The 222,891-nt window shown below is 64.8% G+C and carries 224 protein-coding genes, 1 tRNA gene, 1 other RNA gene, 4 pseudogenes and 2 riboswitches (2 of these 232 running past the window's edge); of the genes and pseudogenes, 128 read left to right on the forward strand and 102 right to left on the reverse strand.

The annotated features are described in order from the left end of the window. From RGUI_RS06775 to pufB, 4 genes are all read right to left on the reverse strand, one after another. Nucleotides 1-205 carry the beginning of an autotransporter assembly complex family protein gene (locus RGUI_RS06775; protein WP_081532349.1) on the reverse strand. The gene continues 1,589 nt to the left of window position 1, outside the view, so the window shows 205 of its 1,794 coding nt (coding positions 1-205); its start codon is at nt 203-205; the stop codon falls past the left edge of the window. A gap of 77 nt (nt 206-282) precedes the next feature. Then, the gene (locus RGUI_RS06780) at nt 283-1,695 is read right to left on the reverse strand and encodes a PucC family protein (protein WP_081532350.1); all 1,413 of its coding nucleotides are present in this window, start codon (nt 1,693-1,695) and stop codon (nt 283-285) included. A 188-nt stretch (nt 1,696-1,883) separates the two neighbouring features. Continuing rightward, a complete protein-coding gene (locus RGUI_RS06785) occupies nt 1,884-2,039 on the reverse strand; it encodes a light-harvesting protein (protein WP_081532351.1) in 156 nt (51 codons plus the stop codon). An 18-nt stretch (nt 2,040-2,057) separates the two neighbouring features. Further along, nucleotides 2,058-2,213: a light-harvesting antenna LH1, beta subunit gene (pufB, locus tag RGUI_RS06790; RefSeq protein ID WP_081532352.1), complete on the reverse strand. Its 156-nt coding sequence runs from the start codon at nt 2,211-2,213 to the stop codon at nt 2,058-2,060. Between the two features lie 409 nt (nt 2,214-2,622). Between pufB and RGUI_RS06795 the strand changes: the two genes are divergently transcribed. Continuing rightward, nucleotides 2,623-2,952: a hypothetical protein gene (locus RGUI_RS06795; RefSeq protein WP_081532353.1), complete on the forward strand. Its 330-nt coding sequence runs from the start codon at nt 2,623-2,625 to the stop codon at nt 2,950-2,952. Nucleotides 2,953-3,428: 476 nt separating this feature from the next. Here the strand turns inward: RGUI_RS06795 and ndk are convergent, their stop codons facing one another. Then, entirely contained in the window at nt 3,429-3,851 is a 423-nt protein-coding gene (ndk, locus tag RGUI_RS06800) for a nucleoside-diphosphate kinase (RefSeq protein ID WP_081532354.1), read from the reverse strand. A 123-nt stretch (nt 3,852-3,974) separates the two neighbouring features. On the opposite strand from ndk, the gene RGUI_RS06805 reads away from it, so the two are divergent. The 4 genes from RGUI_RS06805 to RGUI_RS06820 all read left to right on the forward strand — a co-directional run bounded on the left by RGUI_RS06805 (nt 3,975) and on the right by RGUI_RS06820 (nt 8,033). Continuing rightward, nucleotides 3,975-5,840, forward strand: a complete 1,866-nt coding sequence (locus RGUI_RS06805) for an ABC-F family ATP-binding cassette domain-containing protein (RefSeq protein WP_081535999.1) — start codon at nt 3,975-3,977, stop codon at nt 5,838-5,840. Nucleotides 5,841-5,993: 153 nt separating this feature from the next. Further along, nucleotides 5,994-6,671 carry a hypothetical protein gene (locus RGUI_RS06810; RefSeq protein ID WP_156882891.1) on the forward strand — a complete coding sequence of 226 codons (678 nt, stop codon included), beginning with the start codon at nt 5,994-5,996 and terminating at the stop codon, nt 6,669-6,671. 92 nt (nt 6,672-6,763) lie between these two features. Further along, nucleotides 6,764-7,381: a MarC family protein gene (locus RGUI_RS06815; RefSeq protein WP_081532356.1), complete on the forward strand. Its 618-nt coding sequence runs from the start codon at nt 6,764-6,766 to the stop codon at nt 7,379-7,381. A 70-nt stretch (nt 7,382-7,451) separates the two neighbouring features. Next, nucleotides 7,452-8,033, forward strand: a complete 582-nt coding sequence (locus RGUI_RS06820) for a TIGR02281 family clan AA aspartic protease (protein ID WP_081532357.1) — start codon at nt 7,452-7,454, stop codon at nt 8,031-8,033. Nucleotides 8,034-8,063: 30 nt separating this feature from the next. Here the strand turns inward: RGUI_RS06820 and RGUI_RS06825 are convergent, their stop codons facing one another. The 3 genes from RGUI_RS06825 to RGUI_RS06835 are packed head-to-tail and all read right to left on the reverse strand — an operon-like array spanning nt 8,064 to nt 10,436. Then, complete coding sequence (locus tag RGUI_RS06825) at nt 8,064-8,525, reverse strand: DNA polymerase III subunit chi (protein ID WP_081532358.1); 462 nt, start codon at nt 8,523-8,525, stop codon at nt 8,064-8,066. Next, nucleotides 8,525-8,926, reverse strand: a complete 402-nt coding sequence (locus RGUI_RS06830) for a VOC family protein (RefSeq protein WP_081532359.1) — start codon at nt 8,924-8,926, stop codon at nt 8,525-8,527. The genes RGUI_RS06825 and RGUI_RS06830 overlap by 1 nt, the downstream gene beginning before the upstream one ends. Before the next feature lie 40 nt (nt 8,927-8,966). Further along, nucleotides 8,967-10,436, reverse strand: coding sequence for a leucyl aminopeptidase (locus RGUI_RS06835; RefSeq protein WP_081532360.1), 1,470 nt, complete (start codon nt 10,434-10,436; stop codon nt 8,967-8,969). 134 nt (nt 10,437-10,570) lie between these two features. Between RGUI_RS06835 and lptF the strand changes: the two genes are divergently transcribed. The 6 genes from lptF to rsmA are packed head-to-tail and all read left to right on the forward strand — an operon-like array spanning nt 10,571 to nt 17,995. Then, the gene (gene lptF, locus RGUI_RS06840; RefSeq protein ID WP_081536000.1) at nt 10,571-11,701 is read left to right on the forward strand and encodes an LPS export ABC transporter permease LptF; all 1,131 of its coding nucleotides are present in this window, start codon (nt 10,571-10,573) and stop codon (nt 11,699-11,701) included. Next, complete coding sequence (gene lptG / locus RGUI_RS06845) at nt 11,698-12,798, forward strand: LPS export ABC transporter permease LptG (protein WP_081532361.1); 1,101 nt, start codon at nt 11,698-11,700, stop codon at nt 12,796-12,798. The genes lptF and lptG overlap by 4 nt, the downstream gene beginning before the upstream one ends. Continuing rightward, nucleotides 12,798-14,948 carry an LPS-assembly protein LptD gene (locus tag RGUI_RS06850; RefSeq protein WP_081532362.1) on the forward strand — a complete coding sequence of 717 codons (2,151 nt, stop codon included), beginning with the start codon at nt 12,798-12,800 and terminating at the stop codon, nt 14,946-14,948. Before lptG ends, RGUI_RS06850 begins: the two co-directional genes overlap by 1 nt. Before the next feature lie 25 nt (nt 14,949-14,973). Further along, on the forward strand, nt 14,974-16,188 hold the full coding sequence (locus RGUI_RS06855) for a peptidylprolyl isomerase (protein WP_081532363.1): 1,215 nt from the start codon (nt 14,974-14,976) through the stop codon (nt 16,186-16,188). Beyond that, nucleotides 16,185-17,159, forward strand: a complete 975-nt coding sequence (pdxA, locus tag RGUI_RS06860; protein ID WP_081532364.1) for a 4-hydroxythreonine-4-phosphate dehydrogenase PdxA — start codon at nt 16,185-16,187, stop codon at nt 17,157-17,159. Before RGUI_RS06855 ends, pdxA begins: the two co-directional genes overlap by 4 nt. Then, nucleotides 17,156-17,995: a 16S rRNA (adenine(1518)-N(6)/adenine(1519)-N(6))-dimethyltransferase RsmA gene (gene rsmA, locus RGUI_RS06865; protein ID WP_081532365.1), complete on the forward strand. Its 840-nt coding sequence runs from the start codon at nt 17,156-17,158 to the stop codon at nt 17,993-17,995. Before pdxA ends, rsmA begins: the two co-directional genes overlap by 4 nt. Nucleotides 17,996-17,998: 3 nt before the next feature. Here the strand turns inward: rsmA and RGUI_RS06870 are convergent, their stop codons facing one another. From RGUI_RS06870 to prfA, 3 genes are all read right to left on the reverse strand, one after another. Next, nucleotides 17,999-18,601: a DUF4167 domain-containing protein gene (locus RGUI_RS06870; RefSeq protein ID WP_081532366.1), complete on the reverse strand. Its 603-nt coding sequence runs from the start codon at nt 18,599-18,601 to the stop codon at nt 17,999-18,001. Between the two features lie 221 nt (nt 18,602-18,822). Next, the gene (prmC, locus tag RGUI_RS06875) at nt 18,823-19,659 is read right to left on the reverse strand and encodes a peptide chain release factor N(5)-glutamine methyltransferase (RefSeq protein WP_081532367.1); all 837 of its coding nucleotides are present in this window, start codon (nt 19,657-19,659) and stop codon (nt 18,823-18,825) included. Next, nucleotides 19,656-20,708, reverse strand: a complete 1,053-nt coding sequence (gene prfA / locus RGUI_RS06880) for a peptide chain release factor 1 (RefSeq protein WP_081532368.1) — start codon at nt 20,706-20,708, stop codon at nt 19,656-19,658. Before prfA ends, prmC begins: the two co-directional genes overlap by 4 nt. 122 nt (nt 20,709-20,830) lie before the next feature. Between prfA and RGUI_RS06885 the strand changes: the two genes are divergently transcribed. After that, nucleotides 20,831-21,010 carry a hypothetical protein gene (locus RGUI_RS06885; RefSeq protein ID WP_172841097.1) on the forward strand — a complete coding sequence of 60 codons (180 nt, stop codon included), beginning with the start codon at nt 20,831-20,833 and terminating at the stop codon, nt 21,008-21,010. Nucleotides 21,011-21,018: 8 nt separating this feature from the next. Here RGUI_RS06885 and RGUI_RS06890 read toward each other — a convergent pair whose 3' ends face one another. After that, entirely contained in the window at nt 21,019-21,489 is a 471-nt protein-coding gene (locus tag RGUI_RS06890) for a DUF1499 domain-containing protein (protein ID WP_081532370.1), read from the reverse strand. Next, nucleotides 21,486-22,466 (reverse strand): agmatinase, encoded by a 981-nt coding sequence (gene speB / locus RGUI_RS06895; RefSeq protein ID WP_081532371.1) that lies wholly within the window; start codon nt 22,464-22,466, stop codon nt 21,486-21,488. Before speB ends, RGUI_RS06890 begins: the two co-directional genes overlap by 4 nt. 116 nt (nt 22,467-22,582) lie before the next feature. Here speB and mazG point away from each other — a divergent pair, with 116 nt between their 5' ends. The 9 genes from mazG (at nt 22,583) to eno (ending at nt 32,162) form a co-directional block, all read left to right on the forward strand. After that, entirely contained in the window at nt 22,583-23,410 is an 828-nt protein-coding gene (gene mazG, locus RGUI_RS06900; protein WP_081532372.1) for a nucleoside triphosphate pyrophosphohydrolase, read from the forward strand. A 125-nt stretch (nt 23,411-23,535) separates the two neighbouring features. Further along, the gene (locus RGUI_RS06905) at nt 23,536-24,543 is read left to right on the forward strand and encodes a Fe(3+) ABC transporter substrate-binding protein (protein ID WP_081532373.1); all 1,008 of its coding nucleotides are present in this window, start codon (nt 23,536-23,538) and stop codon (nt 24,541-24,543) included. A 71-nt stretch (nt 24,544-24,614) separates the two neighbouring features. After that, nucleotides 24,615-25,553: a nucleoside hydrolase gene (locus tag RGUI_RS06910; RefSeq protein ID WP_081532374.1), complete on the forward strand. Its 939-nt coding sequence runs from the start codon at nt 24,615-24,617 to the stop codon at nt 25,551-25,553. Between the two features lie 73 nt (nt 25,554-25,626). Beyond that, nucleotides 25,627-27,066 carry a YdiU family protein gene (locus RGUI_RS06915; RefSeq protein ID WP_081532375.1) on the forward strand — a complete coding sequence of 480 codons (1,440 nt, stop codon included), beginning with the start codon at nt 25,627-25,629 and terminating at the stop codon, nt 27,064-27,066. Nucleotides 27,067-27,151: 85 nt separating this feature from the next. Continuing rightward, nucleotides 27,152-28,411: a sodium:proton antiporter gene (locus tag RGUI_RS06920; protein WP_081532376.1), complete on the forward strand. Its 1,260-nt coding sequence runs from the start codon at nt 27,152-27,154 to the stop codon at nt 28,409-28,411. A gap of 7 nt (nt 28,412-28,418) precedes the next feature. After that, entirely contained in the window at nt 28,419-29,393 is a 975-nt protein-coding gene (locus RGUI_RS06925; RefSeq protein WP_081532377.1) for a zinc transporter ZntB, read from the forward strand. Between the two features lie 93 nt (nt 29,394-29,486). Continuing rightward, a complete protein-coding gene (locus RGUI_RS06930; RefSeq protein ID WP_081532378.1) occupies nt 29,487-29,900 on the forward strand; it encodes a Fur family transcriptional regulator in 414 nt (137 codons plus the stop codon). Nucleotides 29,901-29,965: 65 nt separating this feature from the next. After that, the gene (locus tag RGUI_RS06935) at nt 29,966-30,841 is read left to right on the forward strand and encodes a DMT family transporter (protein WP_081532379.1); all 876 of its coding nucleotides are present in this window, start codon (nt 29,966-29,968) and stop codon (nt 30,839-30,841) included. Nucleotides 30,842-30,887: 46 nt separating this feature from the next. After that, a complete protein-coding gene (gene eno / locus RGUI_RS06940; protein ID WP_081532380.1) occupies nt 30,888-32,162 on the forward strand; it encodes a phosphopyruvate hydratase in 1,275 nt (424 codons plus the stop codon). A gap of 68 nt (nt 32,163-32,230) precedes the next feature. Here eno and RGUI_RS06945 read toward each other — a convergent pair whose 3' ends face one another. Beyond that, entirely contained in the window at nt 32,231-32,539 is a 309-nt protein-coding gene (locus RGUI_RS06945) for a hypothetical protein (RefSeq protein ID WP_156882893.1), read from the reverse strand. A gap of 165 nt (nt 32,540-32,704) precedes the next feature. Here RGUI_RS06945 and RGUI_RS06950 point away from each other — a divergent pair, with 165 nt between their 5' ends. Further along, nucleotides 32,705-33,142: a cupin domain-containing protein gene (locus RGUI_RS06950; RefSeq protein WP_081532382.1), complete on the forward strand. Its 438-nt coding sequence runs from the start codon at nt 32,705-32,707 to the stop codon at nt 33,140-33,142. Between the two features lie 3 nt (nt 33,143-33,145). Here RGUI_RS06950 and RGUI_RS06955 read toward each other — a convergent pair whose 3' ends face one another. Continuing rightward, a complete protein-coding gene (locus RGUI_RS06955; RefSeq protein WP_081532383.1) occupies nt 33,146-34,249 on the reverse strand; it encodes an anhydro-N-acetylmuramic acid kinase in 1,104 nt (367 codons plus the stop codon). 66 nt (nt 34,250-34,315) lie between these two features. On the opposite strand from RGUI_RS06955, the gene tyrS reads away from it, so the two are divergent. Further along, nucleotides 34,316-35,569: a tyrosine--tRNA ligase gene (gene tyrS / locus RGUI_RS06960; protein WP_081532384.1), complete on the forward strand. Its 1,254-nt coding sequence runs from the start codon at nt 34,316-34,318 to the stop codon at nt 35,567-35,569. Between the two features lie 121 nt (nt 35,570-35,690). Here the strand turns inward: tyrS and RGUI_RS06965 are convergent, their stop codons facing one another. From RGUI_RS06965 to RGUI_RS06975, 3 genes are all read right to left on the reverse strand, one after another. Further along, on the reverse strand, nt 35,691-37,283 hold the full coding sequence (locus tag RGUI_RS06965; protein ID WP_172841098.1) for a VPLPA-CTERM sorting domain-containing protein: 1,593 nt from the start codon (nt 37,281-37,283) through the stop codon (nt 35,691-35,693). Nucleotides 37,284-37,426: 143 nt separating this feature from the next. Further along, entirely contained in the window at nt 37,427-37,975 is a 549-nt protein-coding gene (locus RGUI_RS06970; protein ID WP_081532386.1) for a peptidylprolyl isomerase, read from the reverse strand. Next, nucleotides 37,968-38,474 carry a peptidylprolyl isomerase gene (locus RGUI_RS06975; RefSeq protein WP_081532387.1) on the reverse strand — a complete coding sequence of 169 codons (507 nt, stop codon included), beginning with the start codon at nt 38,472-38,474 and terminating at the stop codon, nt 37,968-37,970. Before RGUI_RS06975 ends, RGUI_RS06970 begins: the two co-directional genes overlap by 8 nt. A gap of 147 nt (nt 38,475-38,621) precedes the next feature. Here RGUI_RS06975 and pgk point away from each other — a divergent pair, with 147 nt between their 5' ends. The 7 genes and pseudogenes from pgk to RGUI_RS07010 all read left to right on the forward strand — a co-directional run bounded on the left by pgk (nt 38,622) and on the right by RGUI_RS07010 (nt 45,533). Next, entirely contained in the window at nt 38,622-39,812 is a 1,191-nt protein-coding gene (gene pgk / locus RGUI_RS06980) for a phosphoglycerate kinase (RefSeq protein ID WP_081532388.1), read from the forward strand. A gap of 127 nt (nt 39,813-39,939) precedes the next feature. Continuing rightward, nucleotides 39,940-40,233 (forward strand): septum formation initiator family protein, encoded by a 294-nt coding sequence (locus tag RGUI_RS06985; RefSeq protein WP_081532389.1) that lies wholly within the window; start codon nt 39,940-39,942, stop codon nt 40,231-40,233. A 111-nt stretch (nt 40,234-40,344) separates the two neighbouring features. After that, on the forward strand, nt 40,345-41,355 hold the full coding sequence (gene pdhA, locus RGUI_RS06990) for a pyruvate dehydrogenase (acetyl-transferring) E1 component subunit alpha (RefSeq protein WP_081532390.1): 1,011 nt from the start codon (nt 40,345-40,347) through the stop codon (nt 41,353-41,355). 14 nt (nt 41,356-41,369) lie between these two features. Further along, nucleotides 41,370-42,727, forward strand: a pseudogene (locus tag RGUI_RS06995) (pyruvate dehydrogenase complex E1 component subunit beta). Nucleotides 42,728-42,739: 12 nt separating this feature from the next. Continuing rightward, nucleotides 42,740-44,038, forward strand: coding sequence for a pyruvate dehydrogenase complex dihydrolipoamide acetyltransferase (locus RGUI_RS07000; protein ID WP_081532391.1), 1,299 nt, complete (start codon nt 42,740-42,742; stop codon nt 44,036-44,038). 372 nt (nt 44,039-44,410) lie between these two features. After that, nucleotides 44,411-44,599 carry a hypothetical protein gene (locus tag RGUI_RS07005; protein ID WP_172841099.1) on the forward strand — a complete coding sequence of 63 codons (189 nt, stop codon included), beginning with the start codon at nt 44,411-44,413 and terminating at the stop codon, nt 44,597-44,599. 109 nt (nt 44,600-44,708) lie between these two features. Further along, nucleotides 44,709-45,533: a helix-turn-helix domain-containing protein gene (locus tag RGUI_RS07010; protein ID WP_156882895.1), complete on the forward strand. Its 825-nt coding sequence runs from the start codon at nt 44,709-44,711 to the stop codon at nt 45,531-45,533. A 10-nt stretch (nt 45,534-45,543) separates the two neighbouring features. Here the strand turns inward: RGUI_RS07010 and prfB are convergent, their stop codons facing one another. The 9 genes from prfB to RGUI_RS07050 form a co-directional block, all read right to left on the reverse strand. Next, nucleotides 45,544-46,671 (reverse strand): peptide chain release factor 2, encoded by a 1,128-nt coding sequence (gene prfB, locus RGUI_RS07015; RefSeq protein ID WP_081532394.1) that lies wholly within the window; start codon nt 46,669-46,671, stop codon nt 45,544-45,546. 69 nt (nt 46,672-46,740) lie between these two features. Continuing rightward, complete coding sequence (locus tag RGUI_RS07020) at nt 46,741-49,281, reverse strand: penicillin-binding protein 1A (RefSeq protein ID WP_081532395.1); 2,541 nt, start codon at nt 49,279-49,281, stop codon at nt 46,741-46,743. Nucleotides 49,282-49,470: 189 nt separating this feature from the next. Continuing rightward, nucleotides 49,471-50,709, reverse strand: coding sequence for an N-acetylmuramoyl-L-alanine amidase (locus RGUI_RS07025; RefSeq protein WP_253798963.1), 1,239 nt, complete (start codon nt 50,707-50,709; stop codon nt 49,471-49,473). A 138-nt stretch (nt 50,710-50,847) separates the two neighbouring features. Beyond that, entirely contained in the window at nt 50,848-51,456 is a 609-nt protein-coding gene (locus tag RGUI_RS07030) for a superoxide dismutase (protein WP_081532396.1), read from the reverse strand. Between the two features lie 66 nt (nt 51,457-51,522). Continuing rightward, the gene (locus RGUI_RS07035) at nt 51,523-52,101 is read right to left on the reverse strand and encodes a sarcosine oxidase subunit gamma (RefSeq protein WP_081532397.1); all 579 of its coding nucleotides are present in this window, start codon (nt 52,099-52,101) and stop codon (nt 51,523-51,525) included. Further along, nucleotides 52,094-55,102 carry a sarcosine oxidase subunit alpha family protein gene (locus tag RGUI_RS07040; RefSeq protein ID WP_081532398.1) on the reverse strand — a complete coding sequence of 1,003 codons (3,009 nt, stop codon included), beginning with the start codon at nt 55,100-55,102 and terminating at the stop codon, nt 52,094-52,096. Before RGUI_RS07040 ends, RGUI_RS07035 begins: the two co-directional genes overlap by 8 nt. Then, complete coding sequence (locus RGUI_RS07045) at nt 55,099-55,428, reverse strand: sarcosine oxidase subunit delta (protein WP_081532399.1); 330 nt, start codon at nt 55,426-55,428, stop codon at nt 55,099-55,101. The genes RGUI_RS07040 and RGUI_RS07045 overlap by 4 nt, the downstream gene beginning before the upstream one ends. A gap of 57 nt (nt 55,429-55,485) precedes the next feature. Continuing rightward, nucleotides 55,486-55,653 (reverse strand): hypothetical protein, encoded by a 168-nt coding sequence (locus tag RGUI_RS21135; protein ID WP_156882896.1) that lies wholly within the window; start codon nt 55,651-55,653, stop codon nt 55,486-55,488. Between the two features lie 235 nt (nt 55,654-55,888). Beyond that, nucleotides 55,889-57,142 (reverse strand): sarcosine oxidase subunit beta family protein, encoded by a 1,254-nt coding sequence (locus RGUI_RS07050; protein WP_081532400.1) that lies wholly within the window; start codon nt 57,140-57,142, stop codon nt 55,889-55,891. 195 nt (nt 57,143-57,337) lie between these two features. Here RGUI_RS07050 and ccmI point away from each other — a divergent pair, with 195 nt between their 5' ends. The 3 genes from ccmI to RGUI_RS07065 are packed head-to-tail and all read left to right on the forward strand — an operon-like array spanning nt 57,338 to nt 59,228. Continuing rightward, nucleotides 57,338-58,576, forward strand: a complete 1,239-nt coding sequence (gene ccmI, locus RGUI_RS07055) for a c-type cytochrome biogenesis protein CcmI (protein ID WP_081532401.1) — start codon at nt 57,338-57,340, stop codon at nt 58,574-58,576. Next, nucleotides 58,573-59,052, forward strand: coding sequence for a Holliday junction resolvase RuvX (ruvX, locus tag RGUI_RS07060; protein WP_081532402.1), 480 nt, complete (start codon nt 58,573-58,575; stop codon nt 59,050-59,052). Before ccmI ends, ruvX begins: the two co-directional genes overlap by 4 nt. Next, complete coding sequence (locus RGUI_RS07065) at nt 59,049-59,228, forward strand: DUF1289 domain-containing protein (protein WP_081532403.1); 180 nt, start codon at nt 59,049-59,051, stop codon at nt 59,226-59,228. The genes ruvX and RGUI_RS07065 overlap by 4 nt, the downstream gene beginning before the upstream one ends. A gap of 79 nt (nt 59,229-59,307) precedes the next feature. Here the strand turns inward: RGUI_RS07065 and RGUI_RS07070 are convergent. Together RGUI_RS07070 and dusA are read right to left on the reverse strand one after the other, a co-directional pair. Next, a pseudogene (locus tag RGUI_RS07070) lies at nt 59,308-60,133 on the reverse strand (sulfite exporter TauE/SafE family protein). Nucleotides 60,134-60,197: 64 nt separating this feature from the next. Then, nucleotides 60,198-61,202, reverse strand: coding sequence for a tRNA dihydrouridine(20/20a) synthase DusA (dusA, locus tag RGUI_RS07075; protein WP_256387880.1), 1,005 nt, complete (start codon nt 61,200-61,202; stop codon nt 60,198-60,200). Nucleotides 61,203-61,491: 289 nt separating this feature from the next. Here dusA and RGUI_RS07080 point away from each other — a divergent pair, with 289 nt between their 5' ends. The 4 genes from RGUI_RS07080 to RGUI_RS07095 all read left to right on the forward strand — a co-directional run bounded on the left by RGUI_RS07080 (nt 61,492) and on the right by RGUI_RS07095 (nt 64,420). Further along, nucleotides 61,492-62,496 (forward strand): AraC family transcriptional regulator, encoded by a 1,005-nt coding sequence (locus tag RGUI_RS07080; protein ID WP_081532405.1) that lies wholly within the window; start codon nt 61,492-61,494, stop codon nt 62,494-62,496. A gap of 107 nt (nt 62,497-62,603) precedes the next feature. Beyond that, on the forward strand, nt 62,604-63,431 hold the full coding sequence (locus tag RGUI_RS07085; RefSeq protein WP_081532406.1) for an NAD(P)H-binding protein: 828 nt from the start codon (nt 62,604-62,606) through the stop codon (nt 63,429-63,431). Between the two features lie 23 nt (nt 63,432-63,454). Then, nucleotides 63,455-63,880 (forward strand): DUF4345 domain-containing protein, encoded by a 426-nt coding sequence (locus tag RGUI_RS07090; protein ID WP_081532407.1) that lies wholly within the window; start codon nt 63,455-63,457, stop codon nt 63,878-63,880. A gap of 81 nt (nt 63,881-63,961) precedes the next feature. Further along, nucleotides 63,962-64,420, forward strand: a complete 459-nt coding sequence (locus RGUI_RS07095) for an ATP-binding protein (protein WP_253798966.1) — start codon at nt 63,962-63,964, stop codon at nt 64,418-64,420. Nucleotides 64,421-64,456: 36 nt separating this feature from the next. On the opposite strand, the gene RGUI_RS07100 is transcribed toward RGUI_RS07095, so the two are convergent. Continuing rightward, nucleotides 64,457-66,031 carry a DUF116 domain-containing protein gene (locus RGUI_RS07100; protein WP_081532409.1) on the reverse strand — a complete coding sequence of 525 codons (1,575 nt, stop codon included), beginning with the start codon at nt 66,029-66,031 and terminating at the stop codon, nt 64,457-64,459. Nucleotides 66,032-66,261: 230 nt separating this feature from the next. On the opposite strand from RGUI_RS07100, the gene RGUI_RS07105 reads away from it, so the two are divergent. After that, on the forward strand, nt 66,262-66,546 hold the full coding sequence (locus RGUI_RS07105; protein WP_081532410.1) for a c-type cytochrome: 285 nt from the start codon (nt 66,262-66,264) through the stop codon (nt 66,544-66,546). 84 nt (nt 66,547-66,630) lie between these two features. Here RGUI_RS07105 and RGUI_RS07110 read toward each other — a convergent pair whose 3' ends face one another. The 8 genes from RGUI_RS07110 to RGUI_RS07145 all read right to left on the reverse strand — a co-directional run bounded on the left by RGUI_RS07110 (nt 66,631) and on the right by RGUI_RS07145 (nt 74,632). Then, nucleotides 66,631-68,268, reverse strand: a complete 1,638-nt coding sequence (locus RGUI_RS07110; RefSeq protein ID WP_081532411.1) for a hypothetical protein — start codon at nt 68,266-68,268, stop codon at nt 66,631-66,633. Nucleotides 68,269-68,420: 152 nt separating this feature from the next. Continuing rightward, nucleotides 68,421-69,956, reverse strand: a complete 1,536-nt coding sequence (locus RGUI_RS07115) for an alkaline phosphatase PhoX (protein WP_081532412.1) — start codon at nt 69,954-69,956, stop codon at nt 68,421-68,423. Nucleotides 69,957-70,369: 413 nt separating this feature from the next. Beyond that, the gene (locus RGUI_RS07120; protein WP_216640109.1) at nt 70,370-70,885 is read right to left on the reverse strand and encodes a DUF2202 domain-containing protein; all 516 of its coding nucleotides are present in this window, start codon (nt 70,883-70,885) and stop codon (nt 70,370-70,372) included. A gap of 163 nt (nt 70,886-71,048) precedes the next feature. Then, the gene (locus tag RGUI_RS07125; protein WP_081532414.1) at nt 71,049-72,398 is read right to left on the reverse strand and encodes a HAMP domain-containing sensor histidine kinase; all 1,350 of its coding nucleotides are present in this window, start codon (nt 72,396-72,398) and stop codon (nt 71,049-71,051) included. Further along, a complete protein-coding gene (locus RGUI_RS07130) occupies nt 72,395-73,066 on the reverse strand; it encodes a response regulator transcription factor (protein WP_081532415.1) in 672 nt (223 codons plus the stop codon). The genes RGUI_RS07125 and RGUI_RS07130 overlap by 4 nt, the downstream gene beginning before the upstream one ends. Continuing rightward, nucleotides 73,066-73,518 carry a PepSY domain-containing protein gene (locus tag RGUI_RS21850; RefSeq protein ID WP_253798981.1) on the reverse strand — a complete coding sequence of 151 codons (453 nt, stop codon included), beginning with the start codon at nt 73,516-73,518 and terminating at the stop codon, nt 73,066-73,068. The genes RGUI_RS07130 and RGUI_RS21850 overlap by 1 nt, the downstream gene beginning before the upstream one ends. A 43-nt stretch (nt 73,519-73,561) precedes the next feature. Beyond that, complete coding sequence (locus RGUI_RS07140) at nt 73,562-73,930, reverse strand: EF-hand domain-containing protein (RefSeq protein WP_172841100.1); 369 nt, start codon at nt 73,928-73,930, stop codon at nt 73,562-73,564. Between the two features lie 66 nt (nt 73,931-73,996). Beyond that, entirely contained in the window at nt 73,997-74,632 is a 636-nt protein-coding gene (locus tag RGUI_RS07145) for a cytochrome b/b6 domain-containing protein (RefSeq protein WP_081532417.1), read from the reverse strand. Between the two features lie 205 nt (nt 74,633-74,837). On the opposite strand from RGUI_RS07145, the gene RGUI_RS07150 reads away from it, so the two are divergent. The 8 genes from RGUI_RS07150 (at nt 74,838) to RGUI_RS07185 (ending at nt 81,373) form a co-directional block, all read left to right on the forward strand. Beyond that, nucleotides 74,838-75,956 carry a cytochrome b/b6 domain-containing protein gene (locus tag RGUI_RS07150; RefSeq protein WP_081532418.1) on the forward strand — a complete coding sequence of 373 codons (1,119 nt, stop codon included), beginning with the start codon at nt 74,838-74,840 and terminating at the stop codon, nt 75,954-75,956. Further along, complete coding sequence (locus RGUI_RS07155; RefSeq protein ID WP_081532419.1) at nt 75,953-76,345, forward strand: DUF1924 domain-containing protein; 393 nt, start codon at nt 75,953-75,955, stop codon at nt 76,343-76,345. Before RGUI_RS07150 ends, RGUI_RS07155 begins: the two co-directional genes overlap by 4 nt. A 17-nt stretch (nt 76,346-76,362) precedes the next feature. Further along, nucleotides 76,363-76,800: a diheme cytochrome c gene (locus RGUI_RS07160; RefSeq protein ID WP_081532420.1), complete on the forward strand. Its 438-nt coding sequence runs from the start codon at nt 76,363-76,365 to the stop codon at nt 76,798-76,800. 150 nt (nt 76,801-76,950) lie between these two features. Then, on the forward strand, nt 76,951-78,864 hold the full coding sequence (locus RGUI_RS07165) for a heavy metal translocating P-type ATPase (protein WP_081532421.1): 1,914 nt from the start codon (nt 76,951-76,953) through the stop codon (nt 78,862-78,864). Between the two features lie 61 nt (nt 78,865-78,925). After that, the gene (locus RGUI_RS07170; protein ID WP_081532422.1) at nt 78,926-79,216 is read left to right on the forward strand and encodes a metalloregulator ArsR/SmtB family transcription factor; all 291 of its coding nucleotides are present in this window, start codon (nt 78,926-78,928) and stop codon (nt 79,214-79,216) included. After that, nucleotides 79,213-80,274 carry a permease gene (locus RGUI_RS07175; protein ID WP_081532423.1) on the forward strand — a complete coding sequence of 354 codons (1,062 nt, stop codon included), beginning with the start codon at nt 79,213-79,215 and terminating at the stop codon, nt 80,272-80,274. The genes RGUI_RS07170 and RGUI_RS07175 overlap by 4 nt, the downstream gene beginning before the upstream one ends. A gap of 11 nt (nt 80,275-80,285) precedes the next feature. Continuing rightward, nucleotides 80,286-80,522 carry a thioredoxin family protein gene (locus tag RGUI_RS07180; RefSeq protein ID WP_081532424.1) on the forward strand — a complete coding sequence of 79 codons (237 nt, stop codon included), beginning with the start codon at nt 80,286-80,288 and terminating at the stop codon, nt 80,520-80,522. A gap of 296 nt (nt 80,523-80,818) precedes the next feature. Further along, a complete protein-coding gene (locus RGUI_RS07185; RefSeq protein WP_081536003.1) occupies nt 80,819-81,373 on the forward strand; it encodes a hypothetical protein in 555 nt (184 codons plus the stop codon). Between the two features lie 215 nt (nt 81,374-81,588). Here the strand turns inward: RGUI_RS07185 and RGUI_RS07190 are convergent, their stop codons facing one another. From RGUI_RS07190 to RGUI_RS07220, 7 genes are all read right to left on the reverse strand, one after another. Next, nucleotides 81,589-82,062, reverse strand: a complete 474-nt coding sequence (locus tag RGUI_RS07190; protein WP_081532425.1) for a DUF411 domain-containing protein — start codon at nt 82,060-82,062, stop codon at nt 81,589-81,591. A 117-nt stretch (nt 82,063-82,179) separates the two neighbouring features. Continuing rightward, on the reverse strand, nt 82,180-82,386 hold the full coding sequence (locus RGUI_RS07195; protein ID WP_081532426.1) for a heavy-metal-associated domain-containing protein: 207 nt from the start codon (nt 82,384-82,386) through the stop codon (nt 82,180-82,182). Nucleotides 82,387-82,601: 215 nt separating this feature from the next. Next, entirely contained in the window at nt 82,602-83,582 is a 981-nt protein-coding gene (gene dmeF, locus RGUI_RS07200) for a CDF family Co(II)/Ni(II) efflux transporter DmeF (protein WP_081532427.1), read from the reverse strand. Between the two features lie 72 nt (nt 83,583-83,654). After that, a complete protein-coding gene (locus RGUI_RS07205; RefSeq protein WP_081532428.1) occupies nt 83,655-83,921 on the reverse strand; it encodes a FeoC-like transcriptional regulator in 267 nt (88 codons plus the stop codon). 9 nt (nt 83,922-83,930) lie between these two features. Beyond that, nucleotides 83,931-86,255: a Fe(2+) transporter permease subunit FeoB gene (feoB, locus tag RGUI_RS07210; protein ID WP_081532429.1), complete on the reverse strand. Its 2,325-nt coding sequence runs from the start codon at nt 86,253-86,255 to the stop codon at nt 83,931-83,933. Then, on the reverse strand, nt 86,252-86,488 hold the full coding sequence (locus RGUI_RS07215; protein ID WP_081532430.1) for a FeoA domain-containing protein: 237 nt from the start codon (nt 86,486-86,488) through the stop codon (nt 86,252-86,254). Before RGUI_RS07215 ends, feoB begins: the two co-directional genes overlap by 4 nt. Next, nucleotides 86,485-86,910 carry a FeoA family protein gene (locus RGUI_RS07220; protein ID WP_081532431.1) on the reverse strand — a complete coding sequence of 142 codons (426 nt, stop codon included), beginning with the start codon at nt 86,908-86,910 and terminating at the stop codon, nt 86,485-86,487. The genes RGUI_RS07215 and RGUI_RS07220 overlap by 4 nt, the downstream gene beginning before the upstream one ends. A 746-nt stretch (nt 86,911-87,656) precedes the next feature. Here RGUI_RS07220 and RGUI_RS07225 point away from each other — a divergent pair. Next, the gene (locus tag RGUI_RS07225) at nt 87,657-89,285 is read left to right on the forward strand and encodes a PAS domain-containing methyl-accepting chemotaxis protein (RefSeq protein ID WP_081532432.1); all 1,629 of its coding nucleotides are present in this window, start codon (nt 87,657-87,659) and stop codon (nt 89,283-89,285) included. A 336-nt stretch (nt 89,286-89,621) separates the two neighbouring features. Here RGUI_RS07225 and RGUI_RS07230 read toward each other — a convergent pair whose 3' ends face one another. Further along, the gene (locus RGUI_RS07230) at nt 89,622-90,818 is read right to left on the reverse strand and encodes a GAK system CofD-like protein (RefSeq protein ID WP_081532433.1); all 1,197 of its coding nucleotides are present in this window, start codon (nt 90,816-90,818) and stop codon (nt 89,622-89,624) included. Between the two features lie 101 nt (nt 90,819-90,919). Here RGUI_RS07230 and RGUI_RS07235 point away from each other — a divergent pair, with 101 nt between their 5' ends. The 8 genes and pseudogenes from RGUI_RS07235 to RGUI_RS21140 all read left to right on the forward strand — a co-directional run. After that, nucleotides 90,920-91,345, forward strand: a complete 426-nt coding sequence (locus RGUI_RS07235; RefSeq protein ID WP_253798985.1) for an NUDIX domain-containing protein — start codon at nt 90,920-90,922, stop codon at nt 91,343-91,345. Continuing rightward, the gene (locus RGUI_RS07240; RefSeq protein WP_081532435.1) at nt 91,332-92,966 is read left to right on the forward strand and encodes an aminoglycoside phosphotransferase family protein; all 1,635 of its coding nucleotides are present in this window, start codon (nt 91,332-91,334) and stop codon (nt 92,964-92,966) included. Before RGUI_RS07235 ends, RGUI_RS07240 begins: the two co-directional genes overlap by 14 nt. Then, a complete protein-coding gene (locus RGUI_RS07245; RefSeq protein WP_081532436.1) occupies nt 92,959-93,840 on the forward strand; it encodes a GAK system ATP-grasp enzyme in 882 nt (293 codons plus the stop codon). The genes RGUI_RS07240 and RGUI_RS07245 overlap by 8 nt, the downstream gene beginning before the upstream one ends. After that, a complete protein-coding gene (locus RGUI_RS07250) occupies nt 93,837-94,913 on the forward strand; it encodes an HprK-related kinase B (protein ID WP_081532437.1) in 1,077 nt (358 codons plus the stop codon). The genes RGUI_RS07245 and RGUI_RS07250 overlap by 4 nt, the downstream gene beginning before the upstream one ends. Beyond that, entirely contained in the window at nt 94,906-95,607 is a 702-nt protein-coding gene (locus tag RGUI_RS07255) for a histidine phosphatase family protein (protein ID WP_081532438.1), read from the forward strand. The genes RGUI_RS07250 and RGUI_RS07255 overlap by 8 nt, the downstream gene beginning before the upstream one ends. Before the next feature lie 25 nt (nt 95,608-95,632). Beyond that, nucleotides 95,633-96,952 carry a metallophosphoesterase gene (locus tag RGUI_RS07260; RefSeq protein WP_081532439.1) on the forward strand — a complete coding sequence of 440 codons (1,320 nt, stop codon included), beginning with the start codon at nt 95,633-95,635 and terminating at the stop codon, nt 96,950-96,952. A gap of 13 nt (nt 96,953-96,965) precedes the next feature. Next, nucleotides 96,966-97,238 (forward strand): amphi-Trp domain-containing protein, encoded by a 273-nt coding sequence (locus tag RGUI_RS07265; RefSeq protein ID WP_081532440.1) that lies wholly within the window; start codon nt 96,966-96,968, stop codon nt 97,236-97,238. Nucleotides 97,239-97,248: 10 nt separating this feature from the next. After that, nucleotides 97,249-97,407: pseudogene (locus RGUI_RS21140) on the forward strand (IS3 family transposase); the annotation flags it as partial. A 263-nt stretch (nt 97,408-97,670) separates the two neighbouring features. Here the strand turns inward: RGUI_RS21140 and RGUI_RS07270 are convergent. Beyond that, entirely contained in the window at nt 97,671-99,974 is a 2,304-nt protein-coding gene (locus tag RGUI_RS07270) for an adenosylcobalamin-dependent ribonucleoside-diphosphate reductase (RefSeq protein ID WP_081532441.1), read from the reverse strand. A 109-nt stretch (nt 99,975-100,083) separates the two neighbouring features. Between RGUI_RS07270 and RGUI_RS07275 the strand changes: the two genes are divergently transcribed. Both RGUI_RS07275 and RGUI_RS07280 read left to right on the forward strand, forming a co-directional pair. Then, a complete protein-coding gene (locus RGUI_RS07275) occupies nt 100,084-100,518 on the forward strand; it encodes a DUF1489 family protein (RefSeq protein WP_081532442.1) in 435 nt (144 codons plus the stop codon). Nucleotides 100,519-100,639: 121 nt separating this feature from the next. After that, nucleotides 100,640-100,843 carry an SHOCT domain-containing protein gene (locus RGUI_RS07280; RefSeq protein WP_081532443.1) on the forward strand — a complete coding sequence of 68 codons (204 nt, stop codon included), beginning with the start codon at nt 100,640-100,642 and terminating at the stop codon, nt 100,841-100,843. Nucleotides 100,844-100,861: 18 nt separating this feature from the next. Here RGUI_RS07280 and hisG read toward each other — a convergent pair whose 3' ends face one another. From hisG to hisS, 3 genes are read right to left on the reverse strand one after another with little or no spacing between them, the layout of a single operon-like run. After that, entirely contained in the window at nt 100,862-101,560 is a 699-nt protein-coding gene (hisG, locus tag RGUI_RS07285) for an ATP phosphoribosyltransferase (protein WP_081532444.1), read from the reverse strand. Continuing rightward, nucleotides 101,557-102,666, reverse strand: coding sequence for an ATP phosphoribosyltransferase regulatory subunit (locus tag RGUI_RS07290; RefSeq protein ID WP_081532445.1), 1,110 nt, complete (start codon nt 102,664-102,666; stop codon nt 101,557-101,559). The genes hisG and RGUI_RS07290 overlap by 4 nt, the downstream gene beginning before the upstream one ends. Before the next feature lie 4 nt (nt 102,667-102,670). Further along, nucleotides 102,671-104,305, reverse strand: a complete 1,635-nt coding sequence (gene hisS, locus RGUI_RS07295; protein WP_081532446.1) for a histidine--tRNA ligase — start codon at nt 104,303-104,305, stop codon at nt 102,671-102,673. A gap of 89 nt (nt 104,306-104,394) precedes the next feature. Between hisS and RGUI_RS07300 the strand changes: the two genes are divergently transcribed. Further along, entirely contained in the window at nt 104,395-104,607 is a 213-nt protein-coding gene (locus RGUI_RS07300) for a SlyX family protein (protein WP_081532447.1), read from the forward strand. 73 nt (nt 104,608-104,680) lie between these two features. Here RGUI_RS07300 and dnaE read toward each other — a convergent pair. Both dnaE and RGUI_RS07310 read right to left on the reverse strand, forming a co-directional pair. After that, nucleotides 104,681-108,180, reverse strand: a pseudogene (gene dnaE / locus RGUI_RS07305) (DNA polymerase III subunit alpha). A 38-nt stretch (nt 108,181-108,218) separates the two neighbouring features. Continuing rightward, nucleotides 108,219-108,596, reverse strand: coding sequence for a glyoxalase (locus RGUI_RS07310; RefSeq protein WP_253798988.1), 378 nt, complete (start codon nt 108,594-108,596; stop codon nt 108,219-108,221). Between the two features lie 226 nt (nt 108,597-108,822). On the opposite strand from RGUI_RS07310, the gene RGUI_RS07315 reads away from it, so the two are divergent. Genes RGUI_RS07315 through RGUI_RS07330 form a run of 4 tightly spaced genes read left to right on the forward strand, consistent with a single transcriptional unit; the run spans nt 108,823 to nt 113,502 of the window. Further along, nucleotides 108,823-110,343, forward strand: a complete 1,521-nt coding sequence (locus tag RGUI_RS07315; protein ID WP_081532449.1) for an ABC transporter ATP-binding protein — start codon at nt 108,823-108,825, stop codon at nt 110,341-110,343. Between the two features lie 12 nt (nt 110,344-110,355). Next, nucleotides 110,356-111,441: an ABC transporter permease gene (locus RGUI_RS07320; RefSeq protein ID WP_081532450.1), complete on the forward strand. Its 1,086-nt coding sequence runs from the start codon at nt 110,356-110,358 to the stop codon at nt 111,439-111,441. Continuing rightward, a complete protein-coding gene (locus tag RGUI_RS07325; RefSeq protein ID WP_081532451.1) occupies nt 111,441-112,373 on the forward strand; it encodes an ABC transporter permease in 933 nt (310 codons plus the stop codon). Before RGUI_RS07320 ends, RGUI_RS07325 begins: the two co-directional genes overlap by 1 nt. 58 nt (nt 112,374-112,431) lie before the next feature. Beyond that, entirely contained in the window at nt 112,432-113,502 is a 1,071-nt protein-coding gene (locus tag RGUI_RS07330) for a BMP family ABC transporter substrate-binding protein (protein WP_081532452.1), read from the forward strand. 76 nt (nt 113,503-113,578) lie between these two features. Here RGUI_RS07330 and RGUI_RS07335 read toward each other — a convergent pair whose 3' ends face one another. Next, a complete protein-coding gene (locus tag RGUI_RS07335) occupies nt 113,579-113,956 on the reverse strand; it encodes a CBS domain-containing protein (protein WP_172841101.1) in 378 nt (125 codons plus the stop codon). A gap of 526 nt (nt 113,957-114,482) precedes the next feature. Here RGUI_RS07335 and RGUI_RS07340 point away from each other — a divergent pair. Continuing rightward, nucleotides 114,483-115,142 (forward strand): DUF938 domain-containing protein, encoded by a 660-nt coding sequence (locus RGUI_RS07340; protein ID WP_081532454.1) that lies wholly within the window; start codon nt 114,483-114,485, stop codon nt 115,140-115,142. Nucleotides 115,143-115,208: 66 nt separating this feature from the next. Further along, nucleotides 115,209-115,565 (forward strand): carboxymuconolactone decarboxylase family protein, encoded by a 357-nt coding sequence (locus RGUI_RS07345; RefSeq protein WP_081532455.1) that lies wholly within the window; start codon nt 115,209-115,211, stop codon nt 115,563-115,565. A gap of 19 nt (nt 115,566-115,584) precedes the next feature. Here the strand turns inward: RGUI_RS07345 and RGUI_RS07350 are convergent, their stop codons facing one another. Next, on the reverse strand, nt 115,585-116,226 hold the full coding sequence (locus tag RGUI_RS07350) for a Hint domain-containing protein (protein ID WP_172841102.1): 642 nt from the start codon (nt 116,224-116,226) through the stop codon (nt 115,585-115,587). Nucleotides 116,227-116,437: 211 nt separating this feature from the next. On the opposite strand from RGUI_RS07350, the gene RGUI_RS07355 reads away from it, so the two are divergent. After that, nucleotides 116,438-116,884 (forward strand): EF-hand domain-containing protein, encoded by a 447-nt coding sequence (locus RGUI_RS07355; RefSeq protein ID WP_081532457.1) that lies wholly within the window; start codon nt 116,438-116,440, stop codon nt 116,882-116,884. 263 nt (nt 116,885-117,147) lie between these two features. On the opposite strand, the gene RGUI_RS07360 is transcribed toward RGUI_RS07355, so the two are convergent. Continuing rightward, on the reverse strand, nt 117,148-118,617 hold the full coding sequence (locus RGUI_RS07360; RefSeq protein WP_081532458.1) for a glycosyltransferase family 39 protein: 1,470 nt from the start codon (nt 118,615-118,617) through the stop codon (nt 117,148-117,150). Nucleotides 118,618-118,631: 14 nt separating this feature from the next. Continuing rightward, nucleotides 118,632-119,618 (reverse strand): D-glycerate dehydrogenase, encoded by a 987-nt coding sequence (locus RGUI_RS07365; protein WP_081532459.1) that lies wholly within the window; start codon nt 119,616-119,618, stop codon nt 118,632-118,634. A gap of 97 nt (nt 119,619-119,715) precedes the next feature. On the opposite strand from RGUI_RS07365, the gene RGUI_RS07370 reads away from it, so the two are divergent. Continuing rightward, nucleotides 119,716-120,231: an SH3 domain-containing protein gene (locus tag RGUI_RS07370; protein WP_081532460.1), complete on the forward strand. Its 516-nt coding sequence runs from the start codon at nt 119,716-119,718 to the stop codon at nt 120,229-120,231. A 64-nt stretch (nt 120,232-120,295) separates the two neighbouring features. After that, on the forward strand, nt 120,296-121,174 hold the full coding sequence (locus RGUI_RS07375; RefSeq protein WP_081532461.1) for a cation diffusion facilitator family transporter: 879 nt from the start codon (nt 120,296-120,298) through the stop codon (nt 121,172-121,174). Between the two features lie 4 nt (nt 121,175-121,178). Here the strand turns inward: RGUI_RS07375 and RGUI_RS07380 are convergent, their stop codons facing one another. From RGUI_RS07380 to RGUI_RS07400, 5 genes are all read right to left on the reverse strand, one after another. Continuing rightward, nucleotides 121,179-122,234, reverse strand: a complete 1,056-nt coding sequence (locus tag RGUI_RS07380; protein ID WP_156882898.1) for a HesA/MoeB/ThiF family protein — start codon at nt 122,232-122,234, stop codon at nt 121,179-121,181. Beyond that, nucleotides 122,234-122,701 carry a dUTP diphosphatase gene (dut, locus tag RGUI_RS07385; protein WP_081532463.1) on the reverse strand — a complete coding sequence of 156 codons (468 nt, stop codon included), beginning with the start codon at nt 122,699-122,701 and terminating at the stop codon, nt 122,234-122,236. The genes RGUI_RS07380 and dut overlap by 1 nt, the downstream gene beginning before the upstream one ends. Next, the gene (gene coaBC, locus RGUI_RS07390) at nt 122,698-123,894 is read right to left on the reverse strand and encodes a bifunctional phosphopantothenoylcysteine decarboxylase/phosphopantothenate--cysteine ligase CoaBC (RefSeq protein WP_081532464.1); all 1,197 of its coding nucleotides are present in this window, start codon (nt 123,892-123,894) and stop codon (nt 122,698-122,700) included. The genes dut and coaBC overlap by 4 nt, the downstream gene beginning before the upstream one ends. A 63-nt stretch (nt 123,895-123,957) precedes the next feature. Continuing rightward, the gene (locus tag RGUI_RS07395) at nt 123,958-124,767 is read right to left on the reverse strand and encodes a ChaN family lipoprotein (protein ID WP_081536004.1); all 810 of its coding nucleotides are present in this window, start codon (nt 124,765-124,767) and stop codon (nt 123,958-123,960) included. Nucleotides 124,768-124,772: 5 nt separating this feature from the next. Beyond that, nucleotides 124,773-125,651 carry an RNA polymerase factor sigma-32 gene (locus RGUI_RS07400; RefSeq protein ID WP_081532465.1) on the reverse strand — a complete coding sequence of 293 codons (879 nt, stop codon included), beginning with the start codon at nt 125,649-125,651 and terminating at the stop codon, nt 124,773-124,775. A 221-nt stretch (nt 125,652-125,872) separates the two neighbouring features. Between RGUI_RS07400 and RGUI_RS07405 the strand changes: the two genes are divergently transcribed. Beyond that, nucleotides 125,873-127,384, forward strand: a complete 1,512-nt coding sequence (locus tag RGUI_RS07405; RefSeq protein ID WP_081532466.1) for a YifB family Mg chelatase-like AAA ATPase — start codon at nt 125,873-125,875, stop codon at nt 127,382-127,384. Nucleotides 127,385-127,675: 291 nt separating this feature from the next. Here the strand turns inward: RGUI_RS07405 and gshB are convergent, their stop codons facing one another. From gshB to rsmI, 3 genes are read right to left on the reverse strand one after another with little or no spacing between them, the layout of a single operon-like run. Next, the gene (gene gshB / locus RGUI_RS07410; RefSeq protein ID WP_081532467.1) at nt 127,676-128,617 is read right to left on the reverse strand and encodes a glutathione synthase; all 942 of its coding nucleotides are present in this window, start codon (nt 128,615-128,617) and stop codon (nt 127,676-127,678) included. Between the two features lie 57 nt (nt 128,618-128,674). Continuing rightward, on the reverse strand, nt 128,675-129,028 hold the full coding sequence (locus tag RGUI_RS07415) for a YraN family protein (RefSeq protein ID WP_081532468.1): 354 nt from the start codon (nt 129,026-129,028) through the stop codon (nt 128,675-128,677). Further along, complete coding sequence (rsmI, locus tag RGUI_RS07420; RefSeq protein ID WP_253798991.1) at nt 129,025-129,885, reverse strand: 16S rRNA (cytidine(1402)-2'-O)-methyltransferase; 861 nt, start codon at nt 129,883-129,885, stop codon at nt 129,025-129,027. The genes RGUI_RS07415 and rsmI overlap by 4 nt, the downstream gene beginning before the upstream one ends. A 94-nt stretch (nt 129,886-129,979) precedes the next feature. Here rsmI and RGUI_RS07425 point away from each other — a divergent pair, with 94 nt between their 5' ends. From RGUI_RS07425 to murJ, 3 genes are read left to right on the forward strand one after another with little or no spacing between them, the layout of a single operon-like run. After that, a complete protein-coding gene (locus RGUI_RS07425) occupies nt 129,980-131,146 on the forward strand; it encodes a penicillin-binding protein activator (protein ID WP_081532469.1) in 1,167 nt (388 codons plus the stop codon). Beyond that, nucleotides 131,106-133,925: a [protein-PII] uridylyltransferase gene (locus tag RGUI_RS07430; protein ID WP_081532470.1), complete on the forward strand. Its 2,820-nt coding sequence runs from the start codon at nt 131,106-131,108 to the stop codon at nt 133,923-133,925. The genes RGUI_RS07425 and RGUI_RS07430 overlap by 41 nt, the downstream gene beginning before the upstream one ends. 50 nt (nt 133,926-133,975) lie before the next feature. Next, complete coding sequence (gene murJ / locus RGUI_RS07435; protein ID WP_081536006.1) at nt 133,976-135,469, forward strand: murein biosynthesis integral membrane protein MurJ; 1,494 nt, start codon at nt 133,976-133,978, stop codon at nt 135,467-135,469. Here the strand turns inward: murJ and RGUI_RS07440 are convergent. Beyond that, nucleotides 135,460-136,146: a rhomboid family intramembrane serine protease gene (locus tag RGUI_RS07440; protein WP_081536007.1), complete on the reverse strand. Its 687-nt coding sequence runs from the start codon at nt 136,144-136,146 to the stop codon at nt 135,460-135,462. The genes murJ and RGUI_RS07440 overlap by 10 nt on opposite strands. Before the next feature lie 81 nt (nt 136,147-136,227). Between RGUI_RS07440 and trpS the strand changes: the two genes are divergently transcribed. Further along, nucleotides 136,228-137,250, forward strand: a complete 1,023-nt coding sequence (trpS, locus tag RGUI_RS07445) for a tryptophan--tRNA ligase (protein ID WP_081532471.1) — start codon at nt 136,228-136,230, stop codon at nt 137,248-137,250. A 17-nt stretch (nt 137,251-137,267) separates the two neighbouring features. After that, complete coding sequence (locus RGUI_RS07450) at nt 137,268-137,609, forward strand: zinc ribbon domain-containing protein YjdM (RefSeq protein ID WP_081532472.1); 342 nt, start codon at nt 137,268-137,270, stop codon at nt 137,607-137,609. 713 nt (nt 137,610-138,322) lie between these two features. Here RGUI_RS07450 and purU read toward each other — a convergent pair. Beyond that, nucleotides 138,323-139,183, reverse strand: coding sequence for a formyltetrahydrofolate deformylase (gene purU, locus RGUI_RS07460; RefSeq protein ID WP_081532474.1), 861 nt, complete (start codon nt 139,181-139,183; stop codon nt 138,323-138,325). Nucleotides 139,184-139,369: 186 nt separating this feature from the next. Here purU and gatC point away from each other — a divergent pair, with 186 nt between their 5' ends. The 9 genes from gatC to RGUI_RS07505 all read left to right on the forward strand — a co-directional run bounded on the left by gatC (nt 139,370) and on the right by RGUI_RS07505 (nt 145,568). Beyond that, on the forward strand, nt 139,370-139,657 hold the full coding sequence (gene gatC, locus RGUI_RS07465; RefSeq protein WP_081532475.1) for an Asp-tRNA(Asn)/Glu-tRNA(Gln) amidotransferase subunit GatC: 288 nt from the start codon (nt 139,370-139,372) through the stop codon (nt 139,655-139,657). Nucleotides 139,658-139,662: 5 nt separating this feature from the next. Then, nucleotides 139,663-141,150, forward strand: a complete 1,488-nt coding sequence (gene gatA / locus RGUI_RS07470) for an Asp-tRNA(Asn)/Glu-tRNA(Gln) amidotransferase subunit GatA (protein WP_081532476.1) — start codon at nt 139,663-139,665, stop codon at nt 141,148-141,150. A 38-nt stretch (nt 141,151-141,188) separates the two neighbouring features. Beyond that, on the forward strand, nt 141,189-141,836 hold the full coding sequence (locus RGUI_RS07475; protein WP_081532477.1) for a hypothetical protein: 648 nt from the start codon (nt 141,189-141,191) through the stop codon (nt 141,834-141,836). A gap of 5 nt (nt 141,837-141,841) precedes the next feature. Then, nucleotides 141,842-142,528 carry an N-acetylmuramoyl-L-alanine amidase gene (locus RGUI_RS07480; protein ID WP_253798994.1) on the forward strand — a complete coding sequence of 229 codons (687 nt, stop codon included), beginning with the start codon at nt 141,842-141,844 and terminating at the stop codon, nt 142,526-142,528. An 11-nt stretch (nt 142,529-142,539) separates the two neighbouring features. Further along, nucleotides 142,540-142,920, forward strand: an RNA gene (rnpB, locus tag RGUI_RS07485) — RNase P RNA component class A. A 97-nt stretch (nt 142,921-143,017) separates the two neighbouring features. Further along, nucleotides 143,018-143,725: a tellurite resistance TerB family protein gene (locus tag RGUI_RS07490; protein ID WP_081532478.1), complete on the forward strand. Its 708-nt coding sequence runs from the start codon at nt 143,018-143,020 to the stop codon at nt 143,723-143,725. A gap of 143 nt (nt 143,726-143,868) precedes the next feature. Further along, on the forward strand, nt 143,869-144,585 hold the full coding sequence (locus RGUI_RS07495) for a tellurite resistance TerB family protein (protein WP_172841103.1): 717 nt from the start codon (nt 143,869-143,871) through the stop codon (nt 144,583-144,585). A gap of 101 nt (nt 144,586-144,686) precedes the next feature. Then, the gene (gene rpmG / locus RGUI_RS07500) at nt 144,687-144,854 is read left to right on the forward strand and encodes a 50S ribosomal protein L33 (RefSeq protein ID WP_008034579.1); all 168 of its coding nucleotides are present in this window, start codon (nt 144,687-144,689) and stop codon (nt 144,852-144,854) included. A gap of 156 nt (nt 144,855-145,010) precedes the next feature. Then, the gene (locus tag RGUI_RS07505) at nt 145,011-145,568 is read left to right on the forward strand and encodes a hypothetical protein (RefSeq protein ID WP_156882899.1); all 558 of its coding nucleotides are present in this window, start codon (nt 145,011-145,013) and stop codon (nt 145,566-145,568) included. Nucleotides 145,569-145,577: 9 nt separating this feature from the next. On the opposite strand, the gene folD is transcribed toward RGUI_RS07505, so the two are convergent. The 19 genes from folD to ruvC form a co-directional block, all read right to left on the reverse strand. Then, nucleotides 145,578-146,480: a bifunctional methylenetetrahydrofolate dehydrogenase/methenyltetrahydrofolate cyclohydrolase FolD gene (gene folD, locus RGUI_RS07510; RefSeq protein WP_081532481.1), complete on the reverse strand. Its 903-nt coding sequence runs from the start codon at nt 146,478-146,480 to the stop codon at nt 145,578-145,580. After that, entirely contained in the window at nt 146,477-146,785 is a 309-nt protein-coding gene (locus RGUI_RS07515) for a chorismate mutase (protein ID WP_081532482.1), read from the reverse strand. The genes folD and RGUI_RS07515 overlap by 4 nt, the downstream gene beginning before the upstream one ends. A gap of 72 nt (nt 146,786-146,857) precedes the next feature. Continuing rightward, the gene (locus RGUI_RS07520) at nt 146,858-148,534 is read right to left on the reverse strand and encodes a formate--tetrahydrofolate ligase (protein WP_081532483.1); all 1,677 of its coding nucleotides are present in this window, start codon (nt 148,532-148,534) and stop codon (nt 146,858-146,860) included. A gap of 227 nt (nt 148,535-148,761) precedes the next feature. After that, entirely contained in the window at nt 148,762-150,672 is a 1,911-nt protein-coding gene (ftsH, locus tag RGUI_RS07525; RefSeq protein ID WP_081532484.1) for an ATP-dependent zinc metalloprotease FtsH, read from the reverse strand. Nucleotides 150,673-150,753: 81 nt separating this feature from the next. Then, the gene (gene tilS, locus RGUI_RS07530; RefSeq protein WP_253798997.1) at nt 150,754-151,998 is read right to left on the reverse strand and encodes a tRNA lysidine(34) synthetase TilS; all 1,245 of its coding nucleotides are present in this window, start codon (nt 151,996-151,998) and stop codon (nt 150,754-150,756) included. Then, the gene (ybgF, locus tag RGUI_RS07535; protein WP_081532485.1) at nt 151,989-152,810 is read right to left on the reverse strand and encodes a tol-pal system protein YbgF; all 822 of its coding nucleotides are present in this window, start codon (nt 152,808-152,810) and stop codon (nt 151,989-151,991) included. Before ybgF ends, tilS begins: the two co-directional genes overlap by 10 nt. 11 nt (nt 152,811-152,821) lie before the next feature. Next, the gene (pal, locus tag RGUI_RS07540) at nt 152,822-153,331 is read right to left on the reverse strand and encodes a peptidoglycan-associated lipoprotein Pal (protein ID WP_081532486.1); all 510 of its coding nucleotides are present in this window, start codon (nt 153,329-153,331) and stop codon (nt 152,822-152,824) included. Between the two features lie 76 nt (nt 153,332-153,407). Then, nucleotides 153,408-154,730, reverse strand: a complete 1,323-nt coding sequence (tolB, locus tag RGUI_RS07545) for a Tol-Pal system beta propeller repeat protein TolB (protein ID WP_156883070.1) — start codon at nt 154,728-154,730, stop codon at nt 153,408-153,410. A 2-nt stretch (nt 154,731-154,732) separates the two neighbouring features. Then, complete coding sequence (locus RGUI_RS07550) at nt 154,733-155,923, reverse strand: hypothetical protein (protein WP_081532488.1); 1,191 nt, start codon at nt 155,921-155,923, stop codon at nt 154,733-154,735. 12 nt (nt 155,924-155,935) lie between these two features. Next, the gene (gene tolR, locus RGUI_RS07555; protein ID WP_081532489.1) at nt 155,936-156,412 is read right to left on the reverse strand and encodes a protein TolR; all 477 of its coding nucleotides are present in this window, start codon (nt 156,410-156,412) and stop codon (nt 155,936-155,938) included. 3 nt (nt 156,413-156,415) lie between these two features. Then, entirely contained in the window at nt 156,416-157,111 is a 696-nt protein-coding gene (tolQ, locus tag RGUI_RS07560; RefSeq protein ID WP_081532490.1) for a protein TolQ, read from the reverse strand. Between the two features lie 100 nt (nt 157,112-157,211). Next, nucleotides 157,212-157,619 carry a tol-pal system-associated acyl-CoA thioesterase gene (ybgC, locus tag RGUI_RS07565; protein WP_081532491.1) on the reverse strand — a complete coding sequence of 136 codons (408 nt, stop codon included), beginning with the start codon at nt 157,617-157,619 and terminating at the stop codon, nt 157,212-157,214. Then, complete coding sequence (locus tag RGUI_RS21145) at nt 157,616-159,214, reverse strand: hypothetical protein (protein ID WP_156882900.1); 1,599 nt, start codon at nt 159,212-159,214, stop codon at nt 157,616-157,618. The genes ybgC and RGUI_RS21145 overlap by 4 nt, the downstream gene beginning before the upstream one ends. Nucleotides 159,215-159,374: 160 nt before the next feature. Next, on the reverse strand, nt 159,375-161,021 hold the full coding sequence (locus tag RGUI_RS07575) for an IS1634 family transposase (protein WP_081532493.1): 1,647 nt from the start codon (nt 161,019-161,021) through the stop codon (nt 159,375-159,377). Nucleotides 161,022-161,376: 355 nt separating this feature from the next. Further along, complete coding sequence (locus tag RGUI_RS07580) at nt 161,377-162,003, reverse strand: hypothetical protein (protein ID WP_081532494.1); 627 nt, start codon at nt 162,001-162,003, stop codon at nt 161,377-161,379. Then, a complete protein-coding gene (locus tag RGUI_RS07585) occupies nt 162,000-162,845 on the reverse strand; it encodes a hypothetical protein (RefSeq protein ID WP_081532495.1) in 846 nt (281 codons plus the stop codon). Before RGUI_RS07585 ends, RGUI_RS07580 begins: the two co-directional genes overlap by 4 nt. A gap of 2 nt (nt 162,846-162,847) precedes the next feature. Then, nucleotides 162,848-163,891 (reverse strand): Holliday junction branch migration DNA helicase RuvB, encoded by a 1,044-nt coding sequence (ruvB, locus tag RGUI_RS07590; protein ID WP_081532496.1) that lies wholly within the window; start codon nt 163,889-163,891, stop codon nt 162,848-162,850. A 4-nt stretch (nt 163,892-163,895) separates the two neighbouring features. Beyond that, on the reverse strand, nt 163,896-164,558 hold the full coding sequence (ruvA, locus tag RGUI_RS07595) for a Holliday junction branch migration protein RuvA (RefSeq protein ID WP_081532497.1): 663 nt from the start codon (nt 164,556-164,558) through the stop codon (nt 163,896-163,898). Beyond that, nucleotides 164,555-165,064, reverse strand: a complete 510-nt coding sequence (ruvC, locus tag RGUI_RS07600; protein WP_081532498.1) for a crossover junction endodeoxyribonuclease RuvC — start codon at nt 165,062-165,064, stop codon at nt 164,555-164,557. Before ruvC ends, ruvA begins: the two co-directional genes overlap by 4 nt. A 324-nt stretch (nt 165,065-165,388) precedes the next feature. Between ruvC and RGUI_RS07605 the strand changes: the two genes are divergently transcribed. Further along, nucleotides 165,389-165,592, forward strand: a complete 204-nt coding sequence (locus RGUI_RS07605; protein WP_081532499.1) for a DUF1127 domain-containing protein — start codon at nt 165,389-165,391, stop codon at nt 165,590-165,592. Between the two features lie 80 nt (nt 165,593-165,672). Here RGUI_RS07605 and RGUI_RS07610 read toward each other — a convergent pair whose 3' ends face one another. The 3 genes from RGUI_RS07610 to RGUI_RS07620 are packed head-to-tail and all read right to left on the reverse strand — an operon-like array spanning nt 165,673 to nt 168,011. Further along, the gene (locus tag RGUI_RS07610; protein ID WP_081532500.1) at nt 165,673-166,668 is read right to left on the reverse strand and encodes an adenosine kinase; all 996 of its coding nucleotides are present in this window, start codon (nt 166,666-166,668) and stop codon (nt 165,673-165,675) included. Next, nucleotides 166,665-167,309, reverse strand: coding sequence for an endonuclease III (gene nth / locus RGUI_RS07615; RefSeq protein WP_081532501.1), 645 nt, complete (start codon nt 167,307-167,309; stop codon nt 166,665-166,667). The genes RGUI_RS07610 and nth overlap by 4 nt, the downstream gene beginning before the upstream one ends. A 48-nt stretch (nt 167,310-167,357) precedes the next feature. Further along, entirely contained in the window at nt 167,358-168,011 is a 654-nt protein-coding gene (locus tag RGUI_RS07620; RefSeq protein WP_081532502.1) for a phosphoribosylanthranilate isomerase, read from the reverse strand. Nucleotides 168,012-168,151: 140 nt separating this feature from the next. Between RGUI_RS07620 and RGUI_RS07625 the strand changes: the two genes are divergently transcribed. The 4 genes from RGUI_RS07625 to RGUI_RS07640 all read left to right on the forward strand — a co-directional run bounded on the left by RGUI_RS07625 (nt 168,152) and on the right by RGUI_RS07640 (nt 171,871). Next, nucleotides 168,152-169,000 (forward strand): bifunctional helix-turn-helix domain-containing protein/methylated-DNA--[protein]-cysteine S-methyltransferase, encoded by an 849-nt coding sequence (locus tag RGUI_RS07625; RefSeq protein ID WP_081532503.1) that lies wholly within the window; start codon nt 168,152-168,154, stop codon nt 168,998-169,000. Between the two features lie 109 nt (nt 169,001-169,109). Then, nucleotides 169,110-169,769, forward strand: coding sequence for an OmpA family protein (locus RGUI_RS07630; RefSeq protein ID WP_081532504.1), 660 nt, complete (start codon nt 169,110-169,112; stop codon nt 169,767-169,769). A gap of 82 nt (nt 169,770-169,851) precedes the next feature. Further along, nucleotides 169,852-170,622: a FadR/GntR family transcriptional regulator gene (locus tag RGUI_RS07635; RefSeq protein ID WP_081532505.1), complete on the forward strand. Its 771-nt coding sequence runs from the start codon at nt 169,852-169,854 to the stop codon at nt 170,620-170,622. Between the two features lie 115 nt (nt 170,623-170,737). Beyond that, nucleotides 170,738-171,871: an aminotransferase class V-fold PLP-dependent enzyme gene (locus RGUI_RS07640; RefSeq protein WP_081532506.1), complete on the forward strand. Its 1,134-nt coding sequence runs from the start codon at nt 170,738-170,740 to the stop codon at nt 171,869-171,871. Nucleotides 171,872-172,026: 155 nt separating this feature from the next. On the opposite strand, the gene RGUI_RS07645 is transcribed toward RGUI_RS07640, so the two are convergent. After that, complete coding sequence (locus RGUI_RS07645) at nt 172,027-172,881, reverse strand: universal stress protein (protein ID WP_081532507.1); 855 nt, start codon at nt 172,879-172,881, stop codon at nt 172,027-172,029. A 13-nt stretch (nt 172,882-172,894) separates the two neighbouring features. After that, complete coding sequence (locus RGUI_RS07650) at nt 172,895-174,379, reverse strand: SulP family inorganic anion transporter (protein WP_081532508.1); 1,485 nt, start codon at nt 174,377-174,379, stop codon at nt 172,895-172,897. A gap of 251 nt (nt 174,380-174,630) precedes the next feature. Then, nucleotides 174,631-174,843, forward strand: a riboswitch (cobalamin riboswitch). A 37-nt stretch (nt 174,844-174,880) separates the two neighbouring features. Here RGUI_RS07650 and RGUI_RS07655 point away from each other — a divergent pair. The 9 genes from RGUI_RS07655 to RGUI_RS07695 all read left to right on the forward strand — a co-directional run bounded on the left by RGUI_RS07655 (nt 174,881) and on the right by RGUI_RS07695 (nt 182,826). Next, entirely contained in the window at nt 174,881-175,591 is a 711-nt protein-coding gene (locus tag RGUI_RS07655) for a MotA/TolQ/ExbB proton channel family protein (protein WP_081532509.1), read from the forward strand. After that, complete coding sequence (locus tag RGUI_RS07660; RefSeq protein ID WP_081532510.1) at nt 175,588-175,968, forward strand: biopolymer transporter ExbD; 381 nt, start codon at nt 175,588-175,590, stop codon at nt 175,966-175,968. The genes RGUI_RS07655 and RGUI_RS07660 overlap by 4 nt, the downstream gene beginning before the upstream one ends. A gap of 4 nt (nt 175,969-175,972) precedes the next feature. Next, nucleotides 175,973-176,377: a biopolymer transporter ExbD gene (locus RGUI_RS07665; protein WP_081532511.1), complete on the forward strand. Its 405-nt coding sequence runs from the start codon at nt 175,973-175,975 to the stop codon at nt 176,375-176,377. A 165-nt stretch (nt 176,378-176,542) separates the two neighbouring features. Further along, the gene (locus tag RGUI_RS07670; RefSeq protein WP_156882901.1) at nt 176,543-177,229 is read left to right on the forward strand and encodes a TonB family protein; all 687 of its coding nucleotides are present in this window, start codon (nt 176,543-176,545) and stop codon (nt 177,227-177,229) included. 74 nt (nt 177,230-177,303) lie between these two features. Then, nucleotides 177,304-177,508, forward strand: a riboswitch (cobalamin riboswitch). Between the two features lie 135 nt (nt 177,509-177,643). Continuing rightward, on the forward strand, nt 177,644-179,590 hold the full coding sequence (locus RGUI_RS07675) for a TonB-dependent siderophore receptor (RefSeq protein ID WP_081532513.1): 1,947 nt from the start codon (nt 177,644-177,646) through the stop codon (nt 179,588-179,590). 2 nt (nt 179,591-179,592) lie between these two features. Further along, on the forward strand, nt 179,593-180,426 hold the full coding sequence (locus RGUI_RS07680; protein WP_081532514.1) for an ABC transporter substrate-binding protein: 834 nt from the start codon (nt 179,593-179,595) through the stop codon (nt 180,424-180,426). Continuing rightward, nucleotides 180,426-181,415, forward strand: a complete 990-nt coding sequence (locus RGUI_RS07685) for an iron ABC transporter permease (RefSeq protein WP_081536010.1) — start codon at nt 180,426-180,428, stop codon at nt 181,413-181,415. The genes RGUI_RS07680 and RGUI_RS07685 overlap by 1 nt, the downstream gene beginning before the upstream one ends. Beyond that, complete coding sequence (locus RGUI_RS07690; protein ID WP_081532515.1) at nt 181,412-182,170, forward strand: ABC transporter ATP-binding protein; 759 nt, start codon at nt 181,412-181,414, stop codon at nt 182,168-182,170. The genes RGUI_RS07685 and RGUI_RS07690 overlap by 4 nt, the downstream gene beginning before the upstream one ends. Beyond that, complete coding sequence (locus RGUI_RS07695; protein ID WP_156882902.1) at nt 182,167-182,826, forward strand: adenosylcobinamide amidohydrolase; 660 nt, start codon at nt 182,167-182,169, stop codon at nt 182,824-182,826. Before RGUI_RS07690 ends, RGUI_RS07695 begins: the two co-directional genes overlap by 4 nt. 10 nt (nt 182,827-182,836) lie before the next feature. Here RGUI_RS07695 and RGUI_RS07700 read toward each other — a convergent pair whose 3' ends face one another. Then, a complete protein-coding gene (locus tag RGUI_RS07700) occupies nt 182,837-183,709 on the reverse strand; it encodes a MurR/RpiR family transcriptional regulator (RefSeq protein WP_081532517.1) in 873 nt (290 codons plus the stop codon). A gap of 165 nt (nt 183,710-183,874) precedes the next feature. On the opposite strand from RGUI_RS07700, the gene RGUI_RS07705 reads away from it, so the two are divergent. The 9 genes from RGUI_RS07705 (at nt 183,875) to RGUI_RS21855 (ending at nt 194,423) form a co-directional block, all read left to right on the forward strand. Continuing rightward, nucleotides 183,875-184,603, forward strand: coding sequence for an N-formylglutamate amidohydrolase (locus tag RGUI_RS07705; protein WP_253799010.1), 729 nt, complete (start codon nt 183,875-183,877; stop codon nt 184,601-184,603). Next, the gene (locus RGUI_RS07710; protein WP_081532519.1) at nt 184,600-185,106 is read left to right on the forward strand and encodes a TRAP transporter small permease subunit; all 507 of its coding nucleotides are present in this window, start codon (nt 184,600-184,602) and stop codon (nt 185,104-185,106) included. The genes RGUI_RS07705 and RGUI_RS07710 overlap by 4 nt, the downstream gene beginning before the upstream one ends. Then, nucleotides 185,106-186,431, forward strand: coding sequence for a TRAP transporter large permease subunit (locus RGUI_RS07715; RefSeq protein WP_081532520.1), 1,326 nt, complete (start codon nt 185,106-185,108; stop codon nt 186,429-186,431). The genes RGUI_RS07710 and RGUI_RS07715 overlap by 1 nt, the downstream gene beginning before the upstream one ends. 61 nt (nt 186,432-186,492) lie before the next feature. Further along, nucleotides 186,493-187,530, forward strand: a complete 1,038-nt coding sequence (locus RGUI_RS07720) for a TRAP transporter substrate-binding protein (protein ID WP_081532521.1) — start codon at nt 186,493-186,495, stop codon at nt 187,528-187,530. Nucleotides 187,531-187,593: 63 nt separating this feature from the next. Further along, the gene (locus tag RGUI_RS07725; protein ID WP_081532522.1) at nt 187,594-188,961 is read left to right on the forward strand and encodes a glutamine synthetase family protein; all 1,368 of its coding nucleotides are present in this window, start codon (nt 187,594-187,596) and stop codon (nt 188,959-188,961) included. A gap of 5 nt (nt 188,962-188,966) precedes the next feature. Next, nucleotides 188,967-190,346, forward strand: coding sequence for an aldehyde dehydrogenase family protein (locus tag RGUI_RS07730; RefSeq protein WP_081532523.1), 1,380 nt, complete (start codon nt 188,967-188,969; stop codon nt 190,344-190,346). Nucleotides 190,347-190,349: 3 nt separating this feature from the next. Further along, nucleotides 190,350-191,495 (forward strand): iron-containing alcohol dehydrogenase, encoded by a 1,146-nt coding sequence (locus RGUI_RS07735; protein ID WP_081532524.1) that lies wholly within the window; start codon nt 190,350-190,352, stop codon nt 191,493-191,495. A 285-nt stretch (nt 191,496-191,780) separates the two neighbouring features. Further along, nucleotides 191,781-193,241 carry a hypothetical protein gene (locus RGUI_RS07740; RefSeq protein WP_081532525.1) on the forward strand — a complete coding sequence of 487 codons (1,461 nt, stop codon included), beginning with the start codon at nt 191,781-191,783 and terminating at the stop codon, nt 193,239-193,241. Between the two features lie 81 nt (nt 193,242-193,322). Continuing rightward, on the forward strand, nt 193,323-194,423 hold the full coding sequence (locus RGUI_RS21855) for an alpha/beta fold hydrolase (protein WP_216640111.1): 1,101 nt from the start codon (nt 193,323-193,325) through the stop codon (nt 194,421-194,423). Between the two features lie 28 nt (nt 194,424-194,451). Here the strand turns inward: RGUI_RS21855 and RGUI_RS07755 are convergent, their stop codons facing one another. From RGUI_RS07755 to RGUI_RS07775, 5 genes are all read right to left on the reverse strand, one after another. Then, on the reverse strand, nt 194,452-195,276 hold the full coding sequence (locus RGUI_RS07755; RefSeq protein ID WP_081532526.1) for a phosphodiesterase: 825 nt from the start codon (nt 195,274-195,276) through the stop codon (nt 194,452-194,454). Between the two features lie 67 nt (nt 195,277-195,343). After that, complete coding sequence (locus RGUI_RS07760; protein ID WP_081532527.1) at nt 195,344-196,603, reverse strand: extracellular solute-binding protein; 1,260 nt, start codon at nt 196,601-196,603, stop codon at nt 195,344-195,346. 114 nt (nt 196,604-196,717) lie between these two features. Beyond that, nucleotides 196,718-197,644, reverse strand: coding sequence for a carbohydrate ABC transporter permease (locus RGUI_RS07765; RefSeq protein WP_081532528.1), 927 nt, complete (start codon nt 197,642-197,644; stop codon nt 196,718-196,720). Further along, nucleotides 197,641-198,561, reverse strand: a complete 921-nt coding sequence (locus RGUI_RS07770; protein WP_081532529.1) for a carbohydrate ABC transporter permease — start codon at nt 198,559-198,561, stop codon at nt 197,641-197,643. Before RGUI_RS07770 ends, RGUI_RS07765 begins: the two co-directional genes overlap by 4 nt. Beyond that, nucleotides 198,561-199,697: an ABC transporter ATP-binding protein gene (locus RGUI_RS07775; protein WP_081532530.1), complete on the reverse strand. Its 1,137-nt coding sequence runs from the start codon at nt 199,695-199,697 to the stop codon at nt 198,561-198,563. Before RGUI_RS07775 ends, RGUI_RS07770 begins: the two co-directional genes overlap by 1 nt. 131 nt (nt 199,698-199,828) lie before the next feature. Here RGUI_RS07775 and RGUI_RS07780 point away from each other — a divergent pair, with 131 nt between their 5' ends. After that, nucleotides 199,829-200,689, forward strand: a complete 861-nt coding sequence (locus RGUI_RS07780) for a LysR family transcriptional regulator (RefSeq protein WP_172841105.1) — start codon at nt 199,829-199,831, stop codon at nt 200,687-200,689. A 465-nt stretch (nt 200,690-201,154) separates the two neighbouring features. Continuing rightward, nucleotides 201,155-201,661: a helix-turn-helix domain-containing protein gene (locus RGUI_RS07785; RefSeq protein ID WP_081532532.1), complete on the forward strand. Its 507-nt coding sequence runs from the start codon at nt 201,155-201,157 to the stop codon at nt 201,659-201,661. Between the two features lie 638 nt (nt 201,662-202,299). On the opposite strand, the gene RGUI_RS07790 is transcribed toward RGUI_RS07785, so the two are convergent. Further along, entirely contained in the window at nt 202,300-203,235 is a 936-nt protein-coding gene (locus RGUI_RS07790) for a transposase (protein WP_081536012.1), read from the reverse strand. A gap of 242 nt (nt 203,236-203,477) precedes the next feature. Between RGUI_RS07790 and RGUI_RS07795 the strand changes: the two genes are divergently transcribed. From RGUI_RS07795 to RGUI_RS07840, 9 genes are all read left to right on the forward strand, one after another. Continuing rightward, the gene (locus RGUI_RS07795; RefSeq protein WP_172841106.1) at nt 203,478-204,482 is read left to right on the forward strand and encodes a phage portal protein; all 1,005 of its coding nucleotides are present in this window, start codon (nt 203,478-203,480) and stop codon (nt 204,480-204,482) included. A gap of 78 nt (nt 204,483-204,560) precedes the next feature. Beyond that, entirely contained in the window at nt 204,561-204,929 is a 369-nt protein-coding gene (locus tag RGUI_RS07800; protein ID WP_081532534.1) for a gene transfer agent family protein, read from the forward strand. A 254-nt stretch (nt 204,930-205,183) separates the two neighbouring features. Beyond that, entirely contained in the window at nt 205,184-205,726 is a 543-nt protein-coding gene (locus RGUI_RS07810) for an HK97 family phage prohead protease (protein ID WP_156882903.1), read from the forward strand. 1 nt (nt 205,727) lies between these two features. Beyond that, nucleotides 205,728-206,879, forward strand: a complete 1,152-nt coding sequence (locus tag RGUI_RS07815) for a phage major capsid protein (protein WP_216640113.1) — start codon at nt 205,728-205,730, stop codon at nt 206,877-206,879. A 30-nt stretch (nt 206,880-206,909) separates the two neighbouring features. Further along, nucleotides 206,910-207,389 carry a hypothetical protein gene (locus tag RGUI_RS07820; RefSeq protein WP_081532537.1) on the forward strand — a complete coding sequence of 160 codons (480 nt, stop codon included), beginning with the start codon at nt 206,910-206,912 and terminating at the stop codon, nt 207,387-207,389. Nucleotides 207,390-207,401: 12 nt separating this feature from the next. After that, nucleotides 207,402-207,962: a hypothetical protein gene (locus RGUI_RS07825; protein ID WP_081532538.1), complete on the forward strand. Its 561-nt coding sequence runs from the start codon at nt 207,402-207,404 to the stop codon at nt 207,960-207,962. Next, complete coding sequence (locus RGUI_RS07830; RefSeq protein WP_081532539.1) at nt 207,959-208,261, forward strand: helix-turn-helix domain-containing protein; 303 nt, start codon at nt 207,959-207,961, stop codon at nt 208,259-208,261. The genes RGUI_RS07825 and RGUI_RS07830 overlap by 4 nt, the downstream gene beginning before the upstream one ends. 197 nt (nt 208,262-208,458) lie before the next feature. Next, nucleotides 208,459-208,608 carry an HNH endonuclease signature motif containing protein gene (locus RGUI_RS22090; protein WP_253799114.1) on the forward strand — a complete coding sequence of 50 codons (150 nt, stop codon included), beginning with the start codon at nt 208,459-208,461 and terminating at the stop codon, nt 208,606-208,608. Between the two features lie 17 nt (nt 208,609-208,625). Continuing rightward, nucleotides 208,626-209,216 (forward strand): hypothetical protein, encoded by a 591-nt coding sequence (locus RGUI_RS07840; RefSeq protein ID WP_081532541.1) that lies wholly within the window; start codon nt 208,626-208,628, stop codon nt 209,214-209,216. Here the strand turns inward: RGUI_RS07840 and RGUI_RS07845 are convergent. Beyond that, nucleotides 209,213-209,737, reverse strand: coding sequence for a hypothetical protein (locus tag RGUI_RS07845; protein ID WP_081532542.1), 525 nt, complete (start codon nt 209,735-209,737; stop codon nt 209,213-209,215). The two genes, RGUI_RS07840 and RGUI_RS07845, sit on opposite strands and share 4 nt — an antisense overlap. Nucleotides 209,738-209,889: 152 nt before the next feature. On the opposite strand from RGUI_RS07845, the gene RGUI_RS07850 reads away from it, so the two are divergent. Genes RGUI_RS07850 through RGUI_RS07875 form a run of 6 tightly spaced genes read left to right on the forward strand, consistent with a single transcriptional unit; the run spans nt 209,890 to nt 215,512 of the window. After that, nucleotides 209,890-210,192 (forward strand): head-tail connector protein, encoded by a 303-nt coding sequence (locus tag RGUI_RS07850; protein WP_081532543.1) that lies wholly within the window; start codon nt 209,890-209,892, stop codon nt 210,190-210,192. Nucleotides 210,193-210,194: 2 nt separating this feature from the next. Further along, entirely contained in the window at nt 210,195-210,602 is a 408-nt protein-coding gene (locus RGUI_RS07855; protein WP_081532544.1) for an HK97-gp10 family putative phage morphogenesis protein, read from the forward strand. Next, nucleotides 210,599-211,009, forward strand: a complete 411-nt coding sequence (locus tag RGUI_RS07860) for a DUF3168 domain-containing protein (RefSeq protein WP_172841108.1) — start codon at nt 210,599-210,601, stop codon at nt 211,007-211,009. The genes RGUI_RS07855 and RGUI_RS07860 overlap by 4 nt, the downstream gene beginning before the upstream one ends. Continuing rightward, nucleotides 211,009-211,329 carry a phage head closure protein gene (locus RGUI_RS07865; RefSeq protein ID WP_081532546.1) on the forward strand — a complete coding sequence of 107 codons (321 nt, stop codon included), beginning with the start codon at nt 211,009-211,011 and terminating at the stop codon, nt 211,327-211,329. The genes RGUI_RS07860 and RGUI_RS07865 overlap by 1 nt, the downstream gene beginning before the upstream one ends. Beyond that, nucleotides 211,329-212,981, forward strand: a complete 1,653-nt coding sequence (locus RGUI_RS07870; RefSeq protein WP_081536014.1) for a terminase large subunit — start codon at nt 211,329-211,331, stop codon at nt 212,979-212,981. The genes RGUI_RS07865 and RGUI_RS07870 overlap by 1 nt, the downstream gene beginning before the upstream one ends. An 8-nt stretch (nt 212,982-212,989) precedes the next feature. Continuing rightward, nucleotides 212,990-215,512: a hypothetical protein gene (locus tag RGUI_RS07875; RefSeq protein ID WP_081532547.1), complete on the forward strand. Its 2,523-nt coding sequence runs from the start codon at nt 212,990-212,992 to the stop codon at nt 215,510-215,512. A 61-nt stretch (nt 215,513-215,573) separates the two neighbouring features. On the opposite strand, the gene RGUI_RS07880 is transcribed toward RGUI_RS07875, so the two are convergent. Further along, entirely contained in the window at nt 215,574-215,936 is a 363-nt protein-coding gene (locus RGUI_RS07880) for an Arc family DNA-binding protein (protein ID WP_081532548.1), read from the reverse strand. A gap of 91 nt (nt 215,937-216,027) precedes the next feature. Here RGUI_RS07880 and RGUI_RS07885 point away from each other — a divergent pair, with 91 nt between their 5' ends. From RGUI_RS07885 to xerC, 5 genes are read left to right on the forward strand one after another with little or no spacing between them, the layout of a single operon-like run. Next, entirely contained in the window at nt 216,028-216,183 is a 156-nt protein-coding gene (locus RGUI_RS07885; protein ID WP_172841109.1) for an Arc family DNA-binding protein, read from the forward strand. Continuing rightward, nucleotides 216,180-216,980: a DUF3102 domain-containing protein gene (locus RGUI_RS07890; RefSeq protein ID WP_081532550.1), complete on the forward strand. Its 801-nt coding sequence runs from the start codon at nt 216,180-216,182 to the stop codon at nt 216,978-216,980. The genes RGUI_RS07885 and RGUI_RS07890 overlap by 4 nt, the downstream gene beginning before the upstream one ends. Further along, the gene (locus tag RGUI_RS07895; RefSeq protein ID WP_081532551.1) at nt 216,977-217,159 is read left to right on the forward strand and encodes a hypothetical protein; all 183 of its coding nucleotides are present in this window, start codon (nt 216,977-216,979) and stop codon (nt 217,157-217,159) included. Before RGUI_RS07890 ends, RGUI_RS07895 begins: the two co-directional genes overlap by 4 nt. After that, complete coding sequence (locus RGUI_RS07900; RefSeq protein ID WP_081532552.1) at nt 217,156-217,440, forward strand: hypothetical protein; 285 nt, start codon at nt 217,156-217,158, stop codon at nt 217,438-217,440. Before RGUI_RS07895 ends, RGUI_RS07900 begins: the two co-directional genes overlap by 4 nt. Further along, the gene (xerC, locus tag RGUI_RS07905) at nt 217,427-218,512 is read left to right on the forward strand and encodes a tyrosine recombinase XerC (RefSeq protein WP_081532553.1); all 1,086 of its coding nucleotides are present in this window, start codon (nt 217,427-217,429) and stop codon (nt 218,510-218,512) included. Before RGUI_RS07900 ends, xerC begins: the two co-directional genes overlap by 14 nt. A 32-nt stretch (nt 218,513-218,544) precedes the next feature. Here the strand turns inward: xerC and RGUI_RS07910 are convergent. From RGUI_RS07910 to glpX, 3 genes are all read right to left on the reverse strand, one after another. After that, nucleotides 218,545-218,619, reverse strand: a tRNA-Glu gene (locus RGUI_RS07910). Between the two features lie 76 nt (nt 218,620-218,695). Next, nucleotides 218,696-220,444, reverse strand: a complete 1,749-nt coding sequence (gene recJ, locus RGUI_RS07915; protein ID WP_081532554.1) for a single-stranded-DNA-specific exonuclease RecJ — start codon at nt 220,442-220,444, stop codon at nt 218,696-218,698. Between the two features lie 3 nt (nt 220,445-220,447). After that, entirely contained in the window at nt 220,448-221,422 is a 975-nt protein-coding gene (glpX, locus tag RGUI_RS07920) for a class II fructose-bisphosphatase (protein ID WP_081532555.1), read from the reverse strand. 310 nt (nt 221,423-221,732) lie between these two features. Between glpX and RGUI_RS07925 the strand changes: the two genes are divergently transcribed. Continuing rightward, a protein-coding gene (locus tag RGUI_RS07925) for a bifunctional diguanylate cyclase/phosphodiesterase (protein WP_172841110.1) crosses the window boundary here: on the forward strand, nt 221,733-222,891 show its beginning. 1,724 nt of this gene lie beyond the right edge of the window; 1,159 of the gene's 2,883 nt are visible here — the first part of the coding sequence; its start codon is at nt 221,733-221,735; the stop codon falls past the right edge of the window.

The raw sequence follows: 222,891 nt of genomic DNA on the forward strand, positions 1-222,891 counted from the left end.
CGAGCGCGGCGGAATAGATGTCCTGCGCCGTCGCCTCTTCGTTTGCGACCGTTCGAACGGTGAGCGCGGCCGACTCGACCGCCTTCACGGCACTGTTGTCCCCCCCCGGTTCCGTAATGCGCACCTCGGTCGCGACCGCAGCCCCGGCAGACGTGGAAAGAAGGGCCAGTGCGGCCAGCAGATTTCTAGGACTTGATTCGATCACGGTATGCCCCCTTGCGGGGACATACTCGCGAACGGTGACGGCTTGTCAAAGCGGTTAAGGCCGAAATGCCGCAGATCTCAGGTCGTGTGGCTTTGCGCGCCGAACACCTTGTGCGCAACGAGCGGATAGACAGCCACCAGCGTGATTCCCAAAAGCAGGAACTCCGCACCGTAGACGAAGAAATACGGGGTGGCCGCGCCAAACAGCGTCGACAGGGGCGAGGCAAGAATCACGTCGCGGGCGACACCGCCAAGGGCGATTGCGATCCCGGCAGAGGTCGCCTGCACCGCGCCCCATGCGCCAAGCGCCAGACCGACCTGCTCTTTCGGGGCGGCGCGCATCGTGGCCGTCAGCGTACCGTGACCGAAAAGACCCGCGCCGAATCCCGCAAACAGCGTGCCCAGCACGAAGATCGCCGGGGACTGCAGCGTGGCAGAGAAGGTGATCAGCGCAAAGGCCGGCAGACCGACCGCCGCACCCCACCCCGCCATGACCATCGGATCGGCCCCGCGGCTGAGCACGCGCGACGCCCAGGCGAACCCGACAAGGCTGCCGCCGGCAAGGGTGGCGGTCAGGCGCGTGGTGGCAGACACGGTCATGCCCAGCACCTGCCCGCCATAGGGCTCCAGCAGGACCTCGGCCAGGCCGAAACCCATCGTGCCCAGACCGATGACCCAAAGCAGACGCTTGGGATTCGCCCCGCGCATGAACAGGCCCCACGCCTCGGCAAAGGTGGGATCGGGTTCGGGATTGGTGCGCTGCTTGTAGGCGCGATCCCTGTCGCGGGCCTCCATCTTCCAGATCGCCAGGACGTTCAGCACAAGGGTCATCAAGGCTGCCCCCTGCACGACCTGAATCAGCTTGGCGTGATAGAAGTTCTCAAGAAGCACACCGAAGATCAGGGCGCTGATGATCATGCCGACCAGCAGCATGACATACATCAGACCCACGACATTGGGCTGATCCTCCCGCGGGGCAAGGTCGGTGGCCAGCGCCAGCCCGACGGTCTGGACGATATGCATGCCCGCCCCGACCAGAAGGAACGAAATCGCCGCACTGACCAGCCCGATCCATATCGGCGCCTCGGCCGCGTATTCCTGCCGCGACAGCACGATCAGCGCCAGCGGCATCACGCAGAAGCCGCCCCACTGCAGCAGGGTACCCTTCCAGATATAGGGCACGCGGCGCCAGCCGAGCGCGGATTTGTGCGTGTCGGACTTGAAGCCGATCAGCGCGCGAAAGGGCGCAAATACCAGCGGCAGCGAGATCATCACGCCGACCAGCGTTGCCGGCACGTCAAGTTCGACGATCATGACCCGGTTTAGGGTCCCGACCAGAAGTGTCATGGCCATCCCGACCGAGACCTGGAACAGGGCAAGGCGCAACAGGCGGCTGAGGGGTAGATCGTCGCTTGCCGCTTCGGCAAACGGCATAAAGCGCGTCCCGGTCGCGGCAAGCGCCTGGACGGCCATTTTACTGAATCGATTCATGCGGTCGCACTCCACACGGCAACCTCACCGGCGCCGTGCCCCGATGGCCCGCAAGGGCGCGTTTCCTATGTGGCATGGGCAGGGCGCCCAGCGCGTAAAGGCCGAGGCTTGGCCCCGGCCTTCGCAAAACGCTTCTCTCAAACCAGATGGTTATCCGAGAAGATCGTCGTCTCGTTCACCAGAACGGCTTACTCGGAAGCAGCGCCGTTGTGGTAGTCAGCCACCCAGGTGGTGTTGGCAACGATGCCAACGTGCACGAGGAAGGAGCTGATGGCGACGGCGCTCAGGAAGAGCGGGATACCAACGGTCGGCTTAACGACCAGCCACATTTTCGCGTTGTTCATAACCTAGGTCCTCCTAAATTAGCCGAGCCACGGGGTGGCGATGGCAGCCAGGAAGTGAGCGAACAGCGCCAGGGCGCCGAACACGCGGGTGCCGTCGATCACTTGCTTGTGGATCTCTTCGGCTTCGGCAAGGGTCAGACCGGTCGGCCAGACTTTGTCAGGATCGTCAGACATATTGTCGTCTCCCCAATATGGTTTTCGACTGTGGTACGTGCAGAGCCTGCACGCAGGCGTCGACAACTTCCGATCGGGTGCTTTCCGCTGCGAAGGCTTTGGAAGTTTTGCCTCCGACCATCGTCGTCACTTAGAAACGATGTCACAAGCGATTGACGTTGGCAATGTCAACGAAGGCTGACACCCCCCCGAAATCGTGCGACATATCGTTCAGCGTTGACAGCCGGTCGCAGGCGTCGCACCTGTCGCACCGCATATTGTCCCTGCGACCGTCAGAGCCATTGAGTTTTCCGGTACATAGTGGGGTAATGGGAGGTGCCGTACTGCAAATCCGCCGTTCTCGTCGGGCCCTGAACGAGCTGCGCTCCTTCCAACGACGATGCGGGACCTTTGAAAACCTGGAGGATCCATGGCCGACAAATATATCTGGGACAACTGGCTTCCCAAACTCGCCACCAAAGACCGCGTGCTGACCGACACCGACTTCGGCAAGCCGGGTGCAAGCACGACCCCCTTCTCTGACATGCTGGGCTTTGCCTGCGTGTCGACCAAGAAATCGAACACCGAACTGATGTCCGGTCCGATCGTGTCCGAACAGATGGGCTGGGAACTGCTCAACTACGACTACGGCGAAGGCAACGTCATCCTGACGACCGGCTCCACGCCGCTGTCCTCGCGCATGGGCTGGTCGCTGCTGGCCGATCGTCAGTACTACGGCGTCGCCGAGACGTCCCGCTAATACGGGCGCAAGCCTGATCGAAACGCCCGGGGGTACCAGCCCCCGGGCGTTTTCTTTTGTGCCGGGCCGATGTCGGGGCGCAATTCTTTGGCGGCCGACGCCCCCACGGACGGGACGGAAACGGTCCGTTTCTCAACTTTCGCCATGATTCCGCACGGGTTCGCGCCAGAATTGGGGCGTTTCATGAAAGCAGGCGGCCGGAAACCCCGAGTCGCCACGAGGCCAAACCCGCGAAAGGAGAATGACATGGCAGCCTCAAATCCCGGCACAAGCCGCCCGGTTCCCCCAAAGGCCGACGCCCCGACAAACGCCCGCACCCGACCGAACCCGAAACCGCAGGTCACCTTCACCGACTGGGCCAGTATCTGAGTCGGCACGAAAAAGGGCCGGCCCGATGGACCGACCCGATGTGAGAGTCGCGCAGGAACGCGCGAGGAAAACGCCTGTATGGCGGTACAGAACGTGCCCGGGACGGGTTATCCCACCAGTTCGAGACCCGAGAAGAAGTAGGCGATCTCTTCCTTGGCGGTGTCCTCGCCGTCCGAACCGTGGACGGAGTTTTCGCCGATCGACAGGGCGAATTCCTTGCGGATCGTGCCCTCGGCGGCTTCGGCGGGGTTGGTCGCGCCCATGACTTCGCGATTCTTGGCAATCGCGTCTTCGCCTTCCAGCACCTGCACCACGATGGGGCCGGAGGCCATGAACTCGCACAGTTCGCCGTAGAAGGGACGCTCCTTGTGGACGGCATAGAACACGCCGGCCTGCGCCTCGGTCAGGTGGATTCGCTTCTGCGCGATGATGCGCAGGCCGGCGGCTTCCAGCTTGGCGTTGATCGCGCCGGTCAGATTCCGCTTGGTCGCGTCGGGTTTGATGATGCTGAAGGTACGCTGAATGGCCATGATCGGGTCCTCTTAGGCGCCGCGGCACATGCGGCGGTGAAAAATCGCGGCTCTGCTAGCATGGGGTCTACGCCTTGAAAAGCGGCGATTGACGGGGGCTGCGGGCTGCGGCACATGCCCTGCATGCTACGCATCAGCGATATTTCCTACGCAGTCGAAGGCCGGCCGCTGTTCGACGGGGCCTCCACCGTGATTCCCGAGGGCCACAAGGTCGGCCTGGTCGGGCGCAACGGGGCGGGCAAGACCACGCTCTTCCGCCTGATCCGGGGGGAACTGTCGCTTGAGTCGGGCGATATCGCCCTGCCGCCCCGCGCCCGCATCGGCGGGGTGGAGCAGGAAGCACCGGCCTCTGACGTATCGCTGCTGAATACGGTTCTGGCCGCCGATACCGAACGCGCCGCCCTCTTGGCCGAGGCCGACACCGCCACCGACCCCCATCGAATCGCGGAGGTGCAGACGCGCCTTGCCGATATCGACGCCTGGTCGGCAGAGGCGCGGGCCTCTGCGATTCTGAAGGGGTTGGGTTTCACCGAAGCCGAACAGGCCATGCCGTGCTCTGCCTTTTCGGGCGGCTGGCGGACGCGTGTCGCCCTTGCTGGCGTGTTGTTCGCGCGCCCCGACGTGCTGCTTCTGGACGAACCGACCAACTATCTCGACCTCGAAGGGGCGCTGTGGCTGGAATCCTACCTCGCCCGCTATCCCTACACGGTGATTCTGATCTCGCACGACCGGGACCTGCTGAACCGCGCGGTTGGCCATATCCTGCACCTGGAGGACCGCAAGCTCACGCTTTACACGGGCGGATACGACAGTTTCGCCCGTGCGCGCGCTGCGACTCGCGCCGTTCAGGCCGCCGAAGCGAAGAAACAGGACGCGCGGCGCGCCCATTTGCAAAGCTTCGTGGACCGATTCCGCTACAAGGCGTCGAAAGCCAAGCAGGCCCAGGCCCGACTCAAGATGCTGGAGAAGATGGACAGCATCACCGCACCCGAAGATGCGGCGCGGACGGTCTTCACCTTTCCCCAGCCGGACGAACTGTCCCCGCCCATCGTCGCGCTGGAAAGCGCCTCGGTCGGCTATGACGGCAAACCGGTGCTGTCGCGGCTGACCCTGCGAATCGATCAGGACGACCGGATCGCGCTGTTGGGGCGCAACGGTGAGGGCAAATCCACCCTGTCGAAGCTGCTCTCAGGCAAGCTTACCGCCCTGGGGGGGCGGGTCACACGATCGGGCAAACTGAGAATCGGCTATTTCGCCCAGCATCAGGTGGACGAGTTGCATCTGGACGAGACACCCCTCGACCACCTGCGCCGCGAACGCCCAGAGGATGCGCCGGCCAAGCTGCGCGCCAGGCTGGCGGGGTTCGGACTGGGCGCGGATCAGGCGGAAACAGAGGTCGGACGACTCTCGGGTGGGCAAAAGGCCCGGCTGTCGCTGTTGCTGGCCACGCTGCATGCGCCGCATCTGCTGATTCTCGACGAACCGACCAACCATCTGGACATCGAAAGCCGCGAAGCGCTGAGCGACGCGCTGAACGCCTATTCCGGCGCCGTGATTCTTGTCAGCCACGACATGCATCTTCTCAGCCTCGTCGCCGACCGGCTATGGTTGGTAAAGGACGGGCGGGTTTCCCCCTATGACGAAGACCTCGACGCCTATCGCCGGTTGTTGTTGGCCTCGGATGCGCCCGAAAAACCTGCCGCCCCCCCGAAGCCGACATCGAAGAAACCGTCCCGCGATGCATTGCTTGCCGCCCGCGCCGAGGTCCGCAAATGCGAGGCCAGGGTCGAGAAGCTGACCGAGATGCACGAGAAGCTGTCCGAAAAGCTGGCCGATCCAACGCTGTACGACTCGGCCCGAGAGGATGAGCGCTTGCTCTGGCAGCGCAAGTTCGCGGAAGTCGAAGACGCGATGGAGCGCGCGGAAACGCTCTGGATGACCGCGCTGGAATCGCTTGAGGAGATGGAGACGTCAGGTCAGAAAAGCTGAGGCGCTACTCGTCTCCAGCGACGGAACCCTCCAGACGCCAGAGGTGCGGCATTTTTCGCATGCGGGACAATGCCGCCTCTCGCTGCTTGACAGAAAGCCGACCCCGGCAGCAGCTTTGAACTGGACGGTTTAGTTTCGTTTAGGGGGTACAACATGAAACCTGTCGTCGCTTCTCTCGCTATTTCTATGTTCATGGCTGGGTCGGCATCGGCCTCGCCGATCACGGCCTATGAGGTTCAGTCGGTCTTTGACGGCAACCAGGCCTATGGCGGCATTCTCGGAATGCTGTTCGAGGTCAATGAGACCGTTACCGTCCTGAGCCTTGGCGCCTTCGACGATGACGGCGACGGCATTGCCGGAACGCTGACTACGGAGCTTTGGTCGCGCACCGGCACCGTTGGCGATTCCATCCTCGCCGCGATGACCTTCACCGCCAATGACTATGGCACGCTGGAAGGCGGCAGCCGGTTCAAGGACCTTGTCGGCCCGCTTGTTCTCACGCCGGGATCCTACGCCATCGTTTCCTACGGCTACAGCGCGACCGACGAAAACGGGAACCGCAGTTCTCCCAACTGGATGGGCTCTCTTGCAACCAATGACGGCAATGGCGCGCTGAGTTTCGTCCGCGGCGGGCGCTACGGCGGCACGCCCGGCACGGGAATCGGCACGACCTACGACCCTGAGGTTCTGGGCCACGGCGATCCGTATGCCGCGGGCACCTTTACCTACGAGGTGGGTCTTACACCTTCGGTTCCCCTTCCGGTCAGCCTGCCTCTGCTTGCCGGCGGCGTGGCCCTGATCGGCGCCTTCGGGGGGCGGCGGAAATCCTGAACGGCCTTGGGCACGGCCTGATCCAAGCCCAGCGTTCGTGGAACCGTGCCCTGTGCATTGCCAGAACTGGTGCCGCAGCCTAAGGCTGCGGCATGGATACAACCTTTTACATCGGCGCCTTCGTCACGCTTTTCGTGATCGTCGATCCCGTGGGGCTCGCGCCGCTTTTCGTGGCCATCACGCAGGGCATGGACGGCGCCGCCCGCCGCGCCATCGCGTTTCGAGCGGCGGCCATTGCCGTTGGGCTTCTGACGCTCTTTGGCATTTTCGGCGAACAGGTTCTGGCCTTTGCCGGGATCTCGATGCCCGCCTTCCGCATAGCGGGCGGGATCCTTCTGTTCCTGACCGCCCTTGAGATGCTGTTCGAGCGACGCGCCAAGCGGCGCGAGGATCAGGCCCATGACGACCGGCCCGATCCCTCGGTCTTTCCGCTGGCCACGCCGCTGATTGCCGGGCCGGGCGCGATGGCCACGATGATCCTGTTGAACGGAGAGGTTGGCCGCGACCCGCTTGCCATGGTCCTGATCCATCTGGCGATGCTTGCCGTGATCGGTGTCGTGCTGCTGCTGTTTCTGTCGGCCGGGCTGATGGAGCGTGCCCTTGGCCGAACCGGAATCAATGTGGTGACGCGGCTTCTGGGCATGTTGCTGGCGGCCTTGTCGGTACAGTTCGTGCTCGACGGGTTACGGGATTTCGGCCTGGCCCCGTGACTGTCGCCTCGCGTTTCGGCATATGACTGCCTATATCCCATCGCGATACTTCTTTCCCGAAAGGAACGCCATGTCGGGCGACGACATCGGACGGTTGATCTATCTTGTGCTTCTGGGCTCGGCGATCGGGGGCTACTTCCTTGTGGCCAACCGTAACCGCCTGGGTCATGCGGCGCGCCACGCGCTGCTTTGGGGGCTGATCTTTCTGGGCGTGATCGCGGGGATCGGGCTGTGGTCCGACATCCGTCAGCAGGTCCTGCCGCGTCAGGCCGTCTTTTCCGAAGACGCCAGGGTGGAGGTGCCGCGCGCGCCGGACGGCCATTATTATGTGACGATCCTGGTGAACGGAAACCCGGTGCGCTTTGTCGTGGATACCGGTGCAACCGACGTCGTCCTGACCCAGAAGGATGCGCGCCGCGTGGGGCTCGACCCCGCCAAGCTGAACTATTTCGGCGAGGCCCGGACAGCAAACGGCGCCGTGGAAACCGCCCCCGTTCGGCTAAGAGAAATGCGCCTTGGCGCCATCACCGACCGGGACGTGCGCGCCTATGTCAATTCTGGCGAGATGCGCGAGTCGCTGCTGGGCATGGGATACCTGAACCGGTTCGAGCGGATCGAGGTGGTGCGCGACCGGATGATCCTGACGCGATAGCGCATCCGCGTGCACCGCGCCGGATCACGCTCAGGCGCCGCCGCTTTCCGCCTTCTTCTGCCACCGCCCCGACTCTTCAGACCAGTATTGCGCCGTCACGCCCGCCCCGGTCAGGGCCCGCCACTGGCCGCGGGCATGCTCAACCGCCGCGGGATCGTTGCCGCCGAAGAGAATGCACACCCGTTCAAGGGCGCCCGCCTCTTCCGGAGCAACGGCGGCCCCGTCCACGGCCATCACGCAAAGCGGGTTATTGGGGGCGTCCGCACCGGTCGTCAGCAGGACGGGCTGATCGGCGTCGAACCCCCGACCCGCGCGCCCGTGCGGCAGGAACCCCTCGCCCATCCAAAGCCGTTCATCCAGCCAGTCGAGCCGCGCTTCGTCCGTCCCGCGGACCACCACGCGCCAGCCCTGTGCCAGCGACTTTTCCAGAAGAACCGGCAAGGTCGCCTCAAGCGGGCGGCGCGTCAGGTGATAGAAAAGCGCGGCCCCCATCACCGCCCGGCCAGCGGGTCGTAGTCGCCGAAGGTCCACATATGGCCCTCTGGATCGGCAACCGAAAAGCTGTGCCCGCCATGATCGTGCGCGTCATAGGGCAGAACGATCTCGGCCCCGGCGTCCTTCGCACGTTCGTAGCGGTCAGCCACATCCGGAATCACGGCATAGATCGTCGTCGTCTCACGCCCGCCTGTGTCCTTGGGGTCGATCATGTGGTCGTCAAAGGCGCCACGCCCCCAAGGCCCGATCATCACGACCCCATCGCCGATGCGCAGCTCCGCATGGACCAGCGCCCCGTACTCATCACGATAGACGGCATGTTCGTCCAGCCCCAGCACGCCCGCCAGAAAGGCAAGCGCAGCCTCCGGGTTTCGATAGCGTCGCGCCGGTATGATCATGACTCACCTCCCGTTCAGGGACAGCATCTTACCACGCTCGTCAGGCTTCGAAACGGTCCGCAATCAAACGGTCCAGCGTCAGAACGCCCCACCCGGTCGCGCCCTTGGGGGCAAGGGCGGTTTCTTCCGACACCCGGGCCACACCGGCGATATCGAGATGGATCCACGGGCAGTCGTCCTTGACGAAGCGCTGCAGGAATTGCGCCGCGGTAATGGAGCCCCCGGCCCGCCCGCCCACGTTTTTCATGTCGGCCAGTTGCGATTTCAGCAGCCGGTCATAGGCATCGCCCAGCGGCATGCGCCACGCGCCTTCGCCCTCCTTCGCCGCGGCGGCAAGGAACGCGTTGCAGAGATCGTCGTCGTTGGAAAAGACCCCGGAATTGTAGTTGCCCAGCCCGATGATGATCGCGCCGGTCAGGGTGGCCAGGTCGATCATTGCGGCGGGGGCGAACCGCTCCTGCGCGTACCAAAGGACATCGGCCAGAACCAGTCGGCCCTCCGCATCGGTGTTGATGACCTCGACCGTGTCGCCCTTCATCGTCTTCACGATATCGCCGGGGCGCTGTGCCTTGCCGTCGGGCATGTTCTCGACAAGCCCGACCAGACCCACGACATTCGCCTTGGCCTTGCGCAGGGCCAGCGCCCGCATGACGCCGGACACGACCGCCGCGCCGCCCATGTCCATGGTCATCTCTTCCATGCCGGCGGCAGGCTTGATCGAGATGCCGCCAGTGTCGAACACGACCCCCTTGCCGACCAGCGCCAGCGGGGCGGCATCCTTTTCGCCACCGTTCCAGCGCATGACGACAACCTTGGACGGGCTTTCCGAGCCCTGTCCCACGGCCAGAAGCGTCCGCATGCCGAGCTTGCGCAGGTCCTCTTCCTCAAGGATCTCGACCTCAAGCCCCAGTTCCTGCATCGCGGCAAGCCGCGCGGCAAAGTCGTCCGTTGTCAGGATGTTGGCCGGTTCGTTGACCAGATCGCGGGTGAAGAACACCCCCTCGGCCAGGGCTGCCATCGGGCCGGCGGCGGCGGCGACCTCTTCGGGTTTCGTGGCCATCACGCGGACCTTGCCCGGTACGGTCGGCTCGGCGCTCTTGTGCGCATCGAAGGTGTAGGCCCTGAGGGCAAAGCCAAAGGCGATATCGGCAGCCCCCGCATTCGACCCCGCCAACAGCAATACATCCCCGCCCTTCATCAGTTTTGCCAGCGCTGCGCCCGCCTTGCGGGCCACGTCAGCCCCCGGCCGCTTTTCCAGCCGGACAACGTCCACCGCCTCCACGTCAAGCTGGGCCGGATAGGCCAGCGACGTGACATCACCGGGCGACATCTTTTCGAAGGCGGGGCTTTCGACAAACCGGGAAAGGGCGCCGCGGATCAGCTTGTTCACCCGCCGCGCCGAGGGGTCGAGCTTGCCATCCTCTCCCACGAAGACGGCCACACGGCCCGTCGCCGCATCGATCGCGTCAAGATCGGTTTCGGCAAAACTGATGGCGATGGGTGTGCTCATGATCCGGTTCCCTGTTCCGTCTTTCAATCCTCTCCTACCTAGCCGCCCGCCCAAGCCTTGACCAGATAGCAGTTTTCCCCCCGCGGGGATTGATCTAAGGTCCCGTCCGATCGGTAGTTTCCTTGGGGGCCTTTGTGCCGAGATTCGACAGATACCTGCTCGGGCAGCTGATCCTTCTGTTCGGCTTCTTCGGACTCGTGCTCATGTCGATCTACTGGATCAATCGTGGCGTGGTGCTGTTCGACCGCTTGATCTCCGATGGCCAGTCGGCATTCGTCTTCATGGAATTCGTTGCCCTGACGCTCCCGAATGTCACGCGCCTCGTCCTGCCGATAGCGGCCTTTGCTGCCACGCTTTATGCCGTGAACCGCATGAACCGCGAAAGCGAACTGGTGGTGATGCAGGCCGCGGGGTGCAGCCCGTGGCGCCTTGCCCGTCCGATCCTGATGTTTGGATGCCTCGTCGCGCTGATCATGGCTGTGCTGACGCATTTCGTCGTGCCCGCAAGCCGCGCACAGCTCAAACTCCGCGAAGACGAGATTTCCCAGAACATCTCCGGCCGGTTGCTGGTGGCCGGGCAGTTCCTGCACCCCATCGATGGCATCACGATCTTCATCCGCAAGATCGAAGCGGGTGGTGAAATCCACGATCTCTATCTGTCCGACCTGCGGACCGAGCCGGGCACAAACACGGCCTATACCGCGAAACGGGCGTTTCTAACCCGGGACGAGGCCGGACCGGCATTGGTGATGTTCGACGGGATGGCCCAGTCACTGAACGAGGCCGACCAGCGCCTGTCCCTGATATCGTTTGAGAATTTCGTCTTCCACCTTGGCAACCTGATTGAGACGCGCGGGCAACGGACCCTGCCGATCGAGACCCTTTCGACGGCCACCCTGCTGAAAGCCGATCCCAAGGTGATCAGGCGCGTCGGCGAATCCCGGGCCGCCTTTTTGTATGAGGGCCATGCCCGCACCGCCCAGCCGCTGCTGGCCGTGGCCGGGGCGCTGATCGGCTATGGTGCCCTGATGCTCGGCGCATATAGCCGGTTCGGGCTTGGGCGGCAGGTGGGCGTTGCCATCGTGCTGCTGCTGGCGCTGCAGCTTCTGGATAATACCGGGGGTGAACTGGCACGCCGGGATGCGCATCTCTGGCCATTGACCTATATGGCGCCCTTGGCGGGCATGGCCGTCGGCGCGCTGCTGATCTTTGCCGCAACCCGCCGCTGGGCACGGCCATCCGAACGGCGCGGGGCCAGCGCATGACCCTGCATCTCTACCTTGCCCGAAAATACACGCTGACCCTGGTCGCCATCATCGGTCTGTTCGGCGCGATCCTCGTCTTGCTGGGGATGGTCGATGAACTGCGCAACTTCGATATCGGCACCATCACCTTTTCCGATGCCTTGCGCCTTACCGCGCTCAAGGTTCCGGCAGACCTTTACCTGATCCTGCCGCTGATCGCCTTGCTGGCCACGCTTTCGATGTTCCTCGGGCTCGCGCGGACATCGGAACTTGTCGTCACGCGCGCCTCCGGACGGTCGGCCCTGCGCAGCGTGATCGCCCCCGCGGCGACGGCATTCACCTACGGCGTGATCGCAGTGGCGATCTTCAACCCGATCGTGGCCGTCACCTCGACCAAGTACGAACTTCTGTCGAACCGGTTCAAGGATGGTGAGGTCAACATCCTGTCGGTCAGCGACGAAGGCCTCTGGCTGCGGCAGGCCAGTCCTAAGGGACAAACGGTGATCCGCGCCGCCCGCGCAAACGCGGAAGGCACCCAGTTCTTCGATGTGACGTTCCTGAATTTTTCCAAGGACGGAACGCCGATCTGGCGCATCGAGGCGACGCGCGCTGATCTGACCCCGCAAGGCTGGGACGTGCGCGATGCCAAACGCTGGGACCTTGACCGGGACATCCCCAACCCCGAGGCCGCCGCGACCGTGGAAGAGCACCTTGTCGTGCCGTCCGACCTGACGCGCCAGCGCATTCGCGACAGCTTCGCCAGCCCGAACGCCGTTTCGATCTGGGATTTGCGCGACTTCATCGGCGAACTGGACCGCGCCGGTTTCGCCGCCCTGCCCCACCGGGTCTGGTTCCAGATGGAACTCGCGCTGCCGCTGATGATGGTGGCCATGGTGCTTGTCGGAGCCGCGCTGACCATGCGCCATGTCCGGTTCGGCAAGACCGGCCCGGTCGTCGTGTTGGCCTTCACCCTTGGCCTGACGCTCTTCTTCCTGCGCAACTTCGCGCAGGTGATGGGCGAAAACGGTCAGATCCCGGTGGCGCTTGCAGCGTGGAGCCCCCCGGCCGCCGGCATTCTGATGGCGTTGGGGCTGTTGCTGCATCTGGAGGATGGCTGATGCGTCGCACGCTTGCCCTGATGGCGCTTTGCATTCTGCCGTTCGCCGCAACGGCAGAGGAGACTAAACCGGACTTTGCCACCCTTGTTGCCGACAGTGTCAGCGTGGGGGACAACCGCCGGCTTGTCGCCACGGGCCATGTCGAGGTTCTTTACGGCGACATTCGCCTGACCGCGCCTCGCGTCGCCTATGACCGGGAAAACGACACGCTGTCGATCGACGGCCCGATCCGGGTGACCACGGAAAACGACACGGTGATTCTGGCCTCGGCCGCCGAGCTGTCGCCGGATCTGGCGGAGGGGATCCTCTATTCCGCCCGGATGGTCATGGACCGTGAATTGCAGATCGCAGCGGCAGACATCCAACGCATGGGGGGCCGCTATACGGTCCTGAACAAGACCGTCGCGTCGGTTTGCCGGATATGTTCGGAAAGCCAGGAACCGCTGTGGCAGATCCGGGCAGAGCGCGTGATCCATGACGAGGAACGCCAACGCCTGTTTTTCACCAATGCCAGGCTCGAACTTCTGGGCGTGCCGGTCTTCTACCTGCCCCGGCTCAGCATCCCCGATCCCAGTCTCAAGCGTGCGACGGGCTTTCTGTCGCCGAAGATCCGCACCAGCGACATCCTGGGTACGGGGGTCAAGATCCCCTATTTCATCGCCATTGGCGATCATCAGGACGTCACGCTGACCCCCTACGTTTCCGAAGAAACGCGAACGCTTGAATGGCGCTATCGGCGTGCCTTCCGCGCGGGCGATATCGAACTGAATGGCGCCTTTTCGAACGACGACCTGAAACAGACCAGTACCCGGGCCTTCTTGTTCGCCGAAGGCACGTTCGACCTGCCGAAGGACTTCACCCTCGAATTCGACCTGAAAATGGTGTCGGATCCGGACTATCTGTTCGACTACGACTTTTCCGACGACAACCGGCTGGAGAACACGATCTCGATCAACCGCACCCGGAAGGACGAATTGATCCAGGGCGACCTGGCTTACTTCGAACCGCTGCGCGATACCGCGACCGACAGCAGCAATCCGGCGCGGACGGGGGACGTTTCGTACCGGCGGCGGTTCGTCCCGCCCGTGATCGGCGGCATTGCCGGGTTCACATTGTCCGGTCGGGGCGCCTACCGGAATTCCAGCCAGGACACAGACGGCAGCGACTACGACAGCTATGGCGACGGGATGGATGTGACCCGCGTATCAGCGGGGCTCGACTGGCGCGGCGACCACGTCTTTTCAAATGGCATGGTGCTGGCGGCGATCGGTGCCGTGGATATGGACCTTTACTACGTCAACGACGACATCGAACTGGAAGGCACGCATACCCGCATCACGCCTGCCGCGGCGCTTGAGCTTCGTTGGCCCTTTGCGGCCTCCACCGCCTCTGGCGGGACGCATGTGCTGGAACCGCTGCTCCAACTGGCGTGGAGCGATCAGGACGACGGCAACATCCCGGACGAAGACAGCATCCTTCTGGAATTCGACGAGGCGAACCTGACAGCGCTCAGCCGGTTTCCCGGAGAAGACGCAAGGGAGGCCGGGCTGCGCGCCAGCATCGGTCTGGGCTGGACATGGACCGACCCGTCGGGCTGGTCCGTCGGCACGACCGTCGGCCGGATTCTGCGGGCCGAGGATCTGGGTCAGTTTTCGCAGGGCTCCGGCCTTGACGGCCTGACATCGGACTGGATGAGCGTCCTGCAACTCAGCCTGCCCAGCAATCTGTTGCTGTGGAACCGCACCTTGTTCGACGACAGCTACGATGTGACCAAGACCGACCTGCGTGTGAACTGGACGCCGGGCCGGTTTGCCCTGGGCACGTCCTATACATGGATCGCGCCAGACGCGTCCGTGGGACGCAATGACAAGGTATCGGAATGGGAACTGGAAGCGTCCTACCAGTTTCACGACTACTGGACCGGTCGCACCGATTGGCGCTACGACGCGGTGGAAAGAAACTACTACGATGCCGGCGTCGGCCTGATGTTCCAGAACGATTGCCTGACCGTGGACCTTTCGGTCTCGCGTCGTTTTTCAAGCTCGACTACACGTAGGGAGTCGACGGACTTTGCCCTTTTGGTTCAATTCGCCGGTTTCGGATCCAGCAGCAGCGGGACGGCTCAGGCCCGCCGCTGCACGCGGTTCTAGGACAGGTTCAGAACGGAGAACGAAAATGTTCCGACGGATGGTAACGGCTCTGCTGCTTGTCTTTCTCGGTGCGACAATGGCTGCGGCGCAGTCTGGCGGGCCGTTCGCGCCGCGCGTGATCGTCAATGACGAGGCGGTGACCAACTACGAGGTTCAGCAACGCGCGCGCTTTGTCGAACTGCTGGGCGCCACGTCGGATCCGCGGGAACTGGCGCTTGAAGGGCTGATCGAGGACCGGCTGCGCGACAGCGAGGCCAAGCGGCTCGGGATCACGCTCAGCGACGAGGAAGTCGCCAAGGGCATGGAAGAGTTCGCGGCGCGCGGCAACATGTCGGTGGACGAGTTCACCGCGGCCATCGGCCAGGCAGGCGTCGCGCCAGAGACGTTTCGCGATTTCGTCCGGTCGGGCCTTTTGTGGCGCAAGGTCGTGCGCGGCCGGTTCGGGCCCCGCGCACAGGTCACCGAAGCCGAGATCGACCGCGCACTGGCCAGCACCTCGGGCACCAGCGTCGCGACGGGCGCGCAGGTCCTGCTGTCAGAAATCGTGCTGCGCGCGGACACCCCCGAATACCGGGCCGAGTCGTCGGAACTTGCCGAACGTCTGCAACGAACGATCCGGTCCGAAAGCGCCTTCGCCGCTGCTGCGCGCCAATACTCGGCCGCGCAATCCCGGGCGCAGGGCGGCCGGATGGGATGGACGCCGCTGTCGAAGCTCCCCCCGCAGGTTGCGACGCAGGTTCTGACCCTCGGCCCCGGAGAAATCTCCGACCCGGTCGAGCTTCCCAATGCGATTGTCCTGTTCCAGTTGCGCGCGATCCGCGAAGCCGGCACCACGGCACCCAAGACGGTCTCGGTGGAATATGCCCGTTTCTTCATTCCCGGCGGGACCATGGCCGATGCCCTGCGCGTTCGCGGACGCGTCGACACCTGCGACGACCTGTATGCCGTCGCCAAGGGCCTGCCAGAGGACCGTCTACAACGGGAGGTGAAGCCGGTGGCGGACGTTCCCAAGGCCATCTCGAGCGAACTTTCCAATCTTGACGAGGGCGAGATTTCCTATGGGCTCAGCACGCCCGACATGGCCGTGGTTTTGATGATGTGCGGCCGCACGCCGGATCTGGGCGATGCCGAGATCGACCGGGACGCAGTCCGCCGGCAATTGGTGAACCAGCGCCTTTCGGGCTATGCCACCAGCTATCTTGCCGAATTGCGGGCCGATGCGATCATTCGCCAGCCATGACTGACAAACCCATCGCCATGAGCTGCGGGGAACCGGCCGGCGTCGGCCCCGAGATTGCCGCGAAGGCGTGGCAGGCCCTAGGCGCGCGCCTGCCGTTCTTCTGGATCGGCGACCCAGCCCACCTGCCAGAGGGCACACCGCATACCGAGATCCACGCCCCCGAAGAAGCGTTGCATGTGGCCGCCACGGCCCTACCGGTTTTGGCCCAGCCCTTTCCAGCCCCGGCGGTGCCGGGCCAGCCCCACCCTGAAAACGCCGCGGCCGTGATCGCGGCCATCGCGCGGGGCGTGGAACTTGTGCAGGACGGACATGCCAGCGCGCTTTGCACCGCGCCGATCCACAAGAAGGCGTTGCAGGACGGCGCCGGTTTCGCCCATCCCGGCCATACGGAATACCTTGCGCATCTGGCTGGGGTCGACCGCGTCGTAATGATGCTGGCCTGCGATGCGCTGAAGGTCGTGCCCGTGACGATCCACATCGCCATCGCCGATGTGCCGGGCGCTCTGACAGAGACGCTCTTGGAAGACACGCTGCGCATTACCGAGGCAGCGATGATCCGCGATTTCGGAATCGATGCGCCCCGGCTGGCCGTTGCCGGGCTGAACCCCCATGCAGGCGAAGGCGGCGCAATGGGGCGCGAAGAGATCGAGATGATCGACCCACTGTTGGACCGTCTGCGAGCGGAGGGGATGCGCCTGATCGGCCCCCGCTCTGCCGATACGATGTTCCACGAGGCCGCGCGGCAAACCTATGACGTCGCGGTCTGCATGTATCACGACCAGGCGCTGATCCCGATCAAGACGCTGGATTTCGCAAGCGGCGTGAACGTCACACTCGGGCTGCCCTTCATCAGAACGTCGCCGGACCACGGCACCGCCTTCGACATCGCGGGAACCGGGCGTGCCGATCCGACAAGCCTGATCGCGGCCCTTGAAATGGCCCACCGCATGAGCCGGGCGCGCGCAGGATGAGCGCCATCGACTCCCTGCCGCCCTTGCGGGAGGTGATCGCCACACACGGGCTTTCCGCGAAGAAGTCACTGGGCCAGAACTTCCTGCTGGACCTGAACCTGACCGCCAAGATCGCGCGGGCGGCTGGCGATCTGTCGGGCTGTGACGTGCTGGAGGTCGGCCCCGGCCCCGGCGGGCTGACACGCGGTCTGCTGGCTGAAGGCGCGCGGCATGTTCTGGCGGTCGAAAAGGACAGCCGCTGCCTGCCGGCGTTGGACGAGATCGCCGCCGCCTATCCGGACCGGCTGACAGTTCTGAACGCGGATGCGATGGACAGCGACGTGCTGACGCGCCTTACAGCGCCGATCAAGGTCGTCGCCAACCTGCCCTACAATGTGGGAACGGAATTGCTGGTACGCTGGCTGACCCCGCCTGCATGGCCGCCGGTCTGGGACAGCCTGACACTGATGTTCCAGCGCGAGGTGGCGGAACGGATCGTGGCCCAACCCGGCTCCAAGACCTATGGGCGTCTGGCGATTCTCGCGCAATGGCGGTGCGACGCGCGGATCGCGATGCGCCTGCCGCCGGAGGCGTTTACGCCGCCGCCCAAGGTCGCCTCTGCCGTCGTGCATCTGCGCGCCTTGCCAGAGCCGCGTTTCGAGGCCGACGCCGCCGTTCTGGAAAGAGTCGTGGCCGCGGCTTTCGGCCAGCGGCGCAAGATGCTGCGCGCCAGCCTGAAGGGCGTTATCCCCGATATCGAGAATGTGCTTGAATCTGTGGGGATCGCACCGACCGAACGTGCCGAGCAGGTTTCGGTCGAGCGTTTCTGTGCCCTTGCGCGCGCCGTCGCGGGCTGAGCGTCACTCGGCCGCTGGCGCCTCGGGCTGATCCTTCGGCGTCTCAGCGTCGGGTGCTTCGGCATCCTTGGCCTCGGGCGCGTCTCCACGCTGGGCCTCCGGCGCCGGTTCCGTTTGCGCCTTCGGCGCCCGCGGCTTGCGGGGACGGCGTGGTTTCGGCGCGGGCTTTTCTTCCGGCGTTTCGACCAGGGTGCTTTCGCCTTCGTCCTGGGGCAGGTCGATCACCTCGGCCGACACTTCGACAGGGGCATCGGTGGTCTCTTCCGCCGGGGCGCCATCTTGCTGCTGCGCGTCGTTCTCGGCTCGATCGCGGTTCCGCTCGCGGTTCTGGGCTTCCTGCTGCTCCCGGCGCGCATCCTGTTCGCGCTGCGCCTCGCCCAGAAGGCGGGCGTAATGTTCGGCGTGCTGCTGGAAATTCTCGGCGGCGACACGGTCGTTTGACAAATGCGCATCGCGAGCAAGCTGATTGTACTTGTCAATGATCTGCTGCGGCGTGCCGCGCACCTTGCCCTCGGGGCCCGAGCTGTCGAAGACCCGGTTGACGATGTTGCCCACCGAGCGCGAACGGTTCGACTTGTTGCGCGAACGTGACTTGGATGGTCTCATGCGATTTCTGGTTTCCAGCCTTATCTTGGCCTTGTCGGTGCGACGACGCGCAATAGCAGCGCCCTGTCCCATATCCGACCTGTGTCTGGCTTATCCTGCGCAAGGGGGCCATTCTTGGGCCCCGAAACAAGCGCCGTTGTGACTAACCACGGGTAGAATGCTCTGACAAGTGAAAAATACACCGAACATGTCATTATGCCCGGCGATTTCGACCACACGGGTTAACGCCCACCGGGGCACCGTCGGGCCTCGACCACCCGGTCCCTGCCATCAAGGTCGGGGTGGATGGCAACGGTTTCAAGCCCGACCTCCGCGAAAATCCTGCGGACATCGGCCGCCTGGCTTGCGCCGATCTCGACCAGAAGCCGGCCACCCTCGGCCAGATGGCCCTGCACCCCAAGGGCAATTGCGCGATAGGCAGAGAGTCCGTCCGCCCCATCGGTCAGGGCCCCCTGCGGTTCGTGGGAAAGCTCCGGCGCAAGCGTCGCCATCTCGCACTCGGCGATATAGGGCGGGTTCGAGACGATGAGATCGTAAACACCCGACACATCCGCGAACCAGTCCGACTGGGTGAATTCCGCACGCATCACACCCAGCGCACCGGCATTCGCGCGCGCCACGTCCAGCGCAGCTGCGGACAGATCGGTGCCCAGCCCCGCCGCATCCGACCGTTCGGCAAGCAGGGTCAGCAGAATGCACCCAGAACCGGTGCCCAGGTCCAGAACGCGGGAAAACGGGCAGGCCAGTGCGGCGGCGATCAGCGTCTCGGTCTCCGGACGCGGGTCCAGAACGTCGGGCGTCACGATGAAGTCGCGGCCATAGAATGCGCGCCGCCCGGTGATATGAGACACGGGCTCGCGCGCAACGCGCCGGTCAAGGGCAATGTCCAGCACGGGCAGTACAGCATCGGCGACGGGATCGGGAAGGATCAGCGTCAGCCGCCCGGGATCGATGTTCAGCACATGGGCAAGCAACCGCCTTGCATCGCGGGGCGCGTCGGGAATGCCAGCCTGCCGAAGGCGCGCCACCGCGTGCGACAGCGCCTCGGCGCCGGTCATGTCTCCATCTCGGCCAGAAGCGTGGCCTGATGATCGGCGATCAGGGCATCGATGACCTCGTCCAGATCGCCCTGCATCACCTGATCCAGCCGGTAGAGCGTCAGGTTGATGCGGTGATCGGTCATCCTCCCTTGCGGGAAGTTATAGGTCCGGATCCGTTCGGACCGGTCGCCGGACCCAACCTGCGCCTTGCGGTCGGCTGCGCGTTCCTCGGCGGCGCGCTGGCGCTCCATGTCGTAAAGCCGCGCCCGCAGGACCGACATCGCAATGGCCCTGTTCTGGTGCTGGGATTTCTCCGAGGAGGTGACCACGATACCGGTCGGGATATGGGTGATCCGCACCGCGGAATCGGTGGTGTTGACGTGCTGCCCCCCGGCGCCCGAGGCGCGCATGGTGTCGATCCGGATATCGTTGGCCGGAATGTCGATATCGACCTCTTCCGCCTCGGGCAGTACGGCCACCGTGGCGGCAGAGGTATGGATGCGTCCGCCCGATTCCGTTTCAGGCACACGCTGAACCCGGTGCACACCGGATTCGTATTTCAGCCGTGCGAAGACGCCCTCCCCCTGGATGTTCGCGACGACTTCCTTGACCCCGCCAAGCTCTGTCTCGGATTCCTCCAGAATGGTGAACTTCCAGCCCTTCGCCTCGGCATAGCGCTGGTACATTCTCAGCAGGTCGCCCGCGAAAAGCGCTGCTTCCTCGCCGCCGGTGCCCGGGCGGATCTCCATGATCGCCGGGCGCGCATCGGCGGCATCCCGCGGCAGCAGGGCCACGCGCAGCGCCTGTTCAAGTTCCGGCTGGCGGGTCTTCAGCGCGGGCAGTTCCTCTTCGGCCAGCGCGCGCATCTCGGGGTCGTCCAGCATCGCCTCTGCCTCGGCGATATCGTCCAGCAACTGCCGATAGGCGGCGATCTGTTCCGCGACCGGTTTCAGCTCCGCGTATTCGCGACTGACCTGCGCGAAATCCTCCGCCGCGCCGGTGGACAGCTTGGCCTCCAGGAATTCGAAGCGCTGGGTAATCTGGTGAAGTTTGTCGAGAGGAACCATGGCGTTTCCTCGCGCGAAGGCGCGCCGCGGTCAAGGGGCGGCCGCGAGCAACAGGTTTCGTTGCCCTTTGGGAATCGGTATGCTTCAGGTGCGGAAAATGGGGGGTGGTTATGGCCTACGCTTTGGCACATGCACTTGTGACGGGTCTTATCGTCTTTGGTGTGATCTTCGGGTTTCGCGCCATGGGCTGGCTCGAAGGCCGGCCGAAATGGAAACAGGCCCTGATCGTGGCACCGGCAATCTTCATCGTCCTGTTCGGTCTCAACCTCATCTGGCCGGCGGGCACCGGAACCGGCGGTTGAGCGTGCATTCAGTTTCCAAGACGCGTCTCTAGCGCGGCCTGCCACCGCGCCAACCGGCTTGCGTTAACCCCCATGTCGGAATGGCCATAGCGAGAGCGGGAAAATGCGGCATAGGTCGCCCCCTCACCCTCTGGCAGAACGCGGACAGAGATATAATCGGGAAACCCGAACAGGGCGGAGCGCTGGACATAGGTCATCCAGAGTTCGGCAGGCGTACCGGCGATACGTTTGGTCCGCCCTTCGCCAAGGGCGAAGTCGTCGATGGCCGCGGCCAACTCCAGTGGCGGAACGGCAAAGACGGGCGCTGTGCCATCGCCACCCGCGGGGCGGATCAGGGCCGCGTTCGGGCTGTCGGGCTTTGTGGCGGTCAACGGGTCGACATGCCAGACCGTCGGGTCATCCGCGACGCGCCGGAAATAGACGGCCCCGGCCGCCGTTGCGACCACAAGGACCACGGCCAGCAGAATGAGTATCTTCAACGGTCCTCTCCCCTTTCCTCGCGCCGCGCCCAGCCCCAGAGGCAGATCAACTCGACCGCCACATGGGCCCCGGCGATGGCCGTGATCCCCGCCGGATCGAAGGGGGGCGAGACCTCCACCACGTCGCCCCCAACCAGATCGATCCCGGCCAGCCCGCGCAACATTGCCGCGGCCTGCGCGCTGGTCAGCCCACCCCAGACCGGTGTGCCGGTTCCGGGGGCAAAGGCCGGGTCCAGCGCGTCGATATCGAAGCTGAGATAAACCTTCGCGTCACCGACGATCTCTCGAATACGCGCCACCGCCGCCTTGGCGCCGTGGTCATGGACGAAGGGTGCATCGAGGATCATGATCCCCATCGTGTCCGGGTTGTCGGTGCGAATGCCCACCTGCACCGAGCGTGCCGCATCGATCAGCCCCTCGTTCACCGCCTTTCGGAACATCGTCCCATGATCGATCCGTGTCGGATCATCATCGGCCCATGTGTCGGTATGGGCATCGAACTGCACCAGCGCCAGCGGCCCGTGCCGGGCAGCGTGGGCGCGCAGGATCGGCAGGGAAATGGAATGGTCGCCGCCCAGCGCGATACATCCTGCCCCGGCCTCCAGTATGCCGGCAATATGGGCCTGCAACACGGCGGGGAACTCTGCCACCGAAGCGTAATCGAAAGCCAGATCGCCATAATCCACGATGTCGAAGCTCTCGAACGGATTGAAGCCCCAGCCAAAGGGCGCATCGAAGGCCTGGAGCGTGCTGGCCTCCCGGATCGCGCGGGGGCCAAGCCGCGTGCCGGGGCGGTTCGTCACGGCCTGGTCGAACGGCACGCCGGTGACGGCCAGATCAACGCCCGTCAGGTCCTTGGTCAGCATCCGCCGCATGAAGGAGGTCACGCCACCGAATGCATTCTCATAGGCCATGCCACGGCGCCCCTTGCGGGTGATCGCCGTGTCGACCTCTGCCTTCGCGTCTTCCAGCGCCATCAGCCGCCCTCCTGTCGCCCGCAGGATAACGCGTGCCGCGCCGGGGGCCAGCCCCGCCTTTACATCGCGCGCGCGATTTGCCCTTGTCGCCCCGAGCCCACGACAGGGAGGCCCCGATGTCCCACTCCGATTCCGATGCACTCGTCCACGATCCCGACGGCGGTTTGCCGCGCCTTCTGGAAATCATGCGCCGCCTGCGCGACCCCGACACGGGCTGCCCCTGGGATATCGAGCAGGACTTCGCCTCGATCGCGCCCTACACCATCGAAGAAGCCTATGAGGTGGCAGACGCCATCGCGCGGCAAGCATGGGATGAATTGGAGGCTGAACTGGGCGATCTGCTGCTGCAGTCGGTCTATCACACCCAGATGGGGGCGGAGGCGGAACTCTTCACGTTCGAGTCCGTCGCGAACCGGATCGCGGACAAGATGGTCGCCCGCCATCCCCACGTCTTCGGCGACGAAAGCCGGGATAAATCCGCGGAGCAGCAGACCCGCGACTGGGAAACCATCAAGGCCAAGGAACGCGCCGACAAAAAGGCCAAGGGAGTGCTTGACGACGTGGCCCTTGCCCTGCCCGCACTGCTGCGCGCGGTAAAACTGCAGAAGCGCGCGGCGCGGGTGGGGTTCGACTGGCCCGAAGTAGCACAGGTGGTCGACAAGATCGCCGAAGAGGCCCACGAACTGGCAGAGGCGCGCGACACCATGACCGAGGCCGAGGTGTTCGAGGAATACGGCGATCTTCTGTTTGCCGTGTCCAATCTGGGCCGTCACCTCGGGGTCGAGCCAGAGGAAGCCCTGCGCGCGACCAATGCAAAATTTACCCGCCGCTTTGGCGCGGTCGAGGCAAAACTGGCCGAGATGGGAAAACGGCCGGAGGATTCGGATCTGGCGGAAATGGACGCGCTCTGGAACGCGGTGAAGGCAGAGGAAAAGGCGGGCTAGCCGCCCCCATCAATGAGTGTCGCCCGTCGCGATTTGGCCAGGCCAACAGATGCCAGGTCTTGACCCAACTAATTTGGTCAGGTTTAAGATGTCGCAGGGAACCATCACCTCGAACGGGAGAGACCATGACATTGCGCACTGCGCTGGCGGCTGCGACCGCGACCCTCTTGCTTGCCCCTGCCGTATCGGCTGACGTCAACATCTATTCGTACCGCCAGCCCGACCTGATCAAACCGGTGCTGGAGGCCTTCACCGACGAAACCGGTATCCGCACGAATGTCGCCTTCCTGAACAAGGGCATGGTCGAGCGGCTGCAGGCCGAGGGCAGGCGCAGCCCCGCCGACATCGTGCTGACCACCGATATCTCGCGCCTTGCCGAACTCGTGGCGGCGGGCGTGACGCAGCCGGTGGACAGCGGTATCCTGACCGCAAACATCCCCGCCGCGTTCCGTGCGCCGGACAATCAGTGGTTCGGCGTGACCACGCGAGCGCGGATCGTCTATGCCGCGAAGGACCGCGTCGATCCGGCCGAGATCACCACCTATGAAAGCCTGGCCGACCCGAAATGGCAGGGTCGCATCTGCACGCGGTCGGGCACGCACAGCTATACGCTGGCCCTGGTCGCGGCGATGATCCATCACCACGGGGAAGAAGCGACGAAGACCTGGCTGGAGGGGCTGAAATCCAACCTCGCCCGGCGTCCGCAAGGCAATGACCGTGCGCAGGTCAAGGCGATCTGGGCCGGGGAATGCGACATCTCGCTGGGCAATACCTATTACATGGGCCAGATGCAGGCCGATCCGGAGCAGCAGGCCTGGGCCAACGCGGTCAATGTACTGTTCCCCGTGTTCGAAAATGGCGGCACCCATGTCAACGTCTCGGGCGTGGCGATGACGGCCGCGGCGCCGAACCGCGCGGATGCGTTGACGTTCATGGAATTCCTTGCCTCTGAGAAGGCACAGGAAATCTATGCCTCCGAGGTCTTTGAGTACCCCGTCGCCCCCGGCACAGAGCCGTCGGAACTGGTGGCCAGCTGGGGCAGTTTCACCGCGGACGATGTGAACCTTATGGATTTGGCCGGGCTGCGCGGCGCCGCCCTGCGGCTGGTGGAAGAGGTCGACTTCGACGGCTGACCGGGCCCGGGCGCGCTGGACTTCCCCGCGCGCCCACGGCACGCTCCGCCCCGAGCCATCGGAGACGCCCCATGCCCCGCAAGATCATCATCGACACCGACCCCGGTCAGGACGACGCCGTCGCGATCCTGTTGGCGTTGACCAGCCCTGATGAGCTGGAGGTGCTGGGCATCACCGCGGTGGCGGGCAACGTCCCCATTGCCCTGACCCAGAAAAACGCGCGGATGGTGTGCGAACTGGCGGGCCGGCCCGACATGCGCGTCTTTGCTGGCTGCGACCGGCCCTTGTCACGCGATCTGATCACGGCGGAACATGTGCATGGCAAGACCGGGCTTGACGGGCCCGTGCTGGCAGACCCGCAAATGCCCTTGCAGGATCGCCACGCGGTGGAGTTCATCGTCGAAACGCTCAGGCAGGAAGCCCCCGGCACCGTGACGCTCTGCCCCCTCGGGCCGCTGACCAATATCGCAACCGCCTTTCAGATGGCGCCGGAGGTCGTGCCAAAGGTGGCGGAAATCGTTCTGATGGGTGGCGCCTATTTCGAGGTCGGCAACATCACGCCCGCGTCCGAATTCAACATCCATGTCGACCCCGAAGCCGCGGATATCGTCTTCCGCTCGGGTGTACCGCTGACGATGATGCCGCTGGACGTGACGCACAAGGCGCTGGTGACGCGGCCGCGGAATGAGGCGTTTCGGAAACTTGGAAACCGCGTCGGGCAGGCCGTGGCCGAGATGACCGATTTCTTCGAACGGTTCGACAAGGCGAAATACGGTTCCGAAGGCGCGCCGCTGCATGACCCCTGCGTCACCGCCTATCTTCTGCGGCCCGATCTCTTCACCGGCCGCCACATCAATGTGGAGATCGAAACCGAGGGCCGCTTTACCACCGGCATGACGGTCGCCGACTGGTGGGGGGTGTCCGGGCGCGCGCCGAATGCCACCTTCATGGGCGATGTGGATGCCGACGGTTTCTTCACCCTGCTGACAGAGCGTCTTGGCCGGCTGTGACGGTTCCGAAGCGTCAGTGGTTTTTTGGCAGATACTTCGGGATTGGCCCGGATCGCAGCCTAAGTGATCGTCCATGACACTCGATATCCCTTTCGACAATTCCTACGCACGTCTGCCGGACCGCTTCTACGCCCGGCAGTCCCCTGCCCCGGTCCGCGCGCCAGCGCTGATCCAGTTGAACGATCGCCTTGCCGAGGAGCTTGGCCTCGATCCGTCCGCCTTACGCTCCGGCACCGGCATCGCGATGCTGGCGGGCAACCATGTGCCAGAGCACGCCGCACCCCTGGCCCAGGCCTATGCCGGCCATCAGTTCGGGGGGTTCGTTCCGCAACTGGGCGACGGGCGGGCGATCCTGCTGGGCGAAATCATCGCGCAGGATGGCCAACGGCGCGACATTCAGTTGAAAGGCGCCGGCCGCACCCCGTTCTCCCGGATGGGCGACGGGCGGGCATGGCTGGGGCCTGTCCTGCGCGAATACATCGTGTCCGAGGCGATGCATGCCCTTGGCATTCCCACAACGCGGGCACTGGCCGCCGTGACAACGGGCGAAGATGTCTATCGCCAAAGCCGCCTGCCGGGGGCGGTGCTGACGCGGGTGGCCGCCAGCCATATCCGCGTGGGGACCTTCCAGTATTTCGCCGTGCGCAATGACACAAAGGCATTGGAAGACCTGACAGCCCATGTCATCGCGCGCCACTACCCCGAGGCGCAAGGCGCGCTTGACCTGCTGCGGGCGGTGATCACGGCACAAGCCCGGCTGGTGGCGCAATGGATGGGCGTGGGATTCATCCACGGCGTGATGAACACCGACAACATGAGCGTCGCGGGGGAGACCATCGACTATGGCCCTTGCGCCTTCATGGACGGATATCACCCCGACACGGTCTTCAGTTCCATCGACGCGCACGGCCGCTATGCCTTTGCCCGGCAGGCTGACATCGCGGCCTGGAACCTTGCGCAACTGGCAAGCTGCCTGTTGCCATTGATCGACGAGGACCAGGATCGCGCCATCGGACGGGCGACCGAGGCGCTGCACGCCTTCCCCGAGATCTTCAAGGCCGCATGGCTGGATGTCTTCCGCCCAAAGATTGGCCTGACCACTAGGGAAGATGGCGATGCGGAGCTGATCCACCGCTTGCTGGACATGATGGCGGCAAGGCGGGCGGACTTCACGAATACCTTCCGAGGCCTTGCGGACGGAACAGTGCAGGATGCCCTGACAGGCGTCGCGGCTTTCGACGATTGGTCCGCCGCTTGGCAGGCGCGTCTTCAGCGCGAACCGAATGCCCCCGAAGACAGTTCCGCCCTGATGCGCAGCGCCAATCCCGCGGTGATCCCTCGCAATCACCGCATAGAAGAGGCGATCGAGGCCGGTCTGACCGGTGACTTCGGGCCTTTCCGGAGATTGCTGGACATCTTGCAGACACCATTCGATGACCCCGCCCCCCAATTGGCCTATCGGGATCCGCCCGCCCCGGGGCAAGAGGTGATGCAGACATTCTGCGGCACCTGATACGCGCGGAAGGAAGGGCGCGGTTGCAGTCTCGCCTGTCGGCAAGCATCGTGCTAACGCACAGGCGCCACAACCCGGGGTTTGCATGCACGTCCTTCAAATCGCTTCGTTTCTGATCGTCCTCGCCGCCGTGTTCGGGAGCGTGAATTACTTCTTCCTCAAGCTGCCGCAGCCCATAGGCATCCTGATCGTGGCGCTTCTGGCCTCGGTCGCGGCGATGGTGATCGACATGCTGGTGCCCGGGCTGCAGATTGCCGACACGCTGCGCGGCATGATCGGTGAGATCGACTTTTCCGACGCGCTGCTGGAAGGGATGCTGGGCCTTTTGCTGTTCGCAGGCGCCCTGCATGTCAAGATCGAGGACTTGCGGAGCGAAGCGTTGCCTGTCCTGCTAATGGCGACCATGGGCGTGGCACTTTCGGTCGCGGTCGTGGGCGTCGGCTTTTCTTGGCTGACCGGTATGCCGCTGCTTGTGGCGCTGGTCTTCGGGGCCATCGTGTCGCCCACCGATCCCGTGGCCGTTCTGGGGGTGTTGAGAGAGGCCAATCTGCGCCGGTCGCTGGAAACCAAGATCGCCGGCGAAAGCCTATTCAACGACGGCGTGGCCTATGTCGTTTTCCTGATCCTCGTCGGGCTGGCCTTTACGGGCGACGCCCATGGCGACCACGGGGAGGGCGGCGCGGCCATCGGCGCGATCCTGCTGTTCGTGCAGGAAGCCTTTGGCGGGGCGGCGCTAGGCGGGCTGCTGGGTTGGCTGACCTTCCGGGTGATGCGGCAGATCGACGACTATTCGCTGGAGGTGCTGATCACGCTGGCGCTGGCCTTCGGCGGGTATGAACTGGCGGTCTGGCTGCATGTCTCCGCACCGATCATGGCCGTCGTGGCCGGGCTCATGATCGGCGATGTGGGCATGAAATACGGTATGTCCGAAGAGACCCGGAATTACGTCGACGCCTTCTGGAAACTGATCGACGAGATCCTGAACGCGGTGCTGTTCCTGCTGATCGGGGTGGAGGTCTTCGCGGTGGCCTTCGACATGGACACGCTGCAAGCAGGCGGCATTGCCGTCGGTCTGGCGCTGCTGGCACGCTTCGTCGCGGTTCTGATCCCCATCCTGATCCTGCGGCCCTTCCATGGCAGCGGCAAGGGCACCGTTCCAATCATGACATGGGGCGGGCTGAAAGGCGGCATCTCGGTCGCACTGGCGCTCAGCCTGCCGGACAGCGAGTGGAAGCCGATGATCCTGACCGCGACCTATGTCATCGTGGTGTTCTCGATCGTCATTCAGGGGCTGACCATCGCGCCCCTTGCCCGACGCATCGGGCGCGAACCGGAACTCTTGTGAGGTCAGGATGCACGTGCGCCATCTGTCCCCCATCGCCGCCTTCGACATCCACCCCGGCGGCAACGCCCGCACGTTCAGCGACCCGTGGCCCTCGCCCCGTCCCCCGAAGGAGGCGCTGTGGCGCTGGATGCATCTCGACCTTGCCGATCCCGGTCTGGCGGAATGGACGCTGACCCACCTGCCCCCGGTGCCCGCCGGGGCCCTTGTACAGCCTGAAACCCGCCCGCGCTGCACCCCCACCGACGGGGGACTTATCGTCAACCTGCGGGGCGTGAACCTGAACCCCGGCGCCGATGCCGAGGACATGGTATCCCTACGGCTATGGGTGACATCGGCGCTGGTCGTCAGCGTGCGGATGCAAAAGGTCTTCGCCATCGACGACCTGCGGCAAGCCGCCGAGGCTGGCGAGGCGCCCCCCAACCCGGGCGCATTCCTGGCGGCACTGGCCGAAGGACTGACCGACCGGCTGGAAGCGGTGTCCCTTGCCATGGATGACGAGGCCGACACGCTGGAGGAGGCGATCCTTGAACAGGATGACCATGACGCCGGCGGCCGGCTCGGCGCGCTGCGGCGCAAGGTGATCCGCCTGCGCCGTTTCGCCGGCCCGCAGCGCGAGGCCCTAGCCCGCCTGTCAGAGGCGCCCGCCAAGTTGATCGACCCCGACGCACTCGTCCTGCTGGGAGAAAGCGCCAACCGCGCCACCCGCACGGTCGAGGAAATCGATTCGGTTTCGGCCCGCCTGCAGACGCTGCACGACCATCTTGAAGCGGCCCGCGGCAATATCATGGCCCGAAACGGCTATGTCCTGTCCGTTGTCGCCGCGATCTTCCTGCCACTGGGGTTCCTGACCGGGCTCTTTGGCGTCAATGTCGCGGGCATGCCGGGCACCCAGTGGCCATGGGCCTTCGCCGCCTTGTCCCTTGTCAATCTTGTCTTCGCAATCGCGCTGCTGGCCATCTTCCGCGCCTTGAAATGGCTTTGACCTTGCAACCTTGTGCGCGACGGGTCGTGCAGGAAGGGGTGGAAACCGCGCCGGGCAACCGATAGATCAAGGGTTCGAAATCCGGGGGCCGCGATGTCCGACACCATCATTTCCCGCTGCGAGGCGAAAGGCCTGCGCATGACCGAGCAACGGCGCGTCATAGCCGGGGTCTTGCAGGACAGCGACGACCACCCGGATGTCGAAGAACTTTACACGCGCGCCAGCACTGTCGACCCCAAGATCTCCATCGCCACGGTCTATCGAACCGTCAAGCTGTTCGAGGAGGCCGGCATCCTTGAAAAGCATGAATTCGGCGATGGCCGCGCGCGATATGAGGATGCGGAACGCGCCCATCACGACCACCTGATCGACCTGAATTCCGGCGAAGTGATCGAATTCTGCGACCCCGAGATCGAGGAACTGCAGGACAGGATTGCCCGAAAGCTGGGCTATCGGTTGAAGGGCCACCGGTTGGAACTCTACGGCGTACCGCTGAAAAAGGGGTAATCCCCCTTCCCCGGCACCGCGCCGCGGGCTAATGCGGGATGTCTCTCCTGCGATGGATTCCCGACATGGAAAACCTGCGCGGCATCGCGCTGATGGTCGTCTCGATGGCGCTGTTCGCCCTTGAGGATATGTTCGTCAAACGTCTGGCCGCCGACCTGCCGATCGGGCAGATCCTCGCGCTGCTTGGTGCGGGCGGCGCGGTGGTCTTTGCCGCGATGGCCCTGGCGCGCGGGCAAAGACTGTGGTCCGGTGCCTTGCTGACGCGGCCGGTTCTGTTGCGGAATGCCGGCGAGGTCATCGGCACGCTGGGATTCGTGACGGCCATTGCATTGACGCCGCTGACCTCGGCCTCGGCCATTCTACAGGCGACGCCGCTGGCCGTAACGCTGGGCGCGGCGCTTTTCATGGGGGCGCAGGTGGGCTGGCGCCGGTGGACGGCGATTTGCGTGGGGCTGTTCGGCGTGCTGCTGATCGTGCGACCGGGGCTGGAGGGGTTTCGCCCGGCCTCGCTGTTCGCGGTGATGGGCGTGGCGGGGTTGGCGCTGCGCGACCTTGCGACGCGGGCAACCCCGCGCAATGTCTCCTCGCTCCAACTGTCCACCTACGGTTTTGCGATGCTGGTGCCTACGGGGATCGTTCTGATGTTGGTCGGGGAAGGCCCGACCGGCATAGACGTTGCAAATGTCGGGCGCCTGGGGGCCGCGCTCGTCATGGGCGTTGCGGGCTATTACGCCATTGTCGAGGCGATGCGGGTGGGAGAGGTCGCCGTCGTCACCCCGTTTCGCTATACCCGGCTGATCTTTGCCCTGCTTGTCGGGATGCTGGCCTTCGGGGAACGCCCCGATGCCCTGACCCTGACCGGGGCCGCCGTCATCATCGCCTCGGGCCTTTACACGCTGTGGCGGGAACGCGCCCTTTCCTTGGGGCGCACCCGGCGCTAGAAGGTCGGCGAATTCGCATTCGCAGCAAATCAGGGACTGTCCCGCTATGAGCACCATCATCGATATCATCGGCCGCGAAATCCTGGACAGCCGGGGCAACCCCACAGTGGAAGTGGACGTCATCCTTGAGGACGGCACGATGGGCCGTGCCGCCGTGCCCTCGGGTGCCTCTACCGGCGCGCATGAGGCGGTGGAACGCCGCGACGGCGACAAGGCCCGCTATATGGGCAAGGGCGTGCTGGACGCCGTCGCCGCCGTGAATGGCGAGATTGCCGAGGCATTGGCGGGCATGGACGCAACCGAACAGGTGGCCATCGACCGCGCGATGATCGAACTGGACGGGACCGAGAACAAGGGCCGGCTGGGCGCCAACGCGATCCTCGGCGTGTCGCTGGCCGTTGCCAAGGCCGCGGCCGATTTCACGACGCAGCCGCTCTACCGCTATGTCGGCGGCACCTCGGCGCGCATCCTGCCGGTGCCGATGATGAACATCATCAATGGCGGCGAACATGCCGACAACCCGATCGACATCCAGGAATTCATGATCATGCCGGTCAGCGCGCCCACGATGCGCGATGCGGTGCGCATGGGCGCCGAGGTGTTCCATACGCTGAAAAAGGAACTGTCCGCCGCGGGCCACCTGACCGGTATCGGCGACGAGGGCGGCTTTGCCCCGAACCTGTCCTCCACCCGCGACGCGCTCGACTTCATCCTGAAAAGCATCGAGAAGGCGGGCTACAAGCCGGGCGAGGACGTCTACCTCGCCCTCGACTGCGCCTCGACCGAGTATTTCGAGGGCGGCAAGTACGAGATGAAGGGCGAGGGGAAATCCCTGACCGCCGCCGAGAATGTCGAGTATCTGTCGCAGCTTTGTGCCGACTACCCGATCATCTCGATCGAAGACGGCTGCGCCGAGGATGACTGGGACGGCTGGAAATTGCTGACCGAAGCGCTGGGCGGCAAGGTGCAGCTTGTGGGCGACGACCTGTTCGTGACCAACCCCAAGCGGCTGGCCGACGGGATCGCGCAAGGCGTCGCGAACTCCATGCTGGTGAAGGTGAACCAGATCGGCACACTGACCGAAACGCTTGCCGCCGTCGAGATGGCCCACCGTGCACGCTATACCAACGTGATGTCCCACCGCTCGGGCGAGACCGAGGACGCGACCATCGCCGATCTGGCCGTCGCGACCAATTGCGGGCAAATCAAGACCGGGTCGCTGTCGCGGTCGGACCGGCTGGCCAAGTACAACCAGCTGATCCGGACCGAGGAGATGCTGGGCGAAACGGCTGAATATGCCGGGTCGTCGATCCTGAAATAAGATAAGGCGCCGGGCCCGGTTCACGCCGGGCCAAGGCGCCTTTCAAACGTCCGGTGCCGCCCGTCGGGTCAGACGAAACGGTACAGACCGTAACTGGAACCGCGGTTCGCCAGTTCCTCGATCAGGGCACGGCCTTCCGCGGTGGGCATACCCTGGGAATCCAGCCAGCCGCGACCGCGCGCCGCCTGCTCTTGGCGTTCCTTGCCGGGCGCGGCGCAGAAACTTGCAAGCCCCAGAATTCGCGACACCATATCATCGGTGGTCATCACCGGTTCGGCGTCCAATTCTTCAACTTCATCCATCTTCATTGTCTTGTTCCCCGAAAAATCTGGTTCGCCCCGCACAACCGACGCAAAATTTGCTACGGCACGGGCCATAGCAAAAATGCTGCGTCGCAGCAATGCCGGTGCAGCATTGTGCCGCGATGCAGAGAAAGTAACCTCGAAAAAGTAAGTTTTGATGACGCCATCGAGACAAAATCGGGACAATTGTAGACGAATCGGCCGGCTTGCAGGGGGGACCACAACGGCTAGACTGCTGCCATGACAGCCGACGAAATCATCGCCACCCTGAACCTGGCACCGCATCCCGAAGGCGGATGGTACCGCGAAACATGGCGGGCCGATGCCGATGGAAACGCGCGCGCGACCGGTACCGCGATCTACTACCTTCTTGCCGAAGGTCAGCGCAGCCACTGGCACCGGGTCGATGCGGATGAAATCTGGCTGTTTCACGCGGGCGATCCGTTGGAACTGCGCCTTTCGGCCAGCAAAGAGGGACCAGCCCAAAGGTCAATTCTGGGCGCCGATCTTGCCACCGGCGCGCGGCCGCAAGTCGTTGTGCCTGCGCATCATTGGCAATCCGCCCGACCGCTTGGCGCGTGGACATTGGTCAGTTGCACCGTCAGCCCGGGCTTCACCTTCGACGGATTCGAGATGGCCGCACCGGATTTCGACATACCCATTGCCGGGTCCGAATGACGGTCAGGACGGGGACGGCTTGCTGATCTCGCCTCCCCCCACAGCGGCACCGACGCCCGTCGTGGCCGGGCAGGTGGTGGGCAGGCCACGCGCGACGCGCACCGCAAGATAGGCGAAGGCCTGCGCCTCAAGCATATCGCCATTCAGACCGACCATTTCCACCGGAACGACCTCCAGACCGGTGCGTGTGGCGATCATGTCCATCATCACCGGGTTCAGCCGCCCCCCGCCGGTCACCAGCAACCGGTCCGGCTGGCGCGGCACATGGTCCAGCCCGCATGCGATGGCCGCAGCGACCACAGCGGTCAGGGTGGCCGCCGCATCCGCGTCCGACAGATGCGCCACGGCTTTGGCCAGACCGGCAAAGTCGTTCCGGTCAAGGGATTTCGGCGGCATGCGCAGGAAATAGGGATGCGCCAGCATCGCCTCGACCACCGCCGGGTCAACCTGCCCGCGGGCCCCCAGTTCACCGTCACGGTCGCATGCCCGGCCCAGCCGTGCCTGCATCAGATCGTTCAGCGGCGCATTTGCAGGCCCGGTGTCGAAGGCCAGAAGGGCACCGTCATCCTCAGGCCGCTCAAAACTCGGGTCGACCCATGTCAGGTTGCCGACGCCCCCAAGATTGACAAAGGCCAGCGGTGCCTTGGCCCCGATCCATTTTGCACAGGCGAAATGGAAGAACGGGGCCAGCGGCGCGCCCTGCCCGCCCAGTCGCACATCGTTGCTGCGAAAATCCCACGCCACCGGCACGCCAAGTGCATGGGCCAGAACGCGGCCATCGCCGACCTGATGCGTGCCCCGGCCCCGCGGATCATGGGCAAGGGTCTGCCCATGGAATCCGGCCAAGGCGATATCGTTGAACTGCGCCATAAGTTCCGCATGGGCGGTCTCGACGATCTCGGCGGCCTCGGCCACGCCGTCCTCCCCCGGCCAGCGGCCAAGCGCGGCGGCGATCCCCTGACGCTCTGCATCCGAATAGGCGCGGTAGGCCACCTCACCGAACGCCGTGATCGCTTCGCCATCGGTCACGACGACAGCGGCATCCACCCCGTCAAGCGACGTCCCCGACATCGTGCCCAATGCCCGTACGGGCAAGCCTTGCATCATGGCCTTTCCCTTGTCTGCCTGCCCCGATATATGACGGCGCAAATCCACCCTAAGGGAAAAGTGGCAATGACCTACCACCCCAAATCCGACTTCCTGCGCGTGATGATCGAGCGTGGCTTTCTGGCCGACTGCACCGATTATCAGGGGCTGGACGAGGCTTTTGCGGCTGGGGTCGTTCCGGCCTATATCGGCTTCGACGCGACGGCAAAATCCCTGCATGTTGGCAGCCTGATCCAGATCATGATGCTGCGCTGGCTGCAAAAGACGGGTCACAAGCCGCTGGTCCTGATGGGGGGCGGCACGACCAAGGTGGGCGATCCGTCCTTCCGCGCCGATGAGCGGCCCTTGCTGACGCCCGATCAGATCGATGCCAATATCGAGGGGATCAAGAAGGTCTTCGCGAAATACATCAGTTTCGGTGACGCGCCGTCAGACGCGCTGATGCTGAACAACGCCGAGTGGCTGGATGGGCTGAACTATCTCGATTTCCTGCGGGATATCGGGCGGCATTTCTCGGTCAACCGAATGCTGTCCTTCGAATCCGTCAAGTCGCGGCTGGACCGGGAACAGTCGCTCAGCTTCCTCGAATTCAATTACATGATCCTGCAGGCCTACGACTTCCTCGAACTCAACCGCCGCTACGGGTGCCGGTTGCAGATGGGCGGTTCCGACCAGTGGGGCAACATCGTCAACGGGATCGACCTGACGCGCCGCATCCTTGATCAGGAGGTGTTCGGCCTGACCTCTCCCCTTCTGACGACATCGGACGGCAAGAAGATGGGCAAGTCGGCCGACGGTGCGGTGTGGCTGAATGCCGACATGCGCAGCCCGTACGAGTTCTGGCAGTTCTGGCGCAACACCACCGATGCCGATGTGGGCCGGTTCCTGAAGCTTTACACCGAAATGCCGCTAGATGAGTGCGAGCGGCTGGGCGCGCTGGAAGGGTCGGAGATCAACGATGCCAAGATCGTTCTGGCCAACGCGGTCACGACCCTGTGCCACGGGGCCGAGGCGGCCGAGGCGGCCGAGGCAACCGCGCGCGAAGTGTTCGAAAAGGGCGGCGTGGGCGAAGACCTGCCCACCCTGTCCGTTACCGCAGACGAAGTCGGTGCGGGCATTTCGGTCGTTCAGTTGATCACCCGGTCGGGCTTGGCCAAATCGGGGAAAGAGGCCAAGCGCTTGATCGCCGAGGGCGGCGCGCGGTTGAACGACGCCCCCCTGTCCGACGCCAGTTTGATGATCGACGCCGGCATGCTGGCAGACCCGATCAAGCTGAGCGCAGGCAAGAAGCGGCACGCACTGGTCCGTCTGGCCGACTGAGAACCGGCACTTTCAGGGGCGCCAGAGCGGTGCGCCCCACTTCAAAGAAACGGCCCTCCCGAATATGTGGGAGGGCCGTTTTTCTATTCGTGATGCTCTTGAGGAAAATAGAGCGACTGGGTCAACCCGCGCGGCGCCGCATCAGACCGAGGCCCGCCAGACCGGTCCCAAGCAGCACCAGGCCCGCGGGCAGCGGCACCGGCGACGCCAGTGCGGCGACCTCGGCATAGGTCTTGAAGACCTGGCCCTCATCAAACAGGAAGCCCTCGAAATTCGTAAGACGCAGGCTGAACACATCAAAGCCGTTGTCGAAGCTCAGATCGAGAATATCGCCGTCGAGGACCACGCTCAGCATCTCGAAGGTGTAGTCATAGGCTTCGAACGTGTCGTAATCGTCGCCCCCGTCGAACAGGGAACCGACACCGCCGAAGACACCGCTGAAGTCAGCGCCGCCAAGGGTCAGAAGGTCGTCGCCTGCCCCGAGATTGCCCCCGCCAATGACCGTACCGATTGAGGACGCCGCGAAGACATCGTCGCCGCCCCGCAGGTTCACGGCAAGACCGGTCGGATCGGCAACACCCTGCGTGGTGCTTTCAAGCAGGCCGTAGTTGATCACGACGATATCCTGCGTGGCGTCGACATCGGTTTCAACGCCAACGGTGCCCGAGATGATCCCATAGTTTTCGATGTAGGACACCACCTCGTCCGGCGTGTCGACAAGCTCTGACGGATCGAAATCGATGGCCGCGTTGGTCGTCGAGCGGATCACCCCGGTAAAGTCGTTCAGCACGTAGCCCGAGTCGATATCGAGTGCATCCTGCGCCTCAAGGCTCGGATCGGCATCCAGATCGGCCTGGGTCTGGGTATTCTCCATGACGCCGAAGTTGTAGATCTCGGCATCCTCGCCAACCTGCACCGCATCGTCGAAGCCCAGGATCGTTCCGTAGTTTTCGATATAGGCGGTATGCTCGGCCTCCACGCCCTCACCAGCGGTGGATTCGATCAGGCCGTGGTTTTCCAGCAGGAGGAAATCGCCAACGTCGATCCCCTTGTTGGTGGCGATGATCGTGCCGGCTTCCCAGTTGACGATTGCGGCATCGTCACCGGCTTCGACGGCGTCGCCATCGGTCGTCTCGATCGAGCCGTAGTTTTCAAGTTCCAGCCATTCGTCAAAATCGATGGCCTTGTTCCCGGACAGGATCGCGCCCTCGTTGTAAATGTAGCCCCAACCGGCCTCGACCGCATCGCTGTCTGCGGTGATGTCGCTATAGTTGGCAAGGTCAAGGAATTCGTCGATATCCAGCGCCTTGCCGCCGGACACGATCGACCCGAAGTTCTCGACAATCGCGGTGGTTGCCTCTACCGCATCATCCCCCGTGGTGATCGCACCGTGGTTGCCAAGCCAGGACAACTCCCCCGCAATGTCGATGCCTTTCACGGTTGCGACGATATCACCGAAGTTGTCGATAAAGGCGCCATCGCCCGCGTCGATACCGTCACCGTCGCCACCGGCCACCGCAATCGTGCCGTCATTTGTCAGGAACAGCGAGTCGGCAACACGGATCACATCGTCATCGGTATTCTCGACGGTCGCGCCGAAAAGCACGTCCACGGTGACGCCGTTCAGCGTCTCTTGAACGAACCCGTCACTATCGGCACCGGTGCATGTCACCGTTGCGCCGTCGCCGAGGAAATCCGGCGTACAATCAGCCAAAGCGGATTGGGAAAACACCATAGGCAGCGCGATCAGCGCCGTGGTTAATAGATAACGTTTCACAGTTACACCCCCATACGGAACAATTATCGCAGCGTTAACCAATCCACATGAAGGTTTTGTGTCACTCGGGACGCGGCGCCCTATTCCGTCACTCTTACCGTCACCATCCGGTCCGGTTGCCCCAGAACGGCACCGTTCCGCCCCTTGCCGCGCTTGATGGCGTCGACAACGTCCATGCCGCCGGTGACCTGCCCCACGACGGTATACTGCCCGTTCAGAAACGCCCCCGGCGCGAACATGATGAAGAATTGTGAGTTGGCGGAATCGGGGTTCTGGCTGCGGGCCATGCCGACCGTACCGCGCTCGAACGGCAGATCGGAAAACTCGGCCTTCAGATCGGGCATGTCGGAGCCGCCCATGCCCGCGCGGCGCATATCGCTGCCAAACTTGCCGAATTCCACATCACCAGTCTGGGCCATGAACCCGTCGATCACCCGGTGGAACACCACGTCGTCATAGGCGCCTTGCTCTGCAAGCTCGGCGATGCGGGCCGCGTGATTCGGGGCTACGTCCTCCAGCAGATCGATGGTGATCGTGCCGTTGGCGCCTTCGCCCGCGATCTCGATTTCCAGCCCCGTCGCAAGCGCGGGGCTGGCGGCAAACGCCAGAAGAAGGGCCAGCTTACGCATCGGCGGCCACCTTGACGCTGATCATCCGGTCGGGATTCGCAGGCGGCTCCCCCCGGGCGATGTCGTCGACATGCTCCATCCCATCGATCACGCGACCGTAGACCGTGTATTGACCGTTCAGGAAGTGGTTGTCGATGAAGTTGATGAAGAACTGCGAATTGGCAGAGTTCGGGTTTTGCGAGCGCGCCGCGCCCAAGGTCCCGCGGTCATGGGGCAGCTTGGAAAACTCGGCCGGCAGGTCGGGCAGATCGGACCCGCCCGTACCCGCGCGGCGCATGTCGAAATCCTTTTCCGCGTTGCCATAGGCCACGTCGCCGGTCTGGGCCATGAAGCCGTCGATCACCCGGTGGAACACCACGTTGTCATAGGCCCCTGCCCGCGCGAGTTCCTTCATGCGCTCGGCATGTTTGGGCGCGACGTCGGGCAACAACTCGATAAGGACGGTACCGCCCTTCAGTTCCATGACGATCGTGTTTTCGGGATCTTTGATGTCGGCCATTGACCGGTTCCTTATGCCTGTTCTGTCGGGGGCGGAGCCTAGTGCGACCAATCGCCGATGAAAAGAGGCACCGAAATTGCAAGGATTGACCTTTGCCCCGCCTTTGGGCGAATTAGCGCCAACGCGAAAACCCTGGGAGGAGAGCGCATGGCCTGGAAGACCCTCGACGACATGGACCTTGACGGCAAGGTCGCACTGGTGCGGGTGGACATCAACGTGCCGGTCGAGGACGGCAAGGTGACCGACGCCACTCGGATCGAACGCATCATTCCGACGGTGATGGATATCCTTGAAAAGGGCGGTAAGCCCGTTCTGCTGGCCCATTTCGGCCGCCCCAAGGGACAAGTCGTCCCCGAGATGAGCCTGAAGGTCACCCTGCCCGCGCTGGAGGAGGCGTTCGGCCGGGGCGTGATCTTCGCCGATGACTGCGTGGGGCTGCCGGCGAAACAGGCCGTCGCGGCGCTGAGCGAGGGGGACATCCTGCTGCTGGAAAACACCCGCTTCCACGCAGGCGAGGAAAAGAACGACCCGGCGATGGCCGCCGCTCTGGCCGCACTTGGCGACGTTTACGTCAACGATGCATTCTCGGCCGCGCACCGCGCCCATGCTTCGACCGAGGGGATCGCAAAGCTTCTGCCCTCCTGCGCCGGCCGCAACATGGAAGCGGAGTTGAAAGCGCTGGAAGGCGCCCTGTCGAACCCCGAACGCCCGGTGGTCGCCGTTGTGGGCGGCGCCAAGGTTTCGACCAAGCTGGACCTTCTGGGCAACCTCGTCACCAAGGTGGACTACCTGGTGATCGGCGGCGGCATGGCCAACACCTTCCTTGCGGCGCAGGGCATCAATGTCGGCAAGTCGCTGTGCGAGCATGACCTGACCGGCACCGCGCGCGACATCATGGACAAGGCCAAGACCGCGGGATGCGAGATCGTTCTGCCCGTCGATATCGTCTGCGCCCGGGAGTTCAAGGCCGGGGCCGAGAACGAGACCGTTCCCACGGATGCCTGCCCCGAAGATGCGATGATCCTTGATGCCGGGCCGGAAAGCGTTGCCAAGATCGAGGACGTCTTCTCCAAGTGCAAGACCCTGATCTGGAACGGCCCGCTCGGCGCGTTCGAAATCAACCCCTTCGATTTCGCCACCAACGCGGCGGCAAAGAAGGCGGCAGACATGACCAAGGCCGGTACACTGACCTCGGTTGCCGGCGGCGGCGACACGGTTGCCGCGCTGAACGGTGCGGGCGCTGCGGAAGATTTCACCTACATCTCGACCGCGGGCGGTGCCTTCCTGGAATGGATGGAAGGCAAGACCCTGCCCGGCGTGGCAGCCCTCGAAGGCTGATCGCTGCAACAGTCCGGAATGGCGCCGTGCCGGCGCCATTCCGGCCATTTCCTTTGCGAATCACTTGCGCTAGAGTGCCCGCAGCCGTCCATCAGAGGCGGTGCATGGGGCATTCAGGATGAGCGGTATGCGCAGACGTCCGGCTTGGGGCGCGCTCGTTTTTCTGGGACTTGGCTTTTCAGCCTCGATCTATTTCACATTCGCCGCCGTTCAGGGCGACTATGGCCTGTTTCGTCGTGTCCAGATCGAGGCCGACATCCAGCGGCTGCGCAACGAAAAGGCGGCACTATCAGCCAGCCTGGAAGACCTCACCAACAGAACCCGCCGCCTGTCCGACGGCTATCTTGACCTCGACCTGCTGGACGAACGCGCACGCGAAGTGCTTGGCCTGATCCGGGCCGATGAGATCGTGATCCGCTAAGGCCGTCGCCACGCCCCTTGTCTCCGCGAATTCTTCCTCGCAATCCGCGTCGAGCTCTGTTAACATTTTGTTCAACGTTAAACCATTTTCGTGCGAGGGAGGCGCTGTCGAATGGCCACGCGCAAAGCACCAGCAAAATCAAATACGTCCAAGGAAGAGCTGCTGAAATTCTACCGTGAGATGCTGCTGATCCGTCGATTCGAGGAAAAGGCAGGCCAACTGTACGGGATGGGCCTGATCGGCGGTTTCTGTCACCTGTATATCGGGCAGGAGGCCGTCGTTGTCGGCCTGGAGGCCGCCACCGAAGAAGGCGACAAGCGCATCACCTCCTATCGCGATCATGGACATATGCTGGCCTGCGGGATGGACGCCAAGGGCGTCATGGCCGAACTGACCGGGCGCGAGGGAGGATACTCCAAGGGCAAGGGCGGTTCGATGCACATGTTCTCGAAGGACCGTCACTTCTATGGCGGCCACGGGATCGTGGGCGCACAGGTACCCATCGGCGCCGGCCTCGCCTTCGCGGACAAATACAAGGAAAACGGCCGCGTCACGTTCGTCTATTTCGGCGATGGCGCCGCCAACCAGGGCCAGGTGGCCGAGACCTACAACATGGCGGAGCTTTGGGACCTGCCGGTCATCTTCGTGATCGAGAACAACCAGTACGCCATGGGCACAGCCGTCAAGCGCGCCACGAAAAGCCCCGACTTCTGGGAACGCGGTGCAGCCTACGGGATCGAGGGCGAAGCGGTCGACGGGATGGACGTGCTGGCCGTGAAGGCCGCAGGCGAAAAGGCAGTGGCGCACTGCCGCGCTGGCAACGGCCCCTACATCCTTGAGATCATGACCTATCGCTACCGTGGCCACTCGATGTCGGACCCTGCCAAGTACCGCTCCCGCGAAGAAGTGCAGAAGATCCGCGAGGAGCGCGATGCCATCGAACATGTGCGCGAGCTGATCTTGCAGGGCAGCCACGCAACCGAGGACGAGTTGAAGGACATCGACAAGGAGATCAAGGGCATCGTCAACGAGGCGGCCGACTTCGCCAAGGAAAGCCCCGAACCCGCGCTCGACGAGCTTTGGACCGACATCTACGCCGACGCGGCGCCGCAGAACGCCTGAGGGGGACGACGACAATGGCTACCGAAATCCTGATGCCCGCGCTCTCCCCCACGATGGAGGAAGGCACGCTCGCCAAATGGCTTGTGAAAGAGGGCGATACCGTCTCGGCCGGCGATATCCTCGCCGAGATCGAAACCGACAAGGCCACGATGGAATTCGAGGCCGTGGATGAAGGCATTCTCGGCAAGATCCTGATCGAGGCCGGCACCGATGGCGTGAAGGTCAACACCCCCATCGCCGTTCTGGTCGAGGATGGCGAGGATGCCGATGCCGCCGCCGCGCAATCGGCCAGCCCCGCGCCGCAAGCCACCAAAACGCCCCCGCCGCGGCCCCGGCAGAACCAAAGGCCCCCGCGCCCGCGGCCGAACCGGATTTCCCCGAAGGCACCGAATTACGCTCCTGCACCGTGCGCGAGGCGCTGCGGGACGCCATGGCCGAGGAGATGCGCCGCGACGACACCGTCTTCCTGATGGGGGAGGAAGTGGCGGAGTATCAGGGTGCCTACAAGATCAGTCAGGGCCTTCTGGACGAATTCGGCGCCAAGCGCGTCATCGACACACCGATCACCGAACACGGCTTTGCGGGCTTGGGCGTCGGCGCGGCCTTCGGAGGACTGCGCCCGATTGTGGAGTTCATGACCTTCAACTTCGCGATGCAGGCGATGGATCACATCGTCAACTCTGCCGCCAAGACGCTTTACATGTCGGGCGGGCAGATGGGCGCGCCGATGGTGTTCCGCGGGCCGAACGGTGCCGCCGCCCGCGTCGGGGCACAGCACAGTCAGGACTATGCCGCCTGGTATGCCCATATCCCCGGCCTGAAGGTCGTGCAGCCCTACTCGGCCGCCGATGCCAAGGGTCTTCTGAAAACCGCGATCCGTGACCCGAACCCGGTCATCTTCCTTGAAAACGAGATCCTCTACGGCCGCAGCTTCGAGGTGCCGGTGCTCGACGATTTCACCATTCCCTTCGGCAAGGCCCGCATCTGGCGCGAAGGGTCCGACGTGACGATCGTCAGCTTTGGCATCGGCATGGCCCACGCGCTGGAGGCCGCAGACGCGCTCCACAAGGAGGGGATCGAGGCCGAGGTGATCGACCTGCGCACCCTGCGCCCCATGGACACCGCCACCGTGATCGAAAGCGTGAAGAAGACCAATCGCTGCGTGACGGTGGAAGAAGGCTTCCCGGTCTGCTCCATCGGCAACCACATCTCGGCCGTTCTGATGCAGGAGGCGTTCGATTGGCTGGATGCCCCGGTGATCAACTGCACCGGCAAGGACGTCCCCATGCCCTATGCCGCGAACCTTGAAAAGCTGGCGCTGGTGACCGCGAAAGAGGTGGTCGAGGCGGTCAAGCAAGTGACCTATCGCTGAGGAGACGCGGATATGCCCACGGAAATCCTGATGCCCGCGCTCTCCCCTACAATGGAGGAAGGCACGCTTGCGAAATGGCTGGTCAAGGAGGGCGACACCGTTTCGGCGGGTGACCTTCTGGCCGAGATCGAAACCGACAAGGCCACGATGGAGTTCGAGGCCGTCGACGAGGGGACGCTTGGCAAGATCCTGATCGCAGCCGGCACCGAGGGGGTAAAGGTCAACACACCTATTGCCGTTCTGCTGGCCGATGACGAAAGCGCTGACGACATTGGCGCCGCGGCCCCCACGCCGACAAAGGCGCCTGAGATTGAGACGGGCGACAAGTCGGCCCCTGCCGGTGGTTCCGCACCGACCGCATCGCCCCCACCCCCTGCGGCCGCTGACGGCACGCGCATCTTCGCCTCACCGCTTGCCCGTCGGATCGCCGCGGACAAGGGGTTGGATCTTGCGCAGATCACCGGCTCCGGTCCGCGCGGCCGCATCGTCCGGGCAGACGTCGAAAACGCCACCGCCGCCCCGGCCCCGAAATCTGCCGGATCAGCCGCGACCCCGGCCGCACCCGCGCCAATGCCCGCAGGACCGGATGCCGGTGCCGTCGCCAAGATCTACGCCGACCGTGACTACAGCGAAATTCCCCTCGACGGCATGCGCAAGACCATCGCCGCGCGGCTGACCGAGGCCAAGCAGACGATCCCGCATTTCTATCTGCGTCGAGATATCCGGCTGGATGCGTTGCTGGACTTCCGCGCGAAACTGAACAGGCAGCTGGAGCATCGCGGCGTCAAACTCAGCGTCAATGACTTCATCATCAAGGCCTGTGCACTCGCGCTGCAACAGGTGCCGAAGGCGAACGCTGTCTGGGCCGGGGACCGGATTTTGCAACTGAAAACCTCGGACGTGGCCGTGGCCGTGGCCATTGAAGGCGGGCTGTTCACGCCGGTTTTGCGCGATGCCGAGACCAAGACCCTCTCGCATCTGTCGGCGGAGATGAAGGATCTGGCAACCCGCGCGCGGGACCGCAAACTGGCGCCCCATGAATACCAGGGCGGCAGCTTCGCGGTTTCGAACCTCGGCATGTTCGGCATCGACAATTTTGACGCGGTGATCAATCCGCCCCATGGGGCCATCCTGGCTGTTGGCGCGGGGGTGAAGAAACCCGTCGTGACCGACGAGGGAACCATCGAGGCGGCGACGGTCATGTCGGTGACGCTCAGCGTCGATCACCGGGTCATCGACGGCGCGCTTGGGGCGGAGCTTTTGCAGGCGATCAAGGACAACCTCGAAAACCCGCTTGCGATGCTGGCGTAATATCAACCGTTACCGCAGTGGGGCCGGTCGGCCGACGGCTTGCCGGCCAGCGTCTTGCGATGGTCAACACCTGACCATCGCAGGAACCTGCCGTCCCAGCCGCGCCGTGCGGACGCAAAAAACGTGCTGCGACGTCGCAAAAGCAGGTGCAAAGCTGACGCAAGGGAAACGTCAGCGACGTTACAATTGAGAAACGCGCGTAACACGATTCACCCTAAACATCCTGCGCGTGCATCGTTTAGAACCCATCGACATACTAGTATGGTTGTGGGAAAGATTCCCGAGTATCGCATTCCAAGAGTAGAAATTCGGAACATCTCCGCAGGAGGCGACAAGATGAAAACGCTATGTGAAGTCTCTGACAGCGGCGAAATGCCGATCGGTACCAGCCTTGATCTGGCCTGTCTTCTCGAAAGCCTTCCCGCCCACAAACGCCTTGAAATCGCGGCACAATTGATTGTCGATACGGCTTATGACCAAGCCGGGCGCGTGGACACGGGGCTAGTTGCGACGCTGATCCGCGTGGCCGCAACGCTTGAGAAGTCGGCCCTCGCCCACTGATTGCGCACACCGTTCGGGCGCACGGCTTGTGATGCGCTGCAACCTTGTGTTGTCTTTGCTCTTGGGGCACCCTTTTTCCTAGCAAAGGACAACCGAGCGGGTTGCTACCATGCCGTCCAGCGTACTGGCGATATTTGGAGAGAATCTTAAAGACCTTTGTCAACTCAGGGAATCGCCGGCCCGAGTTGCGCGCGATCTGGATATCAGCCGGGTTCAGATGCACCGCTACATGAGCGGCGAGTCATTTCCCAAGCCCAATCAACTCAAACAAATCTGCGACTATTTCGGAGTCGATGCGCGTATCCTGACGGAACGCCTGACCGCGACCCAGATGGATGAGCTTGTCCATTATGGCAGACTTCTGAGGGCATGCGAAAGCAACCTCGCCGTCAAGGAAGCCGTCGATTACGTTGGCGACTTCGATCCGTTCTTCGTCCCGAGCCACGAACTCGGCGACGGCCTTTATCTGTATGTCACCCGGTCGCAGTTGCACGCAGGCATGCTGGGCCAGGCGTTGATGCAGGTGAAGACGCTGCGCCGCGGGCGGGTCGTTCGCACCGTGCTCCCGCGGCAGTACTCCGAGGGGTTCACCGGCAAAGATGAACGTGAAACTGCATCGGGACGCGACTTGCGCGGGATCGTGCTGCGCCATGTCGACGGATATTGCCTGCAGTTCTTCAACAGCAATCCCCGGCGGGTATCGTCGATGATCTTTCTGTCACCGGCACTGAACGCCGACCTGTCGACGTTCGAGGGCATCTACATGATTGCCCAAGGTGAACGGCAAGGCGTGCCGCGGGTCAGCCGCTGCCTTCTGCAACGCATTGAACCGTCTCCGCGCAACATCGTCGCCGCCGCGCATCGACCGCCCTACATCCCGTTCGAAGACGCACCCCTGGCGATACGCGACGCGCTTTCCAGACCGGTTGAGTGAGGCTGACCCCTCAGTCCTCCGCCTGCGCCTCCGCCCGGCTCTTGCCGGCCACGTCCAGCGCCAGTGTGGCCGCCATGAACTGATCCAGATCGCCGTCCAGCACGCCTTGCGTATCCGAGGTCTCCACCCCGGTTCTGAGGTCCTTCACCATCTGATAGGGCTGAAGCACGTAGGAGCGGATCTGGTTGCCCCAGCCGGCCTCGCCCTTGGCCTCGTGCTGGGCGTTGATCTCGGCGTTCCGCTTGTCCAGTTCCATCTGGTAAAGGCGCGATTTCAGCGCCTTCATGGCGATATCGCGGTTCTGGTGCTGTGATTTCTCGGAACTCGTCACCACGATGCCCGTGGGAATGTGGGTCATCCGCACGGCCGAGTCCGTGGTGTTGACGTGCTGCCCGCCCGCGCCCGACGACCGATAGGTATCGACACGGATATCGGCGGGGTTCACCTCGATCTCGATATTGTCGTCGACCACGGGGTAGACCCAGACCGACGAAAACGAGGTATGCCGCCGCGCCGCACTGTCATAGGGGGAGATGCGCACCAGCCGATGCACCCCCGATTCCGATTTCAGCCAGCCATAGGCGTTGTGGCCAGAGATCTTGTAGGCGGCGGACTTGATGCCCGCCTCTTCACCCGGCGTTTCCGACTGAAGCTCTACCTTGTAGCCATGCTTTTCGGCCCAACGCACATACATCCGGGCCAGCATCGAGGCCCAGTCGCAGGACTCCGTCCCGCCCGCGCCCGAGTTGATTTCAAGGAACGTGTCGTTGGCGTCGGCCTCGCCGTTCAGCAATGCCTCAAGCTCTTTCTGCGCCGCCTTTTCCCGAAGGCACTTCAGCGCCGCCTCGGCCTCCTTCACGACATCGTCGTCTTCCTCCATCTCGCCCAGTTCGATCAGCTCGATATTGTCCTCAAGCTCCTGCGCGATGGATTTGTAGCTGTCCACGGCATCCACGAGCGACTGCCGCTCACGCATCAGCTTTTGCGCGCGGTCCGGATCGTTCCAGAGATCGGGATCCTCGGTCATCGCGTTGAACTCTTCCAGCCGGTGTTCGGCGGTCTCCCAGTCCATCCGCTGGGCGAGAAGGTTCAGCGACTTCCGGATATCCTCGACTGTGTTCTGCGCATCTGCACGCATCGGCTGCGCCTCTGTTGCTATGGGGATGTCAGATGGGCGTGATAGCCCGTTGCGCCGGCACGGGCAAGCTCAGTAAAGGCCGCCAGAGGACAGGGTGCCGAAACTGGCCTTGGGGCCAACCACGGCTTTGCGCCCGGAGGATGTGGTCACGCTTTGCACCTGCGAGTCGTCCCCGTCTTCGCCGGGGGCGAAAAGCGGCAGGTCCTGCGCCATCGCGAAGCCACCCGTGATGGCATTGCCGACAAACCCGATGAACGGTTCTTCGCCACTGCGGAAATACTCTGCCACGACATTGCTGCCGGACGCCTCGTCGGGCAGGCGCACCCCGCTGTAGCGGTCGATCTTGATAAAGCGTCCGCCCGGCGGCACCTTGAACGGCCCGCCGCCATATTTCGCCGTCGCATCCTGCATGAAGTCGTTGAAGACCGGCGCGCACATCGACGACCCATAGGCCCCCGGCCCCAACGGCCGCGGCCGGTCGTAGCCCATGTAGCAGCCAGCCACGATGTTCGACGTGAAGCCTATGAACCACACATCACGGGCGTCGTTCGTCGTCCCGGTCTTGCCCGCCGTCGGCACACCCAGCTTGACCCGACCGGCCGCGGTGCCCCGTTCGACCACGCCCCGCATCATGGAGGTGAGCTGATAGGCGGTGATCGCATTCATCACACGCTCCCGGTCGCTGACGATGGTCGGCCCGCGCCAGGGGGGCAGGTTCTCCACATCGCAATCGATACAGCGGCGCGGGTCATGGCGGTAGATGGTCTTGCCGTTGCGGTCCTGCACCCGGTCGACAAGCGTGGGTTCCACCCGCTCCCCGCCATTGGCGAACATCGCATAGGCCGCAACCATGCGGTAAAGCGTGGTCTCCTGGCTGCCCAGCGCGTTGGCCAGATACGGTTCCAGCCGGTCGTATACGCCGAACCGTTCGGCATAGCCGGCCACCGTCTCCATCCCGATTTCCTGCGCGATCCGCACGGTCATCAGGTTCCGCGACCGTTCGATCCCGGTACGCAGCGGCGTGGGGCCATAGAACTTCCGGCTGGCGTTCTGGGGACGCCAGATACCGGCCCCGGTATCGATCTCGATCGGCGCGTCTATGACAATGGTCGCGGGCGTGAAACCGCTGTCGAGCGCCGCGGCATAGACGAACGGCTTGAACGACGACCCCGGTTGCCGCGTGGCCTGCGTGGCGCGGTTGAAGACCGAGTTCTGGTAGGAAAAGCCGCCCTGCATCGCCAGTACCCGCCCGGTATTGACGTCCATCGCCACGAACCCGCCCTGAATCTCGGGCACCTGGCGCAGTGTCCAGCGGATGAAACGGCCATCCTTGTCGGCCGTCATGCGGCGGACATGGACGACATCTCCGATCTCGAAATTGTCGCGGAAGCTGCCCTGCATCCACGAAATGTCCTCTCGTGGCACGACGAAGGGCTCGGCCCCTGTTTCCTGCACGCCCTCGATCCCCAGACGCATCTGCCGGTCGCCGACCTGCAGCACCACGGCCGGATACCAGGTACCATCCAGATCGATATCTCGGGCCACCTCGACCTCTGCCAGTGCGGCGCGCCACGCGGCCTCGTCTTTCAGCTTGGCAGGGTCGATCTTTTTGCCGGCCCCCCGCCAGCGCCCGGTTCCCCGGTCGTATTTCTCCAACCCGAGGCGCAGCGCGCGCGCGGCCTCTTCCTGAAGCGCGGGGTCGAGTGTGGCCCGCACTGTCAGCCCACCACCGAAGAATTCCTCGGTCCCGAAGTCGCGCGACAACTGGCGCCGGATCTCATCGGTGAAATAATCCCGCGGCGGAAGACTGGCTGCAAACGGCTCGAAATCCCCGTTCTGCACGGTGCGCAAGGGGGCCGCCCGCGCGGCCTCATATGTGGCCTTGTCGATATATCCGTTCTCGAACATCTCGCGCAGGACGAAATTCCGCCGCTCCACCGCGCGTTTCATTTCCCGCACGGGGTGATAGTTCGACGGCGCCTTCGGCAAGGCGGCCAGATACGCCGCCTCTTCCACGCTCAACTCGGCCAGCGTCTTGTTGAAATAGGACTGCGCCGCGGCGGCCACACCGTAGGAGTTCTGCCCCAGGAAGATCTCGTTGAGATAGAGTTCGAGGATCTGCTCCTTGTTCAGGGTGTCCTCGATCCGCGTCGCAAGGATCAGTTCCTTGACCTTCCGCTCGCCGGTGCGCTCCCCCCCCAGCAGGAAGTTCTTCATCACCTGCTGGGTGATGGTGGAGGCGCCCCGCACCGTTTCGCCCCGCGTGCGCACAGCCTCGACAATCGCGGCAACGATCCCGCGGGCGTCATAGCCGTGATGGGAATAGAAATTCTTGTCCTCGGCCGAGATGAAGGCCTGTTTGACCAGGTCGGGGATCTCGTCGGCGGGCGCGAACAGGCGCCGTTCCTCCGCGAATTCGTCGATCAGCCGCCCCTCACCGGAATAGATCCGGCTGATGGTCTTGGGCTGATAGCTGGCCAGTTCCTCATGGTTGGGCAGGTCGCGGGCATACATCCAGAAGATGGCGCCGATCATCAGCGCCCCGGCCACCATCCCAAGTGTGATAAGGCTGAAGATGGCCCCGAGGAGGGAAAAGACGAAACGGATCACTCTGCGTGGGCTCCATGGTCTGGCATCCGACACATATACGCGGATGGCCGATGCGGGTCAAAAGGATCACGGTCATCACCGACCGACCAATCCCCGTCACACGCGATGGTGAATGGCTTTCCGGCGATGTGGGCCAAACACACGTTCGGTGCAACACCCCGGCGCCTAACTGGTGACACTTCCTGCCTTTTAGCGTCTCAGCAGGGCCGCCTCTGCCGCGTCCTCCACCGCCCATGCGGACAGGCCGGCCAAGATCCCCTCCACGGCCTTTGCCCGCCAGTCCGGCGAGATCAGGTTCGCACGGTCGCCCGGCGACGACAGAAACCCAAGTTCGATCAGGACCGAAGGGATATCGGGCGATTTCAGCACCGAAAAATCGGCCGACAGGCGGGGACGCTTGTAAAGGCGCCCGACACTGGATTGCAGCCCGGCGACAATGGCATCGGCCAGGCGGTCCGACCGCGGGGCCGTTTCGGTGCGGGCCAGATCCATAAGGACGCTGGCAATCACGTCGTCCTGCTCCGTCAGGTCGACACCGGCCAGCAGCGCGTCGCGATCATGCCGTTCGGCCAGCAGGGCCGAGGCCGCATCCGATGCCGTCTCGGCCAACGTGTAAACCGTGGCGCCCGAGGCATGCCCCTCGGCCAGCGCATCCGCATGGAGCGACAGGAACACATCGCCATGCGCCTTGCGGGCGATATCGATCCGCGTCTCCAAAGGGACAAAGTGATTGGCGTCGCGGGTCAGAACCACGTCGAACCCCGCCCGTGTCAAAGCCTCGCTCAATGCACGGGAATATATCAGCATCAGGTCGGCCTCGCGCACGCCGCCCCGCTCTGCCCCCGGATCGATCCCGCCATGTCCCGGGTCGAGGATCACGCGCAAGGGTCGTGTCCCGTCCTGGCGTCTGGGCGGTGGCGGCAGGTCTTCGGCTTTGGGCAGTCCCCACAGGGCGGAGGCCGGTTCCCGGCTTGCTGCGGCAAACGCCTCCGCCGTGGCCGGGCGCAGCGTGAGATCGAGACGCGCCCGACCGTTGGAGGGGTCGCGCCGCATCTCGGCGGTCTGAAGCATCTGCGGCCCCGCAAGGTCGAGAACCATCCGCGACCAGCCCGCCTGCACCGGCCCGGCGCGGATGGCCCGCACGCGGTCGGTGGCGACAAGGGCGCGCAGGTCCACGCCAGACCAGTCGACGGTTCTGAAGTCCGCCACCAGACGCGGCGGCGCATCCAGGGTGAACACCCGATAGGGCACCGGCTGGCTAAGCGTCAGATGTACCGATATGCCCCCCCGGCGCGCCTCTGCGATCGCCGAGCCCGCCGGATCAAGACGTGCCAGCGCGCTTGTCGTGCCCGAAAGGGCGGGCGATGACGGTGCCATGAGGCACAACATCAGCGCCAGAAGCTGGCCGATGGGTTTGAGGGATCGCATGACTGCTCGGCTTCGTTTTTCTTTGCGACAGGATAGCGCACAATCGGAACGAGAAAAACGGTGGATCCGAACCGGTGCCACCCCACCAACGAAAACGGCCGCCCCGTGGGGCGGCCTTTCGCTTTCAAACGCGACAGATCAGGACTTCGACAGCCGCTCCGCCACATTTTCCCAGTTGACGAGATTGTCGAGGAAGTTGGTCAGGTAGGCCGGCCGCTTGTTGCGGAAGTCGATGTAGTAGGAATGCTCCCACACATCGCAGCCCAGAAGCGCGGTTTGGCCAAAGCACAGCGGGTTCACGCCGTTCTCGGTCTTGGTGACCTTCAGCGTGCCGTCGGTGTCGACCACCAGCCAGCACCAGCCGGACCCGAACTGCCCCACCCCGGCCGCCGAGAAATCTTCCTTGAATTTCTCGACCGAACCGAATGCATCCTTGATCCGCGCTTCAAGCTCGGACGGCATGGCGCCCTTGCCCGGGCCCATCATTTCCCAGAACTGGCAGTGGTTCCAGTGCTGCGAGGCGTTGTTGAAGATGCCGTTCTGCGCCACGGCACCGGACTGGTACGTGCCCTTGACGATGTCCTCAAGCGACTTGTCCGCCCATTCGGTGCCTTCGATCAGCTTGTTGCCGTTGTCGACATAGGCCTTGTGGTGAAGGTCGTGGTGGTATTCCAGCGTTTCCTTCGACATGCCCGCATCCGCAAGCGCGTCATGGGCATAGGGAAGGTCGGGAAGTTCGAAAGCCATGGGGCCCCCTTCTTGGTTAATGAACTGCGTCACTTCGCCCTAGATGGAGGTCACTTTCAAGACACGTCAAGCCCCGGCGAGGAAATACCCCACCGAAGCACCCTCCTGCGCCGCATTGGCCAAGAGGTCGAAGACGTATACGGCCACCGAGCGGAAACAGATCAGTCCCAACGCCCCCTCGCCCTCGGCCCATATCGCGACGGGCACCTGCGCCAGCCGCGTGCGGCGGCAACTGCCGGGCGGGAATGCCTCGGGCGACATATCCGCCGGGGTAAGCTTGGCCAGCACCTCACGCGCATGGGGGCCGCTGACGCGAAAGACGGCGCGCGCATCCGAGACATCCGCCACGGTGGCGTGAAAGCCTTCCAGCGTTTTCTCTATGGTCGCGATGGTCCGGGTGACCTCCTGATAGGGCACGAAGACCAGCAATTCATCGGGCGCCATCCACGCGATGCCGTGTTCGCCCAGCCCCGATCCCTCCAGCGGTCCGGGCATGTCGACGCCCGCGACACCGGTCGCCGCGTTCTTGATCCGCGGATCGGACAGGTCGCCCTTGAGCGTTATCATGCCCTGCAACGGGCGTTCCTCAACGGTGGCGATGCCTGTAAAGCGACGCCCCCCAAGGGCGGTGACGGGTTCAGACATTCTGCTTCTCCCCTTCGGGATCGTAGAAGACGGGATTGACGATGCGGGCCTTGACGATACGGCCATCGGTTCGGGTAAAGGCAATCACCTCTCCCGTCCGCTCCGGCCCGCGGCGGACCAGTCCCATGGCAATCCCCCGCCCCAGTGTGGGCGAGAAATAGGTGGAGGTCACGCGGCCTTGGGTCCTGCGCTGCCCGTTGGCGTTCATGCCCTCGTCCGCGGCATAGGCCCCGTCGGGCAGCACGCTGCCATCCAGCGTTTCCAGCCCAACCAGCTTCCACCGGTCGGGGTCGGTCATGTGCACCCGCTCTTGCGCGCGCTTGCCGATGAAATCGTCCTTCTTCTTCGACACGGCCCAGTCGAGGCCAAGATCCTGCGGGATCACAGTACCGTCGGTTTCATCCCCGATCATGACAAAGCCTTTCTCGGCGCGCATGATGTGCAGCGCCTCGGTCCCGTAGGGCATCACGCCAAGATCGGCCCCCGCGGCAAGGCAGGCATCCCAGAACCCGCGGCCGCGGCTGGCGGGCACGGCGACCTCAAAGCTCAACTCACCGGAAAAGGAGATGCGGTAGACACGCGCGGGGACCCCGCCCAAGTCGCCCTCGGCCCAGCCCATGAAGCTCAATGCCTCTGCCGACAGGTCCATCCCGCCGAGCCGATCCAGCAAGACCCGCGCCTTTGGCCCGACCACGGCCACTTGCGCGAATTGCTCGGTCAGGTTGACGACATGCACGTTCAGATCCCACCACTCGGTCTGAAGCCATTCCTCCAGATGCTGGTGCACATGCTCTGCCCCGCCGGACGTCGTGTGGCAGAGGAAGCTGTCGTCCGACAGCCGCGCCACGACACCGTCATCCATCAGGAAGCCGTTCTCGGAACACATCAGCCCGTAGCGGCAGCGCCCCGGCTTCAGGGTCGACATCATGTTGGTATAGACGTGGTCCAGGAAGACACCGGCATCCGGCCCCTTCACCAGGATCTTGCCGAGGGTCGAGGCATCCAGCAGCCCGACATTCTGGCGTGTATTCGTGACCTCGCGCCGAACGGCCTTGGTCACGCTCTCGCCTTTGCGCGGATAGCAATAGGGGCGGCGCCACTGGCCCACGGGTTCGAAATGGGCGCCGTTTTCCTCGTGCCAGTCCTGCATGGGGGTGCGGCGCACGGGCTGGAACAGGTTCCCCCGCGCCTCGCCCGCGATCGCGCCAAAGGTCAGCGGCGTATAGGGCGGGCGGAAGGTCGTCGTGCCGACGCGGGGGATCTCTTCCTCCAGCGCATCGGCCAGCACCGCCAGACCGTTGATATTGGAAAGCTTGCCCTGATCGGTGGCCATGCCCAGCGTGGTATAGCGCTTGGTGTGCTCGACGCTTTCATACCCCTCGCGCGCGGCAAGCTGGACGTCCGACACTTTCACGTCGTTCTGGAAGTCGAGGAACATCTTCATGCGCAACTCGGGCCCGGCCTTGGCCGGTACGATCCATTGCGGCAAGGTCGGCGCCTCGGCCGGTGCAGCGGCCCAAACCGCGGCGGGTTCAGCGTCATAACCAGCCCCCGATGCCGCGGCGGCCCCCGCCCGCCCGCCATCCAGAAGGCAGGCATCATGCTTCAATGCCCCATTGGCCGCCCCCGCGGCATGGACGAACGCCCGCCCGTTATAAGAGGTCGGCGCGCGCTGGGCATCGGGGCGGAACATGGCGTGCCCCTCATCCCATGTCAGCTTGCCCCCGCAATGGGACCACAGATGCACCGCCGGCGACCAGCCGCCCGACATCGCGACCGCGTCGCATTTGATGACATCGGTCGGCAAACCGATCCCACCCGCGGGACCGATGCCCACCCCGGTGACGCGGCGGCCCCCCTTCACCTTGACCACCGCCTTGCCGGTCAGCACGCGCAGGCCCTTGTCCCGCGCTGCCGCGGGCAACGGGCCGTCCGCGGTTGGGCGCAGGTCGAGGATTGCCGGAACCTCCATCCCCGCTTCGACCAGCGTCAGTGCCGTGCGATAGGCGTCATCGTTGTTGGTCACGATCACGGTCCGCCGACCCGGCGCGACGGCCCAGTTCACCACATAGTCCCGCACCGCCGAGGCCAGCATGACCCCCGGCACGTCATTGCCGGGGAAGGACAGCGGCCGTTCGATGGCGCCGCCCGCCGTCACGATCTGGCGGGCGCGGATCTTCCACAGCCGGTGCCGCGGCCCCGGCAAGTCGGGCGCATGATCGGTCAGGCGTTCATGGGCCAGCACGTAGCCATGATCGTAGACCCCCGCCGCCTGGCAGCGCAGGCGCAGGGCCACATTGTCCATTGCCTGAAGCTGCTGCACCGCATCGGCCACCCATGCGTCCGGGGCCTGCCCGTCTATCTCGCCGCCATCCACCGGCGCGCGGCCGCCCCAATGGGCCGTTTGCTCGACCAGCAGAACCTTTGCACCTGCGCGCCCAGCGACCAGCGCCGCCTGCAAACCGGCCACGCCGCCCCCCACGACCAGAACATCGACATGGGCATGGAAATGTTCATATGCATCCGGGTCCGTTTCAGTCGGCGCCTTGCCCAGCCCCGCGGACTGCCGGATCACCGGCTCATACACATGTTTCCAGAAGGACCGCGGCCAGAGGAACGTCTTGTAGTAGAACCCACCCGGCAGGAACCGGGCCAACCGCGCATTGATCGCCCCGATGTCGAAGGCAAGTGAGGGGAAGGTGTTCTGGCTTTCCGCACTCAGCCCCTCAAACAGCTCGGTCATCGTGGCGCGTTGGTTCGGCTCGAACCGGCCACGCGTGCCAAGCCCGACCAGCGCGTTCGGCTCCTCCACGCCCGAGGCGACGATCCCGCGCGGGCGGTGATACTTGAACGACCGCCCGACCAGAACCCGGTCATTGGCCAGAAGGGCCGCGGCCAGTGTGTCCCCGGCGAACCCGTCATGCTCGGCCCTGTCAAAGGTGAAACGACGCCGCTGGCTGCGGTCGATCAGGCGACCGCCTTCGGGAAGACGAAAACTCATGCCTCTGCCCCCCAAACAAAGTCGGGATACCTGACGGCGATGGCGTCCAGAATGTCCCGCGGCGGGGCGCTCACCTGCGCGGGATAGGTTCCGAAGACCTCCAGCGTGACGGTGTCGCGCGCGGCGTGAAACCACTTCCCGCAACCACGGGCGTGGCGCCAGCGTTCAAAGTGAACGCCCTTTGGGTTTTGTCGGTGGAAAAGATAGGCCTCAAACGCCGCGTCGTCAGAGCCGGGGCCCCGACGCGTCAAATGCGCCTCGCCCCCGGGGGCGAGTTCGGTCTCATCAACGGCAGCGCCGCAATACGGACAAGTCAGCAGAAGCATCGCGCCCCCTTTGCCTGAGAATCGATCAGACGTTCGGGGGCGCGGTCTGCGGCCCCCTTATTCCTCGGGAAGCGGGTAGACCTGAACGGTCTGGTCTTCAGACCCGCTGTAGACGTTGGCCACAATGACGCCCAGCGCGATCGGGACGAGGATCCCGCCGACAAGGGCGATCCACTTCGCGGCGGACGCGGGCACCAGTACTTCGTGATCGTTGTTGTCAGACATGCGCGGCTCTCCGATTTGCGTTTGGGGCAACTTATTCGAACCGCGGAAAGGGTCAAGGCGACCAAACGCCCGGAAAGCCCCTCTGCGACACCGAAGCCCACACCCGGGGAAGCTAGGGTCGCGTGGTTAACGGGGTATGAAGAGCGGTTGTCCGTCGGACGGGCGAAGGCAAGCACTCCTCGCGTTCGGGCGCACGCTTTTCTCGGCCCACGGCAGGTACGATCAGCGGGTCGCATCAATGCGCCACCCCCGCCGCCACGCTTTCGTCGACGAAGCGGCCCTCGCGGAACCGCTCAAGCCCGAATCCGGCGGTCAGCGGCCCGGGTTCGCCCTTGGCCACCAGTTCCGCCATGGCCCAGCCCGATCCGGGGATCGCCTTGAACCCGCCCGTGCCCCAGCCGCAATTGATGAAGCAGTTTCCAAGGGGCGTCTTCGACAGGATGGGAGAGCGGTCCCCGGTCATGTCGACGATCCCGCCCCATTGCCGCAACATCTTCAGCCGCGTGATGATCGGGAAGGTTTCGCAGAGCGCGCGCACGGTTTCCTCGATATGGTGAAAGCTGCCGCGCTGGGTGTAGTTGTTGAACCCGTCCGCGCCGCCACCGATCACCATCTCGCCCTTGTCGGACTGGCTCATATAGCCGTGCACGGTGTTGGCCATCACGACGACATCCATGCAGGGCTTGATCGGTTCGGACACCAGCGCCTGCAGCGCGACTGACTCGATGGGCAGCCGGAAACCCGCCATCTCGGCCAGAACGCCGGAATGCCCGGCAACCACGATGGCAAGCTTGCCGCAGCCGATGGTGCCCTTCGTCGTCTCCACGCCCGTCACCTGCCCGCCGGTCTGGCGGATCGCCGTCACCTCACATTGCTGGAGGATATCCATCCCCATGTCGGAACAGGCCCGCGCATAGCCCCACGCCACTGCATCGTGCCGGGCCGTCCCGCCGCGGGGCTGCCACAGCGCGCCCAGAACCGGATAGCGCGGCCCGTCGATATTGATGATCGGCACGATCTCTTTCACCCGCTGCGCATCGACATATTCGGTCGGGATGCCCTGGAGTACATTGGCATGGGCCGTCCGCTTCCAGCCGCGTACCTCATGTTCCGTCTGCGCCAGCATCAGAACGCCGCGGGGGCTGAACATGACGTTGTAATTCAGATCCTGGCTGAGCGTCTCATACAGGCTCCGCGCCTTCTCATAGATCGCGGCCGAAGGGTCCTGCAGGTAGTTGGACCGGATGATCGTGGTGTTCCGCCCGGTGTTGCCACCGCCAAGCCAGCCCTTCTCGATCACCGCGACATTGCGAATCCCGAACCGGCGCCCAAGGTAATAGGCCGTCGCAAGACCGTGCCCGCCGGCGCCCACCACGATCACATCGTAGTGAGACTTCGGCGCGGGAGAGCGCCACGCCCGGGCCCATCCGCTGTGATAGCGGGCGGCTTCGCGGGCGATGGCAAAGGCGGAATAACGTCTGGTGGCCACGAACGACTCCCCTTGGATTGAAGGCCCGGCAGGCTCCTTAATGCCGGGTCAGCGGGTTTTCACTCTGCCCGACAGCGGCATCACATCAAAAGAACGCGACATGGGCGGCGGGGGCAAGGGGCCATTGGCGCTTTCCCCTTTCGCAATGGGCCCACGCGTAATAGAGCGGCGGTCACAACGAAGGAGGGGGAGCGCATGATATTCACGCTCGTCGCAATCGGCCTTGCCGCGGTGATCGCGGCCCTGCTGACACTGACGCTGATCCGCGGCCGGAGCGGCGATGAGCCGGCGGCCGCCTATGACCTGCGCGTCTATCGCGAACAGTTGCAGGAGGTCGAACGCGATCTTGCCCGCGGCGTGATCACCGAGGACGAGGCCGCGCGTATCCGCACCGAAGTCTCCCGCCGGGTGTTGGAGGCCGACCGCAAGCTGAAGGCGCAGCAAAACGGCGGAAAGGCACCGCAGATGACCAGCCTTGTTGCCGGAACGGTCGTGCTGACCGCGCTGATCGGCGGCACCTGGATCGTCTATACCGGCACCGGCATGCCGGGTTACGCTGACCAACCGCTGAAACAGCGGATGGCAGAGGCGGCCCATCTGCGGGAAACCCGCCCCTCACAGGCCCGGGCGGAGGCAGAGGCCCCGCCGATCCCCGGGATCGATCCGCCCAGCCCCGAACATCTGGAACTGGTGGAAAAGCTGCGCGCCGTCGTGGCAGAGCGGCAGGACGACCTGCGCGGGTTCCTGCTTCTGGCCCGGAACGAGGCGGCGCTTGGCAATTTCGCCGCCGCCCACAAGGCACAGGCTCGCGCCATCGAGCTCAAGAACGGCCGCGCGACCGCCGAAGACTATGCCACCCAGGCCGACATGATGGTCCTTGCCGCGGGTGGCTATGTCTCTCCAGAGGCCGAGACGGTCCTTGAACGGGCGCTGAACCGCAACCCGCGGGAAGGCATCGCCCTCTATTACTGGGGCCTGATGCATATCCAGACCGGCCGCCCCGACATCGCCTTCCGTGTCTGGCGGGAACTGCTGTCGATCTCGGGGCCAGACGACCCGTGGCTCACGCCCGTCCGCCGGGAGATACGAGAACTCGCCTGGTACGCCGGCGACAATGACTACCAATTGCCCCCCCTGCCCGGCGCGGGTGCTGTTCGCGGCCCCTCGGCCGAAGACATGGCCAATGCCGCCGAAATGACCCCCGAACAGCGGCAGGAGATGATCTCGAACATGGTCGCCAACCTGTCCGACCGGCTGGCCCGCGAAGGCGGCGGCCCGCGCGAATGGGCGCAACTGATCAACGCGCTGGGCGTGCTTGGCGACACCGATCAGGCGGGCCGTATCTGGGCCGAGGCGAAACAGGTCTTCGCCGCCAAGCCCGAGGCGCTGGCGACGGTCCGGGCAGCGGCGCAATCGGCGGGCGTGGCCGAGTGAGCGTTGCCGACAGCCCGGAAGAGTTCGCCACCGCCCTGCCCGCGGGGCGCGCGCTGATCGGCCTCGACTTCGGGGAAAAGACCATCGGCGTTGCGGTCTCCGATACGCTCTGGTCGGTGGCCACGCCGCTGGAGACGATCCGGCGGAAGAAATTCACCCTTGATGCCGCCCGTGTTCTGGACATCGCCGATCACCGCAGCGCCGGTGGCCTCGTCCTCGGCCTGCCCCGCAATATGGATGGCAGCGAAGGTCCCCGCTGCCAGTCCACCCGCGCCTTTGCCCGTAACCTCTCCCGCCTCACGGACCTGCCCATCGGCTTTTGGGATGAGCGCCTGTCCACCGTCGCCGCCGAACGCGCGCTGCTGGAGGCCGACACCTCGCGTCGGCGCCGGGCAGAGGTCATTGACCACGTGGCCGCCGGCTATATCCTTCAGGGCATGCTGGACCGGCTCCGCCATCTGAGACCTCCCCTATGACAACACCTGCCATCGAGACCCCCTGTGTCCAGATCTGCAATGTCGACCGTGAAAGCCGGCTTTGCATCGGTTGCCTGCGCTCCATCGATGAAATCGCCGCATGGACGCGGATGAGCCCCGAAGAGCGCCGCCGGGTGATGGACGATCTTCCCGGCCGCAGCCTGCCCCAACGCTGACGGCCTGCGCCCGCCTGCCCCTTCTTCTTGGCCCAAATACCCCTATGCGGCTGCCCGCAACCGGCTCAGGTCGCGGGGATCAGAGCCCCAGCGCCTTCCGCAGCATGTTGCCGGCCACGACAATCGCAAAGAACGCAAACACCCGCCGCAGCGGTTTCGGGTCCAGCCGATGGGCAAGGCGCGCCCCCAAAGGCGCAGTCAGCAGCGTCATCGCGATGACAACGGCGAAGGCCGGAAGGTTGACCGCCCCAAGGGTAACGGGCGGCCGCACCGCGTCGGGGATCGTGACCAGCGTGAAGCTCAGAACCGACGGCACGGCGATCAGAACGCCGAAACCCGCCGCCGTCGCCACCGCCTTGTGGATCGGCTTGCCGTACAATGTCATCAGCGGCACGCCGAACATGCCCCCCCCCGATCCCCATCAGAACGGCCAGAAAGCCCACGGTCATCGAAATTGCCAGCCGCGGCAGGCCCACGGGCATCGCATCGCCGAAGCGCCAGTCCTGCCGCCCAAAAGCCAGGTAGAGCCCCGCGCCGACCCCCAGAACACCGAATATCCCCTGCAGGACCACCGACCGCAGCATGGCCGCCACCAGAACGCCGATAACAGCCCCGATCGCGATACCGGGCGCCCAGCCCCGCAGAACCGCCCAGTCCACCGCCCCCTTGCGATTGTGGGACAGCACGGACCGGACAGAGGTGACGATAATCGTGGCCAGCGACGTGGCAAGGCAGACCTGCATCAGCTGCGGGCTGTCATAGCCCAGCGCCGAAAACGCATAGAAGAAGGCCGGGACAAGGATCAGCCCGCCGCCGACGCCCAAAAGCCCGGCAAGCAGACCGGCAAAGGCCCCGATGGCCAGCAACATCGCCAGAAGCGAAAGCAGAAGGGGGATGTCGGGCATGCGGGCGCTCCCGTAATTCGGATGCCCGCCCTATAGCCACCCCAGACTGCGGGGACCAGCGCGATCAGGCCGCCCGCGGCAGTTGGGCCAGGGCGTCGTCCAGGACCTCCAGCCCCGCCTGCGGGCGCGTCGCCCCTTCGGAAAGAACCCGCCGCCACGCCCGCGCCCCCGGCTGACCGGAAAACAGCCCCAGCATATGGCGCGTGACCGAATGCAGCCGCCCGCCGCCGGCCAGATGGCGGGCGATATAGGGCTTCATCTCTTCGGCGACCTGCCGCGCGGTCTTGCGCCCCGGCTGGCCAAAGATCACCTCGTCCGCGCCCAGCAGGATCTCTGCGGGGTCGTTATAGGCCGCGCGCCCGATCATCACCCCGTCCATCCCTGCGGCAAGCTGGGCCTGTGCTTCGGGCAGGGATTCGATCCCCCCGTTAATCGACAGATGCAGGTCGGGGAAGTCCCGTTTCATCGCATGCACAAGCGCATAGTCCAACGGCGGAACGTCCCGGTTTTCCTTCGGGCTCAGCCCCTGCAGCCATGCCTTTCGGGCGTGGATCGTGAACCGCGTCACGCCAGCGGCCCGCACGGTCTGCAGAATGGCGGGCAAGACCTCGGCCGGGTCCTGATCGTCCACGCCGATCCGGCATTTCACCGTCACCTCGACCGAACCCGCCGCGCGCATCGCGGCCACGCAGTCGGCCACCAGGTCCGGCGTCTTCATCAGAACCGCGCCGAACGTCCCCGATTGAACGCGGTCCGACGGGCAGCCGACATTCAGGTTGACCTCGTCATATCCTTCCTCGCAACACATGCGGGTGGCTTCGGCAAGCTCTGCCGGATCGGACCCGCCAAGTTGCACGGCCACCGGATGCTCAGCCACATCAAAGGCCAGCAAATGCCGCGCCTGACCCCGCACAAGCGCCGGCGCCGTGACCATCTCGGTATAAAGCAGCGTGTGCGCGCTCATGAGCCGATGGAAATAGCGGCAATGGCGGTCCGTCCAATCCATCATCGGGGCCACGCTGAGGCGGCTGTTGTAACTCAAGTGGAACTGTTCCCGTTCATCAGTCACTGAAGGGGCGCTTTCGTGTTGGATCACCGCAGCAAAGCGGCCTGAAAGGGTTCGGGGGACACGCGGCTGGACACGCGCTGTGCCCCATCGCTGGCTCGCTGCGAAGCGCAGCCCCCCGATATCGGTCCAAAAGCGACATACGAAAACTGGAACAAGATGGCGAGTGCGGATTCGCCGCCCACCGCAAAACCGATGCGGTCGGATCGCTGAAGTTGCGCGTCTTGAGGCAGCCAAGCAGCCGCTTGGCATTCAAGCTCCCCGGCGGGCTCATTGATGCTATCGTGCCGCCATGGGGGCGGTCACTTCTCTTTTCCTGCGCAAGGTCGTTCTGGCCGCCGGCAACCGGGTGGACGGGCCGGCGCTGCTGCGCTCGGTCGGGCTTGACCCCGACGCCGACATCGACCCGTCAACCATGATCTCAGACACGGCCTATTACGGAATGCTGGAACAGATCGCGGCGGGCCTTGGCGATGCCACAGACTTCCCGCTGCATGTCGGGGCCAGCATGATATGCGACGACTACGGCGCCTTTGGCCTTGCGTGGAAAACCGCGCCAACGCTGAGGGACTCCTTTGCCCGGGCAGAACGCTACTGGCGGCTCCTGACCAGCGTGTCAGAGCATGAGGTCCGCTGGGCGGGGGACGATGCGTGGTTCTTCCTGCACCGGGCGGGCACCCGCAGGCTTGGGATGAGGCTGTCCAACGAAGCCACGCTGGCCAGTGTCATGTCGCTGATCCGGCAGGTCTCCGAAGCGCCCATCACCGCGGTCGAGGTCCATTTCAGACACCCGGCGCCCCCGACACTCACGGCCCATGAACGCTATTTCGGCTGCCCCGCCATTTTCGGGTCCGACCGGGATGCGCTTCTGCTTCCCGGCGCTGTGCTGTCGCGGCCCAACCGGCAGGGCGACACGGGGATCACGCGGTTCCTGCTGCAGCATCTGGATGCGGAGCTGGACAAACTCGGCACCGACCGCAGCCTCGGCCAGACGGTGCGGGGGGCGATTGCGCAGGCGCTGAGCGCGGGCGTGCCGAAAGCGGCCGAGGTCGCCGCGCGACTGGGGATCAGCGAACGGACGCTGCAGCGCCGTCTGGGCGAAGAGGGCCTTTCCTTCCAGAAACTGGTGGACGAGGCGCGGCGCGAACTGGCCGAGGGCCTGTTGGCGGAACGCGACTATGCGCTGGCCGAGATCGCCTTCCTGACCGGGTTTTCCGGACAAAGCGCGTTCACCCGCGCCTTCCGTCGTTGGCGGAACGAAACGCCGGCCGCCTACCGGGCCGCGCAAAAGGGCTGACAGGGTTGATCCGGCGCGTGGGATCAAAGACTTGGCGGGCCGGGTCAATCCACAGGCCGCCGTCGCGCGCATACTGGCTGTATCACGCGAACCAAGGGAGACACGCGATGCAGACCCAACCCATTCTCGTCATCGGCGCAACCGGCAAGACCGGATCGCGCATCGCCGACCGGCTGACCCGGCAGGGCCACACCGTGCGCCGGGGCTCTCGCCGGGCAGATATTCCGTTCGACTGGGAGGATACGACCACATGGGCACCCGCGCTGCAGGGCGTCTCCGCCGCCTATATCTCCTACTTCCCCGATCTCGCCTTTCCCGGCGCCGTGGAAAAGGTGGCGGCCCTGTGCGCGGTGGCGCAGCGCGCGGATGTTGGGCACCTGGTGCTGCTATCGGGCCGCGGTGAGCACCACGCACGGCAGGGCGAAGAGGTCGTGCGCGCCTCGGGGCTCGACTTCACGCTCCTCCGTGCGGCGTGGTTCGCGCAGAACTTCAGCGAAGGCTATTTGCGCGAGCAGGTGCTGAACGGCGTGATCGCGATGCCCGGTGGCGATGTGACGGAACCCATCATCGATGTCGATGACATCGCCGATGTCGCGGTCGCCGCGCTGACTGAGCCCGGCCATTCCGGCCAACTTTATGAACTGACCGGCCCGCGGCTGCTAAGTTTCGCCGAGATGGCCGCCGAGCTGTCAAAGGCCACCGGCCGGCCAATTCGCCATGTGCCCATTACCTTCGATGAATTCCACGACGGGCTGGTGCAGGTTGGCGGCGCGTTCGTCGCCGATGTCTTTACCGCCATCGCCCGAGAAACGCTGGACGGGCGCAACGCCCATCTTGCCGACGGGGTGGAACGCGCCCTTGGTCGGCCGCCGCGAGACTTTGCCGATTTCGCCCGGCGCGTCGCAATCGCCGGCACATGGACCGCCGCCGCCTGACCCCTTCGACAAAAGGACATCCCATGACCCTGACACGTTTTCAGAAGATCGCACTTGGCATTTCCGGCATCACGGCCTTCGGCATCGGCGCTGCCATCCTGACCGCGCCGCACGCCTTCTATGCCGGCTATGGCATCGCACTTGGAACCGAGCCCAGCCTGCTTAGCGAGTTGCGCGCCCCGGCCGCCAGTCTGGCAGCCTTCGGCCTGCTCATGCTCGCCGGGATCGTGCGCCAAGGCTTTGCGCCCGTATCGATGGCCGTGGCGCTGACGGTGTTTCTGGCCTTCCCCGCGGGGCGTCTGGTCGGCGTGCTCGTCGATGGCATCCCCTCGGCCGGGCTTCTCGGCGCGCTGGCCGTCGAACTGGGGATCGCAGGGCTGTGCCTTGTGGCCTTTCGCCCCCGACCTGCAACACTGGCAAAAGGTGGCAGACGGGTCACTGCCCCGTGATGCCGCGCCGCTGCAATGGGCGGCCCCCACCGCCCCTGAAAGACCGGTATCACGTGCATTGAAACACCGACTTTGCACCTATTGTGCGGAAAGATCGCCTCCGGAAAGTCCACCTTGGCACGCGAACTTTGCCTACCGCGCGAAAACGTCTTGATTGCCGAACACGACTGGCTGACCGGGCATTATTCCGATCAGATGGTGTCGATCCCCGACTATGTGCGCTGCGCATCGAAACTGCGGGCAATCATGGGGCCCCATGTCGTCTCTTTGCTGAATGCAGGCGTCTCGGTGGTACTGGATTTTCCGGCAAATACGGTCGAGACCCGCCGCTGGATGCGCGGCATCCTCGACCGGACGACGGCGTCGCACGTCCTCCACCTGCTGGACGTCCCCGATGAAGTCTGCATGGACAGGTTGCGCGCCCGCAATGCGCGGGGCGATCACCCCTTTGATGTGACCGAGGCGCAATTCCGGCAAATCAACGTTCACTTCGCCCCGCCGTCACCGGATGAAGGCTTCGTCATCCTGGCGCATGGGTAGCGGAGTGTCTGGCCCGTGTCGGCCCGCGCCACGCCTTCAGGACGTTCCGCTTGTCCTGTCACCAGTTCGCGGCATCGTGCAGTCGGCACAAGTCCCTGCAACCCTGTCGCGTGCCGGAACCCGTGCCATGACCTTTTCGAGGGTATCGAGGTCCAGCGCAGCCTCGGCGGCAAATGTGCCGGCATAAGCAAGCTGCTCCTGCTTCAGTTCATAGCAGGTCGCGCCCTTGATATCGACCAGCGTCGCGTGCATTCCGGATTCGCTAAATGCCGCGTGGCGTTTCAGGAAGAACTCGCCGCAACACATGCCGACATAGCTTTCCACGCCGCGGCCCCGCATGTCGTCCAGCGTCTCGACGAGATGTTCGTAGTTGAGGATGGTCAGAACCTCCATGTTGCGTTCCCGCCCCATCCGGTAGGTTTCCCCAACGTCGCACCGCCCGCATTCCACGCAGTCTGTATCGTGACGCCATGTGCACCACGCGGGTTTCGCGCAATAGGGCACCAGCATCACCTCGGCACGCTCCAGCGCCGCGAGCGTATTGTCAGAGGGCCCCGCGAGCATCACGGCAGAGGTCTCTTCGGCCGAAAGCCCAAGGTCGGACCGAAGCCGATGCTTGGACACCGCGGTTTGAACAAGGGCCACGAGGTCGTTCGCCGTAAACCCAACCATGTCCGGCGCGATATCGGCCAGCAGCCCGGCTGCGATTTCCGGCAGGTCGTCCATACGCTGCCCGACCAAGCCCTGGGCGAGGCGCTGCAAACTGTCCGGCGGTGTGATATGTCCGTCCGTGGCAAAGCGCAGGTCCGACACGATCACCCCGTCCACATCCAGCAAAAGCCTCAGCGTCGCGCCCGCGGTCTTGTCCAGCGTCTCGAAACCGGCCGGACCCGCAGACCATGGGCGCTCGACCGGACCTGCCGTACTCTTCGAAACCTCGCCGGCCACCGCCAGCGGGACGCCAAGGTGCGACTGCGCCGCGGCAAGCAGGGCCGCCTGCACGTCGCCGGCATCGGGCACGGCGCCGAGGAGGTCTTCAAGCGACGTCATCCGGTCCCGCGCCTGTTCCAGCCCCGTTCGCGTCAGCTTTTCGGTCGGCACCAGAAGCGCCTGCAACGTCGTTTCCAGATCGAGGGACACGATCAGATTGGCGTAAAGCAGCGCCGATGCCCCCTCCTCTGCCATAAACACGGCGCCGATCTTGCGGCCATCGGCCGTTTCCAGATCGTTCGGGGGTTTGAGCGCGGTAGCGATCCCCAGCCGATCAAGCGCGCCGGCGACGATCCCCGCCCCGGTTTCCAGACGCTGGGCAAGACAACGCCCAAGACGGGCGGCAGGAACGACAAGGCTCATGCCCTGATGCCCGGCGTCAACAAACAGCGCCCCGCCGCTCGTGACCCGGCGACTGACATCGATCCCGGCGCCGATGCAGTAGTCTTGCCTGACCTCATGTTCGAAAGCCTGATGACAGCCGATGCTGACCGCGGGCATCACGCGATGAAAAAGCACCCGGTCGCCCCCACATCCGGCGGCATGGTCGGCCAACGCCGCACGCTCCCACGCCGCAATGGATGCGGCAGAGGTCAGGCTGACCGGTCCCTTTTCAGACAAGCGCGTTCTCCAGTCTTCTGCTCACGAACACTGTCAGAAGGCGGGAGCGTTCTGTCAATGACACGCATCTGGAGACCCACGCTTGCGCGGCCGGTGCCATCGCTCCCTTTTGGCGGTCATGGCGCTTGATGGCGCCAAAGATGCTGTGCCCCGCCGCGACCATCCGGCAGTGTCACGGACGTGTTACGAAGACCCTGCAAAAAAGTCAGGTAACAAATATGAGTCGAAGAATGCGGATTTCCCTTCTGGTTGCCCTTGCGCTGACGGCCACGCCCTCGCTTTCTGGCGAGGTTCCCGAAGGCGACGCGGACTATGGGCGAGAGTTGTTCTCGGTCCTCTGCGTGTCCTGCCACAACGAAGACGCCAGGGGGGACGAACGTGCGCCGGACATTCGCGGCGCGACCATCGCCGCGATCCGGCGGGGAACCTCTGGCATGGACTCGATGCAGGATTTCGGTTTCGACGAGGAACAGGTCCTCGCCATGCGCGCCTATCTCGCGCTTCTGGCGGACTAGGCCACCCGTTCCCGTCGAACGCGCCACCGGGGCACTATAAAGCGGAGCCCTCCGCCGGAAGGCTCCGCCATCAGGATCGCCCGATTAATCCCAGTTCAGCCGGATGTCGTGGCTGTAGCGGTACTCCACTGGCAGGGTCGGGGCCGTGGCCTCATCGATGTAGGCGTGAACGCTGGTCAGCGGCGTGACCGTCGCATCGCGGCCAAAGAGAAAACTCTGCTCGGCGACGATGACCCGATAGGCCTTGTTCAGCGTCAGCGCCCGCCCGACAGAAGGGGCGAGAAGGTCGTAGACCGTCTTGCCCGCCATCCGGTCATGGGCGACCGTGCCGTCGGGGGCGAACCACCGTGAGATCATTTCCTTATTGGCCCGGAACTCATCACCCCCGCCGACACGTTCAAGATAGGTCGCGATCTCGCCCTGGTCTTCGCCAAGGTTCGGCACATCGGTCATGGAATGCAGGTCGATATAGCCCCAGCCATCGGCCCCTTTCATCTTGCGGGGAAAGGCCCAGGTCTGGTCGATATTCGCGCCAACCGTGGCGTGACAGCCGCGGCAGAAGAACAGCTCCTCATTCGTCTGGCGGCGAAGCTGTCCATCGGCATCCTCGATCCATGCCAGCATGGTCCAGCCATAGCCGTTGTCCATACCCTTGGGCCCGAGGTCGATGTAGCGCGGCAGGTTCTCGTCGATCTTTTCCTGCCGTTCATTGCCATAGCGGCTGGCAAGCTCCGGGATGGTCAGCTGCCGGGTCTTGACCATATAGCGAAGCTCTTTCATCCGGCGGGCCGGCACGATCGCCTCGCCGTCGATGCCGACATAACGGACCGCGTGCAGGAACTCCGTCCCTTCGGGGTAAGTCATGCGCACCACGGCCTCTTCCGACGCGGCGCCAAGATAGGTGCCGCGCCGGGCCATCCGGCGGCTCATGCCGATCTTGCCATCGCCGTCGATATCGGTGCCGATCTGTGCCTCGTCCACCTCGGGAAGCGTGACCGTGTCGACGTCCTGAAAGGCCATTTCCAGAAGCGCGAGATTGGCGAAATACAGATCCCGCGAGGCGGTGCCATCAGCGAAGGTATAGAAGCGCGCGGGCAGGCGGATCTGAACGTCATCGGTCGACCCGTTGGTCGGCCAGAAGGTCGAAGGCTGCGGCTTGTAGTTGAAGGCCACCCACCATGACCCGTCTTTCGCCAGCCCATCATCGTCAAAGGCATGGGCCGCGTCTTCGTAGCCCGACAGATCCGGAACCCAGCCGGGAAAGCCGGCCGCCGTCAGTCGCGTTTCAAGGTCGGAATAGTTGTCGCCGTCGATCCAGTCGAGAATCTCCTGGTCCGAAATCGCGGACACCTCGGCCGAGCGGTCGATGAAAAGATTCGTCCAGTGATTGGTCATCCCCGCTTCGGAAAAGGCGTATTCCGACTGCAGGTCGCCGTCCTGCATGAAGTTCGGCCGGGTCTTGTCGTCGTTGTTCTGGTGGCAGACGTAGCAGGGGTTATAGCGCGCCTCGATCCGGGTATAGCACATGGCCGTCACCGGGGCCTCGGGGTTGTAGCGCCGACCGGCCGCAGCCAGTTCGACCGACCCCGGTCGCAGGCGCATGATGTCTGCGGTATCGGCGGTCGTCAGGTCCTGCGCAAAGATAGGGGCGGCAAGGCCGGCCAGAAGCGTGGACGCTGCAATCAGCGACGGAACGACGGCGCGCGGGATGCGATTGGGCATACGTTACTCCAGAACTGTGGGGGACGCTTCGGGCTGGGATCAGGGCGCGCGCGCGGATGGCGGCGCATGATCCGGCTGGCTGGAGGCGTTGAGGGGGAAAGGGGCGGCACGTTCGCCGCCCCTTCTTGCTGTATCGGGCTTGAACGGCGCGATTACATCGCGGCCGAGGCCTGCCACAGCCAGAACATGTTGTTCTCGTGCTTGCCGGTGTCTTCCCCGATGATCACGTCGCCGTTGTCCAGAACCACCAGGTTGTCGGGGTTCGAGATGTTGTCGAGCGCGCAGGAGTTGGCCTCGGCATTCTTGTCGTAGGGGCCGCCCACGACAGCGGGGTTCATCGCGGTGATGTTGTAGGAGGCGTCCATCGGCATCTGGTAGACGATACCGCACTTGTTCTCTTCAAGCTGAACGTCGCCCTTGCCGTCGGACATGGTCTTGGCGATTTCCGACATGGCCATGTAGGCGAACATGTGGCCGGCTTCCAGCGCGTTGAAGTTGACGTTCACGCCTTCCATCTTGCGGAACTCGGCCGAGGCGCCCTTGGCAGCGGCAGCCTTGCGGCTTTCAAGGAACGCAGCACGGTCGTCGGCGGCATCGCCGGCGGCCCAGGCCGCGATATCGGCATCGGAGATGTAGGAGGACTCGCCCTCCTTGTAGTCTTCCATGGTGATGCCGTCATAGTCGGCGATCCAGCCGGCGATGTCGGATTCGGTGCCGTGGGCCAGCTCGACCCAATCGACGTCAAAGCCGTTGTCGGCGCGCTGGGTCACCTTGGCAGCGTAGAGCGTACCGGCCGACAGGTCGCCCGCGGTGTCGGCGATGAACTTGTAGAAGACCACGCCCGTGCCGTCATCGGAGAGGTAGACGGTTTTCTGGTCGGGCATCACGACCGAGTTTTCGTGGCTGAAGCGGCCCAGGGCGAACCGCTTGACCGGGGTGGCGGAGCCGGCGGGATCGGTGATCTCGACGATATAGCCATAGCGGTACGGGTTCGGGTACTTGCCCAGGTAGTCGGCCAGGCCCGCAACGTCAGAGATGTACTTGTACCCGGCGTTGTTCCAGTCAGCGGTCTCGTCGAAGTAGAGTTCTTCGGAGGTCAGCGGATTGCCCCAGGGGCTCAGCGTGCCGAAACAGTTCACCCAAGTGCCCTCGACCGACATGAAGTCGAGCATCTTGGCGTCGTTCTCATCCACGCTGTAGGTGCCGTCGGCAGCGCGGGAAAGCTTCACGCGGGACATGCCGCCGGGGCGGTTTTCCCAGTTGGTGAAGAGGTAGCCTTCGTTTTCGCCGGTCGGCACGAAGGCGTTGAAGTCGGGATCGTTGGAGACGAACAGTTCACCGTCGACGCCGACGATCGAGCCGATCGTGCCGAAGTCGCCTTCCTGCACGAGGATCTGGTAGTCGCCCATCGACGAGGTGACCATGTTCTTCGCGTCGCCTTCCGGAACCGGCAGGGCATCGGCGTAGAAATTGGCGTTGGCGATCACGCCGACGGTGGCCTTGGCCCACTCGTTGCCGAGGTCGTCAGCGGGGTGCTGGACGTTGAAGAACATGTCATCGCCGTTGATGAACATGCCGGTGACTTCACCACCGACGGTGACAGCGCCGAGGCGGGTCAGGTTCTCGGCAAACGCGGGCGCGGTCAGCGCCGTGGTCACGAGAACCGCGGAAAGGAACTTGGTCTTCATGGGGTAATTTCCCTGATGGCTTGCTTTTGCCCGGCGGACCCTATTTCGCCGGCGAAACGCAAGCGTAACAGATTTAAGACAAATTCATGACAGCGGGCGAATTGTAGCATTGCATGGGTTGTCGTGCCGGTCGGGGCGCCATCCGCTGACCCATGTCAGCCCAAAATCCCGTCAAATGCCGCCACCCTCAGCGGTTTTCGACCGCCGGCATGGTCACTGCACAGCCACAGTTGGAGGGTATCTTGTCCGGGACAATCGTCCGCGGCATCGGCATTTGGCGACAAGTCCCAATATATGCCCTGCGCGCCGCAAACCTGACAGAACGCAGGCACCGGCGTGCCACCGGACGCGGCCGTAGAGGAAAACAGGCACATCCCGCCAGCCGCGCAGGGCCGGCGGGAGGCTCATGTGGATCAGGCGCCGAGCCAGGCCTCGAACGCGTCGAGATGGTTGGCCGATCCGTCCAAGAGGTTGTCGTAGACTGCGGCCAAGGCGGTACCCTCGACCGACGAGGCGGCTTCCTGAAGGTCGACGATGTCGGTCTCTTCGATCAGGACCCCGACCTCCAGCGCCGCTGTCGCGGACTCGCTGCCCTGCGCAAGCAACGTGTCGTACAGCGCCTGCAGGTCGGGGTTCACGAAGCTGCCGGCCGGTTCGGCAAGGATCGCGGATACGTCGATATCCATGACATCCGCTTGCGCCAAGAGCGCCGCGACATGGCTGTCCTCGGACTCCGCGATATTGGCGAAGATCTGAAGCCCGGTCTGGTCATAGAGAGCTTCGTAGATGTCGCCGGCCAGTTTCTCCTCCTCAAGCATGTAAAGAAGGTTGGCGATATCTTCGTCGGTGTAGGCGTCGGGCCCGCCATTGTTGTTGTTGATCCCGTCGCCGGACCCCGCGCCGCGGTTTCCGCCAGGCCCCGTGAACATGCCGTTTTTCATTATCCTGTCCTCCAGTGTTGCAGGTTTCAGTGCTGGCCGCCGATGGGAACGGGCCCCCTCGGACGGTCAGGAACGCCCCGATGGCGCCCTAATTTATGCTTCTTTGATATATCTTATTTGGGGCAACCTGACAGATCGCTGACAGCCGGCGTCAATCCGGTGCGGATTTGGCGGCAGGCACGCTCAGCCGGGCTTCCAGACCGGTATCGCGGGGATGCAGGCTCAGCGTTCCGCCCAGCGCGTCGGCGATGTCACCGGCAATCGCAAGGCCAAGGCCGGTTCCGCGCATGTCGGCGCGCGCACCGCGGGCCATCAGGGCTTCGATCCGGTCGGGGGGAATGCCGGCACCGTCGTCGATGACGGCAATGTCCACCCTGTCGCCCACGCGCCGGCCGGTCAGGCGGACCTTGCCCGCGGCGTGGCGCGCGGCATTCTCGATCAAGGCCCCCAGCGCCTCGGCCAGATCGTCGGGGTCGGCCGCGGCGACAAGGTCCGTGGGAACCTCCTGCACCCAGTCGATACTCCTGCCGCCTTGCGCCCGTGCGATCACGCTCACCAGCCCCCGGACCACATCGGCCACCGGGGCCGTCGTGTCGCGACCCCGGATCGAGACGCGGGTGCGGGCCAGTTCCCGATCCACGTGCCGCCCCATCGCAGTGGCGATGTCTTCCACCGCACCGGCGGTTTCAAGATGCCCCGCCGCGCGCAGGCGCCCTGCCTCCCCCAGCAGCGCCTGCAAGGGGGTCTTCAGCCCATGGGCAAGATCGCCGGCCCGGGTTCGCGCCGTCTCGATTTCCGCCTCCCGCGCGGCCAGAAGCGCGTCGACCTCGTTGACCAGCGGCAAGACCTCGGCAGGGAAGTCCGCGCCCAGTCTCCGCGCCTGCCCCGATCGCACCGCCGCAACCCGGTCGCGAATGGCGGCCAGCGGTCGAAGACCCACGGCGATCTGCATCCATCCCGCAGCGATCAACGCAAGCGTCAGAAGCGCCGAATAGGGTGCCAGATCGCGCAGAAAGGCAGCTTTTGCCGTGGCCAGGTCTGTCCGGTCCATTCCCACCGCGGCCCGCAAGAGCGTTCCCCCCAACCGTTCCGGCAGGGTGACGCTGCGCTCGATCACCAGCAGATCGCCCACCGGCCCGCTCAGGGTATGGACATGCTCCATCCCGTCGGGCAGCTCGTCCTCGGGCAAGGCCAGATCGACATCCCAGAGCGAGCGGGAGCGCAGGATGCGGACCGGCGTCTCGATCTGCCAGTAGAGCCCCGCATATGGGCGACTGAAGCGCGGGTCGGCCGGCGTGCGCGTCAGTTCGATTTCACCGTCCTGCCCGCGCTCCAGCCCGGCGATGACCTGATCGAGTTGCACCGACAATTCGGCGACGGCGCGCCGTTCCACATGAGCACCGAACAGCGCCGCCATGCCGAGCGAGGCCAGCGCGATGGCAGCGACGATGGCAACGGCCCCGGCCAGCGCCAGCCGCAGCCGCAGCGACAGGCGCCTCATGCCTCTGTATCCTCGTCCTGCAGGAAATAGCCAAAGCCGCGCCGCGTCCCGATCACCCCCGACCCCAGCTTGCGGCGGAGGCGCGCCACGACCGCCTCCAGCGCGTTCGTCTCGCGCGAGTCCTCATCGCCATAAAGATGGTCCAGCAATTCGGTGGGCGGAACGACCCGGCCCCGGTTCAAGGCGAGGAAGGCGAGCAGCCGGTATTCCAGCGGGGTGGTCTGAACGGGCCTGCCCCGGATTGCCACGGTCATCCGGTTGGTGTCGAGGGACAGCACGCCGACCTCCACCACCGCCTGCGCCTGTCCGGCCGCGCGCCGGACCAGCGCGCGGGCACGGGCTACCAGTTCCTCCATCCGGAAAGGTTTGGGCAGATAGTCGTCGGCACCGGCGTCGATCCCCTCGACCCGCTCCATCCATGTGCCGCGCGCGGTCAGCACCAGAACCGGCATGTCGCGGCCATTGGCGCGCCAGCGTTTCAGAACCGTCAGCCCGTCAAGATGCGGCAGGCCGAGATCCAGAACGACAAGGTCGAACTCCTCGGTATCGCCCAGAAACCATGCCTCTTCCCCATCCGCACAGGTCTCGACCCGAAAGCCCGCCGCGCCAAGGGCCGCGGACAGGTCCGCCACGATCCGCGCATCGTCTTCGACCGCAAGGGCGCGCATCAGTTTCGCCCCCCGCCATTGCCATTACCACCGCCGGAGCCACCGCCACCCGATCCGCCGGTCCCATCGCCGTTTCCCTGTCCACGACGGCCGGACCGACGCCCGTCATTGTCACCGATCCGATTATCCGTGTCAGTGCCGGACTCTGCCGTTTCTCGTCCCGTCGCGGCATCAACTTCGATCTCCAGGATCCGGCCGGACCGGGTGATCACCTCGAACTCATAGACATAGCGGCCCCGCTCGCGCTCCAGTTCCACCTCGATCACCCGCCCGCCATGGCGCGCCTGAACATCCGGCAGAATCTCCGACAAGGGCAGGATTTCGCCCCGCTCAAGGGCCGCGCGGGCGCGATCATGATCGGGATCCGCCTGCGCGGCCAAGGCCAGAAACGTCATGGCCAGGAACGGGAGTATGGAGCGCGACATCACCATCACGCCCAGGAATATACCCATTCGCCCGTGCCGCGCGACCGGCATGCACGCCCGACGCCCTCCGTCACGGGCTGACAGCGCCGAACTCGCCCAGCGTCAGCGTGCCGGAGCCGTCCTTATCCATCGTGGCAAAGCGTGCCGCCTTTCCCGTCTGGTTCGCCTCCATCCGCGCCGCATTTCGACCGCTTCCGCCGCCCATGCGCATGGCCATGTATTCGGCACGGGTCACAACGCCGTCGCCATTGCCGTCCATCTGGCGGAAAACTTGCGCGATCTCGGCCGGACTTCGGCGGTGCGCCATCCCCGGTTGCACGGCGCGTTGCCCGACAACGCCCCCCTGCATCGCATCGCCCGTACCGTTCCCGGCATAGCCCGGTGCGGCCAGCCCAAGGGCAAGGGCGATCAGGACGGGCACATATCTGCGGGTCTTCATCTCGGTCTCCTTCGGCGCTCGGATGGCCCGGCAAGACCTTTCCCGCCGGGCCATCAAAGGTTGCGGTCACGCGCGCTTGTCCCCGGTGACCATGCTGCGGGCGAGGTTTTCGCCGTGACGCGCACTTGCCAGCGCCACACCGCCCAGATGCAACAGGATCAGGATCAGCGTCAGGTTGGCGGCCACCTCGTGCACTTCCTTCCAGGCGCTTTCCTCGCCGTGTTCGCCATGCTCGTCCTCGTCGTGGTCCCCCGTATAGGCGCGCGGCCCGTCCGTTTCGGGGATTTGTGCGACGATGCCGGCCAGCGGCCCCTCACCCTCTTCGGCGGCAAGCGTGCCCATTCCGGCGAAGGCCGTCACCCCCAGCGTGACCAAGAGCGCAACCGTCATGGCCCCGCCCGCCGGGCTGTGACCGACATGGCGTTCCGCCCGGCCTGCGATCAGGTCGCGCAGATAGGCCACCGCGCGGCCCGGCCCGGTGACGAAATCGGAAAAGCGCGCCCGTTGCGGCCCGATGACCCCCCAAAGCAGGCGGAGCGCAACCGTCGCCGCGATCGCATAGCCTGCCCAGACATGCAGCCATTCAGGCTCGCCCTCTGTCAGGTAGGCGGTGGCGAAGGCGACCACCAGAACCCAATGTCCGATCCGCACCAACGGGTCCCAGACCCGGATCATACCGGTGCTGTGCGTCGCGTCCGCCATCAAAGGACCTCCGCCCCGGTCGCGGCGATGCCGCGTTGTGCAACCTTCCAATGTTTCATGCCGGTCTCCTTCTGAAATCGATGATTGGCGTTGCGCCCAGTTTAGCGCGGCAAAGCTGACAGCAGCCTGACCGCACCCGTCAGGCGGCTGTCAGGGGCCCTGTGCGAAATGCCTCTCGACACAACGCCAAGGACCATCCGCAACCATGACGTCCCGATCCACGCCCTTTCCCGAAGTTCCCGTCTGGGACATCTGGGTGCGCCTGTTCCACTGGGGCCTTGTCGCCACCGTCGCGCTGTCCGCCCTGACCGGCTTTTTCGGCGATGCCCGATGGCTGGCCGTCCACCTGGCCAGCGGCGGTACGGCGGCGGCGCTGGTCTTGGCGCGGATCGTGTGGGGCGTCTTCGGCGGCGGCCATGCCCGCTTTGCCGATTTCGTGCCACGGCCGCGGGCGCTCCTCTCCCATGTGATCGGTCAGGACCACCGCCATCGGGGGCACAACCCGGTGGGCGCGCTGATGGTGCTGGCCGTGTTCGTCGCGATCCTCGCGCTGGCGATCACCGGCCTTGTGATCCTCGGCGGCTGGCTTCGCCTTGGTCCGCTTGCCGCCGATCTGGGAACAGGGGCGGGGCACGCGGCGCGCGAGCTGCACGAGGCGGTCGCCCTTGGCGTGGCGGTGCTGGTCCTCATGCATCTGGGCGGCGTGCTGTATGAAAGCCGCCGCAGCGACGAAAACCTCGCCCGCGCCATGGTGACCGGGCTTAAGGAGGCCCGCCCGGGCGATATCGAACCGGATGGCGTTCGGCCCCGAGCGGGGCGCGCGGTCAAGACCATTGCCGCGATGGCCGCGATGCTGCTGTCGGGTGGCCTGATCCTGTCCATGCGCCCGGTTCCGAACCAGCCCGTCGCCGCGATCGACCCGCTGACGGCCGAGGAATGCGGCGCCTGCCACATGGTCTTTCACCCCAGCCTGCTGCCCGCAAGATCGTGGCAGCAGTTGATGGCCGGGCTCGACACCCATTTCGGCGAGAATGCCTGGATCGACGCGGGCGATGCCGCCGAGATCGAAGCCTGGTTGACGGCCAATGCTGCCGAAACCGTGGACACCGCCCCGGCACGCATCTTCGCGCAGCCCGCCCCCGAGGCCCCCTTCACGCTGACGGAGACCCCGGCCTGGCAGCGCCTTCACGGCACCTTGCCCGAGGCGCTGTTCAACCGTGCCCCCATCTTCACCCGCGCGAACTGCGCAGCCTGCCATGCCGATGCCGAAACCGGCCGGTTCAGCCCCTTTGCCATTTCCATTCCGAAGGAGACCACAAGATGAAACGACTGACCCTATGCCTTGCCATGCTGGCCGCGGCCCCTGCCCTGGCGCAGGACACCTCGCCCGCCCGCCTGATCGCCGGATACGAGGCCGAGGCCGGCACACCCGCCAACCCCGCCGCGGGCAAGGCCCTGTTCCTTGCGACCCACGGCACCGGCAAGCCCGACACGCCGGCCTGTACCACCTGTCACACCGACAATCCGCGCGCCGCGGGCCAAACCCGCACCGGCAAGACCATCGATCCGCTGGCCCCCTCGGCCAACCCCGACCGCTTCACCGACGTCAAGAAGGTCGAGAAATGGTTCGGCCGCAATTGCGACAGCGTGCTGGGCCGCGCCTGCACCGCCGCCGAAAAGGCCGACATCATCGCCTGGCTTTCCGGCCTTTGATCTTGAGGGAGAGTTCCATGATACGATCCGCAGCTTTCGGCCTGAGCCTTGTCATGGCTCTGCCCGCGCTCGCCGACGAGGACCGCGTGCCGCCCGTCACCCATGCCGCCACGCAAGAGGAATGCGGCGCCTGCCACATGGCCTTTCAACCGGCCTTCCTGCCTGCGCGCAGCTGGCAGGCGATCATGGCCGGTCTGGACGACCATTTCGGCGAAAACGCCCAACTGGATGACGCCACCCGTGCCGAGATCGAGGCCTATCTGCTCTCGAACGCCGCCACCCGCATCCGCAGCGTGCCCGACACTGTCACGCCCATGAAGATCAGCGACCTGCCGTGGTTCAAGCGCGAGCATGGCCGCGAAGTCTCGGCCCGGATGATGGAACGGGCCAAGACCATGTCCAACTGCGTCGCCTGCCACCGCGGCGCCGAACGCGGAATCTATGAAGACGACTGAGGCCGTCAGGACCGCCGCCCGCGACCATTCGCGGTCGCGGGCGGCGGAAAAGAACTGTCCCGGGCCGACAGATGGCCTTATCTCTGCCGCCGATGGCGCGGTTGCGCTGACGTGAACAGGCACGGCTGACGGAAAGGCGGCTTTTCCCGAATGTTGAACTTGAACGAAGAGACCCGGCCGTTGGTTCTGACGGCCATCACCCTTGCCGGAATGCTGGTGGCCGCGGTCGCACGTTGGTTGTGGCCCGCGGACCTGCCCTGGGGGGACGCCGCCGAACTCGCCGCGCTTTTGTCCGTCTATGGCGCCGGCGGCGTCCCGGCCGGCCTTCGGGCGCTTGAGGCGCTGGTGCGGGAGCGCGAGCTTGACATCGACCTGCTGATGGTGATCGCGGCGCTGGCCGCCGCCGCCGTGGGGGCCCCTTTCGAGGGCGCGGTGCTGCTGACGCTGTTCAGCCTGTCCACCACGCTGGAACACCGCGCCATGGGCCGGGCGCGCCGGGCCATCGAGGCGTTGATGGAATTGCGACCCGACCGGGCCCTGCGCCGCACTGACGCCGGTACCGAGGAGGTGCCAGTGGAAACGCTCGCCCCCGGCGATGTGGTGATCTTGCGCCCCGGCGCACGGGTACCCGTGGACGGTGTTATCGTCGAGGGCGAAGGCGCGCTGGACGAGGCCACGATCACCGGCGAATCCGTCCCGGTGCACAAGACGCCCGGCGCGCAGGTCTTCGAGGCCACGGTGAACCTGCACGGCGTGCTTGCGGTCGAGGTCGCCCGGCCCCTGTCGGAAAGCACGGTCGCGCGCATGATCGCGCTGGTGACCGAGGCGCACGCGGCCCGCGCCCCGTCGGAACGGTTCTCGGAATGGTTCGGGCAGCGCTACACGGTCGCGGTTCTTGCGGGCGCGGTCCTTGCCTTTGCCGCGTTCCTTGCGCTTGGCGACGGCTGGCATCAGGCGCTGTACCGTGCGGCCACGCTGCTTGTCGCGGCAAGCCCCTGTGCCATCGTGATCTCGGTGCCGGCGGCCATCCTGTCGGCCCTGTCGGCCTCGGCCCGCGGCGGTGTTCTGTTCAAGGGCGGCGCCGCGCTGGAAACACTGGCGCGGGTCGACATCTTCGCCTTCGACAAGACCGGCACTCTGACCACCGGGCGGCAGGAGGTCGTCGATATCGCCTGCACCGGCGACGAAACCGAGTTCCTGTCGCGCCTTGCCGGGCTGGAGGCACAGTCCGAACATCCGATCGCCGAGGCGATCCGCCGCCATACCGCCGCGCGGAATATCACTCCGGCAGAGGTGCGCGAAGCCCGCGCCGTGCCGGGGGCGGGGATGGTCGGCGTCGATGACGAGGGCATGATCTGGGCCGGAAACACCCGGCTGGCCGAAAAGATGGGCGCCCGGGCCGCGCCGGTCGTGCTGCCGCAACCGATCGAGGGGTTGCAAACCGGCCACCGGACACTGGTGATGCTGGGCCGCGGCGCGCGCGTTCTGGGCGCGCTGACGGTAGAGGATCGCCCGCGGGACAGCGCCAAGGCCGGGTTGCAGGCGCTGCGGCAGGGGGCGGTGAAGCAGATCGCGATGCTGACCGGCGACCGCCGCGCCGTGGCAGATCGGGTCGGCGCGGACCTGGGGATCGGCGCGGATGAGATCCGTGCCGATCTGCACCCCGAAGACAAACTGAACATTGTCGCCGACCTGACAGCCCACGGCCGGGTGGCCTTTGTCGGCGACGGCGTGAACGATGCCGCGGCCCTTGCCCGCGCCGATGTGGGCATCGCCATGGGTGCGGCGGGGTCCGAGGTCGCGCTTCAGGCCGCCGATGTGGCGCTGCTGTCCGACGACATTCGCCGTCTGGCCATGGCGCATCGGCTGGCCCGCCGCACCGCGCGGATCATCCGGCAGAACCTGATCTTCGCCATGGGCGCGATGGTGGTGCTGGTCACCACGGGGCTGTTCTTTCACCTTCCCCTGCCGGTCGCCGTGGTGGGCCATGAGGGCGGCACCGTGCTGGTGGTCCTGAACGGACTGCGCCTTTTGACCGATCCGATCCGGAAGCCCTTGGGATAAGCGCGGGGTCCAGCGCATCGCCCGCTTGCTTATGCGCAAGAGCGCATGTAAGAGGCGTCTCATGATCCTCCCTGTCCTCACCGCGCTTGCGGAACCGACCCGGCTGGAGGCGATGCGCCTGCTTGATGACGGGTCCGAACATTGCGTCTGCGAATTGATGGCCCGGCTCGACGCCACGCAAAGCCGGATGTCGCGGCACATGAAGGTGCTGAAACAGGCGGGCCTCGTGACCGACCGGCGCGATGCGCAATGGGTCCGATATCGCCGAAACCCGAACCTGCCGCCCGAGATCGCGGCGGTTCTGGCGGCGGTGCTGGATGCGGCCGCAGCCGGCGAAAGGAACGTCGCATGACGACTGAAACCGAACATTTCCCGGCCGGTCCGCAACCAAGCTGGCTCTGGCATCTCGGCGTGCTGGCCGCCGTGGCCGCTTGGGTCCTCGTTTACCGCCAACTGCACACGCTGGCCGAGGCTTTGACCGCGCTCTTGCCGGTGGCGCGCGAGACCCATACGGGCGAGGCCATCGCCTTTTTCCTCTACGACGTGCCCAAGGTGATGATGCTGCTCACGCTGATTGTGTTCGCGATGGGCGTGGTGCGCAGTTTCTTCAGCGCCGAAAAGACCCGCGCCCTGCTCTCTGGCCGGGCCGAGGGTGTGGGCAACGTCATGGCGGCGGGGCTTGGGATCCTGACACCGTTCTGCTCCTGCTCGGCGGTGCCGCTCTTTATCGGTTTCGTCTCGGCGGGCGTGCCGCTGGGCGTCACCTTCTCGTTCCTGATCGCGGCACCGATGGTGAACGAGGTCGCGCTGGTCCTGCTGTTCGGTCTGGTCGGCTGGACGGTGGCGGTGACCTACCTGCTATTCGGGCTGGCCATCGCCATCGTCGCCGGCTTTGTCATCGGCAAGCTGCGGCTGGAAGGCTGGTTGCAGGACTGGGTGCGCGGGATCCACACAAGTGCAGATGGCCCCGGTGCGATCGAGGGCGAGGCGATGACCATGGTCGACCGCTACCGCGCCGGCCTGCAAGCGGTGCGCGATATCGTCTCAAAGGTCTGGATCTGGATCCTCGCGGGCATCGGCATCGGGGCCCTGATCCACGGCTATGTGCCAGAGGACCTGATGGTGCGGATCATGGGCGCGGATGCGTGGTGGTCGGTGCCCGCCGCGGTCATCCTTGGCATCCCCATGTACACCAACGCCGCCGGCGTGATCCCCATCGTCGAAGCCCTGTTGGGCAAGGGCGCTGCGCTGGGCACGGTGCTGGCCTTCATGATGTCGGTGATCGCTCTCAGCCTGCCCGAGATGATCATCCTGCGGCAGGTTCTGACGCTCCGCCTGATCGCCGTTTTCATCGGCGTGGTGGGCAGCGGCATCCTTGCCGTGGGTTTCCTCTTCAACGCGATATTCTGACGGAGAACGACATGAAGAACGTCAAGGTCTATGGCCCCGGCTGCAAGCGCTGCGACACGACCGCAGATATGGTGAAGGAAACCGCCGCACGGCTGGGCATCGCCGTCGAGGTGGAGAAGGTGACGGATGCGAAATCCATTGCCATGGCGGGCGTGATGTCGACGCCGGGGATCAGCATCGACGGCAAGCTGGTTCATGCGGGCGGGCTGCCGGAAGGGAGCAAGCTGGAAGGCTGGCTCTCCGCTTGAGCCGCCGGCTCCTGGCACGCTCCCTGCCTCCTCACCGCAACAGACCGGCGCGCCGAACGTAAATCTCGGCCCGCCGCTTCAGTAATATGCCGACAGGATGGGCGACGGTGACCGGGGCCCCTCATGCTTGTCACGGGATCTGACGCAAGCCACGCCATCGGCGGCATGATGCGGAGCGGTGGATGACGAAGCCGTGACCGCAAACGGGTTCGTTTGACTTGCGCTCGGGGCGGTCGCGCCCGCACTCTTTTCAGCGAACCTTGGCGATGGGCATCGGACGCGAGGACGCGATGGAAATGATCCGACGACTTTGGCCGACGATTGCGCTTGTTGCGCTTCCCGCGATGGCCATGGCCCAGCAGGGTCACGACATGGCGGGCCATCATATGGGCGCGCCTTTGGATGGGCCGACCGAGGCAGGACAGGCGGCCTTTGCGGCGATTGCCGAGATTGTCGGGATATTGCAGGCAGACCCGGCCACGGACTGGTCGCGCGTGGATATCGATGCCCTGCGCCAGCATCTGGTCGACATGGACAACGTCACCCTGCACGCCAATGTCGCGTCGCGCGATATCGACGGCGGCGCCGACTTTGCCGTGACCGCGGAGAGCGCAGACGTGGCAACCTCGATCCGGGCGATGGTGCCGGCCCATGCCGCAATGATGACTGGGGCCCAGGGATTGATGATGGCCACGGAGCCGTTGCCCGACGGCGTGCGCCTGACCGTGACCGGGCCAGCCCCCGAGATGATCCGGGGCCTCGGCTTTTTCGGGATCATGGCGCTGGGCGGCCACCACCAGCCCCATCACCTTGCCATCGCTCGGGGGCAGGCCCCGCATGGCGGTCACTAGCAGGCTGCTGAACAAGCACACGACATGCGCCTGCGGCCGAAACCTTTCGGACCATCGTCCCGAAGCTGGTCCGGGCGACTAGCCCGGGCCGCGCCCGACCCTCGCCCCGGAGAGCCGCGTCCCTACTTGCCTTGCCCCATCATCGCCTACAAGGAATGGTCTTCTCTTGCGAAAGCGGGGTCTCGGTTTTTTCAGCAGACTGGAAGCCCCAGGGCTCAGGCGGCGTCGTAGCTGGCGAAGACCTCGGTCGATCCATCCCTTCGGAGGAGGAACACGTCATAGGCCTCGCGCCGGCTTTCCGGTCCCATGCCGGGCGAGCCATAAGGCATACCGGGCACCGCCAGTCCCACCGCATCCGGACGGTCGGCCAACAGGCGCCAGATGTCGGCCGGGGGCACATGGCCCTCGACCACATACCCCGCCACCATCGCGGTATGGCAAGAGACCATGCTGTGCGGCACGCCCTTGTCCAGCTTGTAGCGGATGAGCGCCACACCGGCCGCCGCCTCTTTGGTCACGCGGAAGCCGTCGGCGTCGAGGATCCGCATCCATGCGGAGCAACATCCGCAACCGGGATCCGTGACGACGTGAATGCGTGGTCCCGCTGCGGCCAGCGCAGGCGCCGCCACAACAAGCCCTGCCGCCGCCGACAACAGGAACCCCCTGCGCGCGAGTGCGGGTCCGGTCATTTCGATCTCCTCCGTTTCGGGGCAAAGCCGCCCGTCTTGTTCATGTTGATCCAGTGATCGGCCGGTTCCGGCCTATACCGGCGGCGTCCCACATCCGGCCCGTCTGGCCTGATCCGGTCAGGCATCCGTGGCGAGTGGCGTTGCCGCATATCCTGCCTGTTCGAGGGCGGCGGCAAGATCGGCCTCGCTCAACGACGTCGTTACGGCGACGGTGCGCGTGTCGAGATCGCAGCCGACCTTTGCCGCGGCATCTTTCGCCATGATGGCTTTCTCGATTGCGGCGGTGCAATGGCCGCAGCTCATATCAGGCACGCTGAATTTCATGTTGGGCTCCACTTGGTTTCTCACCCTTCAACATGCGGCTTCCACGCGCTGGAAGGTCAAGGCCAGGAGGGCGCCTCTCGAAAACGTGCGTGTTTCGGCTTGGCCTTCCTGCGAATGGAAGCCGCGCCTTCAGGCCATAGTGCGCGATCCAACGGCGGCGTGACGATGAAGGGCGTCGAGCGGATGCAGCAATACGCGCCGGTCCCGCGGCCCCTTCAGGATGCGGCGCGGGACGGCACCTGCCTTTGTTCTACCTCGATGGTCACATGCGACAGGGTGTGGAGGTGGGACAGGCGTGCCCGATAGCTTGCGGGGGCGTTGGGGGTATCGGTGTGAAGCGCCACGATGGCCCCGTGATGCCCGGGGCCAAGCTGCCAGACGTGCAGATCGGTGATGCGCGTGTCGTCATCCTCAAGCACGCCTCGGATTTCGTTCGGCAGGTCGTCTTCCTCGGGCACATAATCGACCAGAACACGCCCGGCATCCTGAAGCAGCCCCCAGGACCAGCGTGCGATCACCAATGCACCCACAATCCCGATCATCGGATCCAGCCAGACCCAGCCATAGGCCTTCCCCGCCAGAAGCGCGACGATGGCAAGGATCGAGGTCAGCGCATCGGCCAGAACGTGAAGATATGCCGCGCGAAGGTTATTGTCATGGGCGTGGCCATGACCGTGGCCATGACCGTGACCGTGACCGTGATGGTCGTGATCATGGCCTTCGTGCAGCAAGGCGGCGCTGCCGAGATTTACCAGAAGACCGATCACGGCCACCGCGATCGCCTGCGTAAAGTCGATCTCGACCGGGCTGGCAAGCCGCAGCAGACTTTCCCAGCCGATCAGAAGCGCCACGACGCCCAGAACGACCGCACTGCCAAAGCCCGCGAGATCGCCAAGCTTGCCGGTGCCGAAGGTGAACCGCGGATTGTGGGCGTGGCGCCGGGCGTAGCGGTAGGCCAGTGCCGTGATCAGCAAGGCCGCGGCATGGGTGGACATATGCCAGCCATCCGCGACCAGCGCCATGGACCCGAAGATCGTGCCGGCCGCAATCTCGACGACCATCATCGTCGCGGTGATGGCGATCACGATCCAGGTGCGGCGGGCATTGCGGTCATGATGCGCGCCGAGGAAGACATGGTCATGCGGGCCGTCCCCGCCGGCATACGGTGCACTGTGATGATGGGTATGATCGTGCATGTCGGGCCTTCCCGTGCCTACACAGGTGTTTTCATCGATTGCGGACCGCCCGGGCGGCGCCCCGTGCCTTGATCAGCGGGTCTTTCTTCTCGCACGCCCGACCCACTGGTAGGTGGCGTCGGAAAAGGGCGCTTGCGCTCCGCAGCCAAGGGAACAGCCGCGGCAGCCTCCGCAAGATCGGGCCGGGGCGTCACCGCAACTGCGGATCATGCCTTTCCCTTCCAGCACCTCCATCATCCCCCGCATCGCTTCGGGGTCGGTGTCGAACCGGTTCGAAAGCTCTTGAAGAGAGACATTTTGAGCCTCGGCACAATAGGAGCGGATGTCGGACAAAAGCATGGCCCGCTCCTACTCGGCCGGAACCGAGGAAGAGGCCGGCCGCCTTGTGGCGGCCGACGATGCAAGGCGCATCGCCACCAGGACCGAGGCGAGAACCACAAGCACCCCGGCAATCCACGACCCGGCCGTCGCGGGATGCGTGGCCAGACGGCTGGCCTGATAGGCAATGACCGCAGAGCCATAGGCCAGCCCCGTTGTCCAGCTGACCGCGAACAGCGCCCACCGGGTGCCGGTCTCACGCCAGATCGCCCCCGTGGCGGCAACGCAGGGCGCATAGAGAAGGATCATCAGAAGATAGGCAAAGGCCCCGGCCGTGCCGTCAAAGCGCGCGACCATGGCCCCGAAGATACCCGCATCGACGCCCTGATCCGCTGCCGTGGCGGCCTGATCCGTGACATCGCCGATATTCAGGCCAAGCGGATCGGCCAGGCTGGCCACCGCATCGGCCATGTTGGCCGGGATCGAGGCTAGGGCCTCACTGATGCCTGCCATGACGCTGAACGTTTCCACTTCGTCGGTTTCGTCCTCGGCCATCTGGCCATACAGCGCGTTCAGCGTGCCGACCACGGCCTCTTTCGCAAAGATCCCGGTGAACAGGCCGACGGTGGCGGGCCAGTTCTCTTCGTGGATACCAATCGGCTCCACCACGGGGGTGACGGCCTTGCCGATCGAGGCAAGCACGGACCGGTCGCTGTCCTCGTTTCCAAAGGATCCGTCCGTGCCCAGAGAGTTGAGGAAGCCCAGCACCACCACCACCGCGACGATCATCTTGCCCGCCTTGAAGAGAAAGCCCTTCAGCCGCTCCCATGTGGTGCGCAGCACGCTTTTCAGGGTGGGGATGTGATAGGGTGGCAATTCCATGATCAAGGGCGAGGTCTGACCGCGCAGGAGCGTGTTCTTCAGCACCAGCCCGGTCAGCACCGCGGCGGCAATCCCCAGCAGGTAAAGCGCGAAGACGATGTTCTGCCCGCCGGTCGGGAAGAAGGCCGCGGCAAACAGCACATAAACCGGCAGCCGCGCCCCGCAGGACATGAAGGGTGCCATCATCGCCGTCATGATCCGGTCGCGCCGGTTGTCGAGCGTGCGGGTCGCCATGACCGCGGGCACCGTGCAGCCGAAGCCCAGGATCATCGGGATGAACGACTTGCCCGGCAGACCGATGGCGCGCATCGACCGGTCCATCACGAAGGCCGCGCGGGACATGTAGCCTGAATCCTCGAGGAAGGTGAGGAACAGGAACAGGAAACCGATGACCGGAATGAAGGTGGCGACGGTCTGGATGCCCGCGCCGACGCCCTGCGGCAACAGCGCGATCAGCCATTCGGGCGCGCCCGCACCTGTCAGCATCTCGGTCAGCCAGTCCACCAGCAGCGTGCCGGTCAGGATGTCGAAAAAGTCGATGAAGGCGCTCGCGAAATTGATCGCAAACAGGAACATCAGATACATCACGAACAGGAAAATCGGGATGCCGAGCACGCGGTTCAGAACCACCGTGTCGATCCGGTCCGACAGGGTATGCGAAATACGGTGGGTGCGCTTGACGCAAGCACGCGCCAGACCATGGGCGAAGCCGTAGCGTGCATCGGCCAGCAGGATGTCGATGTCTTCGTCCAGACTGTCCTCGACCCGGATCCGTTCTTCCTCTGCAAGGGTGCGAAGCGCGGGGTCTGCCATCGCCTCGGCCGCGGGATCGCCATCCAGCAGTTTGACCGCCAGCCAGCGCGGGTCGACCCGCCGGGAATGGGCCAGATCCGTCACCGCGGGCAAAAGCGCGGAAATTGCCGCTTCGACCTCGGTCGGATGGGAGACATTCGCCTCGGGCGCGGCCGGGGCCTCTGCGGCGGCCAGGATGGCATCCTTCAGGGCTTCGACGCCCTTCTTGCGGGACGCCACGATGGGGACAACCGGACAGCCGATCCGCTTTGACAAGGCGACGGGATCGACGCGCACGCCGTTTTCCTCGGCCATGTCGATCATGTTCAGCGCGACGATCATCGGCACGCGCATCTCGACCAGTTGCGCGGTCAGATACAGGTTGCGCTCAAGGTTGGAGGCATCGACGATGTTGATGACGAGGTCCGGTTCGCCCGACAGGATGTAGTCGCGCGCGACGCTTTCATCGAGGCCGGTTTCGGACACGCTGCCCAATGAATAGGTGCCGGGCAGATCGACGACGGTGACCGACGCATCACCGTGGGTAAAGCTGCCTTCCTTGCGCTCGACGGTGACGCCGGCCCAGTTGCCGACGCGCTGACGCGACCCGGTCAGAGCGTTGAACAAGGTCGTCTTGCCGCAATTGGGGTTGCCGGCGGTGGCGATTGTCAGCGCGGTCATCGGGTGCCCTCCTCAAGGGTAAGCAGGGCGAATTCGTCCTTGCGCAGCGACAGCGCGAAACCGCGAACCCGGATTTCGACGGGATCGCCCAAGGGGGCGACGCGGGTGATCGTGAATTCGGTGCCGGGGGTCAGGCCCATGGTGAGCAGACGTTCACGGCCGGCCCGGTTGCCACGCGCGAAGCCCTTGACCCGCGCGGTCTCTCCGACTTTCGGAAGCGCGCCTTGCATCATGCCTCGCCCCCATCGTCATTCGCCGGTTCCACAAGCACCTTGCCGGCAAGGCCATGACCAAGCGCCAGACGACAGTCACCCACCCCGATCAGCATCGGGCAGCCACCGCCACGCTTCAGGATGCGGACCCGCGCGCCCACGGCAAGCCCCATGTCGGTCAGGCGATGATGGGCATTCCGGCCCGACCGCAACGCCACGACCCGCAGCCATACGCCCTCGTCGGCCAGAGCAAGCGGGCATGCATTCGGCCCGGACAGGCAATCGGACGGAGCACCACTCGGCACGCAACAGGACTGACCCGCGGCATGGCGACAATCCTCGCTGTCTGCGATGCTGTCACCCCGACCGGGAACACCCCAAGACTGACGTGCGATATGCGGCGTTTCGCCTGCGCTTTCGCGGATGTTGAGAGTTCTGGTCATGCGCGTTCCCTGTTCTGGCAGAAATTCCCGACGAATACGGTCATCTATTTTGGGATGCCGATGGACATGCCTTGATCCAGATCAAGCCGTCAAGGTGTCTGACTGTTTTACTCTGATTTTTGATCGATCCATGAGCGACGGAAAGAGCGCGTTGCTGCAGGATTGGGCGATTCCGACAGGGCAGCCGCGCGGTACATGACCGGATACCCCGTCCCGTGGACTTGCCTGGCCAAGACGGGTTCATTCCTCAGATGGCCATCGGCAGTCGCTCCAAATTCCTCTGGGCTGCGGGGTGCAACGAGGTCCAGCGTTGCCTGGGGATGGCAGGGAGGTTTCCGTGGTCCACCGTGACTGGTTCAACATCCGCCGCTTTAGCAAGCCGATTTGAAACACGCCACCCGCCGGAACCGAAGCAAGCTTCGACGTCACTACCGATATGCCGCGCGGGAAGAGGCCCCCAAGAAAGGCCCGCCTACCCCGGTCGATGTCGTCGTTCTGCCCCGGAAAAGAGATATTCTTGTCCGGTCTGAACGATATCAGCGCCAGCAAAGGTGGAGTTGCGCCGAGTTCGGCCTGACGCGACGGCGCATATCCGGCGCGATCGAACGGCCCGCTTTCTTGGCACGTTAGGGACTTGCCGGGATGAACGGCGGAATCCCAAGGCATTGCTTGGGGGCCGTGTGAACGCCTTCAGGATATCGAAAGACCTATCGGCTTTAAGATGGTCGACAGAGCGGGAGTGCAGAATGAGGTTATGGCGTAAGGCCTTCGGGCAAGATCCGCACGCGTTCAGGCACCGCGCCCTTGCCGACGCGGCCGACAGGATTCAGGCGATCATCTGGTTTGACCCATCGGGCAAGATCCTCGACGCGAACGCCAATTTCCTGAAGACCGTCGGCTATGAGCTCACCGAAATTCAGGGCAAGCACCATTCGCTGTTTATGGACCGCGACGAGGCCGAGAGCCCGGACTATGCCACCTTCTGGAAGGAACTCGGCCGCGGTACCACGCAGGCCAAGCGCTTCAAGCGCGTGGGCAAACACGGGCGCCACATCTGGCTTCAGGCGACCTACACGCCCACATACGGCGACGATGGCAAGATCGACAAGATCGTGAAATTCGCCACCGATATCACGCGGGAACACGCCGTCGACGTCGAAACAAGGGCAATGCTCGACGCGGTGTCGCGCAGCCAGGCCGTGATCGAATTCGACAGTTCGGGCACGATCCTTGAGGCCAACGAGAACTTCCTCAACACGATGGGCTATGCCCTGAACGAGATCGTCGCGGAACACCACTCGATCTTTGTCGACCCCGAAGATGCGGCCAGCCCCGACTACACCGCGTTCTGGCAACGCCTTGGGCGAGGAGAGTTTCAGGCGGCGCAATACAAGCGGCTGGGCAAGAACGGGCGCGAGGTCTGGATTCAGGCCACGTATAACCCGGTCTTGGACGATGACGGCAAGGTCATGAAGATCGTCAAATTCGCGACCGACATCACCGAAGAGACATTGCGCAACATCGCAACCGAGGGGCTGGCCCGCGGCCTTCAGGATCTGGCCGACGGCAAGAAGCATGTCAGGATGGGGGCTGAGGTTGCAGGCGAGTTCACCGGCTTGCGCGAGAACTTCAACCGGGCGATGGAGCGCCACGAACGGCTTGTCGAGGCCATCATGCACGACAGCGACCGGATGCTGCACGAGATCGAGGACCTTGCGCAAATCGCCGGCGATTTGTCCGGCCGTGCAGATGTTCAGGCGTCAACGCTGAAAGAAACCGCCGTGGCCATGGGGATCGTGTCGGACGCGCGACCCGCACCATCGTCAAAAGGCCCCGATGGGCAAGCCCGCGCGGGCGAAGGCAAATCGAAGGTTCAGCAGACGGTTGAGGAAACCGTCGAAGCCATGCGGCTGATCGAACAGGGCTCTGGCCAGATTTCGCAGATCGTCGAGACGATCAACGAGATTTCGCTTCAGACCAACCTGCTGGCACTGAATGCCAGCGTCGAGGCCGCGCGGGCTGGCGAGGCGGGCAAGGGCTTCGCCGTCGTGGCATCAGAGGTTCGGGCGCTGGCCCAGAAAACGGCCGACGCGACGAACCAGATCGAGGATCTGGTCAAGAAGAATTCCCGTCAGGTGAACGAGGGCGCCGAATATGTGTCGGCAACCGGCAACGTCCTGACCCGGATCGTCGAAGCTCTCACAAAGCTGAACAGCCTGACCGATCAGACCGCATCGCTCGCCGAAAGAAGTGCCAGCGGCGCATCCGACTTGACCGGTCGCGCACGGGGCCTGCGCGATCTCGCCCAATCGATGGACAGCACCACGGGTGAGGACAGCATCGACACCTACCATCAGCAGGCCGCGAATTTCTGAAGCCAGAGATGGTTTTCGAAGGTGCCGAACCGGACCCAGTTGCGCCCAAAACCAGAACGGACCTCACCACGGTTGGGGCGCGTTGCGTGCAAAAGTCCGCCCCGCTGGCCGCGGGATCGAGCGCATTGCTTTGCGCCATGAGTGCCCCACGCCGTGTCAGGCCAGGAAGCACCACAAGCGCGAAGGATGGAAGGAAGGCACCGAAGGTTCTGCGCTGAAGAAGACGGGCCTCCGGCAAATCTGGCACGAAGAAGGCAGGCGCCGGCCGTCGTCACCTGACGCCGTTTCAGGGACCGGTTCAGACATGGCACAACAGAGAGGTGAGACCGTTCCGCCTCAGACCACGGAAAGCAGCGCTTCGCAGACCTTGCGCGCATCATAGCGGGACTGGTCGGCCCGGCTGTCATCGGCCAGATCGAGCCTTGCACAGGGGATGCCGTGGCGTTCCGTGACCGCATCGCAAGCCGCACGCGTTTGCCCGACATCGCACAGAACATGTGAGATCAGTTGGCAGTCGGGCAGCCGGTCGCCGGCATCGGCCCTCAGGGGAGCAAGGATCGCCGACACCTGATCGGCCAGGCTGTGACCTGCCGCTTCGGGGTCATGCCCGAGGCTGGGAAGATAGATCTTGGGCACATGCCGGGCGGCAATGGCCTGTCCCACGCCGGCCGGCAGCAGATTGGCCACGATGCTGGAATACAGGCTGCCCGGCGCGTAGCAGATCACATCGGCCTGCGCGATCAGCTTTCGGTTGCGCTTGGACAACGGCACGTCTTGTGGGGAAAGGTCGTTCTGCCCGTCGCTGAGAAAGGCGCGGCGGATCGGCACGTCAAGCGGCGGCACTTCCTTGCCCGTCATGTGGCGCTGTCCGATGATGCGGCGCCCATCGGCCAGTTCGACGCCAAGATGCAGGTTTGCGTCGACCACGGCCCGCACGGTGCCCCGCACATCGACCATCTTGGACATCAGAAACAGCACAGGCTCCAGCGCCCGGTCATTACGCAGATACCCCCCGGCGATGATCAGGTTGCCGATGCTGGCATTGCGATAGTCGAACCCGTCGGGCGCGTGGCTTGCGAAATCCTGCAGGAAGGACTGGATCAGGGTCCGCATCGGCCTGGCAATCGCCTTGATCAGCGGGGACCGGCCGCGGGCCAGATCCTGTACTTCGCTTCGCAGTCGCGCCTGCGGGGCGTCGCGGGCCAGCCGATGCGAAAACAGCGCAAAGATTTCAGGCTGACCCAGAACGGTTTCGTCGGCCAGGGCCATCAGGCGGCTGCGCAAATCGCCCACGGCCGGCATGTCGAAGGCCTTGCGCAATTCCTGCGAACTGCCGCCACTGTCGAACGGCGTGATGAGATGGATGGAATTGAACGTATAGCGTTTCAATTCCCGCGCGATCCCGTTCAGCGCGCTGCCACCGCTGAAAAACAGAAGCCGTGGGCCAAGATGTGGTGCGCTCATCGCACGGGAAACGCGCAGCGCATCGGGCAGCTCTGCGTCGCGCTCGATCGTGATCTTCGTGCCGGCCATGCGCCTGCTGTCCTGTTGCATGGGCCGCGCTTCCGGCTTGGAAATGCGGCTCGCTTCGGGGATAAAGGCCTATGTGCGTTTCCCCCTGCATACGCCCAACCGTGCGGGCCGTCATCCGAAACGGTGATCGGGTGTTGGTTCAGGTGAAAGAGCGCCCCGGCCTTGGGCGCTATCTGACCCTGCCCGGCGGCCGGCAGGAGTTCGGTGAAACCATGCAGGCCTGCCTTGTCCGTGAATGCGAAGAGGAAATCGGCATCGCCCCGGCCATCGGCGGGCTGTTGCATGTGGCCGATGTCTTGCAGACCCGGCCCGATGGGCCGCGCCATCTGACCGAGATGCTGTTCGCCTGCACGCTGCCGCCGGAGTACACCCCGCAGATGGGCCCCCGACCCGACAAACGGCAGGTCGCCACGATCTGGGCCGATCCGGTCACCGACGGCCCGCTGTTTCTGCCCCGATATGACCGCGTGCTAATGCAGTCGGATGCGCCCGCCTATCTTGGGTGTTTCAGCCATGAAATTGCCTGACGCCGTCACCGAGAACCTGACCTTTCTTCTGGCCGAGATGGACGGGCAACTTGCCCTTCTGATCGAGTATTTCGGTGCCCCGCGCAGCGAAATCGCGCAGCGTCTTGTTCAGCGGGCCGGCTATTCGCAGAACCTGTCGGGGCGCGTGCGCAAGGCCTGTCTTGCGGGGCTCTTGCGCGGCAAGGCGGGCCGGACGCGGCAGATGCACCTGCAGGGGGTCGATACGGTTGCCCGCAATCTCGACCTGATCTCGCGCCTTGGCCGCCGCGCGGTGCGCCATGCCGAAAGCGTGCAGCGCCCCCGCCTGCTGCGGCCCGAGACGTTCGGGCGCCCGCTGCGCGCCGTTGCGGGATCGGTCGGGCAGATCCAGACAGCGCTGGCCAAGCGCGACAGCCGCCGCGCGGTGACAATCGGCCAGACCTGCGAAGAGCTGGAGGCGTTCTATGACCAGCTGTTTCGCACCTATACCCGCGATATGCAGGGGTCGAAACACACCGCCGATCTGGCCAACGCGCTTCTGGCACTGAACGAGGTGCGCCGCATGGGCGAGGCGCTGCGCGCGATCAGCGAGGCGCTGTTGTCGATCAATATCGGCCAGTCCGTTCAGTTCGAGCGGTATTTCACCCTGCGCAGCGTGCTGTCGGGCGTCGGCGGTGAGGAAGAGGAGGTCACGCTGCAACCGCTTGCCGAAACCCGGTCGGGCAGCGCGATTTCGGGGGTCAGCCTGCCGGGTGGGGATGGCAAGGTGATCGATGCGGTGTTCAAGGATGGCGACCGCAAGAAGGTCAAGGAAGAACGCGTGGGCGTGCAAAGCTGGAACTCTGTCTATCCCGGCCTTGCCCCCAAGATCCTGTCTTACGAAAAGCGGGGGGACTCTGCCGCGCTGCTGATCGAGCATCTCGACGGCGAGACTTTCGAGGATATCGTCCTTGGCGGGTCCGAGGCCCGGCTGGCCGAGGCGCAGAAGGCCCTGCACAAGACGGTGCGCGACATCTGGCGCCAGACCAGAAACGACAAGCCCGCGCAGATGAAGGCGATGCAGCAGATGGCCCTGCGCATGCCCGACGTCTATCGCCTGCATCCCGGTTTCGCGACCGGGCAGAAGCGCATTCAGGGGCTGGAGATCGACGGCCTCGACAAGATGATCGCCGCTGCCGCCGCGCGGGAAGAAACCCTGCCCGCACCGTTTTCGGTCTGGATTCACGGCGATTTCAATCTGGACAACGTGATTTACGACGCCGTGGAGCGAAAGATCCGGTTCATCGACCTGCACCGCTCCCGCTATATGGACTATGTGCAGGATGTGTCGGTCTTCATGGTATCGAATTACCGGCTCCAGGTGCTGGATACCGCCACGCGGTCCCGTATCGCGCAGGTGGCCTGCGGCATGCGGGACATGGCCGCGAAATTCGCCCGCCGGCAGGGGGATGAGACGTTTGAGTTTCGCCTTGCGCTGGGGCTGGCGCGGTCGTTTGCCACTTCGACGCGCTTCGTGCTGGACCCCGGCCATGCGCGCCGCATGATGCTGCGTGCCCGCTATATCCTGAACGCCGCGCTGGCTGTGCCCGAGGGCCGGGAGGCGCGGTTCAAACTGCCTGTAAGGATGCTATTCCGTGACTAAGAAGATCGGAGTCGTCGGGACACCCGGCAAATGGTCGACCGAGGCGCTGGCCGACGCGCTTGAGGCGCGAACGGGCTATCGGCAGGTCATCGACATGGGGCGGGCGCGGCTTGACCTTGCTGCCGGGGCGCTGATCTGCGACGGGATGGATGTGTGCGCGCTTGACGGGCTTGTGGTCAAGAAGATCGCGGAAACCTACAGCCCCGGGGCGCTGGACCGGCTGGAAATGCTGCGTCTGCCCGAGGCGCGCGGCGTGCGCATCTTCAGCCGGCCGGAGGCGATCTTGCGGCTGATGGACAGGCTGGCCTGCACGGTGACGCTGGCCAATGCCCATATTCCGATGCCGCCGACAGTGGTCACAGAAGACATGGGCGAAGCCGTCGCCACGCTGAACCGCTTTGGCAGCGCCGTGTTCAAGCCGCTGTTTTCGACCAAGGCCCGCGGCATGCTGCTGCTCGACTGTGGGCAGGCCGATGCGGCAGACCGTATCGCCGCCTTTCGCGCGGAAAACCCGGTCATGTATATCCAGCAAAAGCTGGACCTGTCGGGCCAGGATCTGGGCATGGTGTTTCTGGATGGCACCCATGTCTGCACCTATGGCCGCATCGGCCAGTCGGGCAGCTGGAACACCACGATCCACAGCGGCGGAAAATACGCGCCCTTCGACCCCGATCCTGACCTGATCGAACTCGGGCGCCGGGCGCAGGCCCCCTTTGACCTGACCTTCACCACCGTCGATATTGCACTGACGCCGGCCGGGCCCATCGTCTTCGAGGTCTCTGCCTTTGGCGGGTATCGCGGCGCTCTGGAGGGGTGCGGGATCGACGCGGCCGGGCTTGTGGCCGATCATGTCCTCAAAGAGGTGTCGGCATGAAAACCGCCAAGGATGTCATCGCCGCGCTCGACCTGTCCGCCGCCGAGGCCGCCGCGCCGTTTTGTCTGAAGATCGGCCCGGTGGGCCTGCGCGTGCTGTGCCCCGAACCGCTGCGTACCGAACTTGTGGCCTATTTCGACGAGGCGCTGGGAGAGGCGCCAGATGCCCCCACCGTACATATCCTGCCCGGCCAGGCGCTGCGCCCCGAACCGGACTGGCAAGACTGGCAGCGCGATCCGGGCAAGACCGGCCGCAAGGATGCCGTGGCCGATCTGCAGGATGCCCGGTTGATCCGCAAGGTGCGCAGCGGGATGACCTTTCTGCAATCGCCGCATCATGCGATGGCCTTCGGCCCCGCGGCCGAAAATGTCAGCACTGTCATCAATTTCATCAACACCCAGATCCTCAATGCCTGCCTGCGCGCGGGCTGGCAGTTGTGCCATGCCGCGGCTGTGACCGACGGCGTGCGCAGCCTTGCGATTTCCGGCCTGTCGGGCGGCGGCAAGTCGACCTCGGTTCTCAGGCTGATGGAGGATGACCGGCTGCGCTTTGTGTCGAACGACCGGCTGCTGGTCCGGGCCGGGCCGCCGCCCGAGGCGCTGGGGATCCCCAAGCATCCGCGTATCAACCCCGGCACCATTCTTGGCAATCCACGGCTATGGCCCCTTATCGACGCGGACCGCCGGGCGGACCTGGCCGCGCTGCCTGCGGAGGCGCTATGGACGCTTGAGGAAAAACACGACCTGATCATACGGGAGGTCTATGGACCGGGGCGGGTACAATACGCCGCCCCGCTGGCGGCGTTTTTCGTGCTCAATTGGCACCGGGACATGTCCGGGCCAACCGTCGTGACCGACGTGGCGCTGGCCGATCGGCCTGACCTGCTGGCGGCCATCATGAAAAGCCCCGGGCCGTTCTATCAGCACCCTGACGGCCATTTTCAGGGCAATGGCGCCGTGCCCGACCCGGCCCCGTTTCTGGCGGCGCTTCGCGATGTGCGCGTCTGCGAGGTGTCGGGTCGCGTCGATTTCGAGGCGCTGGCCGATCAGGCCCGCGCGCTGTTCGATGGCTGAACCGGCCGGGTTCGTCGCCCTGCTGCGCCACGGCGCCTATCACCAGCGCGCCGGTGCCCCGTCGGCGCGCCAGCCCTATCCGCTGACCGAGGAGGGCCACGCGCAGGCGCGGGCCGGTGGTGCGGCGCTGGCCGCGATGATCGCCGAAGCCGACCTTCAACCCGACCCGGTCATTCATTGCTCGCACCAGCTGCGCGCCTGGCAAACCGCGACGGAGGTTGCCGACTGCCTGCGCGCACATGGGCACAGCGTGGCCGAGATCCGTGAAACCGGCGCGCTGGCCGAGCGCGGCCTTGGATGTGCCGCCAATCTGACCGTCAACGAGATCGAGGCGATCCTTTCGGCCGATCCGCGCCATGATCCACCCCCCGCGGGTTGGAAATCGAACAGCCAGTACCAGCTTCCGCTGGAAGGGGCAGAAAGCCTGATGCAGGCCGGGGCGCGGGTTGCCCGATATCTGCGCGAAACAGTCGCCAACCCCGGCCCGGCGCGGCGCGTAACCATTTTCGTGGGGCACGGGGCGTCGTTCCGGCACGCGGCCTGCCATTTGGGTCTTCTGTCGGAAGCGCAGCTTGCCGGGCTGTCGATGCATCATGCAAGACCGTTACTGTTCTGTTACAGTCGGCATGGTAGCTGGCGCCATTTCGAAGGTGCGTGGAAAGTCAGGGCGTCGGGTGACGCGGTGCTTGACTGACCCCGATACGAAGAGAAGGCCCGCCATGGATCAAGCTGCCAGTCTGTCCCGCCAAGCAGCCCGGCTTTTGCCGCCGGTCTATGACACGGCCGCCGATTTGCCCGATCTGCCGCGCGATGTGGAACCCTGGCCCTGCGCCACGGCGCCCCGCTCGGGGCCGCAGATCGCGGCCTCTCTGGAAAAGGTACAACGCAGCGGCGGCTGGCGCTGGCCCGACCGCCCCGTCGTGTTTCTGTCGGACCCTCATGCCGATGCGGAGGGGTTCTTGCGCTCGCTTGTGGCCTCTGGTGCGATCCGGCGGACGGCCGACAGGGCCGGATTTGCGCTGACCGCGTTCGGTCGGCAGGCCCGGATCATTGTGGGCGGCGATTGTCTCGACAAGGGGCCCAGCAATCTGGGCATGCTGGATGCTCTGGCCAGCCTGAGGCAGTCCGGGGCCGATCTGCAAATTCTGGCAGGCAATCACGACCTGCGGATGCGTTTGGCGGTCGAGGCGCTGCGCGGCCCGCGCTCACCCCTGACCGATCACCTATTCATGCGCATGGGGCGCAAGATTTTGCCCGCGCTGCGCGAAGTGTTCGAACGCTTTGTCACCCCGGCCGACATGGCCGCGCTTCCGCCCGAACCCGCCTGCAAGGCCAGGCTGTTTCCGCGACCGGACTGGCCGGAAAACTTTGCCAGAGCGGCAAGAGGCCAACTCCGCCCCGAGGTGATCGACAAGGAAATCCGCAAGCTGTTGTCCAAACGGCGCAAGTTCGATGCCGAACTGGCGCGCAGCGGGCTGTCGCACCGCGCGACTCTGGCGGCCGCGCGGAAATGCCATGACGTGTTCTTTACGCCGGGCGGGGCCTATGCGTGGTTCTATGACAACATGGACGTCGTCGCGCGCAGCGGGTCGTTGCTGTTCGTGCATGCCGGCCTGTGCGATGCGATGTGCGCGCTTCTGTCCGAGGGCGGGACCGCGGCGGTGAACGCCCGCTATCGGGACGCGGCGCAAGGTGCCTCGCTTGCCTTCTATTTTGGACCGCTGGCAAATCTCGTGCGCACGAAATACCGTGCCTCAGATCTGCAATTGACCGCGCGCGGGGTCGATATGCTTCACGCCAACGGCATCCACATGGTGGTGCAGGGCCATGTCAACAACCACGCCGGCCAGCGGCTGCTGGCAAAACGCGGCCTGCTGCATCTGGAGGGCGACATCACGCTCGACCGGACCTCGCGCAGCCTGGAAGGGCTGGACGGCATCGGCGCCGGGGCGACCTTGATCTTCCCGTCGGGAGATGTGATCGGGTTGAGCCGGGACTATCCGCGGGCCAAGCATTTCGCCCCGGACCGGCTGTCCTGACCGGGAGAGAGATTTGGCAAACGAGACCACGCGCTTCGTGCATGACTCCCTTGAGGACGCCAAGACGATAAAGACCCTGCTGAACGCCCTGTCGAAAGGGTTTGCCAAGGGCAAGATGACCCTTGGCGATGGCGAGACCGAGATGGTTCTGAAAACCGACGGGTTGATGCATCTGCGCCTGAAGGCCGAATGCGACGACGGCCGCTGCCAGGTCAGCCTGCGCGTGTCCTGGACCGAAACACCCGAGGCCGCGCCGAAGAAAGGCCCGCCTGTCATCCAGTCCTGACCGAAAGGTCACGCCGAAGGCCGAACTGATCTGGCGGCACCGGTGGAAGACCCGGCGTCAGGCGGCAATCGCCTTGTTTGAATATATCAAAGGATCCTACAATCCCTGCCGCAGGCATTCAGCCCTCGGCCGGAAAAGCCTGGGGACCTTCGAGAGCAAGGCCGCCTGAAAGAGCGAAGAACCCGGCACTTTGCCGATGCAAGTTCACTTTGGCCACAGCTGAAAACGCTGGGCGCCACAAAGCTCTCGCGAGACGGCGAAGACTTCGGCCCGATCTTCGGCTGGCCAGAGATCCAAGCGAAATTCCTCTGCCACTGGCCGCCCCCCTGATTTCACATCGGGGGAGTCGCGCTGCGGGGCAAAATGACTGACTGTTGGCGGAAAGTCGGTGTTTGGATGTCGAACCTCACCTAAAAACCGCTCCAGCCCCTCTCACCCGCACTTGGAATGTCCGCAAGACATGCATGTCATGCAGCCCTCCACCATCCGCATGTCGTAGGAGCCGCAGGAGGGGCAGGACGGGCCGCGGGGGAGCGTCCCGGCGACCGCGGCCTCAGAGGTGGGATCGCGCTTCAGGCCCATGCCCTCGCCCTCGATAAAGCCGATGGCGACGAGATGGCGTTCGATGACACCGCCGATCGCGGCGAGGATCGAGGGGACGTATTTGCCCTGCATCCATGCGCCCCCGCGTGGGTCGAAAACGGCCTTCAGTTCCTCGACAACGAAGCTGACATCGCCCCCCCGGCGGAACACGGCCGAGATCATCCGGGTCAGTGCCACGGTCCAGGCAAAATGCTCCATGTTCTTGGAATTGATGAAAACCTCGAACGGGCGGCGGCGGCCGGAGATGACGATATCGTTGATGGTGATGTAGATCGCATGCTCGCTGTCGGGCCATTTCAGTTTGTAGGTGTGGCCCTCCAGCGATTGCGGACGGTCGAGCGGGTCGGAGATGTATACGACTTCGCCGGGCGGCACGGGATGCGTTCCGTCAGAGACGGGGATGTGGTCGGCCTTCGCAGCGCCCGCGTTCTCGTCGCCTGCGCCGACGCTCAGCACGCTCCCCGTCACGTCGTTCGGGCGATAGGTGGTGCAGCCTTTGCAACCCGTCTCGTAGGCTTGCAGATAGACGTCCTTGAAGTCCTCGAACGAGATATCCTCCGGGCAGTTGATCGTCTTGGAGATCGAGGAATCCACCCATTTCTGGGCCGCCGCCTGCATCTTCACATGCTCGGCCGGGCTCAGGGTCTGCGCGTTGACGAAGTAGTCGGGCAGGGCCGCATCACCGAACCTGTCGCGCCACATCTGTACGGCATAGTCGATCACCTCTTCCTCGGTTCGCGATCCGTCGCGCTGCAGCACCTTGCGGGTGTAGGCATAGGCAAAGACCGGTTCGATCCCCGAGGAGACATTCCCGGCGAACAGGCTGATCGTTCCCGTCGGCGCGATGGAGGTCAGAAGCGCATTGCGGATGCCATGTTCGGCGATCGCGTCGCGCACGTCCTGATCCATGTGGGTCAGCGATCCGCTGGCGAGGTATTTGTCGGCGTCGAACAGGGGGAACGCCCCCTTCTCCTTCGCCAGATGCGCCGAGGCCAGATAGGCGGCGCGGGCGATCCGGTGCAACCAGCGCTCCGTCTGGCGCGCCGCCTCGTCCGACCCATAGCGCAGGCCCACCATCAACAGGGCATCGGCCAGCCCGGTGACCCCCAGCCCGATCCGGCGCTTGGCGCGTGCCTCTTCCTGCTGTTGCGGAAGGGCAAAGCGGCTGGCATCCACGACGTTGTCCATCATGCGCACGGCGGTCGCGACCAGATCGTCCAGCGCGCCCTCATCCAGCTCCGCGTTGCTGTCGAACGGGTCACGGACAAGGCGCGCAAGGTTGATCGACCCCAAGAGGCAGGCGCCATAGGGCGGCAAGGGCTGCTCCCCGCAGGGGTTTGTGGCGGCGATCTCCTCGCAATAGGCGAGGTTGTTCATCTGGTTGATCCGGTCGATGAAGATCACGCCCGGTTCGGCATAATCATAGGTCGCGCGCATGATCCGGTTCCACAGATCGCGCGCCTCGACCGTGTGATAGACCTTGCCATCGAAGGTCAGTTCCCAGGGCCCATCGGCTTTCACAGCCTCCATGAACGCATCGGTCACAAGGACGGACAGGTTGAACATGCGCAGGCGGGCCGCATCCTGCTTGGCCGTTATGAAGTCCTCGATATCGGGGTGGTCACAGCGCATGGTGGCCATCATCGCGCCCCGGCGGCTGCCGGCCGACATGATTGTGCGGCACATCGCGTCCCACACATCCATAAAGGACAGCGGCCCCGACGCATCCGCCGCGACGCCCTTCACATCCGCCCCCTTGGGGCGGATCGTCGAGAAGTCGTAGCCGATCCCCCCGCCCTGCTGCATGGTCAAGGCGGCCTCTTTCAGCGCCTCGAAGATGCCGCCCATGCTGTCGGGGATGGTGCCCATGACGAAGCAGTTGAAAAGCGTAACCGACCGCCCGGTGCCCGCGCCCGCGGTAATCCGCCCCGCGGGCAGGAACCGGAAATCCTCCAGCGCGGCGTAGAATGCGTCTTCCCACTCTGCCGGGTCGGCCTCGGGCTCGGCCAGCGCGCGGGCAATCCGGCGCCACGTATCCTCGACCGTCTGGTCGATCACCGTGCCATCCGCCTGTTTAAGGCGGTATTTCATGTCCCAGATCTGTTCGGCGATGGGGGCGGAAAAGCGGGTCATGGGCAGCGTCCCGGTGGTGTGGCAGCAAGCGGCAAGAATAGGGATTCGGCTTGAACTGCGCAACAGCTAGCCTACCCTAGCGACTCATCAACAGGATATTGGGGGCAGGATGGCCAAGGCCCGTGTCAATCTGGTGAAGCTCTGCGTCGGTGCCGAGCGGGTGGAGGACCTGATCCACTGGCAGAACAGCGCGCGGGCCAAGGGGCCGGACGGGTTGCCCCGCCATGTGACCCGGATGTGGCCGAAGCGGGCAGAGGAGTTGCTGGCCGGCGGATCGCTTTACTGGGTGTTCAAGGGCGTGATCCTGGCCCGCCAACGCATCCTGCGGCTGGACGACGTCACCGGCACAGACGGCATCGCGCGCTGCGGCATCGTTCTTGAGCCTTCGGTGGTGCGGACCGAGGCCACGCCCCGTCGCCCCTTTCAGGGCTGGCGATATCTCTCGGTCGAGGATGCCCCGCGGGACCTGCCTCAAGCACGGCAGGCAGAGGACGATCTGCCCCCCAACCTGATGGCCGCGCTGGCCGAGATCGGGGTGCGCTAACGTCAGCCGCGGCCGCCTATACCGCATCGCAACCCTTCGCTAACCGGGTTAGACTAGGCCATCATTCAGGTGCCGCGATCCGGCACCGATAGTCGATTTGCACAGAAGAAAGGGGCAGAACATGTCCAAGACGGCTCGGATCGTGATTCTCGTGGCGTGTTGCCTTGGCATTTCCGGCTGCGGCGGCGGCCCCCGCCAGAACACCCAGGTCAGGACTACGACGATCGGTCAGGAATTGTCCGACCTTCAGGCGGCGCATGCCGAAGGTGCGATCTCGGATCGGGAATATGAAAAGATGCGTGCGAAGATCCTGAAAGGCAACTGAGGCACGACACGGCCGTACTCAGCCCCCCAGGCCAAGCCTGTCCTGCAACTGCCGCATACAGGCCCGGTCGGCATCGTCATAATCCGCACTCCGCGACTTGAACAGCGTCGCCTGACTGCGGTGGATCAGACCGTCGGACAGAATTTTCAGGTGGTTCGCCCGCAGCGTTTCGCCGGTGGAGGTGATGTCGGCAATCGCCTCTGCCGTCAGGTTTTTCACCGTGCCTTCGGTCGCGCCCTGGCTGTCGACAAGCTGATAGTCGGCCACACCCGCACTGCGCAAAAACTCCCGCACCAGCCGGTGGTACTTCGTTGCGATGCGCAAACGATGCCCATGCGCCGCCCGGAACGCCGCCGCTGCAGCGTCGAGATCGTCGAGCGTTTCCACATCCGCCCAGAACCGCGGCACCGCGATGATCAGGTCCGCATGGCCAAAACCCATGGGGGCGAGTTCGGCGACGCGGGCCTCCCAGTCCGCGATACGCTCGCGCACCAGATCGGACCCGGTCACACCCAGATGGATACGGCCCGCCGCCAGTTCGCGCGGAATTTCCCCCGCCGACAGCAGGACCAGTTCAACGCCTTCGACGCCCTCGACCGCGCCGGAATATTCCCGGTCGGACCCGGTGCGGCGCACCTCGATCCCGCGTTCGGCGAACCAGTCGAAGGTCTTTTCCATCAGCCGCCCCTTGGACGGCACGCCCAGTTTCAGCGTCATCGGGCGCCCTCCCCGGTCAGCGCAAGGACAAGTTCGGGGCGCACGACACCCCCCACCGCCGGAACCTCTGCCCCCCCGCCAAGGATACGGGTCAGCGCGTCATAGCGCCCACCACTGGCCACCGGCGGCAGATCCGGGCGCCCCTCGGCATAGAACCCGAAAACGAAGCCGTCGTAATATTCCATCGTCGTCCGGCCATAGCTTGCCTCGAAATCGAGAAGATCGACATCGACCCCTTGTGCCGACAGTGCCTCAAGCCGGGCCTGCATCCGGTCGACCGCGGGCTGGATCGCAGGCAGGTCGACGGCCAGGTCGCGCAGGTGTTGCAGGGCATTGGCGCAGGTTTCGCGCAGGGACAGCAGGTCGTCCAGCATGTCCACCTCGGCCGAGGAAATCGGCGGCTCCCCAGCATCGGCCGCCAGTGCCTGCAGCCGCGCCGCCACATCCTGACGGGAGCGCAGACCGATCTCGGGCCCCGCCGCGTCGAGGATGGCATCGGCCCCGTGCCGCTCCAGATCAGCCAGCAGGCGCTTGCGCGCCTCGGGCAGCGGCGCGCGGCCACCGAAGCGATCCAAGAGCGCGCGGAACCGGAATGGCCGCCACAGATGGCGCTTCAACGCGGCCTTGCGCTTGTCGGTGGTCGACAGCCCCTCCACCGCGGCCAGCAGCAACCCGATATCGCCGGTCGCCGCCCGCAGGTCCAAGGGCGACAGGACCTCCGTGAACAGGGCAAAGACCTCTGCATCGGCAGCGGCGGGATCGACCCCGTCGAAGATCTCAAACCCCACCTGAACATATTCGTTGGCCCGGGCCGAATCCCGTTCCTGCCGCCGAAAGACCTCTCCGATATAGGTATAGCGCGCAGGCGCGGCGCCGCTTTCCATGTGCATCCGCGCCACCGGCACGGTGAAATCCGGGCGCAGCATCTGTTCGCCCCGCAGCGCGTCCGAGGTCACATAGGCCCGCCCGCGGATGTCCTCTCCGTAAAGGTCCAGCAGCGCCTCGGCCGGTTGCAGGATCGCGGTCTGCACCGGCACCGCCCCGGCCGTGCGAAAGAAGGCATGCAGGCGGTCGGCCTGTGCGAGGATATCGGCCTTGGATGCCATTGGGTCAGTCCTCGTATGTCGCCAGCAGGCGCTTGACCTCGGCCACCAGGTCGGCGCGCGGCGCCTCGAACTGGGCGGGCTGGGATTTCCATTCCTCAAGGCTGGCGCTTTCGGCGATCTTCGCACCCAGGATCAGGTCCTTGATCTGGACGACCCCGCGCTCGGCCTCATCAGTGCCTTGAATGATGGCGACGGGCGATTGCCGCTTGTCGGCGTATTTCAACTGATTGCCGAAGTTCTTGGGGTTGCCGAGGTAAACCTCCGCCCGGATCCCTTCGGCGCGCAACTCGCCCACCATCTTCTGATAGTCCGCCATCCGGTCGCGATCCATCACCGTCACGATCACCGGGCCCGGCATCTTGCCCCCGACGCGCCCCTTGGCGCGCAGCGCGGCCAGCAGCCGGTCAACCCCGATGGAAACGCCCGTTGCCGGCACGGCCTGCCCGGTGAAGCGCTTGACCAGATCGTCATAACGCCCGCCCCCGGCGACCGAACCGAATTGCCGCGGGCGGCCCTTTTCGTCGAGGATTTCAAAGGTCAGTTCCGCCTCGAACACCGGACCGGTGTAATAGCCGAGACCGCGGACAACAGAGGGGTCGAGGCGGATTCGATCGGCGAAATAACCTTGTTCGGAGCAAAGGTTGGCGATTTCCCGGAGTTCAGCAACCCCCTCTTTGCCAGAGGCTGAAGTCTGAACCAAGGTAGTCAAGTGTTCTAGAACGGCGCTATTCCAAACCTCATATTCAAGCGAATCTTGCTCGTTTCCTGCCGGATCAAAGGATCGCCCCTTCCCCTTGCGTGCAGCGTCTGAAAAGACATCCACGGCAAGGCCACCCGCCCTTTTCGCGGATTGTGCCAGTTCCGTTTCGACGATGCTTTTCGCCGAAACGAACCCCATCACGACTTCAGCCTGCGCCTCCGACAGTTTCGCCCCTTCGGTGAAATCGCCCGACTCGTCCTCACGCCCCTCGCCCAGAAGCGCACGCACGCCGCCCTCGCCCAGCCGGTCCAACTTGTCGATGGCACGCAGAACGATCCCCCGCTCGTGCTCGAACTTCTCGGGGTCCGCGGGGTCCAGAACACCCGCCACCTCCATCACGCCGTTCAGGACCTTTCGGTTGTTGATCCGCACGATGTAGTCGCCGCGGGGAATACCCACCGCCTCCAGCGCGTCCGACAGCATGGCGCAGACCTCGGCATCCGCCGCCACGCTTGCCGCGCCCACCGTGTCCGCATCGCATTGATAGAACTGGCGGAACCGCCCCGGCCCCGGCTTTTCGTTGCGCCAGACCGGCCCCATCGCGTAGCGGCGGTACGGCGTCGGCAGATCGTTGCGGAACTGCGCCGCCACACGGGCCAAGGGCGCGGTCAGGTCATAGCGGAGCGCAACCCAGTCGCTGTCTTCCTCCTGCCACGCGAACACGCCGGCATTGGGGCGGTCCACATCGGGCAGGTATTTGCCCAGCGCCTCTACCGTTTCTACGGCGGACGTTTCCAGCGGGTCGAAGCCATAGCGATGATATACCTCGGCGATCTTGTCCAGCATCGCCTTGCGTTCGGTGACATCTGCGCCGAAATAGTCGCGAAAGCCCTTGGGCGTCTCGGCCTTGGGGCGCCGGGGTTTCTTGTCCTTGGCCATCGGTTCTGTCGTCCCTGCCTCGCTGTCCGCGCGGGGTCTAGCCGAAGGGGGGCCGGGGGGCAAGGCGACTGACATGCACGGAGACAGAGATGACCGACGACGACGAACTGACCGCGCTGGAAGAGCGCATCGCCCATCTTGTCGCAGAGGCGGACACGCTGTCGGACGAACTGGCCCGGCAGGCGCGTGAGATCGAAGGCCTCCGCCGGCAGGTCAGGATGCTCTTGGAGCGGGAGGCGGAGCGGGAATACGAGGAAGGCGGGTCGGTCCCCCTGGGCGACAGCAAGCCGCCGCATTGGTAACGCCCCTGCCCCAGGGCGCGCGGGACGGTGGGAATCGCGCCGTGGGTATTTTCACCAAGAAGAAGGGGCGGGCTCAGAAATCCTCCACCGTCAGAACACCGGGCAGGGATTTCAGCGCGCCCTTGATCTGCGGGGTCACCGGGTAGCTTTCCCCCAGCCCCATCTCGACCTCGCCCGGCAGGTCGGGGGCCATCAGGCAGAGCTGCACCGGGCCACGCCCGCGCAGCCCCGTTTCCCCCTTCGCCCGGTCGAGCAGGCCCGAGACGGCGGCTACGGCCGAGGGATCCTCGACAAAGATCTTCAGCCCCGCAGCCCCGGCATCGGCCACGACCGTATCGACCGGCTGAACCGAACGGGCCAAGAGTTTCAACTGGTCGTTCTCCATCGTCGCTTCCACTTGCAGGACGACGTTCATCCCGGCCTCCAGATGGTCGCGGGCAGCCTCCAGCACGTCGGAGAACAGCGTCACCTCGAACAGCCCCGTCGGGTCGGACAGTTGCGCGAAGGCAAAGCGGTTGCCCTTGGCCGACTTCCGCTCCTGCCGGCCGGCGACCGCCCCCGCCATGCGCGCGACGATGGCATTGGATTTGGCCGCTTCCTCCACCTCGGTCTTGGTCATGACCTTCTTGCGTTTCAACGCGGCCATGTAGTCGTCAAGCGGATGGCCCGAGAGGTAGAAGCCGACCGCCTTCTGCTCTTCGGCCAGCCGTTCGTTGGGCAGCCAGTCCACGACCGGGGAAAGCCGCGGCTCCGGCAGGTCGGCGCCGGCCTCGCCGAACAACGACACCTGCGCGGACCCGCGCTGGTCATGGATCGCGGCGGAATAGGCCACGAGGGCATCGAGACTGTCAAACACCCGGCGGCGATTGGGGTCGAGTTCGTCGAACGCCCCGGCACGGGCCAGCATTTCCAGCGGGCGCTTGCCGATCTGCTTCATGTCGACCCGGCGGGCAAAATCGAAAAGCGTCGCAAAGGGTTTGTCACCGCGCCCCTGAACGATCAGCTTCATTGCCTCCACGCCCACGTTTTTCAGCGCGCCCAGCGCATAGACCAGTCGGCCTTCGGCCACGCCGAACATCGCGCCAGAGCGGTTCACGCAAGGTGGCACGATCTCGATCTTCAGGCCCCGGCGGACTTCCTCGGCATAGACGGCGAGTTTCTCGGTCAGGTGGAGATCGCAGTTCATCACGCCGGCCATGAACTCCACCGGGTGGTTGGCCTTGAGCCATGCGGTCTGATAGCTGACCACGGCATAGGCCGCGGCGTGGGATTTGTTGAACCCGTAATTGGCGAATTTCTCCAGAAGGTCGAACACCTCGCTCGCCTTCTTGGCATCGACGCCGTTTTCCGCGGCCCCCTTTTCGAATTTGGGCCGCTCGGCGTCCATCGCCTCCTTGATCTTCTTGCCCATGGCGCGGCGCAGCAGGTCAGCGCCGCCAAGGCTGTAGCCCGCCATGACCTGTGCGATCTGCATCACCTGTTCCTGGTAGACGATGATGCCCTGGGTTTCCTCCAGGATATGGTCGATCAGCGGATGGACCGAGGCGCGCGCCTTCAGCCCGTTCTTCACCTCGCAATAGGTCGGGATGTTTTCCATCGGGCCGGGGCGGTAAAGGGCCACCAGCGCCACGATATCCTCGATGCAGGTGGGCTTCATCCGGCGCAGCGCGTCCATCATGCCCGAACTTTCAACCTGGAACACGGCGACCGTTTTCGCGCTGGCGTACAGCTCGTAGGTCGCCTCGTCATCCAGCGGGATATGCCCGATCTCGTTTTCCGCGCCTTCGGCGGGGTCGTAGATCCGGGTGCCGTCCGCCGCTTCGTGCAGGTTGCGCCCGCCGCCAAGGATCAGGTCGATGGCGTTCTGGATCACCGTCAGCGTTTTCAGACCGAGGAAGTCGAATTTGACAAGACCCGCCTGTTCGACCCATTTCATGTTGAACTGCGTGGCCGGCATGTCCGACCGCGGATCCTGATAAAGCGGGACGAGTTCGTCCAGCGGGCGGTCGCCGATCACCACGCCCGCGGCATGCGTGGAGGCATTCCTCAGCAGGCCCTCGACCTGCTGCCCATAGGTCAGCAACCGGTCCACGACCTCTTCGCTGCGGGCGGCCTCGCGCAGGCGCGGCTCTTCCTCCAGCGCCTTGGTGATGGACACCGGCTTGACGCCCTCGACCGGGATCAGCTTCGACAGCTTGTCGACCTGTCCATAGGGCATCTGCAAGACGCGCCCCACATCGCGCACCGCGGCCTTGGACAGAAGCGCGCCGAAGGTGATGATCTGCGCGACCTTTTCCCGTCCATACTTGCGCTGGACGTATTCGATCACCTCCTCCCGGCGATCCATGCAGAAATCGATGTCGAAGTCGGGCATGCTGACCCGTTCGGGGTTCAGGAACCGTTCGAACAGCAGCGAATAGCGCAGCGGGTCAAGGTCGGTGATCGTCAGCGCATAGGCCACAAGACTGCCCGCCCCCGAGCCACGGCCCGGCCCCACCGGGATGTCATGCTCCTTGGCCCATTTGATGAAGTCGGCAACGATCAGGAAGTAGCCCGGGAATCCCATCGACTCGATGATGCCGAGTTCGAAGTCGAGCCGTTTCTCATAGTCCTCGACCGGCGCGGCATGGGGGATCACAGCCAGACGCGCGACCAGCCCCTCCTTCGCCTGCCGCCGCAATTCCTCCACCTCGTCTTCGGCAAAGCGCGGCAGGATCGGCTTGCGCCTGTCCGCCTTGAACGCACAGCGGCGCGCGATCTCGATGGTGTTGTCCAGCGCCTCTGGCAGGTCGGCAAAGAGCGCCGCCATTTCCTCGGGCGTCTTGAAATAGTGCTGCGGCGTCAGGCGGCGGCGCGGGTCGGCCTGATCGACATAGGCCCCTTCGGCGATGCAGATCAGGGCATCATGCGCCTCGTACATCTCGGTCTTCGGGAAATAGACATCGTTGGTGGCCACCAGAGGCAGGTCCATCGCATAGGCCATCTCCACATGGCCGCGCTCGGTGGCCGCTTCCGCCTCGGTCGGCTGCCCGCCCTCTCCGGGATGGCGCTGCAACTCGACATAAAGCCGTGTCGGAAAGGACGCCGCAAGCCGCGCCATCAGGGCCTCGGCCTTGGGGCGCTGACCGGCCTGCAATAGGCGCCCCACGGGGCCATCCGGCCCGCCGGTCAGACAGATCAGGCCGTCACTGTGCCGGTCCAGTTCCTCCAGCGTGACCTGTGGCAAGGCTCCGTGCTTGTCCACGTAGAGGCATGAGTTCAGCTTCATCAGGTTGCCATAGCCGGCCTCGTTCTGCGCCAGCAGCACGACCGGCGCGGGGGGCGTGCCCGCTCTCCCTGCGGCGCGGGATCATAGGCCAGATCGACCTGGCACCCGATGATTGGCTGCACGCCTGCGCCGCTGGCCAGCACCGAGAACTCCAGCGCGCAGAACATGTTGTTGGTATCGGTCACCGCCACGGCCGGCATGCCTGCGGCACGGCAAAGGTCGGGCAGTTTCTTGACGCGCACCGCGCCTTCCAGGAGCGAGTATTCGGTGTGCAGGCGAAGATGAATGAATCGGGGGGCAGCCATTGGATCAGGCTAACCGCAGGGCCCGGCAGACGGAAGTGTCAGACGCCCTGCGCCATGAACTCAAGGCGATTTCCGAACGGATCGTCGACATAGAATCGCTGCACCCCGGGAAGCGCATCGTCCCATCGGGGCTGGTGTCCGGCATGCGCCAGTCTTTCTGCCAGTGCAGGCAGGCCCGTCACCAGAAACGCGGGATGCGCCTTTCGTGCCGGGCGAAACGCCGTCTCGACCCCAAGATGCAGGCGCAGATCTCCGTTTGCGAACCAGACGCCCCCACGACCGGCGAGCGGTTCAGGCTTCGCCTCATCGGCAAGCCCAAGCAGGTCGCCGTAAAAGCGCCGTGCCTCGTCTTCACGCCCCTCGGGCATCGCCAGTTGGACGTGGTGCAGGGCGTAGGGCATGAATTGGGGTCTCATGTGCCGGACCTCTGCGAACGGAACGTCGTCGTCAGGGTATGCATCGAACGGATGGCCGTCAAAGACCGGAACGGCCGCGACATCGCAGCGCCAAGAAATCAGGCATCCGCCGAATGATTGAGCCGAAACCGCGCCGATCACGACCGGACATGATTGCCGCGGACCGCGGGACCGGTTTACACAAACGAGGAAAGTCCTGACCGCGTCCACAGGGGGCAGAGCCCGTTTGACAACGCTTCTGACAGTCGAGGGCCTGACCAAGGCCTATCCCGGGGTGGTCGCAAACGATCACGTCACCTTCGATATCGCCGAGGGCGAAGTGCATGCGCTGTTGGGCGAAAACGGCGCGGGCAAGTCGACGCTGGTCAAGATGATCTACGGGCTGGTGCAACCCGATACCGGCCATATGACCCTGCGCGGGACAGCCTATGCCCCCGAGGAGCCGAGCGCCGCACGCCGGGCCGGCGTGGCGATGGTGTTTCAGCATTTCTCTCTTTTCGATGCGCTGAGCGTGGCCGAGAACATCGCGCTGGGGATGGAGCATCCGCCGAAGATGCGCCACCTTGCCCGGCAAATCCGAGAGGTGAGCGAAACATACGGCCTGCCGCTTGCCCCCGACCGGCTGGTGGGAGAGCTTTCCGCAGGGGAGCGGCAGCGGGTCGAGATCATTCGCTGCCTGTTGCAGGACCCCAAACTCCTGATCATGGACGAACCGACCAGCGTTCTGACCCCGCAAGAGGTCGAGATCCTGTTCACGACCCTGCGCAAGTTGTCGGGTGAGGGGACCGCGATCCTCTACATCTCGCACAAGTTGGAAGAAATCCGGACGCTGTGCGACCGGGCCACGATTCTGCGGATGGGCAAGGTCGTCGACAGTTGCAACCCGCGAGAGAAAACCGCCGCGGAACTGGCCGAGATGATGGTCGGCACCAAGCTGACCGCGCCGGCCCGCACCAGCGGCGAGATGGGCGATATCGTGCTGGAGGTCTCGGGTCTTTCCCTGCCCTCTCACACGCCATTCGGGACCAGCCTGCGCAACATCTCCTTCTCGGTCCGCGCGGGCGAAATTCTCGGGGTCGGGGGTGTGGCGGGCAACGGTCAGGACGAGTTGCTGGATGCGCTGTCGGGCGAGGCGCCGGTCACGCCCGAGGCGGTCAAGCTGCACGGCGCCGCCATCGGTCATCTGGATCCTAGCCGCCGGCGCCATATCGCGGTGCTTGCCGCGCCCGAGGAACGGCTGGGCCATGCCGCCGCCCCGGATATGAGCCTGACCGAAAACGCCATGCTGACCGCGGCGATCCGCGAAGGTCTGGCCGCGCGCGGGTTCCTGAAATGGCCCGCCGCAAAGGCCTTTGCCGAAAAGGTCATCCATGCCTTCGACGTGCGCACACCGGGGCCCGGCAATGCGGCGCGGTCGCTGTCGGGCGGAAACCTGCAGAAGTTCGTCATCGGGCGAGAGGTCTTGCAGCGGCCAGAGGTTCTGGTCGTCAATCAGCCGACATGGGGCGTCGATGCCTCTGCCGCCGCGTCGATCCGCCAGTCCCTGATGGATCTGGCCGAGGCCGGAACGGCCGTCGTCGTGATCAGCCAGGATCTTGATGAATTGATGGAAATCTCCGACCGCTTCGCCGCGCTGAACGAAGGCCGCCTGTCGCCGCCCCGGCCCGCCAAGGGGCTGACGATGGAAGAGATCGGCCTGATGATGGGCGGCGCCCATGACATGGAGGTTGCCCATGTGGCCGAGTAAGGGGGACCGCGCATGATCCGGCTTGAAAAACGCCCCCAGCCCTCGCGCCTGTGGACGGTGGCCACGCCCCTGCTTGCCGTGGCGCTGACCATGATTGCCGGGGGGCTGCTGTTTGCCGCGCTGGGAAAGGACCCCTTCGCCGCGATCCGCACGATCTTCTGGGACCCGCTGTTTCACGAACAGTTCGCCAGCTATTCGCGCCCGCAACTGCTGGTGAAGGCCGGGCCGCTGATCCTGATCGCGATCGGCCTGTCGCTGGGCTTCCGTGCCGGCATCTGGAACATCGGGGCAGAGGGACAGTACATCATGGGCGCGCTTGCGGGCGCGGGCGTTGCGCTGGCGCTTTACCCGCTGGATGCGTGGTTCCTGTTCCCGCTGATGGTGATCGCCGGGGGCCTTGGCGGCTGGGCGTGGGCGATGATCCCGGCGCTTTTGAAAACACGCTTCCGAACGAACGAGATCCTCGTCTCCCTACTGCTGGTCTATGTGGCGGAACAGATCCTCGCCTCGATGTCCGTCGGGCTGATGCGCAATCCCGACGGCAATGGCTTTCCGGGCAGCCGCAATCTTCAGCAATATCCTTCCGCCGCGAACCTTGAACTGGTCGAGGGCACGGGGATGCATTGGGGCGTGGTCGCGGCCTTCATCGCGGTCATCGCGGCCTATGTGCTGCTGAACCGGCACATGCTGGGGTTCCAGATCAAGCTGACGGGCCAGTCGCCCCGCGCCGCGCGCTTCGCGGGCGTCAATCCGAACCGGCTGATCCTGTTCTGCCTTGGGGCGTCGGGCGCTCTGGCCGGGATGGCGGGGCTCTTCGAGGTTGCCGGGCCCGCCGGGCAGGTCAGCATCGACTTCAACCAGGGCTATGGCTTTACCGCGATCATCGTGGCCTTTCTGGGCCGCCTTCATCCCGTCGGCATCCTGCTGGCGGGGCTGTTGATGGCGTTGACCTATATCGGCGGGGAACTGGCGCAATTCATGCTGGGCCTGCCCGCCGCCGCGATCCAGGCGTTTCAGGGGATGCTGTTGTTCTTCCTGCTGGGGGTCGATGTCCTGACGAATTTCCGCATCCGGCTGGGCCGGAGGGAGGTCGCCTGATGGAACTCCTCGCTATCAACCCCATCATCCTGATCGCCTCGCTGATGGTAGCGTCCACCCCGATCCTCCTGGCCGCGCTAGGTGAACTGGTGGTCGAGAAATCCGGCGTCCTGAACCTCGGGGTCGAGGGGATGATGATCACCGGCGCCATCTGCGGCTTTGCCATCGCGGTGGAAACCGGCAGCCCGACGCTGGGCTTTCTGGCCGCCATGATCGGCGGCGCGGCCTTGTCGCTGGTCTTCGGCGTTCTGACCCAGGTTCTGATGTCGAACCAGGTGGCAACGGGTCTGGCGCTGACGCTGTTCGGCCTCGGTCTCTCGTCCCTGATCGGGCAGGGATATAACGGGTTGAAACCGCCCGCGACAGAGAAGATCGACCTTGGACCGTTGTCGGATCTGCCCGTGGTCGGGCGTATCCTGTTTTCCCATGACCTTGTCGTCTATGTCAGCCTTGCCCTAGTGATCGCGGTCTGGGTCTTCCTGCGTTTCACCCGCGGCGGGCTGATCCTGCGCGCCGTTGGCGAAAACCACGATGCCGCCCATGCGCTGGGCTACAAGGTCGTGCGCATCCGGCTGGCCGCCATCGCCTTTGGCGGGGCCTGTGCGGGATTGGGCGGGGCCTATCTCAGCCTCGTGCGCGTCCCGCAATGGACAGAGGGGATGACCGCAGGCGCGGGCTGGATCGCGCTGGCCATCGTGGTGTTCGGATCTTGGCGGCCGGGGCGCGTGCTGCTGGGCGCGTATCTGTTCGGCGGTGTCACGGTGCTGCAACTGAACCTGCAGGCTGCCGGGCTTGCCGTGCCTGTCGAAGTCTTGTCGGCCTCGCCCTATCTGATAACGATTCTGGTGCTGGTCATCATGTCGGCCAACCGCGGGCGCGGGGCGCTGAACGCGCCGGCGTCGCTTGGCCGGGTATTCCATGCCTCGACCTGAGAGGCGCTGCCAAACCGGGGGCCACGGGGCCGCCCGCCAATATGGGAGACAACCATCCATGAACCGTAGAACCCTTCTTGCCTCAGCCGCCCTTGCGCTGGGTCTGGCCGGCAGTGCCCTTGCACAGGACAAGACCAAGGTGGGCTTTGTCTATGTGGGCCCCGTCAACGATGGCGGGTGGAGCCAGCACCACCATGAATCCGCGATGAAGATGAAAGAGCATTTCGGCGATGCGGTGGAACTGGTCGAACAGGAAAGCGTGCCCGAAGGCGCGGATGCAGAACGCGTGCTGACGCAGATGGCGCTGTCGGGGGCGGACCTGATCTTCACCACCTCCTTCGGCTACATGGACCCGACGATCAACGTGGCCAAGAAGTTCCCGAACGTGAAATTCGAACACGCCACCGGCTACAAGACCGCGCCGAACGTGTCGAACTACTCTGCCCGCTTCTATGAAGGCCGCGCGATCATGGGCCATATCGCGGGCAAGATGACCAAGTCGAACAAGATCGGTTACATCGCCTCCTTCCCGATCCCGGAGGTCATCCGCGGCATCAACTCCACCTATATCCACGCCAAGAAGGCCAACCCCGATGTCAGCCTGTCGGTGATCTGGCTGTTTACATGGTTCGACCCGGCGAAAGAGGCTGACGCGACGCAAGCCATGCTGGATCAGGGCATCGACGTGGTGCTGGCCCATACGGACTCCACCGCGCCGCTGGCCACGCTGGAAAAGGCCGGGGGCTACGGCTTTGGGCAGGCGGCCGACATGGCGGAATATGCGCCGGAGCCGCGGCTGTCCTCGATCATCGACGAATGGGCGCCCTATTACATCGACCGCGTGCAGGCGGTCATGGACGGCACATGGGAAAGCGTCGCCACGTGGCACGGGATCAAGGAAGGCATGGTTGGCATCGGCGAGATCTCCAGCGCCGTGCCCGAGGACGTGAAGGCCGAAGCGCTCGCCCTGAAAGAGGCGATCTCCAGCGGCGACTACCACCCCTTCACCGGCCCCCTGAACAAGCAGGACGGCACGCCGTGGCTGGCCGAGGGCGAAGTGGCCGACGACGGCACGCTGGCGGGACTGAATTTCTATGTCGAGGGTCTGACCGGCGACATCCCTCAATAACAAAGCGCGTCTTGATGACAAAAAGGGCCCGCCAATGCGGGCCCTTTCCGTTTGGAACTGTCGCAGCGGATCGGACCTAGGCGCTTTCGCGGTACTGGTTGAAACGCTCGAACATCAGGCGGTATTCGGTGGGCACGTCCCGGAATGACAGGATGCCCACAGGCTCTCCATTCTCGATGACCGGCAAGTGGCGGAAATGCCCCTCGGTCATGATGGTCTGGGCTTCGGACAGGGTGCCATCGATATCGATCGTCCTGGGATCGGCCGTCATGACATCGGCTACCATCGTCGTGTCCATCGGGCGCCCCTTGCAGATCGCGCGGCGGATGATATCGCGCTCGCTGAGGATACCGACAAGGCAACCCTCCTCCATCACGGCCAGCGCACCGACATTGCACTCCTCCAACTTGTGGCAGGCCTCCCGCAGCGTCGCCCCCGGACGTTCCCGGCACATCGGCCGATCATTCAAAACTTCCCGAATCGATTTGACGATCATTTTCTATGTCTCCCTATCAATACGCAGAACTGGAATTGTAACAGTTATCTAAAAGTCTGTCGCCGAATTTCGTGGACAAAGCGCCGGGCGACGGCCCCTCGCGCCAAGTCTGGCCCATCCCATACGCGAGGATCCGCCTTCCAGCGGCTGGAATGCACTTTTCTGGCCGGAATCTTTGAACTTCTGTTAACCTTTCGGTACGCCGCGGAATACTAGAATGCCTTCGAGACTCGAGACCCCTCGCGGCGGCAGAGCCTCCCGGGGCGATGTAGCTCAAGGCTGTCCATGGCAGGCAAAAGTGGGTGGTCGGGGGCCGTCGTTCCCGTGTGCGGTGTCGTGATCGGAGACCGCACTTCAGCCGTCAGAGGGCGGCGCGCGGTGGAGTGACGCCTTCGCCGCGCGCCTGTAGACTGTACAGGGGCACAAGGTGGGCTATCTTTGCCGATGAACCGAAGCAACATCGCAATGCCGATAGCCACCTGACATGCCCCGCCGCCTGAACCTTCCCGACAGCGCCTCGGTCGCGATCCCTCGGGACAACGACCGGCTGCACGCCCCATCGGCCGCCCGCAACGGGGCAGCCATCTGTGCCGTGATTTCCGAACGCGGGCCGAAATCCGGCCGGGCACTGGAAATCGCCAGCGGCACCGGGGAACATGCAATTCGGATCGCCGCCTGCCTGCCCGATGTGATCTGGCAACCCACCGATATCGACCCGACCCGCCGCAAGAGCATCGACGCATGGAACGCGGGATCGGACTGTGCGAATATCCGCCCCGCCATCGCCCTCGATGCCTGCACCCCCGGCTGGGGTGCGAAACATGGCGGGCAGGACCTGATCTTTGCCAGCAATATCCTGCATCTGATCAGCGAGAGCGAGGCCGAAACCCTGATCGTGGAAGCCAGCCATGCCCTTTCGCCGGGTGGGATGCTGATGATCTATGGACCGTTTCGCCGCGAACACGGCTTTGCCACCGACTCCGACGCGGCCTTTCATGCCAGCCTGACGGCACAGGACCCCGAGATCGGTTACAAGTCCATCGCCGAGGTGCACCGCTGGATGGAAAACGCGGGTCTGACCCCGCAAGACCCCAGCCCGATGCCTGCCGAAAACGTGACTCTTGTGGGTATAAATCCCCTTTGACTCCCCGCGCCGCAGGGGTAGAGGGGACCCAAGGGGGGGCCAACTATCCGATTTGAGGAGAGCGAAATGGATTGGGCACAGAAACGCGAAAGCACGAAAGATCAGCTGCGCCGCCTGAACAAGGCAATCCCGGAACAGGCCAAGGGCTTCAGCACGCTGAGCAAGGCGGTCAAGGACGGCGGGCAGCTTGATTTCAAGACCAAGGAACTGGTCGCCATGGGCATGGCCATCGTGCTGCGCTGCGAGGCCTGCATCGTGCTGCACATGGAGGCGCTGGTGCGCGTGGGCGCCACCCGTGAAGAGGTCGGCGACGTCCTGGCCATGGCGATCCAGATGGGTGGCGGCCCCGCCATGATGTACGCGGCCGAGGCCATCGAATGCTACGACCAGCTGATGGAAGAAAAGGCGCAGTCGGGCGCGTAACGCCCGGCCGCGGTTGGGATCACCCCAACGGTCCGATGAATTCGATGCCGCTGGCCGCGGGAAACTCGGCCGGCGGATAGGCACCCGGATCCCGCCCAAGCTGCGGGAACCGCCTTAGCAACGACTCCCGTTCAGCAGGCCCAAGCGTTGCGAGAACAGCGGCGGTCGGACAAAGGCTGACCACCGGCAAACCGTTTGCCGTGATGACCTGCGGACAGTCGAAGACGATCTGGTAACAGACGAACGCATCGGGTGCGCAATCGACATAGGCCCCGTCCGACAGACCCGCGATGTCGCGCGCCGACACGCGAACGGTCTGCCCGTCGGGCCAGTCGAGGATCCGCCAACCGGGGATCAGCACCTCCTGGTCGGGTGCCAGCAGAACATCCTGTCGCGGCATCATGGGCCCCAGAACCCGGGGTTTCAGCCGGACGGGTGCAAGGCCCGGCACAATCGCCATATCCTCGGCGCGGACCACACGGCGCCAGACAAGGCGCACCGGTTGCAGTCCGCCCGTGCGCGTGACGATCATGTCGCCGGGGCGGATGAATTCCACCCGCCGCGGCCCGCAGGGCGTGCGCAGGTTCGTCCCTTCGGCCAGACCACCCGGAAAGGCGGCCACAACGCCCGTTGCATCCTCGATGCGTCCAAGAAAACTCATTCGTCCGGAATCCTCTCCGGCCCCCGATACCCCGGTCTCTCCCGCCACGGCAGGCCGCCCCAGAATACCTCGATGGTGAACGGCGGCCATTTCCAAAATGTTAACATATCCAAATGCGAACATTTTGGCGCCCTCGTCGATAAACGTTGCCTTGGACCGTCCTGCAAGGTTTCCTGAGTTCGAGATTCAACCATGTCGGGAGTGATCCACCATGACTCGCCACTTCATCCTTGCCGCCGCACTGGCCCTGACCGGAACCGCAGCCTGCGCCGATGGACCATCCCGGCTGCCTGACCGCGCGGATCGCGGTTTCGTCCATCACTGGGATTTCAACGGCGACGGAACCGTTCGCTTGCACGAAATCCGCCGCTGGGCCCCGGTCATGTTCGAAAGGTTCGACAGCAACAAGGACGGGATGCTTTCGGGGCGCGAAACGGCCCTGTTTGACGCCGCGCGCCGGTCGGATATCCGCCGGGTCGGCGGCCGCTACGGGTCCGAGGTCGCCCGGATGGCGGGTGGCTTCGCCATCGCACGGAGCGACATCAACGGCGACGGGCGGATCACCCTTGACGAATTCCGCCTCGCCGCTACCGACTGGCTGGCCCTGTTGGACCGCAACGGCGACGGCCAGTTGACCGATTACGACGTCACACGCTGAGGCGCACGCGCCGTCGCGGTGGATCCCGTGGGAACAGATCGGCGCGGAAACCGCCGGGGCAGCCATATTCGCACGCCGAAGGTCTCTGGGGTGGTGGCATAGCCGTGTAGGCGTCCATGTCAGCCCGGCTTTGGGCCATCCGCAGGTTTCCCACGACCAGCCCGCGGAAGATCATGCGCGAGGCGAGGAACACCCGGCACCCCATGGCGCGAAACCGACGCGCAAGCGCGTACAATGGCACCGACGCATACCAGTTGCGACCGTCACTCTGCCAACAGTGACTTTGATGTCTGAACCAGAACGTACCGCAGCGGCAGGGCGCCCTCGGAAGACATGTATGGCAGCGTCAGATCGCCCTCTTCCAGAACATCGCCGCCCCCGTCTTGCGGCCATCCCGCCTGCCCCAGACCGGCCTTAAGGTTTGGCGGCACATCTTCGCGCAGGATAAACAGCACCGTCTGTCCGCCAAAGTCGCGCGCCGCGACGGGCAGGTAGGGGTCAATCTGCCAGTCGGGGCGCAGATGCTTGAGGTTTCCGGCCGTGTAGAACTCGGCCACGATGGGCGTGGCGGGCAGTTGCGCGACATCTGACAGTTGCATGGGCAGGGTTGCGAAATCTACGTCGCGCCGCGCCCCGGGCTTGAACCGGTCATGGGTGAGCCCGGCCAGAACCAGCACGGCGAGAAGGGCAAGCCCTACATGGGTAGACGCCACAGCCCGCCGACCAAGCCGCGGAAAGAGCCAGACGAAAACCCCCGGCACCACCAAGAATGCAAGCGGCAGCAGCCAGCGTTGAGTCATCTGCCCCAGACCGGCCAGCCAGACGACCAGCATGACGCCCGCACATAGGATCACACCACCGCGCAGAAGCAGCGCCGCCACTCCGGCATGCCGGACGTCCGCATCGCTTTTCCGACGGCCTGCCAGCCACAAAAGGCCCGCCACGATCAACGGCAGCGCCAGAAGGGCGATGGCCCCCAGAACCGTCAGGCCAAGCCCTTCGGGCAGGCCCGCCGTCTGCTCCTCAAGCTGCAACTTGCCGACCGAGGCGAACGCCAGATCGGCATTGCGGATCATCCAGCCATAGGGCACCGCCACGATCGCCAGGGCAAGCACGGGCACCGTCAGCACCCGCCACCGCAGGATCTGAGCCCGCATCGGGGCCACGGTCAGCCCCGCTGCGAAAAGACCGAATGGCACCAGCCAGAAATTGTACTTCGACAGCCCCCCCAGCCCGATGGCCAGCCCCAGTGCGATCCATCCCGGCCAGTGGCCCCGCCGCACCGCCCACAGAAAGGCCGCCAGCGTCAGGGCCGAACAGGCCATCAGGATGTTGGAATGGGTGGTGGCGCGCTGCGCCTCCCACGCGATGTCGGGGATCAGGACGAGCGCCAGCGCCCCGAATGCGGCCGCCCCCGCCGGAACCCAAATCCGCAACCCCAGAAACAACAGCACGTAGGTCAGCCACAGAAGGCCGTTCTTCATCACCGACAGGGCCAACAGCGACCGGTCGAACAGTTCGAACACGCCGATCTGAAGCCAGTTGTAGAGCGGCAGTTGCGGCCCATAGCCCCAGCGCAGGCCTGGGGTCATCACCATCATCTCGGCTTCGTCGGTTTCCAGCGCCCCGCCAAGGGCCAGCCTCAGGCCGGTCTGCAGCGCGAAATAGGCCGTGACCGCAAGCAGGAACCACAGGCTGATCTGCCAGTCCGGGCGTGCAGATCGATCGGGCATCGCCAACCGCCCGGTCACTGCATCGCTGGCACCACCAGGTCCGGGGGCCTGTGGCCGTCGGCGAAGGTCTTGATGTTGATGATCACCTTCTCGCCCATCTCGGTGCGACCTTCGACCGTGGCCGAGCCCATATGCGGCAGCAGAACGACATTCGACAACTCGCGCAGGCGCGGATTGATCTCGTGGCCATGCTCGAACACGTCCAGCCCGGCCCCCGCGATCTCTCCGGCCCGGAGCATCCGGGTCAGCGCGTTTTCGTCGATCACCTCCCCGCGGGAGGTGTTCACGATCACCGCGTCGGATTTCATCAGCTTCAGCCGCCGTGCATTCATCAGGTGGAAGGTCGACGGCGTGTGCGGACAGTTCACGCTGATCACGTCCATCCGGCTGACCATCTGGTCGAGGCTTTCCCAATAGGTCGCCTCAAGCTCCTCCTCGACCTCGGGGCGCACCCGGCGGCGGTTGTGATAGTGAATCTGCATGCCGAAGACCTTGGCCCGCCGCGCCACCGCCTGCCCGATCCGGCCCATGCCGAGGATCCCGATGCGCCGCCCGCCGATGCGACCGCCCATGAACGCGGTCGGCGACCAGCCACGCCACTCTCCCGATTGCATCACGGCCAGGCCTTCGGGGATCCGCCGCGTGACGGCCAGCATCAGCGCGATGGTCATGTCGGCGGTGTCCTCGGTCACAACGCCGGGCGTGTTGGAGACGAGGATCCCCCGCTGCCGCGCGGTCTGCACATCCAGATGGTCGATCCCCGCGCCGTAATTCGCGATCAGCTTCAGCCGGTCGCCGGCCCGGGCCAGCATGGCCTGATCGATGGTGTCGGTCACGCAGGGCACCAGCACATCGGCCCGCCGCATCGCATCGACGAGCTGGTCGCGGGTCATCTTCTCATCGGCGTCGTTCAACTCGACATCGAAGAGTTCCTTCATCCGGGTCTCGACCGGCTCGGGCAAGCGTCGCGTCACGACAACACTGAGACGTTGAGCGGGCATCCCTGGCCTCCCCTGCTTTCCAACCCTTGGCGTCGATGGCAAACTGTCCGAGAACGGGACGGGGCACAAGACCCCGCAAGGCAGGTGAGCGGACAAGATGGCGCAATACGTGGCCCGAACGAGAGCGAGGCTGCTTCTTTCCGCGGTTCTGGCCGCCGTGCTGGGGTTTCCCGGCGTCGCGGCAGAGCGTGGCCCGGTCACGAACCTGCCGCTGCCCCGGTTCGTTTCGCTGAAAGCATCGGAAGGGAACGTGCGCCGCGGCCCGAGTCTGAGCCACCGGATCGACTGGGTCTATAAACGACGCGGCGTGCCGTTGCAGATCACCAACGAATACGGCCATTGGCGGCTGGTCCGCGACAAGGACGGCGCGGGGGGCTGGATTCACTACTCGCTGTTATCGGGGGTGCGGACGGTTCTGGTGGAACAGGACATGCTGCCGCTTCGGCGGACGCCCCGGCCCGATGCGCTTGTGCTGGCCCATGCGGAACTGGGCGTCATCGCAAAGCTGGGCGAATGCCAGCCCGACTGGTGCAAGATCACCGCCGACCGGCTGTCGGGCTGGGTGCCGAAAGACGCGCTCTGGGGTGTGGACCCGGACGAAATCCGCGAGTGATCTTGCCGCCCGCACGCGATACTTGCTAAGCCCCGCGCGAACCGCGACGAACGGGACGGGACCCATGCCCGACAAGACCCGACTGAACCTGTCTGCCGGGCTGGCCTCGGTGGCGACCGCCCTTGTGCTGGTGGGGCTGAAGCTCTGGGCGCTGGGGTCGACGCAGTCGCTTTCAGTTGCGGCCTCGCTTGCCGACAGCGCGCTTGACCTGATGATGTCGCTGGGTGCGCTGGCCGCGATCTTCTATGCCGCTCGCCCACCCGATGACGACCACGCCTTCGGCCATTCCTCGGCCGAGGATCTGGCCGCGCTGGGACAGGCCGTGTTCATTCTGGCCTCTGCCACGGTCATTGGCGTGGCCGCGCTCTTGCGTTTGATCTCGTCAGAGGTCGCCCCCCTGTCGGCAGAGGGGCGCGGCATGATCGCAATGGGCCTGTCGATCCTGCTGACCCTCGGCCTGGTGCTTTGGCAACGCCGTGTGGCCGCGCGCACCGGCAGCCGGGTCGTTCAGGCCGATGCGCTGCACTATCTGGGCGACCTGATCCCCAATCTCGGGGCGATCGTCGCGCTCTGGGCCTCGGCGGAATTCGGGCTGGCACGGCTTGATGCGGTCATCGCGCTGGCCGCAGCGGGCATGCTGGCCGTGGGTGCCCTCGGCATCGGGCGGGGGGCGTGGGATGCGCTGATGGACCGGGCCGCAGAGCCGGAGGTGATCGCCCGGATCGAAGAGCTTGCCCGGACCTGCGCAGGGGTCCACGGCTTCCACGACCTCAAGACCCGGCGGGCAGGCACGCGGCTGTTCGTGAACCTGCATATCGAACTGGACGGCACCCAAAGCCTGAACGATGCCCACACCATCGGCGCGACGCTCAAGCACAATATCCTGTCGGACTATCCCGGTGCCGATGTGATCATCCATTTCGACCCTGTCCGGGACGGATAACAGCCTACCCGGCCGCCCGCGCGCGACCGCTGCAAACGGTGCAATCCGCGCGCGGTTTCAAGGCGATCTGCCGGGTTTCGCCGTAGAGCGCATCATAGATCAGCAACCGGCCCTTCAACGTCTCGCCCGCCCCGGTGAGGAGCTTGACCGCCTCAACCGCCATCATCGCACCGACCACCCCCGGAAGCGGGCCGACCACCCCAGCCTCGGAACAGGACGGGGCAAGGCCGTCGGCCGGAACCGTGGGGAAGACGCATTCGTAGCAGGGCGTGCCCGCGGCCGGGTGGTAAAGGCTGATCTGCCCCTCCCACTGGGTAATGGCCGCGGCAATCAGCGGCTTGCGCTGCTCCGCCGCCACGCGATTGGCCAGGTACCGCGTCTTGAAATTGTCCGACCCGTCTAGGATCAGGTCGTAGTCTTCGAACAAGGGCGCGGCGTTGTCCTCGGTCAGCCGCCGCTTGTAGGTGCGCACCTCGATAAAGGGGTTTTGCGCCTTCAGCGCCGCCTGCGCGGAAAACACCTTGGGCATGCCGATCCGCTCATCCGTATGCAGGACCTGCCGCTGAAGATTGGAATTGTCGACGCTGTCATGGTCGATCACCCCCAACGTGCCCACGCCCGCCGCCCCCAGATACATCAGCGCCGGCGAGCCCAGCCCCCCGGCCCCGATCACCAGAACCTTTGCATCCTTCAGCTTGCGCTGCCCCGGCCCGCCGATTTCCCGCAGCACGATATGGCGCGCGTATCGGTCCAGTTCCGCGGGACGAAACGCCCCGGTCTTCTCGGCCGGATCGACGCCGAGTTCCGCCGCCCGGCGCTTGATGGCCCCGAGAACGACCCGGTAGCCCGCGATCATCGCCGCGATCACACCAAGCGAGAACCACCCTTCGGGCGTGCCGCCGATGGTCTGGCGCAGGGCGTGCCCCTCCGGCATCAGCATCTGCACGACCAGAACGCCCAGATACAGCCCCCCGATCATCCCCCACCGGGCCCGATAGGGGGCCCGCAACAGCGCCCCCGCGGCCCAAAGGAGCAGCGCAATCCCGAAGACCAGCCCCATCAGCCGCGCCCCGTCGAACCGAAGCCGCCAGCGCCGCGCGCCGTGTCGTCCAGGCTATCGACAACCGCAAAGTTCGCCTGCACCACGGGGGCCACGATCATCTGCGCGATCCGGTCGCCATGATGAATCGTGTAGGGCTCTGCCCCGAGGTTCACCAGAAGCACGCCAAGCGGGCCGCGATAGTCGCTGTCGATGGTACCGGGGGTATTGGGCAGCGTGATGCCGTGTTTCAGCGCGAGGCCGGAGCGCGGGCGGATCTGCACCTCGAACCCCGGCGGAAACGCCATGCGAATGCCGGTCGGCGCGATCCGCCGTTCCATCGGTTGCAGGGTGAACCCCTCGGCCCGGATATCTATTGGCAGATTGGCCCGGATGTCGGCCCCGGCGGCGCCCGCCGTCTGATAGGCGGGCAAGGGCACGGTTTGATCCGCCCAATCCTCCCACAGGATTTGTAGAACAGGTGTCATGCCAGCGCCTCGGCAATCCGCGCGGCCAGCCGTTCGGCGACCTCAGTCTTGGACAGGCGCGGCCATGTCTCGGCCCCTTCGGCGGTGATCAGCATCACCTCGTTTTCGGTGCCGCCCATGATACCAGTGGCCGGCGAGACATCGTTCGCGACGATCCAGTCGCACCCTTTGCGCGCGCGCTTGGCCGTGGCATGGGCCGCGACATCCTCGGTTTCCGCGGCGAAGCCCACGACCAAAGGCGGGCGCCCCGCAGCCATCTGCGAAACCGTGGCCAGAATGTCCGGGTTCTCGGCAAATTCCAGCGTGGGCAACATGCCGGTGCCGTCCTTCTTCATCTTCTGCCCGGCCGCATTGGCGACGCGCCAGTCGGCGACGGCGGCGGCGAAAACGGCGGCATCCGCGGGCAGCGCGGCCTGCACCGCCGCCAGCATCTGCTGCGCGGTTTCCACCCGCATCACGGTCACACCGTCCGGCGGCGCAACATCCGCTGGGCCGGTCACGAACACGACCTCAGCCCCGAGCGCGGCCAGCGCGCGGGCAATCGCCGTGCCCTGCGCCCCGGAAGAGCGGTTGGCGATATAACGCACCGGGTCGATGGGTTCATGGGTGGGGCCAGAGGTCACCACGATCCGCCGCCCCGCCAGCGGACCATCGGCCAGCGCATCTACGATGGCGTCAAGGATCTCCGGCACCTCCGCCATCCGGCCCGGACCGTATTCGCCACAGGCCATGTCCCCCTCGTTCGGGCCGACAAGGCGGATGCCGTCGCCGCGCAGGGTATCGACGTTGCGCCGCGTCGCCGGATGCCCCCACATCCGCACGTTCATCGCCGGTGCCAGCAAGACCGGCGTGTCTGTCGCCAGCAGAAGGGTCGAGGGCAGATCGTCCGCGATCCCACCGGCCATCTTTGCCATCATGTTCGCCGTTGCCGGAGCCACGACGACTAGGTCGGCAGATCGCGACAACTGAATATGGCCCATCTCGGCTTCATCCGTCAGGTCGAAGAGATCGCGAAAGACCTTCTGACCGCACAGCGCCGATACCGACAGCGGCGTGACGAATTGCTCGGCCGCACGCGTCATGACGGGCGTCACCGCCGCGCCCCGTTCCCGAAGGCGCCGGATCAGGTCGAGCGTCTTGTACGCGGCGATACCGCCCGCAATGATCAGCAGAATGCGTTTGCCGGAAAGCATGGCCCCGCCCGTTTGCGACTGTCTGGAAAAGATGTCTAGGCCGCAGAGGGGGCCGAGACAAGGCTACCGGGTCTTGAACGCCGCGCAAGGGTCGGGGCGCTCTGCCGGATCGGTGACCAGCCACAGGTCGAATGGCGGCGTCTCTTCAGGCCGGGATTCCAACTGGCCGACGGACAGCACCGTTGCGCCCTGCGCGACCCGGGCAAAGGCATCGGGCAGTCCCCAGTCGGTGCGCGCGTGGCCGTTGCCGGTGATGACGGCGACCGGCCCGCCGGTGTCATCAAGCGCCTGCCGTACCGCGCGGGCCAGGGCCGCATCGCGCAGCCGCTGCGCCTCTACCATGCCGCCCAAAAGATGTTCGGGCAGCGCGTCGCAATGGGCCTTCATCTGCCCCTCTTCCCGGATCGCCTTTTGATCCTCCGGCAAGGGCGCGGTCAGGCCATAGGCAGAAGCTTCATCGCCGAACACAGCGGCTGCGCCTTCGGCCACCGCACGACGCACGTCGTCCCGCGGCAGCGCGGCCCCATAGATCGCCGCGGCCGGGGCCGCGGTGAAGATCGGGTGGTACATTGCGAAATCGGGCCAGCCCGACTGTTCCCATTCCAGCACCGCACCAAGCGTCTGTTCGTTGTCGCGCAAGGTTGGTGTCACCCGCGCGGCCTGATCCGGCGTCAGCATTTCAAACACCAACGCGGCGGGGGACAGCGCCGCGACGGCCTTGGCCTGATTGGCGTGATGGATGGGGTTGTCGTGCAACTCCCCCAGAATGACGACATCCGCCTGCGGCAAAACGAGGACGTCCGCCGGGGCGATCTCCTCAGCCCCAACGGACGATACGGTCAGAAGCGCGGCGACCGCGCCAATAGAAGCAATCTGTCTCACACCAGGAAGTGATGCACCTCATGGGACCGTGCTTCAAGGCTCTTGCGCATCTTTCCGAATGCGGCAGCTTCCAACTGGCGCACACGCTCTTTGGACAAGCCCAATTCGTTGCCAAGGCTTTCCAGCGTCCGCGGGTCCTCTCGCAACTTGCGTTCCTTCACGATGAACCGCTCCCGGTCGTTCAATTCCGACAGGGCCGAGTCCAGCCAGTTGCGCAATTGCGCCCGGTCGCGGCTGTCCTCGACCAGATCGGCGGCCTGCGTGCTGTCATCCTCGATCGTCTCGATCCATTCGCGGCCTTCTTCGTCGGTCGACTGCGTCGCGTTCAGCGAGAAGTCGGAGCCGGACAGGCGCCCCTCCATCATTTCGACATCGGCCAGGGGCACGCCGACCTCGGTCGCGATCATCTGCCGCAACTGGTGCCGGTCCATCGTCTCGCCCCGCGCGCTTGCCTCCCGCTCCAGCCGCGCCTGAACGCGGCGCATGTTGAAGAACAACGATTTCTGGGAAGAGGTCGAGCCGGTGCGCACCATGGACCAGTTGCGCATCACGTAATCCTGGATCGACGCCTTGATCCACCAGACCGCGTAAGTTGAAAAGCGCACGCCCCGGTCGGGGTCGAACTTGTCGGCGGCCTTCATCAGGCCAAGGCTGGCTTCCTGGATCAGGTCGTTCATCGGCGCGCCGTAGCGTTTGAACTTCGCCGCCATCGAGATCGCCAAGCGCATATAGGCCGTGATCAGGCGGTGCAGCGCTGCCTCGTCCCGTTCATCCCGCCATGCATAGGCCAGCTTCAGTTCCGTCTCGGCATCCAGCAACTCCGCCTTCATCGCCTGCCGCGACAAACCGTTTGCGTCATATCCGTCAAGAGCCATGTCTTCCCCCGGTCTTGGCAAAGCCGATATTCGTTTCTTGATAACCATACGCGCGAGTGCGGCATTTGGTTCACACAAAGACTTGAATTGTTCAAAAATCACCCGCACCCGCTGTGTGCGCTGACGCACAAATGGGCAATCCGGTCGCAGGGCGCCCATCGGTTTACCATTCGGTAACCAACGCCGCTTACCCGTTAACCATCCTGAACAGGGGGACAGAGATGGTGGCGCGGGCCTATACCGTGGCGTTCGAGGGGGTCGAGGCGCGGCTTGTCGAGGTTCAGTGCGCCGTCTCGCCCGGGCTGCCCGCCTTTTCCATCGTGGGGCTGCCCGACAAGGCGGTCAGCGAAGCGCGCGACCGGTTACGCGCGGCGTTGGTGTCGATGGGCGTGGCGCTGCCCTCCAAGCGGATCACGGTGAACCTGTCACCCGCCGACCTGCCCAAGGAAGGGTCGCATTTCGACCTGCCGATCGCGGTGGCACTTCTGGCCGCGCTGGACGTGTTGCCCCGGGATGCCGCCGAAGAAACCGTGGCACTGGGTGAGCTGTCGCTTGATGGGCGGCTTGTGCCGGTGATCGGCGCGTTGCCGGCCGCCATGGCCGCGGCAGAGGCCGACCGGGCACTTCTATGCCCCAAGGCCAGCGGGGCCGAGGCCGCATGGGTCGGCGGCACGCAGGTTCTGGCCGCGCCCGACCTTGCCGCGGTCGTGCGCCATTTCACCGGGCAGTCCCCGCTTGCCCCGGCCGAACCGGGGGAGGTGACGGGCGGCGACACGATCCGCGATCTATCCGACGTCAAGGGGCAGGAACGGGCCAAGCGGGCACTGGAAATCGCCGCGGCGGGCCGGCATCACATGCTGATGGTGGGCGCGCCGGGATCGGGCAAGTCGATGCTGGCCGCGCGCATGGCAGGCATCCTGCCGCCCCTGTCCCCGGCGGAGGCCCTTGAAACCTCGATGATCCATTCGCTCGCGGGATTACTGGACGAGGGCGGCATCTCGCGCCTGCGGCCGTTCCGCGAACCGCATCACACGGCGTCGATGGCGGCCATCGTGGGGGGAGGCCGGGGCGCGAAGCCGGGCGAGATCAGCCTGGCGCACAACGGCGTGTTGTTCATGGATGAGTTTCCTGAATTTCCACGGCAGGTGCTGGAAACCCTCCGCCAGCCCATCGAGACGGGCGAAGTCGTGGTCGCCCGCGCCAATGCCCATACGAAGTACCCCTGCCGGTTCCTCCTGGTCGCCGCCGCGAACCCCTGCAAATGCGGATACCTCGCCGACCCCGCCCGCGCCTGCGCCCGCGTGCCCCAGTGCGGAGAAGACTACCTCGGCCGCATCTCGGGCCCCTTGATGGATCGGTTCGACCTGCGGGTGGAGGTGCCGCCCGTGGCCTATGCCGATCTCGACCTGCCGGCCACTGGCGAACGCTCCGCCACGGCGGCCGAACGTGTGGGGGCAGCACGTGCGCGGCAGACGGCCCGGTTCGAGGGGCGGCAGGGGATGCGCGTGAACGCCGATGCCGAGGGCGCCGTACTTGACGAAATCGCCACACCCGATGTCGAGGGGCGCGCGCTGCTTGCGCAGGTCGCCGACCGGTTCGGCCTGTCGGCCCGCGGCTATCACCGCGTGTTGCGCGTGGCGCGCACCATCGCCGATCTGGACGGATCGGACGGCGTGCACCGGCCCCATGTGGCCGAGGCGGTGAGTTTCCGGTTGTCGGTGGGGGAGCGGTGACAGCGAGCCCCAGTCCGGTCAGCGAACAAGCGCCAGAGCGACGCGCGACGCGGCGCCATCCAAGGACCGCGGCATGGGGATCCAGCGGACGTCTTGGGCGATATATGGCCCGAAGGCCTGAAGACCTTCAAACCAAGGGCGAGCGTCCACTGATCGCCAGGCCGTGGGCGTGGCACGGGAATTACGTGGCAGCCTTAGACCCCGTTCCCGCGCCCAGTGGGTCAGCGCGAAGTGAAAAGGATAGGTCCACGACACAGGCCCGTCGCGCCTGCGATCACGGGTCCCCAAACCTCACCCCCGCTTCGCCTCGACCGCCTCCCAGATTTTCGCCGCGATATTGGCCTCGTCGAAGCGTTCCAGTTCCTGAATGCCGGTGGGGGAGGTCACGTTGATCTCGGTCAGCCAGTTGCCGATCACGTCGATGCCAACGAACATCTGGCCGTGATCGCGCAAGGTCGGGCCGATGGCCTTGCAGATTTCCAGATCGCGCGCCGTCAGAGCGGTCCGTTCCGCCCGGCCGCCGACATGCATGTTCGACCGGGTCTCGCCCTCGGCCGGCACACGGTTGATCGCACCCACGGGTTCGCCGTCGATCAGGATCACCCGCTTGTCGCCCTTCTCCACCGCGGGCAGGAATTTCTGGGCGATCAGAGGCTCCCGGCTCATGCCCGTGAACAACTCGTGCAGCGAGGCGAGGTTGCGGTCGCCGTGTTCCAGCCGGAAGACCCCCGCGCCCCCATTGCCGTAAAGCGGTTTCAGGATGATATCGCCATGTTCCGCCTTGAAGGCCCGGAGCGTGGCAAGATCCCGGGCGATGATCGTCGGCGGGATCAGATCGGGGAATTTCAGCACCAAGAGTTTCTCGGGGAAGTTCCGCACCCAGAACGGATCGTTGCAAACAAGCGTCTTCGGCGTCAGGTGCTCCAACAGATGGGTCGTGGTGATATAGCCCATGTCGAAGGGCGGGTCCTGCCGCAGCCAGACGACATCGTAGTCGCCAAGGTCGACGTCCTGCTCTGCCCCAAGGCTGAAGTGGTCGCCGACGACCCGGCGCACCTCCAGCGGCCAGCCGCGGGCCATGACGCGCCCGTCGTTCCAGTAAAGCCGGTCGGGCGTGTAGTAGAACAACGAATGCCCGCGGGCCTGCGCCTCTTCTGCGATGCGGAACGTACTGTCGGCGTTGATATCGATGGGCCCGATCGGATCCATCTGGATGGCAACCTTGAGCGTCATGGCAAACCCCCTGTTTCGCATCCTACTTGGCGGAGGGGGGCCCGGTTTGCAACAGGATCAGGCCGTGAAGGCGTTTTCCAGTATCTCGACCGCGCCCTGCCCGTTCACCAGCGCCACGTCGAAGCGCATATCGGTCAGTTGCCCCCGCGGCTCACCCCCCACGAATTCCAGCGCGGCGGTCATCACGCGGGTCATCTGGCGGTGGGTCAGACGCTCGGCGGCACGGGCGAAGTCGCGGCTTTTCTTGACCTCGACGAAGATCAGCCCCTCGCCGTCGCGCAGGATCAGATCGATTTCCCCAGCCTTGCCGCGCCATCGCCGCGCCGCGACCGTCAGGCCCCGCGCCTGATAATGGCGCGCAACGCTCTCCTCTGCGGACAGCCCCGCATGGTAGGAAACCGTGCCGCTCACCCCTTGCCCTCCAGCTTCAGCGCGGCCTGATAGACCTGCCGGCGCGGCAGCTTCAGCCGTTCGGTGACCTCTGCCACCGCATCCTTCATGGACGCGCCCTTCAGCGCTTCGGTCAGCGCCGCCTTAAGGTCTTCCTCGCTGGCCGCCTTGGGCGCACCGCGACCGACCAGCACGACGATCTCCCCCTTGACGCTCCGCTCTGCAAAATCCTGCGCCAAATCGCCAAGCGGTCCGCGCACGACCTCTTCGAACCGCTTGGTCAGTTCCCGGCAGACGGCGGCGGGGCGGTCGGGGCCGAAGACCCCGGCCATTTCCGCCAGCAGCCGCGCCACCCGCTTGGGTGATTCATAAAGGACAAGGGTGGCCTGAATATCGGCCAAGTCCCGCAACATGGTTGTCCGCGCCCCGCCCTGCGCGGGGGGAAAGCCGGCAAACAGCACCCGGTCGCTCGCCAGCCCCGAAACGGTCAGCGCCGCCAAGAGCGCGGACGGGCCCGGTGCGGCATGGACCGCAACCCCGGCCTCCACCGCTGCGCGGGCCAGCGGGAAACCGGGATCGGCAACCATCGGTGTGCCCGCCTCGCTGACGCAGGCGACCGATTGCCCGCCCGCGGCCATGGCGACGAGCTTGTCCCGCACCGCGGGCGCGCTGTGATCGTGATAGGCGATCAGGGGCCGGTCCCCCAGTGCAACGCCGTGGATCTGCATCAGGTGCCGTGCCGTGCGCGTATCCTCGGCCGCGATCACATCTGCCGAGGCCAGAATATCCAGCGCCCTCAGCGTGATGTCGCGCGCCGTGCCTATGGGTGTGGCAACGAAATATATACCGGGGGCAAGATATGTCTGCAGAATGTCCAATGGCGGCTCCGGACCATGTCCGACGTTTACTTGACCGGGCGATCCGCATAGTGTCGCGGCAGATTTGAGCCCCGAAGTGTTGAAGGAGAAGTCCATGTTGGCCGTTTTCGGCGCCCCCCGCAAGCGGATCGCGCTGGCCCTTGCGGCGCTGGCATTCCTGACGGCCTGCCAGGCTGTCACGATGGGCGGCGGACCCCGGATCAACACCGACAAGCCCGTTCCGGTCGCGCTTCTGGTACCCAGCGGGTCGGGCTCCGGCACGGACGAGGAGGTCGCACGGGGGCTGGAGAACGCCGCACGTATGGCGATTGCCGACCTGCAAGGCGCAAAGATCGACCTTCGGGTGTACAGCACCGGTGCGAATCCCGAACGCGCCGCCGCGGTCGCCCGCGACGCGGTGAGCGATGGCGCAAAGATCATCCTCGGACCCCTGTATGCGCAGTCCGCGAATGCGGTGGGCGTTGCCGTGGCCGGCCGCGGTGTGAACGTGCTGAGCTTTTCCAACAACACCCAGATCGCCGGCCGTAACGTGTTCGTCCTTGGCCCGACATTCGAAAACACCGCCGATCGCCTGGCAGGTTACGCGGCCAGCCAGGGCAAAAGCCGGTTCATGGTGATCCACGACCCCGATATCTCCGGTCAGGTCGGCCGGCAGGCGATCGAGGGCGCCGTGGCCGCACGCGGCGGCCAGGTGGTCACGACCGGCACCTATGAACTGTCGCAAAATGCCGTGGTACAGGCCATTCCCGGTCTCGCCGCAAAGGCGCGCGAAAACGGCGTCGACTCGATCTTTTTCACGGCAAGCCCGACCGGCGCGCTGGGCTATCTGGTGCAGCTTCTGCCCGACAACCGGGTGGACCCCACGCAGGTTCAGTTCATCGGTCTGACCCGGTGGGACATTCCGCCCTCGACGCTGTCGCTGCCGGAACTTCAGGGCGGCTGGTTCGCCCTGCCCGACCCCGGCCGCTCCGCGCGGTTTCAGTCGCGCTATGCCGCGACCTATGGCAATGGACCGCACTCGACCGCCGGGCTTGCCTATGACGGCATCGCCGCCATCGGCGCCCTGATCAGCAACGGCCAGGCCGACGCCCTGACCGTGACCGCACTGACCCAAAGGGCGGGCTTTGAAGGTGTCAATGGCGCCTTCCGCCTGAACCCCGATGGCACCAATGATCGCGCGCTGGCCGTGGCCGAAATTCGAAACAGTCAGGTGAATGTGATTGATCCCGCCCCAAGAAGCTTCGGCGGCGCAGGCTTCTGAGCCGGCGCGCCACCGATCCGCAACCCCGGCGCCGGACAGCCTTATCTGTCCGGCGTCCGACATTTTCGACCAGGCTGCCTTTGACGCGGCCCTCGACCGGCTGACCAAGGACGGCGCGGACGCCTCTACCCTGCGCAAGACCATGGTCGCCCATATGGCAGAGGCGCGCAGGGCGGGCCGCGAGGCCATTGCCGCCGCCTTCCGTGACAAACCGTTCGAGGCCGGCCCGACGGTGCGCGCCTATACATGGCTGACCGACTGCCTTGTCCGCGGCACGCTGAAGATCGCCTCGCAGCATCTGCACCCGCGGCCGAACCCGACCGAGGGTGAGCGGCTCGCCGTCTTTGCCGTGGGTGGCTATGGGCGGGGCGAGATGGCCCCCCATTCCGACGTCGATCTGCTGTTTCTGACCCCCTACAAGATCACCCCCTGGGCCGAGAGCGTGATCGAGTCGATGCTCTACATGCTGTGGGATCTGAAGCTGAAGGTGGGGCATTCCTCTCGCACGGTGAAGGATTGCGTTAGGCTCGGGCGGGAGGACGTGACGATCCGCACCGCGCTTCTGGAACATCGCTTTGTCGACGGGGAAGAACCGCTGGCCAAGGCGCTGGACGAGGCGCTTTGGAACAATCTCTTCGAAGGCACGGCGGCAGAATTCATCGAGGCAAAGCTTTCCGAACGGTCGGACCGCCACCGCAAGCAGGGCGGCCAGCGCTACGTGCTGGAACCCAACGTGAAAGAGGGCAAGGGCGGCCTGCGCGACCTGCAATCGCTCTACTGGATCGCGAAATACCTCTATCGGGTAGACCGGGCCTCGCAGCTGGTGCCGCTGGGCATGTTCACCGAGGACGAGTTCAAGGGTTTTCTCGACGCCGAACGCTTTCTCTGGGCGGTGCGCTGCCACATGCACCTGATCGCCGACCGGGAAGCCGACCAGTTGACCTTCGACATGCAGATCGAGGTTGCCGCGGCAATGGGCTACACCGATCATGGCGGTCGCCGGGCGGTGGAACATTTCATGCAGGACTATTTCCGCCATGCCACGACCGTGGGCGACCTGACGCGCATCTTCCTGACCAAGCTGGAAGCCGCCCATGTCAAGAAAGAGCCGACGCTTCTGGGCTTGCTGAAGCGGAAGAAGAAAAAGGTCCCCGAGGGCTACGACATCGTGCAGAACCGCATGACCGTCGCCGACCCCGAGGCATTCCTTGCCGACAAGCTGAACCTGCTACGCATTTTCGAAGAGGCGCTTCGGACAGGAACGCTGTTGCATCCGGACGCGATGCGCCTGATCGCCGGCAACCTCCACCTGATCGACGAAGGCATGCGCACCGACCCAGAGGCGCAGCGCATCTTCCTTGACTTGCTTCTGAAACACGGCAACCCCGAACGGGCCCTGCGCCGGATGAACGAGCTTGGCGTTCTGTCGGCCTTCATCCCCGAGTTCGAGCCGATCGTGGCGATGATGCAGTTCAACGTCTATCACAGCTTCACGGTGGACGAGCATACGATCCAGTGCATCTCCACCCTCGCCCAGATCGAGCGGAAGGAACTGGTCGAGGAACTGCCCATCGCCAGCCGCATCCTGAAGGAAGGCGTCAACCGCAAGGTCCTGTATGTGGCGCTGCTTCTGCATGACATCGGCAAGGGCCGGCCCGAGGATCATTCGGTGCTGGGTGCCCAGATCGCCCGCAAGGTGGCGCCCCGGCTGGGGTTGAAGCCCGAGGAATGCGAAACGGTCGAATGGCTGGTGCGCTATCACCTGCTGATGTCGGACATGGCGCAAAAGCGCGACCTGTCCGACCCGCGCACGGTGCGCGACTTCGCCAAGGCCGTTAAGAACAAGAAACGGCTGGACCTGCTGACCGTCGTCACCGTGTGCGACATCATCGGCGTGGGGCCCGGGACATGGAACAACTGGAAAGCGCAGTTGATCCGCAGCCTTTATCGCGAAACCGCCGACGCGCTGGAAACCGGTCTGGAAGACCTCAACCGCGGCAAGATGGAGGCCGAGGCCAAGCGTGCCCTGCGCGCCGCGCTGGCCGATTGGGACAAGAAAGACCTGCGCACCGAAACCGCGCGCCACTATGGGCCCTATTGGCAGGGTCTGCCGACCGATACGCAGGTGGTCTTTGCCAACATGCTGCGCGGGATCGCGGATGACGAGATCCGGATCGACCTGGCCGCCGATACCGGCCGCGACGCGACGCGGGTCTGTTTCGCCCTGGCCGACCATCCGGGTATCTTCTCCCGGCTCGCGGGTGCGCTCGCCCTTGCCGGGGCGAATGTCGTGGACGCGCGCGCCCACACCACCAAGGACGGCTTTGCAACCTCGGTCTTCTGGATCCAGGATTCCGAAGGCAGCCCCTATGCCGAAAACCGCCTGGCACGGCTCAGCAACGTGATCGAGAAGACCCTGTTCGGAGAGGTCCGCCCGCGCGAGAAACTGGCGGATCGCGACAAGCTGAAGAAACGCGAACGCGGCTTCCGGTTCCCGACCTCGATTTCCTTCGACAACGAGGGGTCGGAGATCTTCACGATCATCGAGGTCGACACGCGCGACCGCCCCGGCCTTTTGTATGACCTCACCCGGGTGCTGGCCAACAACAACGTCTACATCGCCTCCGCGGTGATCGCGACCTACGGCGCGCAGGTGGTCGACAGCTTCTACGTCAAGGACAGTTTCGGGCTGAAGCTCTATTCCCGCTCTCGCCAGGAATCGCTTGAACGCAAGCTGCGTCAGGCCATCGAGAAAGGCTCGGAAAGGGCGCGCGCGTGACACGCCCCATTCGCCTGCTATCGGGCTTTGTCACCGTTGGCGGCTGGACCATGGCCAGCCGCATCCTCGGTTTCGTACGCGACATCCTGATCGCGGCCTTTCTGGGTGCCGGGCCGGTGGCAGAGGCGTTCCTGATCGCCTTTTCGCTGCCCAACATGTTCCGCCGCTTCTTTGCCGAGGGCGCGTTCAACATGGCCTTCATCCCGATGTTCTCCAAAAAGTTGGAGGGCGAGGAAGACGCGCTGGGATTCGCGCGGGATGCGTTTTCGGGGCTGGCAAGTGTTCTGATCCTGTTCACGCTGGCCGCGCAGATCGCCATGCCGCTTCTGGTGCTGGCGATGGCGGGCGGGTTCGTGGCCGATGAGCGGTTCGATCTGGCGGTGGTCTATGGCCGCATCGCCTTTCCCTATGTACTGTTCATCTCGCTGGCGGCGCTGTTGTCGGGTCTTCTGAACGCCACGGGCCGGTTCATGGCCGCCGCTGCCGCGCCGGTTCTGCTGAACGTGCTCTTCATCGTCGCGATGACGGTCGCCCATTGGGCGGGGTGGCCCATCGGCGATACGCTGGTCTGGACCGTGCCGGTCGCGGGGGTGGCCCAGTTCGCGCTGGTCTGGCACGCCGCGGCACGGGCGGGGTTTCCGCTGACGCTCCGCCGCCCGCGCCTGACGCCGGAGTTGAAGCGCCTTGCGATCATCGCCGCCCCCGCGGCCCTGGCCGGGGGCGTGGTGCAGGTGAACCTGATGATCGGGCGGCAGGTGGCCAGTTTCTTCGAAGGCGCGGTGGCGTGGCTGTCCTATGCCGACCGTTTGTACCAATTGCCGCTGGGCGTGGTGGGCATTGCCATCGGCGTGGTGCTGCTGCCCGATCTGTCGCGTCGGCTGCGGGCCGGGGACACGGCAGGCGGGCGCCACGCGGTCAACCGCGCGGGCGAAATGGCACTGGCGTTGACGGTGCCTGCGGCCGTGGCGCTGGCGGTGATCCCGGGGCCCATCGTGTCGGTCCTGTTCCAACGCGGGGCCTTCGATGCCACGGATGCCGCGGCGACTGCGCTGGCGGTCGCGGTCTATGGCGCCGGACTGCCGGCCTTCGTGATCCAGAAGGTGTTGCAACCGCTCTATTTCGCCCGCGAAGATACGCGCCGGCCGTTCTACTACGCGCTCTGGGCGTTGGCCGTGAATGCCATCGTCGCCATCGGTCTTGCGCCCCTGATCGGCTATATCGCGGCGGCCTTCGGCACGACGCTTGCGGGTTGGGCGATGGTTGTCCTGCTGTGGCGTGGCTCTCGCGCGATGGGCGATGCCGCATCCCTGGACGACCGATTTGTCCAGCGCGCGGGGCGTATCGTTCTGGCCTCGGTCCTGATGGGTGGGGTTCTGTGGGCGGCGGCGGGCGTGCTGGCCCCGTGGCTGCAGGCGGGCACCGTCCGCTATGGCGCGCTGGCCGTGCTGATCCTGATTGGAATGACGGCCTATTTCGGCCTTGGCCATCTGGTCGGCGCGTTCCGCCTGTCGGAGTTCCGAGCCGCCCTGCGCCGTCAGCGGTGACGCATCCGCGCCAAGACGCGGGACCACCCACCGGGGCTGACGAAGAAGGACAGGGTAAAGCCGGTCAGGAACCCCGCCAGATCGGCGACCCAGTCCTTGCTGCCACCAAAGAGCAGGCCAAAGACCAACTGGATACCCAGCAGGAGCCCGATCAGCGTGAAGGCGCGGTATTGATGTGCACCGGTCCCCGCCAGCCGGACCCACATCACGAAGGTGAACGCCCCGATCAAGCCGTAGACCCCGGGATAGCCGCCGATCAACGGCATCGGATCGTTCAACAAGAGACCATAGGCCAACGCCCCGACGAAAGCGGCCCCGAAAAACACCGCCAGCACCGCCCAGGCCCGAAAGATCTCTCCCACCATCTTGCCCAGCGCAAGGATGAAAACCGTCACGAACAGCGCATGCGTGGCCCCGGCATGGATGAACGGATAGGTCACGAAGCGCATCAGCTGTTGCGGCGGGTATCGTCCGTTGGCCAGCATCCAGTCGAAGACCTGCCCGCTGAAGGCGAAGTCCTGAAACGCGGCCAGCCGCCAGCCCACGGCCCCGGGACCGCCGATCAGCCCCTGCTCACCAAGGCTGATCAGCGCCTCTACCCCCATGACGGGAATGGCCAGAATCCAAACCACCGTGGGCAGCGGATTGATCGGCGGGGCGTTGGGGTCGGGCATCATGGCGCACGGGGCCTCCGGTTGACGGTGTGACGCCGCATGGGTAAGCGAGCGAAGCATATAATTCCAGACGGAGATCGCATCATGGCCGAGGTGGTCCACACACCGCGCGTCTTTTCCGGCATCCAGCCCTCGGGCGGGCTGACGCTGGGCAATTATCTGGGCGCGCTCAAGCGCTTCAGCGAAACCCAGGACAAGGGCGGGATCGAGACGGTCTATTGCATCGTCGACATGCACGCGATCACTGTCTGGCAGGACCCCGAAAAGCTGACCCATGCCACGCGGGAGTTGACCGCCGGCTTCATCGCCAGCGGCATCGATCCGACCAGGTCGATTCTGTTCAACCAGTCCCAGGTGGCGGCCCATGCGCAGCTTGCGTGGATCTTCAACTGCGTCGCCCGTCTGGGCTGGATGCAGCGGATGACCCAGTTCAAGGACAAGGCCGGGAAGAATTCCGAGAACGTCTCTCTGGGCCTGTTCGCCTACCCGGCCCTGATGGCCGCCGATATCCTCGTGTATCATGCGACCCATGTGCCGGTCGGCGAAGACCAGAAACAGCATGTCGAACTGGCCCGCGACATCGCGACCAAGTTCAACAACGATTTCGGGGCGGAGTTCTTCCCGATCCCCGAGCCGGTGATCGAGGGCGCGGCGACCCGCGTGATGTCCCTGCGCGACGGGTCCAAGAAGATGTCGAAATCCGATCCCTCGGATATGAGCCGGATCAACATGACCGATGATGCCGACACCATCGCCAAGAAGATCCGCAAAGCCAAGACCGACCCCGAACCCCTGCCCGACACCGTCGAGGGGCTGGAGGGCCGGCCCGAGGCGCGCAACCTCGTCAACATCTACGCCGCACTGGCCGAGACCACGCCGGAACAGGTGATCGCCGAACATGGCGGCCAGCAATTCGGCACGTTCAAGCCCTCGCTCGCCGATCTGGCGGTGGCGCGGCTGGAACCGATCTCGACCGAGATGAGCCGCCTGATGCAGGACCCCGCGGAAATCGACCGCATCCTTGCCCACGGCGCGGAGCAGGCCAACGCAATCGCCGCGCCGATCCTCAAGCGCACCTATGAAATCGTCGGCATGGTCGGCGCATAACCCGAAGGACCCCGGCCATGACCGACACCCTGCCCCCCTGCCCCGAATGCGGCTCTACCTATACCTACCAGATGGACGCACTGCTGACCTGCCCGGAATGCGGGCATGAATGGTCGGCGGACGCCGAACCCGATGCGGGCCCCGAGATCCGCGACAGCGTCGGCAATGTCCTGAAGGACGGCGACACCGTGACGGTAATCAAGGGGCTGAAGGTCAAGGGATCGTCCTCGATGCTCAAGATCGGCACCAAGGTCCGCAACATCCGTCTGGTCGGGGGCGACCACGATATCGACTGCACCATCCCCGGCTTCGGCCAGATGGGCCTGAAATCGGAATTCGTGAAGAAGGTTTCAGACTAGGTTACGCAACCGGGGCATACATGGCGCGGGGCCGAAAAACCATCGCTTTGACGACCTCCCCAACTGGCAGGGATCAGGCCGGCCCGCGTAACTTCTGTCGCCGGGCCGTCGGACATGCGCAGTCACCTTGGCTGGCATACCGGTATTCTACCCTAAGGAAGGCTCCAAGCAACTAAAGCTCTACCAACGGGGCTCTGCGAAAACGTGTGCCCTCAATGAAAAAATGCCGCCGATGCTTCGGTAGCATAGGCCAGCCTTAATCGGCGCAGACATAAAGTGGCGACTGAGGGTGGCCCGAACCAACGACGCCCCCTCAGTCTGGACATGGATAAGGAGTTTCACATGTCGCCACACGATGGCATCATACAAACCAGAGGTGTCCTGGAGGTTACTGACACACCCCCTGAACGCAAAAGGGCAACAACAGACTCCCATCAGATCACGTTTTCCAGCGAAGCTGGTCGACGGGAGGTCAGAATCCCGACGAAGGCTGGTTTTCTGTTGGGCATGATCGTCGCCCTTTTCGCAGTCATCATAGTAATCTTGATCGTCAACTAGACGTTTCGCACCGAACATTGCGCGCTTGCAGGGAGTGTTTGTGCCTTGCAGGCGTCCAGTTCAAACTACCGGTGAAACCACAAGATCCGAAGTAGCGTGCGCTTGAGCACTCCATTTGAACGTAGCAACCGAGTTTGGACTGGTGATTTCGGCTTTCACCCCCGCATGAACACCACCGTCTTGTGCCCGTTCAAAAGCACCCGCCGTTGCAGGTGCAGCCGGACGGCCCGGGCCAGAACGCGGCTTTCGATGTCGCGGCCGACGGCCACGTAGTCCTCGGCCGACAGGGCGTGGTTCACCCGCTCGGTCTCTTGCTCGATGATCGGGCCTTCGTCCAGATCGGCGGTCACGTAATGCGCCGTTGCCCCGATCAGCTTCACGCCGCGCTCATGCGCCTGGTGATAGGGCTTCGCGCCCTTGAAGGACGGCAGGAAGGAATGGTGGATGTTGATCACGCGGCCCGCCAGCGCGCGGCTGAGATTGTCCGACAGCACCTGCATGTAGCGCGCCAGCACCACCAGTTCCGCCCCGGTCTCGGCCACGAGGTCCAGAAGCTTCTGCTCCTGCTCGGCCTTGTTGTCCTTGTTGACCGGCCAGACATGGTAGGGGATGCCCGCAGCCTCGGCCGTGGCGCGGCTTTCTTCGTGGTTGGAGACGATGGCGACGACCTCGGCCTCCATCCAGCCGACGCGGATCTGGTAGAGCAGGTGCAACAGCGCGTGGTCGAATTTCGACACCATCAGAACGATCTTCGGCTTTCGCTCGGCATCGACCACGTCCGATGCCATCCCATAGGCGGCGGTCACCGGTTTCAGGCGGGCGGCCACGGCCTCGGGCTCGTGCGGTTCCTCGGTCTCGAAGGCGATGCGCATGAAGAACCGGTTGTGTTCGGGGTCGCGGAACTGCGCACTGTCCTGGATGTTGCCGCCAAGGGCGGTAATCGCGTTCGACACGGTGGCGACGATCCCGCGCTGGTCGTCGCAGGTCAGCGTCATGATGAAATGGCTGGAGGGCATGGGAAATCCTTTGGCGTTCGGACAGCGGCTGTTGCGTGTTAGAAAGCCTGCACCGCGGGGGCAAGCGCCATTCCACTGCCGCCGCTTTGGAGGACGGGCGCGACATCGGCGCCGCTCTTGCAGACGGGGCGGTGCGGGGCTAAACGCGGGACCGAGATTTTCCGAGCAACGAAAGGGGCACCGCCCATGTCCATCGACATCGACACCGCGCGGCGCGTGGCGCATCTGGCCCGGATCGCCGTGAAGGAAGACGACCTGCCCGCACTGGCGAATGAGCTTTCGGGCATCCTGACCTTCATGGAGCAGTTGAACGAGGTCGATGTCGAGGGGGTGGAACCGATGACCTCGGTCACGCCGATGCGGCTGAAGCGGCGGCAGGACGAAGTGACCGATGGCGGCATGCAGGACAAGATCCTGTCGAACGCGCCCGACGCGCGCGAGGGGTTCTTTGCGGTTCCCAAGGTGGTGGAGTAAGACCGATGAGCGATCTGACGAAACTGACCCTTGCCGGGGCCCGCGACGCGCTGCGCAAGGGGGAAACCACCTCGGTTGCGCTGACGGAAGCCTGCCTTGCCGCGATCGACGGGGCCGATGCGCTGAACGCCTTCGTTCACAAGACCCCCGAAATCGCGTTGGAGCAGGCAAAAGCCGCCGACGCCCGGATTGCCGCCGGCGACGCCCCGGCGATGTGCGGTCTGCCCTTGGGGATCAAGGACCTGTTCTGCACCAGGGGCGTGCCGTCCCAGGCGGCGTCCAACATCCTTGAGAACTTCCGCCCCGAATACGAATCCACCGTCACGCAGAACCTGTGGGATGCGGGCGCTGTGATGCTGGGCAAGCTCAACATGGATGAGTTCGCGATGGGATCGTCGAACGAGACCAGCGCCTATGGCGACGTCATCAACCCGTGGCGGCGCGGCAATGACGACACCGCCCTGACGCCGGGGGGCAGTTCTGGCGGCTCCTCCTCCGCCGTGGCGGCCGATCTGTGCCTTGCGGCGACGGGCACCGATACCGGCGGGTCGATCCGGCAGCCCGCGGCCTTTACCGGCATTGTCGGGTTGAAGCCCACCTATGGGCGCTGCTCGCGCTGGGGAATCGTGGCGTTCGCCTCCTCGCTCGACCAGGCGGGGCCGATGACCAAGACGGTTGAGGACTGCGCCATCATGCTGGGCGCGATGGCCGGTCACGACCTGAAGGATTCGACCAGCGCGGATATCCCCGTACCGGATTTCGAGGCGATGCTGACCGGCGACATCAAGGGCAAGAAAATCGGTATCCCCAAGGAATACCGCATGGACGGCATGCCCGATGAGATCGAGGCGCTGTGGCACACGGGCGCCGAGATGCTGAAAGACGCGGGCGCCGAGATCGTCGATATCTCGCTGCCCCACACGAAATACGCCCTGCCCGCCTATTACGTCATCGCGCCGGCCGAGGCGTCCTCGAACCTCGCCCGCTATGACGGGGTGCGCTATGGCCACCGGGCGAAGCTGGCCCAGGGCGACGGCATCGTGCAGATGTACGAAAAGACCCGGGCCGAGGGCTTCGGCCACGAGGTGCAGCGCCGGGTGATCATCGGGACATACGTCCTGTCGGCGGGCTTCTACGACGCCTATTACAACCGCGCCCGCAAGGTCCGCGCCCTGATCAAGCGCGACTTCGAGACGGTCTTCGCCGATGGCATCGATGCGATCCTGACGCCCACCACGCCGTCCGCCGCGTTCGGGCTGGGCGAGATGGCAGAGGCCGACCCGGTCAGCATGTACCTCAACGACGTGTTCACGGTGACCGTGAACCTTGCGGGGCTTCCCGGCATCTCGGTGCCGGCGGGGATCGACCGTCAAGGCCTGCCGCTGGGCCTGCAACTGATCGGCCGCCCGTGGGAGGAAGGGGACCTGCTGAACACCGCACAGGTTCTTGAGCGCGCGGCGGGCTTTGTTTCCAAACCCGCGCAATGGTGGTAAGTATCCTGCCCAACGCAAGGCAAGAGCAGGATAAACCCATGCGTTCCGGATTGACGCTTCTGGCGGTCTTTGCGCTGGCCGCCTGCAATACGCAACTGTCCGATTCCGCGGCCGGGGTCGGATATGACAGCTACGGTGCCTATGCCGTCCAGCGCGAACAGGCCCTGAGCGGAGAGGGGGCCGATCCCGTGACGGTGGCCCCGCTGGATGTGACCGGAACCGCAGCGGTCATCGAAAACCCACTCGACGCGACCACGCCGGTTGATCCCTCCGATGTGGCCATCACGACGAACAACCCCGGCCTGTCGGACGAGCAGAACTTCGCCGCGGTCAGCTCCCGTGTCACGATTCAGGACGACCGCGCCCGCCTTCAGGCGCAGCGTGAAAACTACGTCGTCGTGGAACCGAAGCCCCTGCCCGCCCGCAGTGGCGCGACCGGGCCGAATATCGTGGAATATGCGCTGGCCACCACCAACCGGGTGGGTGAGTCGCGCTATCGCCGCCTCAACCCCTTCGGCGCATCGCAGGTGGAGCGGAAATGCGGCCGCTACGCCTCTGCCGACAAGGCACAGGAAGCATTCCTGAAAGCCGGCGGGCCAGAGCGCGACCGTCTGGGCCTTGACCCCGACGGGGACGGCTTTGCCTGTTTCTGGGACCCCGCTCCGTTCCGAAGCGTCTTGCGATAGCACCGATGGCAACATGGCGGCCCTCTCCGAATTTCGGGCCGCGGCGCGGCGGTGTGCGCCCCGACATGGTCGTCCTGCACTACACGGCGATGGTCGATGCCGAGGCCGCCCTTGCCCGCCTGTGCGACCCGACGGCCGAGGTTTCGGCCCACTACCTGATCGCGCGGGACGGGCAAGTCTTTCAGTTGGTGGAGGAAGCGGACCGCGCCTGGCATGCGGGCATCGGGGTCTGGGGCGCGGTACGGGATATCAATTCCCACGCCATCGGCATCGAACTCGACAATGACGGGCAGCAGCCATTTTCCGCCCCGCTGATGGGGGCGCTGGACACCCTGCTTGCCGGGATCATGGCGCGCTGGTCGATCCCGCCCGAGCGGGTGATCGGGCATTCGGACATGGCACCCGACCGCAAGGCCGATCCGGGCCCCCGCTTCGACTGGCGGCGGCTGGCGTGGCAGGGTCTGGCCGTCTGGCCCGACGCGGCGCCAGACGCAGCCGCCGACCCCGTTGCATTCCGCGAGGCCACGACGCAGATCGGCTATGGCCCCGACTGGGACACGGGGCTTGTCCTGTCGGCGTTCCGGCAACGCTTTCGCCCTTGGGCGGATGGGCCGCTCGACACCACCGACATGGGGCAGGCGCGCGACCTGGCCCGACGCTTCCCGGTTGACCGCGGGGCGCGCGTCTCCTAAGTCGCCAAGGCGCGGATGGCCGGATGGCCGCGGTCCCGTCAGGGGTCGAGGAAAGTCCGGACTCCACGGAGCGACGGTGCCGGGTAACGCCCGGCGGGGGAAACCCCAGGGACAGCGCCACAGAGAACAGACCGCCCCCGCCTGCGGGGGTAAGGGTGAAACGGTGGGGTAAGGGCCCACCGCGGGACTGGCAACAGGACCGGCACGGCAAGCCCCACCGGGAGCAATGCCGAATAGGGACCCCGCGCACCGCGCGTGCAGGGCAGCTTCGGCCCAGGGGTCCGGGTTGGCAGCTAGAGCGTATCGGCAACGATGCGCGCAGAGGAATGGTCATCCAGCCCCGGATCACGGTTCGGGGTGGACAGAATCCGGCTTACAGGCCGTCCGCGCATTCATATCCGCCCATCGAATCGTCGTCACGCTGCCCCCGGGCGGGTACGCTTTGCCCCGGAGATGGGAGTCCGGTCCACGGACGCAGGGAGAATTGTCATGAGCTTTGTAAGAACCCTCGCCACGCTAGCGGCGGGCTATGCCGCAGCCAAGGGTATCGACCAATATCGAAAGATGGGCGGCATGGCCGGTCTTCAGGACGCGATGAAGAACAACGAACAGTTGTCGCAGATGTCCGGCCAGTTCGGCACGATGCTGGAGCGGATGGGCGTGCCCGGCGGCGCCGCGGCCTTTGACAACATGGTCGCGCAGTTCAACGAGACGACAGCACGGGCAAGCGACTCTGCCTCTGCGGGGCTTGCCGGGCTGATGAAGACCTTCGGCAGCGCGACCGCGGCGGGCTCCACCCAGGCGGCGCAGATGATGGACGCGATGACCGGCACGACCGCCGCCACCGCGACACTGGAGGAAAACGCCAAGCTGATGATCCGCGCGATGCTTCAGGCCGCCAAGGCCGATGGCGAGATCGACGCCGAGGAACAAGCCAAGATCATGGAACATCTGGGCGAGATTTCTGCCGAGGAGCGCGCCTTTGTCGAGGCCGAAATGAACGCGCCCGTCGACCCGATGGCATTGGCCAACGACACGTCAGAGGCGATGCGGGCGCAGGTTTATGCCACCGCCGCCATGGCGATCCGCGTGGACACCCCGTCAGAGACGGCCTATCTGCAAAACCTTGCCTCTGCCCTTGGCCTTGACCCCGCGACAGTCGCGCGCATTCACGGCCAGATGGGTCTGCCCGCCTGATCCGGGCGCGTGCGGGCGGGGGCAAAGGCTCGCCGCCCGCGCGACATCGTCAACCCTTGGCCGCTTGGCCCCGCCCGTTAAGCTGATGCTTGGATGCCCAAGGGCATTCCGCAATGCCGGTTGGAAAAGGGACAGCGAACAGCATGAGCTTTGTCAGGACATTGGCCACCCTCGCCGTAAGTTACGCTGCGGCCAAGGGCGTAGAGAAATTCAGCCAGCGCGGCGGCGGTGCGGGCCTCGCCAATTCGATGAAGTCGGCCGCCTCCGGGGCCGCGATCGCATCGCAGGTGGGCGCACTGTTGACCCGGATGCAGGTACCCGGCGGTGCCGATGCCTTCAAGGAAAACGTGGCCATGCTGGGGGGCCGGGCGCGCGGCGCCGGTGGCGACGCGCTTCTGGGTCTTGGCGGGCTAATGGCTGCCCTTGGCGGTGCGGCATGGGCCGGGTCGGGCACGGCCCGCGACATGATGAGCGCGCTCAGCAGCAGCGAACCGCCCTCGGGCATGATGGAAGACAACGCCAAGCACCTGATCCGCGCGATGATCCAGGCCGCGCGCTGCGATGGAGAGATCGACGCCGGCGAACGCGCCCGGATCATGGAGGTCCTCGGCGACATGAGTGCGGAAGAACAGGCCTTTGTCGAGGCGGAACTGGCCCGCCCGGTCGATCCCGCCGCGTTGGCCGCCGATACCGGCACGCATCAGCGCACGCAGGTCTATGCCGTCTCGGCCGTGACGACGCGCGTGGATACGCCTGTCGAGATCGCCTATCTTGACCGGCTGGCCGCCGAACTGAAACTGGGCGCCGCCGCCCGCCAGCGGATTCACAAGGCCATGCGCCTGCCGCAAATCCTGGAGTAGCGGCGCGAGAACCCGCTTGACTCGCGGGCCCAGATCGCTAGAAGTCTCGGCTCATGGATTTTTCGGGTGGCCCGCCGCCGCCCGCGCGACGGAGATGTAACATGGCGAAGCCGACAACAATCAAGATCCGCCTGAACTCGACCGCGGACACCGGGCATTTCTACGTAACCAAGAAAAACGCCCGTACGATGACCGAGAAGATGGTGGTCAAGAAATACGATCCCGTGGTCCGCAAGCATGTGGAATACAAGGAAGGCAAGATCAAGTAAGCCTTCCCGATCGGGTTTCCTGATCAGGCCGCTCCTTCGGGGCGGCCTTTTTGCATTCTCTCGGCATCGGGTGCATCAAGGCGCAATCGCCCCCGGTCGCTTGACAAGGCGCCCGGCGCCCCGTTCTGTCGGAAGAGACGAATGGGGGAGGTCCCGATGCACCAGCCACTGCTTGCCGCTGCGGCGTTGTCCTTGGCGGTCGCGCTGTCCGGCTGCCTGCCTGCGACGAACAGCGCGGAACGGGTGGAGACGACGACGGTCGCCGGGATCGTCCAATCCATCAATCCGGCCAGCCGCCGCTTTGTCGTCGAAACACCGGAGAGCACAATCCGATACCGCGCAAGCCCCGCAGTGCGCAATTTCGACCAGATCAAGGTCGGCGACAAGGTCCAGCTCAACCACTACGATTTCATCGCGGTGTCCATGGCGGCCCCCGGCGATCCAGGCGACCGGCGGGTGGAGCGTTTCGGCCAGCGCGCACCGGCGGGCAAAAGCCCCGCCACAATGGGTGGAGAGGTCGAATCGATGGTGGTCGATCTGATCTCCTATGACCGGGAGGAGAAGATCGCCAATATCCGCATGCCGGACGGCAGCTATCGCCATGTCAACGTACCGCGGGAATTCTGGTCATTCGCAGCCTCCCGCAAGCCCGAGGACCGGGTTCTTGTGGTGATCGAAGACGCCCTCGCGGTTTCGATCATCCCGTCGAAGTAGCCGCCCGCCTCAGGCAGTCAGCCCCTCGGGTTCCTCCAGACCGTTCGCCCGGCAGCAGGCGGTCACGGTATTGGCCAGAAGACAGGCGATGGTCATCGGCCCGACCCCGCCCGGCACCGGCGTGATGGCGCCAGCCACCTTCACCGCGCTGTCGAAATCGACATCCCCCACCAGCCGGGTCTTGCCCTCGCCCCGTTCCGGCGCAGGGATGCGGTTGATGCCCACATCGATCACCGTCGCGCCGGGCCTGATCCAGTCACCCGGAATCATCTGCGGGCGCCCCACCGCGGCGACCAGAATGTCCGCCCGCCGGCACACCTCTGCCAGATCGCGGGTGCGGGAATGGGCAACGGTGACGGTGCAACTGTCGCTCAGCAATAGCTGCGCCATCGGCTTGCCCACGATATTCGACCGGCCGACCACGACGGCCTCCTGCCCCGAAAGATCGCCCAGATGGTCGCGCAGCATCATCAGGCAACCCAGCGGCGTGCAGGGCACCATCGCCTTTTGCCCGGTCGCCAGAAGCCCGACATTGGAGATGTGAAAGCCGTCGACATCCTTGGCCGGGTCGATGGCATTGATCACCTTGGCCGCGTCGATATGATCCGGCAGGGGCAGTTGCACCAGAATGCCATGCACCGCCGCATCCCTGTTCAGCCGCGCGATCAGGGCCAGCAGATCGGCCTCTGGCGTGTCCACTGGCAAGCGATGCTCGAACGAGGCCATGCCGGCCTCTTCGGTCTGTTTGCCCTTGTTGCGCACATAGACCTGGCTTGCAGGATCCTCGCCCACCAAAACCACGGCCAGGCCCGGGGTCAGGCCATGGTCGTCCTTCAACCGGGCCACATGCCCGGCCACACGCTCCCGGATGCTGGCCGCGAAAGCCTTGCCGTCGATCAGTGTCGCGCTCATGCCTGTTTCTTCCCGTCCGCCATTGCCGCCTCTTCACGGTGGATCGACCATTCGATCAACTCGCGCCACATCGTTTCGGCAAGGTCTGGGTCAAGCCCCTCTTTGCCTGCGTGATGGCGCACATTGCGGATGACCTCGTCAATCCGCGCCCCGATCCGCGCGGGCAGGCCCTCGCCGGGTTTCAGTTCCGCAGCCCGGTCGATGAACCGGGCGCGCCGGGCCAGAAGCGACACGATCTCGGCATCGAGCGTATCGATCTGAAGGCGCAGATCCTTCATGTTCTGGCAGGCCTCGGGCGGGGTCATGACTTCGCGCTCCTTTACCCAGATCCGGTCATGCCCCTGTTACAGCGGGGGCGCGGGGGCTGCAATCCGCCTTCAGAAAAGCCCCTCGACCTGACCCAGATCATTCAGGCCGATCGCCTCGGCCGCCGGGCGGCTGGGCAGGCCCGGCATGGTCATGATCTCGCCGCAGATCACCACGACAAAGCCCGCCCCCGCGGACAGGCGCACCTCGCGCACCGGCACGGAATGGCCTTCGGGCGCGCCCCGCAGGTTCGGGTCGGTCGAGAAGGAATACTGCGTCTTGGCCATGCAGATCGGCAGGTGCCCATAGCCGGCGGCTTCCCACGCGTGCAACTGGTCGCTGATCTTCTTGTCGGCCAGAACCTCATCGGCGCGGTAGATGCGCTTGGCGATGACCTCGATCTTGTGGAACAAAGGCTCGTCATCGTCATAAAGCGGCGCGAATGTGTGGTGGTCCTGCCCGGCGAGGTCCACGACGCGATGCGCCAGCGCCTCGATCCCCGCGCCGCCGTCGGCCCAGTGCTTGCACAGGATCGCCTCGCTGCCGTGGCGGGCGACATAGGATTCGACGGCCGCGATCTCCGCCTCGGTATCGCCTGCGAAGTGGTTGATCGCGACCACGGCCGGAACGCCGAAGGATCGCACATTCTCGATATGGCGGCCCAGATTGGCGCAGCCCCGTTTCACGGCCTCCACATCCTCGGCCTTCAGGGCCTCCTTCGCCACGCCGCCGTTCATCTTCAGCGCCTTGACGGTTGCCACGATCACAACCGCCGCGGGGGACAGCCCCGCCTTGCGGCACTTGATGTTCATGAATTTCTCTGCCCCCAGGTCCGCACCGAAGCCGGCCTCGGTCACGACATAGTCGGCGAGCTTCAGGGCTGTCGTCGTCGCGATGACCGAGTTGCAGCCATGGGCGATGTTGGCAAAGGGCCCGCCATGGACAAAGGCCGGCGTATTCTCCAGCGTCTGGACGAGGTTGGGCTGCATCGCGTCCTTCAACAGCACCGTCATTGCGCCATCGGCCTTCAGGTCGCGGGCAAAGACCGGCTCGCGCTCTCGCGTATAGCCGACGATGATATCGCCCAAGCGCCGTTGCAGGTCGGCCAGATCGGTGGCAAGGCACAGGATCGCCATGACCTCGGAGGCGACCGTGATGTCGAAACCGGTCTCTCGCGGGAAACCGTTGGCCACGCCGCCCAGCGAACAGACGATGTCGCGCAGCGCCCGGTCGTTCATGTCCATCACCCGTCGCCACGTCACCCGGCGCTGGTCGATCTCCAGTTCGTTGCCCCAGTAAATGTGGTTGTCCACCATCGCGGCCAGCAGGTTGTGCGCGCTGGTGATGGCATGGAAATCGCCGGTGAAATGAAGGTTCATGTCCTCCATCGGGACGACCTGTGCATAGCCGCCCCCCGCGGCCCCGCCCTTCATGCCGAAGCACGGGCCAAGGGATGCCTCGCGGATGCAGATCGCGGTCTTCTTGCCCAGCCGGGCCAACCCGTCACCCAGGCCCACTGTCGTTGTCGTCTTGCCCTCGCCCGCGGGTGTCGGATTGATCGCGGTCACCAGGATCAACTTGCCCGAGGGCCGGTCAGACAGCCCCGCGATGAAATCCGCGCTGACCTTGGCCTTGTCATGGCCATAGGGCAGCAGCGCCTCTGCCGGAATGCCAAGCTCCGCGCCGATTTCCTGAATCGGGCGTTTCAATGCGGCCCTTGCAATCTCGATATCCGTCTTCGCGGTCATTTGCCCCTCCTCCCCTAGGACGTCTGCTTTTACACATACCTTTCAACAACCCGCCGGCAAGCGCCAGACCAGACCGCATGCAACCGGGCCGTGGTCTGTTTCAGACCCGATGGAATGCACCCGGCCCTTCATGAACTGGCAGGCTGTGGACGGGTCTGCCGCCATCATCCGACCAAGAAAAAACCCGCCGCATCGGGATGCGGCGGGCTTTCGGAAAGGGCGTTCGGTCAGACCGACGGTTCGGGTTCAAGCCCCGGCTTCGACCGCGGCTTGGTCTTCGGGATCGCCGTGACCGAGGGCGCGTTGCCGCTTTGCGGCGGGGTGTCCTCGTCATCGCCACGGTTCAGCGGCTCACCGTTGATGACCTTCATGATTTCAGGTCCGGTCAGCGTCTCGTATTCCAGAAGCCCCTGCGCCAGCCGCTCAAGATCGTCGTTCTTGTCGGTCAGGATGCGCTTGGCCGTCTCATAGCCTTCGTCGATGATCTCCTTGACCTTGTCGTCGATCACCTTCTGCGTGGCGGCAGAGTGGTTCTGACCGCCGCCATAGGCGCCCAGATAGCTCTCCTGCTCGTTGGCATAGTCGACATAGCCCAGTTCCTCGGCAAAGCCGAACTGCGTGACCATGGCGCGCGCGATCTTGGACACCTGCTGGATGTCCGAGGCCGCACCAGAGGTAACGTTCTCCTTGCCGAAGATCAGTTCCTCGGCAACGCGACCGCCCATCGCCATCGCGATCTTGGACTTGTACTTGGTGTAGGTGACCGAAAGCTGATCGCGCTCCGGCAGGCTGAGCACCAGCCCAAGGGCACGGCCCCGCGGAATGATCGTCGCCTTGTGGATCGGATCGTGCTGGGGAACGTTCAGGCCGACGATGGCGTGGCCCGCCTCGTGATAGGCGGTCAGCTTCTTTTCGTCCTCGGTCATGACCATGGACCGCCGTTCGGCCCCCATCATGACCTTGTCCTTGGCGTTTTCGAAATCCTCCATCGTCACGAAACGCCGGCCCACGCGGGCAGCCATCAGCGCCGCCTCGTTCACGAGGTTCGCAAGGTCAGCGCCCGAGAAACCGGGCGTGCCGCGCGCGATGATGCGCAGGTCGACATCCGGGCCCAGCGGCACCTTGCGGGCATGGACGCCTAGGATTTTTTCGCGGCCCTTGATGTCGGGGTTCGGCACCTGCACCTGCCTGTCGAACCGGCCGGGGCGCAAGAGCGCGGGGTCCAGAACGTCGGGCCGGTTGGTAGCGGCGACGATTATGATGCCTTCGTTGGCCTCGAAGCCGTCCATTTCCACCAGCAACTGGTTCAGCGTCTGCTCGCGCTCGTCATTGCCGCCGCCATAGCCGACGCCACGGGACCGGCCCACGGCGTCGATCTCGTCGATGAAGACGATGCAGGGCGCGTTCTTCTTGGCCTGTTCGAACATGTCGCGCACGCGGGATGCACCGACGCCGACGAACATCTCAACGAAGTCGGAACCCGAGATGGTGAAGAAGGGCACGCCCGCCTCTCCCGCGATGGCGCGCGCCAACAGCGTTTTACCGGTGCCCGGGGGGCCCACCAGCAGCGCACCTTTCGGGATCTTGCCGCCAAGGCGGCTGAACTTCTGCGGGTTGCGCAGGAATTCCACGATCTCTTCCAGCTCTTCCTTGGCCTCGTCGATGCCGGCGACATCGTCGAAGGTCACCCGGCCATGCTTTTCGGTCAGCAGCTTCGCCTTGGACTTGCCAAAGCCCATCGCGCCGCCGCGCCCGCCGCCCTGCATCCGGTTCATCAGGAAGATCCAGATGCCGATCAGGATGATGAAGGGCAGAAGCGTGCCGATATAGGCGAGGATGCCGTTCTGCTCCTGCGGCTCGGCCCGGACGTCGACATTGCTGTCCAGAAGCTCCTGCGTGACGTCCGCGCCCTGCGGCACGATTGCCGTCACGGTCGACCCGTCGGCCTGCCGGATCACGGCGCGTTCGCCATCCAGCGTGACGCTGGACACATCGCCATTGTCGACGCTTTGCAGGAACTCGGTATAGCTGATCTGACGGGACGACATCGTCCCCTGGCCGCCGCTGAAAAGATTGAACAAGGCCAGAATCAGAAGAAACAGGACGACCCAAAAGGCAATTTGTCTCGCGTTGCCCACAGACTTCTCCTTACATTTCGTTGGGCACACGCGCGCCCCGCGCATACCCGTTGGCCTAAGATAGCGATTGGCAGCCCTTGTTCAATGCGCGACTAAACGTTCGATGAACAGGGTGGAAACGGACGCCGTCCAGCCATTTGACAGTCCCGCCAAGGGTGCCGCGATCAGTTCTTCGCCCCGCCATAGCGCAGGAGAGGCCAGCAGGGAAGCCCGCGGAAGGCCCACCGCGCGCCAGTCCGGGCTGCGTGCAAGCCCCGTTTCGCCTAGGGCACGGACCTCTTCATCGCCCTTGGCCGGGCCGGTCAGCGTCCATCGCCCGTCCCATGTCCGATCTGCCACGCATACTGTACCACGCACCGCCGCGTATTCCCGCGCAATCCTGATGTGCGTGCGGCCCCTGTCGATCAAGCATCCGTGAAGCGTGGCGCGCCCGGACGATTCAAGCACCCCGAACACGCCCCCAAGCGCGTCGGCCCGCGGCGGATACTCTGCGCTTGCCACCCAGCAAAGGGCCGCGTTGATCAGGCGGCGCGCGATTTCGCCCGGAAGCGCCGCCAAGCCAGCGGCATCGATCAGGACATCGCCCCGGTCGACATGGGCAATCCGATCCGCCGTTTCGGCCGCGACCGCGGACAGCGCCTGCCGCGCATCCGCCAGACGCGCGGCCGTCGCGGCAAGCCCCTCGGCGGTCACGCCAAGCGGGGCCAACATCTCCAACGCCCGGCGGGCCTGTACGCGGTCGAACCGCAGATCGTCGTTGCTGGGATCCTCGACCCAGGCCTGCCCGTGATCGGACAGATAGCGCCGCAACACCGCCCGCGGGGTGTCCAGAAACGGACGCAGCCAGACCACCCCCAGCGCCGTTCGCATCGGTGCCATGCCGGACAAGCCGTCCACCCCGGCCCCGCGGCCCAGTCGCATCAGAACCGTTTCCGCCTGATCGTCCCGTGTGTGCCCCAAGGCGACACGGGCAATACCCTTCGCCGCAGCCCAGTCGGCAATCAGCCGTTGCCGCGCCCGGCGCGCGGCGTCCTGCAGGTTGCCGCGCCCCTGCCAGCCCGTCCAGTGCAAGATGTCGTGGGGCACGCCCAGCCTTGCGCATGTCTCGGCCACGAACTGCGCCTCTGCCGCCGCTTCGGGGCGCAATCCGTGGTCGACGGTGACAGCCTGCAGCGCCCCGCCACCGGCCGCGCGCCTTGCCGCCAGCGCATGCAACAGCGCCATGGAGTCGCCGCCCCCCGACACCGCGACACCAAGGGGCGCCGACCCGTCGCAAAGCGGCGACAGCGCCTGTTCCAACAGCGTTTCGATGTGGCCTAGTTGCACCCGGTCCTGCCGCTTTCGGTCGCGGCCGTCTTCGCCTCGGGGGCGGCGGGAAAGCGGTTGACGACTTCGCCAAGCGTCACGCAGGCCTCTCGCGTCTGGCCCAGTTCCCGAAGGCCCATGCCAAGCTGCAGGAGCGACGCGGGGGCATGGGGGCTGTTGGGGTTCCCGGCAAAGCTTTCCAGATAGGCGCGCGCCGCCTGCGATGTCTCTCCCATCGCCGACAGGGCCTGCCCCCGAAGATAGTTCGCCTCGGCCGACATCGGGCTGCCGGGGTAGGTGTCATTGAAGGTTTGGAACAGGGCGGCGGCCTCGGCGTTCCGGCCCTCCTCCAAGGCCTGCCGGGCGGCATCGAAATCGATACGCTCGCCCACCGCCAGTTCTGCCCCGCCTGCGCTGTCGGGGGCTTGCGGCGCGGGCGCCGGCGGCAACTCCCCGCCGCCGAGGGTCGACGTTGCGCCAAGCCGGCTGACATCGCCGCCTTCCAGCTCCACCAACCGGAATTCCAGATCGCCGATGCGGCGGGTGCCGTCCTCGACCACACGGTTCAGGCGGTGTTCCAGTTCCTCGGTCTCGGCGGTCAGGCGCCGAAGCTCGTCCTCAAGCGCGTCGACACGTTGCAGGATCGATGCCCCGCCGGGCGGTGTCGGGCCCGAGGTCGTGGACAGTTCCCGCTTGAGCTTTTGCATCTCGACAAACAGCACCGACAATTCCTGCCGGATATCGGCAAGCGTCTGCTCGCGCGACTGGGCCATCGCGCCCGCATCACCGCCGATTGCCAGGACCGCCGCCAGAACAAGTGCCGAAATCCGCATGAACCCGCCCCTTAGCTACCCGCACCGGCCGAAAGGACCGTAACGGCCCGGCGGTTCTTGGCATAGCAGGACTCCACCGAACAGACCTCGATCGGGCGTTCCTTGCCATAGGTCACGGTGCGCAGCCGTGTGGGCGACACCCCGCGGGAGACGAGATACTCCCGTGCCGCATTGGCCCGGCGCGCACCGAGCGCGAGGTTGTATTCCCGCGTGCCCTGTTCATCGGCATGCCCCTCGATCACGGCGCTGTAGCCGGTGTTGGCGATCAGCCAGCGCGCCTGTTGTTCCAGCGTGTCGCGCGCCTCGGCCGACAGGCTGCTTTGATCGACGGCAAAGAACACGCGGCCGCCCACCGTCTGCGTGAAATAGGCCATGGAGGCCGGGTTCGACGGGTCGCCCATCGCCACGGACCCGCCCCCGGCGCCCGCACCCCCACCGCCGGTCATGAACCGCTCTGGCGTGGAACAGCCGGCAAGGGCGAGGGCTGCAAGAATTGCTGCGCTTTTCGCAATCGGTGTCATGCGTGAAAGTCCTGTCTTGAAAGTTCCAGCCGGGCGGCATCCTACCAGCCGCGTTAAGATTTGAAAATGTGGCCCCTTACGGCAAGAGCGGCGACCATGACGGGTCCGACGCCGCGCCGGCATAGGGCACCTTGCGCAGGTTTCGGCCGGTAATGTCGACGGAATACAGCGCAGGCGCCCCCGTGGCACCCGCGCTTTCGCGGGTGAACATGATGACCCGGCCGTTGGGAGACCATGTCGGCCCCTCGTCCAGGAACGACGCGGTCAGCAGGCGTTCTTCCGACCCATCGGTGCGCATCACGCCGATGTGGAACCGCCCGCCGTTCTGCTTGGTAAAGGCGATCAGATCCCCCCGCGGCGACCAGACCGGCGTACCATAACGCCCCTGCCCGAAAGAGATCCGCCGCGGCTCCCCCCCGCCCGCGGGCATGACGTAAAGCTGCTGGGTGCCCGACCTGTCGCTTTCAAAAACGATGCGCGAGCCGTCCGGCGCAAAGCTGGGGGCGGTTTCAATCGACGGCGCGCTGGTCAGGCGCTGGCGCCGCCCCGATTGCAGGTCGAGCGTGAAGAGATCGGTATTGCCCCCATCGCTGAGCGAGAACACCACGCCGCGCCCATCCGGCGAAAACCGCGGCGCAAAGGTCATGGTGCCGGGCTGGTCGTCCAGCGCCCGGCGGCGCCCGGTCGCGATGTCCAGAAGATAGATGCGGGGAAAACCGGTCTCATAGCTGGTGTAAAGCACCCGGTCGCCCGCGGGCGAAAACCGCGGCGCAATCACCAGCGATGAGGCATCGGTCAGGTCCTGCACATTTGCGCCGTCCTGATCCATCACGGCCAACCGCTTGGTCCGCGCGTTCTTCGGCCCGCTTTCCGCCACGAACACCACGCGGCTGTCGAAATAGCCGCCTTCGCCGGTGATCCGCCGATAGACCTCGTCCGCGACCTTGTGCGCGACCCGCCGCCAACTGGAGGTGGAGCCCCCGAATTGCAGCCCCTCGCCCAGCGGTGCCCCGGCAAAGACATCGAACAGGCGGAACTTGACGGTCAGCCGGCCATTGCTGCCGACGCTTACCGCCCCGGTGATCAGCGCCTGCGCATTGATCGCCTTCCAGTCGGCATATTGCACGGGGCTGTCGAAATTCGTCACCGTCGAAAGATAGGCGTTCTCGGCGATCTTCCGGAACAGACCGCTGCCGTTCAGGTCGCCCGCGATCACCTGTGCGATGTCCCGGGCATAGTCCTGGGCCGCGGCATTCTCGGCCACGAAACCGGGGACGGCATAGGGCAAGGGCTCGATGATCCCCTCGTCGATCTCGATCCGCAGGGGCGCGGCCCCGGCCGTCACCGCCCCGAAAGCAAAGCCCAAGCCCAGAACAACCGCCCAAAGCACCACACGCATCGTCATCGCACCCTCATATTCTCGGGGTTGAAGGTCATCTCGATCTCGCGCCACTGATCGAATTTCTCGGGCGGAAGGGGGAACCCGCGCGCGCCGCACAGGATAATCGCCCGCCGGGCGGAGGCGTAGGTTTGCCGCGCCGCGGCCTCTGGCCCACCGGTCCACGACACCAGACGGATCGTTTCGGTCAGGGGATGCCCGTCTTCCTGCATGTCCACGCCCAAGACCACCGTCGTCGCCAGCGCCTCCGACGACAGCGCGCCGACATTCCAGCAGCGAGAGACCGCGATCCGGAGCGCATCGCGCTCGCCCGCCGTCAGCACCGGGCCCTCTGATGCCACACCTGCGCCGGGGCGCGGAACATCCGGCGCGGCAAGGGCCGCGGCAACGGCATCGGCGACGGCAGCGGCCAGCGTGTCCGTTTCCGGCTCTGGCTCAGGGGTCGGTTCAGGCGCGGTTTCCGCCGTTTCCACGGGCAGGCCGGGCTCCGCGGGCTCGTCGGGCGGCGTTTCCACCGGCGGTTCGGCCACGGCAGGCCGGGCCGGGCGACTGCGCGGACGGGGAGAGGACGCAAGCGCGCGCCCGGTTTGCGGCCGTTCCTCGGCCTCGGTCACGATTTCGGTCGTGGCGTCCTCGGGCGCGGCGGCCTCCTCGGGCGACCGGGGCACAACGGCGGCCGGGTCGGGACGAACCGACGGGGTGGGAAGATCCGCGATCGCCACATCATCGGGCAGCCTTGCCGGTTCGGGCGCGATCCGCTCTGCCGGACGCGGCGGGGCGGTGTCGGGCAGCGGCGCCTCTGGTGCCTCGGCCATCTCCGGCGGAAGGGGAGGCGGCACGGTCTCGGCAACTTCGGCCTCCGGCAAGGGCACCAACCCGCTGGTATCGGGTGCGATGTCGGGGTCCACCGGCGTCTGACGCTCCGGCAAGGTGGGCCGCTCCGGGCGGACCTCCGGCGCCGGAACCGGACGGGTCGCGGTCGGTTCCTCGGGGGCTTGGGGCAGGTCGACCGCCTGTTCGGCCCGCGGGGCGGCCGCGGGCGCCATCAACGCTGCAAACTCCTCACCCGACAGGATCGTCACGTCGGTCACCTGCATCGGTTTCGGCGGCGGCGCGGCGAACAACCCGGCCAGCAGCACCCATGCGATCAGCAGCAGATGCATCCCGCCCGAAATATAGGTGCCGGTGTTCATGCACGCCCTGCCCTACTCGTCCCGGCCGTCCATCGCCGGCCCGCCGGTATCGGTCACCAGACCGATGTCGCGAAAACCAGCCGCGTTCAACGCGCCCATCACCTGCACCACCCGCTCATAGGCAATCGATCCATCGGCCCTGAGATAAATCTTGTCGTCCCGCCGCTCCGCCGCCACGGCCCGCAACTTGGGGATCAACGCGGCCGGCTCGACCTCGGTTTCCTGGACCACCAGCCGGCCATCGGCCGTCAGCGTCACGGTCAGCGGGGCCTCTTGCGCGGCGGGCAGCGCATCGGCCGCGGTTTTCGGCAATTCCACCGGCACGCCCACGGTCAAGAGCGGCGCAGCCACCATGAAGATGATCAGAAGCACCAGCATCACGTCCACCATCGGGGTGACGTTGATCTCTGACATGGCCGGGGGGTGACGGCGATGGCCGCGCAGACGCCGCCCGCCCGATCCGTTGCGCGGAGAGGACCCGGCCCCCATCCCTCAGGCGTCCAGCTGGCGCGACAGGATGGTGGAAAACTCGTCGGCGAAGGATTCATAGCCACCGACGATCCGGTCGCTGTCCGCCGACAGCTTGTTGTAGAACACCACGGCCGGGATCGCCGCCAGCAGGCCCAGCGCGGTCGCGACCAGCGCCTCGGCAATGCCCGGGGCGACCACGGCAAGGTTGGTGTTCTGCTGCAGCGCGATCTGCTCGAACGCGTGCTTGATGCCCCAGACCGTGCCGAACAGCCCAACGAATGGCGCGGTGGAGCCGACCGTGGCAAGGAAGGACAGCCCGCCATTCAGCAGCTCCGCCTCCTTGGCGATGGCCACGTCCATCGACCGGTCGATCCGGGCGGCGGCCCCCGCGATCAGGCCGCCGTCCTGCCGGTGGCTGCGCTGCCATTCCACCATGCCGGAGGCAAAGATCTTCTGCGGCGCGGTGGCGGGGTCCGGGCCCAGCGTCTCGAACAACTCGTCCAGCGGGTCCCCCGACCAGAACGCCTCGTCGAAACTGTCGGCCTCGGCCCGCGCCCGGCGGAAGGCGATCAGTTTCTGGATGATGATCGCCCATGACCAGAACGAGGCGGCGATCAGCACCAGCATCACCAGTTTCACGGTGAAGGTCGCGCGCACGAAAAGGGCCAGCAGGGAGAAGTCAATCTCCTGCGCCATCGCAAGGGTATCGGGTTCCATTCTGCCTGCTCGCGGTTAGGGGCGTTTCTTGGGCTCGCCGCCGGTTGGGCCGAACCTACCCGGTTTCCGCGATCATTGCCAACACAACCGCGTCAACGGATCAGCCCTGCGCCCCGGCGCCCTCCAGCACTCGGCGAAACTCTGCCGGCAGCCGCGTGGGCCGCCCGGTCGCCGTCAGGGTCACAAGGGTGACGCGGGCGGTGAACAGCCGATCCGCCCCCCGGCACACCGCCTGGTCAAGGATCAGCCGCGCGGGGGTCAGTTGCGCAAGCGCCGTTTCCACCGTCAGAAGGTCGTCGAACTTGGCGGGGGACAGGTAATCCGCCTCCACCCGCCGCACGGCGAAGACAATGCCCTCCTCCGCCTTCAGCCGGGCCTGATCGACGCCCAGCTCCCGCACCCATTCCGACCGCGCCCGTTCGATGAATTTCAGGTAATTGGCGTAATAGACGATGCCGGCAAGATCGGTGTCTTCGTAATAGACGCGGAGTTGGTAGGTGTGGGTCATGTGGTGGAGTCCGTCTTCACAAGGCCAGAAAAACCCGCAACCGCCAACAGCGACAAGGCCCAGCCCAGCGCGATCTGCGCCCACAGGAAATACCGCGCGCCCCGCCCGAGGGCGGAGGCGGTTTCATCGGGAATCCAGAAGCCCTGCATCTCCAGATCGACGATGGGCAGCAGCGTATCGGCGGAATAGACCCACGGGTTGAAGCGGGGGTAGGACTGCGCCTCGGGTTGTTGCAGGAAACAGGCAAGTTGGGTGGTGCCGGAGTTGCGGGGGGCAAGTTTAGGGTCGGTGCCTTGGTTGGTGTAGCCCGGATGGCAGGCAGCCCATTCGGCGCTGCGCAGGACAAAGGCGTTGTTGGGCTTGATGGCGTCGCGCTCCGCGGCCTGCTGAAAGACCACCACGCCCAGCGCCCAAAGGCCGAACAGCCATGCAAAGGCCAGAAAGGGCTGGCGACCATAGCGGACCGTGCCGGCGAGAACGACATCCCAGAAACCGAGCCAGAGCGCGACATGGTGGCGACGCACTTTTCGTAATCGCAGCCGGCGAGCCGCGCGCTGCCGCCTCTCCTTTTCGATCAGGATCGCACGAGCGTCAGCCCCATGCCCCATCTCACGTAGCACCTTGGCGCACTGTTCATAGGGCTGAGGGCGGAAATCGCCCTCTGGAAAATAACTATCTTGAAGGGCCAACCATTTCAGACGCGCAGCAGCAGACGCCGGCGAACTTGAAAGAAATGAACCATACTCGCAACGATCTAGCATCAGTTTCCCCGGCCCGGGCCATCCGCAACTTGTATCATGTATTCCGTAAAATCGGCTTGCGCTCAAATCGAGAAAGCCGTCAATCGCAGCACTCTCCCCCACTACAAGGCTACCGGCACATTCCACATGTAAAAGTGACAACGCGAACCCTGACTTCCCAGGTCTCAATCTGGCATTGCCCAAAACCAGGCTTTTTCCAACTCGCGCATGGCAAAATTCTATTTCCCCTTCTGACTGAAAACTATCAAAAATTACACTGCCACCTACAGACACGCTGCTAGCATTAAGGGACATTCCACCGTCAATAGCACTCACACTCGCCTTCGAACAGATCAAGTTCCCTCCAATGCTCGCATCTAAAAGTCGAAGCTCTCCTTTGGATGAAACCCTTTCTAAGAAAACACCTCCGTTGACAGTAATGCGCTCTGCATTCAGAGAATACCCACTCTCCCCGGGCTTAAGGTCGGCTGCCACACAGTTCAAACCCCACCCCATACGGGCATCGACGAGCCTTATTTCCCCCGTAACACAAGTTTTATCCAAGAATACGCCGCCCTTAACCTCAAGACCATCAGCCAACAGAGCGTAACCGTTGCCGTTTGAAGTAATTTTTGCCCCAGTGCAATTTAGGTCAACGCCCAGGCTTGCGTTCATAAAAGAAAGCTCGCCATTTACATCAGCATTGCGAAGGAGAACACTTCCTCGCACGCTCAAGCGGCCAGCATCAAGACCCGGGAGAAAACTATCGTCCAGGCCAATAGAGGAAAATTCAGCCGACTTAAAGATTGGAAGATGATCAAAATGGCACCGAGTAAGCCAAACATCGCTTGACACGCGAACGCCTTCTAGGTCCAGACGTCCAGTTATCCGCACACCCGAAATCCGAATGCCTTTTTCCGAAACTGGTTCTGGTAACTCAAGTTCACCAGTAAAACGCGTAAGTGATTGATATCGTTATGGCGAGATTGGCCAAAATGTAACTACGCGAGGGTGATCAGGCGGGTTTTGGCAGGTTCAGGGTGTCGAAGAGGTCCAGTTGTTCGGGGGTCGGGGTGGTGAGGCCGTCGAGCTTTCGGTCGGCGATCCGGGCTTCGTGGCGGTGGATGCGCGCGAGCATGTCGAGGGCGGTTCGTGGGCTGGCGTCATGTCCTTTTGCCTTCAGCCGCATGCGCATGACGCGGTAGAGGACGAGGGCGAGAAAGCAGATCAGCGCGTGGGCGCGGATGCGGTCGGGCAGCCGATGGTGGACGGGGGCGATCTCGATATCGGATTTCAGGACGCGGAAGCCGCGTTCGATATCGGCCAGCGACTTGTAGCGGGTCACGGTTGCGGTCGGCGTCAGGTCGGGGGCATTGGTCAGCAGGGCGAGCTTGCCGTCGAAGAGTTCGGCTCGGGCGACGGCGTCTTCGTCGATGCTGTAGCTGAACCGGTCGGCCTGCAGGTCTGCCTTGAGGAACCGGGTCAGTTCGGCCTCGGCCACGGCGCGCGTGAAGCGGCTATAGGCGCCGCGGTCGGAGGCGCGGCGGCCCCGCGCCGTCTGGCCGTCGTCTTGCGCATCGAGCTTGGCGACCATCTTTTCGGCCTGGGCTTCAAGTTCGGCGATGCGGGCGCGACGTCGTTCGGATTGGTCGGCGGCTCGAACGGGATCATGGGCGACGATCAGGCGATGGCCGGCAAAATTGCTTTCCGCCAGGCCGCCTTCGTCGAAGGCAAGGCCCCGAAAGGTCTCGACCAGATCGGCATAGCGACGGGCGGGGACGGCGAGGATGAACTCCAGCTTGCGGTCGTCCTGATCGGCCAGGGCGGTCAGTTCGTCGATGTTTTCAAGGCTGAGCAGGCCACGGTCGGCGACCAGGATGACACGCTGCACGGGAAACCGCTGCAACACCGTCTGCAGCATGCCCTGCAGGGTTTTCGTCTCCCCGACATTGCCGGGGTGGACCGTGTGCATGAGCGGCAGGCCGTCGGCGGTTTGCACGACGCCGAGCACGAATTGCCGGGCGATGCCACCGGTTTCCTTGTTCATGCCATAGGCGCGGAGGTCGTCGTCAACCTCTCCGTCGCCATGGATGCGCACCGTGGTCAGGTCGTAGAAGACCACGGCCAGGTCCCGATCGACCAGCGGACGGATTTGTCTGGCCAGTTCCATCTCGACCCGCTCGGCATGGTCCATCAGCGCATCCATGGCGCGGAGCAGATGTTGATGCGTGACGGTGTCCGGCATCGCCGGCATCGCGACCGTTTCCAGCCAGCGCAGGCAGCCAAGCTTGCTTGTGGGGTCGCACAACCGATTGAACACCATGGCGCGGACCAGCGCCTCCACGTCGACTTTCCGCTTGCCGGAACGCAGCGCACGGCCGAGGGCATGATCGAAACCAAGGTCCTTCCACAACTCGTGCAGGGCAAAGACGTCGCCATAGCTGCGCGCCGCCTCGTAGGTGATCTCGGCCTTCTCGGGCTCGACCCGACCCGCGGCGCGACTGAGCCCCCGGATCAGCGCATCGAGCTGGCCATCCTTCATCCCGTCCACGCGCCCCAGATTGGCCACGACGCGCAGCCGGGGCTTGCCCGCCTCGTTACGGAAGGACTCGACAATCTGCAGATAGCGACGCCCGCCGCTCTCGGTGATGCGCGTGAACATGGCATGCAGGATATCGCACGTTTGGGCGCATTCATAGGGTCTTAAACATCATAACGTGTAACTACACGACTTCGGCCGAACTGCCCACCTCGCGCGCCTTAAGCTATTGAAATCCCATACCTGCGCTGAACGCGCTCACGCAGATTCCCCCGGATTTTGTCGAAGTTCGGTGGTAAGGCGTCACAACCCCCAAGTATTAGATAGCGAAGAAACTCGCCTCGAACCTGTCGCCGTTCATCCGCGTCGCATTGTGGGCGTTGGCCCCCATATACCAAGAACCATAGCCCGGTATGTGCTTTGTCCCGTAGTTGTCGCTCCGCCGGGGTCAGCGGCTCGAAGTCCTCCAGCCGCCGTTTCACGCCACGCGCCCCATCCGCGCCGCCAGCCTGAGCGCGTGGCTGGCGTCCTGCGCCATCGCCGGCATCACGGGGTCATAGCCCGCGCGGATCACCGCCGCGATCTCGGGCCGCAGGACCAGAGTGCCGTCGGGGGTGCGGGCCAGCGGGCTTTGGTCGGCAAACGCCGTGTCGGACCACAAAAGGATCGTCTGCACCATCTGGTTCAGCGCCACCGTCTCGGCCGGCAGGGCCGACAGCCCCGCATGCATCCGCACGAAGACGAAGGCCGCCTTGATCGCCCCCGCCTGATCGAACCGGAAGAACCGGTACTGGTTGGCCCCGGCCGCCTGCAACCGCGCCACCAGCGGCCCAAGGTCAGGCACCAGCCGGTCGAGGTCGGGCACCGCCGTCAACTCCGCCCAGTCACGGAAGAAGAAGATCATCAGGTTCGTTCCAAGTTCCGGATCGGTCTCTGCCATCCGGTGCCCGGCCAACGCCACAACCGCCTCGCACGCACCCTTGACAGTGGCGAGCGTCGCGTCGTCCACCCCGAACACCACCGGCGCGATGGGACGTCCCCACCGGGCGAACAGGTAGGACCCGTCCGAGCGGGTGAAGAGGTTTGTCACGTCTTCGGGTGTCATCTTGGCACGACCTCCGCCGCGAAGGCCGCGACCGCGGGGTCGGCCAGAACCTCTGGCCGGCCGTACCAGTGCGACGGCCCGTCCGATGAAAAATGCGCCGCGACCGGCGCGCCGTCAGCGATCCGCAGCCCCCAGAAGCCGCTGCTGGAATTGCATTGATGGGGGGTGCAGCCCGCGCCGAAGACCCATCCGCCGCGCTGCTCTGCCCGGTCACCGACGCCCATCAGGAACATCAGGTCGTTGAACTGATCGAGCGACATGATGGAACCGAAGCGGGTCTGTTCGCCCCGGTCGTGAAACAGCTCGACCGGGCGGCGGTTCACCCAGCGCGTCACATCGGCCCCGGCGCCTGCGGGGGCCACGGGCGTCCGGTCCGCCGCGATGTCCGTTTGGGTCAGCGTCGCACCATCGAAGACGTAGCGTTCCAGAGCGACCGAAAGATCGGGCACGTCGAAATCGACGACGATCCGCCCCGGTTCCAGCCGGACCTCTTCGATCCCGCCAAGACAGGGGCCGAAGGTGTCTGTCCGCGTCACCTGCCCGGGCGCCATGCGCAGAAGCATGTTGTAGCCGATGCAGGCATTGCCACCGCCGGACCCTTTGACAAGAACCCAGTCGAAATCTTCCCCCTGCAGCGCAAAGGCCCCGAGGATCGACAGATACCGATCGGTCAGAAGGGGCTGCCCGGTGCCGTTCAGGTAAAGGCCTTTCTCGAACGCGCCACTCGGGGCGACGGACACAAGGCCATAGCGCGTCTGGACCGCCGCCATGTCGGACAAGCTGACCGGTTGCGCCAGCAAGGGCAGGGGCAAGAGCGCAAGACTTGCAGCGAGGGCACGCATGATCAGGACCCTTTCTCGAAAAGACTTCCCTGTCCGGTTTGCCCCGGGTCACGCGGCGCGGCAAGGCCGAGATGGGTCCACGCCTTGTGGGCCAGCATCCGGCCGCGGGGCGTGCGCTGGATCAGGCCCTGTTGCAGCAGATAGGGCTCGATCACCTCTTCCAGCGCATCGCGGGATTCCGACAGGGCGGCGGACATCGTCTCGATCCCCACGGGGCCGCCGCCGTAGTTTTCCGCGATCATGCGCAGATAGCGCCGGTCGGCCCCGTCAAGGCCCAGCGCGTCGACCTCCATCCGGGTGAGCGCGTGATCGGCCACGGCACGGGAGATCCGCCCATCGCCTTCCACCAGTGCGAAATCCACCACCCGGCGCAGCAAACGCCCGGCAATCCGGGGCGTGCCTCTTGCCCGCTTGGCGATCTCGCGCACGCCATCGGGGTCGGCGGCCACCTGCATCAGGCGCGCACCGCGGGCGACGATCTGTTCCAGTTCGGCGACCGTGTAGAACTGCAACCGGACGGGGATGCCGAACCGGTCGCGCAAGGGCGTTGTCAGCAGGCCCAGCCGGGTTGTCGCGCCGACCAGCGTGAAGGGCTGCAACTCGATCCGCACGGTCCGCGCGGCTGGCCCCTCCCCGATCACCAGATCCAGTTCGAAATCTTCCAGCGCGGGATACAGCACCTCCTCCACCGCTGGGTTCAGCCGGTGGATCTCGTCGATGAACAGGACATCGCGGGCCTCTAGATTCGTCAGGATCGCGGCCAGATCGCCCGCCTTGGCCAGCACCGGGCCCGAGGTCATGCGGAAGTTCACGCCCAGATCGCGCGCGACGATCTGCGCAAGCGTGGTCTTGCCCAAACCCGGCGGGCCGTGGAACAGGGCGTGGTCCATCGCCTCCCCCCGCATCCGGGCGCTTTCAAGGAAGACCCGCAGATTGGCCCGGGCCTCCGCCTGCCCGATGAATTCGGAGAGCGTCTGAGGGCGCAAGGCGCGGTCGCCATCGCCGGGCTGATGTTCGGGGCGCAGGGTCGGGTCGGGATCGGTCATCGCCCTACCCTTTCGGTGCCAGCAGTTTCAGGGCCGCCCGGATCAACGCCGCCGTGTCGGCATCGGGTGCATCGCCGGCGGCACGGGCCACGGCCTGTGCGGCCTCGGCCGGCGCATAGCCCAGATTGCCCAGCGCCGACAGCGCGTCGGCCTGAGCCGAGGCGGTTGTGGGCGCTGGCGGGACGGCAGGCACAGCCGGGGTTGGCGCCGCGGCAACAGGCGTTTCCCCGGCACCGGTCGCGAGGCTCCCCCCGATGGCCATCACGGCCGGGGCCTTGTCCTTCAGCTCGTTCACCACGCGTTGTGCGATCTTGGGGCCCACTCCGGGCGCGGCCTTGATCGCCGCCCAGTCGCCCAGCGTGATGGCACGTCCCACGCCATCGGGCCCCAACGTCCCGAGGATCGCCATCGACGCCTTGGCCCCGATCCCTTGCACCCCCATCAACAGGCGATGCCATTCCCGCTCCAACAGCGTGGGGAACCCGTAGAGCTGCAACAGGTCCTCGCGCACCAGAAGATCGGTGAACAGCGCCGCGGCCTCCCCCACCCCCGGCAGGCCGGCAAGCGTCCGGTCAGAGACATGAATGACATAGGCCACGCCGCCCACGTCGATCATCACATGGTCGGCCCCGCGATGGACCAGCCGCCCGGAAATCCGCCCGATCATTGGCCTGCCTTCGCAAGCGCGGCGGCCAGACGGTTGCCCGCGGCCAGCATATGCGCATGACAAAGCGCCACGGCCAGCGCGTCGGCCGCATCCGGCCCCGCGATGTCGATCCCCGGAAACTGTAGCCGCACCATGTGATCGACCTGGCACTTGTCCGCATGCCCGACGCCCACCACGACCTTCTTGATGGCATTGGGGGCGTATTCCCCCACGTCCAGCCCCGCCTGCGCCGGCACCAGAAGCGCGATGCCCCGTGCCTGCCCAAGCTTCAGCGTGCCGGCCCCGTCACGGTTGACGAAGGTCTGTTCCACCGCCGCGGCCTCTGGCACCAGTCGCGCTATCACCTCTGACAACTGGCTGTGCAGCGACAGCAGCCGTTCCGCCAGAGACTGATCACCGGACGATGTGCAGATGCCGTTGCCGACATGGGTGAGTCGCCCGTTCGCCTGCTCGATCACGCCCCAGCCGGTGCTGCGAAGGCCGGGATCGATGCCCAAGACCCGCATGCGCGCCCCGTTCGTTGTGAGTTTTGTGACCGATTAGCACGAAACGCGAACATCGGCCAGCAAGAATATGCCGACAGCGTATCGGCCCGGCGACAGGGCCAGACCGGCAAATCCGGTCTGAAACCGTCACGCGGAAGTCTGGAAACGACATCATCGCATGCATGATTTTACATTCGGTAACAAACTGTTAGCAGATCGGAACAACATGCGGAATCCGCATGGGTCACATGCGAAAATACCCTGTTGCACGCCACACTTTGTCCACCTAGTTGCGGAATTATTGAGCAGAGTGAAAACTCGAAATCCCAGAGAAGGACGACGTCAATGGCTGTTTACGATCACACCCGCCCGCAGATGGACGGCCACCTTATCGGGGCGCGTCTGAACCGGCTTGTTCCCGATGTCATCGGGCGCATCGCGGCGTGGAACGATGCGCGCATCACCCGCAATGCCCTGTCCAAGCTGACTGACCGCGAACTCTACGACATCGGCCTGTGCCGCGGCGATATCGACCGGATCACCCGCTAAGGGCATCTCGCCGTCACCACCAGAGCTTGGGGCCCCGTGTGCAGACGCCACGGGGCCATTGTCTTTCCGCTACCCGCAGATCAAAGCAGCCCGTGGTCCTTGAACAGGGCTTGCAAGTCGGCCTCGGCCCGGGCGCCGATATGGCTGATGATCTCACTTGCCGCGACGCAGCCCATGCGCCCGCAGGTTTCCAGATCGTGCCCCGCCGTCAGCCCCCACAGGAAAGCACCTGCGAACAGGTCGCCCGCCCCGGTGGCGTCGACGATCTGTGTCGGCACCGCGGGCGCGTGCCAGCGATTGCCCGCCGACAGGATATGGGCGCCATTCTCGCTGTCGGTACAGGCGACGATGTCGATCTCGGCCGCGGCGCGGGCAAGCGCCTCGTCGAAATCCTCGGTTTCGTACATCGACAGCATCTCGGCCCGGTTCGCGAACAACAGGTCCACATCCGCCCGGATCATGCGGCGGAAGGCGTCGCGGTGACGTTCCACGCAGAACGGGTCTGACAGGGTCAGCGCCACACGCCCCCCGGCGGCCTTGGCCGCGCCGATGGCCTTGGCAAAGGCTTCATGGCTGTCAGGCCCGTCGAAGCGATAGCCTTCCAGATAGATCCACTCCGCCCCGGCCACCTGCCGTTCGTCGATATCGGCCGGCGTCAAATGCTCGGTCACGCCGAGATAGGTGTTCATCGACCGCTCACCATCGGGGGTGACCAGAACGATGCAGCGGCCGGTTTCGCCCTCTGCCCCGTTGGGTGCCATCGGGGTTTCGTATTCGGCCCCCTGCGCGCGCAGGTCATGGGCAAAGATCGCGCCCAACTGGTCGTCCTTGACCTTGCCGACATAGGCGGTGCGCCCGCCCAGATGGGCGATGCCAGCGATGGTGTTCGCCGCCGACCCGCCCGAGATTTCCTGCGCCGGGCCGATCTGGCCGTACAGGTGCACGGCCCGTTCCATGTCGATCAGTTGCATGATGCCCTTCTGGACGCCGTGGCTTTCCAGAAAGCTGTCTTCGGCATGGGCGAGAACGTCGACCATCGCGTTTCCGATGCCGACAACGTGGTAGGGTTTGGTCATTCTGTCTTGTCCTCACAGGGGCAGAGATCGCGGATTAGGCAGTTGGGGCACATCGGCTTGCGCGCCTTGCAAACGTAGCGGCCGTGCAGGATCAGCCAGTGATGGGCGTGGCGCTGGAACTCGGCCGGGATATTGTCCTCGATCGCGCGCTCGACGATATCGACGGTCTTGCCCGGCGCGATGCGGGTGCGGTTGCCGACGCGGAAGATGTGGGTATCGACCGCCTGCGCCGGCAGCCCCCACCACATGTTCAGAACCACGTTGGCGGTCTTGCGCCCCACGCCCGGCAGCGCCTGCAACGCCGCGCGGGACGACGGCACCTCACCATCATATTCGTCGACGAGGATCCTGCTGAGCTTCAGCACATTCTTCGCCTTGTTGCGGTAAAGCCCGATGGTCTTGATATGCTCGATCAGACCTTCTTCCCCCAGCGCCAGCATCGCCTCTGGCGTGTCCACCTTGGCAAAAAGCGGGCGCGTCGCCCTGTTGACGCCCGCATCGGTCGCCTGCGCCGACAAAGCCACGGCCACCAGAAGGGTGAAGGCGTTCACATGTTCCAGTTCCCCCTTCGGCTCGGGCTCCTCGGCCTGAAAGCGGGTGAAGATCTCTTTGATCGTGTGATAGTCGAGCGGCTTTGCCATGGCGGTTCGTATGCCTGCTGGGGACGCCGGGGGCAAGATGCGGATCGGCTATGACCCGTTGGCCGCCCGCATGAAGGCCCGCAGCTTGACCTCATCCAGCTTGCCATCGGTTCGCACCCCCGAACACAGATCCAGCCCGAACGGGCGCACCTGTTCCACGGCTTGCCGCACGTTGCCCGCAGTCAGACCCCCGGCAAGAAACACCGGCCGCGGGCTGGCCGCCACGAAATCCCGACTGATCGACCAGTCATGGGGGCGCCCCGTTCCGCCGAGTTCCGGCACCGAGGCGCCCGGCCTGCCGGAATCCAGCAGGAAGGCATGAACGAAGGGCGCGTAATGCGGGATCAGGTCCAGCGCGCCCCGATCCTCGACATGGATCACCTGCACCCTGCGGATATCGGGACGCAAAGTCATCAGCGCACGGGATTCCTCTGGCGCGATGTGAGAGACGATCTGAACCGTCGAGGGGCCCGTTCGGTCGATATGCGCCGCAATCGCCTCCGCCGTGGTCTCGGCCGTCAGCATGAAGGTCGCAACCGGTGGCGGGACGAGGGCCGTGATCTCGGCAATCGCATCATCGGAGATCGGACCGGGCCCAGAGGGCATGGCCGCAACCAGCCCGAGGGCATCTGCCCCAAGGCGTATGGCAAGCATCGCTTCCTCGGGCGTGGCGATACAGCAGATCTTGATTCTGACACGCATGGCGGCAGGCTAGCGGCCTGCCAGGTGCCGATCAATGTGCAGGCGCTTTTGCACGGTTCCACCCTCACTTTGGCGCAGGTTTCGGGTCGCCGCGCACGCCTCTCCCGCCTATCCTTGATCGCGCAAAAGGGAGCGGGACCATGCCGAGAGACGAAACCGAGGGCTACCATTTCGCGGTCATCCGCCGCGCCATCGACCGGATCGACGCAGCCGGGGGCGAGGCGCTGTCGCTGGAGGCGCTGGCCACCGAAATGACCATGAGCCCCGCACATTTCCAGCGGGTGTTCAGCCGCTGGGTCGGCGTCTCTCCCAAGCGGTATCAGCAATACCTGACGCTCGGCCACGCGCGGTCGCTGATGCGCGACCGCTTCACCACGCTCGCCGCCGCAGACACGCTGGGCCTGTCGGGATCGGGGCGGCTGCACGACCTGTTTCTGAAGTGGGAGGCGATGAGCCCCGGCGACTACGCACAGAAGGGCGCGGGGCTGACCATCGCCTATGGATATTTCGACGGCCCCTTCGGCGACACGCTGGCCATGGCCACCGACAAGGGCCTGTGCGGCCTTGCCTTCACCGAGGAAACCGGGCGCGACGCCGCCTTTGCCGACATGGCCGCGCGCTGGCCCGAGGCCCGGTATGTCGAGGCTCCCGAAAACCTTGCGCCGCTGGTCGCGGCTGCCTTTGCCCAATCGGGCGAGGCGCGGCTGCACCTGATCGGCGCCCCGTTCCAGATCAAGGTGTGGGAGGCGCTTCTGTCCGTGCCCTCCGGCCATGTCACCACCTATTCCGAAATCGCGCGCGCCATCGGCAACCCCCGGGCCGTGCGCGCCGTGGGCACCGCGGTGGGGCGCAACCCGATCAGCTATCTCATTCCCTGCCACCGGGCCCTGCGGAAGACCGGCGCCCTTGGGGGCTATCACTGGGGCCTGCCCGTCAAGCGCGCGCTGCTGGCCTGGGAAGGGGCCCGGGCGGATGCCGAGGCCGGCTGAACGGGCGCCGAACCGCCGCCCGTGAAATCTGCTCCCTCGCGAAGCCGGGCGGACTGGCCTATATTAACGGGGTAAACCGCAACGAAGCGGACAGGGTAGGAGAGCAGACATGACCCGTGCAAGACATCCCGTCATCCTTGCTGCGATTGGCGCCATCGGCCTGAGCGCCTGCGTGGACACCACCTCGGGCGATTCCAACAGCAACCTCAAAAGGGGCGCGGCCATCGGGGCCGGTGCGGGGGCGCTGGCCGGCATGATCGCGACCGGCGGCGGCAAGCACGATGCCCGCGACGCATTGGTGGGTGCGGCCATCGGGGCCGGGATCGGCGCGGCCTTCGGCAACGAACTGGACAAGCAGGCGCAGGAATTGCGCGGCAACCTTGGCGATGACCGGATCTCTGTCGTGAACACCGGGTCGGAACTGGTGGTTACCATGCCACAGGACATCCTGTTCGCGACCGATAGCGCGGCCCTGCGCCCGGACCTGCAGGCCGACCTGCGCGTGCTGGCCAGCAGCCTGAACGACTATCCGCAGACCACGGTCGACGTGATCGGGCACACCGACAACACCGGCGCCGCAGCCTATAACCAGGACCTGTCCGCCCGCCGGGCCGCATCGGTATCCGCCGTCCTGACCCGTTCGGGCGTCGCGCCATCCCGCGTGCGGGCCTATGGGCGCGGAGAGGACCAGCCCGTCGCCTCCAACCTCTCGGCGTCGGGCCGGGCGCAGAACCGCCGGGTAGAGATCATCATTCGCCCGATGGCCTAAGCCGCCCGGCGCAAGGCCCAGCATTTGCCATTGTTCCCGCTCCGAAGCGGTCATATATTTTGACCGGTTCGGAGCAGCCAACATGCCATTTCAGAAAATCCAGCCCGAAAAGCTCTCTCATGCCGTGGTGCGGCAGATCGAGTTGCTGATCCTGCGCGGTATCCTGCGCCCGGGCGAGCGCCTGCCGTCAGAGCGCGACCTGTCGGAAAAGCTGGGCGTTTCCCGCCCCTCCCTGCGCGAGGCGATTTCCGAATTGCAGGACCGTGGCCTGCTGGTCAGCCGGGCCGGGGCGGGCGTCTATGTGGCCGAGGTGCTGGGCGCAGCCTTTTCCGACGCGCTGATCCGGCTGATGGGCACCCATGAGGAGGCGCTGTTCGACTACATCGCCTTCCGGCGCGATCTGGAAGGGCTGGCCGCCGAACGCGCGGCGCTTCTCGCCTCGACCACCGATCTGCAGGTCATCGGCGCGATCCTTGCCAAGATGGAAGCCGCCCACGACAAGCGCGACCCGACGGACGAGGCGCGGCTGGATGCGGAATTTCACCTCGCCATCATCGAGGCCAGCCACAACGTGGTCATGCTGCACATGATCCGGGCGATGTTCGATCTTTTGCGGCAGGGCGTGTTCTACAACCGGCAGATCATGTTCGGCCAGCGCACGACCCGCGACATGCTGCTGGACCAGCACCGCGCGATCAACGATGCCCTGCAGGCCCGCGACCCCACGGGCGCCCGGACCGCCGTGGAACGGCACCTCGACTATGTCGAAGAAGCGCTGAGCGCGCAGCTTCAGTCCGAACGGAACGAGGCCGTGGCGCGCCAGCGGCTGGAACACGAACTGGGCAAGACCTGACCGCCGGTTCCCCGGGCCTGCATCGGGCCATGTGGAACCAGCGGCGGCTTTTTGACTGGCGGACCGGCGTTCCGGGTCCTAGACGTGATAGGGAAAATTCAGAGGAGGTCCCGCGTTGCCCGGCTTGCGTCCCGATGTCGATCCCGATGGTCTGAGCGAATTCTCGGTGGTCTTCACCGACCGGTCCCTGAACCACATGTCGGCCAAATTCCAGGGGGTCATGCGCGATATCTCCGCCATGCTGCGCGAGGTCTATGGCGCAGAGGCCGTCGCATTGGTGCCCGGTGGCGGCACCTTCGCGATGGAGGCCGTGGCACGCCAGTTCGCAACCGGGCGCCGCGCGCTGATCGTGCGCAATGGCTGGTTCTCCTACCGCTGGACGCAGATATTCGAGGCCGGCGGCTTTGCCGCGGACACGACCGTCGTCATGGCACGCCCCGCCGGCAACATACCGCAGGCACCTTTCGCGCCGCCGCCGATCGAGGATGTGATCGCCGCGATCAGGAACGACAAGCCGGAAGTCGTCTTCGCCCCCCATGTCGAGACGTCCTCGGGCATCATCCTGCCCGACGACTACATCACGCAGATGGCCGCGGCCGCGCACGAGGTCGGCGCGCTGATGGTACTCGACTGCATCGCGTCGGGCTGCGTCTGGGTGGACATGTCGAAAACCGGCGTGGACGTTCTGATCTCGGCCCCGCAAAAGGGCTGGTCGGCCTCCCCCTCGGCGGGGATGGTGATGCTGTCGGCCCTTGCGGCCGAACGGCTGGACGGCACCGCGTCGAATTCCTTCGCGATGGACCTGAAGAAATGGCGCGCAATCATGAAGGCGTATGAGGATGGCGGACATGCCTATCATGCCACCATGCCAACCGATGCGCTGGTGGGGCTTCGTGATGCGATGACAGAGACCAGGGCGATGGGCTTTGACGCCGCGAAAGACGCGCAATGGGCACTGGGCAATGCGGTGCGCGAGATGCTGGCCGGAATGGGCGTGGTTTCAGTCGCGGCCCCGGGCTTTGGCGCGCCGGGGGTGGTGGTGTCGTTCACCAGCGACCCGGATATCCAGAACGGCCGCAAGTTTTTGGCCGAGGGGATGCAGATCGCCGCGGGCGTGCCGTTGCAGGTGGGTGAGGGTGCCGAGTTCCGGACCTTCCGGCTCGGTCTCTTCGGCCTCGACAAGCTGGCCGATGTGGACGCGACGCTGGCCCGCCTTCGCCCGGTGCTGGAGCGGGTGCTGGCGGGCTGAGACCGGCCGCCCGTGCGCCTGACCATTTCAGTCTGAGGATAACGGCCAGAGCAACGCGCGAAGGTGCGCGATCGACGGGCGAAGGCGCGGCGGCCTTCGGCCAGCTTCCTTCGCCCGGTTCTCGATCAAAGGCGGCAAGAATGCGCGGTGCACGCCTACCGCATCAGGACGACCGGCACCTTGCAGGAGCGGATCATCTCCGTCGTCGTCGAGCCGATGACCATGGTCCGGATGCGGGAATGACCATAGGCGCCCATCACCAGCAGATCGATCCCGCCGGTCTCGACCAGCTCTGCCAGCGCCTTGTCGGGGGCGCCCTTCAGGGTGCGAACCTCGGCCTCGTGCCCACCTGCGTTCAAGGTCGCGCGCGCATTGTCCAGCGCCTTGCGCAGGTCCGCCGATTCATGGCCCACCGTGGCCACCACGACCTCCAGCCCCGAAAACAGCGGGTCGCGCGCCACGTAGTCGACCGCCTTCATCGCGGACACGCCGCCATCATAGGCGATCAGCACCCGCTTGATGGGTGCGAACGCCCGGTTTGCCACGAAGACGGGCTTGTGGCTGGCGCGCACGATCCGCTCGAAGTTCGACCCAAGATGCGGGCTTTCCAGCCCCGCGGCCTCCCCCCGTTTGCCGATCACGATCATGTCGGCCACGTCTTCCTTCTGCTCCACCGTGTTGACGATGTCGTCATGGCGCAGCCGGGTGATGACATCGGCCACCCCCTCGCCCTCGATCAGGGCCTTGGCATCTTCCAGGATCGCGCGGCCCTGCGCCTGAGACAGTTTCGCGTGCTGCTCGTCCAGGTCGGACAACTGCTTCATCAGGTTGGACCGCGCCCCCAGCCGGATCGAGCCTGACAGGTCCCGCTGCCCCTGCGCCCGGCGCGGGTCGAGCACGTGGTAGAGTTTCACCTGCGCCCCGGTGCGTTTCGCGATCCACGCCACATGGCGGCACACGCTTTCGGAATAGGCCGAGCCGTCGACCAGCGCCATCAGAATACCGGACATTTCCCTTACCCCCTCAGTGCCCCAGCAGGTCTTCCATCGCGCCGGGCTTGTCATGCACGCCCAGCTTGTCGACGATGGTCTCGGATGCCTCGTTCATGCCCCTGATCTCGACCTCGGCGCCCTCGCGCCGGAACTTCAACACCGCCATGTCAAGCGCTGCAACGGACGAGACGTCCCAGATATGGGCGCGGCTGACATCGATGGTCACGCGCTCCAGCGCCTCCTTGAAGTCGAAGGCCTTCATGAACTCTTCGGTCGAGGCGAAGAAAAGCTGGCCCTCGACGACATAGGTGCGTTCGCGCCCGTCCGGCGAAATCTCCGACGTCACGCGGAAAAGCTGCGCGATCTTGGCCGAGAAGAAGATGCCCGAAAGCAGCACACCCACCAGCACCCCGATGGCGAGGTTATGGGTGTAGACCACGAAGAACACCGTCGCCAGCATCACGATGGACGACGACCGGGGATGGTCGCGCAACTGCCGGATCGAGGACCAAGAGAACGTCCCGATCGAAACCATGATCATGATCGCCACCAGCGCGGGCATCGGGATCTGGCCCACCAGATCGCCCAGCACCACGATCAGGAACAACAGCATCGCGCCCGCGGTGAACGTCGAGAGCCGCCCGCGCCCGCCGGATTTCACGTTGATCATCGACTGGCCGATCATCGCGCAACCCGCCATGCCGCCGATGAACCCGGTGCAGGTGTTGGCGATGCCCTGCCCGATGCATTCCTGGTTCCGGTCGCTGGTCGTGTCGGTCAGATCGTCCACGATCGTCTGGGTCATCAGGCTTTCCAGCAGCCCCACCGCCGCGACCCCGATGGAATAGGGCAGGATGATCTGCAGCGTTTCCAGGGTCAGCGGGATGTCGGGGATCAGGAACACCGGCAGCGTGTCGGGCAGCGCGCCCATGTCGCTGACCGTGCGCACATCAAGGCCCAACCCCATGCTGACGATGGTCAGCACGATGATGGTCACAAGCGGCGAGGGCACCGCCGTCGTCAGCAGCGGGAACAGGTAGATGATCGCAAGCCCCGCCGCGACCATCACATAGGTGATCCACGTCACCCCGATCAACTCTGGCACCTGCGCAAGGAAGATCAGGATCGCCAGCGCGTTCACGAAGCCGGTGATGACCGATCGCGAGACGAAGCGCATCAGGTGCCCCAGCTTCGCAAGCCCCGCCCCGATCTGGATCAGCCCTGCCAGCACGGTTGCGGCCAACAGATATTGCAGACCGTGCTCCTTCACCAGCGTGACCATCAGCACGGCCGTTGCCGCCGTCGCGGCCGAGATCATGCCGGGCCGCCCGCCGGTGATCGCCACGATGACCGCGATGGAGAAGGAGGCGTAGAGCCCGACCTTGGGGTCCACGCCCGCGATGATCGAGAACGCGATGGCCTCGGGGATCAGGGCCAGCGCCACGACAAGCCCCGCAAGGATGTCGCCGCGCACATTGCCGAACCACTGGTCGCGATAGGCGTAAAGTGCTTTCATGATCTCCCCGCTGGTGGGGCGCCGCAGCCCCGCTGAGGCGGCTGACGCTCTGGGTTGTCGATGGTCCGGACCACTGGCGCGCAAGGCGGCCGCCCGGTGAAACACCGGACCCGGGCGAGTCGCGCCTTGGATACAGAAGTTGCGCCCGAAGGCAAACCGGCAAAGGCGGCCGTTTCCCGCGCGGCCCCCGCCGGATTGCCCATCGGCGCGGCGCATCCGCCCTTTTCCGATTTACAGACAGGCCCCGGGTTTGATAGCTGCAAGGTGATGGTTTCCCGATACGGACCTGTCCGCCGGGAAAAAGGGAATGCGGTGCGGCGCCCTACGATGCGCCAAATCCGCAACTGCCCCCGCAACTGTGAGCGGAGAGCAGCGCCGATCATGCCACTGCGACAGATCGCGGGAAGGCCGGCGCTTGTGAGGACCCGCAAGTCAGGAGACCTGCCATCGCATCGCAACCCGAACCCGGGGCGGGGCGCCCCGGCAGGAGGCCGCAACGCCATGGACATACCCTCTTCTCCCTTCGCCGCAGCCCTTGGCAGACCGTTCGCCGATCTTGCGGCGCTCTTCGACAAGGGCGGCCCCGCGATCTGGGCCATAGCCGCGCTTTCGGTCGTGACTGTCGCGCTGGTCCTGTGGAAGACGTGGCGCTTGCTGTCATCGGGGGCGTTTTCGGGCGGGCGGCGCACGGCGCAGGCGGCCGCACTCTGGCAACAGGGGAACCATGACGCGGCGCTGGCGCTGGTCGAGGGGCGCCGGTCGCTTCGGGCGCGGATGGCCAGGGCCGCGATGCGGGCCCTGCGCGATCCCGGCCTGAGCATCGAGGCCGCCGAGGCCGAAACCGGCCGCGTGGCCCGCGCACTGCTGAGCGAGGCGCGCACCGGTCTGCGGTCGCTGGAACTGATCGCCACGGTCGCCCCCCTGCTGGGGCTTCTGGGCACCGTGATGGGCATGATCGGTGCGTTTCAGGCGCTGGAGGCCACGGGCAACCGCGCCGATGCCGCGGTACTGGCCGGCGGCATATGGGAGGCGCTTCTGACCACCGCGGCGGGCATGGCCGTGGCCATCGTCGCCTCTGTCGCGCTGGTGTGGTTCGAAAGCATCGCCGAACGGCTGCGCCATGACATGGAAGACGCCGCAACGGTGATCTTCCTGCGGGCAAGGCCGCGCGCCGCGCTCGTGCCGGGCAGACGGCCCGACGCCGCGGCATGAGTTTCTCCTTCGGGGCGCCCCCGCGCCCGCGCCGGCCCAATCTGACGCCGATGATCGACGTGGTGTTCCTGCTGCTGGTGTTTTTCATGCTCGCCTCCCGCTTCGGTTCGGACATGGTTGTGCCGCTGACCCTTGCCGGGACGGGCGGCACCTATGCCGGCCCACCCCGGCTGGTCGATATCCACCCCGATGCGCTGTCCCTGAACGGCGTGGCCGTGGATGGGGCGAATATCGCGGGGCGGCTGGCGCCACTGATGTCCTCCGACGCCGACATGGTCGTCCTCCGGGCACGCGACGGGGCCGATCTGCAGCGGGTCATCGCGGTGATGGAACGGCTGGAGGCCGCCGGGTTCAGCCGCCTGGTGCTTGTGGAATAGGCCCATGCTGATCCCTGCCCCCCCGCGCCCGCCCCGCCGCGAGATGGTCCTGCCGATGATCAACGTGGTGTTCCTGCTGTTGGTCTTTTTCATGCTGGCGGCGCGTGTTGCCCCGCCGGACCCGTTGCCGGTGACCCTGCCGGAGGCTGCTGCCGGCGATCCGGCCGACGGCCCGCTTGTCCTTCACCTCGGTGCGAACGGACAACTCGCCTTTCGCGATGCGATGGGGGAAGACGCCGCCCTGACCGCCCTTCGCGTCGCGCTGGGCGATGCCGAACGCGATGGCCCGATGCCCAAGGTGCTGCTGCGCGCAGACCGCGCGGTGCCCGGGGCGAGGGTCGCGGCACTGCTCCCGCAACTCGCCGCGCTGGGGCTGCGCGACGTGTCGCTGGTGACGTCGCGGCCATGACACGCTGGCTGGAAGCGCCGGTCTTTCTTGGCCTGGCCGTCCTGCTGCACCTCGCCGCGGTCGGCCTTCGCCCCGGCAACGGCGGGTCGGCCGGGGGTGGCGACGGGGGATGGCCCACGCCTCGATCGAGGCCGCACCGGCCGAGTTGGCGGCCCTTGTCGACGCGTGGGAAGACCCGCCCGAGGCGGTCCAGACGCTCGCCGCACCGAACGCGCCCCTTGCGCTGCCTCACCTTCCGGACAGAGCGGACGCGTTTGTCGAAGCGTCCCCGCCGCTGGCCGCCCTTCCCGCGCCAAGCGCCCTGCCCTCCATCGCGGCGCCGGACACATCCCCCACCCCGGCCGTGCCAGCCCCTGCCAAGCCCCTGCCGCAGCCGCAAGCCGAACCGGCCGACGCCCCGCCCATCGCCGCCCCCGTCCGCAGGCGCGGCCACACGCCGCCCCCGCGACCAAGGCACCAACAGCCGCGCCTGCGGCGGCACCGCAACGGGCCGCGGGAACCGGGGGCAAGGGGCATGCCGGGCGCGCCGCGTCCCCGGCCGCATCGACGCTGTCAGAGGCCCGCGCCCACAGCCTGATCGCGAAATGGGGGGCCGGGATCAGGGCCCGTGTCGAACGGCGCAAGCGATACCCGCGCGCAGCGGGCCGTGCCGCGGGCACCGTGACCATCGCCCTGACCGTGGCCCCCGACGGGCGCCTGCAAAGCGCCCATATCGCGCGCACCTCGGGGCACCCGGCACTCGACGCGGCCGCCCTTGGCGCGGTGCGCGCCGCCGCTCCCTTCGCACGGGCCGCGAAAGGGCTGACCGACAGCAGCTACCGCTTTACCCTGCCGATCCGGTTTGCACCGTGAAGGTTCGCGGGATGCAGCCATGCCACAGTTGCATGACAGGCGCGGTCCCCCCTTGGCGGCCCCGGTGATTCTGCGCAATATGCGCCCGTTCTGGTCCGCGCGGTTCGCCGCGTGGTGAAAAGGGAACACGGTGCGGCGCCCGGTGCGCCAAGTCCGTGACTGCCCCCGCAACTGTAAGCGGAGAGCAGCGCCGACAACGCCACTGCGGACCCCCGCGGGAAGGCCGGTGACTGCGACGACCCGCGAGTCAGGAGACCTGCCGGAACGGCTCACCCGGTTCCCGTGCGGGGCGCGCGGCGGACGGCGGACCATTCCGCAGTGGTGGCGACGAGAGCCGTCAGCGGAACGGGCAACCCCTTCCGAAGACATACACAATAGAAGTGCAGCCTTTGGTTGCACAGTTCGGGGGAAGACATGAAAACCACCCTGCTTGCCGCCGGCGCGACCCTGCTGGCCGCCGGACCCGCCCTTGCCCAGCAGACAGACCCCTTCACGCTGGACGAGATCATCGTCGGCGCCGGCCTGACACCGATCGAAGCCGCGCGTTATGGCCGGGCCGTGACCGTTGTCACCGCGGAAGAGTTGCAAGAGCGCCAGATCCGCTATGTCACCGATGCGCTGCGCGCCCTGCCCGGCGTCGCCATCAGCCAAAGCGGCGGGGCCGGTACGGCCACCGCGGTCCGCATGCGCGGGTCTGAAAACAACCACGTCCTTGTCCTGATCGACGGGGTGGACGTGTCGAACCCCTCCACCGGGGCGTATGACCTGTCGAACCTGCTGGCCGATGATATCGAACGGATCGAGGTTCTGCGCGGCCCGCAATCCTCGGTCTACGGGTCCAACGCCATCGGCGGGGTGATCAACATCGTCACCAAGACCGCCAGCATGCCGGGGTTCGAGGGGACCGCGACCGTTGGCCTTGGCACGCAGGAAACGGCTGGCGCAAGCATCGCCCTGCGCTACACAGGTGACCGGGCGCGGTTCTCCTTCTCGTCAGCGCGCCGGGTGACCGATGGCTTCGACATCTCCAACGACACCGATGGCAGTGCCGACGGCACCGCGAACACAACGCTCAATGCCCGTGCCGAATTCGACCTGACCGAGGATATCACCATCGGCGCCACGCTGCGCCGGACCGAACAGGTGTCGGACTACGACGCGTTCAACTGGGGCGCGGCCAGCGCCGAAGACCTTGTCACCGATGGCGCCTATCAAAGCGATGTCACCAACATCTTCGGCGCGCTTCACGCCCGGGCCGATGCGTGGGACGGACGCTTCCGCAGCGAATTGCGCTACAGCGCCGGGGACATGGACACGATGCACACGCTGTCGGGAACGCCGACGTCTGACTACACCACGACGCGCACGGATCTGAGCTATCGCGGCAGCCTGGCCCTTGACGGGGCGGACGTGGAGAGTTCTGCCCAGGTCCTGAGCGGTTATATCGAACGCAAGCGCGAGACGTTCCAGAACAACGACGCGACGCTGGTCTTCGACGCCTCCATGCTCGACAAGCAATCGCGGACCCTTCTGGGATATGTGCTGGAATATCGCGGGTCGTTCCTGCAGGACGCGCTGACGGTGCAGGCCACCGCACGCCATGACGACAACGACGATTTCGCCGATGCCGATACGTGGTCCCTCGGCCTGTCCTACACCCTGCCCAACCAGACCACGCGCCTGCATGCCTCGGCCGGGACCGGTGTTCAGAACCCCACCATGTACGAACAGTTCGGCTATAATCCCGGCATGTGGAACGGCAATCCCGATCTCGAACCGGAAAAGAGCAAGGACTGGGATATCGGGATCGAGCAGCGTTTCCTGGGGGATCGCGGTGTGATCGACCTGACGTATTTCCGCTCTACCCTGACCAACGAGATCTCCAGCACCTATGATGTGAACACCGGCATCTCCACCCCCTATAACGAGGATGGCCAGAGCGACCGCGAGGGGATCGAACTGTCGGCGGAATACAGTTTTGACAACGGCCTGACGCTGGGGGCGGGCTACACATGGCTCGACGCGACCGATCCCGATGGCGAGGTCGAGGTGCGCCGGCCGGAGCGGGAGCTTGGCCTGCATGCCTCCTATCTGCTTCCCAACGACAAGACCTTGATCGGGGCCGATCTTCGTCATGTCTCGGGGCTGTGGGATCTGGACTATACCGCCGCCTCGCTCGGGGCGAACCGGATCAGGCTGGACGACTACACCGTGGTCAACCTGACGCTTCAGCATGAAGTGAACGACCGGCTGACCCTGACCGCCCGGATCGACAACCTCTTCGACGAGGACTACCAGGAGATCTACGGCTATGACGCGCCCGGCCGATCCGTCTATGCGGGCCTGACGGCGCGCTTCTGACGATGCGTGGCTGGCTGCCCCTTGCTGCCGCCTTTGGCCTCGCCCTGTCCGGGGCGGGGCATGCGGCACCCAGCCGGGTGGTGTCGATGAATCTGTGCACCGATCAGCTTGCCCTGATGCTGGCCGCGCCGGGGCAACTGGTGTCCGTCTCCGTCTTCGCGAAACAGCCCCAGACCTCGGTGATGGCCGAAGCCGCGCAAGCCTATCCCAACAATCACGGGCTGGCAGAGGAGATCTATCTGCTCAACCCCGATCTGGTGGTCACCGGGCAGTTCACCGGGCAGGACACGGTGTCGATGCTGCGCCGGCTGGGGGTCCCGGTGGTGACCATGGCGCCGGCCTATTCGCTGAACGACATCCGCGACCGGATCACCGAGATGGGCCAGCATCTGGGGCGCGAGGAAACGGCGGCAGAGATCGTGGCACAGTTCGATGCCGATCTGACTGCCCTGACCGCAGATAGCCCGGACGAGCGGCCGCGCGCCGCGGTCTACACCGCGCAGGGCTATACCCCCGGCCCGAACAGCCTGTCGGGCGCGATGCTGGAGGCCGCGGGCTTCGACAATCTGGCGACAGAGCTTGGGCTGAGCGTCGGCGGGCGCATCCCGCTGGAACAACTGGTCATGCTCGACCCCGATCTGGTGGTTTTGCCGACACCTTGGCCGGGCGCCTCCCGGGCAGAGGATATCCTGACCCATCCCGTCCTGAAGAAACTGCAGGCGCGCGCCGGCACCGCGCCGCTCGCCGACCGGGACTGGGTCTGCGGCACGCCCCATGTGCTGCGCGCCATCGCCGGGCTGGTCGCGGCCCGCAAGACGCTGGAGGATGCACAGTGATCGGCTATCGCCTTCTGCTCGCCGCGCTTGGCGCGCTGGTCGGGGCGCTTTTTGTCGCCTCGCTCGTGCTCGGGCCTGCCGACATCGCACCGGGGCAAAGCCTGCACGCGCTGGTCTTCGGCGACTCCGGGCCGCTGACGCTGGTGATGCGGGAAATCCGCCTGCCGCGGGCGATCCTTGCGGCGCTGGTTGGCGCCAGCCTCGGGCTCAGCGGCGCCGCGCTTCAGGGCTATCTGCGCAACCCGCTGGCCGAACCGGGCCTGCTCGGGGTCAGCGGGTCGGCCGCCCTTGGCGCGGTGGTGTCGATCCAGACCGGGGTGACCGCAGGTCTTTCCCTCGCCCTGCCCTTCGCCGCGCTTGGCGGGGCGGCCGTGTCGGTTGCGCTGCTGTTACTTCTGGCGGGTCCGCGCGGCGGGTCGCTGACGCTGATCCTTGCCGGGATCGCGATCTCGGCCCTGGCCGGGGCGCTGACCTCGCTGGCGCTGAACCTTTCCCCCAACCCCTTCGCCGCCAGCGAGATCGTGTTCTGGATGCTGGGCTCGGTCTCGGACCGCTCGTTCGTCCATGTCGCGCTGGCGCTGCCCTTCATGGCCGCCGGGGCCGCGCTGGTTCTGCCGCTGGGGCGCGGGCTGGATGCGCTGACGCTGGGCGAGGATGCGGCAGAGGCGCTGGGCATCCGGCTTGGCCGGCTTCGGCTGCGGCTGGTGACGGGCGTGGCTGCCATGGTCGGGGCCGCGACGGCAGTGGCCGGGGCCGTCGGTTTTGTGGGGCTTGTCGTGCCCCATCTGTTGCGCCGCGCAGTGGGGGCACGCCCGGCCCGGCTGCTGCCCGCCAGCGCGCTGGGCGGGGCGGCGATGGTGCTGGCCGCCGATCTGGCCGTGCGCCTGATCCAGCCGGACCGCGACCTGAAGCTTGGCGTGATGACCGCGATCGTCGGCGCGCCCCTGTTCCTGCATCTGGTCTATCGCACGCGGAGGGATCTGGAATGACGCTTCTCGCGCTTGACGGGCTGACCGTGCGGCGGGGCGATTGCCCGGTGGTGGACGGGGTTTCGCTCTCCGTGGCGCCGGGGGAGGTCGTGGGGCTGGTCGGGCCCAATGGGGCGGGCAAGACGACACTGATGCGGGCCGCCCTTGGCCTTCTGCCCCATCGCGGGCAGTCCTCTCTGGCCGTGCTGCCGCCCATCGACCGTGCCAGACAGGCCGCGTGGTTGCCGCAGTCCCGCGAAATCGCGTGGCCCGTGACGGTGGAAACCCTTGTCGCGCTGGGACGACACCCCCATGGCGGCGGGGCGCCTGCCGCCGACAAGGACGCCATCGCCCGCGCCCTTGCACGGATGGACCTGACCGGCTTCCGCAACCGGATCGCCACCCGGCTGTCGGGCGGGGAACAGGCCCGCGTTCTGCTGGCCCGCGCGCTGGCACAGGACACGCCGCTGTTGCTGGCCGATGAACCCATCGCCGGGCTCGACCCCGCGCACCAGCTTGCCACGATGGCGGTGTTCAACGATCTCGCGGCCGAGGGGCGGGGTATTCTGGTCTCGCTTCACGATCTGGGCCTGGCGGCGCGGTTCTGCACCCGGCTTGTTCTGATGCAGGCCGGTCGCGTGGTGGCCGAAGGCGCACCCGATCAGGTGCTGTCGGCCGAGCGGCTGGCCGATGTCTTTGCCATAACCGCCTGGCGCAAGGAAACGCCCGAGGGGCTGATCCTGCACCCGCTCTCCATCGCCGATCCCGCGCCGTGAAGGTCACCCATCGCGCGCCGTGGCTGATCGCCGATCTGGGCGCCCCGCACCGTGTGCTGAGTTGGGCGCTGAACCGTCCGGGATTTGTGACCGCCCGGCGGATCGTCTTTCGCGAGGTCCGCAACCGGGATCTGCCGGTGGAGGTCGATGCGACGGCGTGGCTTCAGGCCGAACTGGCCACGGCGGGGCTGGCGGACGCGCCGGCCCTGCTGACCTCGCGCAGCGTGGCAAGCTTCGCGCAGACGCGCGCCGACATCGAACGGGTGACCGTGCACTGTCTGGCCACCGTGGGCCTGTCGAATTCCGAACGGGTCGGCCACCGGCAACGCTTCGACCCGGCGCGCTTTGGAACCATCAATATCGCGCTGTCCTGTTCCGCCGGGCTGACCGAAGCCGCCCAGATCGAGGCGATGACCATCGCCGCATCCGCCCGAACCGCCGCGATCATCGAGGCTGGGTTCGACCTGCCCGAGGGTCGGGCGACGGGCACCGGGACCGATTGCATTGCCTTGGCGGCCCCGCCGGGCGATCTGCCCTTTGCCGGGCTTCATACCGATATCGGAGAGGCGCTTGGCCGTGCGACCTACGATGCCGTGGACGCAGCCGCGGCGGACTGGCTGACCACCCGGCCCGACCTGCTGGGCGACGGCCCTTAAGGTCAGTATCTCAGGTGAACTTCCGGAACAGCTTGGTCCGGTCGAACATGTCGTCCAGCGTCTCCATCCGGGTGCGGGTTTCGGCCCATGTCCGTTCCTGCACGGCCGCCACGACGGTTTCGACCAGCAAAAGGGTCGAAATCGCGGAATCCCAAGCCGAGGGCACAACAGTGCGCCCCGTCAGGCAGTGCCGGGCAAGCACATGAACGGGAGAGCGCCACTGGTCCGTGAACAGCACGATCTCGGCCCCGCGGTCGGTCGCCATCTCGGCCAGTTTCAGCGTCGTGCTCTCATACCGGCGAAGGTCGAAGATCACCACAACGTCGCCCTCGGCCACGTCCAGCAGGTATTGCGGCCAGCCGTTGGACTGGCCTTGCAGATGCACGACACCCGGCCGCAGCATCTGGAGGTGCAGAAACAGATAGTCGGCCAGCACCCGGGTGATGCGCCCGCCCGCGACATGAACCCGCCGGTCCGGATCGGCCAGCAGATCGCAGGCCGCGTCGAAATCGGTCGGGTCGATCTGCGACAGGCATTGCCGGATATTGTCGATCACCGCCTCGGTGAACCGGTTCAGGATATGCCCGCCCGGGGCATGACCCGCCCATGTCTCCCGCCGGGCGATGGGGCCGGAGATCTTCGCCTCAAGCTCCACCCGCAGGGCCGCCTGGAAATCGGGGTAGCCGGCGAAACCCAGCTTTTGCACCATCCGCGCGACCGTGGGCGTTGAAACACCCGCGCTATGCGCAACCTGCGTGATCGAGCCCAGACCGGAGACCGGGTAGTTCGACAGAATCGTGTCGGCCAACTGCCGCTCTGCCCGTGTCAGCGTATCGAGCCGGGCGTTCAACCTTTCGGCGATGGTGTCGTCATGGTCCGGCACGGATCGGCCTCCTTTGCTCAATATAGCGTCAGGTGTGAATCGGCTGAAGAGATATTTTCAGAAATTCATTTGACAGGTCGAGTTCGCCTGAAGAAATCTGTTCGCGATGATGAGGGGCCGCGCGTGACGGAAATCGGGACGGACATATCCAGACACAGGCCACTTGTGCAGACCGGCGATGCCGCGTCTGACCTCGTGATCGTCTGCGAACATGCCTCTGCCGAAATCCCGCCGGACCTGAACGATCTTGGTCTCGACGCAGAACACAGGTTCAGCCACGCGGTATGGGACCCCGGCGCGCTTGGGGTGGCACAGGCGATGCGCGCCGCCCTTGATGCGACGCTGGTGGCCGCGACGGTCTCTCGCCTTGTCCATGACTGCAACCGCCCCGGCGGCGCGCCCGAGGCGATGCCGGCACAGACCGAGGTGATCGCGATCCCCGGCAATGCAGGGCTGAGCGCTGCCGACCAGGCAGAGCGGGCCCGCCGTTACTACGACCCGTTCCGGGGCGCGCTGGACCAGGCGCTTGCCGACCGGCCAAGGCCCCCGGTGCTGGTCACTGTGCACAGTTTCTCTCCGGTCTGGCACGGGCATCCGCGGGCGGTCGAACTGGGTATCCTGCACGATACCGACGACCGCCTTGCCCGGGCGATGCTGGCCGAGGCATCGGCGCAAACCGACCTGCGCGTCGCCGCGAACGAACCCTATGGACCGGAACACGGCGTGACCCATACACTGCGCCTGCACGGGGTCGAAAAGGGGCACGCGAACGTCATGCTGGAAATCCGCAACGACCTGATCGCCGACCCGACGACACAGACGGCGATGGGCCAGAGGCTGGCCGCCCTGGTGCGGGACGCCCTGACCGCCATGGGTCACGGGGGCCGGTCGTGACAGGGGTCATGCGGGGATATGTGCGCATCATCGATGCCGTGAACTACCGCATCGGCCGGGTGATGATGTACGGCATCTTCGTGATGATGGGGATCCTCTTGTGGTCCTCAATCTCGAAAACCTTCTTCCTGCCCTCGCTCTGGACGCTGGAAATGGCGCAATTCGCGATGGTCGCCTATTACATCATGGGCGGCCCCTATTCGATCCAGTTGGGATCGAACGTGCGGATGGACCTGTTCTATGGCCGCTGGTCGATCACCCAACGGGCGTGGACAGATGCCTTCACCGTTCTGTTCCTGATCTTCTTTCTTGGCGTGCTGCTTTATGGCGGGATCGACAGCCTGCTTTACAGCCTGCAATACAACGAACGCAGCCCGACGGCGTGGCGCCCCGTGCTGTGGCCGATCAAGTCGATCATGTGCCTTGGCCTGTTCCTGATGATCCTTCAGGCGATATCGGAACTCTTCAAGGACATCGCGCATATACGGGGCATTGAGATCTGATGTCCTATGAGATGATCGCCATCCTGATGTTCGCATCGATGATGCTGATGCTGATGACCGGCCAGCGGGTTTTCGGCGCCATCGGGGCGGTGGCCGCGATCGCGGCGCTGGCGCTTTGGGGCACGGGCGGGTCGGTCATTCCGTTCTCGGCCGCGATGAAGCTGATGAAGTGGTATCCGCTGCTGACGCTGCCGATGTTCATCTTCATGGGCTATGTGCTGAGCGAGAGCCGGATCGCCGACGATCTGTACAAGATGTTCCACGTCTGGATGGGGCCTGTCTCCGGTGGGCTGGCCATCGGAACCATCGGCCTGATGGTGCTGATCTCAGCCATGAACGGTCTGTCGGTCGCGGGCATGGCCATCGGGGCGACCATCGCGCTGCCCGAACTGCTCAAGCGCGGCTACGACAAGAAGATGGTGACCGGCGTGATTCAGGCCGGGTCGTCGCTCGGGATCCTTGTGCCGCCGTCGGTCGTGCTGGTGCTCTATGCGATGATCGCGCGGCAGCCGGTGGGGCAGCTTTGGTTGGCCGGCATCATTCCGGGCCTCGTCATGGCCGCGATGTTTGTGGCCTATATCTATATCCGCTGCCGGATCACGCCATCGCTGGGCCCCGCCCTGCCGCCGGGGGAGCGGGACGAGATCACCATGGGCGAAAAGCTGCGTCTGCTGAGCGCCGGCCTCCTGCCGCTTGCGATCTTCGCCGCGATGATGGTGCCCTTTATCAACGGCTGGACCTCGCTGGTGGAAAGCTCTGCCATCGGGGCGATCACCGCGTTTCTTGCGGCGGTCGTCAAGGGCCGGATGACGCGCGAGGTGTTCGAAACCTCGGTCCGGCAGACGCTGGCGATTTCCTGCATGTTCATGTGGATCATCCTCGCCGCCATGGCCTTTGGCGCGGTGTTCGACGGGCTGGGCGCGGTGCGGGCCATCGACAACCTGTTCACCGAACAGCTTGGCCTCGACCCGTGGATGATCCTGATCCTGATGCAGCTTTCCTTCCTGCTGATGGGCACGTTCCTTGACGACACCGCGATGCTGGTGATCGTGGCCCCGCTTTACGTGCCGCTGGTCAAGGCGCTGGGGTTCGACCTGATCTGGTACGGTGTGCTGTACACCATCACCACGCAGATCGCCTATATGACGCCGCCCTTCGGCTATAACCTGTTCCTGATGAAGGCGATGGCCCCCAAGGAAATCGGGCTGCGCGATATCTATTCGTCCATCGTGCCCTTCGTGATCGTGATGATCGCGGCACTCGCCCTGATCATGGCCTTCCCGCAGATCGCGCTTTGGCTGCCGCATACCGTGTATGGATTATAACCAGAGCCCCGACGAAGGGGCCCGATCGGGGCAAACTGCCCCCCCCAGCAAGGAGAATAGGATGACCACAAGACGCAAGTTCCTGACCGCCGCCGCGGCCGCGCCCGCCGCAGGTCTGGCCGCCCCGGCCCTCGCCGCCTCCAAGATCCGCTGGCGGATGCAGACCTATGCCGGCCCCGCGCTGGCCGAACATGTGATCAAGCCCGCCATCGACAGCTTCAACAAGATCGCTGGCGACGAGATGGAGATCGAGCTGTTCTATGCCGACCAGCTTGTCCCCACGGGTGAGTTGTTCCGCGCGATGCAGATGGGCACCATCGATGCGGTGCAGTCCGATGACGACTCCATGGCCTCCCCCACCGAAGTCACCGTGTTCGGCGGCTACTTCCCGTTTGCCAGCCGCTACTCGCTCGACGTGCCGGTGCTGTTCAACCAGTACGGCCTGAACGAGATCTGGGACGCCGAATACTCCAAGGTCGGCGTGAAACACATCAGCGCGGGCGCCTGGGATCCCTGCCATTTCGCGACCAAGGACCCGATCAACAGCCTTGCGGACCTGCGCGGCAAGCGCGTCTTCACCTTCCCCACCGCGGGCCGGTTCCTGTCGCAGTTCGGCGTCGTGCCCGTGACCCTGCCGTGGGAGGATATCGAGGTCGCCGTGCAGACCGGGGAGCTTGACGGCATCGCATGGTCGGGCATCACCGAAGACTACACCGTCGGCTGGGCCGATGTGACGAACTACTTCCTGACAAACAACATCTCGGGCGCATGGATCGGCCATTTCTTCGCCAACCAGGACCGCTGGAACGAGGTGCCCGAGCGGCTTCAGGAACTCCTGAAGGTCTGCATGGAACAGTCGCACTACTATCGCCAGTGGTGGTACTGGGGCGGCGAGGCATCCTTGCGCGTCAACGGCACCAAGATGCAGCTGACCAGCATTCCCGACGAGGAATGGGATCAGGTCGAGAACGCCGCGCACAGCTTCTGGGATGAGATCGCCGCGGAATCCGAGACCAAGGCGAAGGTCGTCGAGATCTTCAAGAAGTACAATGCCGACATGGCCAAGGCCGGGCGGCCCTACCGCTACGGCAAGGCGTAATCGCGACCGGGGCGTGCCTGTCCGGGCGCGCCCCCTTTCTGACCAAAAGACCAAGAGGCCCCCATGCCCGGCAACCTGACCCTCGACGCCCTGACGGAACTGGTCGAACAGGGCGAGATCGACACCGTCATCATGGCCCAGATCGACATGCAGGGCCGGCTGATGGGCAAGCGCTTCCATGCGCGCCATTTCCTCGACTCCGGCGTGCACGAGACGCATTCCTGCAACTACCTGCTGACCGTCGATCAGGAGATGGAACCGGTGCCGGGCTATGCCTCGGCAAGCTGGGCGCAGGGCTACGGCGACTACATGATGAAGCCGGATCTGTCGACTTTGCGACTGGCCCCTTGGGCACCGGGGGCGGCGCTGGTCCTGTGCGATATCATGGACCATCACGGCCACCAGGACATCGCCGTTTCGCCGCGCGCCATCCTGAAGGCGCAACTCGCCCGGCTGGCCGACAAGGGCATGACCGCCATGATGGCATCGGAGCTGGAATTCTACGTGTTCCGGCAGTCGTTCGAAGAGGCCCATGACGATGGCTATCGCAACCTGAAACCGGTCAGCCCGTATAACGAGGACTATCACCTGTTCACGACCGCCCGCGAAGAGGACCTGATGCGCGCCGTGCGCAACGACCTGTTCGCAGCCGGCATCCCGGTGGAGAATTCCAAGGGAGAGGCCTGGGCCGGGCAGCACGAGATCAACGTGAAATACGCGGGCGCGCTCGACAGTGCCGATATTCACGTCATCACCAAGCAGGCGGTCAAGGAAATCGCGCTGGCCAAGGGCCATGCCGTGACCTTCATGGCGAAATATGCCGATGTGCCGGCGGGGTCGTCCTGTCATATTCACCAGTCGCTGTGGTCGGCGGACGGCAAACCGCTGTTCCTGGACGAGGCGGACCCCAACGGCATGTCCGACATGATGCGGTCCTATGTTGCGGGCCTTCTGAAATACGCCGGCGATTTCACCCTGTTCCTTGCGCCCAATATCAACAGCTACAAACGCTATGTCGCGGGCACCTTCGCGCCCACCAAGGCGGTCTGGTCGCGTGACAACCGCACGGCGGGCTATCGGCTGGTGGGCGAGGGCACAAAGGCGATCCGGATCGAGAACCGTGTGGGCGGCGCCGATCTCAACCCCTATCTCGCCTTCGCCGTACAGATCGCCGCCGGTCTGGCTGGGATCGAGAACGGGCTGGACCTGGAGCCTGAATTCGTGGGCGACGCCTACACCGGCGAAGGCATCCGCGAAATCCCCAAGACCCTGCGGGATGCCATTGCAGCCGCCGATGGGTCTGGCATGCTGCGTGCGGCTCTCGGCGACGACGTGATCGACCATTACGTCCACGCCGCCCGCTGGGAGCAATCCGAATACGACCGCCGCGTCACCGACTGGGAAGTGGCGCGCGGCTTTGAAAGGTCCTGACAGAAATGACCGAAACTCTGAAATGCATCTCTCCCATTGATGGGAGGGTCTACGCCGAGCGTGCGTTGATGCCGCTTGAAGAGGCCCGCGCCGCCGCCGCCCGCGCCCGCGCCGCGCAACCCGCCTGGGCCGCGCGGCCCCTGGCCGAACGGGTAGACATCGTCCGCCGCGCCGTGGCGTTGGTGGGAGAGGCGAACGACGAGATCGTGCCGGAACTGGCCTGGCAGATGGGCCGCCCGGTCCGCTATGGCGGGGAGTTCGGCGGCTTCAACGAACGCGCGAGTTATATGGCCGACATCGCGGAAGAGGCGCTGGCCGATATCCGGATCGAGGACAGCGACACGGCGGGCCGCTATATCCGCCGCGTGCCCCATGGCGTGGTGCTGGTCGTGGCGCCGTGGAACTACCCCTACATGACCGCGATCAATACGGTGGCGCCCGCGCTGATCGCGGGCAATGCGGTGATGCTGAAACACGCCAGCCAGACCCCGCTGGTGGGAGAGCGGATCATCTGCGCCCTGCGCGACGCGGGCGTGCCCGACGACGTGGCGCAGAACATCTTTGTCAGCCATGACACGACCTCTGCCCTGATCGAGGCGGGGGCGTTCGACTTCGTCAACTTCACCGGCTCGGTCGGGGGCGGACGGGCCATCGCGCGCGCGGCGGCGGCCAGCTTCACCGGGCTGGGGCTGGAACTGGGCGGCAAGGATCCGGGCTATGTGATGGAAGACGCCGATCTGGATGCCGCGGCCGACGGGCTGATGGACGGGGCGATGTTCAATTCCGGCCAGTGTTGCTGCGGGATCGAGCGGATCTATGTAGCCGAAAGCGTCTATGACGCCTTCGTCGAGAAATGCGTGGCAATCGTATCCAAGGCCAAGCTCGGCAATCCGCTGGAGCCTGAGACCACGATGGGCCCGATGGCGCAGGTCCGCTTTGCCGATCTCGTCCGCGCCCAGACGGCCGAGGCCATCGCGGCGGGCGCCAAACCCCTGATCGACCCCGCATTGTTCCCCAACGATTGCGGTGCGTATCTGATGCCGCAGATCCTGATCGACGTGGATCATTCCATGCGGGTGATGCGCGAGGAGAGCTTTGGCCCCGTGGTCGGGATCATGCCCGTCAAGGACGACGACGAGGCCGTGGCGATGATGAATGACAGCGAATACGGGCTGACCGCCTCGCTCTGGACGAAGGATGCCGAACGCGCCGCGCGCGTCGGCGACCGGATCGAGACCGGCACCGTGTTCATGAACCGCTGCGATTACCTCGACCCGGCGCTTTGCTGGACGGGGTGCAAGAACACCGGGCGCGGCGCGGGGTTGTCGATCCTTGGCTATCACGCGCTGACCCGCCCGAAATCCTATCATCTCAAGAAAGTCTGAGCGATGAACCTCACCGCCAACTGGTCCTACCCCACCACCATCCGCTTTGGGGCAGGCCGCATTTCGGAACTGCCCGAGGCCTGCATCGCGGCGGGGATCAAGAAACCGCTGCTGGTCACCGACCGGGGACTGGCGCAACTGCCGATCACGGCGCAGGCGCTCGACCTCCTCGACGCCGCCGGGTTGGGCCGCGCGGTCTTCTCCGAGGTCGATCCCAACCCCAACGAGAAGAACATGGAGGCCGGCGTCGCCGTCTATCGCGAAGGCGGCCATGACGGCGTGATCGCCTTCGGCGGCGGCTCGGGTCTCGACCTTGGGAAATGCGTGGCTTTCATGGCGGGGCAATCCCGCCCGGTCTGGGACTTCGAGGATATCGGCGACTGGTGGACCCGCGCCGATGCGGACGCCATCGCCCCCGTGATCGCCGTGCCGACCACCGCCGGCACCGGGTCAGAGGTTGGGCGCGCAGGCGTTCTGACCAATTCCGAAACCCACGAGAAAAAGATCATCTTCCACCCCAAGATGCTGCCCGCGGTGGTGATCTGCGACCCCGAACTGACCGTCGGCATGCCACCGGCCATCACCGCAGGCACCGGCATGGACGCCTTCGCCCATTGTCTGGAGGCCTATTGCTCCCCCCATTTCCACCCGAAGTCCCACGGCATCGCGCTTGAAGGCATGCGGCTGGTGAAAGAGAACCTGCCCCGCGCCTACAAGGACGGCACCGATATCGAGGCGCGCGCCTACATGATGGCGGCGGCGGCGATGGGCGCGGTGGCGTTTCAAAAGGGGCTGGGCGCGATCCATGCGCTCTCCCACCCCATCGGGGCGCATTACGGCACCCATCACGGCACAACCAACGCGGTGGTCATGCAAGCGGTCCTGACCTTCAACCGCGCCGCCATCGAAGAACCGCTGGCCCGCGCCGCGGCCTATCTGGGCATCGAGGGCGGGTTCGACGGCTTCTGCGCCTTTGTTGCCGCGTTGAATGCAGAGCTTGGAATCCCCGAGACGCTGGCCGGGCTGGGCGTGACCGATCCCGATCTCGACCGGCTGGTGGCCGACGCGCTGGCCGACCCATCGGTGGGTGGCAACCCGGTCGAAATGACCGCGGAGAACACCCGCGCCCTGTTCGAGGCCTGCCTCTAGCACCACCGCCCCCTGCACGGTGGCCGTCACCCGATGGCCACCGGCAAACCGACCAACGGCCGCCCCGGGCCGTTGCGCCCGATACCCCGGTGCAGACCGGCGGGATTTGCTGGTCATGCGCTCCACTGGAAGTGGAGGGCGATCCGGGGTATAGTCAATCTAATTCCAGATTCGATTGAGACTGCAGAGTCTTAGATGGCTTGCGCGATGTCCACTCATGTGCGCGGCGCCTGTGGACTGTGACCATCACGTCCGAAACCTCTTTCCAGAAAGGGGAGTGTGAAGATGACCCGTATTCCAACGGGGCGGATCGGTGTGGCCTGTGTGGCGGCGACGGTCGTTGCCTCTCCCGGTGCCGCGCAGATGGCGCTTCCCACGGATGTCCAGCCGACCTGCACGGTGGCGGGCGATACCTTCGCGGGATGGTTCGAAAGCGGCAGCCCTACACCCGACGGGGCCGTCTATGCCGCCGACAGCAACGCGTTTCCCACCGACAACACGGTGTGCGACTTTTACACTTGGGGCGCACAGATGTTCCTGTGGCTGACCTCGCCCGAAGGCGACGGCCGGGTTCTGGACGGCCCGGCCCTTTTCAACGTGTTGCCGGCTGACGCCAGCGGCAAGCGCTATCTGCAAGAGAACGACACCGGCGCGCCCATGGCCTTCGCGCTGCGGACCGAGAAATTCGACGAAATCGGTGAGGTCGGGCAGGCCGGGGGTGGCGGGACGCTGGTGTCCCAGGCCGGTGGACTGGTCTATTACGGCGTTCATGTGAACGACGGCTACGGCTACTTCCTGACCGGCCAGAAGGGCGGAGAGCTTGACCAGACCATGTTCCCGCGTGACGCGCAGGATCTGGGAGAACTTGAGCGCTATGTCAGCAACACCTTCCCGGGCACCAAACTCGACGCACCGCGAACCCTGGCGATGGAGTTCAAGACCTCCTGGGTCGAGGCCACCACCGTGCCGGACGCCAGCCAGTTCATCACGATCGAGGCGACGATCCCGACCTTCACGCCGAATGCCGACAACACGATCTGGACGCCGGGCGGGTCGAAAACAACGACGCTGGCACTGGTGGGGATGCATATCGTCGGCACCGTGCAGAACCATCCCGAATTCGTCTGGGTCACCTACGAACACATCCTCAACGCCCCTGACGGCCCCTACTACTACACCAACGGGGCCGGCGATGTGGTCCAACAGCCCTATTCCTCGGAGGGCACGTTCCTGTTCATCGAAACGGGGGCCGCGGTGCCCGCGAACACGGAATGCGCGAAAGAGACCAAGGGAAACATCGTCGCCAACACCAAGAACGGAACGCCGGTCTGTGCTGGCGGGATCGTCGCCTCCGACACCTACCGGAAATATCCGTGGGGCAGCCAGCAGGGCGACACCGCGACGGCCGCGGTCACCAACAACACGTTGCTGCTGGCGCTCAACGCCTCGGTCCGCTCACAACTCAGCGCGGGCGATCTCCGGGCGAATTACGTGCAGACCGGCGGCATCTGGACCAGTGCCCCAACCGAAACGGCCGACGCCCCGATCCCCGAGGCCAAGGACTATTCCGATAGCGACCTGCGCGGATCCCTGTTCGCCTTCAACGCCACGATGGAAACCTATACGCAGGGCACCAGTTGCTTCACCTGCCACCAGCAGTCGGCCAGCGCGCCCGACAGCTTCCAGCCCTTCCAGTTGAGCCACATCTACGCACAGATCGTGCCCCTGACGCCACCGGGCGACTGACCCCGGCGGCCCGTCCGCGACCCGAGGATTGGCCCGCACCCGGGCCACGCCATCCCCCCGACCCGACCGGAGGCACGCCCGATGTCCATGCTCCTGACCGTTCTGCGGACGACCCTTGTCTATCTTGGCCAGACGGCGCTGTGCCGATTGCTGGGCGGGCTGGGGCCCAAACCCCCGGCGAAACCCGATTACAGCGGCGTCTATACCTCCCCCGAATTTCAGGTCGACCGGTACGGGAACTGTCAGGCCGGAAGTTATATCGAGGTCTACCGGCCCCAGACGCCGTACCTTGGCGACAACGGGCGCCCAAAGGCAGTGATCTTCCTGCACGGTTTCGTGCTTGGCGCCTCGCAAATCTACCGGGCGCATCTGGAGCATCTGGTGCGGCAGGGCTACACGGTGTTCTTTCCCAATTTCCAGACCGGGTTCTGCAGCTTTCCCGACAGCGGCCTGATGACCGTCGCCGATCTGGTGGACGAGGTGTTCGGCGACGGGCTGAAACCGTCGCAAGAGAAATGGCTGAGAAATGCGCTGGCCAGCGTGTCGGACGCCTATGCCAAATCAGGTTTCGGCGCGGGCGTGGCGGTGGATACCTATGTCTACGGCCATTCGCTGGGCGGGCTTTTCGCGTTGAGCTGGCCCTATTACGTGAAACAGGACGGGTACCCGGAGAACCTGCTGCCCGTGCAGGTGCTGACCGCAGACCCGATCCCCAGCAGCACGGCCGCCTCGGCCCCGGGCCAGCTTGGCGCGGCCTTCGACAGCCTCGCCGACGACATGGATTTGCGTCTCACCGGGACGGCGCTGACCATGCCGGTGGCCATCCTTCACGGCAATGACGACTGGATCGTGCCCAAGGCCGAGTGGGACACGCCGTTCGGTTTCATCGCGACGGGGCAAAAGCGGATGTACCTGTCCTATACCGACACCCACGGCTGCGCCGGTCTGTTTGCCAATCACGAACAGGCCACCACCGATACCAGCTTTTTCCGCCCCGTGCTCGCGACCGTTCTTCTGGATGGTGTCGGGACAGAGGACACCCTAGACTGGCGCTATCTGTGGTTCGCGCTCGACCAAGTGATCCGCGACGGCGCGCGGGCCGATCAACTGGACTTCGACATGGGCGCATGGTCAGACGGCCACCCGGTGCGCCCTGTCAGCATTTACCTGTCGGGGGAGTGAGGCGGACCGGAGGGCGCGGCAGGGGCCGCTACCGAACCATCGTCTGCTTGTCCCAGTCCGCATAGTCTGGCGTATTCTCGACCCGGATTTCACCGGAATATCCGAACTCGACCATGTGAACCATGGTCGTCGTCGGGGTTGCGAAGATCACCGAATAGGATTCAGGCAGATCGGACCCGGACAGCATCCGCGTGGCACTGAAGTCGGGCCAGCCCTGATGGTTGGTGCCCCGCGGGGCCGAGAACGGAATGCCATGCAGCGACCCCGACAGCGGCAGGTGGCAGTGACCGTGGAAGATGTGGCGAACCTTGTCGGCAAAGGGCTCGACCGTCGCGGCAAACCGCGCGGCGTCCAGCAACATGATTTCATCCATCGGCGGCACCCCAAGGGCGACGGGATTGTGATGCAGGAACAGCCAGACCGGGCCGGGCAAGGATTGAAGCTGCCGGTAAAGCCAGCCGGCACGCCCCTCGCAGAAATGCCCCGCATGGGTTTCGGGCCCCCACGTGTCCAGCACGATGGCATGACCCAGGGACAGCGGCACCACCTTTTGCACGAAACCGCCCTCGCCTTCCAGTTCGGGGAAGACAGAGACGAAGGTCGCGCGGTCGTCATGGTTGCCGATGCACAGATGCACCGGCAGGGGAAGACTCGCGATCGTCTCGCGCAGTCGGGCGTAATCCGCGGCTTCGCCCCAATCGGACAGATCCCCGGTGATGAACAGGGCCTCGGCATCGGCATGCCGGTCCAGCGCATGGGCCAGGGCCCGCTCGAAATTCGCGTTCGGGTCACGTCCCGCAATGGTGTCGCCGGGCGTTGTCAGGTGGATATCGGTCAGTTGCAGGAGTTTCATGGGGACGCGTCCTTTGGATACGATACGGCCCCCGGAAACCTGCCGGGGGCCGCGTTGAGACGAGAGATCAGGATCCGGAGGGCAGAAGGTCCTGCACCTCTTCGGTCAATTGCTCCTGCAGCTCTTCCATGTCGTCATACTCGCCGGTGACGATACCTTCGATGCCGTCATAGATCACCTGCGTGATGGCCAGCCCGTTGTCGCCCGGATAGGCCTGCCATTCGCGCAGCAGCGGCAGTTGGCGCACCGCCGTGGCCTTGGCCGGGTTCTCGGCATAGAAATCCGCAAGGATGATCTCGTTCGCGGCCTTGTTGGGCGGCATGTAGCCGGTGGTGCGGGCCACTTCTGCCGCGCCGTCACCCGAGGTGATGAATTTCAGCCATTTCCACGCGGCGTCCAGAACGGCCGGGTCGTCCGACTGGCTGACCAGCAGCGCGGCGTTGCCGCCCGCGGGCAGACCGGCGGGGCCTGCGGGCGTGATGCCGGGGAATTCGTTGGTGACAAGGGTGAAATCGCCCATCGCGCGTTCCACCGCGCCAACCGCCGAGGTCGACCAGAACATCATGCCCACATCGCCCGCCGAGAACGAGGCCAGCGCCGATTTCCATTCGAGGTTCTGCATCTCGCACCCGCGGAAGAGCGACTTCATGGTGGCAAGCGAGGTCAGACCCTCGGGGCTGTCCAGCGTGAAGTCGTTGCCTTCCATCAGCGGCTTGTCCTGGCTCCACATCAGCGCCTGCAGGAACCAGTTGCCGGTGATGTTCCAGCCCCAGAACATCGGGTTGTCGACACCGGCCTCGCGCAGCTTGCCGCACATCGCGATGACCTCGTCCCATGTCGTGGGCAGGTCTTCGGCGGTGATCCCGGCCTTCGCCATCACCTCCATGTTGTAATAGCCAACCGGCAGCGAGACCGAGAAGGGCAGCCCGTGTACCGCCCCGTTGAAGGTACCCAGATCCAGCATCGCCTGATGATAGCCGTCCTTCGCGAAATCGGCTTCCTTTGCGATGAAGGGTTCCAGCGACCGGGCGATGCCCTTTTCCACAAGGATCTGCTGGCGGTTCAGGCCCTGCATCGTGACGTCTGGCAATTCACCGGCAACGGATTCCCGCAGGATGGTGTTGGAGGCGTCCTCATAGGTCTCATACGGCGCGCGCATCTTGACCTCGATGTTGGGATACTGCGCGTTGAACATCGGCAGGATCTTTTCATAGGTCACGTCGAAAAGGTGGCTGTAGGGATAGCCGAATTCGATGGTGACCTTGTCCTCGGCGAAGACGGGCGTCGCCACCGCGATCAGCGCCATTGCCGTCAGGGTCTTTTTCATGATTTCGTTCCTCCGGTTGCCTTGGCCGGGATGCAGTCGCCAAACGTGACCCGGCCGGTTCGCCCCTTGGGGCTTTGGTGATCCGGGGGGCGGTCGCCGCCCCCCGACATGCGTTCATTTCATGCCGCTGAGCGTGATCCCCTCGATGAAGCGGCGCTGCGCCAGCAGAAAGGCCACGATCAGAGGCGACACAATCACCACCGCGCTGGCCATCATCGGGCCGTAGTTGTCGCCGTCGGCATCGCCTTTGAATTCGCGCAGCCCCAGGGGGGGCGTGAAAAGATCGCGATTGCCGGTGATCACGATGCGCGGCCAGAAATAGTCGTTCCAATGCGCCACGACCGAGAAGATGGCAAAGGCCATCAGCGCCGGGATCGCGGTGGGCAGCATGACGTTCCAGACGATGGAAAACTCGCTCATCCCGTCCATGCGCGCGGCGTCGATCAGGTCATCGGGCACGGTCATGAAGAACTGCCGCATCAGGAAGATGCCGAAGACCGAGATCGTCCAGGGAATGATCAGCGCGGCATAGCTGTTGGTCAGCCCGACCTTGGCCAGCATGATGTAAAGCGGCAACGCGATGGCATGAACGGGGATCAAGAGGCAAAACAGCACCAGCCCGAACACCGCCTCGCGCCCCCAAAAGCGCAGCTTGGCCAGCGCATAGGCGCAAGGAAGCGCCACCAGAACCTGAATGACGAAGATCGACCCGGTGACGATCACCCCGTTCAGCAGATAGCGCAGAAGCGGCGCCTTCTGAAAGGCGGTGGTGTAGTTGTAGATCACCGGCGTGACCATGCAGGCCTCGACCGGATTGCCGAGCTTGACGCAATAGTCATCGCGAAACGGCAACTGCGCCCCGAAGAACCCGCCGGTGTTCTGCATGATCTCCGCCGGCGATTTGAACGAATAGCTGAGCATCACGTAGAAGGGCAGCAGCACGATCAGCGCGCCGAGGATCAGCACCGCATGCTTGGCGGTCTCGGCTGTTGAGAAACGAAAGGCGGGCGCCCCCGCGCCCTGGGCGGTGGCGTCGCTCATCCGTAATGGGTCCTTCTTTCGATCAGCGTCCGCTGGATCAGCGTCAGCACCATGACGAAGCCAAGGAACACCACCGTGATCGCGGCACCGATGCCCATCAGGTTCTGCTGGATCGCCTTTTCGTAGATGGCGAACATCATCACATAGACGCTCTTCGACGGGCCGCCGCCATGGGGATAGAACGCCTCCACCATGTCAAAGACCTGAAACGACCGGATCAGGCTGATGGTGACGACGAAGACGGTGGTGGGCCCCAGCATCGGCCATGTCACCAGCCGGAAACGATCCCAGGCCGACCGGGCCCCGTCCATTTCCGCCGCGGCATAGAGATCCCGCGGGATCGAGGTGAGACCGGCGAGATACAGCACCATGTTGAAGCCGAAGGCCTGCCAGATGCCGATGAAACAGACCGTCCAGATCGCATAGTCGCGATTGTTCAGCCACAGCGGAAAGGTCCGCGCGCAGCCCTTGGCATACCAGCCCCAGTTTTCCAGAACCGTGCCGCAACCGCGTTCCAGCGTCGAATTGAAGATACCGATGGTGGGGTGCAGGGCGAATTCCCAGACGATGGCCATGGCGATCAGCGCGGCCATGACCGGCAGGAAGTAGATGGTCTTGTAAAGATCGCCGAAGCGTTTCAGCGAGTGGATGAGCAGCGCCGCACCCAGCCCCAGACCGACCGACAGCGGCACCACCACGCCGACATAGCGGAAGGTGGCGCCGAACATCTTTTCATAGGTCGAGCGGGTGAAGATCTTCTCGTAATTCTCGACCCCGACGAAGGAGGCACCCGAATTGCCCAGCGAGTAGTCGGTGAAACTCAGCGCCGCGGCGATCCCGATGGGCACGATCAGGATCAGAACCATCAGCACCAGCGCCGGGCCGATGAACCACAGATGCGCGCGGGACCGGGCCATCAGGCCACTTCCCGTGCCGGGGCGACGCTGCGATCCAGACGCCGGCCCTCTGCCCCGAAGCAATGCAGCTGTGCAGGGTCAACGGAAATCCGCACCGGCTGACCAAGGTCGGACTGCTGCGCCCGGTCGGGCGTGGTTCGCAGGATGACGGGTGTATCGCACCCCTCCACCCCCAGATGCAGGAACAGGTCGGGGCCGAGGTTTTCGCGATGGGTCACCGTGCCGCCAAACGCCCCCCGCGGGTCGAGCCGCAGATGTTCGGGGCGCAGGCCCAGCATCACCGGCCCGGGCGCGGCGCGGGGCACCGTGCCAACCGTCTTGCCCAGCATCCCCAGACGCCCGTCCCGCCCGATCTCTCCGGGGATCACGTTGATCGCGGGCGAACCGATGAACCGGGCCACCTCCAGTGTGTCGGGCCGGGCGTAGATATCGGCCGGTTTTCCGAATTGCAGGATGCGACCGCCCATCATGACCGCCATGCGGTTGGACAGCGTCAGCGCCTCTGCCTGATCATGGGTGACATAGACAAAGGTGGTGGCAAGTCGCCGGTGCAGCTCGCTCAACTCCGCCCGCATGTGGACCCTGAGCGCGGCGTCGAGGTTCGACAGGGGTTCATCCATCAGAAAGGCGACGGGATTGCGGACCATGGCGCGGCCCAAGGCCGCCCGCTGCCGCTGCCCGCCCGACAACTGCCCCGGCTTGCGATCCAAGAGCGCCTCGATCTTCAGGATTTCGGCCGTCTGCTGCACCTGCCCCATCAGCGCGCGATAGGCGTCGCGGTGCATCGCAGGCCCGATCAACGGCAGGCGCGCCGCGCGGGACAGATCCCGCAGCTTCAGCGGCGTCATCATGTTCTCGCGCACCGTCAGATGCGGGTAAAGCGCGTAGGACTGGAACACCATGGCAAGGTTCCGATCCGCGGGCCGCATGGCCGTGACGTCCCGCCCGGCGATCTCGACCCGGCCCCCATCGGGTGTCTCCAACCCCGCAAGGATGCGCAAGAGCGTGGACTTGCCGCAGCCCGACGGGCCGACCAGCGTCACGAACTCTCCCTTCTGGATCGAAAGATCGATACCCTTCAGGACGGCCGTCTCGCCGAACCGTTTCTCGATTCCATGCAGATCAATCGTGGCCATCGCATCCACCCCGTTCACGGGGCGCAGCGTATTCAGCGACGGTCTCGATTCTGTGACGTCATATTAGCGAGACTAATGGCGCCTATAGGCAGCGCATGAGCATGGCTTCGATGCGCGCGCATCTTGCGCAGATGACAACCTTTGCACAGATCGTGCGCCTTGGCAGCGTGACCGCCGCGGCCGAGAAGCTGGGCGTGACCCAATCGGCCGTCTCGCAGACCATGCAGAAACTGGAAACCGCAGTCGGGGCAAAGCTCTACTTCCGCAGCCGCGACGGAATCCAACTGACGGCAACCGGGCAGCAGATCTTCGAACTGGCGGACCGGCAAGCGGATCTCGAACAACTAATCGCCGAGCGCATCGCGGGATTTGCCCGACTGGACGCAGGGCACCTGTCGGTCATCGCCAATGCACCGCTCCCCGCGCTGCGCCTGATCGCAGGCTTCGGCCGGTCCTCGCCCGGGGTGGAGATCGACTTTGCCCTGTTCGACTGGACAACAGCCATCGACAAGCTGCGCAACCGGCAGGTCGACATCGCCGTGATAACGGATGCCCCGGCCCGCTCTGACTGGATGAAGTTCCCGGTCGCGACCTCGCACTATGTTGCATACATGCAGCCGTCCCATCGCCTCGCCGGTCGCGATGTCGTCACGCTCTCCGATCTCTGCGAGAAGACCCTGCTGCTGCCCGAACGGGGGTCCTTGACGCAACGCGTGGTCAGCCGCGCGCTGGACACGGCCGGCCTCGCCCCGCGCCGGGTGATGAAGACGATGACCTTCCCCCTGATGAAAGAGGCGATCCTGCAGGGGATCGGCGTGGGCGTCTTTCTCAGCGACAGCACCGCGGAAACCGCCGACCTGTGCACCTGCAGGATTGCGGAGATTGCCCAACCTTTCGTCACCGATCTGGTCGTGCCCAAGGACAAGCTGGACCTGCACGCGGTCAAGAGCTTCGTGAATGTCCTGCGCTCCTCCGGCACAAGCGCCACCTGAGGACCCGACCGAACCGCGCGCCGCGGATAGGCAAGGCCAATGGGCCGAAATGGTCGTCGGACGGGATCGTGAATGTAATACGCAGTGCCTAGGAAAAGGCGACGCTCGGATTGGACCCGTAAGGAAAAAGATGGCAGCCCGTAGGGTTTTGCCGGAAGTGTTCAGTTTCAATGGCTTAGATTTGCTAACCTATGAAAATCTGGGCATTGAAAACAAAAGGCAATTTGTCCGGGCTGCTAACCGCTTTTGTGGGTGGGCTGAAATCTGCACCACCCTTCAAGGGCTGGATTGCTCACCGATCTGCCCGGCTGAATAGTAAAGGGGCGAAGCTGCGCCAACAGCATCGCCCCTGATTACTTGATGGGAACTGCAACGAAACCCAGCAACGGATTGAACCCTTAGGGAAGCCCCCGAGGATCGGCTTCAGGATCGCCGATTCGCGTGGAGAACGCAAGAGGAACGGCAATGATGACCTACCTACATTCACAAACCGCGAAAGCCGAACTGACCGCTGCCCTTGAGAAAGACAAGGCGGCTCAGCAAGTGCAAGATCAATCCCCGCTCAAGACCAAGAAGGACATTCGGGGCTTCTGGGCACAGTTCCCGAAGACCCGTGACCTTTTCGGGGAGATCATGAACAAGTGGCGGAAGTCGGGATCACGCCGTCCCGGCCATGAAGGCTTCTGGGCCGCGTGGCCATATCGGGATTGGAGCGCAGCCACCGGGCTGCCCATCGCCACCTTGAAGCGGCACCTGAACACCCTTGAAGAAAACGGGCTGATTGAGCGCACCCTTGGGCGGCATGGGGGCAGCCGGGTGCTGACTTTCATCCGCCCCACGCCCCTCGCGCTTTACCTGAGCGACGTGAAGGCGGGTGACTGGCAGCGGCTGGGAATACCTCTCCAAACTGACTTCGCGGACACCCTTCCCCCGAGTGTTCTGGAGGCAAATCCTGAACTTCTAGAGGGCTGAAATAGCGCGTAGCGTCGGGGCAAATCTGCGTCGTGGGTCGGCGCAATATTGCACCCATAGTGAGCTAGTCCATGAGCTAGTCTGTGAGCTAGTCTGTGAGCTAGTCGATTACACAGTAATATTCACTTCGTTCATATTCCTATCCAACTCCTTTTTACCAAAAGGAGTAATCCTCTTCAGCAAACGCATCCGCGTTTGCGCTGGCTTCGCCTCCCTTCGGGTGACTTCGGGAGAAGAGAAAACAGATTTGACAGAATGACCCCGGAATACCCTCCACCCCCCATAGCCCCCCGCCTCCCGCGATCAGAAACCGGATGCAGGCAAGTTCACCCGATCCAACACTTGGCACAACCTGTTGCGGGGTGGGTGAGAATTTACACCATGCGTTGACGAAACCTCTTGGCCCGCACCCCGGCTTCGGCTAGATTGTTTGCAGCTTTGTTGATCGGCGGTTTCGGCCCGCCTCTGGCATCAACGAGCGGGAGGCACCCGTAAGCATTTCTTCCATGCTTGCCGAGGTGCCCGCCGTGTGGCCTTTCACGAAACCCGAACCCAAGATCGACACCGCAGCCGCTGCCCCGGCTGAGGCCCGTTCCCTGTCCGATCCTGACGCTTGGCTCTTCGAGTATCCGTCTTGATCAAGCAGTTTTGGGGGTCCAAACGCGGTCTGCTTTGACGAGTGCGTTTGCGGTTTCGATCAGCTTGCGCATGATCGCGACGATGGCGACTTTTGCGGGTTTGCCAGCCGCGCGCAGGGCGTCGTATTTTGCCTTCAGATCCGGGTTGTATCGCATTGCCACAAGCGCCGGCATGTAGAGGGCATCGCGCAAGGGTTTGCGTCCGCCGCAGATGAAGGACCTGCCCTTCCACTGCCCTGAATCGCGATTGTAGGGCACCACGCCCGCAAGGCTGCCCACCTGGCGGCGGTCCAGCGTCCCGATCTCGGGCAGGTAGGTCACGATTGCGGCGCTGGCGACGCTTCCCAGACCGGGAATGGAGGTGACGATCTCGCGGCGCCGCGCGGTGGTTTTGTCGGCCTGGATCAGGGCATCGATTTCCCGGTCAAGCTCGGCAATGTGCTTTTCCACCAAGGCCAGACGCGCTTTCGTCTGGCGCTTCAACACTGTGTTCGTTTGCACATATGCGCGGTTTTTCAAGCGCGTGCGGTCCTTGATCAGGGCCGTGCGCGCAACCTGCAGGTCTTTGAGAACACGTGTTGTTTTCGCAACCGGAGTGTCCGGTTCCAGCTCCAGGGCCACCCCCATGCGGGCCAGGCCTTGCGCATCCAACGCATCGGTCTTGGCCCGTGTGCCACAGGCCTCGGCGAACCGGCGCGCCTGCAGCGGGTTGACCTTTACCAGGGGAAGCCTGTCGCAAAACCGCTCTTCGAAAGCGCGATGATACGGGCCGGTGGGTTCGTACACCACACGGGCGATGGGCGCCTTGCCCAGCCATTCTTCAAACGCCCGAAATCCGCTGGTCGAGGTGTCAAAACGCGTCGCAGCGCCGCGTTCTGCGTCGAAAACATCCAGATGGGATTTCGAAATGTCCACGCCGATGGTATGGTCTGTCATCTTCTCCACGTCCTATGCTTGTCATGCGTGCAGCCACACGCGTATCCGTTCAGGCCCAGGGGGAAGACGGCGGTCGATCAAACTCGAGAACGGTCCTTCAAAAGACCCAGCACCTTACGATCCAACCGCCGCCACTGCACGCCATAAATGGCGTGGCGTGCAGTGGCCTCCAATCCTTCGGAAGCCTGCGGTTTTGATAAGACAAGCTTTTCGGGGCCACCTCTGCCACCTCTGGCGTGACGGTGAGTGCCACCACCGCTTTGCGTGTCCCTGCCGTCTCTGCCGGGGTGAAGGCTATCGCCGAAGCCGTGGCGATCCTCCCCCTTCATGCCTACCGACGCCAAGCCGATGGCAGCCGGGAACGCACCGCAGTTGCTCCCGCCACCCTGCTGAACGGTGACGCCAACCCTTGGACCCGTGGCCCCCAGCTTCGGGAACTTCTGACCTCCGACGCCATCGCCTATGGCAACGGCTTCGCCGTCATCGTGCGGGATGGCGAAGGCGCACCGCGTGAACTTCACCGCGTCCACCCTCAATCTGTTTCTGTGGACGTGGACCCGGTGAGCGGGGAACCCCGTTACCGCATCGGATCGCGCACCCTGAACTTCATGGACGTGCTGCACCTGCGTGCCCCGTGCCCCACCTCCACCGATGCCGTGACGGGCAAATCCCCGCTTCTGGAAGCCAAGGACGCCATCGGGCTGCTGATTACCCTCCAAGGCCACGCCTCCCGCCTCTTCGCCAACGGGGGCCGCCCCTCGGGCATCCTGAGCTTCCCCCAGCGTCTTGGGGCCGAAGTGGCGAAGCGCATCAAGGTAAGCTGGCAGGCCGCGACCTCGGGCGGCAATTCCGGCGGCACTGCCGTGCTGGAAGAAGGCGGAAGCTTCACCCCGCTCAGCTTCAACAGCGTGGACAGCCAGTTCCTCGAAATCTGGGCACTGTCCATCACCGAGGTGGCCCGCGTCCTGCGTGTCCCGCCTGTGCTGCTGATGGATTACAGCCATCAGACTTGGGCCAATGCCGAGACGGGTGGGCAACAGTTCCTGACCTACTCCCTTTCGCCCTGGCTGGCCCGTTGGGAGGCAGAAGTCACCCTGAAACTGATCGCCCCTGAGGATCGCGCCAGCGTCTTTTTAGAGCACCTGACCGATGCCCTGTTGCGGGCTGACTTCGCCACCCGTGCCACCGCTTACGGGCAATATCGCAGCATGGGAGCGATGACCGCCAATGAGGTGCGGGCGGGCTGAACCTGCCCCCGCTGCCCGGCGGGGATGCCCTGCAGAACCCCTACACCACCAGCGCCACCACGACCGAGGGGACCGCCGATGAGTGATCTTCCCGCCTTCCGTTTCTTCTTTGGCGATGCCGAACGCAGCTTCCGCCTCACCCCTGAATTGGTGGGGGAGCTTGAACGCCTGACAAGCACCGGCATCGGCGGCTTCACGCGCCGCTTCTTCCAAGGGGATTTCCGGCTTGCTGATCTTCACGCCGTCATCCGGCTGGGACTGATCGGCGGGGGCGAAGCACCGAAAGAAGCCGATGCCCTTGTTTCCGCATACGCCGTGCCCCGCCCCGTGATGGAAATCTTCCCTCTGGCCTTGGGCATTCTCGAAATCCTGATGTTTGGCACGGTGCAGGACACCGCCGGGGGAGCCGAAATCCCAACCGTTGGGAATTCGGAGGAACCAGCGTGAGCAAGGGACCGGGGAAAATCCAGCGGGCGATTGTCGCGCTCTTTGAAGCAGAACCTCACAGCCGCCTGACAGTGCCTCAGATCGCAGCCCGCGCCTATCCGGGGGAGACCATCGGCAAGAGCGAAACCGAGGCTGTGCGCCGCTCTCTGCAAGGGATCGCCCCGCAAATTGGCCTGACCCGCTGCCGGATTGCCCGGCCTGATGGGCAAGGCTGGCACCACGTTTATGGGAGGGCCGCATAAGTGTTTGAACCGATGAACTTGCCTGCAATCGAAACCCGCAAGGGCCACGGCACCGAAACCGCCGATGCCGAAGTGCGTTTCACCGCTCCCAGCGACACGGGGGAGCTTGAAGGGATCGCGGTGCGCTTCAACGTGGCTGACAGCTACCGCAGCGAGTTTGCCCCGCAGGCTTTCACCTCTGCCCGCACCCCCATCCCGATGCTTTGGAGCCATGACCCGGCGCAAGTCATCGGATCATGGACCAGCATTGAAGCCCGTGCCGATGGGCTGGCCGTCAAGGGAAAGCTCAATCTGGCCGTGGCCAAGGCTCAGGAAGTGCGGGCGCTTCTGCAAGCCGGTGACGTGGCGGGGCTATCGGTGGGCTTCCGCACCCTGAAAGACGAACGCAGCGCCACGGGCACCCGCCGCATCACGCAAGCCGACCTCAAGGAAATTTCCATCGTGGCCTTTCCTTCGGTGCCCGGCTCCCAAGTCACCAGCACCCGCAGCACCGCCAATATCACCGCGCTGACCAAGGCCATTCGGGCCGCAACCACCTCCATCAAAGGGAACTGACATGAAAGACCTGATGACCCCGGCGCTTGAAACCCGCCAAGACCCCGAGAACACCACCGATCCTGTTGCCGAAGCCACCGAAGCCGTGACCGAGCTTCGCACGGCAGTGACGGAACACCAGACCCGGCAGACCACCGAAATGCGTGGCGTGACCGACCGTCTGGCGGCACTGGAAACCCGGATGAACCGCCCCGGCACAGGCACCGAGACCACCACCGAACCGGGGGCTGAACAGCGTGCTTTCGCCGCTTTCGTCCGCACCGGGGTGGAGCGGATGCAGGCGGAAGAAGTCCGCGCCCTGACCGTCTCTACCGACACGGCAGGCGGCTATCTGGCACCGGAACAGTTCCTTGCCGAACTGGACCGCAACCTTGTGGAGTTTTCCCCGATCCGGGCCGCTGCCCGCGTGGCCTCCACCTCTGCCGGTGAAATCCTGCTGCCGAAGCGCACCGCAGGCCCCACCGCCTCTTGGGTGGGTGAAGGCGGCACGGTGGGCGGCACCCAACCGACCTACGGGCAACAGAAGATCACGGTGCATGAGCTGGCCTGTTATGTGGACATCTCCAACCGCCTTCTGGAAGACAGCGCGTTCAACATGGATAGCGAACTTGCCTTCGATTTCGCCGAGGAATTTGGCCGGGCGGAAGGTTCCGCGTTTATCAACGGCACGGGCGATGCGAACAACCAGCCCAAGGGGCTGCTGACCGAAACCGGCATTGATGGCATCACTTCGGCAGGAGCCAGCATCGGCGTTGATGACCTGATTGACCTGTATCATTCGCTTCCGGGTTTCTACGCATCGCGGGCCGTCTGGGCGATGAACCGCAGCACCATCGGGGAGGTGCGGAAGATCAAGACCATCTCGGGGGATTACCTCTGGCGGGATGCTCTTGCAGAAGGCAACCCGCCGACCATCTTGGGCCGCCCTGTCATCGAGTTCCCGGACCTGCCCGACGCCGATGCAACCGAAATCCCGATCATCTTCGGCGATTTCGGCAGCGGCTTCCGCATCTTCGACCGGGTGAACCTTTCGGTGCTGCGCGACCCCTACAGCGTCCAGACCTCGGGGCTTGTCCGCTTCCATGCACGCCGCCGCGTTGGCGGGGGCATGACCAAGGCCGAAGCCTTCAAATTCCTCACTATGGCCGCCTGATCCGGCGTTCTGACCTGAAAGGAAACAGACATGACCATCAACAGCACCGCCGGGGCCAAGGTGTATATCGGCCCTGCATCCGAAGCCACCACCCTGACCGAATTTGAGGCGATCACCACCGCCGATACCTGGGTGGAAATCGGCGAAGTGGAAGACCTCGGGGAATGGGGTGCCGAGGGCACCGAAATCACCTTCAAGAACCTCGGGGACAAATACACCCGCCGCCGGAAAGGCACCATCGACAGCGGCAGCGTTGCGCTTGTCTGTGCCCGCGATCCTCTGGACGTTGGCCAAATCGCCGCACGGGCGGCAGCGGAAGAACAGTATTCTTACGCCTTCCGCGTGGTTCTGGAAGACCAGCCCAGCGATGCAGGCACCCCGACCACCTTCTATTTCGTGGCCGTGGTGCTCAGCGCCAAGAACAGCTTCGGCACCGCCGATGACCTGACCAAGACCACCTTCACCCTCGGAATTGACGGTGCGGTGATCGAAGTTCCGGCAGCCGCGTAAGGGGTGGCCGGGATGCGCGTAGGCGAGGAATTTGCGGTGTTCCTCTCGGGCGAAGTGCTCTCCCTTCGTCCGAGCCTGCGTTGCGCCATGAAGCTGGCGGATCGCCCCGGCGGTTTCCCCCAGCTTATCCGTGACCTGCAAGACGGCAGCCTTACCGCCATCTGTGACCTGATCGCCGATCACGCCTCTATCCCGCTGCTGCCGAACCGAGTGTTTGACAGCGGCATTGATGCCTTCCGTGCCCCGCTGATGGCCTATGTGCTGGCCTGTGCTGGGATCGACATGGAAACGGAAGACACTCCCCACCAGGGCAAGAGCCTGAGCTTTCCCGAGCATCTGGCACAGCTTTATCGCTATGGCACCGGCTGGCTGGGGTGGACCCCGGAAGAAACGCTGGACGCCACCCCAGCCGAAATCATCGAAGCCGTGAAAGGCCGTGCCGAGATGATGCGGGTGATCTTCGGCGGCAAGGAACCGGGGGAAGAACCTGCCCCGCCTGCCGACCTGGGCCAGAAGTTTCGGGCCATGTTTGGCGGCTTCGGCACCACCAAGATTGAAAGGGGCACGGAATGAACGTCTGGGGCAACATCATCCGCGACCTGATGAAGGAACAGCGCGTCTCCCAACGCGCCTTGGCCGAAACCTCTGGCGTCAATCGCACTGCCCTTCGCGCCTTGCTGGCCGGTGGAACCTGCGAAATCGGCAAGGTGCAAAAGATGCTGGCGGTGCTGGGATACAAGCTGGACATCATCCCCATTGAAGACTTCGAGCCGCACAAGCCCAATCCCCGCGTGGCCCGACGGAACCGCGACAAATACCGGGGCATCAAACCCAATCCGGCATGGCTGGGGGAACAGGTGGAGGATGCCTGATGCCCTATGCAGCCCCGAAGATATGCCGTTGCGGGAAGGCGGTGCCCAGCGGCACCCGCTGCCCCTGTCAGGCCAAGCAGGATGCAGAGCGCAAAGCCCGCTTTGACCAGACCCGCCCCAATGCACGGCAGCGGGGCTACTCGACCGCGTGGGACAAGGCACGGGAAGGCTTCCTGAAGTCTCACCCCCGATGCGCCATGTGCGGGCAACCTGCCACTGTGGTGGATCACAAGACCCCTCACCGTGGTGACAAGAAACTCTTCTGGGACAAGACCAATTGGCAGCCCCTATGCACGTCCTGCCATTCGAGCCGCAAACAGTCTCAAGAGCGGGGGAAGCGCCTATGACCTATGGACACTCACCCATGCTTGTGAAGTTCCGTGGCCGGGGGATGACCGTGCCTGAAATCGCCAAGCTCACCGGACTGGCAGAAGCAACGGTTTACCGCCGCATCCGTCTGGGGAAGCCCATTGAAGGACCGTGCCAGTATGGCCCCGAGCCGAAGCGTTACAATTTCCGGGGAGAGATGTTGACCGCTCCCGAAATCGCAGAGCGCACCGGCTATTCTGTCTCGCATGTCCGCAGACAGATCAGCGGCAACACCTACCTTGAAGGTGAAGCAGCACGGGCAAACTTCGATGACAACTTTCATCCCAACTGCGTGCTGCTGACCTATCGGGGGAAGACTGACAGCATATCAGGATGGGCGCGCCGCACAGGCATCCCTCAGTATGTCATCAACGAAAGGCTGTGGCGAAAAGGCTGGACCATCCACCGCATTCTGACCGAGCCGAACAACGCCAAGCCCAAGACCATCAGGAAGAGCATCAACCGCATGGTGCAGGGCTTCCGGGCATCCACTGACAGGCATTCCATCATCCGCATGGTGAAGCTCTTTCAAGCCTCCCAAGGCAATATCACTGGCAAGGAGGGGGCAGCACCGTGTACGCGCTAGTCGTCCCCATACGGATCAAGCGGGTCCCATCGTGTATTAAGGCGACTAGGCTGCCTAATCGGGGTATCTCTAAACCGAAAAACATGATTGTTGTCTGTTTGACAGACTTTGAAATCTCCCTCTCCTGCGATGAAGCTGAACAACTTGTCGCGGTTGAGGCACACCGGGCAAATAAAGTGGATGGGTTGCCCGTTAGCCTGATCCTCTCTGAGCCTGAAAACCAGATCGCGCTCGCCAGTCTGAAAAAGCTCGTAACGAGCCTTTTCACGCTCGAATTCATCTTGGCGTTGCAGCGTCTGGCTCAGTGTTTTGAGGGCATCGCTAAGCTGAACATTCAACATATTGGCTGCGGTGAGTTCAGACGCCAGTGCATTCAAGAGCTTTGCCGCCTCTCCGCTATCCTTAGGTTTGTCACCCTCGATCAGACCTTTGATTGCGGCAACAGTGGACGTTGCCTTCCCGGTCAGACCCACGGCGCTAGTGGCAAGACCCAAGACTTCATTGATCTGCGAAAGCTCCATGTCCCTGATCCTTTGAAACTAATGCCTCAGGCTCAAGCATATCTCCCCACGGTACCAATCAACAAGTGGAGCGGGGGGTATTCCGAAACTTTCCCCCATAGCCAAGGGACCGGCGCGGGAAGGCGCATTCTCGATCTGGAAGGTAAACAGCTATGACCATTCTCAGCGTCATTGACCTCAAAGAGCATCTGAACATCACGGAAGGCACCGATGATACGCTGATCGCCTCCAAGATCGGGGCTGCCGAAGCATGGATTGCCCAGTTCATCGGGGTGGCCTTGGATGATGCAGAGACTTTCCCCGATGGCACCCCCGAGCCGATCAAGGAAGCGATCCGGCAGCTTGTGGCCCATCTTTATGAGAACCGGGAAGCCACGCTTGTGGGGATTTCGATCACCGATGTTTCCCCCGGCCTCTTCGACCTGATGGCCCCTTATCGCGTCTGGGAGTTCTGACCATGAGCAAACAGACCGAACGCCTGAAACGCCGTCTGGCAGCCGTGCCCTTGGCCGTGAAGGACGCCGTGACGCCTTCCCTTGTCAAAGGCGGGGAAGAGATCGCGGCAGCCATGGAAGCCCTTGCCCCCGAGGATACCGGCGATCTGGTGGCCTCTATCGAAGTCACCCCGCCGGGACAGGCCACCCCCGCTTATTCGCAGCCGGGCGGCAGCACCGTGGCAGAGGAAAACCAAGTTCTGATAACAGCGGGCAACTCGGATGTGCGCTATCCCCACCTTGTGGAATACGGCACCGCCAACGCCCCCGCTCAGCCGTTCTTTTGGCCCGGCTATCGCCTGTCCCGGAAGCGGGCGGTGAACCGCATCAAGCGCAACATCAAGAAGGCAGTGCGGGAGGCATGGGAATGATTGATGCCAGCCTAGACCTGCAAAAGGCTCTGCGTGCCCGTCTGGTGGCCTCCACCGAGGTGCTGGGGCAAGTGCCTGCTGCGCATATCCTTGACCGGAACAGCCGCCCCGAGGTGTTCCCTTGCATCCTGATTGGCGAAAGCCAGTCCCTTGCCGGGGCTGGCCTCTCCCGTATTCGGCAAGAGCTTCACAGCGACCTGCATATCTGGGCCGAAGAACCCGGCCTTGCCATCTCCAAGACCATCGCGGGGGCGATCCGCGCCGCCCTGGGGGAAGGCCCGTGGAGCCTAGATCACCACCACGTTGCAGACCTCTACATCCAACAGGTGCGCTTCCTGCGTGATCCTGATGGCATCCATTCGCACGGGGTGATGACCCTTCGCGCCCATCTGGTGGAGGTGAGCTGATGCGAGCCGGGAAACTGACCAAGAGCCTGACGATTGAACGGGCCACCACCACCGTGGACGGCTACGGCACCCCCGCCGAAAGTTGGGCCACCATCGCCACGGTGCGGGCGCAACTGATCCAATCCAGCACCGAAGAGTTCGTGCGAAACTTCGGGGCATCCTCGGAAATCGCTGCTGTGTTCCGCATCCGTTACCGTGACGGCATCAAGGTGGCTGATCGCGTCACCTGTGACGGCATCACCTATGACCTGAAAGAGGTGAAGGAACTTGGACGCCGTGACGGGCTGGACCTTCGATGCATCGCGGTGGGGGCAAGCTGATGGCCATCAAAATCCGCAAAAAGGCGAAACCCACCAACCCCTTCCCCGAAATCCCTGATCCCTTTGGCTACGGGCAACGGGCCGTGGATTTCCTGCGAAGCCTGAAACACCCAAAATCCCGGCTTCCCGACCAAGCCTTCCAACTGGACGAATGGCAGGAACGGATTGTCCGCAGCATCTACGGGCCGTGCGATGAGAACGGCAACCGTATCTGTGGACATGCCGTGATCTTGATCGGGCGGGGAAACCGAAAAACCAGCTTGGGGGCAGCCCTTGCCCTGCTTCACACCACGGGGCCGGAAGCGGTGCCCGGTGGAGAAGTCTTGTTTGCCGCTGCCGATCAGAAGCAGGCCAAGATTGCCTATACCGAGGCTTACAACATCCTGAAAGCGGGTGATGCCTCTCTTTGGAAGAAGGGACAGGCCAGCAAGAACACCGACCCGGCCAAGGCCATCCGGGTGCAGGATTACCGCAACCAAATCCATTTCCCGAACGGCAGCTTTCTGGAAGCCCTGAGCAATGACAGCGGCACCCAGCACGGGCGCACCCCGGCCTTCGCCCTGTGCGATGAAATCCACGCATGGAAGAAACGTGACCTCTGGGACGTGATCGGCACCGGCCTTGCGAAGTCTGAAAACACCCTTCGCATCACCATCACCACCGGGGGCCGTGGACAGGATGGCATCGGCTGGGAGGTGATCGACCGTGCCCGCAAGATCGCCCGTGGTGACATTGAAGACCCCTTCACGCTGCCCTTTCTCTTCGAGGCTCCCCCCGAAGCCGATTGGCGGGATGAAGAAGTTTGGCTTCTGGCAAATCCCGGCCTTCCGCACGGCTATCCCAGCTTGAACGGGCTTCGGCAGGAGATGAAGGAAGCAGAAGACAGCCCCGCCGCACAGGACGCTTTCCGACAGCTTCACCTGAATATGTGGCTGGATCGCTCCACCAGTCCCTTTGTGGAGATGGCCGTTTATGACAAGGGGGCCGCTCCCATCGACATGGACGCCCTGAAAGGCAAGCCGTGCTGGATCGGTGTTGACCTCGGAATGACCGATGACATGAGCGCCGTTGTCCTGGCATTCCATGACCCTCAGCGGGAGGAAGGTTATATCGTCCTGCCGTTCTACTTCATGCCCGGCGACAATCTGGACAAGCGCACCATCCAATCCGGCTTCCCCTATTCGACCCATGCCGATGAGGGGCTGATTACAGCCACCCCCGGCAACGTCACGGATTACCGGATGTTGGAAGATGCCATCCGCGATCTTTGCGAAACCTATCAGGTGCGGGAAATCGCCTTTGACCCCCATTATGGCAGCATCATCATGGGGAACCTTCTGGAAGACGGTTATCCCGTGGTGAGCTTCCGGCAAGGCTGGGTGACGATGGGGCCAGCCATCAAGGAACTGGAACGCGCCATCCTTGCCCGAAAATTCCAACACGGGGGCCACCCCGTTCTTCGCTGGAACTTCGCCAACATCGCCATCCAAGACAATGGCAAGGGCAACAAGAGTTTCAACAAATCCAAATCGACCGAGAAGATTGACGGGGCCGTTGCCACCGCGATGGCCGTGGCCCGTGCTTCGACCGGGGAAGACACCCGATCCGTTTACGAAACCGACGAACGCCCCGAAGGGCTTATGGTGTGGTGAGGTGAGACATGCCGCTTGATGATGAACGCCTGATTGTCGCGCTGGAAGCCCGTATCCGCGACTTTGAACGCAACATGGCCAAGGCTGGCAGGACCGCAGATCAGCGGTTTTCCGGCATTGAACGCCGCGCCAAGCTCTCGGGAGATCGCCTGCAAGGCTCCCTGTCACAGGCTGCCACGCGGGTGAATACGTCAATGAAGGCGATGATGGCAGGCTTTGCCGGTGGGGTGATCGGCGGGGCTGCCACTGGCCTCTTCGCGGGCATCACCTCCGATATTGCGGGCACCGTGAAGGGCATCGCGGAAATCGGCGATGAGGCCAAGCGTGCCGGGGTGAGTGTCACCGCATTTCAGGAATGGAAGTTTGTTGCCGATCAGAACCGGGTGAGCGTGGACGCCCTGATCGATGGCCTGAAAGAACTGAACCTTCGGGCCGATGAGTGGATTGTCACCGGATCAGGCCCCGCCGCCGAAGCCTTCGCACGGCTGGGCTATTCCGCTGCCGATCTGAAAGAGAAGCTGGAAGACCCCAGCAAGCTGATGCTGGAAATCATCGGGCGCATGAAGAACTTCGATCAGGCAGCCCAGATCAGGATTGCCGATGAGGTGTTCGGCGGCACGGGCGGGGAACAGTTTGTCCAACTGATCGGCCAAGGCGAAGATGCCCTTCGCCGCACCATCGAGCGTGCCCATGAAACCGGGGCCGTGCTGGATGCCGAAATGATCGAAAAGGCGGCTGAACTGGATCGCCGCTTCAATGAACTGAAAGGCACCATCGGCAGCTTCTTCAAGGCTTTCGCCGTGGGGGCTGCGCAATTCGCCGTGGACGTGGCCACGATGAAGACCGACCTGAACAACCTCTTCGGGGGCGAGGATCAGGCCCGCTCCATGCTGGGGGATAACCTCTATGACGGGCTGAGCAAGGATCAGGCGGCAATCAATGAACAGGCCGAAGCCCTTGGGCGGCTTCGGGGCCAATACCGCACCTTGGCCGAAACCGGCAATATGGCCTCCCAAAGCATTGCTGCCGCATCCAGCACCATCAGCGCATGGGGCTATGATGAAGCCGGGGCAGAACTGGCCACCGTCTCGAATGAGATGCGCGAACTGGTGGCCCGCTTCCAAGACGGACAGGTTGAGGGGGAAGACTTCGCCGCCCAGATGGAAGAATTGCAGGCAAGAGCGGCTGAGGCTTTCGACACGCTGGAAGATGCCGACAAGGTAGATTTCAGCCTGGCAATTTCCGAAGTCACCCGGCTGGGCAATGTCATCAATACCGTGATCGGATTTGCCCGCACCCTAAAACGGGCCATTGCCGAGGCTGCCGGGGTGGCCCCCGCCAAGACCGATATGCAGACCTTCCGGGAAGCTGATGCCCAGTCCATGCGGAACTGGGAGGCACAGCAAACCGCCAAGGAACGCTTCCTGACGCTGGAAGATGAACAGAACGCCAAGAGCCGGGAACAACTTGCCCTTGAGCGTGAGATTGCCCGCTTCCGGGAACGTGCTGCCGAAGCCGGGGTGCATGTCACCGATGCCGAAGCAGCGGCAGGCGGTGCGGCAGCAATTGCGGCAGCCGAAGCCCGCAACCCGTCCAGCACCCCGAGCGGTGGAGGCGGTGGAGGCAGCACCCGGCAGGACGCCTATTCCTCACAGGTGGGAAAAATTCAGGAACAGATTGCCGCCCTTGAGGCGGAAGCTGCTGCCCGTGCTCAGGCGACCGGCAGCACCGATGCACAGGAACGGGCCGTGGACCGTGCCCGCATCGCCTATGAACTTCTGCAAGCCGCTCAGGAAGCGGGCATGGCGATCACGCCCCAGCTTGTGGCGGATGCCAACGCCTTGGCGGGGCAATACATCGAAGCCGAACAGGCGGTGAAGCAGCTTGCCGATGCACAGGCCCAAGCAGCCCAGCGACAGGAAGAGTTCAAGGAAGCGGGCAGAGACGCCTTCACCGGCCTGCTGACCGGCGCACAGAGCTTTTCCGAAGCCCTGTCCAACCTTTCCGCACGGCTGGCAGAGATGGCAGCAAACCGGCTCTTTGATCTGCTTTGGGGTGGCCTGACTGGTGGCTCAGGCGGGGGCATTCTTGGCACCTTCTTTAGCAGCCTCTTCATGAAGGATGGCGGGATTGTTCATGCCGCATCCGGGGGCAGGATCATGGGGCCGGGCAGCGGCACCAGCGACAGCATTCCCGCCATGCTGAGCAACGGGGAATTTGTCATCAATGCCAAGGCCACCCGACAGCACCGTCAACTTCTGGAAGCCATCAACAGCGGCAGGGTGCCAGCCTTCGCCGCCGGGGGCATGGTGGGGGGAAGCCTCTCCAACACCTACGCCCCCAACCTTGCCATCAACGTGAACGGCTCAGGCAATCCAAAGCAGGACCGTGCCCTTGCCGACATGATCGCCGACACCGTGGACGCCAAGTTGAAGGCCAATTCCGGCCAAGGGAACTTCCGCATGTCATCGGGCAGCGCCCTTGCTGCGACCCAAGCCAAGCTCAGCCGGGCAGCATCCCGGCGGGGGTGAGAAGGACGGGTGACAATGAGTTCACCCGTTCCAACGCATAAAATCCCAACGGTTGGGAATTTCAGTCTTCGGCTTCGGTGATCGGCTTGCCGAGCACGAGCATTCTTCTGCCCGTCTCATCATCGAAAAATTCCAGCGGCTCAAGCGAGTTCATCGCATCTTCGAGCTTGGCAACCCGTTCAGACAGTTCTTCATCTGGTTGGGTGCTTCGACTTGCTCTCTTGGCGGCACCCACGAATGACAGCCTGCCGTTATAGTTCTGACGCTGTTCATCCATCTTAAAGCTATCTTTCAGCCTTGAGACAATTTCAGCGTTCATGGTGCGATCCTCAGCCGCCGCAGCCGCTTTGATTTTCTCCCGCATCCCATCAGGCAGGCGAACCATAAACCTGTCTTGTTCTTCACTCGGGTATCTTTTTGTCATAGCGGCCTCCTGCCTGCCGACTTTATGCCGACTTGACACACGACACAAGCATATGCCAATTTATGCCGACTAGGCATATAAGGAGATGACAATGCCGGAACCCCGCTTGAACCTGAGACTGTCCGAAGACGTGAAGAACTGGCTGGCAGCACGGGCAGCCGCGAATGATCGCAGCATGACGGCCGAAGTGAACCGCATCCTTAAAGCGGCTCAGGCTGCAGAACGTTCCACGGGAGCAGCACAATGACACTGACGCTCATCAAGCCCGTGAAGACCCCAGCGCCTGCCCTCAGCGGCTTCGCCTATGCTGACCTTGAGCCGAAGATTGCCGAGGGGGCGAAGGCTGCCGCGACTGTGATCCGCGAGAAGCTGGACACGGTGCGCAGTGACTTCCTGACCATCGGCACCAAGCTTCTGGCGATCAAGGAGAAGCTGCCCCACGGCATGTTCGGTGCGTGGATCGAAGCCGAATTTTCGATGGGCCATTCCACCGCCAACAATCTGATGAACGTGGCGCGGCTTGCAAACAAGGTGCCGCCGCAGGTGATCGAGCATTATCCGCAAGCGGCAGTCTACAAGCTGGCAGCCCCCAGCACCCCGGAGTGCATCGTCACCCAACTGGCCAATCTGGCGAAGAAGGGCGATCCGCTCCCGGCACCTGAACAGATGCTGACCGAGCTTCGGGAGGCGAAGGAGAAGGAAGACGCCGCCAAGGAGGAACAGCGGCAGGCTGCGCAGGCCGCACGGCAGGATAAGGCTGCCCGCAAGGCTCTGCTGGCCGAGGGCAAGACCCCCGAAGAAGTTGAAAAGATCATGGCGAACAAGGCCAAGAAGAAGGCCGCATACACGAAGGCCAAGGCGAAGGCGAAGGCCGAACAGCATGAAGCCTACAAGCAGGAAACAGAAGAGCGGAAGGCCCGCGCCGCCGAAGCCGTGGCCTTTCTGCGCGATCACCTGAGCCACGATGACCTGCGCGAGTTCGCCGCCCTCTATGACGCAGGGGGCTTCATGTTCAACAAGACCTTGAAGGAGGCCGTGCAATGACACTTCCCATCAAAATTCAGAAACATGGCAACGGGCAATTCAGTGTCGGCAAGGGAGGAAAGCCCGCAACCGTCTGTAAGACATATGAAGAAGCCGTGGATGCAGCACTGAGGATGCAGCGCAATGCCACCGGAGAGCCGCCCAAGATTGTGGACCTGACGGGGGAAGCGGGAGCATGACCGAGAAAAGCGCAATGGCGTCGCTGCCCGCAGAGAAGGGGTCGAAAGCCCCTTCTTTCGGCTGGATCAAGCGCGCCCGGAAGCTCGCCCCCGCGAATGGCAAGCTGAGCGTGGTGGAGATGAAGAAAGCGGCGAAGGTGCTGCAAGGCATCGGCAAGCCCGTCTCGGGCATCGAAGCCATGCCGGATGGCAGTTTCCGGGTGCTGGTGCAGCACTCTGAGCCAGCACCGCCGCCGGACAGCAACCCTTGGGATGAGGTGCTGCCCGATGGCCAAGAATAAGACTTCAAAGCCCAAGTATGTGCATGTCTACCGCGACAGGCACGGCAAGGTGCGCATCTATTTCAACAAGCCGGGGCAACCCCGAGTGCCGTTGCCCGGCCCCCTGAACAGCCCTGCGTTCTTCGCAGCCTACGCCAAAGCCATCGCCGGGGTGGAACTGACCACCACGACCAAGCCCAAGGCCGCGAAGGATACCATCTCCGCGCTGATCGAACTCTATTACAACTCGCCGCTGTTTCATGGCCTGTCCGACAGTAGCAAAACGAACTATCGCCGCATATTGGAAAGGTTCCGGCAGGAGCATGGGGACAAGCCTATCATCGGGCTGGGCCGGAAGCATGTGACATCTATCCTCGGGAAGATGAGCGACCGCCCAGAGGCAGCCAACACGCTCCTGAAACGCCTCAAGGTGCTGATGGGCTTCGCGCTGGACAACGGCATGGTTGACCATAACCCGCTAGTCGGGATGAAGGGCTTCAAAACCTCCTCGGAAGGCTTCCACACTTGGAGCGAAGATGAGATTGCCCGCTTTGAAGATCGGCATCCCATCGGCTCTAAAGCCCGGCTGGCCATGACGCTGATGCTCTGCACCGGGCAACGCCGCTCAGACGTGGTGCGGATGGGGTGGCAGCATGTGGACGGCAACTTGATTGCGGTGAAGCAACAGAAGACGGGCGCAAACCTGCTGATCCCGATCCACCCGAAACTGAAAGCCGTTCTGGATCAGACGCCCCGCGACAACATGACCTTTCTGTTGACCGACTACGGGAAGCCTTTCAGCGCCAACGGTTTCGGGAACTGGATGCGGAAGCGATGTGATGAGGCTGCCTTGTCAGTCTGTTCCTCACATGGACTGCGCAAGGCATGTGCCCGACGCTTGGCCGAAGCGGGATGCAGCAATCAAGAAATCAAGGCCGTGACGGGACACGAGACCGAAGCGGAAGTCACCAGATATACCAAGGCAGCCGATCAGAAGGTGTTGGCTCTAAAAGCCATGGGCAAGCTCAGCGGGGGTGAAGGTGGAACACAATCTGCTAACCTCCCTGACAAAGTTAGCAAGTCCAGTAGCTAAGGCTCTGGCAATGCTCACTTTCTCTGGGAAGGTGGCAGCCCGTAGGGGAGTCGAACCCCTCTTTCCAGGTTGAAAACCTGGCGTCCTAACCGATAGACGAACGGGCCATCCAGTGCGTGACGCGTTACCTAGAAAAAACGGCGGGGGTGCGCAAGGGGATTTTTGCGAGTTCGGGCAGCTTTTTCATCCCAAGGGCGCGGCGTCCTCCAGCCGGAGCTGCACGGTCTGCCGACCGGCCCAGCTGTTGACCTCCAGCCGGCCGGCCAGATGGAAGCGTTTGCCGCCATAGGCCTCCAGCGCGGGACCAAGCGGCCCGTCGAAGGCGCCGAAAGCGATCGCGTCGAGTTTGCCGCCGGTATCGCCGGTGAATGCGATCTTGAGGTGGCGCTCCCCGACCCGGCGGCAGAACCCGACCGCCATGTCGGGGAAAGCGAAGCGCGCCGCAGCGGCACCGGCGCCGAAGGGACCCGCGGCCTCGACCTGCGCGACAAGATCTAGAGAGACCGCCGAGGGCATCAAGAGCGTATCGACGCGCAGGTCGGCTGGCCCGCGCTGGCTGGCCCCCTGCCTGTCGAGCAGCGTGGCGAGTCGCGCCATCGCGTCGGGCAAGCGGTCGCGCGCGACGGTCAGACCGGCGGCCATGCGGTGCCCGCCCCCCTTGATCAGCAGTCCTTCGCCGGCAAGGCGCTGAACCGCGGCCCCCAGATCGACGCCGGACACCGACCGGCCCGATCCCTTGCCCTCGTCCCCGTCAAGGCCGATCACGACCGCCGGGCGATTGGTGGCTTCTTTCAGGCGGCTGGCAACGATGCCCACGACACCGGGATGCCATCCCTCCCCCGCGGCCCAGACAAGGGGGCCGTCCAGCCCCCGCGCCTCGGCCTGGGCAAGGGCGGCCTCACGCACCGCGGCCTCGATATCCCGGCGCTCGGCGTTCAGCCGGTCAAGCCGTTCGGCCAGCGCCGCGGCCTCATCCGGGTCTGCCGTGGCCAGAAGCCGCGCGCCAAGATCGGCCTGGCCGATGCGCCCGCCGGCATTGATCCGGGGGCCGAAGACGAAGCCCAGGTGATAGGGCGTCGGCGCGGTGTCGAGCCGCGCGATATCGGACAGGGCCACCAGACCGGGGCGGCGGCGCTGGCCCATGACCGTCAGCCCCTGCCGGACAAGCGCACGGTTGACCCCGATCAGGGGGGCGACATCGGCCACCGTGGCCAGTGCGACCAGATCCAGAAAACCCAGAAGGTCGGGCCCCTTGGCCCCGCCTGCCCGCATCTGCCGGTTGACCTCTACCAGCATCAGAAAGACCACGCCCGCCGCGCAGAGATGCCCCAGATCGCCGGTTTCGTCCTGCCGGTTGGGGTTGACCACGGCACAGGCGGGGGGAAGGGTCTCTGCCCCGAGGTGATGATCCAGAACGATCACGTCGGCGCCCTTGGCCGCGGCGATGGGCTCATGGCTCAGCGTGCCGCAATCGACACAGACGATCAGGTCGTGATCGCGGGCCAAAGCCTGCATCGCCGGGACGTTCGGGCCATAGCCTTCGTCGATCCGGTCGGGGATGTAGAGTGTGGCGTCGCGGCCCATGGCGCGCAGCCATGTCAGCAGCAGCGCCGCAGAGGCGCCGCCGTCGACGTCATAGTCGGCGAAGACGGCGATACGCTCCTTCCCGCGGACCGCGCCCAGAAAGCGTTCGGCAGCGGCGCCCATGTCGCGCAAGGACAGCGGATCGGGCAGCGTGTCCTTCAGCGTCGGGGCAAGGAAGGCGTCGGCCGCATCGGCGGTCACGCCCCGCCGGGCCAGGATGGCGGCCACGGCGGGCGGCAGGTCCGCGGCTTGGGTCAGCGCCTCGGCCTGCCGGGTCTCTTCCGCCGAGGGGCCGACCCAACGCCGGCCGGTCAGCGACTGTTCGACGCCAAGAAAGGCCTGCGTCATGCCTCAGGGGGCGGGGTTGCGATAGACCATGCGCCGGACCGACCCGGTCTTGGAGCGCATCAGCAGGGTTTCGGCGGTCAGCCAGCCGACCTCTCGCTTGATCCCGGGCAGAAGCGATCCGTCGGTCACGCCGGTCGCGGCAAAGATCACGTCGCGGGTGACCATGTCGTCGCGGGTATAGACCCGGTCAAGATCGGTGATCCCGGCCTTGGCGGCGCGGCCCCGTTCGTCGTCGTTGCGGAACAGAAGCTGGCCGTACATCTGCCCGCCCATGCATTTCAGTGCCGCGGCGGCCAGCACACCCTCGGGCGCCCCGCCCGATCCCATATACATGTCGATGCCGGTGCGCTGCGATTCCGCGCAGTGCATGACGCCGGCGACATCGCCATCGGTGATCAGCCGGATCGCGGCACCGGTAGAGCGGACCTCGGCAATCAGGTCTTCATGGCGCGGGCGTTCAAGGATGCAGACGGTGATATCGTCATTGTCGCCGCCCTTGGCCTTGGCCAGCTCACGCACCCGTTCCGCCGGCGACATGTCGAGCGTGACAACCCCCGGCGCATATCCCGGGCCGATCGCCAGCTTTTCCATATAGACATCGGGCGCATGCAGCATCGAGCCGCGCGGCCCCATGGCGATCACGGTCAGGGCGTTGGGCATATCCTTCGCCGTCAGCGTTGTCCCCTCCAGCGGGTCAAGCGCGATGTCGACCGACGGGCCTTCGCCCTGACCGACTTCCTCGCCGATATAAAGCATCGGCGCCTCGTCGCGCTCGCCCTCGCCGATCACGATGACGCCCTGAATTTCAAGCCGGTTGAGTTCGGTGCGCATGGCATCGACCGCGGCCTGGTCGGCGGCCTTTTCATCACCGTGACCGATCAGCTTGGCCGAGGCGAGCGCCGCCTTCTCAGACACACGGGCAAGACCAAGCGACAGCATGCGGTCATTGAAATCAACGGGGGAATGGGACGCGTTCATCGGAAAATCCTGTCGTCTTGCATCAATTGGACATGCGCATCTAGCGCCCCGGCCAAGTGCAAGACAAGGGGGCGAAGGCGCACGGCGTTAATTCCCCATGCGGGGTTCGGACCGGCTGCACATGCGTAAATGGCGATATCCAGAGCCCGGCCCGCGGGGTGCCAACCGGCCCATCAGCCGCCGGTCGGCGGGAACACCCCGGGAAACCAAAGACCGCGCCGGCACCGAAATGTCCCTAAAATGCCCTTCAAAAAGGCGATCTTAAGGTCATGCGCCGTACCACACCTCCTGAATGAACGGGACGGCACGGATGCGCAACATTCTCTCCAATACCTCTCTGGCCTCGCTGGTGGTCAGGCTTGGCGTTCTGTCGGCCCTGACGGTTTCGATTGCGCTGACCACACTGGGCTATGTCGCCGTTCGCAATGCGGTCCAGGAATCGGCGCTGGAAAAGCTCTCCTTCAGCGTCGACCGGCATTCACGGAATCTGACCTCATCTTTCCGGGAAATGCAGTTGAACGCGCGGTTTCTGGCCACCACGCCGGATGTCTACGACGCGGCGCGGCTGATCGACGCCAATGGCGCTGTCTCGCCGGACCCGTCTTCGAAAGCCGAACAGGCCCGACACCGGCTGGAACAGACGCTGGCCTCCTTCCTTGCGGAGCGGCCGGAATACACCCAGGCCCGGCTGATCGGGGCCGGACCGAACGCGCCGGAACTGGCGCGGGTGAACAACAAGGGCGGCCGGATTGAAATCGTCCCGCCGGAGGAGTTGCAGGACAAGGGGCAGGAACCCTACATGCGCGCCGCGCGCAGCTTGTGGCCGGGCGGGTGGCATCTGTCCGATGTGACCCTGAACCGGGAAAACGGCCGTGTCGAACCGGGCAGCCGCCCGACGATCCGCGGGGTTTTTGCCATTTCCGACGACTGGGGGGATGTCGGGGGCTATATCGTTCTGAATGCCGACTATCCCGCGCTGGTCCACAGGGCGATCGAGTATGTCGAAAACGGGGTCGAGCTTCATATCACCATCGACCAAGGTCACCTGATGGCGATTTCCGCCGATCGGTTGAGACCGGACCTGATCTTCAACGACGAAATTGAAGACCCCGAATCCCACGCGACCGCTCACTTGGCCGTGGCGCCGCATCATGAAACCCCGGGGATGCACGAACAAGACGGGTTCATCCACATCGCCCGCGAAACGCGACTGGACGGCGGTCGGACGATTACCGTGGACGTTCAGATCGAAAAGTCCGTCCTGCTGGCAGAGGCCAACAAGAAACTGATGGTCATTGGTGCCGTCGCCGCGGTTCTGGTCGGGTTGATCACCCTTGCGGGGCTGCTGATCGGCCGGTGGCTGGCACGGCCCCTGACCCGGCTGGCCCATGACGTCAACCAACCGCGTTCTCCGCTGGAACCCCTGCGGCTGAAGGTTGACGGCTATCAGGAGATCAGGCTGCTGGCCG

Origin of the sequence: Rhodovulum sp. P5, assembly GCF_002079305.1 — a bacterium.
Taxonomy (GTDB): Bacteria; Pseudomonadota; Alphaproteobacteria; order Rhodobacterales; family Rhodobacteraceae; genus Rhodovulum.

What these genes read in the sequence shown, in the direction of transcription:
- RGUI_RS06780 (WP_081532350.1), bottom strand. Translation starts at nt 1,695, where the DNA reads ATGAATCGATTCAGTAAAATGGCCGTCCAGGCGCTTGCCGCGACCGGG.
- RGUI_RS06785 (WP_081532351.1), bottom strand. Translation starts at nt 2,039, where the DNA reads ATGAACAACGCGAAAATGTGGCTGGTCGTTAAGCCGACCGTTGGTATC.
- pufB (WP_081532352.1), bottom strand. Translation starts at nt 2,213, where the DNA reads ATGTCTGACGATCCTGACAAAGTCTGGCCGACCGGTCTGACCCTTGCC.
- RGUI_RS06795 (WP_081532353.1), top strand. Translation starts at nt 2,623, where the DNA reads ATGGCCGACAAATATATCTGGGACAACTGGCTTCCCAAACTCGCCACC.
- ndk (WP_081532354.1), bottom strand. Translation starts at nt 3,851, where the DNA reads ATGGCCATTCAGCGTACCTTCAGCATCATCAAACCCGACGCGACCAAG.
- RGUI_RS06805 (WP_081535999.1), top strand. Translation starts at nt 3,975, where the DNA reads ATGCTACGCATCAGCGATATTTCCTACGCAGTCGAAGGCCGGCCGCTG.
- RGUI_RS06810 (WP_156882891.1), top strand. Translation starts at nt 5,994, where the DNA reads ATGAAACCTGTCGTCGCTTCTCTCGCTATTTCTATGTTCATGGCTGGG.
- RGUI_RS06815 (WP_081532356.1), top strand. Translation starts at nt 6,764, where the DNA reads ATGGATACAACCTTTTACATCGGCGCCTTCGTCACGCTTTTCGTGATC.
- RGUI_RS06820 (WP_081532357.1), top strand. Translation starts at nt 7,452, where the DNA reads ATGTCGGGCGACGACATCGGACGGTTGATCTATCTTGTGCTTCTGGGC.
- RGUI_RS06825 (WP_081532358.1), bottom strand. Translation starts at nt 8,525, where the DNA reads ATGGGGGCCGCGCTTTTCTATCACCTGACGCGCCGCCCGCTTGAGGCG.
- RGUI_RS06830 (WP_081532359.1), bottom strand. Translation starts at nt 8,926, where the DNA reads ATGATCATACCGGCGCGACGCTATCGAAACCCGGAGGCTGCGCTTGCC.
- RGUI_RS06835 (WP_081532360.1), bottom strand. Translation starts at nt 10,436, where the DNA reads ATGAGCACACCCATCGCCATCAGTTTTGCCGAAACCGATCTTGACGCG.
- lptG (WP_081532361.1), top strand. Translation starts at nt 11,698, where the DNA reads ATGACCCTGCATCTCTACCTTGCCCGAAAATACACGCTGACCCTGGTC.
- RGUI_RS06850 (WP_081532362.1), top strand. Translation starts at nt 12,798, where the DNA reads ATGCGTCGCACGCTTGCCCTGATGGCGCTTTGCATTCTGCCGTTCGCC.
- RGUI_RS06855 (WP_081532363.1), top strand. Translation starts at nt 14,974, where the DNA reads ATGTTCCGACGGATGGTAACGGCTCTGCTGCTTGTCTTTCTCGGTGCG.
- pdxA (WP_081532364.1), top strand. Translation starts at nt 16,185, where the DNA reads ATGACTGACAAACCCATCGCCATGAGCTGCGGGGAACCGGCCGGCGTC.
- rsmA (WP_081532365.1), top strand. Translation starts at nt 17,156, where the DNA reads ATGAGCGCCATCGACTCCCTGCCGCCCTTGCGGGAGGTGATCGCCACA.
- RGUI_RS06870 (WP_081532366.1), bottom strand. Translation starts at nt 18,601, where the DNA reads ATGAGACCATCCAAGTCACGTTCGCGCAACAAGTCGAACCGTTCGCGC.
- prmC (WP_081532367.1), bottom strand. Translation starts at nt 19,659, where the DNA reads ATGACCGGCGCCGAGGCGCTGTCGCACGCGGTGGCGCGCCTTCGGCAG.
- prfA (WP_081532368.1), bottom strand. Translation starts at nt 20,708, where the DNA reads ATGGTTCCTCTCGACAAACTTCACCAGATTACCCAGCGCTTCGAATTC.
- speB (WP_081532371.1), bottom strand. Translation starts at nt 22,466, where the DNA reads ATGGCGCTGGAAGACGCGAAGGCAGAGGTCGACACGGCGATCACCCGC.
- mazG (WP_081532372.1), top strand. Translation starts at nt 22,583, where the DNA reads ATGTCCCACTCCGATTCCGATGCACTCGTCCACGATCCCGACGGCGGT.
- RGUI_RS06905 (WP_081532373.1), top strand. Translation starts at nt 23,536, where the DNA reads ATGACATTGCGCACTGCGCTGGCGGCTGCGACCGCGACCCTCTTGCTT.
- RGUI_RS06910 (WP_081532374.1), top strand. Translation starts at nt 24,615, where the DNA reads ATGCCCCGCAAGATCATCATCGACACCGACCCCGGTCAGGACGACGCC.
- RGUI_RS06915 (WP_081532375.1), top strand. Translation starts at nt 25,627, where the DNA reads ATGACACTCGATATCCCTTTCGACAATTCCTACGCACGTCTGCCGGAC.
- RGUI_RS06920 (WP_081532376.1), top strand. Translation starts at nt 27,152, where the DNA reads ATGCACGTCCTTCAAATCGCTTCGTTTCTGATCGTCCTCGCCGCCGTG.
- RGUI_RS06925 (WP_081532377.1), top strand. Translation starts at nt 28,419, where the DNA reads ATGCACGTGCGCCATCTGTCCCCCATCGCCGCCTTCGACATCCACCCC.
- RGUI_RS06930 (WP_081532378.1), top strand. Translation starts at nt 29,487, where the DNA reads ATGTCCGACACCATCATTTCCCGCTGCGAGGCGAAAGGCCTGCGCATG.
- RGUI_RS06935 (WP_081532379.1), top strand. Translation starts at nt 29,966, where the DNA reads ATGGAAAACCTGCGCGGCATCGCGCTGATGGTCGTCTCGATGGCGCTG.
- eno (WP_081532380.1), top strand. Translation starts at nt 30,888, where the DNA reads ATGAGCACCATCATCGATATCATCGGCCGCGAAATCCTGGACAGCCGG.
- RGUI_RS06945 (WP_156882893.1), bottom strand. Translation starts at nt 32,539, where the DNA reads ATGGCCCGTGCCGTAGCAAATTTTGCGTCGGTTGTGCGGGGCGAACCA.
- RGUI_RS06950 (WP_081532382.1), top strand. Translation starts at nt 32,705, where the DNA reads ATGACAGCCGACGAAATCATCGCCACCCTGAACCTGGCACCGCATCCC.
- RGUI_RS06955 (WP_081532383.1), bottom strand. Translation starts at nt 34,249, where the DNA reads ATGATGCAAGGCTTGCCCGTACGGGCATTGGGCACGATGTCGGGGACG.
- tyrS (WP_081532384.1), top strand. Translation starts at nt 34,316, where the DNA reads ATGACCTACCACCCCAAATCCGACTTCCTGCGCGTGATGATCGAGCGT.
- RGUI_RS06970 (WP_081532386.1), bottom strand. Translation starts at nt 37,975, where the DNA reads ATGCGTAAGCTGGCCCTTCTTCTGGCGTTTGCCGCCAGCCCCGCGCTT.
- RGUI_RS06975 (WP_081532387.1), bottom strand. Translation starts at nt 38,474, where the DNA reads ATGGCCGACATCAAAGATCCCGAAAACACGATCGTCATGGAACTGAAG.
- pgk (WP_081532388.1), top strand. Translation starts at nt 38,622, where the DNA reads ATGGCCTGGAAGACCCTCGACGACATGGACCTTGACGGCAAGGTCGCA.
- RGUI_RS06985 (WP_081532389.1), top strand. Translation starts at nt 39,940, where the DNA reads ATGCGCAGACGTCCGGCTTGGGGCGCGCTCGTTTTTCTGGGACTTGGC.
- pdhA (WP_081532390.1), top strand. Translation starts at nt 40,345, where the DNA reads ATGGCCACGCGCAAAGCACCAGCAAAATCAAATACGTCCAAGGAAGAG.
- RGUI_RS07000 (WP_081532391.1), top strand. Translation starts at nt 42,740, where the DNA reads ATGCCCACGGAAATCCTGATGCCCGCGCTCTCCCCTACAATGGAGGAA.
- RGUI_RS07005 (WP_172841099.1), top strand. Translation starts at nt 44,411, where the DNA reads ATGCCGATCGGTACCAGCCTTGATCTGGCCTGTCTTCTCGAAAGCCTT.
- RGUI_RS07010 (WP_156882895.1), top strand. Translation starts at nt 44,709, where the DNA reads ATGCCGTCCAGCGTACTGGCGATATTTGGAGAGAATCTTAAAGACCTT.
- prfB (WP_081532394.1), bottom strand. Translation starts at nt 46,671, where the DNA reads ATGCGTGCAGATGCGCAGAACACAGTCGAGGATATCCGGAAGTCGCTG.
- RGUI_RS07025 (WP_253798963.1), bottom strand. Translation starts at nt 50,709, where the DNA reads ATGCGATCCCTCAAACCCATCGGCCAGCTTCTGGCGCTGATGTTGTGC.
- RGUI_RS07030 (WP_081532396.1), bottom strand. Translation starts at nt 51,456, where the DNA reads ATGGCTTTCGAACTTCCCGACCTTCCCTATGCCCATGACGCGCTTGCG.
- RGUI_RS07035 (WP_081532397.1), bottom strand. Translation starts at nt 52,101, where the DNA reads ATGTCTGAACCCGTCACCGCCCTTGGGGGGCGTCGCTTTACAGGCATC.
- RGUI_RS07040 (WP_081532398.1), bottom strand. Translation starts at nt 55,102, where the DNA reads ATGAGTTTTCGTCTTCCCGAAGGCGGTCGCCTGATCGACCGCAGCCAG.
- RGUI_RS07045 (WP_081532399.1), bottom strand. Translation starts at nt 55,428, where the DNA reads ATGCTTCTGCTGACTTGTCCGTATTGCGGCGCTGCCGTTGATGAGACC.
- RGUI_RS21135 (WP_156882896.1), bottom strand. Translation starts at nt 55,653, where the DNA reads ATGTCTGACAACAACGATCACGAAGTACTGGTGCCCGCGTCCGCCGCG.
- ccmI (WP_081532401.1), top strand. Translation starts at nt 57,338, where the DNA reads ATGATATTCACGCTCGTCGCAATCGGCCTTGCCGCGGTGATCGCGGCC.
- RGUI_RS07065 (WP_081532403.1), top strand. Translation starts at nt 59,049, where the DNA reads ATGACAACACCTGCCATCGAGACCCCCTGTGTCCAGATCTGCAATGTC.
- RGUI_RS07080 (WP_081532405.1), top strand. Translation starts at nt 61,492, where the DNA reads ATGGGGGCGGTCACTTCTCTTTTCCTGCGCAAGGTCGTTCTGGCCGCC.
- RGUI_RS07085 (WP_081532406.1), top strand. Translation starts at nt 62,604, where the DNA reads ATGCAGACCCAACCCATTCTCGTCATCGGCGCAACCGGCAAGACCGGA.
- RGUI_RS07090 (WP_081532407.1), top strand. Translation starts at nt 63,455, where the DNA reads ATGACCCTGACACGTTTTCAGAAGATCGCACTTGGCATTTCCGGCATC.
- RGUI_RS07105 (WP_081532410.1), top strand. Translation starts at nt 66,262, where the DNA reads ATGCGGATTTCCCTTCTGGTTGCCCTTGCGCTGACGGCCACGCCCTCG.
- RGUI_RS07110 (WP_081532411.1), bottom strand. Translation starts at nt 68,268, where the DNA reads ATGCCCAATCGCATCCCGCGCGCCGTCGTTCCGTCGCTGATTGCAGCG.
- RGUI_RS07115 (WP_081532412.1), bottom strand. Translation starts at nt 69,956, where the DNA reads ATGAAGACCAAGTTCCTTTCCGCGGTTCTCGTGACCACGGCGCTGACC.
- RGUI_RS07120 (WP_216640109.1), bottom strand. Translation starts at nt 70,885, where the DNA reads ATGTTCACGGGGCCTGGCGGAAACCGCGGCGCGGGGTCCGGCGACGGG.
- RGUI_RS07125 (WP_081532414.1), bottom strand. Translation starts at nt 72,398, where the DNA reads ATGAGGCGCCTGTCGCTGCGGCTGCGGCTGGCGCTGGCCGGGGCCGTT.
- RGUI_RS07130 (WP_081532415.1), bottom strand. Translation starts at nt 73,066, where the DNA reads ATGCGCGCCCTTGCGGTCGAAGACGATGCGCGGATCGTGGCGGACCTG.
- RGUI_RS21850 (WP_253798981.1), bottom strand. Translation starts at nt 73,518, where the DNA reads ATGGGTATATTCCTGGGCGTGATGGTGATGTCGCGCTCCATACTCCCG.
- RGUI_RS07140 (WP_172841100.1), bottom strand. Translation starts at nt 73,930, where the DNA reads ATGAAGACCCGCAGATATGTGCCCGTCCTGATCGCCCTTGCCCTTGGG.
- RGUI_RS07145 (WP_081532417.1), bottom strand. Translation starts at nt 74,632, where the DNA reads ATGGCGGACGCGACGCACAGCACCGGTATGATCCGGGTCTGGGACCCG.
- RGUI_RS07150 (WP_081532418.1), top strand. Translation starts at nt 74,838, where the DNA reads ATGACGTCCCGATCCACGCCCTTTCCCGAAGTTCCCGTCTGGGACATC.
- RGUI_RS07155 (WP_081532419.1), top strand. Translation starts at nt 75,953, where the DNA reads ATGAAACGACTGACCCTATGCCTTGCCATGCTGGCCGCGGCCCCTGCC.
- RGUI_RS07160 (WP_081532420.1), top strand. Translation starts at nt 76,363, where the DNA reads ATGATACGATCCGCAGCTTTCGGCCTGAGCCTTGTCATGGCTCTGCCC.
- RGUI_RS07165 (WP_081532421.1), top strand. Translation starts at nt 76,951, where the DNA reads ATGTTGAACTTGAACGAAGAGACCCGGCCGTTGGTTCTGACGGCCATC.
- RGUI_RS07170 (WP_081532422.1), top strand. Translation starts at nt 78,926, where the DNA reads ATGATCCTCCCTGTCCTCACCGCGCTTGCGGAACCGACCCGGCTGGAG.
- RGUI_RS07175 (WP_081532423.1), top strand. Translation starts at nt 79,213, where the DNA reads ATGACGACTGAAACCGAACATTTCCCGGCCGGTCCGCAACCAAGCTGG.
- RGUI_RS07180 (WP_081532424.1), top strand. Translation starts at nt 80,286, where the DNA reads ATGAAGAACGTCAAGGTCTATGGCCCCGGCTGCAAGCGCTGCGACACG.
- RGUI_RS07185 (WP_081536003.1), top strand. Translation starts at nt 80,819, where the DNA reads ATGATCCGACGACTTTGGCCGACGATTGCGCTTGTTGCGCTTCCCGCG.
- RGUI_RS07190 (WP_081532425.1), bottom strand. Translation starts at nt 82,062, where the DNA reads ATGACCGGACCCGCACTCGCGCGCAGGGGGTTCCTGTTGTCGGCGGCG.
- RGUI_RS07195 (WP_081532426.1), bottom strand. Translation starts at nt 82,386, where the DNA reads ATGAAATTCAGCGTGCCTGATATGAGCTGCGGCCATTGCACCGCCGCA.
- dmeF (WP_081532427.1), bottom strand. Translation starts at nt 83,582, where the DNA reads ATGCACGATCATACCCATCATCACAGTGCACCGTATGCCGGCGGGGAC.
- RGUI_RS07205 (WP_081532428.1), bottom strand. Translation starts at nt 83,921, where the DNA reads ATGCTTTTGTCCGACATCCGCTCCTATTGTGCCGAGGCTCAAAATGTC.
- feoB (WP_081532429.1), bottom strand. Translation starts at nt 86,255, where the DNA reads ATGACCGCGCTGACAATCGCCACCGCCGGCAACCCCAATTGCGGCAAG.
- RGUI_RS07215 (WP_081532430.1), bottom strand. Translation starts at nt 86,488, where the DNA reads ATGATGCAAGGCGCGCTTCCGAAAGTCGGAGAGACCGCGCGGGTCAAG.
- RGUI_RS07220 (WP_081532431.1), bottom strand. Translation starts at nt 86,910, where the DNA reads ATGACCAGAACTCTCAACATCCGCGAAAGCGCAGGCGAAACGCCGCAT.
- RGUI_RS07225 (WP_081532432.1), top strand. Translation starts at nt 87,657, where the DNA reads ATGAGGTTATGGCGTAAGGCCTTCGGGCAAGATCCGCACGCGTTCAGG.
- RGUI_RS07230 (WP_081532433.1), bottom strand. Translation starts at nt 90,818, where the DNA reads ATGGCCGGCACGAAGATCACGATCGAGCGCGACGCAGAGCTGCCCGAT.
- RGUI_RS07240 (WP_081532435.1), top strand. Translation starts at nt 91,332, where the DNA reads ATGAAATTGCCTGACGCCGTCACCGAGAACCTGACCTTTCTTCTGGCC.
- RGUI_RS07250 (WP_081532437.1), top strand. Translation starts at nt 93,837, where the DNA reads ATGAAAACCGCCAAGGATGTCATCGCCGCGCTCGACCTGTCCGCCGCC.
- RGUI_RS07255 (WP_081532438.1), top strand. Translation starts at nt 94,906, where the DNA reads ATGGCTGAACCGGCCGGGTTCGTCGCCCTGCTGCGCCACGGCGCCTAT.
- RGUI_RS07260 (WP_081532439.1), top strand. Translation starts at nt 95,633, where the DNA reads ATGGATCAAGCTGCCAGTCTGTCCCGCCAAGCAGCCCGGCTTTTGCCG.
- RGUI_RS07270 (WP_081532441.1), bottom strand. Translation starts at nt 99,974, where the DNA reads ATGACCCGCTTTTCCGCCCCCATCGCCGAACAGATCTGGGACATGAAA.
- RGUI_RS07275 (WP_081532442.1), top strand. Translation starts at nt 100,084, where the DNA reads ATGGCCAAGGCCCGTGTCAATCTGGTGAAGCTCTGCGTCGGTGCCGAG.
- RGUI_RS07280 (WP_081532443.1), top strand. Translation starts at nt 100,640, where the DNA reads ATGTCCAAGACGGCTCGGATCGTGATTCTCGTGGCGTGTTGCCTTGGC.
- hisG (WP_081532444.1), bottom strand. Translation starts at nt 101,560, where the DNA reads ATGACGCTGAAACTGGGCGTGCCGTCCAAGGGGCGGCTGATGGAAAAG.
- RGUI_RS07290 (WP_081532445.1), bottom strand. Translation starts at nt 102,666, where the DNA reads ATGGCATCCAAGGCCGATATCCTCGCACAGGCCGACCGCCTGCATGCC.
- hisS (WP_081532446.1), bottom strand. Translation starts at nt 104,305, where the DNA reads ATGGCCAAGGACAAGAAACCCCGGCGCCCCAAGGCCGAGACGCCCAAG.
- RGUI_RS07300 (WP_081532447.1), top strand. Translation starts at nt 104,395, where the DNA reads ATGACCGACGACGACGAACTGACCGCGCTGGAAGAGCGCATCGCCCAT.
- RGUI_RS07310 (WP_253798988.1), bottom strand. Translation starts at nt 108,596, where the DNA reads ATGAGACCCCAATTCATGCCCTACGCCCTGCACCACGTCCAACTGGCG.
- RGUI_RS07320 (WP_081532450.1), top strand. Translation starts at nt 110,356, where the DNA reads ATGATCCGGCTTGAAAAACGCCCCCAGCCCTCGCGCCTGTGGACGGTG.
- RGUI_RS07325 (WP_081532451.1), top strand. Translation starts at nt 111,441, where the DNA reads ATGGAACTCCTCGCTATCAACCCCATCATCCTGATCGCCTCGCTGATG.
- RGUI_RS07330 (WP_081532452.1), top strand. Translation starts at nt 112,432, where the DNA reads ATGAACCGTAGAACCCTTCTTGCCTCAGCCGCCCTTGCGCTGGGTCTG.
- RGUI_RS07335 (WP_172841101.1), bottom strand. Translation starts at nt 113,956, where the DNA reads ATGTGCCGGGAACGTCCGGGGGCGACGCTGCGGGAGGCCTGCCACAAG.
- RGUI_RS07340 (WP_081532454.1), top strand. Translation starts at nt 114,483, where the DNA reads ATGCCCCGCCGCCTGAACCTTCCCGACAGCGCCTCGGTCGCGATCCCT.
- RGUI_RS07345 (WP_081532455.1), top strand. Translation starts at nt 115,209, where the DNA reads ATGGATTGGGCACAGAAACGCGAAAGCACGAAAGATCAGCTGCGCCGC.
- RGUI_RS07350 (WP_172841102.1), bottom strand. Translation starts at nt 116,226, where the DNA reads ATGAGTTTTCTTGGACGCATCGAGGATGCAACGGGCGTTGTGGCCGCC.
- RGUI_RS07355 (WP_081532457.1), top strand. Translation starts at nt 116,438, where the DNA reads ATGACTCGCCACTTCATCCTTGCCGCCGCACTGGCCCTGACCGGAACC.
- RGUI_RS07360 (WP_081532458.1), bottom strand. Translation starts at nt 118,617, where the DNA reads ATGCCCGATCGATCTGCACGCCCGGACTGGCAGATCAGCCTGTGGTTC.
- RGUI_RS07365 (WP_081532459.1), bottom strand. Translation starts at nt 119,618, where the DNA reads ATGCCCGCTCAACGTCTCAGTGTTGTCGTGACGCGACGCTTGCCCGAG.
- RGUI_RS07370 (WP_081532460.1), top strand. Translation starts at nt 119,716, where the DNA reads ATGGCGCAATACGTGGCCCGAACGAGAGCGAGGCTGCTTCTTTCCGCG.
- RGUI_RS07375 (WP_081532461.1), top strand. Translation starts at nt 120,296, where the DNA reads ATGCCCGACAAGACCCGACTGAACCTGTCTGCCGGGCTGGCCTCGGTG.
- RGUI_RS07380 (WP_156882898.1), bottom strand. Translation starts at nt 122,234, where the DNA reads ATGGGGCTGGTCTTCGGGATTGCGCTGCTCCTTTGGGCCGCGGGGGCG.
- dut (WP_081532463.1), bottom strand. Translation starts at nt 122,701, where the DNA reads ATGACACCTGTTCTACAAATCCTGTGGGAGGATTGGGCGGATCAAACC.
- coaBC (WP_081532464.1), bottom strand. Translation starts at nt 123,894, where the DNA reads ATGCTTTCCGGCAAACGCATTCTGCTGATCATTGCGGGCGGTATCGCC.
- RGUI_RS07400 (WP_081532465.1), bottom strand. Translation starts at nt 125,651, where the DNA reads ATGGCTCTTGACGGATATGACGCAAACGGTTTGTCGCGGCAGGCGATG.
- RGUI_RS07405 (WP_081532466.1), top strand. Translation starts at nt 125,873, where the DNA reads ATGGTGGCGCGGGCCTATACCGTGGCGTTCGAGGGGGTCGAGGCGCGG.
- gshB (WP_081532467.1), bottom strand. Translation starts at nt 128,617, where the DNA reads ATGACGCTCAAGGTTGCCATCCAGATGGATCCGATCGGGCCCATCGAT.
- RGUI_RS07425 (WP_081532469.1), top strand. Translation starts at nt 129,980, where the DNA reads ATGTTGGCCGTTTTCGGCGCCCCCCGCAAGCGGATCGCGCTGGCCCTT.
- murJ (WP_081536006.1), top strand. Translation starts at nt 133,976, where the DNA reads ATGGCCAGCCGCATCCTCGGTTTCGTACGCGACATCCTGATCGCGGCC.
- RGUI_RS07440 (WP_081536007.1), bottom strand. Translation starts at nt 136,146, where the DNA reads ATGATGCCCGACCCCAACGCCCCGCCGATCAATCCGCTGCCCACGGTG.
- trpS (WP_081532471.1), top strand. Translation starts at nt 136,228, where the DNA reads ATGGCCGAGGTGGTCCACACACCGCGCGTCTTTTCCGGCATCCAGCCC.
- RGUI_RS07450 (WP_081532472.1), top strand. Translation starts at nt 137,268, where the DNA reads ATGACCGACACCCTGCCCCCCTGCCCCGAATGCGGCTCTACCTATACC.
- purU (WP_081532474.1), bottom strand. Translation starts at nt 139,183, where the DNA reads ATGCCCTCCAGCCATTTCATCATGACGCTGACCTGCGACGACCAGCGC.
- gatC (WP_081532475.1), top strand. Translation starts at nt 139,370, where the DNA reads ATGTCCATCGACATCGACACCGCGCGGCGCGTGGCGCATCTGGCCCGG.
- gatA (WP_081532476.1), top strand. Translation starts at nt 139,663, where the DNA reads ATGAGCGATCTGACGAAACTGACCCTTGCCGGGGCCCGCGACGCGCTG.
- RGUI_RS07475 (WP_081532477.1), top strand. Translation starts at nt 141,189, where the DNA reads ATGCGTTCCGGATTGACGCTTCTGGCGGTCTTTGCGCTGGCCGCCTGC.
- RGUI_RS07480 (WP_253798994.1), top strand. Translation starts at nt 141,842, where the DNA reads ATGGCAACATGGCGGCCCTCTCCGAATTTCGGGCCGCGGCGCGGCGGT.
- RGUI_RS07490 (WP_081532478.1), top strand. Translation starts at nt 143,018, where the DNA reads ATGAGCTTTGTAAGAACCCTCGCCACGCTAGCGGCGGGCTATGCCGCA.
- RGUI_RS07495 (WP_172841103.1), top strand. Translation starts at nt 143,869, where the DNA reads ATGAGCTTTGTCAGGACATTGGCCACCCTCGCCGTAAGTTACGCTGCG.
- rpmG (WP_008034579.1), top strand. Translation starts at nt 144,687, where the DNA reads ATGGCGAAGCCGACAACAATCAAGATCCGCCTGAACTCGACCGCGGAC.
- RGUI_RS07505 (WP_156882899.1), top strand. Translation starts at nt 145,011, where the DNA reads ATGCACCAGCCACTGCTTGCCGCTGCGGCGTTGTCCTTGGCGGTCGCG.
- folD (WP_081532481.1), bottom strand. Translation starts at nt 146,480, where the DNA reads ATGAGCGCGACACTGATCGACGGCAAGGCTTTCGCGGCCAGCATCCGG.
- RGUI_RS07515 (WP_081532482.1), bottom strand. Translation starts at nt 146,785, where the DNA reads ATGACCCCGCCCGAGGCCTGCCAGAACATGAAGGATCTGCGCCTTCAG.
- RGUI_RS07520 (WP_081532483.1), bottom strand. Translation starts at nt 148,534, where the DNA reads ATGACCGCGAAGACGGATATCGAGATTGCAAGGGCCGCATTGAAACGC.
- ybgF (WP_081532485.1), bottom strand. Translation starts at nt 152,810, where the DNA reads ATGCGGATTTCGGCACTTGTTCTGGCGGCGGTCCTGGCAATCGGCGGT.
- pal (WP_081532486.1), bottom strand. Translation starts at nt 153,331, where the DNA reads ATGACACCGATTGCGAAAAGCGCAGCAATTCTTGCAGCCCTCGCCCTT.
- tolB (WP_156883070.1), bottom strand. Translation starts at nt 154,730, where the DNA reads ATGCGTGTGGTGCTTTGGGCGGTTGTTCTGGGCTTGGGCTTTGCTTTC.
- RGUI_RS07550 (WP_081532488.1), bottom strand. Translation starts at nt 155,923, where the DNA reads ATGAACACCGGCACCTATATTTCGGGCGGGATGCATCTGCTGCTGATC.
- tolR (WP_081532489.1), bottom strand. Translation starts at nt 156,412, where the DNA reads ATGGGGGCCGGGTCCTCTCCGCGCAACGGATCGGGCGGGCGGCGTCTG.
- tolQ (WP_081532490.1), bottom strand. Translation starts at nt 157,111, where the DNA reads ATGGAACCCGATACCCTTGCGATGGCGCAGGAGATTGACTTCTCCCTG.
- ybgC (WP_081532491.1), bottom strand. Translation starts at nt 157,619, where the DNA reads ATGACCCACACCTACCAACTCCGCGTCTATTACGAAGACACCGATCTT.
- RGUI_RS07575 (WP_081532493.1), bottom strand. Translation starts at nt 161,021, where the DNA reads ATGTTCACGCGCATCACCGAGAGCGGCGGGCGTCGCTATCTGCAGATT.
- RGUI_RS07580 (WP_081532494.1), bottom strand. Translation starts at nt 162,003, where the DNA reads ATGACACCCGAAGACGTGACAAACCTCTTCACCCGCTCGGACGGGTCC.
- RGUI_RS07585 (WP_081532495.1), bottom strand. Translation starts at nt 162,845, where the DNA reads ATGCGTGCCCTCGCTGCAAGTCTTGCGCTCTTGCCCCTGCCCTTGCTG.
- ruvB (WP_081532496.1), bottom strand. Translation starts at nt 163,891, where the DNA reads ATGACCGATCCCGACCCGACCCTGCGCCCCGAACATCAGCCCGGCGAT.
- ruvA (WP_081532497.1), bottom strand. Translation starts at nt 164,558, where the DNA reads ATGATCGGGCGGATTTCCGGGCGGCTGGTCCATCGCGGGGCCGACCAT.
- ruvC (WP_081532498.1), bottom strand. Translation starts at nt 165,064, where the DNA reads ATGCGGGTCTTGGGCATCGATCCCGGCCTTCGCAGCACCGGCTGGGGC.
- RGUI_RS07605 (WP_081532499.1), top strand. Translation starts at nt 165,389, where the DNA reads ATGGCTGTTTACGATCACACCCGCCCGCAGATGGACGGCCACCTTATC.
- RGUI_RS07610 (WP_081532500.1), bottom strand. Translation starts at nt 166,668, where the DNA reads ATGACCAAACCCTACCACGTTGTCGGCATCGGAAACGCGATGGTCGAC.
- nth (WP_081532501.1), bottom strand. Translation starts at nt 167,309, where the DNA reads ATGGCAAAGCCGCTCGACTATCACACGATCAAAGAGATCTTCACCCGC.
- RGUI_RS07620 (WP_081532502.1), bottom strand. Translation starts at nt 168,011, where the DNA reads ATGCGTGTCAGAATCAAGATCTGCTGTATCGCCACGCCCGAGGAAGCG.
- RGUI_RS07625 (WP_081532503.1), top strand. Translation starts at nt 168,152, where the DNA reads ATGCCGAGAGACGAAACCGAGGGCTACCATTTCGCGGTCATCCGCCGC.
- RGUI_RS07630 (WP_081532504.1), top strand. Translation starts at nt 169,110, where the DNA reads ATGACCCGTGCAAGACATCCCGTCATCCTTGCTGCGATTGGCGCCATC.
- RGUI_RS07635 (WP_081532505.1), top strand. Translation starts at nt 169,852, where the DNA reads ATGCCATTTCAGAAAATCCAGCCCGAAAAGCTCTCTCATGCCGTGGTG.
- RGUI_RS07645 (WP_081532507.1), bottom strand. Translation starts at nt 172,881, where the DNA reads ATGTCCGGTATTCTGATGGCGCTGGTCGACGGCTCGGCCTATTCCGAA.
- RGUI_RS07650 (WP_081532508.1), bottom strand. Translation starts at nt 174,379, where the DNA reads ATGAAAGCACTTTACGCCTATCGCGACCAGTGGTTCGGCAATGTGCGC.
- RGUI_RS07655 (WP_081532509.1), top strand. Translation starts at nt 174,881, where the DNA reads ATGGACATACCCTCTTCTCCCTTCGCCGCAGCCCTTGGCAGACCGTTC.
- RGUI_RS07660 (WP_081532510.1), top strand. Translation starts at nt 175,588, where the DNA reads ATGAGTTTCTCCTTCGGGGCGCCCCCGCGCCCGCGCCGGCCCAATCTG.
- RGUI_RS07665 (WP_081532511.1), top strand. Translation starts at nt 175,973, where the DNA reads ATGCTGATCCCTGCCCCCCCGCGCCCGCCCCGCCGCGAGATGGTCCTG.
- RGUI_RS07675 (WP_081532513.1), top strand. Translation starts at nt 177,644, where the DNA reads ATGAAAACCACCCTGCTTGCCGCCGGCGCGACCCTGCTGGCCGCCGGA.
- RGUI_RS07680 (WP_081532514.1), top strand. Translation starts at nt 179,593, where the DNA reads ATGCGTGGCTGGCTGCCCCTTGCTGCCGCCTTTGGCCTCGCCCTGTCC.
- RGUI_RS07690 (WP_081532515.1), top strand. Translation starts at nt 181,412, where the DNA reads ATGACGCTTCTCGCGCTTGACGGGCTGACCGTGCGGCGGGGCGATTGC.
- RGUI_RS07715 (WP_081532520.1), top strand. Translation starts at nt 185,106, where the DNA reads ATGTCCTATGAGATGATCGCCATCCTGATGTTCGCATCGATGATGCTG.
- RGUI_RS07720 (WP_081532521.1), top strand. Translation starts at nt 186,493, where the DNA reads ATGACCACAAGACGCAAGTTCCTGACCGCCGCCGCGGCCGCGCCCGCC.
- RGUI_RS07725 (WP_081532522.1), top strand. Translation starts at nt 187,594, where the DNA reads ATGCCCGGCAACCTGACCCTCGACGCCCTGACGGAACTGGTCGAACAG.
- RGUI_RS07730 (WP_081532523.1), top strand. Translation starts at nt 188,967, where the DNA reads ATGACCGAAACTCTGAAATGCATCTCTCCCATTGATGGGAGGGTCTAC.
- RGUI_RS07735 (WP_081532524.1), top strand. Translation starts at nt 190,350, where the DNA reads ATGAACCTCACCGCCAACTGGTCCTACCCCACCACCATCCGCTTTGGG.
- RGUI_RS07740 (WP_081532525.1), top strand. Translation starts at nt 191,781, where the DNA reads ATGACCCGTATTCCAACGGGGCGGATCGGTGTGGCCTGTGTGGCGGCG.
- RGUI_RS21855 (WP_216640111.1), top strand. Translation starts at nt 193,323, where the DNA reads ATGTCCATGCTCCTGACCGTTCTGCGGACGACCCTTGTCTATCTTGGC.
- RGUI_RS07755 (WP_081532526.1), bottom strand. Translation starts at nt 195,276, where the DNA reads ATGAAACTCCTGCAACTGACCGATATCCACCTGACAACGCCCGGCGAC.
- RGUI_RS07760 (WP_081532527.1), bottom strand. Translation starts at nt 196,603, where the DNA reads ATGAAAAAGACCCTGACGGCAATGGCGCTGATCGCGGTGGCGACGCCC.
- RGUI_RS07765 (WP_081532528.1), bottom strand. Translation starts at nt 197,644, where the DNA reads ATGAGCGACGCCACCGCCCAGGGCGCGGGGGCGCCCGCCTTTCGTTTC.
- RGUI_RS07770 (WP_081532529.1), bottom strand. Translation starts at nt 198,561, where the DNA reads ATGGCCCGGTCCCGCGCGCATCTGTGGTTCATCGGCCCGGCGCTGGTG.
- RGUI_RS07775 (WP_081532530.1), bottom strand. Translation starts at nt 199,697, where the DNA reads ATGGCCACGATTGATCTGCATGGAATCGAGAAACGGTTCGGCGAGACG.
- RGUI_RS07780 (WP_172841105.1), top strand. Translation starts at nt 199,829, where the DNA reads ATGACAACCTTTGCACAGATCGTGCGCCTTGGCAGCGTGACCGCCGCG.
- RGUI_RS07785 (WP_081532532.1), top strand. Translation starts at nt 201,155, where the DNA reads ATGATGACCTACCTACATTCACAAACCGCGAAAGCCGAACTGACCGCT.
- RGUI_RS07790 (WP_081536012.1), bottom strand. Translation starts at nt 203,235, where the DNA reads ATGACAGACCATACCATCGGCGTGGACATTTCGAAATCCCATCTGGAT.
- RGUI_RS07800 (WP_081532534.1), top strand. Translation starts at nt 204,561, where the DNA reads ATGAGTGATCTTCCCGCCTTCCGTTTCTTCTTTGGCGATGCCGAACGC.
- RGUI_RS07810 (WP_156882903.1), top strand. Translation starts at nt 205,184, where the DNA reads ATGAACTTGCCTGCAATCGAAACCCGCAAGGGCCACGGCACCGAAACC.
- RGUI_RS07815 (WP_216640113.1), top strand. Translation starts at nt 205,728, where the DNA reads ATGAAAGACCTGATGACCCCGGCGCTTGAAACCCGCCAAGACCCCGAG.
- RGUI_RS07820 (WP_081532537.1), top strand. Translation starts at nt 206,910, where the DNA reads ATGACCATCAACAGCACCGCCGGGGCCAAGGTGTATATCGGCCCTGCA.
- RGUI_RS07825 (WP_081532538.1), top strand. Translation starts at nt 207,402, where the DNA reads ATGCGCGTAGGCGAGGAATTTGCGGTGTTCCTCTCGGGCGAAGTGCTC.
- RGUI_RS07830 (WP_081532539.1), top strand. Translation starts at nt 207,959, where the DNA reads ATGAACGTCTGGGGCAACATCATCCGCGACCTGATGAAGGAACAGCGC.
- RGUI_RS22090 (WP_253799114.1), top strand. Translation starts at nt 208,459, where the DNA reads ATGTGCGGGCAACCTGCCACTGTGGTGGATCACAAGACCCCTCACCGT.
- RGUI_RS07840 (WP_081532541.1), top strand. Translation starts at nt 208,626, where the DNA reads ATGCTTGTGAAGTTCCGTGGCCGGGGGATGACCGTGCCTGAAATCGCC.
- RGUI_RS07845 (WP_081532542.1), bottom strand. Translation starts at nt 209,737, where the DNA reads ATGGAGCTTTCGCAGATCAATGAAGTCTTGGGTCTTGCCACTAGCGCC.
- RGUI_RS07850 (WP_081532543.1), top strand. Translation starts at nt 209,890, where the DNA reads ATGACCATTCTCAGCGTCATTGACCTCAAAGAGCATCTGAACATCACG.
- RGUI_RS07855 (WP_081532544.1), top strand. Translation starts at nt 210,195, where the DNA reads ATGAGCAAACAGACCGAACGCCTGAAACGCCGTCTGGCAGCCGTGCCC.
- RGUI_RS07860 (WP_172841108.1), top strand. Translation starts at nt 210,599, where the DNA reads ATGATTGATGCCAGCCTAGACCTGCAAAAGGCTCTGCGTGCCCGTCTG.
- RGUI_RS07865 (WP_081532546.1), top strand. Translation starts at nt 211,009, where the DNA reads ATGCGAGCCGGGAAACTGACCAAGAGCCTGACGATTGAACGGGCCACC.
- RGUI_RS07870 (WP_081536014.1), top strand. Translation starts at nt 211,329, where the DNA reads ATGGCCATCAAAATCCGCAAAAAGGCGAAACCCACCAACCCCTTCCCC.
- RGUI_RS07875 (WP_081532547.1), top strand. Translation starts at nt 212,990, where the DNA reads ATGCCGCTTGATGATGAACGCCTGATTGTCGCGCTGGAAGCCCGTATC.
- RGUI_RS07880 (WP_081532548.1), bottom strand. Translation starts at nt 215,936, where the DNA reads ATGACAAAAAGATACCCGAGTGAAGAACAAGACAGGTTTATGGTTCGC.
- RGUI_RS07885 (WP_172841109.1), top strand. Translation starts at nt 216,028, where the DNA reads ATGCCGGAACCCCGCTTGAACCTGAGACTGTCCGAAGACGTGAAGAAC.
- RGUI_RS07890 (WP_081532550.1), top strand. Translation starts at nt 216,180, where the DNA reads ATGACACTGACGCTCATCAAGCCCGTGAAGACCCCAGCGCCTGCCCTC.
- RGUI_RS07895 (WP_081532551.1), top strand. Translation starts at nt 216,977, where the DNA reads ATGACACTTCCCATCAAAATTCAGAAACATGGCAACGGGCAATTCAGT.
- RGUI_RS07900 (WP_081532552.1), top strand. Translation starts at nt 217,156, where the DNA reads ATGACCGAGAAAAGCGCAATGGCGTCGCTGCCCGCAGAGAAGGGGTCG.
- xerC (WP_081532553.1), top strand. Translation starts at nt 217,427, where the DNA reads ATGGCCAAGAATAAGACTTCAAAGCCCAAGTATGTGCATGTCTACCGC.
- recJ (WP_081532554.1), bottom strand. Translation starts at nt 220,444, where the DNA reads ATGACGCAGGCCTTTCTTGGCGTCGAACAGTCGCTGACCGGCCGGCGT.
- glpX (WP_081532555.1), bottom strand. Translation starts at nt 221,422, where the DNA reads ATGAACGCGTCCCATTCCCCCGTTGATTTCAATGACCGCATGCTGTCG.